The organism is Aeromonas sp. s3 (assembly GCF_040907805.1).
Taxonomy (GTDB): domain Bacteria; phylum Pseudomonadota; class Gammaproteobacteria; order Enterobacterales; family Aeromonadaceae; genus Aeromonas; species Aeromonas dhakensis.
In genome coordinates, this window is sequence record NZ_JBFOCQ010000027.1 from 110,574 (window position 1) to 332,178 (window position 221,605).

208 protein-coding genes, 1 pseudogene and 2 riboswitches (1 of these 211 running past the window's edge) are annotated in these 221,605 nt (G+C 64.1%); of the genes and pseudogenes, 102 read left to right on the plus strand and 107 right to left on the minus strand.

The features are described from left to right. The 5 genes from AB5Y98_RS13480 to glnK form a co-directional block, all read right to left on the minus strand. Positions 1-672 carry the 5' portion of a Dyp-type peroxidase gene (locus AB5Y98_RS13480; RefSeq protein ID WP_368232067.1) on the minus strand. 234 nt of this gene lie to the left of the window's left edge, so only the first 672 of its 906 coding nucleotides appear in the window; its start codon is at positions 670-672; its stop codon lies beyond the left edge, outside the window. 103 nt (positions 673-775) lie between these two features. Continuing rightward, positions 776-1,810 carry an ABC transporter ATP-binding protein gene (locus AB5Y98_RS13485; protein ID WP_368232068.1) on the minus strand — a complete coding sequence of 345 codons (1,035 nt, stop codon included), beginning with the start codon at positions 1,808-1,810 and terminating at the stop codon, positions 776-778. 83 nt (positions 1,811-1,893) lie between these two features. Continuing rightward, positions 1,894-3,519, minus strand: a complete 1,626-nt coding sequence (locus AB5Y98_RS13490) for an ABC transporter permease (protein WP_368232069.1) — start codon at positions 3,517-3,519, stop codon at positions 1,894-1,896. Between the two features lie 39 nt (positions 3,520-3,558). After that, positions 3,559-4,566, minus strand: a complete 1,008-nt coding sequence (locus tag AB5Y98_RS13495) for a Fe(3+) ABC transporter substrate-binding protein (protein ID WP_017765284.1) — start codon at positions 4,564-4,566, stop codon at positions 3,559-3,561. Between the two features lie 206 nt (positions 4,567-4,772). Continuing rightward, positions 4,773-5,111, minus strand: coding sequence for a P-II family nitrogen regulator (glnK, locus tag AB5Y98_RS13500; RefSeq protein WP_005308655.1), 339 nt, complete (start codon positions 5,109-5,111; stop codon positions 4,773-4,775). Between the two features lie 201 nt (positions 5,112-5,312). On the opposite strand from glnK, the gene arfB reads away from it, so the two are divergent. Both arfB and AB5Y98_RS13510 read left to right on the plus strand, forming a co-directional pair. After that, positions 5,313-5,729, plus strand: a complete 417-nt coding sequence (arfB, locus tag AB5Y98_RS13505; protein ID WP_005308653.1) for an alternative ribosome rescue aminoacyl-tRNA hydrolase ArfB — start codon at positions 5,313-5,315, stop codon at positions 5,727-5,729. 23 nt (positions 5,730-5,752) lie between these two features. Next, positions 5,753-6,247 (plus strand): methylated-DNA--[protein]-cysteine S-methyltransferase, encoded by a 495-nt coding sequence (locus tag AB5Y98_RS13510; protein ID WP_201881973.1) that lies wholly within the window; start codon positions 5,753-5,755, stop codon positions 6,245-6,247. A gap of 266 nt (positions 6,248-6,513) precedes the next feature. On the opposite strand, the gene AB5Y98_RS13515 is transcribed toward AB5Y98_RS13510, so the two are convergent. The 7 genes from AB5Y98_RS13515 to AB5Y98_RS13545 all read right to left on the minus strand — a co-directional run bounded on the left by AB5Y98_RS13515 (position 6,514) and on the right by AB5Y98_RS13545 (position 13,924). Then, positions 6,514-7,710 carry a NupC/NupG family nucleoside CNT transporter gene (locus AB5Y98_RS13515; RefSeq protein ID WP_368232070.1) on the minus strand — a complete coding sequence of 399 codons (1,197 nt, stop codon included), beginning with the start codon at positions 7,708-7,710 and terminating at the stop codon, positions 6,514-6,516. A 182-nt stretch (positions 7,711-7,892) separates the two neighbouring features. After that, a complete protein-coding gene (locus AB5Y98_RS13520; RefSeq protein ID WP_368232191.1) occupies positions 7,893-8,828 on the minus strand; it encodes a LysR family transcriptional regulator in 936 nt (311 codons plus the stop codon). 82 nt (positions 8,829-8,910) lie between these two features. Then, positions 8,911-9,447: a glutathione peroxidase gene (locus AB5Y98_RS13525; protein ID WP_126881090.1), complete on the minus strand. Its 537-nt coding sequence runs from the start codon at positions 9,445-9,447 to the stop codon at positions 8,911-8,913. A 62-nt stretch (positions 9,448-9,509) separates the two neighbouring features. Further along, positions 9,510-10,073, minus strand: a complete 564-nt coding sequence (locus AB5Y98_RS13530; protein WP_005308646.1) for an NnrU family protein — start codon at positions 10,071-10,073, stop codon at positions 9,510-9,512. Between the two features lie 210 nt (positions 10,074-10,283). Then, on the minus strand, positions 10,284-11,417 hold the full coding sequence (locus tag AB5Y98_RS13535) for a glycerate kinase (protein WP_368232071.1): 1,134 nt from the start codon (positions 11,415-11,417) through the stop codon (positions 10,284-10,286). Positions 11,418-11,426: 9 nt separating this feature from the next. Continuing rightward, positions 11,427-12,689 carry a GntP family permease gene (locus AB5Y98_RS13540; RefSeq protein ID WP_005308643.1) on the minus strand — a complete coding sequence of 421 codons (1,263 nt, stop codon included), beginning with the start codon at positions 12,687-12,689 and terminating at the stop codon, positions 11,427-11,429. A 119-nt stretch (positions 12,690-12,808) separates the two neighbouring features. After that, positions 12,809-13,924 (minus strand): sugar diacid recognition domain-containing protein, encoded by a 1,116-nt coding sequence (locus tag AB5Y98_RS13545; protein WP_208200142.1) that lies wholly within the window; start codon positions 13,922-13,924, stop codon positions 12,809-12,811. Positions 13,925-14,246: 322 nt separating this feature from the next. Between AB5Y98_RS13545 and AB5Y98_RS13550 the strand changes: the two genes are divergently transcribed. The 5 genes from AB5Y98_RS13550 to AB5Y98_RS13570 all read left to right on the plus strand — a co-directional run bounded on the left by AB5Y98_RS13550 (position 14,247) and on the right by AB5Y98_RS13570 (position 18,244). Continuing rightward, entirely contained in the window at positions 14,247-14,621 is a 375-nt protein-coding gene (locus tag AB5Y98_RS13550) for a YacL family protein (RefSeq protein WP_005308639.1), read from the plus strand. A gap of 62 nt (positions 14,622-14,683) precedes the next feature. Beyond that, a complete protein-coding gene (locus AB5Y98_RS13555; RefSeq protein WP_005308637.1) occupies positions 14,684-14,977 on the plus strand; it encodes a hypothetical protein in 294 nt (97 codons plus the stop codon). Positions 14,978-15,138: 161 nt separating this feature from the next. Further along, entirely contained in the window at positions 15,139-15,969 is an 831-nt protein-coding gene (locus AB5Y98_RS13560; protein WP_368232073.1) for a lysostaphin resistance A-like protein, read from the plus strand. A 173-nt stretch (positions 15,970-16,142) separates the two neighbouring features. Continuing rightward, positions 16,143-17,459: a sphingomyelin phosphodiesterase gene (locus tag AB5Y98_RS13565; RefSeq protein ID WP_139753309.1), complete on the plus strand. Its 1,317-nt coding sequence runs from the start codon at positions 16,143-16,145 to the stop codon at positions 17,457-17,459. Then, the gene (locus AB5Y98_RS13570) at positions 17,456-18,244 is read left to right on the plus strand and encodes a hypothetical protein (RefSeq protein WP_201881964.1); all 789 of its coding nucleotides are present in this window, start codon (positions 17,456-17,458) and stop codon (positions 18,242-18,244) included. Before AB5Y98_RS13565 ends, AB5Y98_RS13570 begins: the two co-directional genes overlap by 4 nt. Before the next feature lie 39 nt (positions 18,245-18,283). Here AB5Y98_RS13570 and AB5Y98_RS13575 read toward each other — a convergent pair whose 3' ends face one another. Both AB5Y98_RS13575 and AB5Y98_RS13580 read right to left on the minus strand, forming a co-directional pair. Then, the gene (locus AB5Y98_RS13575) at positions 18,284-19,765 is read right to left on the minus strand and encodes an alkaline phosphatase D family protein (protein WP_368232075.1); all 1,482 of its coding nucleotides are present in this window, start codon (positions 19,763-19,765) and stop codon (positions 18,284-18,286) included. Positions 19,766-19,924: 159 nt separating this feature from the next. Further along, positions 19,925-21,145: a DEAD/DEAH box helicase gene (locus AB5Y98_RS13580; protein ID WP_124249386.1), complete on the minus strand. Its 1,221-nt coding sequence runs from the start codon at positions 21,143-21,145 to the stop codon at positions 19,925-19,927. A 147-nt stretch (positions 21,146-21,292) separates the two neighbouring features. On the opposite strand from AB5Y98_RS13580, the gene AB5Y98_RS13585 reads away from it, so the two are divergent. Further along, entirely contained in the window at positions 21,293-22,102 is an 810-nt protein-coding gene (locus AB5Y98_RS13585; RefSeq protein WP_019840840.1) for a transporter substrate-binding domain-containing protein, read from the plus strand. A 67-nt stretch (positions 22,103-22,169) separates the two neighbouring features. Here the strand turns inward: AB5Y98_RS13585 and tpx are convergent, their stop codons facing one another. Beyond that, the gene (tpx, locus tag AB5Y98_RS13590; protein ID WP_005308624.1) at positions 22,170-22,670 is read right to left on the minus strand and encodes a thiol peroxidase; all 501 of its coding nucleotides are present in this window, start codon (positions 22,668-22,670) and stop codon (positions 22,170-22,172) included. 217 nt (positions 22,671-22,887) lie between these two features. On the opposite strand from tpx, the gene AB5Y98_RS13595 reads away from it, so the two are divergent. Then, entirely contained in the window at positions 22,888-25,299 is a 2,412-nt protein-coding gene (locus tag AB5Y98_RS13595) for a zinc/cadmium/mercury/lead-transporting ATPase (protein ID WP_368232076.1), read from the plus strand. Between the two features lie 193 nt (positions 25,300-25,492). Here AB5Y98_RS13595 and pulA read toward each other — a convergent pair whose 3' ends face one another. Then, positions 25,493-29,527, minus strand: a complete 4,035-nt coding sequence (gene pulA, locus AB5Y98_RS13600; protein WP_368232077.1) for a pullulanase-type alpha-1,6-glucosidase — start codon at positions 29,525-29,527, stop codon at positions 25,493-25,495. A 280-nt stretch (positions 29,528-29,807) separates the two neighbouring features. Here pulA and AB5Y98_RS13605 point away from each other — a divergent pair, with 280 nt between their 5' ends. Beyond that, a complete protein-coding gene (locus AB5Y98_RS13605) occupies positions 29,808-30,218 on the plus strand; it encodes a hypothetical protein (RefSeq protein WP_010635173.1) in 411 nt (136 codons plus the stop codon). A 63-nt stretch (positions 30,219-30,281) separates the two neighbouring features. Here AB5Y98_RS13605 and dmeF read toward each other — a convergent pair whose 3' ends face one another. Continuing rightward, positions 30,282-31,232, minus strand: a complete 951-nt coding sequence (gene dmeF, locus AB5Y98_RS13610) for a CDF family Co(II)/Ni(II) efflux transporter DmeF (protein ID WP_010635174.1) — start codon at positions 31,230-31,232, stop codon at positions 30,282-30,284. Between the two features lie 71 nt (positions 31,233-31,303). Here dmeF and AB5Y98_RS13615 point away from each other — a divergent pair, with 71 nt between their 5' ends. From AB5Y98_RS13615 to AB5Y98_RS13625, 3 genes are all read left to right on the plus strand, one after another. After that, positions 31,304-31,579 (plus strand): metal/formaldehyde-sensitive transcriptional repressor, encoded by a 276-nt coding sequence (locus AB5Y98_RS13615; protein ID WP_010635175.1) that lies wholly within the window; start codon positions 31,304-31,306, stop codon positions 31,577-31,579. A gap of 168 nt (positions 31,580-31,747) precedes the next feature. After that, positions 31,748-32,944, plus strand: a complete 1,197-nt coding sequence (locus AB5Y98_RS13620) for an aromatic amino acid transaminase (protein ID WP_368232078.1) — start codon at positions 31,748-31,750, stop codon at positions 32,942-32,944. 58 nt (positions 32,945-33,002) lie between these two features. Further along, positions 33,003-33,926, plus strand: a complete 924-nt coding sequence (locus AB5Y98_RS13625) for a LysR family transcriptional regulator (protein WP_010635177.1) — start codon at positions 33,003-33,005, stop codon at positions 33,924-33,926. A gap of 43 nt (positions 33,927-33,969) precedes the next feature. On the opposite strand, the gene AB5Y98_RS13630 is transcribed toward AB5Y98_RS13625, so the two are convergent. The 6 genes from AB5Y98_RS13630 to AB5Y98_RS13655 form a co-directional block, all read right to left on the minus strand. Continuing rightward, positions 33,970-34,293, minus strand: coding sequence for a DUF1820 family protein (locus AB5Y98_RS13630; RefSeq protein ID WP_368232079.1), 324 nt, complete (start codon positions 34,291-34,293; stop codon positions 33,970-33,972). A gap of 192 nt (positions 34,294-34,485) precedes the next feature. Next, positions 34,486-35,337 carry a YjjW family glycine radical enzyme activase gene (locus AB5Y98_RS13635; protein ID WP_368232192.1) on the minus strand — a complete coding sequence of 284 codons (852 nt, stop codon included), beginning with the start codon at positions 35,335-35,337 and terminating at the stop codon, positions 34,486-34,488. A 37-nt stretch (positions 35,338-35,374) separates the two neighbouring features. After that, positions 35,375-36,901: a YjjI family glycine radical enzyme gene (locus AB5Y98_RS13640; RefSeq protein ID WP_368232081.1), complete on the minus strand. Its 1,527-nt coding sequence runs from the start codon at positions 36,899-36,901 to the stop codon at positions 35,375-35,377. A 116-nt stretch (positions 36,902-37,017) separates the two neighbouring features. After that, a complete protein-coding gene (locus AB5Y98_RS13645; protein ID WP_017780431.1) occupies positions 37,018-37,359 on the minus strand; it encodes an AzlD domain-containing protein in 342 nt (113 codons plus the stop codon). A 2-nt stretch (positions 37,360-37,361) separates the two neighbouring features. Continuing rightward, on the minus strand, positions 37,362-38,081 hold the full coding sequence (locus AB5Y98_RS13650) for an AzlC family ABC transporter permease (protein WP_139431200.1): 720 nt from the start codon (positions 38,079-38,081) through the stop codon (positions 37,362-37,364). Positions 38,082-38,216: 135 nt separating this feature from the next. Continuing rightward, positions 38,217-38,693 carry a murein L,D-transpeptidase family protein gene (locus AB5Y98_RS13655; RefSeq protein ID WP_005308598.1) on the minus strand — a complete coding sequence of 159 codons (477 nt, stop codon included), beginning with the start codon at positions 38,691-38,693 and terminating at the stop codon, positions 38,217-38,219. Between the two features lie 260 nt (positions 38,694-38,953). Here AB5Y98_RS13655 and AB5Y98_RS13660 point away from each other — a divergent pair, with 260 nt between their 5' ends. Continuing rightward, positions 38,954-42,100, plus strand: coding sequence for a S41 family peptidase (locus AB5Y98_RS13660; protein WP_368232083.1), 3,147 nt, complete (start codon positions 38,954-38,956; stop codon positions 42,098-42,100). Between the two features lie 100 nt (positions 42,101-42,200). On the opposite strand, the gene AB5Y98_RS13665 is transcribed toward AB5Y98_RS13660, so the two are convergent. Then, on the minus strand, positions 42,201-43,544 hold the full coding sequence (locus tag AB5Y98_RS13665; protein ID WP_017765261.1) for a zinc-dependent metalloprotease: 1,344 nt from the start codon (positions 43,542-43,544) through the stop codon (positions 42,201-42,203). Positions 43,545-43,564: 20 nt separating this feature from the next. Next, a complete protein-coding gene (locus tag AB5Y98_RS13670) occupies positions 43,565-44,227 on the minus strand; it encodes a hypothetical protein (RefSeq protein ID WP_368232085.1) in 663 nt (220 codons plus the stop codon). Positions 44,228-44,289: 62 nt separating this feature from the next. Between AB5Y98_RS13670 and AB5Y98_RS13675 the strand changes: the two genes are divergently transcribed. Further along, entirely contained in the window at positions 44,290-44,532 is a 243-nt protein-coding gene (locus AB5Y98_RS13675; protein WP_368232087.1) for a hypothetical protein, read from the plus strand. Positions 44,533-44,559: 27 nt separating this feature from the next. Continuing rightward, positions 44,560-46,755, plus strand: a complete 2,196-nt coding sequence (locus tag AB5Y98_RS13680; protein WP_368232088.1) for a glycoside hydrolase — start codon at positions 44,560-44,562, stop codon at positions 46,753-46,755. 21 nt (positions 46,756-46,776) lie between these two features. Here AB5Y98_RS13680 and AB5Y98_RS13685 read toward each other — a convergent pair whose 3' ends face one another. Both AB5Y98_RS13685 and AB5Y98_RS13690 read right to left on the minus strand, forming a co-directional pair. After that, complete coding sequence (locus AB5Y98_RS13685; RefSeq protein WP_368232089.1) at positions 46,777-47,568, minus strand: substrate-binding periplasmic protein; 792 nt, start codon at positions 47,566-47,568, stop codon at positions 46,777-46,779. A gap of 77 nt (positions 47,569-47,645) precedes the next feature. Then, positions 47,646-49,493 (minus strand): M3 family metallopeptidase, encoded by a 1,848-nt coding sequence (locus AB5Y98_RS13690; RefSeq protein WP_368232091.1) that lies wholly within the window; start codon positions 49,491-49,493, stop codon positions 47,646-47,648. 290 nt (positions 49,494-49,783) lie between these two features. On the opposite strand from AB5Y98_RS13690, the gene AB5Y98_RS13695 reads away from it, so the two are divergent. Next, complete coding sequence (locus AB5Y98_RS13695; RefSeq protein ID WP_368232093.1) at positions 49,784-51,475, plus strand: methyl-accepting chemotaxis protein; 1,692 nt, start codon at positions 49,784-49,786, stop codon at positions 51,473-51,475. Between the two features lie 265 nt (positions 51,476-51,740). Next, positions 51,741-51,826, plus strand: a riboswitch (cyclic di-GMP riboswitch). A 61-nt stretch (positions 51,827-51,887) separates the two neighbouring features. Further along, on the plus strand, positions 51,888-53,312 hold the full coding sequence (gbpA, locus tag AB5Y98_RS13700; protein ID WP_139396765.1) for an N-acetylglucosamine-binding protein GbpA: 1,425 nt from the start codon (positions 51,888-51,890) through the stop codon (positions 53,310-53,312). Between the two features lie 82 nt (positions 53,313-53,394). Here the strand turns inward: gbpA and cbl are convergent, their stop codons facing one another. The 6 genes from cbl to AB5Y98_RS13730 all read right to left on the minus strand — a co-directional run bounded on the left by cbl (position 53,395) and on the right by AB5Y98_RS13730 (position 59,253). After that, complete coding sequence (cbl, locus tag AB5Y98_RS13705; protein ID WP_005308577.1) at positions 53,395-54,342, minus strand: HTH-type transcriptional regulator Cbl; 948 nt, start codon at positions 54,340-54,342, stop codon at positions 53,395-53,397. A gap of 175 nt (positions 54,343-54,517) precedes the next feature. Further along, positions 54,518-55,585 carry a sulfate/molybdate ABC transporter ATP-binding protein gene (locus tag AB5Y98_RS13710; RefSeq protein WP_368232094.1) on the minus strand — a complete coding sequence of 356 codons (1,068 nt, stop codon included), beginning with the start codon at positions 55,583-55,585 and terminating at the stop codon, positions 54,518-54,520. A 22-nt stretch (positions 55,586-55,607) separates the two neighbouring features. Continuing rightward, entirely contained in the window at positions 55,608-56,504 is an 897-nt protein-coding gene (gene cysW, locus AB5Y98_RS13715; protein WP_019840852.1) for a sulfate ABC transporter permease subunit CysW, read from the minus strand. After that, entirely contained in the window at positions 56,501-57,340 is an 840-nt protein-coding gene (cysT, locus tag AB5Y98_RS13720) for a sulfate ABC transporter permease subunit CysT (protein WP_005308571.1), read from the minus strand. Before cysT ends, cysW begins: the two co-directional genes overlap by 4 nt. A gap of 279 nt (positions 57,341-57,619) precedes the next feature. Then, positions 57,620-58,195, minus strand: a complete 576-nt coding sequence (locus AB5Y98_RS13725; RefSeq protein WP_123247145.1) for an alpha/beta hydrolase — start codon at positions 58,193-58,195, stop codon at positions 57,620-57,622. 56 nt (positions 58,196-58,251) lie between these two features. Beyond that, on the minus strand, positions 58,252-59,253 hold the full coding sequence (locus AB5Y98_RS13730) for a sulfate ABC transporter substrate-binding protein (protein WP_010635196.1): 1,002 nt from the start codon (positions 59,251-59,253) through the stop codon (positions 58,252-58,254). Between the two features lie 209 nt (positions 59,254-59,462). Here AB5Y98_RS13730 and AB5Y98_RS13735 point away from each other — a divergent pair, with 209 nt between their 5' ends. The 5 genes from AB5Y98_RS13735 to AB5Y98_RS13755 all read left to right on the plus strand — a co-directional run bounded on the left by AB5Y98_RS13735 (position 59,463) and on the right by AB5Y98_RS13755 (position 62,736). Beyond that, positions 59,463-60,725, plus strand: a complete 1,263-nt coding sequence (locus AB5Y98_RS13735) for an MgtC/SapB family protein (protein ID WP_005308564.1) — start codon at positions 59,463-59,465, stop codon at positions 60,723-60,725. Between the two features lie 80 nt (positions 60,726-60,805). Continuing rightward, a complete protein-coding gene (locus tag AB5Y98_RS13740) occupies positions 60,806-61,396 on the plus strand; it encodes a sugar O-acetyltransferase (RefSeq protein WP_010635198.1) in 591 nt (196 codons plus the stop codon). Then, complete coding sequence (locus AB5Y98_RS13745) at positions 61,393-61,734, plus strand: DUF1294 domain-containing protein (RefSeq protein WP_054544028.1); 342 nt, start codon at positions 61,393-61,395, stop codon at positions 61,732-61,734. The genes AB5Y98_RS13740 and AB5Y98_RS13745 overlap by 4 nt, the downstream gene beginning before the upstream one ends. Before the next feature lie 128 nt (positions 61,735-61,862). Further along, positions 61,863-62,075 carry a hypothetical protein gene (locus AB5Y98_RS13750; protein WP_368232095.1) on the plus strand — a complete coding sequence of 71 codons (213 nt, stop codon included), beginning with the start codon at positions 61,863-61,865 and terminating at the stop codon, positions 62,073-62,075. A 199-nt stretch (positions 62,076-62,274) separates the two neighbouring features. After that, positions 62,275-62,736: a hypothetical protein gene (locus AB5Y98_RS13755; protein ID WP_043169350.1), complete on the plus strand. Its 462-nt coding sequence runs from the start codon at positions 62,275-62,277 to the stop codon at positions 62,734-62,736. A 72-nt stretch (positions 62,737-62,808) separates the two neighbouring features. On the opposite strand, the gene AB5Y98_RS13760 is transcribed toward AB5Y98_RS13755, so the two are convergent. From AB5Y98_RS13760 to argC, 7 genes are all read right to left on the minus strand, one after another. After that, positions 62,809-63,444 (minus strand): FMN-binding negative transcriptional regulator, encoded by a 636-nt coding sequence (locus AB5Y98_RS13760; RefSeq protein ID WP_368232096.1) that lies wholly within the window; start codon positions 63,442-63,444, stop codon positions 62,809-62,811. 144 nt (positions 63,445-63,588) lie between these two features. Further along, positions 63,589-64,971, minus strand: a complete 1,383-nt coding sequence (gene argH / locus AB5Y98_RS13765; protein WP_368232097.1) for an argininosuccinate lyase — start codon at positions 64,969-64,971, stop codon at positions 63,589-63,591. Between the two features lie 43 nt (positions 64,972-65,014). Beyond that, positions 65,015-65,305 (minus strand): hypothetical protein, encoded by a 291-nt coding sequence (locus AB5Y98_RS13770; protein WP_368232098.1) that lies wholly within the window; start codon positions 65,303-65,305, stop codon positions 65,015-65,017. Positions 65,306-65,359: 54 nt separating this feature from the next. Next, on the minus strand, positions 65,360-66,595 hold the full coding sequence (locus AB5Y98_RS13775) for an argininosuccinate synthase (RefSeq protein ID WP_010635203.1): 1,236 nt from the start codon (positions 66,593-66,595) through the stop codon (positions 65,360-65,362). 54 nt (positions 66,596-66,649) lie between these two features. Further along, entirely contained in the window at positions 66,650-67,561 is a 912-nt protein-coding gene (locus AB5Y98_RS13780; protein WP_026139149.1) for an ornithine carbamoyltransferase, read from the minus strand. 25 nt (positions 67,562-67,586) lie between these two features. Further along, positions 67,587-68,366 (minus strand): acetylglutamate kinase, encoded by a 780-nt coding sequence (argB, locus tag AB5Y98_RS13785; RefSeq protein WP_208200186.1) that lies wholly within the window; start codon positions 68,364-68,366, stop codon positions 67,587-67,589. Between the two features lie 23 nt (positions 68,367-68,389). After that, the gene (gene argC / locus AB5Y98_RS13790; RefSeq protein ID WP_368232099.1) at positions 68,390-69,397 is read right to left on the minus strand and encodes an N-acetyl-gamma-glutamyl-phosphate reductase; all 1,008 of its coding nucleotides are present in this window, start codon (positions 69,395-69,397) and stop codon (positions 68,390-68,392) included. Between the two features lie 268 nt (positions 69,398-69,665). Between argC and argE the strand changes: the two genes are divergently transcribed. Both argE and ppc read left to right on the plus strand, forming a co-directional pair. Further along, positions 69,666-70,811, plus strand: coding sequence for an acetylornithine deacetylase (gene argE, locus AB5Y98_RS13795; RefSeq protein WP_368232100.1), 1,146 nt, complete (start codon positions 69,666-69,668; stop codon positions 70,809-70,811). A 215-nt stretch (positions 70,812-71,026) separates the two neighbouring features. Then, entirely contained in the window at positions 71,027-73,660 is a 2,634-nt protein-coding gene (gene ppc, locus AB5Y98_RS13800; RefSeq protein WP_010635208.1) for a phosphoenolpyruvate carboxylase, read from the plus strand. Between the two features lie 653 nt (positions 73,661-74,313). Here ppc and AB5Y98_RS13805 read toward each other — a convergent pair. Together AB5Y98_RS13805 and metB are read right to left on the minus strand one after the other, a co-directional pair. Beyond that, positions 74,314-76,782 (minus strand): bifunctional aspartate kinase/homoserine dehydrogenase II, encoded by a 2,469-nt coding sequence (locus tag AB5Y98_RS13805; RefSeq protein ID WP_270829011.1) that lies wholly within the window; start codon positions 76,780-76,782, stop codon positions 74,314-74,316. Then, positions 76,782-77,945 carry a cystathionine gamma-synthase gene (gene metB / locus AB5Y98_RS13810; RefSeq protein ID WP_368232101.1) on the minus strand — a complete coding sequence of 388 codons (1,164 nt, stop codon included), beginning with the start codon at positions 77,943-77,945 and terminating at the stop codon, positions 76,782-76,784. The genes AB5Y98_RS13805 and metB overlap by 1 nt, the downstream gene beginning before the upstream one ends. A gap of 208 nt (positions 77,946-78,153) precedes the next feature. On the opposite strand from metB, the gene metJ reads away from it, so the two are divergent. The 3 genes from metJ (at position 78,154) to AB5Y98_RS13825 (ending at position 79,688) form a co-directional block, all read left to right on the plus strand. Further along, positions 78,154-78,477, plus strand: coding sequence for a met regulon transcriptional regulator MetJ (gene metJ / locus AB5Y98_RS13815; protein ID WP_005308521.1), 324 nt, complete (start codon positions 78,154-78,156; stop codon positions 78,475-78,477). A gap of 35 nt (positions 78,478-78,512) precedes the next feature. Next, complete coding sequence (locus tag AB5Y98_RS13820) at positions 78,513-79,265, plus strand: helix-turn-helix domain-containing protein (protein WP_368232102.1); 753 nt, start codon at positions 78,513-78,515, stop codon at positions 79,263-79,265. A gap of 84 nt (positions 79,266-79,349) precedes the next feature. Then, positions 79,350-79,688, plus strand: coding sequence for a tRNA-binding protein (locus AB5Y98_RS13825; protein ID WP_368232103.1), 339 nt, complete (start codon positions 79,350-79,352; stop codon positions 79,686-79,688). 72 nt (positions 79,689-79,760) lie between these two features. Here the strand turns inward: AB5Y98_RS13825 and AB5Y98_RS13830 are convergent, their stop codons facing one another. From AB5Y98_RS13830 to nudE, 3 genes are all read right to left on the minus strand, one after another. Beyond that, complete coding sequence (locus tag AB5Y98_RS13830) at positions 79,761-81,032, minus strand: HAAAP family serine/threonine permease (RefSeq protein WP_368232104.1); 1,272 nt, start codon at positions 81,030-81,032, stop codon at positions 79,761-79,763. Positions 81,033-81,444: 412 nt separating this feature from the next. Continuing rightward, entirely contained in the window at positions 81,445-82,257 is an 813-nt protein-coding gene (gene cysQ, locus AB5Y98_RS13835) for a 3'(2'),5'-bisphosphate nucleotidase CysQ (protein ID WP_005308514.1), read from the minus strand. 35 nt (positions 82,258-82,292) lie between these two features. Beyond that, entirely contained in the window at positions 82,293-82,901 is a 609-nt protein-coding gene (nudE, locus tag AB5Y98_RS13840; protein ID WP_054544019.1) for an ADP compounds hydrolase NudE, read from the minus strand. A gap of 138 nt (positions 82,902-83,039) precedes the next feature. Between nudE and yrfG the strand changes: the two genes are divergently transcribed. After that, positions 83,040-83,708, plus strand: coding sequence for a GMP/IMP nucleotidase (gene yrfG / locus AB5Y98_RS13845; RefSeq protein ID WP_368232105.1), 669 nt, complete (start codon positions 83,040-83,042; stop codon positions 83,706-83,708). Between the two features lie 69 nt (positions 83,709-83,777). Here yrfG and AB5Y98_RS13850 read toward each other — a convergent pair whose 3' ends face one another. Then, complete coding sequence (locus tag AB5Y98_RS13850) at positions 83,778-84,884, minus strand: NADH:flavin oxidoreductase (RefSeq protein WP_368232106.1); 1,107 nt, start codon at positions 84,882-84,884, stop codon at positions 83,778-83,780. A gap of 115 nt (positions 84,885-84,999) precedes the next feature. On the opposite strand from AB5Y98_RS13850, the gene AB5Y98_RS13855 reads away from it, so the two are divergent. After that, positions 85,000-85,905 (plus strand): LysR family transcriptional regulator, encoded by a 906-nt coding sequence (locus tag AB5Y98_RS13855; RefSeq protein ID WP_368232107.1) that lies wholly within the window; start codon positions 85,000-85,002, stop codon positions 85,903-85,905. Here AB5Y98_RS13855 and tyrS read toward each other — a convergent pair. Further along, positions 85,900-87,165: a tyrosine--tRNA ligase gene (gene tyrS / locus AB5Y98_RS13860; protein WP_368232108.1), complete on the minus strand. Its 1,266-nt coding sequence runs from the start codon at positions 87,163-87,165 to the stop codon at positions 85,900-85,902. The two genes, AB5Y98_RS13855 and tyrS, sit on opposite strands and share 6 nt — an antisense overlap. Before the next feature lie 161 nt (positions 87,166-87,326). On the opposite strand from tyrS, the gene AB5Y98_RS13865 reads away from it, so the two are divergent. Further along, positions 87,327-88,142 (plus strand): LuxR C-terminal-related transcriptional regulator, encoded by an 816-nt coding sequence (locus AB5Y98_RS13865; RefSeq protein ID WP_368232109.1) that lies wholly within the window; start codon positions 87,327-87,329, stop codon positions 88,140-88,142. Between the two features lie 60 nt (positions 88,143-88,202). Here the strand turns inward: AB5Y98_RS13865 and exeN are convergent, their stop codons facing one another. The 12 genes from exeN to exeC form a co-directional block, all read right to left on the minus strand. Then, the gene (exeN, locus tag AB5Y98_RS13870; RefSeq protein ID WP_005308499.1) at positions 88,203-88,958 is read right to left on the minus strand and encodes a GspN family type II secretion system protein ExeN; all 756 of its coding nucleotides are present in this window, start codon (positions 88,956-88,958) and stop codon (positions 88,203-88,205) included. A 61-nt stretch (positions 88,959-89,019) separates the two neighbouring features. Further along, the gene (gene exeM / locus AB5Y98_RS13875; RefSeq protein WP_005308496.1) at positions 89,020-89,511 is read right to left on the minus strand and encodes a GspM family type II secretion system protein ExeM; all 492 of its coding nucleotides are present in this window, start codon (positions 89,509-89,511) and stop codon (positions 89,020-89,022) included. Beyond that, the gene (gene exeL / locus AB5Y98_RS13880; protein ID WP_124249421.1) at positions 89,508-90,692 is read right to left on the minus strand and encodes a GspL family type II secretion system protein ExeL; all 1,185 of its coding nucleotides are present in this window, start codon (positions 90,690-90,692) and stop codon (positions 89,508-89,510) included. Before exeL ends, exeM begins: the two co-directional genes overlap by 4 nt. A gap of 119 nt (positions 90,693-90,811) precedes the next feature. Next, positions 90,812-91,837 (minus strand): GspK family T2SS minor pseudopilin variant ExeK, encoded by a 1,026-nt coding sequence (exeK, locus tag AB5Y98_RS13885; protein WP_368232110.1) that lies wholly within the window; start codon positions 91,835-91,837, stop codon positions 90,812-90,814. Positions 91,838-91,926: 89 nt separating this feature from the next. Then, complete coding sequence (exeJ, locus tag AB5Y98_RS13890; protein WP_024942324.1) at positions 91,927-92,574, minus strand: GspJ family T2SS minor pseudopilin variant ExeJ; 648 nt, start codon at positions 92,572-92,574, stop codon at positions 91,927-91,929. Between the two features lie 44 nt (positions 92,575-92,618). Further along, the gene (gene exeI, locus AB5Y98_RS13895; protein ID WP_005308487.1) at positions 92,619-92,978 is read right to left on the minus strand and encodes a GspI family T2SS minor pseudopilin variant ExeI; all 360 of its coding nucleotides are present in this window, start codon (positions 92,976-92,978) and stop codon (positions 92,619-92,621) included. Further along, positions 92,975-93,538, minus strand: coding sequence for a GspH family T2SS minor pseudopilin variant ExeH (exeH, locus tag AB5Y98_RS13900; RefSeq protein WP_017765227.1), 564 nt, complete (start codon positions 93,536-93,538; stop codon positions 92,975-92,977). The genes exeI and exeH overlap by 4 nt, the downstream gene beginning before the upstream one ends. A 47-nt stretch (positions 93,539-93,585) precedes the next feature. Continuing rightward, positions 93,586-94,017, minus strand: a complete 432-nt coding sequence (exeG, locus tag AB5Y98_RS13905) for a GspG family T2SS major pseudopilin variant ExeG (RefSeq protein WP_005308483.1) — start codon at positions 94,015-94,017, stop codon at positions 93,586-93,588. A 188-nt stretch (positions 94,018-94,205) separates the two neighbouring features. Beyond that, positions 94,206-95,426: a GspF family T2SS innner membrane protein variant ExeF gene (gene exeF, locus AB5Y98_RS13910; RefSeq protein WP_011704542.1), complete on the minus strand. Its 1,221-nt coding sequence runs from the start codon at positions 95,424-95,426 to the stop codon at positions 94,206-94,208. A 1-nt stretch (position 95,427) separates the two neighbouring features. Further along, the gene (exeE, locus tag AB5Y98_RS13915; RefSeq protein WP_005308478.1) at positions 95,428-96,933 is read right to left on the minus strand and encodes a GspE family T2SS ATPase variant ExeE; all 1,506 of its coding nucleotides are present in this window, start codon (positions 96,931-96,933) and stop codon (positions 95,428-95,430) included. Then, complete coding sequence (exeD, locus tag AB5Y98_RS13920; RefSeq protein WP_019840808.1) at positions 96,933-98,966, minus strand: GspD family T2SS secretin variant ExeD; 2,034 nt, start codon at positions 98,964-98,966, stop codon at positions 96,933-96,935. The genes exeE and exeD overlap by 1 nt, the downstream gene beginning before the upstream one ends. Positions 98,967-98,987: 21 nt before the next feature. After that, positions 98,988-99,836 carry a GspC family type II secretion system variant ExeC gene (exeC, locus tag AB5Y98_RS13925; protein WP_005308474.1) on the minus strand — a complete coding sequence of 283 codons (849 nt, stop codon included), beginning with the start codon at positions 99,834-99,836 and terminating at the stop codon, positions 98,988-98,990. A 214-nt stretch (positions 99,837-100,050) separates the two neighbouring features. On the opposite strand from exeC, the gene hslR reads away from it, so the two are divergent. From hslR to AB5Y98_RS13965, 8 genes are all read left to right on the plus strand, one after another. After that, positions 100,051-100,449 (plus strand): ribosome-associated heat shock protein Hsp15, encoded by a 399-nt coding sequence (gene hslR, locus AB5Y98_RS13930; protein WP_017765222.1) that lies wholly within the window; start codon positions 100,051-100,053, stop codon positions 100,447-100,449. Between the two features lie 108 nt (positions 100,450-100,557). Next, a complete protein-coding gene (gene hslO / locus AB5Y98_RS13935) occupies positions 100,558-101,442 on the plus strand; it encodes an Hsp33 family molecular chaperone HslO (protein ID WP_005308471.1) in 885 nt (294 codons plus the stop codon). Between the two features lie 149 nt (positions 101,443-101,591). After that, positions 101,592-103,217, plus strand: coding sequence for a phosphoenolpyruvate carboxykinase (ATP) (pckA, locus tag AB5Y98_RS13940; RefSeq protein ID WP_017765220.1), 1,626 nt, complete (start codon positions 101,592-101,594; stop codon positions 103,215-103,217). Positions 103,218-103,392: 175 nt separating this feature from the next. Beyond that, the gene (locus AB5Y98_RS13945; RefSeq protein WP_010635235.1) at positions 103,393-104,058 is read left to right on the plus strand and encodes a GntR family transcriptional regulator; all 666 of its coding nucleotides are present in this window, start codon (positions 103,393-103,395) and stop codon (positions 104,056-104,058) included. Positions 104,059-104,091: 33 nt separating this feature from the next. After that, the gene (locus AB5Y98_RS13950) at positions 104,092-105,894 is read left to right on the plus strand and encodes an aminopeptidase P family protein (RefSeq protein ID WP_368232111.1); all 1,803 of its coding nucleotides are present in this window, start codon (positions 104,092-104,094) and stop codon (positions 105,892-105,894) included. 112 nt (positions 105,895-106,006) lie between these two features. Beyond that, the gene (locus AB5Y98_RS13955) at positions 106,007-106,402 is read left to right on the plus strand and encodes a nitrous oxide-stimulated promoter family protein (protein WP_268010132.1); all 396 of its coding nucleotides are present in this window, start codon (positions 106,007-106,009) and stop codon (positions 106,400-106,402) included. 120 nt (positions 106,403-106,522) lie between these two features. Further along, positions 106,523-106,975: a GNAT family N-acetyltransferase gene (locus AB5Y98_RS13960; RefSeq protein WP_368232112.1), complete on the plus strand. Its 453-nt coding sequence runs from the start codon at positions 106,523-106,525 to the stop codon at positions 106,973-106,975. 137 nt (positions 106,976-107,112) lie between these two features. Next, positions 107,113-107,589 (plus strand): glycine zipper 2TM domain-containing protein, encoded by a 477-nt coding sequence (locus tag AB5Y98_RS13965; protein WP_005308463.1) that lies wholly within the window; start codon positions 107,113-107,115, stop codon positions 107,587-107,589. A 65-nt stretch (positions 107,590-107,654) separates the two neighbouring features. On the opposite strand, the gene AB5Y98_RS13970 is transcribed toward AB5Y98_RS13965, so the two are convergent. The 3 genes from AB5Y98_RS13970 to AB5Y98_RS13980 all read right to left on the minus strand — a co-directional run bounded on the left by AB5Y98_RS13970 (position 107,655) and on the right by AB5Y98_RS13980 (position 111,377). Then, positions 107,655-109,634, minus strand: coding sequence for a bifunctional 2',3'-cyclic-nucleotide 2'-phosphodiesterase/3'-nucleotidase (locus AB5Y98_RS13970; RefSeq protein WP_368232193.1), 1,980 nt, complete (start codon positions 109,632-109,634; stop codon positions 107,655-107,657). Between the two features lie 126 nt (positions 109,635-109,760). Next, the gene (gene lysE, locus AB5Y98_RS13975) at positions 109,761-110,381 is read right to left on the minus strand and encodes an L-lysine exporter (RefSeq protein WP_005308459.1); all 621 of its coding nucleotides are present in this window, start codon (positions 110,379-110,381) and stop codon (positions 109,761-109,763) included. A gap of 213 nt (positions 110,382-110,594) precedes the next feature. After that, a complete protein-coding gene (locus AB5Y98_RS13980; RefSeq protein WP_005308457.1) occupies positions 110,595-111,377 on the minus strand; it encodes a LuxR family transcriptional regulator in 783 nt (260 codons plus the stop codon). 62 nt (positions 111,378-111,439) lie between these two features. Between AB5Y98_RS13980 and AB5Y98_RS13985 the strand changes: the two genes are divergently transcribed. From AB5Y98_RS13985 to AB5Y98_RS14035, 11 genes and pseudogenes are all read left to right on the plus strand, one after another. Then, positions 111,440-112,063, plus strand: a complete 624-nt coding sequence (locus AB5Y98_RS13985; protein WP_017780387.1) for an acyl-homoserine-lactone synthase — start codon at positions 111,440-111,442, stop codon at positions 112,061-112,063. Positions 112,064-112,329: 266 nt separating this feature from the next. Continuing rightward, positions 112,330-113,229, plus strand: coding sequence for a LysR family transcriptional regulator ArgP (locus AB5Y98_RS13990; protein WP_368232113.1), 900 nt, complete (start codon positions 112,330-112,332; stop codon positions 113,227-113,229). An 86-nt stretch (positions 113,230-113,315) separates the two neighbouring features. Then, positions 113,316-115,337: an exoribonuclease II gene (locus AB5Y98_RS13995; RefSeq protein ID WP_368232114.1), complete on the plus strand. Its 2,022-nt coding sequence runs from the start codon at positions 113,316-113,318 to the stop codon at positions 115,335-115,337. A gap of 188 nt (positions 115,338-115,525) precedes the next feature. Further along, positions 115,526-116,119 (plus strand): TetR/AcrR family transcriptional regulator, encoded by a 594-nt coding sequence (locus AB5Y98_RS14000; RefSeq protein WP_368232115.1) that lies wholly within the window; start codon positions 115,526-115,528, stop codon positions 116,117-116,119. A gap of 60 nt (positions 116,120-116,179) precedes the next feature. Then, positions 116,180-117,225, plus strand: a pseudogene (locus AB5Y98_RS14005) (heparan-alpha-glucosaminide N-acetyltransferase domain-containing protein). A 454-nt stretch (positions 117,226-117,679) separates the two neighbouring features. Next, a complete protein-coding gene (locus tag AB5Y98_RS14010) occupies positions 117,680-119,602 on the plus strand; it encodes a PTS mannitol transporter subunit IICBA (RefSeq protein WP_042008627.1) in 1,923 nt (640 codons plus the stop codon). A gap of 37 nt (positions 119,603-119,639) precedes the next feature. After that, entirely contained in the window at positions 119,640-120,785 is a 1,146-nt protein-coding gene (locus AB5Y98_RS14015) for a mannitol-1-phosphate 5-dehydrogenase (protein WP_054544001.1), read from the plus strand. A gap of 113 nt (positions 120,786-120,898) precedes the next feature. After that, a complete protein-coding gene (locus AB5Y98_RS14020; RefSeq protein WP_005308438.1) occupies positions 120,899-121,420 on the plus strand; it encodes an MltR family transcriptional regulator in 522 nt (173 codons plus the stop codon). Positions 121,421-121,592: 172 nt separating this feature from the next. Continuing rightward, positions 121,593-123,380 (plus strand): cation:proton antiporter, encoded by a 1,788-nt coding sequence (locus AB5Y98_RS14025; RefSeq protein WP_368232116.1) that lies wholly within the window; start codon positions 121,593-121,595, stop codon positions 123,378-123,380. Continuing rightward, on the plus strand, positions 123,377-123,958 hold the full coding sequence (locus tag AB5Y98_RS14030) for a DNA-J related domain-containing protein (protein WP_368232117.1): 582 nt from the start codon (positions 123,377-123,379) through the stop codon (positions 123,956-123,958). The genes AB5Y98_RS14025 and AB5Y98_RS14030 overlap by 4 nt, the downstream gene beginning before the upstream one ends. 63 nt (positions 123,959-124,021) lie before the next feature. Beyond that, positions 124,022-124,270 (plus strand): hypothetical protein, encoded by a 249-nt coding sequence (locus AB5Y98_RS14035; protein WP_005308429.1) that lies wholly within the window; start codon positions 124,022-124,024, stop codon positions 124,268-124,270. Positions 124,271-124,312: 42 nt separating this feature from the next. On the opposite strand, the gene AB5Y98_RS14040 is transcribed toward AB5Y98_RS14035, so the two are convergent. Further along, positions 124,313-124,831, minus strand: coding sequence for a mechanosensitive ion channel domain-containing protein (locus AB5Y98_RS14040; RefSeq protein ID WP_017780379.1), 519 nt, complete (start codon positions 124,829-124,831; stop codon positions 124,313-124,315). A gap of 9 nt (positions 124,832-124,840) precedes the next feature. Then, entirely contained in the window at positions 124,841-125,833 is a 993-nt protein-coding gene (zntB, locus tag AB5Y98_RS14045) for a zinc transporter ZntB (protein ID WP_065018365.1), read from the minus strand. 105 nt (positions 125,834-125,938) lie between these two features. Between zntB and AB5Y98_RS14050 the strand changes: the two genes are divergently transcribed. The 4 genes from AB5Y98_RS14050 to AB5Y98_RS14065 all read left to right on the plus strand — a co-directional run bounded on the left by AB5Y98_RS14050 (position 125,939) and on the right by AB5Y98_RS14065 (position 127,978). After that, positions 125,939-126,391 carry a YaiI/YqxD family protein gene (locus AB5Y98_RS14050; RefSeq protein ID WP_005308419.1) on the plus strand — a complete coding sequence of 151 codons (453 nt, stop codon included), beginning with the start codon at positions 125,939-125,941 and terminating at the stop codon, positions 126,389-126,391. Positions 126,392-126,510: 119 nt separating this feature from the next. Beyond that, the gene (locus AB5Y98_RS14055; protein WP_017765207.1) at positions 126,511-126,780 is read left to right on the plus strand and encodes a PepSY domain-containing protein; all 270 of its coding nucleotides are present in this window, start codon (positions 126,511-126,513) and stop codon (positions 126,778-126,780) included. Positions 126,781-126,828: 48 nt separating this feature from the next. Then, a complete protein-coding gene (locus AB5Y98_RS14060; RefSeq protein WP_005308410.1) occupies positions 126,829-127,386 on the plus strand; it encodes a cytochrome b/b6 domain-containing protein in 558 nt (185 codons plus the stop codon). A gap of 91 nt (positions 127,387-127,477) precedes the next feature. After that, positions 127,478-127,978, plus strand: a complete 501-nt coding sequence (locus AB5Y98_RS14065; protein WP_267996411.1) for a metal-dependent hydrolase — start codon at positions 127,478-127,480, stop codon at positions 127,976-127,978. 70 nt (positions 127,979-128,048) lie between these two features. On the opposite strand, the gene AB5Y98_RS14070 is transcribed toward AB5Y98_RS14065, so the two are convergent. Continuing rightward, a complete protein-coding gene (locus tag AB5Y98_RS14070) occupies positions 128,049-129,254 on the minus strand; it encodes a NupC/NupG family nucleoside CNT transporter (RefSeq protein WP_005308404.1) in 1,206 nt (401 codons plus the stop codon). Between the two features lie 564 nt (positions 129,255-129,818). Here AB5Y98_RS14070 and dbpA point away from each other — a divergent pair. From dbpA to AB5Y98_RS14085, 3 genes are all read left to right on the plus strand, one after another. After that, entirely contained in the window at positions 129,819-131,195 is a 1,377-nt protein-coding gene (gene dbpA, locus AB5Y98_RS14075; protein WP_017787432.1) for an ATP-dependent RNA helicase DbpA, read from the plus strand. 72 nt (positions 131,196-131,267) lie between these two features. Then, entirely contained in the window at positions 131,268-131,549 is a 282-nt protein-coding gene (locus AB5Y98_RS14080; RefSeq protein ID WP_017783608.1) for a YkgJ family cysteine cluster protein, read from the plus strand. Between the two features lie 130 nt (positions 131,550-131,679). Next, positions 131,680-131,817 carry a hypothetical protein gene (locus AB5Y98_RS14085; protein ID WP_185450643.1) on the plus strand — a complete coding sequence of 46 codons (138 nt, stop codon included), beginning with the start codon at positions 131,680-131,682 and terminating at the stop codon, positions 131,815-131,817. 37 nt (positions 131,818-131,854) lie between these two features. Here AB5Y98_RS14085 and AB5Y98_RS14090 read toward each other — a convergent pair whose 3' ends face one another. Further along, positions 131,855-132,250, minus strand: a complete 396-nt coding sequence (locus tag AB5Y98_RS14090) for a hypothetical protein (protein ID WP_216973776.1) — start codon at positions 132,248-132,250, stop codon at positions 131,855-131,857. A gap of 274 nt (positions 132,251-132,524) precedes the next feature. Here AB5Y98_RS14090 and AB5Y98_RS14095 point away from each other — a divergent pair, with 274 nt between their 5' ends. Next, positions 132,525-133,922 carry a PepSY-associated TM helix domain-containing protein gene (locus AB5Y98_RS14095; protein ID WP_368232118.1) on the plus strand — a complete coding sequence of 466 codons (1,398 nt, stop codon included), beginning with the start codon at positions 132,525-132,527 and terminating at the stop codon, positions 133,920-133,922. A gap of 68 nt (positions 133,923-133,990) precedes the next feature. On the opposite strand, the gene AB5Y98_RS14100 is transcribed toward AB5Y98_RS14095, so the two are convergent. Both AB5Y98_RS14100 and AB5Y98_RS14105 read right to left on the minus strand, forming a co-directional pair. Next, positions 133,991-134,206: a DUF6500 family protein gene (locus AB5Y98_RS14100; protein WP_208200227.1), complete on the minus strand. Its 216-nt coding sequence runs from the start codon at positions 134,204-134,206 to the stop codon at positions 133,991-133,993. A gap of 103 nt (positions 134,207-134,309) precedes the next feature. Further along, positions 134,310-135,215, minus strand: coding sequence for a 1,4-dihydroxy-2-naphthoate polyprenyltransferase (locus AB5Y98_RS14105; RefSeq protein WP_005308387.1), 906 nt, complete (start codon positions 135,213-135,215; stop codon positions 134,310-134,312). Positions 135,216-135,422: 207 nt separating this feature from the next. Between AB5Y98_RS14105 and AB5Y98_RS14110 the strand changes: the two genes are divergently transcribed. The 7 genes from AB5Y98_RS14110 to AB5Y98_RS14140 all read left to right on the plus strand — a co-directional run bounded on the left by AB5Y98_RS14110 (position 135,423) and on the right by AB5Y98_RS14140 (position 144,029). Further along, positions 135,423-136,769 (plus strand): isochorismate synthase MenF, encoded by a 1,347-nt coding sequence (locus AB5Y98_RS14110; RefSeq protein ID WP_368232119.1) that lies wholly within the window; start codon positions 135,423-135,425, stop codon positions 136,767-136,769. A gap of 33 nt (positions 136,770-136,802) precedes the next feature. Continuing rightward, positions 136,803-138,533, plus strand: a complete 1,731-nt coding sequence (gene menD / locus AB5Y98_RS14115; protein WP_368232120.1) for a 2-succinyl-5-enolpyruvyl-6-hydroxy-3-cyclohexene-1-carboxylic-acid synthase — start codon at positions 136,803-136,805, stop codon at positions 138,531-138,533. Beyond that, the gene (gene menH, locus AB5Y98_RS14120; protein WP_368232121.1) at positions 138,523-139,293 is read left to right on the plus strand and encodes a 2-succinyl-6-hydroxy-2,4-cyclohexadiene-1-carboxylate synthase; all 771 of its coding nucleotides are present in this window, start codon (positions 138,523-138,525) and stop codon (positions 139,291-139,293) included. Before menD ends, menH begins: the two co-directional genes overlap by 11 nt. 4 nt (positions 139,294-139,297) lie before the next feature. Then, entirely contained in the window at positions 139,298-140,146 is an 849-nt protein-coding gene (gene menB / locus AB5Y98_RS14125) for a 1,4-dihydroxy-2-naphthoyl-CoA synthase (RefSeq protein WP_019841092.1), read from the plus strand. Then, positions 140,146-141,075: an o-succinylbenzoate synthase gene (menC, locus tag AB5Y98_RS14130; RefSeq protein WP_368232122.1), complete on the plus strand. Its 930-nt coding sequence runs from the start codon at positions 140,146-140,148 to the stop codon at positions 141,073-141,075. The genes menB and menC overlap by 1 nt, the downstream gene beginning before the upstream one ends. Positions 141,076-141,085: 10 nt before the next feature. Next, positions 141,086-142,492: an AMP-binding protein gene (locus AB5Y98_RS14135; protein WP_368232123.1), complete on the plus strand. Its 1,407-nt coding sequence runs from the start codon at positions 141,086-141,088 to the stop codon at positions 142,490-142,492. A gap of 301 nt (positions 142,493-142,793) precedes the next feature. Next, positions 142,794-144,029, plus strand: a complete 1,236-nt coding sequence (locus AB5Y98_RS14140; protein ID WP_005308366.1) for a winged helix-turn-helix domain-containing protein — start codon at positions 142,794-142,796, stop codon at positions 144,027-144,029. A 2-nt stretch (positions 144,030-144,031) separates the two neighbouring features. On the opposite strand, the gene AB5Y98_RS14145 is transcribed toward AB5Y98_RS14140, so the two are convergent. From AB5Y98_RS14145 to AB5Y98_RS14170, 6 genes are all read right to left on the minus strand, one after another. Further along, complete coding sequence (locus tag AB5Y98_RS14145; RefSeq protein WP_025202285.1) at positions 144,032-144,571, minus strand: fimbrial protein; 540 nt, start codon at positions 144,569-144,571, stop codon at positions 144,032-144,034. Between the two features lie 8 nt (positions 144,572-144,579). Then, a complete protein-coding gene (locus tag AB5Y98_RS14150; protein ID WP_117404825.1) occupies positions 144,580-145,605 on the minus strand; it encodes a fimbrial protein in 1,026 nt (341 codons plus the stop codon). A gap of 2 nt (positions 145,606-145,607) precedes the next feature. Further along, a complete protein-coding gene (locus tag AB5Y98_RS14155) occupies positions 145,608-146,339 on the minus strand; it encodes a molecular chaperone (RefSeq protein ID WP_010635266.1) in 732 nt (243 codons plus the stop codon). A gap of 10 nt (positions 146,340-146,349) precedes the next feature. Beyond that, on the minus strand, positions 146,350-148,884 hold the full coding sequence (locus AB5Y98_RS14160) for a fimbria/pilus outer membrane usher protein (protein WP_368232124.1): 2,535 nt from the start codon (positions 148,882-148,884) through the stop codon (positions 146,350-146,352). 67 nt (positions 148,885-148,951) lie between these two features. Next, positions 148,952-149,341, minus strand: coding sequence for a hypothetical protein (locus AB5Y98_RS14165; protein WP_010635268.1), 390 nt, complete (start codon positions 149,339-149,341; stop codon positions 148,952-148,954). A gap of 99 nt (positions 149,342-149,440) precedes the next feature. Continuing rightward, entirely contained in the window at positions 149,441-149,983 is a 543-nt protein-coding gene (locus AB5Y98_RS14170; RefSeq protein WP_005308347.1) for a fimbrial protein, read from the minus strand. A 942-nt stretch (positions 149,984-150,925) separates the two neighbouring features. Beyond that, positions 150,926-151,011, plus strand: a riboswitch (cyclic di-GMP riboswitch). A 93-nt stretch (positions 151,012-151,104) separates the two neighbouring features. On the opposite strand from AB5Y98_RS14170, the gene AB5Y98_RS14175 reads away from it, so the two are divergent. From AB5Y98_RS14175 to AB5Y98_RS14185, 3 genes are all read left to right on the plus strand, one after another. Beyond that, positions 151,105-151,428, plus strand: coding sequence for a fimbrial protein (locus AB5Y98_RS14175; RefSeq protein WP_368232125.1), 324 nt, complete (start codon positions 151,105-151,107; stop codon positions 151,426-151,428). Positions 151,429-151,921: 493 nt separating this feature from the next. After that, positions 151,922-154,669 carry a collagenase gene (locus AB5Y98_RS14180; RefSeq protein WP_368232126.1) on the plus strand — a complete coding sequence of 916 codons (2,748 nt, stop codon included), beginning with the start codon at positions 151,922-151,924 and terminating at the stop codon, positions 154,667-154,669. A 166-nt stretch (positions 154,670-154,835) separates the two neighbouring features. Further along, the gene (locus AB5Y98_RS14185) at positions 154,836-155,774 is read left to right on the plus strand and encodes a vancomycin high temperature exclusion protein (protein WP_368232127.1); all 939 of its coding nucleotides are present in this window, start codon (positions 154,836-154,838) and stop codon (positions 155,772-155,774) included. Positions 155,775-155,827: 53 nt separating this feature from the next. Here AB5Y98_RS14185 and AB5Y98_RS14190 read toward each other — a convergent pair whose 3' ends face one another. Both AB5Y98_RS14190 and AB5Y98_RS14195 read right to left on the minus strand, forming a co-directional pair. Next, entirely contained in the window at positions 155,828-156,442 is a 615-nt protein-coding gene (locus AB5Y98_RS14190) for a superoxide dismutase (RefSeq protein ID WP_368232128.1), read from the minus strand. A gap of 21 nt (positions 156,443-156,463) precedes the next feature. After that, a complete protein-coding gene (locus AB5Y98_RS14195; protein WP_368232194.1) occupies positions 156,464-156,889 on the minus strand; it encodes a hypothetical protein in 426 nt (141 codons plus the stop codon). Positions 156,890-157,180: 291 nt separating this feature from the next. Between AB5Y98_RS14195 and AB5Y98_RS14200 the strand changes: the two genes are divergently transcribed. Further along, positions 157,181-158,092, plus strand: coding sequence for an esterase/lipase family protein (locus AB5Y98_RS14200; protein WP_368232129.1), 912 nt, complete (start codon positions 157,181-157,183; stop codon positions 158,090-158,092). Then, complete coding sequence (locus AB5Y98_RS14205) at positions 158,089-158,832, plus strand: lipase secretion chaperone (RefSeq protein WP_368232130.1); 744 nt, start codon at positions 158,089-158,091, stop codon at positions 158,830-158,832. The genes AB5Y98_RS14200 and AB5Y98_RS14205 overlap by 4 nt, the downstream gene beginning before the upstream one ends. A 64-nt stretch (positions 158,833-158,896) precedes the next feature. Here the strand turns inward: AB5Y98_RS14205 and AB5Y98_RS14210 are convergent, their stop codons facing one another. From AB5Y98_RS14210 to sgrR, 3 genes are read right to left on the minus strand one after another with little or no spacing between them, the layout of a single operon-like run. Continuing rightward, on the minus strand, positions 158,897-159,610 hold the full coding sequence (locus AB5Y98_RS14210) for a hypothetical protein (protein ID WP_368232131.1): 714 nt from the start codon (positions 159,608-159,610) through the stop codon (positions 158,897-158,899). Positions 159,611-159,641: 31 nt separating this feature from the next. Further along, entirely contained in the window at positions 159,642-160,037 is a 396-nt protein-coding gene (locus tag AB5Y98_RS14215) for a thioesterase family protein (protein ID WP_010635278.1), read from the minus strand. Between the two features lie 35 nt (positions 160,038-160,072). Further along, positions 160,073-161,806, minus strand: coding sequence for an HTH-type transcriptional regulator SgrR (sgrR, locus tag AB5Y98_RS14220; protein ID WP_368232132.1), 1,734 nt, complete (start codon positions 161,804-161,806; stop codon positions 160,073-160,075). A gap of 100 nt (positions 161,807-161,906) precedes the next feature. Between sgrR and AB5Y98_RS14225 the strand changes: the two genes are divergently transcribed. The 3 genes from AB5Y98_RS14225 (at position 161,907) to AB5Y98_RS14235 (ending at position 164,220) form a co-directional block, all read left to right on the plus strand. Continuing rightward, on the plus strand, positions 161,907-162,083 hold the full coding sequence (locus AB5Y98_RS14225) for a hypothetical protein (RefSeq protein WP_017764594.1): 177 nt from the start codon (positions 161,907-161,909) through the stop codon (positions 162,081-162,083). 130 nt (positions 162,084-162,213) lie between these two features. Then, complete coding sequence (locus AB5Y98_RS14230; protein WP_017764595.1) at positions 162,214-163,482, plus strand: O-acetylhomoserine aminocarboxypropyltransferase/cysteine synthase family protein; 1,269 nt, start codon at positions 162,214-162,216, stop codon at positions 163,480-163,482. Positions 163,483-163,590: 108 nt separating this feature from the next. Continuing rightward, positions 163,591-164,220: a glutathione S-transferase family protein gene (locus AB5Y98_RS14235; protein ID WP_206866316.1), complete on the plus strand. Its 630-nt coding sequence runs from the start codon at positions 163,591-163,593 to the stop codon at positions 164,218-164,220. 125 nt (positions 164,221-164,345) lie between these two features. On the opposite strand, the gene AB5Y98_RS14240 is transcribed toward AB5Y98_RS14235, so the two are convergent. Beyond that, positions 164,346-165,521, minus strand: coding sequence for an iron-containing alcohol dehydrogenase (locus AB5Y98_RS14240; RefSeq protein WP_082038613.1), 1,176 nt, complete (start codon positions 165,519-165,521; stop codon positions 164,346-164,348). A gap of 167 nt (positions 165,522-165,688) precedes the next feature. Next, a complete protein-coding gene (locus AB5Y98_RS14245) occupies positions 165,689-166,141 on the minus strand; it encodes a hypothetical protein (RefSeq protein WP_005308316.1) in 453 nt (150 codons plus the stop codon). 465 nt (positions 166,142-166,606) lie between these two features. Between AB5Y98_RS14245 and AB5Y98_RS14250 the strand changes: the two genes are divergently transcribed. Continuing rightward, positions 166,607-168,079, plus strand: a complete 1,473-nt coding sequence (locus AB5Y98_RS14250) for a C69 family dipeptidase (RefSeq protein ID WP_368232133.1) — start codon at positions 166,607-166,609, stop codon at positions 168,077-168,079. A 60-nt stretch (positions 168,080-168,139) separates the two neighbouring features. Here the strand turns inward: AB5Y98_RS14250 and AB5Y98_RS14255 are convergent, their stop codons facing one another. From AB5Y98_RS14255 to AB5Y98_RS14265, 3 genes are read right to left on the minus strand one after another with little or no spacing between them, the layout of a single operon-like run. After that, entirely contained in the window at positions 168,140-168,886 is a 747-nt protein-coding gene (locus AB5Y98_RS14255) for an SDR family oxidoreductase (protein WP_025202295.1), read from the minus strand. 56 nt (positions 168,887-168,942) lie between these two features. Next, the gene (locus tag AB5Y98_RS14260; protein ID WP_005308310.1) at positions 168,943-169,188 is read right to left on the minus strand and encodes a DUF3624 domain-containing protein; all 246 of its coding nucleotides are present in this window, start codon (positions 169,186-169,188) and stop codon (positions 168,943-168,945) included. Further along, entirely contained in the window at positions 169,185-169,664 is a 480-nt protein-coding gene (locus AB5Y98_RS14265; RefSeq protein ID WP_024942143.1) for an N-acetyltransferase, read from the minus strand. Before AB5Y98_RS14265 ends, AB5Y98_RS14260 begins: the two co-directional genes overlap by 4 nt. Positions 169,665-169,850: 186 nt before the next feature. On the opposite strand from AB5Y98_RS14265, the gene AB5Y98_RS14270 reads away from it, so the two are divergent. Together AB5Y98_RS14270 and AB5Y98_RS14275 are read left to right on the plus strand one after the other, a co-directional pair. Continuing rightward, positions 169,851-171,293 carry a RimK family protein gene (locus AB5Y98_RS14270; RefSeq protein ID WP_368232134.1) on the plus strand — a complete coding sequence of 481 codons (1,443 nt, stop codon included), beginning with the start codon at positions 169,851-169,853 and terminating at the stop codon, positions 171,291-171,293. Between the two features lie 24 nt (positions 171,294-171,317). Continuing rightward, positions 171,318-171,845 (plus strand): MgtC/SapB family protein, encoded by a 528-nt coding sequence (locus AB5Y98_RS14275; RefSeq protein WP_368232135.1) that lies wholly within the window; start codon positions 171,318-171,320, stop codon positions 171,843-171,845. A gap of 50 nt (positions 171,846-171,895) precedes the next feature. Here the strand turns inward: AB5Y98_RS14275 and AB5Y98_RS14280 are convergent, their stop codons facing one another. From AB5Y98_RS14280 to AB5Y98_RS14290, 3 genes are all read right to left on the minus strand, one after another. Next, positions 171,896-173,512, minus strand: a complete 1,617-nt coding sequence (locus AB5Y98_RS14280; protein WP_368232136.1) for an alpha-amylase family glycosyl hydrolase — start codon at positions 173,510-173,512, stop codon at positions 171,896-171,898. A gap of 125 nt (positions 173,513-173,637) precedes the next feature. Continuing rightward, positions 173,638-175,605, minus strand: coding sequence for a TonB-dependent copper receptor (locus tag AB5Y98_RS14285; protein ID WP_368232137.1), 1,968 nt, complete (start codon positions 175,603-175,605; stop codon positions 173,638-173,640). Positions 175,606-175,850: 245 nt separating this feature from the next. Continuing rightward, positions 175,851-176,108, minus strand: a complete 258-nt coding sequence (locus tag AB5Y98_RS14290) for a DUF2442 domain-containing protein (RefSeq protein ID WP_010635292.1) — start codon at positions 176,106-176,108, stop codon at positions 175,851-175,853. A gap of 259 nt (positions 176,109-176,367) precedes the next feature. On the opposite strand from AB5Y98_RS14290, the gene AB5Y98_RS14295 reads away from it, so the two are divergent. Then, a complete protein-coding gene (locus AB5Y98_RS14295) occupies positions 176,368-178,332 on the plus strand; it encodes an LTA synthase family protein (RefSeq protein WP_368232138.1) in 1,965 nt (654 codons plus the stop codon). Between the two features lie 57 nt (positions 178,333-178,389). Here the strand turns inward: AB5Y98_RS14295 and AB5Y98_RS14300 are convergent, their stop codons facing one another. Continuing rightward, the gene (locus tag AB5Y98_RS14300) at positions 178,390-178,860 is read right to left on the minus strand and encodes an Lrp/AsnC family transcriptional regulator (RefSeq protein ID WP_005308292.1); all 471 of its coding nucleotides are present in this window, start codon (positions 178,858-178,860) and stop codon (positions 178,390-178,392) included. Positions 178,861-179,009: 149 nt separating this feature from the next. Between AB5Y98_RS14300 and AB5Y98_RS14305 the strand changes: the two genes are divergently transcribed. Continuing rightward, entirely contained in the window at positions 179,010-179,528 is a 519-nt protein-coding gene (locus AB5Y98_RS14305; RefSeq protein WP_019840941.1) for a cyclin-dependent kinase inhibitor 3 family protein, read from the plus strand. On the opposite strand, the gene metA is transcribed toward AB5Y98_RS14305, so the two are convergent. Further along, positions 179,529-180,476 (minus strand): homoserine O-succinyltransferase, encoded by a 948-nt coding sequence (metA, locus tag AB5Y98_RS14310; RefSeq protein ID WP_005308287.1) that lies wholly within the window; start codon positions 180,474-180,476, stop codon positions 179,529-179,531. A gap of 144 nt (positions 180,477-180,620) precedes the next feature. Here metA and AB5Y98_RS14315 point away from each other — a divergent pair, with 144 nt between their 5' ends. Next, positions 180,621-181,859, plus strand: a complete 1,239-nt coding sequence (locus AB5Y98_RS14315) for an HD-GYP domain-containing protein (RefSeq protein ID WP_005308285.1) — start codon at positions 180,621-180,623, stop codon at positions 181,857-181,859. Between the two features lie 58 nt (positions 181,860-181,917). Continuing rightward, positions 181,918-183,063 (plus strand): CinA family nicotinamide mononucleotide deamidase-related protein, encoded by a 1,146-nt coding sequence (locus AB5Y98_RS14320; protein ID WP_268027579.1) that lies wholly within the window; start codon positions 181,918-181,920, stop codon positions 183,061-183,063. Between the two features lie 63 nt (positions 183,064-183,126). On the opposite strand, the gene AB5Y98_RS14325 is transcribed toward AB5Y98_RS14320, so the two are convergent. The 3 genes from AB5Y98_RS14325 to AB5Y98_RS14335 all read right to left on the minus strand — a co-directional run bounded on the left by AB5Y98_RS14325 (position 183,127) and on the right by AB5Y98_RS14335 (position 186,182). Continuing rightward, positions 183,127-184,221 carry an ABC transporter permease gene (locus AB5Y98_RS14325; protein ID WP_010635297.1) on the minus strand — a complete coding sequence of 365 codons (1,095 nt, stop codon included), beginning with the start codon at positions 184,219-184,221 and terminating at the stop codon, positions 183,127-183,129. A 64-nt stretch (positions 184,222-184,285) separates the two neighbouring features. After that, positions 184,286-185,215, minus strand: coding sequence for an ABC transporter ATP-binding protein (locus tag AB5Y98_RS14330; RefSeq protein ID WP_005308277.1), 930 nt, complete (start codon positions 185,213-185,215; stop codon positions 184,286-184,288). Next, the gene (locus AB5Y98_RS14335) at positions 185,208-186,182 is read right to left on the minus strand and encodes an HlyD family efflux transporter periplasmic adaptor subunit (RefSeq protein WP_208200269.1); all 975 of its coding nucleotides are present in this window, start codon (positions 186,180-186,182) and stop codon (positions 185,208-185,210) included. The genes AB5Y98_RS14330 and AB5Y98_RS14335 overlap by 8 nt, the downstream gene beginning before the upstream one ends. A gap of 249 nt (positions 186,183-186,431) precedes the next feature. Here AB5Y98_RS14335 and AB5Y98_RS14340 point away from each other — a divergent pair, with 249 nt between their 5' ends. The 3 genes from AB5Y98_RS14340 (at position 186,432) to AB5Y98_RS14350 (ending at position 190,159) form a co-directional block, all read left to right on the plus strand. Further along, the gene (locus AB5Y98_RS14340; protein ID WP_368232139.1) at positions 186,432-188,102 is read left to right on the plus strand and encodes a DUF342 domain-containing protein; all 1,671 of its coding nucleotides are present in this window, start codon (positions 186,432-186,434) and stop codon (positions 188,100-188,102) included. Between the two features lie 114 nt (positions 188,103-188,216). Next, positions 188,217-189,026 (plus strand): sugar-phosphatase, encoded by an 810-nt coding sequence (gene yidA / locus AB5Y98_RS14345; RefSeq protein ID WP_017786033.1) that lies wholly within the window; start codon positions 188,217-188,219, stop codon positions 189,024-189,026. Between the two features lie 362 nt (positions 189,027-189,388). After that, entirely contained in the window at positions 189,389-190,159 is a 771-nt protein-coding gene (locus AB5Y98_RS14350; RefSeq protein WP_124250110.1) for a gamma-glutamyl-gamma-aminobutyrate hydrolase family protein, read from the plus strand. 9 nt (positions 190,160-190,168) lie between these two features. Here the strand turns inward: AB5Y98_RS14350 and AB5Y98_RS14355 are convergent, their stop codons facing one another. Beyond that, on the minus strand, positions 190,169-190,582 hold the full coding sequence (locus AB5Y98_RS14355) for a hypothetical protein (protein WP_017783688.1): 414 nt from the start codon (positions 190,580-190,582) through the stop codon (positions 190,169-190,171). Positions 190,583-190,697: 115 nt separating this feature from the next. Here AB5Y98_RS14355 and AB5Y98_RS14360 point away from each other — a divergent pair, with 115 nt between their 5' ends. Beyond that, a complete protein-coding gene (locus AB5Y98_RS14360; protein WP_042008995.1) occupies positions 190,698-192,224 on the plus strand; it encodes a mechanosensitive ion channel family protein in 1,527 nt (508 codons plus the stop codon). Between the two features lie 41 nt (positions 192,225-192,265). Continuing rightward, positions 192,266-192,667 (plus strand): STY0301 family protein, encoded by a 402-nt coding sequence (locus AB5Y98_RS14365; protein WP_368232140.1) that lies wholly within the window; start codon positions 192,266-192,268, stop codon positions 192,665-192,667. A gap of 98 nt (positions 192,668-192,765) precedes the next feature. On the opposite strand, the gene AB5Y98_RS14370 is transcribed toward AB5Y98_RS14365, so the two are convergent. The 6 genes from AB5Y98_RS14370 to AB5Y98_RS14395 all read right to left on the minus strand — a co-directional run bounded on the left by AB5Y98_RS14370 (position 192,766) and on the right by AB5Y98_RS14395 (position 197,588). After that, the gene (locus AB5Y98_RS14370) at positions 192,766-193,476 is read right to left on the minus strand and encodes an HAD-IA family hydrolase (protein ID WP_368232141.1); all 711 of its coding nucleotides are present in this window, start codon (positions 193,474-193,476) and stop codon (positions 192,766-192,768) included. 38 nt (positions 193,477-193,514) lie between these two features. Beyond that, positions 193,515-194,492 carry a tyrosine recombinase XerC gene (gene xerC / locus AB5Y98_RS14375; protein ID WP_368232142.1) on the minus strand — a complete coding sequence of 326 codons (978 nt, stop codon included), beginning with the start codon at positions 194,490-194,492 and terminating at the stop codon, positions 193,515-193,517. Next, complete coding sequence (locus AB5Y98_RS14380; RefSeq protein ID WP_005308258.1) at positions 194,485-195,165, minus strand: DUF484 family protein; 681 nt, start codon at positions 195,163-195,165, stop codon at positions 194,485-194,487. The genes xerC and AB5Y98_RS14380 overlap by 8 nt, the downstream gene beginning before the upstream one ends. Before the next feature lie 79 nt (positions 195,166-195,244). Beyond that, entirely contained in the window at positions 195,245-196,075 is an 831-nt protein-coding gene (gene dapF / locus AB5Y98_RS14385; RefSeq protein WP_005308255.1) for a diaminopimelate epimerase, read from the minus strand. Positions 196,076-196,140: 65 nt separating this feature from the next. Beyond that, positions 196,141-197,391, minus strand: coding sequence for a diaminopimelate decarboxylase (gene lysA, locus AB5Y98_RS14390; RefSeq protein WP_368232143.1), 1,251 nt, complete (start codon positions 197,389-197,391; stop codon positions 196,141-196,143). Positions 197,392-197,411: 20 nt separating this feature from the next. Beyond that, entirely contained in the window at positions 197,412-197,588 is a 177-nt protein-coding gene (locus tag AB5Y98_RS14395; protein ID WP_141214182.1) for a lipoprotein, read from the minus strand. A 73-nt stretch (positions 197,589-197,661) separates the two neighbouring features. Between AB5Y98_RS14395 and cyaY the strand changes: the two genes are divergently transcribed. Then, positions 197,662-197,976, plus strand: a complete 315-nt coding sequence (gene cyaY, locus AB5Y98_RS14400; protein WP_368232144.1) for an iron donor protein CyaY — start codon at positions 197,662-197,664, stop codon at positions 197,974-197,976. After that, positions 197,973-198,626, plus strand: coding sequence for an alpha/beta hydrolase (locus AB5Y98_RS14405; RefSeq protein ID WP_368232145.1), 654 nt, complete (start codon positions 197,973-197,975; stop codon positions 198,624-198,626). The genes cyaY and AB5Y98_RS14405 overlap by 4 nt, the downstream gene beginning before the upstream one ends. Positions 198,627-198,750: 124 nt before the next feature. Here AB5Y98_RS14405 and AB5Y98_RS14410 read toward each other — a convergent pair whose 3' ends face one another. Further along, positions 198,751-201,285 (minus strand): class I adenylate cyclase, encoded by a 2,535-nt coding sequence (locus tag AB5Y98_RS14410; RefSeq protein ID WP_010635310.1) that lies wholly within the window; start codon positions 201,283-201,285, stop codon positions 198,751-198,753. A gap of 322 nt (positions 201,286-201,607) precedes the next feature. On the opposite strand from AB5Y98_RS14410, the gene hemC reads away from it, so the two are divergent. From hemC to AB5Y98_RS14430, 4 genes are read left to right on the plus strand one after another with little or no spacing between them, the layout of a single operon-like run. Further along, positions 201,608-202,537: a hydroxymethylbilane synthase gene (gene hemC, locus AB5Y98_RS14415; RefSeq protein WP_010635311.1), complete on the plus strand. Its 930-nt coding sequence runs from the start codon at positions 201,608-201,610 to the stop codon at positions 202,535-202,537. Between the two features lie 46 nt (positions 202,538-202,583). Next, the gene (locus AB5Y98_RS14420) at positions 202,584-203,318 is read left to right on the plus strand and encodes a uroporphyrinogen-III synthase (RefSeq protein ID WP_042009054.1); all 735 of its coding nucleotides are present in this window, start codon (positions 202,584-202,586) and stop codon (positions 203,316-203,318) included. Next, positions 203,315-204,391 carry a uroporphyrinogen-III C-methyltransferase gene (locus AB5Y98_RS14425; RefSeq protein ID WP_010635313.1) on the plus strand — a complete coding sequence of 359 codons (1,077 nt, stop codon included), beginning with the start codon at positions 203,315-203,317 and terminating at the stop codon, positions 204,389-204,391. Before AB5Y98_RS14420 ends, AB5Y98_RS14425 begins: the two co-directional genes overlap by 4 nt. Positions 204,392-204,401: 10 nt before the next feature. Next, positions 204,402-205,565: a heme biosynthesis HemY N-terminal domain-containing protein gene (locus AB5Y98_RS14430; RefSeq protein WP_368232146.1), complete on the plus strand. Its 1,164-nt coding sequence runs from the start codon at positions 204,402-204,404 to the stop codon at positions 205,563-205,565. A gap of 164 nt (positions 205,566-205,729) precedes the next feature. Here AB5Y98_RS14430 and AB5Y98_RS14435 read toward each other — a convergent pair whose 3' ends face one another. Further along, the gene (locus AB5Y98_RS14435) at positions 205,730-205,981 is read right to left on the minus strand and encodes a YkgJ family cysteine cluster protein (RefSeq protein WP_368232147.1); all 252 of its coding nucleotides are present in this window, start codon (positions 205,979-205,981) and stop codon (positions 205,730-205,732) included. 168 nt (positions 205,982-206,149) lie between these two features. Continuing rightward, on the minus strand, positions 206,150-207,160 hold the full coding sequence (gene glpX, locus AB5Y98_RS14440) for a class II fructose-bisphosphatase (protein WP_005308234.1): 1,011 nt from the start codon (positions 207,158-207,160) through the stop codon (positions 206,150-206,152). 220 nt (positions 207,161-207,380) lie between these two features. Here glpX and AB5Y98_RS14445 point away from each other — a divergent pair, with 220 nt between their 5' ends. The 7 genes from AB5Y98_RS14445 (at position 207,381) to AB5Y98_RS14475 (ending at position 214,905) form a co-directional block, all read left to right on the plus strand. Next, complete coding sequence (locus AB5Y98_RS14445; RefSeq protein ID WP_010635316.1) at positions 207,381-208,445, plus strand: porin; 1,065 nt, start codon at positions 207,381-207,383, stop codon at positions 208,443-208,445. A 117-nt stretch (positions 208,446-208,562) separates the two neighbouring features. Then, a complete protein-coding gene (locus AB5Y98_RS14450; protein WP_005308231.1) occupies positions 208,563-209,474 on the plus strand; it encodes an ABC transporter substrate-binding protein in 912 nt (303 codons plus the stop codon). Between the two features lie 227 nt (positions 209,475-209,701). Further along, positions 209,702-211,744, plus strand: a complete 2,043-nt coding sequence (locus AB5Y98_RS14455) for a TonB-dependent receptor (protein ID WP_368232148.1) — start codon at positions 209,702-209,704, stop codon at positions 211,742-211,744. 65 nt (positions 211,745-211,809) lie between these two features. Further along, positions 211,810-212,430 carry a PepSY-associated TM helix domain-containing protein gene (locus AB5Y98_RS14460; RefSeq protein ID WP_368232149.1) on the plus strand — a complete coding sequence of 207 codons (621 nt, stop codon included), beginning with the start codon at positions 211,810-211,812 and terminating at the stop codon, positions 212,428-212,430. A gap of 176 nt (positions 212,431-212,606) precedes the next feature. Then, complete coding sequence (locus tag AB5Y98_RS14465; RefSeq protein WP_368232150.1) at positions 212,607-213,644, plus strand: acyltransferase; 1,038 nt, start codon at positions 212,607-212,609, stop codon at positions 213,642-213,644. A 128-nt stretch (positions 213,645-213,772) separates the two neighbouring features. After that, the gene (locus AB5Y98_RS14470; RefSeq protein WP_005308223.1) at positions 213,773-214,345 is read left to right on the plus strand and encodes a hypothetical protein; all 573 of its coding nucleotides are present in this window, start codon (positions 213,773-213,775) and stop codon (positions 214,343-214,345) included. 125 nt (positions 214,346-214,470) lie between these two features. Further along, positions 214,471-214,905: an N-acetyltransferase gene (locus AB5Y98_RS14475; protein WP_368232151.1), complete on the plus strand. Its 435-nt coding sequence runs from the start codon at positions 214,471-214,473 to the stop codon at positions 214,903-214,905. On the opposite strand, the gene AB5Y98_RS14480 is transcribed toward AB5Y98_RS14475, so the two are convergent. Beyond that, entirely contained in the window at positions 214,902-215,267 is a 366-nt protein-coding gene (locus tag AB5Y98_RS14480; RefSeq protein ID WP_368232152.1) for a winged helix-turn-helix transcriptional regulator, read from the minus strand. The two genes, AB5Y98_RS14475 and AB5Y98_RS14480, sit on opposite strands and share 4 nt — an antisense overlap. A gap of 121 nt (positions 215,268-215,388) precedes the next feature. Here AB5Y98_RS14480 and AB5Y98_RS14485 point away from each other — a divergent pair, with 121 nt between their 5' ends. After that, positions 215,389-215,694 (plus strand): monooxygenase, encoded by a 306-nt coding sequence (locus AB5Y98_RS14485; RefSeq protein WP_017764631.1) that lies wholly within the window; start codon positions 215,389-215,391, stop codon positions 215,692-215,694. Here the strand turns inward: AB5Y98_RS14485 and AB5Y98_RS14490 are convergent. Together AB5Y98_RS14490 and AB5Y98_RS14495 are read right to left on the minus strand one after the other, a co-directional pair. Then, the gene (locus tag AB5Y98_RS14490) at positions 215,675-216,211 is read right to left on the minus strand and encodes a GNAT family N-acetyltransferase (RefSeq protein WP_368232195.1); all 537 of its coding nucleotides are present in this window, start codon (positions 216,209-216,211) and stop codon (positions 215,675-215,677) included. The two genes, AB5Y98_RS14485 and AB5Y98_RS14490, sit on opposite strands and share 20 nt — an antisense overlap. A 5-nt stretch (positions 216,212-216,216) precedes the next feature. Continuing rightward, positions 216,217-216,837 (minus strand): outer membrane beta-barrel protein, encoded by a 621-nt coding sequence (locus AB5Y98_RS14495; protein WP_368232153.1) that lies wholly within the window; start codon positions 216,835-216,837, stop codon positions 216,217-216,219. A gap of 213 nt (positions 216,838-217,050) precedes the next feature. On the opposite strand from AB5Y98_RS14495, the gene AB5Y98_RS14500 reads away from it, so the two are divergent. Further along, positions 217,051-217,689, plus strand: coding sequence for an exopolysaccharide biosynthesis protein (locus AB5Y98_RS14500; RefSeq protein ID WP_005308210.1), 639 nt, complete (start codon positions 217,051-217,053; stop codon positions 217,687-217,689). Between the two features lie 63 nt (positions 217,690-217,752). On the opposite strand, the gene AB5Y98_RS14505 is transcribed toward AB5Y98_RS14500, so the two are convergent. Next, positions 217,753-219,027, minus strand: coding sequence for an amino acid permease (locus AB5Y98_RS14505; RefSeq protein ID WP_024942174.1), 1,275 nt, complete (start codon positions 219,025-219,027; stop codon positions 217,753-217,755). A gap of 435 nt (positions 219,028-219,462) precedes the next feature. Further along, positions 219,463-220,392 (minus strand): sensor domain-containing diguanylate cyclase, encoded by a 930-nt coding sequence (locus AB5Y98_RS14510; RefSeq protein WP_124250496.1) that lies wholly within the window; start codon positions 220,390-220,392, stop codon positions 219,463-219,465. 330 nt (positions 220,393-220,722) lie between these two features. Between AB5Y98_RS14510 and AB5Y98_RS14515 the strand changes: the two genes are divergently transcribed. Next, on the plus strand, positions 220,723-221,040 hold the full coding sequence (locus AB5Y98_RS14515) for a hypothetical protein (RefSeq protein WP_005308203.1): 318 nt from the start codon (positions 220,723-220,725) through the stop codon (positions 221,038-221,040). A 96-nt stretch (positions 221,041-221,136) separates the two neighbouring features. Then, complete coding sequence (locus AB5Y98_RS14520; protein ID WP_017783668.1) at positions 221,137-221,553, plus strand: N-acetyltransferase; 417 nt, start codon at positions 221,137-221,139, stop codon at positions 221,551-221,553. Positions 221,554-221,605: the final 52 nt, after the last annotated feature.

A 221,605-nucleotide genomic window follows, 5' to 3' on the forward strand; every position in this document is an offset into this window, starting at 1 on the left:
CGGGGTCTTGAGGTTGACCCGCTTGATGTGGGCGGTCAGCGGCTTGTCGGCCGACTCGTACTCGATATTGTCGACCTTGGTGCGACCTATGATGTCTTCCTGCTCTTTTTGCGCCAGCTTCTCCCAGTCGCTCATGGCGTGGACCCAGCGCTGCACGTGGATGTAGGAGCCACCGGCAAACTCGCCATCGGCCAGCAGCGCCACTTCGGCGCGGTGCTCATCCTGCGGGTTCTCGGTGCCATCGACGAAACCGGTCAGATCGCGGCAGTCGAGGTTGCGAAAACCGCGCACCTCTTCCGCCAGTTCTACCAGCCCGGCCAGCAGGGCCATCACGCGCTGACCGGCGTGATGCAGCACATCCACCCGATCGGCGCGCAACTGCACGAACAGATCGAACGGGGTATTGGGGGCCTCCTGACCGTTGGCGGATTGCGCCATAAAGCCGCGGAACTGGGGAGGACGGGCGGCAGGATAGAGGCCATCCCAGGCGTCGGCGCCGACGGCCACCAGACCGCTGAAGCCGGCAGCGGGGAAATCGGCGGCCACCGCCTCCCACAGAGCCGGCAACCTGGCCAGACGGGCCACCAGCTCGGCGGCGTCACCGGTGCGGTTGAACATCAGATAGAGGGCGTGCAGATTGGGCTCGGCACAGATCCCGGCTTGGGCTTTCATATATCTCTCCCCTGAACAGACATTGGCGATATGGGCAATTGGCGTTGCGCGATTATAAACCAGCGCGGTTCCAGTTCATTGATTTCACAACGATATCACGCGTTCAGGGTAAAGGGTCAAACAACACCAGCGCGTGAGGGGTCACCCTGACCCGCGCCCGCGCCCCCTCCAGCGGCTCGCCGATGCTCGCCTCCAGCCGCAGCTCGCTGCTCTCGAACAGCACCCGGCAGTGGTGGCCGAGGAACTGCTGCTCCACCACCTTGAGCTCGCCATCCGCGGCGCTCTCCAGCAACAGCTGCTGGGGCCTGAGCATCAGTTGCAGCAGCTCACCCACTGCCCGGCCGTGAGGCTCGCTGCCGCAGATGACCCCGAGCGCCGTGCGCACGCAGTGGCTGTCCACCACCTCGGCCGCCAGGTAGTTGACCCCGCCGAGAAACTCCGCCACGAAGCGGTTCTGCGGGCGACGATAGAGCTGCTCAGGCTGGCCCACCTGCTCGATGTGACCCGCGCGAAACAGCGCCAGCCGATCGGCGAAGGCAAAGGCCTCCTCCTTGCTGTGGCTGACGAAGATGGCGCCGATCCCCTGCTGCTTGAGCAGGGCGCGGATCTCGAGGATCAGCTTCATCCGTACCTGGGTGTCGATGTTGGAAAAAGGCTCGTCCAGCAGCATCAGCCGCGGCTTGCACACCAGGGCGCGAGCGATGGCCACCCGCTGCTGCTGGCCGCCGGAAAGCTGGTGCGGATAGCGATCCCCCAGCCCCTGCAGATTGACCAGCGCCAGCGCCTCGTCCACCTGTTGCTGGCGGACACGGCGATCGAGCCGGGTCAGACCGAAGCCGACGTTGTCCGCCACCGTCAGATGGGGAAAGAGGGCGTAATCCTGAAAGATCATGCCGATGTTGCGCGCCTCGGGCGGCACGCTGGTACCCGGCCCGTCGAGCAGGGTATCGCCGAGGCGAATAGCCCCCTGCGCCAGCGGCAGCAGGCCGGCTATGGCCTTGAGCAGCGTGGTTTTGCCGCAGCCGCTCGCTCCCAGCAGGCAGACGATCTCGTTGTCGGCCACCGTCAGGGAGAGCTGTTCCAGCACATTGCGGCCGTTGTAACGGCAACTGACATTTTCAACCTGCAAACAGGACAAGGCTGACTTCCTCTCATTTCTGGCGGTGTGCAGCCTTTCGGCTCAGCACACCGCATGCAATTTCATTGGCCGACGTGGCGAACTCAGTGCCCCGCCCCATCCAGGTTGCGGTTGACCCAGATGAGCGGCAACAACCCCACCAGCACGATGACGATGGCGCCGAGCGCGCCGCGCTCCAGCATCTCGTCCGACACGAACTGGTAGACGTGGGTCGCCAGGGTATCGAAGTTGAACGGCCGCAGCAGCAGGGCGGCGGGCAGCTCCTTCATGGATTCGATGAACACCAGCATGGCACCGGCAAACAGGCCGCGCCGCACCAGCGGCAGGTGGACCCGCCGCAGCATGGCGCCATCTCCCTGCCCCAGGGAGCGGGCCGCCATGTCGAGGCTGGGGGAGATCTTGCCCATGCTGCTCTCCACCGAGCCGATGGCGATGGCCACGAAGCGCACCAGATAGCCGAACACGATGGCGGTGAGGGTGCCGGTCAGCAGCAACCCAGGCCCCTGACGCCCCAGCCACTCGGCCAGATCGTTGATGGCAAAGTCGAGGGCGGTGAGCGGCACCAGCACCCCGATGGCGAGCACGGTACCCGGCATGGCGTAACCCATGGCAGCGATGCGCAGGGGCAACAGGCTCTTGGGCCCGCCATCGAGGCGACGGCAGAAACCGAGCAACAGGGCGATGCCCATGGCCAGCAGAGCGGTCAGCGCCGAGATGAGCAGACTGTTGCCAGCGAAGCGGACAAACTCCGGCGTCCACGACAATTCGAAGTAGCGCACGCCGTAATTCAGCAGGATGACGAACGGCAGACCGAAGCCGGCCAGCACCAGTCCCCAGCACCAGAGACCGGCCAGCCAGCGCCGCGCACCCTTGAGCGGGTAGCGCAGCGGCTGTTCGTGGCCCATGGACTTCTGGAACACCTGCTGCCGACTGCGGGAGCGGCGCTCCAGCGCGATCAGCAACACCACCGCCAGCAACATCAGGCAGGAGAGCTTGGCGGCGGTGGCCAGACTGCCGTAGCCAAGCCAGGTGTCGTAGACCGCCGTGGTCAGGGTGTTGATGGCAAAGAAGTGGACGGTGGCAAAATCCGCCAACGTCTCCATCGCCACCAGGGATACCGCCACCATGATGGCGGGGCGTGCCAGCGGCAGGCTGAGGCGGCAAAAGCTCTGCCAGGGACTGCAACCGAGCAGGCGGCTGGAGTGAATGAGGCTGACCGACTGCTCCAGAAAGGAGGCGCGGGTCAGCAGATAGACGTAGGGAAACAGTACCAGCGCCAGCACCCAGGAGGCGCCGCCGAGGGAGCGGATGGCCGGAATCCAGTACTCGGCCGGACTGCTCCAGCCAAACAGCTGCCGCAGCCCCGCCTGCAGCGGGCCCGAGTAGTCGAGCAGATCCGTGTAGACATAAGCCACTATGTAGGAGGGCATGGCCATGGGCAGCATCAGCGCCCACTGCAGGGCCCGGCGCCCCGGCACCTGGCACATGGCCACCAGCCAGGCGGTCGGCACGCCGAACAGCAGGCTGAGCAGCACGACCCCGACCACCAGCCCCAGGGTATTGGCCAGATAGTCGAACAGCACGGTATCGGCAAGGTGGCTAAACAGATCTCCGTCGGCCGAGAAGGCGGAGAAGACCAGGGCAAGCACCGGCAAGGCCAGCAGCAGGGCGCTAGCCCAGCTGCCGGTAATCCATCCAAAATTTTTCATGAGACCACAGAGGTTGATGGGGCCATTGGCCCCATCTGATTACAAGTCGAATTTCACTTCATCCAGCAGCTGCAAGGCGTCCTTGCGGTGCTTGGCGTAATCGCTGACCGGCATAGGGTCAGACTTGAAACTGCCCCAGGACTTGACCATGGCGGAAGGCTCGACCCCGGCCTTGACCGGATACTCGGCATTCACGTCCGCATACATGTGCTGGGCGGTGTCGCCGGCCAGAAACTCCATCAGCTTCTGGGCCTCGGCCTTGTTCTTGGCATACTTGGTCATGGCCACGCCGCTCACGTTGACGTGGGCACCGCGATCCCCCTGGTTCGGGAAGTTGATGTAGACGGCATCGGCCCAGGACTTCTGCGCCGGATCCTTCAGCATGGCGCCCAGGTAGTAGCTGTTGCCGAGCGACAGGTCACAGATACCATCCTTGATCGCCTTGACCTGATCCCGGTCGTTGCCCTGCGGCTTGCGCGCCAGGTTGGCCTTGACCCCTTCCAGCCAGGTTTTTGCATCCGCCATGCCGTGATGAGCGATCATGGAGGAGACCAGCGCCACATTGTACTCATGCTTGCCGCTGCGGGTGCAGATTTTTCCTTTGAATTCAGGCTTGGCCAGATCTTCGTAGCTGATGGTGTCCAGCTTGCCGAGGCGATCCTTGCTGGAATAGATGGCGCGCACCCGGGTGGTCAGGGCGAACCAGCGGTTGTCCGGATCGCGATAGATGGCGGGGATGTTCTCCTGCAGGATCTTGCTGTCCACCGGCTGCACCAGCCCCTTGTCCACCAGGTCGGTCAGCCGGCTGATGTCGACGGTCAGCATCAGATCCGCCGGGGAGAGCTTGCCTTCCCGCTCCAGACGCTCGTTCAGACCCTCTTTGGCGAATACCACGTTGACCTTGATGCCAGACTCTTTCTCGAACTGCTGGATGATGGGCTTGATCAGCTCATCCTGGCGGTTGGAGTAGACATTCACTTCCCCTGCGGCAAACGCCGACTGAGCCGCCAACGCAGAGAAAGCCAGTGCCAACATCTTCATTTTCATCATCCATTCCTTGAGTTGCTATATCGAGTGAGAACCATTGCTGTTTGCATTTTGCATTGAGCTCGACAGCGGGATCAAGAAATCCTGACGTTGCGGGATCACATATTTAAACGTCGTTCAAACAAAGGGGCCGGATAGAATCCTATCCAGCCCCACCATGGAGTCAATCAGCGACACCCCATCGACCACCAGCCCCGTCAGGGCCGTCAGAGCGCCTCGTCGTCGTTCTCGCCGGTCCGAATGCGCACGGCCTGCAGCAGGTCGTAGACGAAGATCTTGCCGTCACCTATCTTGCCGGTGTAGGCGGCCTTGCAGATCGCCTCGATCACCCCTTCGACGTTGTCATCGGCGGTGGCGATCTCCAGCTTGACCTTGGGCAGGAAGTCGACCTGATACTCGGCTCCCCGGTATAATTCGGTGTGCCCCTTCTGGCGGCCAAACCCTTTGACCTCGGACACGGTCAGACCCTCGACCCCCAGGATGGCGACGGCCTCGCGCACGTCATCCAACTTGAAGGGTTTGATAATCGCAGTAATCAGCTTCATCTGGTTGCTCCCAATCCATGGTATGTCATGAATGGGGAATCAATTCTTGTGCCAAGTCTTTTTATTGTTTAATTTCAAAAAGATAGCATTTACGTCTGGAGCAGGACTCTCCCGACATCACCAAGGGAGCGCAGCTCGCCCCATTATGAGGCACCAAGCTGAACCAGCCTGCGCCGCTGCACCAAACAAGAGCACAGCAGTATGTTAGTCATCTCCAACAGCGTCACCCTGCCCTGGCATGAGCTGCAATTCCAGACCATGCGGGCACAGGGCAACGGCGGCCAGCACGTCAACAAGACCGACTCCGCCGTCTGGTTGCGCTTCGATTACCGCAGCTCCCCCAGCCTCACCCCGCTCTACAAGGAGGGGCTCGACAAGCTGAGCGACAGCCGGGTTCACGACGGCTTCATTCTGATCCGGGTCGAGACCCATCGCAGTCAGGACATGAACCGCAAGGAGGCGATGAACCGCCTGGTGGAGCTGCTGAAAAAAGCAGCCTGGCGCCCCAAGGCGCGCCATGCCACCAAGCCGACCCGCAGCTCCCAGCGCAAGCGGGTCGATGCCAAGAAGCGCAAGGGGGAGATCAAATCGACCCGCGGCAAACCGGTCGTGGACTAGGCCCGACACCCGAGGATGACAACATGCAATACAGTTTTTGCGACAACGCCCATGGCCCCCTGCTCATCGCCATCGATCGGGACGGGCTGCGTTACGTGGAGTTCATGCGAGGCGAGCAACCGGTGACCCCGACCGACCAGTGGCAGCGGGACGACTTGGCGCTCGCCCCTTTCGTCGAGCAGTTCGCTGCCTACTTCGCCGGTCGCCTGCGCCGCTTCGATCTGCCGCTCGCCGCCCGGGGCACCCCTTTTCAGCAATCGGTATGGCGCGCCCTGGGCGACATTCCCTACGGTGAGACAGTCAGCTATCTCGAGATAGCCCAGGCCATCGGCAATCCCAAGGCGGTGCGGGCGGTGGGTGCCGCCAACGGCCGCAACCCGCTCAGCATCATAGTGCCCTGCCACCGGGTGATCGGCCGCAGCGGCGAGCTGACCGGTTATGCCGGCGGCATCCCTATCAAACGCTGGCTGCTGGCACTGGAGCAACAGACCGCCGATCACTTTGTGCTGACCCCCTGAGCCACTGACCAGCCAGCCCGCATTGCGTTTAGCAAAATGAACATAGTATGAAGAATCGCCTCAGAAGGGCTTCAGACAGCCTCAGGCATCATGGCTTCACACTTGGATGGCATGGCTCATCCCTCATTCAAGTGGCACCCATGTGACGCTTCCAATCTGTCTTTTTCCCCCGCGCCTCCCTGAGGCGCTTTTTTTTGCCGGCAGACGGGCGCAAAAAAGCCCGCCGAAGCGGGCTCTGACCGGAAGGTGCTAACTTCTGGGGTCAATCAGAGGGCGAGGAACAGGCCGGCCAGCGAGGCGCTCATCAGGTTCGCCAGCACCCCCGCCAGGATGGCGCGCATGCCGTAGCGGGCGATGAAGGATTTGCGCTCCGGCACCATGGCGCCCAGGCCGCCGATCAGGATCGCCATGGAGGAGATGTTGGCGAAACCGCACAGGGCGAAGGTGACGATGGCCTTGCTCGATTCGCTCAGGGTCTGGTCCTGCACCAGGGCGATGAAGGCAACGAACTCGTTCACCACTATCTTGGTGCCGATCAGGGCGCCGGCGGCCTGAGCCTGCTCCCAGGGGATGCCGATCAGCCAGGAGATGGGAGCGAACAGCCAGCCCAGGATGATCTGGAAGCTCAGCTCCAGCCCCACCAGGTCGCCGGCCCAGCCCAGCAGGCCGTTGAGCATGGCGATCACGCCAACGAAGGCCAGCAGGGTGGCCCCCACGGCGACCGCGATGTTGAGACCGGACATGGCGCCATCGGCGGCCGCTTCAATCACGTTGGTAGCACGCGGGATCACCACGTCCTGATGATGGTCCTCTTCTTCGGCGGCAGGCGGCACCAGGATCTTGGCCATGGCCAGACCGGCCGGCGCCGACATGAAGGCCGCCGCGATCAGGTATTTCAGCTCGACCCCGATGCTGGCGTAACCCACCAGGGTACCTCCCGCCACGGAGGCGAGGCCGCAGCTCATCACCGCGAAGAACTGGGAGTCGGACATCTTGGAGAGATAGGGTTTGACCACCAGCGGCGCCTCTACCATGCCGACGAAGATGTTGGCGGTGGCGGAGAGGCTCTCGGCGCGGCCGGTGCCCAGCAGCTTCTGCAGGCCGCCGCCAAGCAGGGCGATCACTTTCGGCATCAGGCCGATGTGGTAGAGGATGGCGATCACCGCGGAGAAGAAGATGATGACCGGCAGCACGTTGAAGGCAAAGATGAAGCCCAGCTTGAACTTGGCCAGATCGCCGAACAGGAAGGCGATCCCCTCCTGACCGTAACCGATCACGCTGCTCACGCTCTCGCTCACCCCGTTCAGCACGTGCTGACCGGCGGGCAGCCAGAGTACCAGGCCGGCGAAGAGGATCTGCAGGCAGAGGGCCAGGCCCACTGTTCGCAACGGGATACGACGACGATTATCAGAGCAGAGCGTGGCCAGGACCAGGATGCTCAGGATGCCGAGCAGGGCAATCATAGGGACTCCATCAGATGGGGCGAAAGATGGGCGCGGATTCTGCTCTCCCAGCCTCGCCACTGCAAGTCCAATTGGTTACAGCCCTGTTAGCAAAAACGTTTTCACGATACCGGTTGCGGCAACTGGCTGATTTGGCTCGATTTTGGTATCAAGCGAAAGCCAGTGTTCTTATATGGAAACGATTATTCCTCTGTACCGGACAATTTGCCGCCGAGCCAGGGGGCCAGCCGCTGTTCCCAGTAGGGATGGGGGCCGAAACCCTCCTTGAGGAAATCGATGAACAGCCGGATCTTGGGATCCAGGTGCTCGCGCCTGGCATAGACGGCGTGTACCGCCATCTTCTGGTTTGGTCGCCACTGGGGCAACAGCGGGATCAGCTGGCCGGACTGCAGCTCCTTGTCTAGCAGGTAGTTGGCCACGTAGGCGATGCCGAGCCCGGCCAGGGCGGCGTCGCGCACCGCCTCCGCCAGATCCACCCGGTAGTTGCCGGCCACCTGCACCGTCTGGCGCTCCTTGCCCTGGCGAAACGACCACTCGTGGTAGCGCCGCTCCCGGCTCTGGTAGGTGATGCAGTTGTGCTGAGCCAGGTCTCTGGGGTGCAGCGGGGTGCCGTGGCTCAAGAGATAATCCGGCGAGGCCACCAGCACGAAGCCGATGTCCGCCAGCCGCTGCCCCACCAGGGCCTCGGGTTTGTCCTCGTAGGTGGTGATCCAGAGATCCAGCCCCTCATCCACCAGATTGGTGCGGTGATCGAACAATGAGACTTCCAGCTCCAGCTCGGGGTAGCGATCCTGAAACGCCTTGAGGCGCGGGATCACGTGCAGCCGGCCGAAGGATTGACCGACCCCCAGATGGAGCACGCCGCTCACCTTGCCGCGCCGCTCCGCCACCATGGAGTCCGCCTCCAGCGCCACCGCCACCAGGGCACGGCAGTGGCGGGCATACTCCTGGCCGAGTTCGGTGAGGGAGAAGCGGCGGGTGGTGCGCTGCACCAGTTGGGCACCGAGTTCTGCCTCGAGCTGGGCCAGTTGCTTGCTGATGTGGGATTTGGAGACGCCGAGCCGCCGGGCGGCGGCAGAGATCCCCTGTTCACGGACCAGGGCATCGAAGATCACCATTTGGGGCAGACGTTGCAGCACGGGATTACCAGACTGGAGAGCGGGCCCCCATTATTCCAGAGCGGCCCGCCGCGGGGTAGCGCTAAAGGCCGAGCGCCCGTTTGACCTCTTGTTGCAGGGGATCGTCCGCCGGATTCTGGTTGGCACCGTAGCTGCCGATGAGCTTGCCGTCGCGCCCCACCAGGTATTTGTGGAAGTTCCAGTTGGGGGCATCGCCATCGGCTGCCGCCGCCAGCCCCTTGAACAGGGGTGCCGCATCCGAACCCCGCACCGCCACCCGGTTGAACATGGGGAAGGTGACCCCGTAGTCGCGCCGGCACACCTCGGCGGTCTTGTTCTCGTTGCCCGCCTCCTGTCTGAAGTCGTTGGAGGGGAAGCCCAGCACCACCAGTCCCTGCTCCTTGTAGCCCTGATAGAGCCGCTCCAGATCCCTAAACTGGCCGCTGTAGCCACAATAAGAGGCGGTGTTGACCACCAGCACCACCTTGCCCTCGGTCAGCTGGCAGAGGTTGTGGCGCTGGGTGCTGTTGAGCTCCCGCATCTCCACGTTGAAGTAGTCGGGGCAGGCGGCGCCGGCCATGCCGGATGCCAGCGTCAGCAACAAGACAATCCTTTTCATCGAGTGACTCCTGTCAGGCAGATGAGTGACATACGCGCGAACACGCCGGCCGGTTCACCGGCTCAATAGAGCGGGATGCCGGTGAGCATGCCGTGTCCCCAGAAGATCAGCAGGGCGGTGAGCGCCAGCCCAGCCCCCACGCTGAGCCCGGTGCCGTACCAGTTGGCCACCGGACGGGGATAGCGCTGCCAGTCCCGCACCGAAATCCAGACGATGCTCACCAGTGCCCACAGGCCGATGCCGCCAAACAGCACCAGGGAGCGGGCCTCGCTGTTGACCGCCAGATGGGCACCGGCCCAGAGCAGGGTGCCGAGCAGTTGGGGATGCACCAGCCAGCGCCGCAGGTGGTTGGGGCCCTGACCGGAGCAGAACAGGATCAGGGCGATGGGCATCACCGCCATCATCAGGGTCGGGCCCCAGGCGGGCAGAAAATAGAGCGGCAAGGGGCTGGAGGTGCGCCAGCCGGCAATGATGCAGGCGATGCCGATAAACAGCACCAGCGAGAAGAGTCCCTTGTAGCGATGCTCCCCCAACCGCTCGCGCAGCCGGATCCTGTGGTCGGGCGCGAAGCAGGGGTAGAGGTGAGTCAGGGTAAACAGCAGTACCCCCAGGGTCAGCAAGATCATGGGTCGCTCCTTGTACTATGGGGGATCACTATGCCGCAAAGTCGGCGACCAGAATACAGAAACCGCAGAAAAGCACTGGGGATACAGCGGGATAATGAAAAAAGCCGATCGACTGATCGGCAAGGTGTTTCGGGCTGACCCGCAGTTGAGCGGGTCGTCACCGCGACACGGGGCGGGGTTGGCCGGCGCCAGGCACCGGCCAGAAGAGGGTCAGGGCCGCAGCAGGTAGAGCGCCGCCACGTTGCGGGCCGTGAGCTGCAGGTTGGTGGTGGCGGTGGCCAGCGCCTCCGGCAGGGACATGGCGCGGTTGACCACGGCAAACACCGCATCCAGCCCGTGCTCGTGCACCACGGCGCAGTCGTCGGTCAGACAACCCGCGATACCGATCACCGGCTTGCCGAACCGCTTGGCACAGCGTGCGACACCGATTGGCGTCTTGCCGTGAATGGTCTGGCTGTCGATGCGCCCCTCGCCGGTGATGACCAGATCCGCGTCGGCCACCGCCTCGGCCAACTTCAACGCCTCGATGACGATCTGGATGCCGGGCTTGAGCTCGGCGCCGAGCAGGCCCACCAGGGCCGCCCCCATGCCACCGGCGGCGCCCGCCCCCGGGATCTCCTTCACCTGCTTGCCGAGGGCCTGCTCGATGCAGTCGGCGTAGTGGGCCAGGTTGGCATCCAGCTGCGCCACCATCGCGGGGGTCGCCCCCTTCTGCGGACCGAACACGGCGGAGGCCCCTTTCGGCCCGCACAGCGGGTTGTCCACGTCGCAGGCCACTTCGATGGTGATCTTGGCGAGGCGCGAGTCCAGCCCGCTCAGATCGATGGTGGCCAGCTCGGCCAGACCGGCGCCGCCCGGCGCGATGGGAGTGTCGTCGCGTTTGAGCAGCTTGCCGCCGAGCGCCTGGATCATGCCGGCACCGCCGTCATTGGTGGCGCTGCCGCCGATGCCGAGGATCAGGTGCTTCACCCCCATGTCGAGGGCCGCCAGGATCAGCTCGCCGGTGCCGCTGCTCGAGGTGTGCAGCGGATTGCGCAGCTCAGGCGCCACCAGATGCAGGCCGGAGGCCGCCGCCATCTCGATGACGGCGCGCTCGCCATCCCCCAGCAGACCGACGAAGCCCTCAACCTTGTTGCCGAGGGGGGCGGTCACATGGAAGGGCAGAATGCGGCCCCCGGTGGCATCCACCAGGGACTGCACAGTCCCCTCGCCGCCATCAGCCATCGGCAATTTGACGTAGGTAGCATCCGGCAGCACCTGCTTGAAACCGGCCTCGATGGCATCGGCCACCGCCATGGCGCTCAGGCTCTCCTTGAATGAATCGGGGGCGATAACAATTTTCATATCAATTCCTTAGGCGAGGCCAAACACGCCAAACATCAGGGTGGAGACAACGGCGATGGTCAGACCGACCGCGGTTTCGTAGGGGATGAGCTTGAGCCGCTCACCCACGCCCATGTGGACGCTGCCGCCGGTGGCATGGAAGAAGGAGCCGTGGGGCATGTGGTCGAATACGGTGGCACCGGCGTGGATCATGGCGGCCCCCGCCAGGCTGCTGATGCCAAGCTCGAGCAGGGTGGAGCTGAACACGTTGGAGGCTACCACTGTACCGGCGGTGGTCGAGGCGGTCGCCAGAGACATCAGGGCACCGGAAATGGGGGCCAGCAGGTAGGAGGGCAGGCCGGAGGCGGTCAGGCCGCTGATCAGCACATCCTTGAGACCGGAGTTGGCGATGATGCCCGCCAGGGTACCGGTACCCAGCAGCATGATGGCCACCGGCGCCATGCGGGCCAGGCCCGAGACGGCAAACTGGTTCACCTTGCCGAACTTGCCCATCATCAGGGCACCTACCAGACCACCGAGAGGCAGTGCGATGAGCGGATCCACAACGATGCCGGCGATGGGGCGCAGGGCCAGCAGCAGGATGGCCACCAGCGGCGCACTGATGGCGGCGGCAAAGCCCGGCAGCTTGCTGCCATCGAAGCTCACCACCTCGTCGGCGGCGACCTTGCTGCCCTTGTTGTTGAGGCGCTTGGCCAGCCAGTAGGCCATCACCAGCCCGAACAGGCCCGGGATGATGCCGGCCGCCATGACGGAGGTGAGGGGCAGGTGGAAGGCGTCTGCCGCCGCGATGGCGTTGGGGTTGGGCGACATGACATTGCCCGCCTTGCCGCCGCCGATCATCGCCAGCAGGATGGCCGCCTTGGAGAGATCGGCACGGCGGGCGATGGCCAGCGCAATGGGGGCGACCGTGATGACGGCCACGTCCACGAATACGCCGACCGCGGTCAGGATCAGGGTGGCCAGCGCCAGCGCCAGCAGGGCGCGGGTCTCGCCCAGCTTCTTGACGATGGTCTCGGCGATGGTGGTGGCGGCGCCCGATTCGATCAGCACGCCGGCCAGTACGCCCGCCGCCAGGATCCGCATCACCGCCGTGGTGATCCCCTGGGCACCGCCGATCATCAGGGCGACGGTCTGGGTCAGATCGGCACCGCCGATCAGGCCGCCGGCAAGGGCGCCGACGATCATGCCGTAAGCGGGTGGCACCTTCTTCAGGATCAGGAAGATGGCGATGGAGAGCGCCGCGAGGGCGCCAAGGGCTGTAACCGGGGTCATGACGGGCACCTTTCTAGTGAGTGAATGGTGGCCATTATGGTGATCCGGGATCGGAATGCTTTGGTCTAAAAACCAAACATCACCTTATAAAAATGCTGATTTTTGTATATATGAACAATTCAACTATCGAGATTGAGCCCGAGATAGAGTAGAAACTTGTCATCTAACTTGTTGAAATTCAACCCGGTTATCTGCTCGATCCGGGTCAGCCGATAGCGCAGGGTATTGGGGTGGATGAACAGGGCTTCGGCACAGGGATGCAGATCACAATCCTGCAAGAAATATTGGCGCAGCGTCTTCTGCAGTGTTCCCTTTGTATCCTCCTGCGCCAGTTTGTGCAGCGGGGCCCGCAGCTGATCCGCCTGCCAGGAGTCCGCCAGACTGCCGAGCAACACCGGCAGCCGGTAATCCTCGAAGAAATAGACCTGCTTGCGCGGCGCCTGCCGCATGCCGCGGCGCAAGGTGTCCCGCGCCGTCTGGTAGGAGCGCGCCAGCCCGCCGGTGCCAGCGAAGTAATCACCCACCCCGATGCGCACCCGAAAGTGGGGGATGCGGGCCAGCAACTGCTTGATGCGACTGCGCTCCTGCTCTGACTGCCAGACGCCGTCGCTGAGCTGGGCGGGCTTGAGCACCACTATCTCGTCCAGGCCGTTGATGGCCACCAGGTTGTCCCGCTCCGGGTTTTCCAGCAGGTGCACCAGCTCCCGCAGCCGGGCCGGGTCGGCCTCCTCCAGCGCCAGCACCGCCACCACCCGCGGCTGGGCCAGATCCAGCCCGAGGAAGCGGGCCGCCTGCTGCAGCTGATCTTCGCGCCCTTCACCACGGATGAGCTGCAGCACCAGCTCCTCCTTGTGGCGCTTGTCCCACTGCAGCTGTTCGGTGAGCGCCGCCTGCTCCAGAATGAGCTCGGCGGTCATGCGCACCAGCTCGGCGTAAGCGCGCACTTCGTCCGGATCGCCCGAGATGCCGATGACCCCGAGCAGCTCCCCCTGATAGGCGATGGGCAGGTTGATGCCGGGGCGCACCCCCTTGAGCTCGCGGGCGGTCGCGTCGCTGATCTCCACCACCCGGTTCTCGGTCAGCGCCAGCACAGCCCCCTCATGACGCTGATGGAGCCGCTCCGGGTTGCCGGACGCGATGATAAGGCCATGCTCATCCATCACGTTGACCGAGAACGACAGTATCTTCATGGCCCGGCTGACAATCTGCCGTGCGAGGGTGTCATTGAGCTGCATATGCGCCACCAGTTACCGAGACAAGAGTACGAGGAGCTACGACGGGCCTCAGTCGTTCATCCATCACGTTGAGCCAAGAAGAGAGGATCTGTATCGCCCGGCCCACTATCTGGCGTGCGAGGGTATCGTTTAGCTGCATCACATCTCCAAAGCGGGGGCCGGAGCGGCCACAAAGCGCCTGCACCGGGGCAAAGATGCCACATCTTCAAGACAAGCGAGGGGGGGCTCGCTAGAATAGGCCACTTTACGCTATATGCGCCCCGCCATGGAGCAGGATTTTCCCCTGCCCATGACGATTCACCCTTCCGCTATGGACTGAACTATGGATTATGAATTTCGCCGCGATCCGTTTGGCGGTTATCGCGCCCGGTTCTCCATGGGCCACGAGGCCATCGGTCAGTGGCTGATCGACGAAGTGGGCAAGGACGAGGAGAAACTCGACGAGCTGTTCGCCATCATCGATCAGCTCTCCAGCCGGGCCCGCACCGAATACCGGCTGCTTGGCGGCGACTACTCCCTGCTGCTGACCCACGAGGAGGCCGAGGTGAAGGCCAACGTCCTCAATATCGAGCAGGATGAGGATCTCGACGATCTCGCCTACTACGATGATGAACAGCTGGCCATGTGCGGGCTGGAAGATTTTGCCCAGGTGCTCGTCTCCTGGCGCGCCTTTATCCGCAACGAGGATATGGGCTGATTGACCCCATCGGAACAACCACGTCGGGCTCACGGCCCCTCGCCCAACCAACAGGATTGACTATGTCTATTTACGATTTTGATGACGAACTGCCGGAAGACGAGCTGGAAGAGCAGCCGAAGAAACCCGCCCAGCCCAAGAAGAAGGGCAAGCAGGTGCTGAACACTCAGGTCAACCTGAGCCCGCGCGATGCCAGCCGCCTGAACGGCCTGCACGTAGAGGCCATCACCACCCTGGACGACGTCAGCCTGCCGAAGAACGTGATCTTCAAGGCCGGCCTGATCGCCCTGGGCGAGCTGGACGCCAACCTACGGGCCGACATCATCGCCCGGGTGATCGCCGAATCCGGCCGCTGATAGCGTCGCATCCTTGCTAAAACCGGAGCCCAGCTCCGGTTTTTTTATGGTCGCTCGCCTGCTCCCTCCTGCCGCGCGGGGATCCGACCAGCTTATTGAGCCTTGTCTCATGGGATGTCCCATTGTTAAGGTGCGGCACTTTCATCGGCCCTGGAGACTCAATGTTACCTCTACCTGATTCACTCATCTGGGGAGCACTGGCGCTGGCCGTCTTGCTCTGTCTGGCCCGGCAGCGTCTGCCCGGCTTCATCATGCTGGCGGTCGCCCTGCTGGCGGCTCTTGGCCTCGGCCACCTGAGCCCAATCGCCCTGCTGGCCAGCGCAGCGGGTCTGCTGCTGGCCTGGCGTACCCCCTCCCTGCCCCAGCCCTGGCGCGCCGTCGCCCTGGGCGCCGTACTGCTGTGGGCGGTGGCGCTGATGCTGCACCTCATCCCCGGCTTCACCAACCTGAAGGTGCTGGATCAGGTGCAGGCCGGCCCCGCCAGTGTGCCCTTCAACATGTACCTCAACCTCGACAAGCCGCTGGTCTTCTTCGGTCTGCTGCTGGCCTGGCCCGCCCTGCTGGGCCCGGGCGGCGCCGTTCAGTGGCGCAGGCTGGCACTGCTGCTGGTGCCGCTGGCGGCCCTGCTGATCGCCGCCTGGCAGCTGGGAGCCCTCAAGCCCGAAGTGGGCCTGCCCGGCTGGTGGTGGCTGTTTGCCATCAACAACCTGCTGTTCACCTGCGTGGCGGAAGAGGCGCTGTTTCGCGGCTTCCTGCAGCAGGGGATCGCCGAGCGCAGCCAGCGCTGGCTTGGGGTGCTGGTAGCCAGCCTGCTGTTCGGCGCCGCCCACCTGGCCGGCGGCCCGCTGCTGGTGCTGTTCGCCGCGCTGGCGGGGGCCTGCTATGGTCTGGCCTTCCTGCTGAGCGGGCGCCTCAGCGTCGCCATCGCGATCCACTTCCTGTTCAACTTCGCCCACCTGGCCCTCTTCACCTACCCGCTGGCCAGCCGCTGATCCCCTCGGGGGCGTGCCAACCGGCACGCCCCGCCTCTTCGCCAACCTGTCCGCTCGCCCTGCCTCCCCATATGGGGCCTTTCATTTATTTGTAACAAAAATGCAAATGAAATGACCTCTGTGCCCGCCATAACAGTCACTTTCCCGCGTGTCTCAACCAAAAGGACTTCATGATGCACAAGCCCGTCAGTTATGCCGCCCTGCTGCTGGCCAGCCAGTTTCCGCTGCAGGCGCTGGCCGATACCGATGTCTACCTCACCAACAACAGCCCGGAGCCGGTCCAGCTGGAGATCCGCCAGAGCGGCTCCGGCGAGCTGCAGGCCGGCAGCCAGTGGATCCAGCACAGGACTGAGCTGGGCCCCTGGGAGAGCGCCATGGTGCTCAGCTTCAACCGCTACGAGGGGGTGAAGGCGGGCAAGAGCTATCTGTTCGAAACCCGGGTCACCACCCCCAGCGGTGACACCTACCGCCTCAACCAGAAGATGGAGGGCACCTGGTGGAACAGCACCCTGCAACACGGCGGCGAGACGCCGGCAGACAACTCAGGCTGGCAGAGCGATCGCGCCATCCACCGCCTGAACGGGCCTCAGGAGCTGGCCTTCGCCGCCAAGTTCACCGGCCGCTACGACGATCTGCACTACATGCTGACCCCGCCCAAACAGGTGGAGCAACCCGAGCCTGCCGAAACCAGGTTGAAGGTGGCCAGCTACAACATCTGGGCGCTGCCGGTGATCGCCTCCAGCATCGGCGAGCGGCTGGCGCTGCTGCCCGAACACCTCAAGGGCTATGACGCCCTGCTGCTGCAGGAGGTGTTCGACGGCCGCCGCGAGGGCTTCCTGCAAGCGCTGGCCAAAGAGTACCCCTACCAGACCAAGGTGCTCGACAAGCCGGGGGTCAACATCCACGACGGCGGCGTGGTGATCGTCAGCCGCTACCCCATAGTGCGCGAGGCCCAGCTGGTCTATCCCCAGTGCACCGGCACCGACTGCTTCGCCGACAAGGGGGTGATGTATGCGGAGGTGATCAAGGGGGGCAAGGCCTGGCACCTGTTCGCCACCCACACCGCCAGCTTCGACACCGACGAGGCGCGCCGCCTGCGCCAGATCCAGTTCGGCCAGATGCGCACCCTGGCCGCCAGCCTCAATATTCCCGCCAGCGACACCGTCATCTACGGCGGCGACTTCAACGTCAACAAGCGCAAGTTTGCCGATGACTACGCCGGCATGCTGGCCAATCTCAACGCCGACGAGCCGGCCTACGGCGGCTACACCGAGGCCACCTTCGATCCCAGGATCAACCCCTATGCCGGCGGCCCGCTCTCCGGCGGTGCCAACGTGGAGTACCTCGACTATCTGGTGGTGAGCCGGGAGTACGGCGCCGCAAGCCACAACCTCAACAGTGTCTGGATCCCGCGCAGCAGCGACGGCAGCCTCTGGCCCGCCAGCAACCTCTCCGATCACTTCCCGGTCAAGGGAGAGATCAGCCGATGAAGCGCCGTTACGGCTTGCTGGCGCTGGCGCTGCTGGCCTTGTTGCTGCTCAACTTGGGCGCACAGGAGGAGCCGGCGCGCCCGGCCTCCACCAGCCAGCCCCCATCGGGCGCCGCTGCGCCCGTGCAGGCACAGCTGCCAGGCTCCCCGACGCTCGCCTCGCCGGTTGCCGCCACACAGACCGGCTCCGAGCCACCTCCCGCCAGCTGGCGGGCCATGCCGGAGGCGCTGAGCCAGCAGCTCGCCAGCGAGGTAAGCGACAGCGATCTGCCGCTGGCCGAGCGGCTGGCCAATCTGGAAGGTGCAGAGGCCAGCTGGCTTGGCGAGGGGGAGAGTCTGTTTCGGCTGCAGGGGCGCTACGCCCTGGCGCTCGAGCAGCTGGCGCAGGAGAGCGAGCAGCTGCCGCTGGCCGAGCGGCTGGATGCCCTCAGCCGCTTGCAGGATGAGTGGGCGGTGGAGCACCCGGATCTGGCGACTGAGTTGTTCAACCCGGCGGCCCGGCTGCAGCAGGCACGCCAGCTGTGGGGGGACGAGGAGCTCGCCACCCTGGCTCGCCACTTCCTGCCGGCTGCAGAGGCCGAGGCGACCCTGCAGTTTGCCGCCAGCCGCCAGCAACAGCTGGATCAGCGCAGCCGCTACCAGCAGCAATTGACCGAGCTCGAACAGCAGCTGGCAGCCAGCCGGGGCAACATGGACGAGGCGAGCTGGCAGCAGCACAGGGAGGCGGTGCTCGGCCAGTTCCGGCGCGACTTCTTCGCCCGTGACACCGCCACACCAACGCAATGAAAAAAGGGCCCGTCGGGGCCCTTCGCATTTTCCTGGCCATCAGGCCAGCGGGTAGCTGGCCGCCACGCCGTTCTCGCAATGCCAGTTCGCCCACAGCTTGTCGTCGCTGCCCATCAGCAGGGTGGCGAAGTTGCGGGTACGCAGGTAGACGGGGGCGCCGAACGGCTTGATAAGCTCGGCGCGGATCAGCCGGCTCTCGTCGAGGTATTCGGGATCGTCGTTGGTCATGGCGAGGATCCCCATCCACTGAAACTGGGTGGGACAGGGGTGGACGATGCCGGAGGAGACCAGCTGATGTACGTTGAGCCCCTCCCGCTTGTCCTGAATGACCCCGAGGCACCCCACGTGCACGTCGCCTGAGAGGATCAGGGTCTTGCAGCCAGGCTCCTTCTGGCGCCGCTGCCTGGCGTTGTCCAGCAGCCGCATGATGAGGCGGGCCCGCTCCCCCTGATGGGCCTTGGCCCGCCAGTGATCCTTGAGATCGTCGGTCAGCTCCTCCTCCCAGGGGGTGGCATCGAACGCCGCCTCGGTGAAGGAGAAGTCGCGATAGACCACGGGCACCCCCGCCAGCACCAGCAGGTGGCCCGTGTCGCAGGCCGCCAGCGCGGCGTTGACCAGATCCCACTGGGACGGGCTCATCACCTGGTCGCGGGTGCGATTGGCCCGGTTGTCCAGCGCCAGGATCTGGTAGCCCCGAAAACCGAGCCGCCAGGAGTGGTGATTCAGCGTCTTGTCCAGCAACGCCCCGTTGGCGCCAGTGCGCAGCTGGAACAGCCGGAAGTACTTGGTGGCGGCGGCATAGATGGCCTGATAGACCTCGCAGCGCTGCAGATCCTCGGGGTAGCTGCCCCAGCCATCGAAGATGTCGTGGTCGTCCCACATCATGGCGCTCGGCACCCGGGCCAGCATGAAGGCAACCTCGAGGCGGCCCCACTGTTTGCAGTAGAGATCGCAATAGAAGCGGTCGAGCTGCTCCACCATGGCCCGGGTCACCTTGCGCTTGACCTTCTCCGCCCGGTCCAGCTCGTTCCAGGCCTTGAGGGTCGGCACGCTCGTCCAGAGGGAGTCCGCATAGACCTGATCTCCTCCCATCAGCAACAGGGAGAAGGGATGGGCCTTGTGCTCCGCGGCCAGCTTGTCCCACATGACGTAGGGGGCCGGAGTGGAGGTAAGCAGCTTGAAGTCGGAGAAACCGTTGCAGGAGGCGTAGCCTATCCGCACCGGCTCCTTCTTGCCCGGCAGATGGAACTGCCACTTGTCGTATCCCGCCAGATCCTGCGCCGGCTTGTTGTCCAGCAGGATCTCGTAGTCGACGGGGGTGCCGGCCTTGCTCTTGGGACTGGCCTGCCAGACCAACCGCCAGAAGCCGCCTCTCGGGGTATCCGCCTGCTTGCTGGCGGCCAGCAGCTCGCCGTTGATCCGCACGGCTGCACTCTTGCAACTGGCCTGCGCCATAAAACAGATGCTGTACTCGGTCTCTGACTCGAGGCCCAGCAGGGGGCCCATTACCAGACTGGTCATTCGTCATCCCTCCATGGTGAAACCCATGGAGCATAGCGAAGCGACCGCTATTTGATAGTGACCAGGTGGGCAAACAGAAAGGGTCAGGGTTTGGCCCCGACCCTTTCACTGTCTGGTGCTGCGATGAACCGGCCTGTCACGCCGGTCATGACGGGGTCGCTACGCCTTGCCCTTGAACTGTTTGACGCTGCGCTTGGCCTGGGTGCGACGGTTGGCCTGCTTGTCGCGGGGGGCGCGCTTGCCCTCCCCGCTGGCTGGCTTGTCGGTCACCGGGAAGCCGGTGAGCTCGGCCAGCGGCAGCTTGCGACCGGTGAGGGTGCGGATCGCCGCCAAGGTGTCGGCCTCGCCATGGCAGGTGAGCGAGATGGCGAGCCCGCTGCGCCCTGCCCGGGCGGTGCGGCCGATGCGATGCACGTAGACGGGGGCGCTGGCGGGCAAGTCCAGGTTGATCACCAGCGGCAGCGCCTCCACGTGAATGCCGCGCGCCATCAGATCGGTGGCCACCAGCACCCGCACCTTGCCCGCCTTGAAGTCGCCAAGCGCCTGCTCACGCACCGCCTGCTCCTTCTCACCGTGCAGGGCCGCCACCGCGATGCCCGCCTTGGCCAGCTTGCGGGCCACCCCGTCGGCGTCGTCCCGCGCGCTGATGAAGACCAGCACCTGCGGCCACTCGTGGGCCTTGAGCAGGCTAATGAGCGCCGGTACCTTGCTGCTCTTGTTGACCAGATAAAGCCGCTCCTCGATGTCGTCAGCCACGCTGTTGCGAGGATCCGCCTCCACCCGCGCGGGCTCTTTCAACAGACCGGTTGCCAGCGCCTCCAGCTCGGCGGGCAGGGTGGCGGAGAAGAGCATCTGCTGCCGCGCGTCCGGCATCGCCTTCATCAGCCACTGAATATCGGGCCAGAACCCCATCTCCAGCAGGCGGTCCGCCTCGTCCAGCACCAGGGTGCGCAGGCCGGCCAGGGTCAGCAACTGCTGGCCCAGCAGATCCCGCAGCCGCCCCGGGGTCGCCACCAGCAGTTGCGGCCCCAGCGCCAGCTCGGCCTGTTGCTGCGCTTGTTCCACCCCGCCGCACAGGGTCACCAGCCGCAGACCCAGCCCGGCGGCCGGCCCCTGCAACGCCTCGCTCACCTGCACCGCCAGCTCGCGGGTCGGCACCAGCACCAGCCCCTGCACCTCTGCCAGGGCGGGATCCAACCGCTGCAGCAGCGGCAAGCCGAACGCCAGGGTCTTGCCGCTGCCGGTGCGGGCCAGCGCCAGCAGATCCCGTCCCGCCAGCGCGGCCGGGATGGCCAGTTGTTGTACCCGGGTCGGGTGCTGAAGATTGGTTGGCAGGGCCGCCAGCAGGGCGGGGGCAAGGGCGAGTTGGTCAAAGGTCATGGTACGGTACGGATAAGCAAGTGGGAGGGCGAAGTCTAGTGAGCGGGGGCCCATAAGTAAAACCCAATCCGCTCAGGTGCCGGGCCGCCGCGCCAGGGTGCCGCTGGCTACACTTCAGAAAACCTCTCAAGGCGGAGCTACCCGACCATGACCCGATCCCCCACCCTGCCCCTCTTGCTGCTGCTCGCCCTGCTGGGGCTGACCAGCCTGGGGCTCTCCCGTGCCGATCCCCAGGCCACCCCCGCCGCCAAACCGGTGCGCATCATCAACGCCCACCTCGGCGAGCTGCCGGGGCTGATCAATGCCGACAAGACAGGTCCTTTTGTCGATCTGGTGCGCGCCATCGACGATCTCTATCCGGATATCAGCATCCGGATCACCATCTATCCCCTCGCCCGGGCCATGGCCGGGGTGATCGCTGGCACCGCCGACTTCAGCCTGCCCGCCATCCGCAACCTGCAGGATGCCGACCTGCTGCCCTATCGCTTCAGCACCCGCAGTTTCGGCAAGGTGACCCACGTGCTCTACAGCAATACCGACCACATCATCACCCCCGACATGGCCTACGGCATAGTGCCCACCAAGCGGGATCTGCTGATCGAGGCCACCCCCGGCTTTCTGCCCATTCCGCTGCAGCGGTCGATGAGCATAGAGCAGTCCCTGCGCAAGCTATCCCGCGGTCGCATCGATGCCTTCATCTGGGCCCAGGAGGAGGCCGACCTGATGCTGCGCCGGCTCAAGCTCACCAACATCCATCGGGAACACTTGGGGGATTTCGAGGATGTCTTCATCATCGCCAAAGGGCCCGCCGGCGACGAGATGGATCGCTTCCTCGGCGAGGCGATTGACCGGCTCGCCGCCTCCGGCAAGCTGGCCGAGATCTACGCCAGGTTGCACCGCCCCTACGTGGAGTGGCAACCCAAGCCCCCATCGCAGCCGCTCGCCACCTCCCCCTGACGGCAGCCGCCCATAAAAAATCCCGCCGGGGCATGGCCCCGGCGGGATTTTTGTCGACCCGACGCTATTACAGCACGGCCAGGGCGGCGGCGTAGTTCGGCTCGTCGGCCACTTCGGCCACCAGCTCGCTGTGCAGCACCTTGTCGTGCTCATCCAGCACTACGATGGCGCGGGCAGCCAGACCCACCAGCGGGCCGGAGGAGAAGGCCACGCCGTAGTCCTGCAGGAAGGAGACGCCACGCAGGGTGGACAGGTTCACCACCTTGTCCAGACCCTCGGCGCCGCAGAAGCGGGCCTGGGCGAACGGCAGGTCGGCGGAGATGCACAGCACCACGGCGTTGTTCAGGCTGCTTGCCTGCTCGTTGAACTTGCGCACTGAGGTGGCACAGGTCGGGGTATCGACGCTCGGGAAGATGTTCAGGATTTTGCGCTGACCGGCGAAGTTCGCCAGGGTCACGTCACAGAGATCCTTGGCCACCAGGGAGAAGGGCTTGGCCTGTTCGCCGGCAACCGGGAAGTGACCGGCGACGGAAACCGGGTTGCCTTGCAGAGTAACGGTATTGCTCATGTTATGTCCTTGATTATCGAGGGAGGATCAGGGCCTCCAGTATAGGCCCGCCGGGCGGGGACAAACACCCGCCAATCACAGGGATATAGGATCGCCAAAGCACCCATCTGGAGGAGCAGAGAGAAAGGGGGTTGACCTTGGACTTAACACCAAGGTTTACACTCGGCTCAGTCATCCAGGATCCCGCAGGGGCGGGATCCCTCAAGAGGAACGCACCATGAGCAAATCCTGCTGCAGCCATCAACACGCCGCCCCCATCAAGGCCGTCAGCAAGGCGGCCGCCTCCCAGGCCGAGCACAGCCACACCAGCCACTGCTGTGACAACACGGCAACGGCCAGTTGCGCGGCCACCCCGGCTCCCCACGATCATCAGGCGCGCGGGGTCGCCGACGTCCCCGGCGACGAAGAGCCCCCCAGAGGGGGCTGCTGCACCGACACCCAACACGACCACGGCCAGCACCATGAGCAGGGTCATGCGCACGAACACGCCTCCGCCGCGGACGAGCCGCCGCTGGACGCCCCCGAGCAGAACAGCCGCCGCCACAGCTGGCAGGTGCTGGGGATGGACTGCCCCAGTTGCGCCCGCAAGATAGAGACGGCCGTCAGCCGGGTGAGCGGCGTGCAGCAGGCCCGCGTGCTGTTTGCCACCGAGAAGCTGGTGGTGGATCTGGCCCCCGGCCTCTCCCCCGATCCCGTCACCGCCGCCGTGCTGGCCGCCGGCTTCCAGCTCAAGGGCGAGCGCGCCGCCAAGCCGGAGTCTGGCCGCGAACGCGGCCCGCTGCAGACCCTGCTAGGCAAATATTGGCAACCGCTGTCGCTGGCCGGCCTGATGTTGGTGGCGGCCCTGCTGCCGAGCCAGATCGGTCAGCCGCTGTTTACCCTGGCCACCCTCTGGGGGCTGTGGCCCATCTCTCGCAAGGCGTGGGCGCTGACCAAGAGCGGCTCCCCCTTCGCCATCGAGACCCTGATGACGGTCGCCGCCGTGGGGGCCCTGTTCCTCGGTGAAACCGCCGAAGCGGCCATGGTGCTGCTGCTGTTCATGCTGGGCGAACACCTGGAGGCCTACGCCGCCGGCCGCGCCCGCGCCGGGGTCACCGCCCTGATGGCGCTGGTGCCTGACAAGGCGCTGCGCATCCGCACCACTGCCGAGGGCGAGGTGCGGGAAGAGGTGGCCGCCGATGAACTGCGTCCAGGCGACATCATCGAAATCGCTCCGGGCGCCCGTCTGCCGGCCGATGCCCGCCTGCTCGACGCCCTCGGCGCCTTTGACGAGAGCGCCCTGACCGGCGAATCCATCCCGGTGGAGCGCCGTCAGGGTGACAAGGTGCCCGCCGGCAGCCTGGCGGCGGATCGGGTGCTGCGTCTCGAAGTGGTGTCCGAGCCCGGCAACAACGCCATCGACCGCATCCTGCATCTCATCGAAGAGGCCGAGACCCAGCGCGCCCCCATCGAGCGCTTCATCGACCGCTTCAGCCGCTGGTATACCCCGGCCATGATGCTGGTCGCCCTGCTGGTGGTGCTGGTACCGCCACTCGCCTTCGGCCAGAGCTGGGACGAGTGGGTCTATCGCGGGCTGGCGCTGCTGCTGATCGGCTGCCCCTGCGCCCTGGTCATCTCCACCCCGGCGGCGGTCACCTCGGCGCTGGCGGCAGCCACCCGGCAGGGGGCCCTCATCAAGGGGGGCGCCGCGCTGGAGCGCCTCGCCCACATCGATACCCTGGCCTTTGACAAGACCGGCACCCTGACCCTGGGCAAGCCGCAGCTGACCGAACTGGTGAGCCTCAATGGCCAGCCTGAGGCCGAGCTGCTGGCACTGGCAGCGGCCATCGAGCAGGGCTCCCACCACCCGCTGGCCCGCGCCGTGGTGATGGCGGCCGGCGAACGGGGCCTCAGCCCCGCCGCGGCCCAGGAGTTGCGCGCCCTACCCGGCATGGGGGTGGAGGGTCGCATCGACGGCACCCTCTGGCAGTTGCTGGCACCGAGCCGGGTCGCCACCCTGGATGCGGCGATGCAGGCCCGGGTCGCCACCCTGGAGCAGCAAGGCAAGACGGTGGTGGTGCTCGGTCAGCCTGATGCCACTCCAGCGGCCCTGCTGGCCCTGCGCGACCAGATCCGCCCCGAGGCGGCCCCGGCCCTGCGCGAACTGAGCGAGCTTGGCCTGCAAAGCATCATGCTGACCGGTGACAACCCCCGCGCCGCCGAGGCCATCGCCGGCGAGCTCGGCATGGGCTGGCGCGCCGGCCTGCTGCCGGAGGGCAAGGTCGATGAGATCGCCAAGCTCGGTCTGACGCAGAAGGTCGCGATGATCGGCGACGGCATCAACGACGCGCCGGCCATGAAGCGGGCCAGCATCGGCATCGCCATGGGGGGCGGCACCGACGTGGCGCTGGAGACCGCCGATGCGGCGCTGACCCACAACCAGCTCGGCGGGGTCGCCGCCATGATCCGGCTCTCCCGCGCGGCACTGGCCAACATCCACCAGAACATAGCGCTGGCGCTGGGGCTCAAGGCCATCTTCCTGGTCACCAGCCTGCTCGGCATCACCGGCCTGTGGATTGCGGTGCTGGCCGATACCGGCGCCACCGCCCTGGTCACCGCCAACGCACTGCGTCTGCTGCGCAAGCGCTAAGCCGGCCGTTAACGGCACAACTTAAAGCCGCCCCCAGTGGGCGGCTTTTTTATTGCCTCGTCCATGAGCAAAGAAAAAGCGCGGCTGCCGGTCGGCAGTCGCGCTTTGCTTACTCTCTCGGTGTTATCCCACCCTTGGCAAGGTGGAATTCAACCCTGGGCTGCCGAGCCAGCCCCGGGCTCGATGGGAATGACTACTTGGCGCTGCACTCCTGGATCACCGCAGTACCGGCCTTGGCACCGGCCGGGTCAACTTTCACCAGCACGCTCCACAGCCCTTGCGGCAAGGTGATGCTGTTGTTGGCGCTGCCCGCCTGGGAGAAGGCGAACGGGTAACCGGTCTCCGCCTTCAGCGCACCGCCACCGTTGAGCAGGTACTCCTTGCTCCAGTCCTCGTTGGCCACCTTGAACTCGGTGCTGCCGGTGTAGTTGAAGGCCGCCTGATAGATGGCGAGATCGCCATCCATCCCCTTGTAGCTCAACTGGTACTGGGGCTGAGCGGCCCAGCCGGAGAGCTCACCCTTGACGAACAGGTTGTAGCCGAGCGGATTGCCCGTCACCGTGTCCAGCACCTTGCAGCTCTGCACCGGCTCGGTAAAGCTGACGCTCAGGGTGGGCTTGTCCTTGTTCATGGCGGTAAACACGAACTTGTAGCTGCCCGCCTTGGCCAGATCGAGCCCGATGTTGCCGGTATCGCCACCCTTGCAGAGGGTCAGCGGGGTGCCGACCACCAGCTTGTCACCGGCGTTGCAGCTGCCGTAGTTGAGGGGACCCCAGCTGGCATCCGCGATCTTGACGTTGGTGGTGCCCAGCTTGTCGCTGCTCACCTCGGTGGTGAACTCGTACATGAAGTTGCTGGTGAAGGTCATCTGGTTGGTGTTGCCCCACTCATCGAGGAACCCCTTCAGATAGACGGCGGTGTCACCAAACGGCGGTACCGTGCTCAGATCAGTCTTCTTGCCGACCGGCAGGCCGCTGCCCTGGGCACCGCTCTGCGGCTTGACGAACACCGCCGCCGACCAGGCCCCCAGGGTCAGGGTACCACCATTGACGGCGGCATCGCGGGCGATGCTCTCGCCGCCGTGGTGGGCCGGGCTCAGCTGCAGGCTGGTCAGATCGATGGGCTGATCGTTGCCGTCACGGAAGTCGCTGATGCTCTGGGGAGCATTGGTGGCGTTGATCATCACCACCAGGCCGTCGATAGCCGGATCCAGATCCGCCCCCGCATTGACGCCGTCATCCACCGTCATCACGATGAGGCCGGGCACCTGATCCGGGCCGGTATTGCGAAAATCGACCCGCTTGATCACCTCGGCGCCACTGCCCAGACGCAGCAGACGGGAAGATTGACGCAGCTCGGCCAGCTCCTGATAGAAGCCCACCATGGTCGCCATGTCGGCACCGCTCGGCTTGACGTGCTTGCCGAGCACCTGCTCGATCAGCGGATAGTTGTCGCCATCCTTGTCTTTGCGCGGCAACCCCTTGTCGAAGTTGTTGTCGGCCAGGGTGTAGTCGACCCGGTTGTACCAGTCACCCGAGTCGTAGCTGTCCCGCTCCATGGACTTGGAGCGCAGCAGCTCGACACCGGCGTGGGTAAACGGAATGCCCTGCCCCAGCATGGCGGTGGCGAGCGATACCCCCTGCATCCGCACCAGATCGGCCCCTTGCGGCGCCTTGTAGATCAGGTTGTCGAACAGAGTCTGGTTGTCGTGCTTGTCGACGTAGTTCTGGATTTCGGTCGGATCCTGGGCATAGCCCGCCGGCTGACCGTTGTAGTCGATGTCGGCCCCCTTCTTCGGCATCCCGTCCTTGTCGGTCAGGATGAACTCCTTGAGGTTGCCCGCCATGCCGAGGCGTACCAGGTCGCTCTGATGCAGGGCGGTGGCGCGATCGACGCCGTCCATCTCGTTGGCATCCACCAGGGCGCCGTTGCCAAAGCCCTGGGTCTTGCGAATGGTGTCGCCGCCGTCGAACGGACTGCCGCCGCGCACCGCATCCCGCAGCCGGTCGGAGAAGGAGCCGATACCGGTGCCGGCCAGGTGTTTCTGGGTCGCCTGCACGAAGCGCTTGTCATCCTGCACCTCGCCGAAGTTCCAGCCCTCGCCGTAGAAGTACATCTCGGGGTTGACCTGCTTCACCGCGGCCAGCGCCTGCACCATCTGATCTTTCGGGTGGTGGCCCATCAGGTCGAAGCGGAAGGCGTCGATCTTGTAGTCGCGGGCCCAGGTGACCAGCGAGTCATCCATCAGCTTGGCGAACATGGCGTGTTCCGGCGCCGTGTTGGAGCAGCAGGTGGAGTTCTCCACCGAGCCGGTCTCCGGATTGAGGCGCTGATAGTACCAGGGCACTATCTTGTCGAGCACCGACTTGGGCCCCAGACCCGCCTCGTTGGTGTGGTTGTAGACCACGTCCATCACCACGTTCATGCCGATGTTCTGCTTGATGGCCTTGACCATTTCGCGGAACTCCAGGATGCGCTGGCTGCCCTCGGCGTTGGTGGCGTAGGAGCCTTCCGGGGTGGTGTAGTGGTAGGGGTCATAACCCCAGTTGAAGGAGTCGACGCCGCGCAGGTAGCCGTAAAGCTCCTGCACCTGCGGGTTCTCCTTGCTGTCGCCCCCTTGCAGATCGCCGAGCACGGCCTCGATGGTCTGGCCGCTGCTGCAGTAGCCGGCAAACTTGGAGTTCTGTACCTCGGGGTTGACCTGGCACAGCTTGCCGAAGTCGTCGCCGATGTTGGCGACTTTGGCCGGATCCTCGTTGACGGTGGCGATGTCGAACACCGGCAGCAGGTGCAGGTGGCTGACGCCGCTCCTGGCCAGCGCCTGCAGGTGCTTGACCGGCGCCGTGTCGGTATCGGTCAGGCCGAGGAACTTGCCGCGGTGCTCGGCCGGGGTGGAGTCGTCGTTGCCGGTCAGATCGCGGACATGGGCCTCATAGATGGTGATGTCGGCGGGGTTCTGCTGGCTGTGGGGCGCCTTCAGGCTGTCCCACCCTTCCGGCTTGAGGGCCGGATCGTTGAGATCCACCACCTGGCTGAACTCGGAGTTCATCGCCAGGCTCAGGGAGTAAGGGTCGGTCACCTGATAGGATTCCAGCTTGCGGCTGACCGGGTGATAGACCTGGATGTCGTAGCGGTAGAACTTGCCCACCAGCTCGCTGCCGCCCTGCACGCTCCAGCTGCCGCTGGCCTCGTCCAGGGTCATGGTGCGCTCGCCGAGCGACTTGTGCTGCTCGTCGAACAGCGCCAGCTTGACCGATCTTGCGGTCGGCGCCCACAGCCGGAAGGTGACATTGCCCCCCTCCACCACGGCGCCATAGGTCAGCTTGGTGGCCGCCTCGCTGTAGAGGGCATCGAGGGCGCCGGCGCTCTGCACCAGGGTCGCCCCCTGCAGAATGCCGTCGGCGTCGGTACCGATGGCCACCAGCTCACCCTTGAGCAGCGGCTTGAGATCTTTCCCGGCCGGCAGGGCGAAGGCGGCGGCATCCTTGAGATGCGGATACTTGGCCTGCTGCTCGGCAGTCAGGCTGGTCGGGGTAAGGGTGATGTAGGGGAAGTCGAACACCCCTTCCGCATTGGCCTTGATGGTGCCGGAGTCGGTGTAGTAGAGGCGGACATGGGGCTTGTCCTTGCCCCCTTGCCAGATCAGGGTGTTGCCGTCGATCAGGTGGGCACTGGCCCCCGCCACGCCGAAGGCGGCGGTGAAGGCCTCGGCCCGGCTGCCGAAGATCTCGTTCTTGCCGGCGACGATGGCCACGGTGCGGTCCGGATGATCGCTGAAGACCACCTTCATGTCGCTGCCGGTCAGGTTAGCCAGATCGCCGTTGCGGGCGATAAAGTTGATGCACCCTTCCACCTTGCTGAGGGGCACCACCCAGCTCGGGCCGAAGCCGTCGACCGCGGCCGGGGTGTTGGCCTTGTCGTCCCAGCCTGCGTTGAGGCCGCTCTCGGCGGTGGCGTTGCAGGCGTCGTTGTTCCACAGGTGCAGGCTGTAGTTGGCGAAGGGGCCAGTGACCCCGCGGGCGGCGCTGGTCTGGGTATCCACCAGGGCGATCACCGCCTGATCGGGCCCGGCCACCAGCTGTTCGGCCGGGGGTTGTACATTGGGCAGACGGGCGACTGGGCCGTCCGAGGGTTCCGGGGTGGGGGAAGTGCTGTTGTCATTGCAGCCGGACAAAAGCGCGAGCAGTGAGGCTGTTACCAGCGCCACCTTGGTCTTTTTCATATCCATTTTTTTATAATTCCCGCTGTAGTTAGTCTCGATATTCGAGTACCCGGTCATTGCCGAGCGGGGCCATATTAATCAGCTGAAATCGTTTCAAATGTGAGCAGGAAGGCAAAAAAGTTAACCTCTTTCAACAAGATAACGTTTTCATAACGAAAATCGGATCGGGCTCACAGACCCATCGTCCGTTTCGGCCCATACCAGCGGAAGGCGCGTCCAATTTCGGAAAAAAATATTTCCGATCAAATGGATAAGTGAACAAGAGCGAACAAAGGAGCAACCGGAGATGAAACGGATTGAGGAGCAGGCCAGGCGGCTGGATCAGGAGTATCAGGGGATTGCCCAGCTGTTCGACCAGTTCTGCCAGCAGGCGGGCACCCTGGCCGAGCAGTACCACTTCTTCAACTGGCCGGATTACGAGGATACCCCGCCCCTCGCCCGCGCCTTCACCCTGCTGGGGGAGCCACGGGAGCTGCGGCTGCGCTGCCAGCCGGGAGAGCGCGGCAGCCTGAGCGGTCTCATCCAGGTGTGCGGCGAGGATGGCACCGTCCACGCCAGCCTCGGCTTTCATCCCGACGGCCAACTGCAGCTGGAGTCGGGCCGGCTGCTGGACAATCCGCCCGGGCTGCTGCTCAAGCTGCTGCTCGGCGCCATCTGGCAGCACAAACCGGACGATATGCAGGGCCCGCCGCACTGATCCAGACAAACAGAAAGGGGCCTTGGCCCCTTCCTGTTGTTGCGGGCGACCCACCGGCCAGGATCAGGGGGGGCCCACCTCTATGGTGACGTGCACCAGCTCCTCGTGGATGGCGAGCCGCGCGCGGATCTCGCTGGCGGAGAGCGGCGCCGCCATCAGCAGGGAGAGCACACAGGCATACTGCTGCTGGCCCACCCGCCAGACGTGCAGATCGCGGATCTCGGTTTCCGGCAAGTCGGCGATCACCTCGCGGATCTCTGCCACCAGCGGCGCATCCATCTCGGCATCCAGCAGCACCCGGCCGGAGTCGCGCAGCAGCCCCCAGGCCCACACCGCGACCAGTCCGGCCCCGACTATGCCCATCAGCGGATCGAGCCAGTCGGCCCCCCACAGCATGCCCCCCACCAGCGCCAGAATCGCCAGCACCGAGGTGGCCGCATCCGCCAGCACGTGGATGTAGGCGGCGCGCAGGTTGAGATCCTGATGGCCGTGATGATCGTGTGAGTGATCGTGGTCGTGATGATCATGATGGTGGTCGTGGCCGTGCCCATGGTGATGACCGTGATCATCCTTGAGCAGCCAGGCGCAGGCCAGGTTCACCAGCAGGCCGACGATGGCGATGACGATGGCCTGCTGGTAGTGGATCGGGCTGGGATCCAGCAGCCGGAACACCGACTCGAACAACATCATGCCGGCCACCCCCACCAGCAAGAGAGCGCTGGTGAAGCCCCCCAGCACCTCGATCTTCCAGGTGCCGAAGCTGAATCTGTGGTCGCGGGCGAAGTGGCGGGCGGCGCGGTAGGCCAGCACCGACAGGCCGAGCGCCAGCGCGTGGGAGCTCATGTGCCAGCCGTCGGCCAGCAGCGCCATGGAGTTGTAGAACCAGCCGCCGCCGATCTCCGCCACCATCATGATGACGGTCAGCAGCACGGCCCAGCGGGTTTTCTGTTCGGCCAGCGGATTCCCTTCGTGGACGACGGGTTGGTGGCAGTGGGATGAGGCGAGGGATGACATGGATTTCTCCTGAGGACGAGCATGCAATATACTATACCCCAGTATAGTTTTATTGATCGAGAGGATCCTGCATGTCACACACCATTCACGGCAAGAAGAAGCTGCTGGCGCGGGTGCGCCGCATCAAGGGACAGGCAGGGGCACTGGAGAACGCGCTGGAGCAGGAGAGCGACTGCGCCGCCATCTTGCAGCAGATCGCCGCCATTCGCGGCGCCGTCAATGGCCTGATGCTGGAGGTGCTGGAGGGCCACATGCGCGAGCATCTCGGCGCCGAAGAGGCGACCCCGGCCGAGCGGCTGGAGGATCTGGATCAGGTGGTGCGGGTATTGCGATCCTATCTGAAGTAGAGCCGGTGGAGGGGGCCGCGAGCGGCCCGCATCATCCCGTTGACGGCTGGGCGGCGTCGGCCCCACGGCCCCCGCCCCTTTCAGACTTGAGCCCTCGCCGGCTTTACGCCATGATGACCGCCGATCATTGATCGCCATACCCTGGATTCCATTTCGCAAGGACCCCCCATGTTTGAACACGTCGATGCCTATGCTGGCGACCCCATCCTGACCCTGGTCGAGACCTTCCACAAAGACACCCGCGAGCAGAAGGTGAACCTGGGGATCGGCCTCTATTACGACGAGCAGGGCCGCATTCCGCTGCTGGCCTCGGTACAGCAGGCCGAAGCCCAGCGCGCCGCCGCCCCGGCCCCCCGCCCCTACCAGCCGATGGAAGGCGCCACCAACTACCGCACCGCGGTGCAGCATCTGCTGTTCGGTGCCGACCACGAAGCGGTCAAGGCGGGTCGCATCGCCACCATCCAGACCATCGGCGGCTCCGGCGCGCTGAAGATCGGCGCCGATCTGCTCAAGCGCTACTTCCCGACCTCCGAGGTGTGGGTCAGCAATCCCACCTGGGACAACCACAAGGCGATGTTCGAGGGCGCCGGCATCAAGGTGCACGACTACCCCTACTACGATGCAGCCACCGGCGGCGTGCAGTTTGACGCCATGATCGACTGCCTGAGCAGCCTGCCGGCGAAAAGCATCGTGCTGCTGCACCCCTGCTGCCACAACCCGACCGGGGTGGATCTCTCTCGCGCCCAGTGGGACCAGGTGATCGCGCTGGTGGTCGAGAAGCACCTGATCCCCTTTATGGACATCGCCTATCAGGGCTTCGGCGACGGGCTGGAAGAGGATGCCTATGCCATTCGCGCCATGGTGGCCGCCGGCGTCAGCTTCTTCGTCAGCAACTCCTTCTCCAAGAACCTCTCCTTCTACGGCGAGCGCTGCGGCGGCCTGTCGGTCATCTGCCAGGATGCCGAAGAGGCGGGTCGGGTACTGGGCCAGATGAAGGCCACCGTGCGCCGCAACTACTCCAGCCCCCCCACCCACGGCGGCCAGATCACCGCGGCCGTGATGAGCCAGCCCGAACTGCACGCCATGTGGGTCGGTGAAGTGACCGAGATGCGCACCCGCATCAAGGGGATGCGCCAGAAGCTGTTCGAGGTGCTGAGCGCCAAGGTGCCGGGCCGCGACTTCAGCTACTTCATCAACCAGCGCGGCATGTTCAGCTACACCGGCTTCACCCCGGAGCAGGTGGACAGACTGCGCGAGGAGTTCGCCGTCTACCTGGTGCGCTCCGGTCGCATGTGCGTGGCGGGTCTCAACAGCCGCAACGTCGACTACGTGGCCGACGCCATGGCCGCCGTGCTCAAGGGCTAAGCCCGCAGCCCCGCTCAGGCGGGGCTTTTTGTTTGTCCCGTTTGCTTGTGGAACCGTTATGGATCTCATTGCCCTCTCCCGCCTCGGCGGCCGCCATCTGGTTACCCTGCATCTGTTGCTCGACAGCCAGAGCGTCACCCGCACCGCCGAGCGGCTCTGCACCACCCCCTCCACCGTCAGCAAGACCCTCAACCAGTTGCGGGATCTGCTCGGCGATCAGCTGCTCTACCGCCAGGGCAACCAGCTGTTGCTGACCCCGTTCGCCGAGCGGCTCGGCCCCACCCTGCACCGGCTGCTGAGCGAGCTCAACGGCCTCACCGGCCAGGGCGGCTTCGATCCCGCCAGCTGGCAGGGGCAGCTGAAATTTGCCCTGCGCGAGAGCGGCATGGTCTGGCCCATGGGGCCCATTCTGGCGCAACTGATGCGCGAGGTGCCGGGCCTGGTGCCCGACATTCGCAACAAGGATGAGCAGGGGCTGGCGGCCCTGGCGGCGGGCAAGCTGGACTTCGTGATCCTGCCCCACGATCAGAGCCAACCGCTACCCCGCCAGCAAGGGCTGGTGTGGGAGACATTGCGAGAGGACAAGCTGGTCTGCCTGCTGCGCGCGGATCACCCGGCGCTGGCACGGCCCTGGGATCTCGATGCCTATCTGAGCTGGCGCCATATCGCCATTCGTGATCAGGAGCTGGCCAACCCCTTCTTCGAGCAGAGCCTGGCCCAGTTGCAGGTGCGCCGGCAGATCGCCGCCATCCTGCCCGACTTTGGCAGTGCAGCGACCCTGCTGCGCCAGAGCGATCTGATCCTCACCGCCGTCAACGGCTGGGCCGAACAGGCGGCCCCGCACGATCTGGTGAGCCGGCCGGTACCGTTTGATTACGGCGCCGTCACCCACAGCCTGGTATGGTACGGCCCCGCCGGAGAGGAGCCGGCCCGGCGCTGGTTTCGCCAGCGGATCCTGCAGCTGGCCCGCGAGCTGGCATGATGAAGGCCGTGCCCGGCACAGGCTGTGCCAGGCACGACTGTGCTCAGGGTTTCTTGGTGTAGATGGGGCCGGGGAAAGGAGAGACGTTGTTGCCCAGCTCGGTGATGCGGGCAGCCCCCTGCTTGCGCACCTGATCGACCCGCAGCACTTGGTGCATGGGGATCATGGTGCGATTGACGTCGGCAAACTCACTCTTCAACTTCTCGTGGCTGGGGTCGACGATAAGCGCCGTGTGGTTGTCCCACACGAAGTTGGCGATCTCGATAAAGCCGAACAGCTGACCCTGGCTCACTTCCCTGACATAGACTTCGTAACGCTCGTTGTGACAAATGAACTGCACTCGATATAAGGCGTTGGATTCACTCATGTTCGTCTGTTGATGGTGGGCGATTGACCCATTCTAGCCGCCCCCTCGCAGAGCTCAAATAGACAGCAATCACAGTTACGTCATCTCAAGACTCAGGCAGCAAAAAAGCCACGCCGAACCGCTCGGTTCGCCGCCCAATTTTGCCTTGTCGTATTAAATCCCTTTGCGATCAGCTGATTAGCATCCAGCTATTCAGAGCAGCGGCGGCAGAGTGACGGTGCCAAGCCCCGCCGCCGCCAGCGCCGCGGCCAGTTGCTCCAGCTCCTCTCGCGTCGCCTCTGGCCAGCCCTGCGCCGCCCCGCGCACGCCGTGATGGCGAAAGCCGTTGAGACGGATGGGCACGGGCCCGAGAGCGCGCAAGAAGGCGGCGAGCCCGCCATCCAGCGTGCCGTCGGCGGCGAGATAATCGCTCTGCCCCGGCACCTGCAGCAGGCGCACCTCCGCCAGCTTGCCCGCCCGCGCCAGCAGTTGCAGCGAGGCCAGCACCCGCTCGCGGCCATAGCCGGTCAGCGTGTGATGCACAGAGTCGCGCCACCCCTTGAGGTCGATCATGGCGCCGTCCAGCACCGGCAGCAGCCGCTGCCAGCCAGCCTCGGCGAGCGAACCGTTGCTGTCGAGAAGGCAGCCAAGATGGGCCAGATCCGGCGCCTCCTTAATGGCCGTGAACAGCGCGATCACGAACGGCAGCTGGGTGGTGGCCTCACCGCCGGAGACGGTAATGCCGGTCAGCAGCGGGCCGTAGCGGCGCAGCAGGGCCAGCACCTCGGCCACCGTCATGGTGGCGGTCTTGGGGCTGGCACTGCGGGGGCACACATCGAGACAGGCATCGCAGTCGGTGCAGCGTGCCGCCTGCCAGCTCACCCGCCCCTCCTGCAGGGTCAGCGCCCCGCTCGGACAACCGGGCACGCAGTCACCGCAGTGATCGCAGAGGCCGATGGTGTGCGGGTTGTGACAACCGGGGCAGGCGAAGTTGCAGCCCTGCAGAAACAGCACCAGCCGGTTGCCGGGGCCGTCCACGCAGGAGAAGGGCAGCCAGCGGCTCACCGTCGCGGTGCGCGCCGCCCCTGCCCGCCTGCCGCACTCAGTAGTCACACAGGGTCGCCTCGCGCCCCACCACCCGCGGTGCCCGCTGGCGGATCCCGGTCAGCTCGCTCGCCTCGGCGCCGAGGCAGGTGGTCTGCAGCCGTGAGCCTTCTGCCGCGAAGCGGGCCACGTCGCTCTTGCGGATCATGTAGCCGGTCACCCGCACCAAGTCGCTGTCTGCCACGTTGGCGGTGAACTCGCGCATGCCGATGGCGAGCGCCCCCTTGCAGAGCTGCAGCAGCGCCTGCGGGTTCTGGCGGATGGTGGGATCCAGGGTGAGGATCTCGCTGATCCCGGAGTGATAGAAGCCGTGGTGGGGCGCCAGCGCCAGCACGTGGCTGGCGGGATCCGGCTCCTCGCCATAGGGGATGCGCACCCCGGGGGTGACCCCGCGATCCACGCTGAGCCCGCCCTGGGAGTGGAGCAGGGCGCGGCCGCCCCAGGCGTGGCGCTGCGGCGTTTCGCTCACGTGGCGGGCGAGCTGGGCCGAGATGCGATAGCCCAGCTGGTTCGCCTCTTCGTCACGGCCGTAGCGCTCCGGCAGATTCTCCTTGTCCATCAGAAGGTTGACCGCCTCGGCCATGCCGTAGATGCCAAACATGGGCACGAAGCGACCCTCCTCCAGCAGCCCCTCCTGCACCAGGAAGCTGTCGAAGAAGCCGGACTCCTGGTGCAGGAAGGCGGCGCGCGCCTCGATCAGGCGGGAGGCGAGGCGGCAGTAGTGGGGCAACAGGCAGCCCAGGAAGTCGTCGATGCCGTGGGCCTGCTCGGCCACCCGCTTGAGGGAGACCCGCACCAGGGTGTTGGCACCGCCCGCCTGGGGCAGGGCGTTGTAGCAGCTGACGATGCCGAAGCCGCGCTCGTCGAAGGTGTTGCGATGCAGCGGGTAGTTGGCGATGTGGGGCTTGCTGCAGGCCGCGATGTTCTTAACCCCCTGCAGCAGCAGGCTGTCCGGGGTCTGCGCCGGATCGTGGAACAGGGTGAGGTTGGGGGCCACCTGTTTGAGCTCGCCGTCAATGCGCAGGATCAGCCGGCAGAGACGGTTGTCGTCCGGCCCTATGTTGACGTGCATGAAGGCATCCGGCAGCACCCGGTCCAGATAGATCCAGAACCCCCTCAGCTTGCGATAGAGCGCCTCGTCATCCAGCTCACCGACGAAGGGCAGCAGCAGGTGGTCGAGCCGACCCAGCCAGACCGGCATGCCGGTGACGGAGGGCACGTGGTGGTAGAGGATGCGCAGAGCATCGAGCGCCTCGTCAAAATCCTGCGGCGGTGCCAACTCCAGCCAGGCGGAGCCCTGGCGCAGAAACTTCTCGTAATCCGGCAGCACATAGCGCGGCTTGTAGGGAGCGTGTCCCTCGAACATGTCGCAGACCAAGCCCTTGGCCATCGCCTCGCTCACCTCGGCGGGCAGCGCGGGATAGGGCAGCGCATTCTCGGCGGCCAGCGCCAGGGCATGGCTCTTCTGGGCCGGTGACAACAGGGGATCGCGCACGATGCGCTGGCAGGTTTCGGTGAAGGACATGGCTCGCTCCTCGACGGATGGGAGCTAAATCCTCACACTTGGGAGGTGTTTTTTGAAGTGACATTCACAACATGGCGGATATCCAATGAAGACATCCGCCATGCAGGATCACGGGCCTAGCCCAGCCAGGGCAGCAGCTGTGCCACGCCCCCCTGCCAGCGCAGCAGGAAGAAGCCCCCCATGCCGACTACCACCACCAGCAGGGTCGGCAGCCGCAGCAGGGTCAGCGCCGTCACCAACAGGGTGGCAACCAGATAGTCCGGATCCCAGCTCAGCCCAGCGCCCGGCTGGTAGCTGAAGACGATGGGCAGCCAGATGGCGGTCAGCACCGACTGGGCCGAGAAGCTGAGGAAAGCCCCCATTTCGGCGCCCGGCTGATAGCGGGTCAGCCGCGAGAAGAAGGCGAAGCGGTTGAAGAAGGTGATCAGGGCTAGCAGGCCTATCATCAGCCAGCTCATGATTACCTCCTCATCCGGTGCAGCACATAACCCACCAACATGCCGGAGAGCGCCGAGATGATGATGTAGACCTCCGCCAGCAGCGGCTTGGTGAGCAGCGCCATGGCCCCGCTCACCAGGGTGGCCGCCACCATGGGCAGGTTCTTCATGGCGGGAATGGTCATGGCGATGAAGGTGGCGGCGATGGCGAAGTCCAGCCCCATCTTATCCAGCCCGTTGATGTACTGGCCGGCGGCGATGCCGAGCAGGGTCGCCAGATTCCAGAACAGATAGAAGACGAAGCCGGCGATGAGCGCGTAGGCCGGATCGAAACGGCCGCTGCGCTCCCGGTCTTTGAGCGCCACCGCGAACATCTCGTCTGTCAGGAAGAAGGCGAGACTGGCGCGCCAGCGCAGAGAGAGCGGCAGCACGTCGCGGCGAAAGGTAAAGCCGTAGAGCAGGTGCTGGGAGGTGATGACGAAGGTGGAGCCCATGATGGGCAGCAGCGGCGTACCAGCCCCGAACAGGGTGGTGGCCGAGAGCTGGGCGGCGCCGGCATAGACCAGCAGCGACATCAGCTGGGCCTGCAGCGGGCTCAGCCCCACCTGCAGCGCCAAGGCGCCGCACAGGATCCCCCAGGGGATCACCGAAACGGAGAGCGGCAGAATATCGATGGAGGCGCGCCACCAGAGCGCGCGGGTACTCTCGGCCCCGACGGACGGAGAGAGGGTTGCTGACGGCATGGGATCATCCTTGTTGCGGCCACGGCGAGCCGGAAAAACTAGCACAGCACGGGGACGGATACCAAGAGGCTGCGGGTAAAGAAAGGAGGGAGCCAAAAAACAGAACGCCACCCGAAGGTGGCGCGCTGCAGAGAGTCAGGGCTGAATGATGATGGGGGTGCCGGGTTCGATGGCGTTCCACACTTCGTCCAGATCCTTGTTGAGCATGGCGATGCAGCCATTGGTCCAGTTGGACGGCTGCAAACGGGTGTTGCCTATGCTGTTGCGCTGACCGTGGATCATGATCATGCCGCCCGGTCGCACACCCATCTCGTTGGCCGCCTTGATGTCGTCCAGATTCGGGTAGTTGATGTGGATGGCCTTGTAATAGTTGGAGTTGGTCTTCTTGTAGTCGAGGATGTAACGGCCTTCCGGCGTGCGCTGATCCCCTTCCCGCTGCTTGTGCCCCTTGGGAGCCGGACCCAGAGCGATCCAGTAGCGTTTGACCTCCTTGCCATCCTTCATCAGGGTCAGGCTATAACTCGATTTCTTCACCACCACCATATCGGCGGACAGGGTGGCAAAACTCAATGCGGGCCACAGCCCCAGCAAACACAGTAATACGGCTCTCATTCCATCCCTCGGCAAGCCTCTGGTAAGGGCTTTTCTGTTACCAAATCATCTGAACTGCACCGCCTGGTGTGGCGGGCGAGCGCCATCATATTGGATCGCCATCAATACTCAATATATCCAGAGAAACATATCCCGCGCCATCTTTTATAGATTGTTACAATTAACTGCCAAAACAACGGGATAACCCCCCTATCTCGGGATAGTCCCGGGCGGGACATTGGGGGAAGATAAGGCGCTTTTCACCTCTCAGGAACCTCACGATGCGATACCGACTATCCCTGCTGCTCTTGCTGATCTGCTCCCCCCTGCAGGCGGCCGAGCCACTCTGGCTGCGCGAGCCCGCCCTCTCCCCCGACGGCAAGCAACTTGCCTTCACCTGGCAGGGTCGCATCTACCTGAGCGCGGGGGATGGCGGCCCCGCCGTGCCCCTCACCGACGGTAGCTATCTGAGCCAGCGCCCGCTCTGGTCGCCGGATGGCAAGCTCATAACCTTTGCCGCCAACCTCTGCGGCAACGAAGACGTGTTCGTGGTGCCGAGTCGCGGCGGCGAGATGGTGCGGCTGACCCGCGACTCGCGCCCCGATCTGCCCCAGGCCTTCAGCGCCGACGGCAAACAGCTGTTGCTGAGCAGCCAGCGCCTGACCAACCCCGACGCCGATCACTTCGTGGCGGAGGGGTATCGGGCCAGCAACCTCTACTGGACGCCGGTTACCGGCGGCCCGCTGACCCCGGCCCAGCCCCTGCCCGCCACCCTGGCCCGCCCCCACGGCAACCAGCTGGCCTACCAGATGCCGGGCATGGATCAGCCGTTTCGCAAGCATCAGCACTCGTTCGCCGTCTCCCGTCTGTGGCTGTTCGACGGCAAGCAGCATCGCCAGCTGACCGAAGACAGGGTTGCCGCCAGCGATCCGGTCTGGGATGAGCAGGGCAAGCAGCTTTACTACCTGAGCGAGCGCAGCGGCGATTTCAACGTCTGGCTACGGGATCTGACCAGCGGCCAGGATCGCCAGCTCACCCACTTCAAGGGTCACCCGGTACGCGGCCTCAGTGCCTCCCGCCAGGGGGATCTGGTCTGGTCCTGGCAGGGAGAGCTCTACCGCCTCGATGCCGGTAGCGACACCCCGCGCAAGCTCGCCATCCAGCCGCTGTTCGCCAAGGTGCCGGCCGAACAGAGCTGGCAGCCCGGCCCCATCGACGAGGCCATCGCCCGCCAGGATGGGGAAGAGGTGATCCTGGTCAGCCAGGGGGATCTCTACGCAGTCGACACCCGGCGCGAGCGGGTACGCCAGCTCACCCGCCATCCCAGCGAACAGTCGGCGCCGCGCTATCTGGATAAAGAGCAAGAGCTCATCTACCTCTCCGAACAGGAGGGGCCGGCGGCGTTGTATCGCCTCAAGAAGGAGCAGCCTGACACCCTGTTCAGCGCCCCCGGCACCCTGATCGAGGAGAAGCTGCTGGCCATCCCGGGCGCCGCCATCAGCGTGCCGACCCTCTCCCCCGACGGCAAGCAGCTCGCCTTCGTGGTGGATGGCCAGGCCGTGCACCTGCTGGACTTGGCCAGCGGCAAGCAGCGCCAGCTGGTCGCCGCCGAGTTCAACCCCTCCCGCCATGCGGTGGAGCTGGCCTTTGCCCCCGACTCGCGCCACCTGGCGCTGACCGTGCAGCCCGACTCCAGCCAGCAGGAGATCGCCGTCATCGACACCCGGGATGCCAAGGCCAAGCCGGTCAACGTCAGCCTCAACGGCTATCGGGATGGTGAGCCGGCCTGGAGTCAGGATGGCGGCATCCTCTACTGGCAGTCCACCAAGTACGGCGTGCTGGGGGCCGATGGCGAGCCCCTCGGCAGCAGCCTGCTCGGCCTCTACAGCAGCCGCGCCGCCAGAAGCGATTTCCTTGCCGAACAGGCACCGCCCAAGGCGGGCTACGGCTTCGAAACCGACCGGCTGGCACACCGGGAGGCGCTGCAGTTGCAGCCAGAAGGCACCGTTCTCGCCAGCCGCATCGTCGACGATCACCTGGTCTATCTGGTGGAGACCAGCGGGGCCAACGGCGAGAGCGAGATCAAGGGTTACGCCCGGGATCTGCGCAAGGGCGAGACCAAGCTGCTGTTTGCCGAGCAGCCGGGGCCGGCGCTGGCCAGCCTCAACCAGGATGCCAGCCTCGCCACCCTGGTGCGGGAGGGGGAGATCGCCCTCATCGATACCCGCTCCGGCGAGGCCAGCAGCCACCCCTTCAATCTGCTGATCACCGCCAGCTGGCAGGATCGGATGAACGCCGCCTTCGACCAGATCACCCGCCTCACCCGGGACGAATTCTACCGGGCCGACATGAACGGGGTGGACTGGGACGGCTACGTGGCCGCCTATCGCCGCCTGCTGCCCGGCATCAGCAACGAGCGTGACTTCGGCAACCTGCTGGCGGAGCTGGCCGGCGAGCTCAATGTTTCTCACACCTGGGGCAGCGTCCCCGACTCCTCCCAGCGCATGCCGGACGACACCGCCAGCCTCGGCGGCTACTGGCGCGAGCGGCAGGGAGCGGTCGAGCTGGCCGCCCTGCTGGCCGGCGGCCCGCTGGAGCAGGAGACGGATCTGGCGCCGGGCGCCCGCCTGCTGGCCATCAACGGCACCGAGCTGCACAGCCTCAACGAGCTGGATGCCCTGCTCAACCATCAGGCCGGCCAACGGCTGGCCCTCACCCTGCTGCCCAAGGGGGCCAAGGAGCCGCACCAGCTGGAGGTCACCGCCATCGACCAGCAGCAGGAGTATCAGCTGCAGCTCGACGGCTGGGTCGCCAAGCGCCGCAACCAGGTGGAACAGTTGAGTCAGGGGCGGGTCGGCTACGTCTATCTGCCGGAGATGAGCAGCGCCGTCTATGAGGAGGTGGTGGCCGACGCTCTCGGTCGCCAACGCAACCGCGAGGCGCTGATCGTCGACGTGCGCTTCAACAAAGGGGGTTATCTGGCCAACACCCTGGTGGAGTTCCTGACCGGCAGCGGCAGCGCCCAGGGCATGGCCAGCAGCTGGCCGCGCCTTGGCAAGGGTGAGACGGACGCCGCAACCCGCCAGTGGACCAAGCCCTCGGTGGTGCTGGTCAATGCGGGCAGCTACTCGGAAGGCTCGGCCTTTCCCCAGTACTACCGCACCCTCAAGGTGGGCCCCATCGTCGGTGAGCCAGTGCCGGGCACCGGCACCATGGTATACGGCCACACCTCCAGGCTGATCCCGGGCCTCGCCTACGGCATCCCGACCCTGGGGCTGCGCAACCCCGACGGCACCCTGTACGAGAACCAGGAGCTGATCCCGGACGTGCAGGTGGCGCTGACCCCGGCCGACATGGTGGCGGGGCGCGATCCCCAGCTGGCAGCCGCGGTGCAGGCCGCCCTCGCCCAGCTACCGGCGGCCAGATAAGCCCGCCATAAAAAGAGGAGCCGGCCGGGCTTGCCCGGTCGGCTCCTTTGACAGACAGACATCAAGGGCGCCCCGCCTGTTGCGGGGCGCCCTTGATGCATCAGGCCGGCTGCGTCTCGGCCGGCTGGCGGGCCAGCGCCAGCTGATACCTGTGCTCGGCCAGCTCCAGCTCACGGCGCGCCTCGTCCACCTTGCCGTCGGCGCTCTTCACCGCTGCCACCAGCTGGTTGTAGCGATCCCAGCTGCCGTTGTACTCCTTCACCTCGGCCTGGTAGCGCTGGCTGATCTCGTTGGACTGGCGAATGATGGCGTTGTTCTCATCGTGCAGCTGATCGATGCGGGTGCTCAGGCCAGCCTGGATGGCGCGGATCCGGCGATACTCTTCCGGGCCGTAGCTGCCGCTGTAGCTGTTGTACTCGCGCACCAGCCGGTTGATCTCCTGCACCGTCTGGCGGTTGCGCTGGTTCAGCTGGTTCAGCTCGCGCTGGTAGCGATCAAAGTTGCCCTTGAGCGTCTGCTGGCGATCCTGCAGGGCGGTTCTGGCCGCCACCTGCTGGCTGTAGTGCTCCTGGGCCGCCGCCAGGTCCTGGCGCCGGGTTTCGAGGGAGCGTTCCAGCTCGCCCAGATCCGGCAGCGCTTCCGTCACCATGGTGGGGTAGAAGGCGGCGATCTGCGGCGTGGTCACCTTCAGCGCCCGCACCGCATCGGCCCCGTTGGCCTGATCCCGGTAATCCACGCCGCACGGCTGCCCCTTGCAGACCAGGTCCGGGCTGGAGAACTTGTACTCGTGGCTGTAGACCCCGAAGCTGGAGGGATAGGCCATCACGGTGGCGAAGGAACCCCGCACCCCGTGTCCCAGCGCATAGTGGTAAGTGCCCCCCGTGCCATCTTGCAGGCGGGAGTGGTTGAGCCCCATGTTGTGACCCAGCTCGTGTGCCAGCACCACGTCGCCACAGCCGGTGGCCGTGACATGGCTGAACATGCTGCCGGCATCCTGGGAGACATCCCCGTCGGCATACGCCTTGCGGCCATCGCTATAGGTCGCGGAACCACCAACCCAGGCCAGCCCGCAGCTGCCGTGGTCACCGGTCTGGGGGCGCATCAGCACCACCATGTCGGCGCCATAACGGGTGCGCAGGGTCGGTACCTGCTTGAAAGCCGGATCCTGCTGGTAGGTCACCGCGTTGAGCGCGGATTCGTCGGTGCCGCCATCCGGGTAATTGACCTGCTGGTCGTGCACGCTCCGCACCGTCAGATCCAGGCCGCTGGCGGCATAGATCTGGTTGGTGACGTTGATCATGTGCTGGATCCGGGTCTGCGCATCCCCCTGATAGCGGGCCGCCAGCCCCGGGCTGTGCAGCACCATCAGGTCGATGGTTTCCGCCAGCACGGGGGTCGCCCCGAGCAATCCCGCAATCATGATCCCCAAGGTAGTTTTCTGCATGTGATCTTCCTTTTATGTTGTTATTGGTGAGTCGGGATCAGGGCGTCATCGCCGCCATGACCCAGATCCAGCGGCGGGTTCTTGTAAACCCAGCCCTTGCCTCCCAGGGTCTCGACGGAGTAACTGCCTTGCGGCGTGCCGATGAACCCGAAAGTCGCTTGCTTGCCGACGGTGAAATTGACCGGATAGCTGTCACCCTCGACCCGAATCTCCCCTTGCCAGTTGCGCTCCCCGCCCCGCTGCAGCTCGACCTTGGTCACCCTGGCCTGCAGGGTGCTGCCATCCGGCAGCGGCAGGGCTACGCTGTCACCCACCTGGGCCCGCTCCAGATCGCTGCCCTGCAGGGCGATCGGCTGGGGTTGCTCGACCGCATCGCCGGGCTCCGCCAGCGGAAAGTCCGCATCCACCTCGGCCGCCTGCCAGGGGGTCTCCAGCTGCTGGCTGCCATCTTCCCGCAGCCGATCCGGCTTGGCGGGGGGCGTGACCGGCGCCGGCTTGAGCGCGGGTACCGGCATGGCGGCGAGTGGCGTCAGCTCCGCCAGCGGGGCCGACTCTGCCGCACGCGCCTCATCCCCTGCCGTCATTGCGCCGGGCGCCAGCGGCTGCGGCCACAGCCACCAGCCGATCACCCCGGCCAAGAGGGCGCACAACGCCAGCCCAAGCCCCCATTTCACTCTCTTCATACTGATACTCCAGTCAAAAACAATCCTTATAAAACAATGAATTGCATTCAAAGTGAGGGGGCATGCTAGAAACTGGCGACAAGGCTGGCACCCCCCTATATGGGGCGTCTGAAAAATCGACGCTGGTGTTTGGCTACATCCATTTGAGTCGACAAAGCCAGCGCTGGCGGGGGCTGAGGAAGGGTTCGAATGATGCTTTTTTGCTGCATAAAAATGGCCCCGAAAAGGGCTGGCATGAGGCCATTCACCCCATATGGGTTAAACAAATTTGGCTGTACCGGGAGGCGGGCTGCGGCGTACCCTGATGGCATTGATCAGGTCAAGGATGTTGCATGAACGGTTTGCGGATAACGGCGCCAGCACTGGGCTGGCTGGCAATTTCATGGCTGGCGGCGCCGCTCGCCGCCGCCCCTCTGACCCTGCAAGGCGGGACTCAAAGTTACAGCATCGATCCCGATACCCTGGCCATTGCGGTGAACCGGATCCCGGTCAGCGCGGGCCAGCCCGCCCGCCAGGTCGATCAGCTGCAGCAGGATGACCAGCAGGCCAGCTGGCGCTGGCCCGCCCAGGAGGCCAGGGTGGAGGTCAGGCTGGATGGCGACGACCTGCTGCTGACGCTTGCCAGCGACAGTCCCCGTCAGCTGACCTGGTACAGCCTGCCGAGAAACCAGACCCACCTCTCCCTCGCCATCGGCGAGGGCAGCCGCTTCTCGGTGCGCGACAGCGACTGGCTCGGCTATGTCGGCGACGAGCTGGCCGAGCTCAACACCCACTACGACCTCAAGCTGCCGCTCTGGAGCCAGGATGCGGGCAAGCAGACCTACAGCTGGATCCTGCAGAGCCCCTACGACAACCGGCTCAAGTTCAGCCGCCAGGGGGGCCGGCTGCAGCTGAGCGCCAGCCACGAGTTCAACAGCTTCAACGCTCAGGCGCCCATGGTGGTGCGGCTGAGCGTGGGGGATGACTGGCTGGCGGGGGCGCGCCGCTACCGGGCGTGGCTGCAGAGCGAGGGGGCCTGGCTATCCCTGGCCGACAAGATTGCCCGCGTCCCGGCCGGCCGGCGACTGATCGGCGCCAGCCATGTCTACCTGTGGGGGGATGCCCTGCTCGATCGGCAGGACGTGAAGGCGTGGCCCGCTCTGCAGACCAGATTGCAGCAAAAGCCAGAGTGGCTGCAGATCTTCAATGCCGAGGAGCGGGAGGCGCTGGCCGCCGCCCATCCCGAGATCTGGCAGCAGAGCCTGATCATGGCCGGCCTCAACCGGCTGATTGCCAGCCAGCTGCCGCTGCCTGCCCAGCAGGGCCCGCAGGCCCAGAGCAAGGTGCTGGCCCTGCGCCAGCAGTGGGTCAAGGGTCAGCTGGGGGATCTGCTGGTGCCTCAGGAGCGCTGGGGCCAGGGGCTGTCGCTGCCGGTGATCGAGGCACTGCAGCAGGCGGGACTGCGCAAGCTGTGGCTCGGCACCCCGCAGTGGACGGCGGCCCTGCAGCAGGGCTATGCCCTCACCGCCGCCCAGCGCCAGGGCTATCTGGTGGGCAGCTATGACTCCTACGACACCGCCATCGCGCCCGGCACCAACGACAGCTGGCTCACCGCCCAGCTGCCGCCGGAGATCGGCAAGCGCTGCGCCATCGTCGAGGCCAACGGCAAGCCCAAGCCGGGCTTTGGCGGCGAGGGGGTCTATCTCAACCCCGGCTGCACCCTGCCCTTTGCCAAGGGGCGCATGAGCGAGCTGGCCAAGGCCAGCGGCATCAACAGCCTGTTCCTCGACGTGGATGGCACCGCCATGGCCTCCAACGACTACAACCCGGCCCACCAGCAGGGCAGTCAGGCCATGGTCGCCGACCGCAACGCCCGCATGAGCTGGGTGGGGGAGCACCTCGGCATGGTGCTGGGCTCGGAGGATGGCAACGCCCTCACCAGCAAGCCGCTGCTGTTTGCCCACGGTATCCAGAGCTGGGGCTTTGGCTGGGAGGATGCCGCCATGCGCAAGCAGGCCAAGTCCCCCTACTACCTCGGCAAGTGGTGGCCGGACGAAGCGCCGCAAGTCTTCTTCCAGCCCGCCCGGCTCAAGCCGCGCTACCTGAAGACGGTGTTCAATCCGGCGGATCGGCTGCCCCTCTATCAGGCGGTGTTCCACGACTCCGTGCTCAACAGCCACCACTGGCTGCTGGACAACCTGAAATTCCCCGGCATCAAGGAGGAGCGCGCCCTGCTCGGCCTGCTCTACAACACCCCGCCGCTGGTCAACCTGAGCCGCAGCACGCTGGCCAGTCGCCTGCCGGAGCTGACCCGGCTGAGCGAGCAGTTCGCCCCGCTGCACGAGGCGCTGTGGGACAAGGCGCTGGTGGGCTTTCGCTGGCGTGACGGGGTGGGCCGGGTGCAGGAGACCCGCTTCTCCGACGGCAGCCGGCTGGTGGCCAACTTCAGCCACAACTCCATCATGATCGACGGCCACAAGCTGGCGGGCCGGCAGCTGCTGGTGGCGCTCAAGGGCAAACCGGTCAGCGTGCTGAAGATCCAGGGCTAGGCCCGGCGGGGTGACGGGGGATCAGAAGGGAGCAGCCCCGCCGAGCGAGACGGTGGGCTGCGAATGGAGGTTGAGCCAGCGCCGGCGCAGGGTCTCCAGCGAGCCATCCTGGCGCATCTGGTCGAGGGCCTGCTGCAGGGCCTGCACCTTGGCCGGCTCCGTCGCCAGGTTGAGGGCAAAGTAGTACTGCTCGCTGTCGTCATAGACGAACAGCGGGGTGAGCGCCTCGAAGCCGTGCCCCAGCTGGTGCATGTGGAAGGCCGCCCCCAGATCCAGCGCCGTCACCAGCTCCACCCGGCCGCGCAGCAGCATGCGGAACTTGTCCTCCTCGCTGTTGACGCTGACCGGCGCCAGCCCCTGGCGGATCAGCTGCTGGGCCGAGGCAGAGTTGCGTACCACGGCGATCCGGTAGTCGCTCGCCTCCTGCAGGCTGCGGGGCTGGATGTCGGTGCGCGAGCTCAGCCGCCACACCCTGATGGTGCGCGGCCCGACCGGCCCCACCCACTGGAACTGGTGCTCCCGCTCCGGGGTGCGCGCCACCGAGAAGAGGATGCTGCCCGCCCGATAGCGGGCATTCTGATAGGCCCGCGCCCAGGGCAGCAGCTGGATGTCGCCGCGCAGCGCCAGGCCGCTGCGCGCCAGCAGGGCGTGCAACAGATCCACCGAGAAACCGCTCACCGGCTGGCCGGCCAGCTGGTAGTTGTAAGGGGGCATCTGCTCGGTCAGCGCCTGCAGAGCCCGGGCCGGCTGCGCCAGCGACCCCGTCAGCAGCAGCGTGGCCAGCAGCCACCTCCACCGCACTGTTGTTCCCACCCTCGACTCCTTCCCATGAAAAACAGACCCCTGCCGCGGCAGGGGTCTGACATAACGCATGTTCACCGGCTTGCGCCTCAGTGACTGGTGGCCGCCTCCTGGTAGTGGTGGCGGATCCAGCGTTCGAAGCCGGCCAGCATGGCTTCCTCTGAGTCGCTATTGTCGGCGATAAGCTGGTCGCCGTGAACTACCCGAATGCGGGCATCGAGCGGTGCCCCCTCGCCGGCCGGCGGACGCTGACGGGCCGCCGCCATGCAAGCCTCGGCCTGCTGCCACGCCTCGGCCACGCTCTGGTTGCACACCGCAGCCAGCGGGCCGGCGCTGAAGCCCTTGCCGGTCAGACTGCGCAGGGTCTCGTCATGGGTCATGCCGTTGCCCGGCCCCCAGTAGTGGGCGGCCAGATCCGGCCCGATGCGCGGGTTGTCGGTGAGGTAGCCGTCGCGCTTCAGGAAGTAGGCGCGGGTCTGCTCCACCGCCATCAGCGCCAGCAGGTAGCCGTGGTAGGCACAGGCCGACTCCTGGTTGAGCAGGTGCGGGATGGCCAGCAGCGGACGCGGGCTCTCCACCCCCAGGATCTGGCGCTCCCAGCGGCGGGCCAGCGCCAGCACGGCAGCCGGGGTACGTTCGGCCTCGTCCATGGCGTAGAGATCCCGCTCGAAGTAGGCCACCAGCGCGATCTGGCGCTCGTTGAAGGCACGAAACGGCTGGCGCGCCTCGATCATCGCCTTGATCAGCGCATCCGGGATCGGCTCCCCCGCCGCATTTCTGGCGTAGCGCTTGAGCCAGTCCGCGTCATCCAGCAGGCTGTCACAGAACATGGACTGGGTCTCGGCATAGGCCATGGAGGTGGGCGGGAACTCCTGGGAGAAGCAGGGGGCGTTGCCGGTGACGTTGGCAAAGTGCGCCGCATGGCCCCCCTCGTGGAACAGGGTGTTGAGCCCGCTCCAGCCGCTGCCCACCTGGGCCGGGTCGGCCAGGCTGGTGAAGTTGACCACCGCCGGCACCCACTCCCCCTCCTGCCAGAAGCTCGGCACCGGGCCGTGGCAGAAGCCGTTCTCGTATTTCCCCTCCCGGGTCAGCAGATCCAGAGTGAGGCTGGCGCCACGGTACTGGATGCCGAGGCGGCGGAAGCTCTCGACCCAATCCTGCAAGGCGCGGGAGAAGGGCACATAGGGGTCGAGCTGGCGGGTCACGTCGCCACTCACGCTGTAACGCAGGTTGTGGGGCAGTAGAGCCGCCTCCCCCTTGGCCGCTTTCAGCTCGGCCAGGCTCTGGTGCAGCCGCTGCTCGGTGCCGGCGATGAAGTCGTCGAGGATGGCGAACAGCTGCGCCGGGCTCATCTGCTCGTTCTTGTGCACCTTGTAGTCGAAGTAGTCGCGATACCCCATGGCCCGGGCGAAGCGGTTGCGCAGCGCGACTATGGCCAGATAGCCGTTGTCGACCACCCAGTTCTCCAGGGTGTGGAACATGGCGAGCGCGCTCTGGCGCACCACTTCGTTGCTACTGGCGGCCAATGCCGTGCTGGCGGCGGGCAGACTGCCTGCCACCTCGCGGCCCTGCTCGTCCAACAAGGTCAGCTTCAGCTCCCGACGGCGGGCGAACAGCGCCGCCTCGGCGGCCACCAGCTCGTCCATCAGGGCGGCAGCGGCCGGCGCCTCGATGACGTTGCATTCAAAGAAAGCGATCCAGCCTGCCAGACCGCGCTTGAGCTCGGTCTCCTCGGCCATGGCATGCATCTCCCGCAGCACCGGCAAGCGCGCCGGGTCGGCGCAAAACGCCTTGTAAGCCTGCTCGGCGGCGGTGAAACCGGCCTGATCGTCGCTGGTGCCCATGTAGGTGGACCAGAACAGATCCTCCTTGCGCCTGTGCACCTGCAGGTAGTCGGCGTTGAGCTGGTTGAGATAATTCCTGGCAATGGAACTCATAAATTCCCTCTTGTTATGGGGCAGCACGGGTGCCCACTCCTTTTTGGTGAAATGCCGACTCATTCACATTTTCTGCAAATAATCCGGCAAATGGTGCGCCGGGATGCGCGCGAACACGCTACCAAAAGCGAGGGTTTCTGTCTGCTGGCTATACTGGTGTCAAACTTCTCAATTGGCGTGCTGTCGCGCCAAGCCTTTGAAAGTTAATTAAATGTTAAATGAAAAATAATCAGGGCCAGCCGACAGACTGGTCACCACCAGACCCGCATGGGAAAGTTAAGGAAGAGACTATGTTCAAGCTCGGTGATATTGCCGTGAGCCGCAAATTGATGCTGTTGCTCTCACTGGCGCTGGTCGGCTTCATCGCACTGCTGCTCATCTCCGCCAGTGCCCTGCAGCGCAATCTGATGAGTGAACGGGAAGCCAGGCTGCAGGCCGTGCTGGATCTGGCCATGAGCCGGATCCAGGCGCTGGCCGCCACCCTGCCCGCCCCGCAGGCGCAGGCCGAGGCCAGGGCCATGCTCAACAGCATGCGCTTTGACGGTGACAACTACCTGTTCGTGCTGGACGAAAACCGCCGGATGCTGGTGCACCCCGTCCGGCCCGAGCTGGTCGGCCAGCAGATGGGCGAGAGCGGATCCGCCACCGCCGGCGCGCACTGGCAGCGGATGGTGGATCTCGGCAGAGGGGGTCAGCAGGGTCGGCTGGAGTACCAGTGGGTCTCCCCCTCCGGCGAATCGGCCCAGAAACTGTCGCTGGTGGCCGGCTATCAGCCCTGGGGCTGGATCCTCGGCTCCGGCGTACTGCTGCAGGACATCCAGGCCACCATCTGGTCCCAGTACCAGCTGATGGGGGGCGCCACCCTGCTGGTGACCCTGCTGATGGGGCTGCTGGGCTTTGCCATCAGCCGCTCCATCGTCAACCCGCTGGCCGAGATCAACCGGGCCATGCAGCTGGTGGCCGCCGGCGATCTGGTGGTGAGCATCCCGGTGCACGGCAAGGACGAGCTGGGGGCCGTCGCCAGCTGCACCAACCAGGGGCTCAGCGCCATCCGGCACGCCCTGCTGGAGGCAAGCCAGGGGGCCGGCAACGTGGCTGATGCCGCCCTGCGCATCGCCGCCTCCGCCGAGCAGACCAACCAGGCGGTCAACAGCCAGCGGGATCAGCTGGCCCAGCTCGCCACCGCCATGAACGAGATGAGCGCCACCATCGCCGACGTGGCCGGCCACGCCGAGAACACCGCCCGCGACACCCAGGATGCCACCAGCGAGGCCGGCCTCGGCAACCGGGACGTGCACGCCAGCGTGCACGGCATCCAGGCGCTGGCCAGCGAGGTGGAGCAGGCCACCCTGCAGGTCAACCAGCTCAAGGAGGGGGTGATGCAGATAAGCGAGGTGACGGCGGTCATCAGCGCCATCTCGGAGCAGACCAACCTGCTGGCCCTCAACGCCGCCATCGAGGCGGCCCGCGCCGGCGAGCAGGGCCGCGGCTTTGCCGTGGTGGCCGACGAGGTTCGCCAACTGGCGAGCCGCACCCGCCAGTCCACCGAGGAGATCCAGAGCACCATAGCCCAGCTGCAGCAGCGGGCGGTGAGTGCGGCCGACGCCATGGACGCCAGCCGCAAGCTGGCGGAGAGCAGCGTCGGCCAGTCGGAGAAGGCAGGCCAGGATCTCTCCCTCATCGTCAACCACATCCAGCACGTCAGCGACATGGCGACCCAGATCGCCACCGCGGCGGAGCAGCAGAGCATGGTGGCGGAGGACATGAACCGCAACGTCAGCGGCATCAACGACTCGGCGCTGGAGATGTCCCAGTCCGCCTCCCAGCTGGCTCAGGAGAGCGAGCTGCTGGCAGGACTCTCCCGCAGCCTGGACGAGCGGCTGGCCCTGTTCAAACTGGGCTCGACCAGCCACCAACCGGCAACCCAGCCACGGATGCCGCAACCGCCGCGGCAGGAGGATCGCCCGCGCATCCGCCACTGATCCGTCCTGGCTTGTCGCAGCGCACGCCCCCGCCAGATCGGCTGGCGGGGGCGTTTTTCATTGCGAAAAAATGCCAAATATTTGCATCTTGTCGACCTGTTCGACGAACTTGATGCCGTGACGCCGAGTTAATAGCCATTTAAAAACAGAAAGTTAAGTGTTTGCTCTACTCCGATGAGGTCAAGCTGTAAAGATTTACACTTAATTATTTAATCAAAAATAGTCATGATGAGTTGTCGCCAAACGCGACACCATGACCCTTTATGTAGTCATTTGGCAAACTGGTTGAAAGGCCAGGACGCAAAGCCTCCGGTCTAAAGACATGTCGTCCAGGATAGCGGGGTTGCCACACAGTGTTTCGGGGAACACCCCTGCCAACTTGACTGCCCACATCTGTCGAACAGAGGAATGTATGGCAGCAAAAATTCAACTCAATCACGTCGCTGCAACCCTGGCCCTGCTGGTCAGTGGCAGCGTGCTCGCCCACGGCTACATCAGCCAGCCGGAATCGCGCAACTACCTGTGCAAGACCGGCGGCAACAGCCAGTGCGGCGCGGTGCAATGGGAACCCCAGAGCGTGGAAGGCCCCTCCGGCTTCCCGAATGGTGGCCCTGCCGACGGCCAGATCGCCTCGGCCGGCAGCGCCAGCTGGGGCGAGCTGAACGCCCAGACCAGCGACCGCTGGACCCGCCGCGAGGTACAGGCCGGCCCCTTCGCAATCAGCTGGACCTTCACCGCCAACCACGTCACCCGCAACTGGCGCTACTACCTCACCAAGCAGGACTGGAACCCGAACCAGCCGCTGACTCGCGCCGCCTTCGAGCTCACCCCCTTCTGCGTGGTGGACGGCAACATGACCCAGCCGCCCAAGCAGGTCACCCACCAGTGCAACCTGCCCGAGCGCACCGGCTATCAGGTGATCCTGGGAGTGTGGGAAGTGGGTGACACCAGCAACAGCTTCTATAACGTGATCGACGCCAACTTCAAGGGCGGCACCCAGCCACCGCTGGAATGGAGCCAAGGCGGCACCATCTATCCTTCCACCGAGCTGGCGGTCGGCGACAAGGCCAGAACCCTGGTGTTCGACGCCAACGGCGTACGCCCCGATCTGCAGACCGAGCTGACCATCGCCAGCCCGGAGCAGGGCCAGAAGAACAACTGGACCCACGCCCTGGCGAGCAAGATCAATGCAGAGCAGAGCCAGATCCGCGCCGGCCAGCAGAGCGGTGAAGGCCAGTTCAACCCCGTCTACGGCCAGAACCCGGTCTACTTCAAGGCCGGCAGCGCGCTGGAGCGGGTCGAGATCCAGCTCGAACAGCAGCAGCCACCGGTGAGCAACGGCGTCAGCGTGAGCGGCCTGGAGAGCGAATACCTGCTCGACGAGGACAAGCTGACCCTCAACTTTACCGTGGCCGCCGAGGGCGATCTGACCGTGACCAACACCCTGTATGATCACGGTGGGGCCGCCAAGGGACAGACCAGCGCCGACATCAAGGACAGCAGCCACAGCTTCACCATGCCGCTCACCGGGCTCAGCGCCGGTCACCACCAGCTGGTGATCGAGGGCAAACCCAAGGCCGGTGGCGATGCGGTGCAGCAGACCCTGGACCTGATGCTCAAGGATCCGGCCGCCGGCGGTGACTACCAGTTCACCTTCCCGGAGGGGCTCAAATCCTACACCGACGGCACCAAGGTGCTGCAGCCCAAGAACGGCAAGATCTACCAGTGCAAGCCCTTCCCCTATCGCGGCTGGTGCAGCCAGTGGTCGGCCAGCGCCACCCAGTATGAGCCCGGGGTCGGTAGCAATTGGCAGGATGCCTGGATCCTGGTGAACTGATCCGCAGGCACAGCATGACGCCATCAACAAAACGGGGAGCTACTGGCTCCCCGTTTTCTCTGGTGTTCTCTGCTGTGACAGCTCAGATCTGGAAGTCGATGGCGGGCTCGCCGCCCATGGCGCGGGCCTGAATGTCCGCCAGCGCCAGCTCAGGGTTGCAGAGCTGGATGAACTGCCAGGCGAAGTTGTGCTGGAACTGCCCCTGCTTGAGGCCGATCCAGGCGGTGTGGGGCGCAAACAACCGGCTGCCGTCCAGCTGCACCAGTCCCTTGTCGCGCTGGGTGTCGAACGCCATGTCCGCCAGTATGCCCACCCCCATCTCCAGCTCGACATAGGTCTTGATGACGTCGGAGTCCTGCGCGGTCAGCAGGATCTGCGGGGCTATGCCGGCCTCGGCAAACGCCTCGTCCACCCGCGCCCGCCCGGTCAGCCCGGCCTGATAGGTGATGATGGGCCACTGGGCCAGCGCCGCCAGGGTCAGCTCCTGCTCGGCACTGAGCGGATGCTGCTCCGGCACCACTATGTTGTGGTGCCAACGGTAGTAGGGAAACGCCACCACCCCTTCGCTCTTGTCGAGCTGCTCGCTGCTGATGCCGATGTCCACCTCGCCGGTCTGCACCAGCCGCACTATCTCCTCCGGACCGCCCTGGCGCAGCTCCAGCTGCACCAGCGGGAACTGCTCGCGAAACGCCTTCACCACCCGCGGCAGGGCGTAGCGGGCCTGGGTGTGGGTGGTCGCCACCAGCAGCCGGCCCGAGTCGCGGTTGGCAAAGGTGCTGGCCAGCTTGCGGATGTTCTCGGCATCCCCGAGGATGCGCTCGGCGATCACCAGCAGCTCCTTGCCCGGCTCTGTCATGCCGAGCAGCCGCTTGCCGTAGCGGATGAACAACTCGATCCCCAGCTCCTCTTCCAGCTCGCGGATATGGCGGCTGACCCCGGACTGGGAGGTAAACAGGGCATTGGCCACCTCGGTCAGGTTGTAATCCCGCCGTGCCGCCTCCCGAATGATTCGCAACTGCTGAAAATTCACCTCATCGCCTCCTGCGCTGACCGGCCGGTCGGGGCCCTCCCCGCCGCCTTGTTGTTATCTTGTCTGGCTGCCCGAGCCTGAACTCTGACCGCCATACTGACCCTGTTGTACCCAGGTGGGCAGATCCCGCCCTGGTCACGCTGCTTGCCTGCGCGGTCCCCCAGGGGCCTGCCGCTCAAATCTGGTAATCCGGGTAGAGCTGGGCCTGTCTGGCCACCAGCCGCACCCCCTGGCCCGGGTGGAAGGCGCGGGCCGCCTCCTTGCTCAGCTCGGCCTCGAAGTGTGCACCGTTTGTATCCCCATTGCCACGCAGTTCCACCCGGATGCGCGGCCCCATGGGCAGCAATCGGGTGATGGTGGCGCTGATGCCGCCCGGCCCATCCGCCGGCACTATCTCCAGCTCGTGGGGACGCACATAGGCGACGGCCGCGCTGCCCTCCGCCAGCTGGGAGCTGATGGGCCCGCCCAGTAGCTGCTCGCCGATGCCGAGCCCCTGCCCGGCCACCCGGCCGCGAAACAGGTTCACACTGCCGAGGAAGCTGTGCACGAAGGAGCTGGCAGGCTGGTCGTAGACCTCGGCCGGGGTGCCGATCTGCTCGACCCTGCCGGCGTTCATCAGCACCACCCGATCCGCCACCTCCAGCGCCTCCTCCTGATCGTGGGTGACGAACAGGCTGGTAACGTGCAGCTCGTCGTGCAGCTCGCGCAGCCAGCGGCGCAGCTCCTTGCGCACCTGGGCGTCGAGGGCGCCGAAGGGCTCGTCCAGCAGCAGCACCTTGGGCTGCACCGCCAACGCGCGGGCCAGGGCGACCCGCTGGCGCTGACCGCCGGAGAGCTGGGTCGGGTAGCGCGCGGCCACATGGCTGAGCTGCACCAGATCCAGCAGCTCCTTGACCCGGGCGCGGATCGCCGCCTCGGCCGGTCGTTCGCGGCGCGGCTTGACCCTAAGGCCAAACGCCACGTTCTCGAACACCGTCATATGGCGAAACAGGGCGTAGTGCTGGAACACGAAGCCGACGTTGCGCTCGCGCACGTGCAGATCCGAGGCATCCTCGCCGCGGATGATGACGTGGCCGCTGTCGGCCTGCTCCAGCCCGGCGATGATCCGCAGCAGAGTGGTCTTGCCACAGCCGGAGGGGCCGAGCAGCGCCACCAGCTCACCGTCGTGAAAGTCGAGGTTGATGTCGGCCAGCGCCGCGTACTGGTTGAAATGCTTGTTGAGTCCTTGTACCTGAATGCTCATGGCAGCCTCTTGAATTCGGTGATCAGTGAGAGTGAACGGGCTGGGCACGCAGCCGGGCCAGCAGGGTTTCCCCCAGCAGGGTGAAGATCCCGAACAGGGCCAACAGGCTGGCTACCGCGAAGGCGGCGCCGGTCTGGTACTCGTTGTAGAGGATCTCGATGTGCAGCGGCAGGGTGTTGGTCTGGCCGCGAATGTGGCCGGAGACCACCGACACGGCGCCGAACTCCCCCACCGCCCGGGCGGTACAGAGCAGCAGGCCGTACATCAGGCTCCAGCGAATGCCGGGCAGGGTGACCCGCCAGAACATCTGCAGGCCGCTCGCCCCCAGCATGATGGCGGCCTCTTCTTCTTCCGGGCCGCGCGCCTCCATCTGGGGCAGCAGCTCGCGCACCACGAAGGGCACTGTGATGAAGGTGGTGGCCAGGATGATGCCTGGGGTGGCGAAGATCACCTTGATGTCGTGCTCGCTCAGCCAGTCACCAAACCAGCCGCGGCTGCCGAACATCAGCACGAACATCAGCCCCGCGATCACCGGCGACACGGAGAACGGCAGATCGATGAGGGTGATGAGCAGTTGCCGACCCGGGAAGCGGAAGCGGGCGATGGCCCAGGCCGCGGCGACCCCGAACAGCAGGTTGAGGGGCACCGAGCAGAGGGTCACCAGGGCGGTGAGGCCGAGGGCACTGAGGGCGTCTGGCTCGCTGATGGCGTGCCAGAAGAAGGCCAAGCCAGGGCTCAACGCCTGGATAAAGACGGTGGCCAGCGGCAGTAGCAGCAAGGCGGCAAACCAGCCGAGACCGACCGTGATCAGCAGCCACTTGACCCAGACCGGCTCGCGGATGACGGGGGGCTGGCGCACCGAGGTGGTCGGCACCGCCTCGCCCGTTGCCAGCGCCAGGCTTGCGTTGGATGCGTTCATATCCGGCTCCCTCCGATACGGGCCCAGCTCCAGGCCTGCAACTTGTTGATAAGCAGTAACAAAATGAAAGAGATCAGCAGCATGACCACGGCGATGGCAGAGGCGCCGGCGTAGTCGTACTCCTCCAGGTGGCTCATGATCATCAGCGGCGCAATCTCCGACACCATCGGCAGGTTGCCGGCGATGAAGATGACGGAGCCGTACTCCCCCACCGCCCGTGCGAAGGCCAGGGCAAAGCCGGTCAGCAGGGCCGGCACCAGGGTCGGCCACAGCACCCGGATGAAGGTCTGCCAGCGATCGGCGCCCAGACTGGCGGCGGCCTCCTCCTGCTCGGTCTCGGCTTCCCGCAGCACCGGCTGCAGGGTGCGCACCACAAACGGCAACCCGATGAAGGTGAGCGCGATCACCACGCCGATGGGGTTGTAGGCGAGCTCGATGCCAAACGGGGCGACCCACTGCCCGATCCAGCCGTTGGGGGCAAAGATGGCGCACAGGGCGATGCCGGAGACGGCGGTGGGCATGGCGAACGGCAGATCGATCAGGGCATCCACCAGTCGGCGGCCGGGGAAGGTATAACGCACCAGCACCCAGGCCAGGATCAGGCCGAACAGGGCGTTGAGCAGCGCCGCCACCAGGGCGGCCCCGAAGCTCAGACGAAAGGAGGCGAGCACCCGCGGCGAACCTATCACCTGCCAGAACTCGGCCAGGGTCAGATTGTTCACCGCGAACAGCACCAGCGCCGAGAGCGGCAGCAGCACCAGCACGCCCAGATAGAGCAGGCTGAAGCCGAGGGTCGGGCCGAAGCCCGGCAGCACGGAGTAAGAACCAAATCGCATAACGCATCCGTTTGTTATGAAAAACATTAGATACAGCGATTCTGCGCACTCCTGTCAGGGGCAACAAACACCAATAACGCCTTTGCTAAGCACTTTTTTATCTAACAACGACATACAAGGCTTTTAGAGCCATAAAATGAAAAAAAAGTCTTTTATATAAATAAAAGACCTAAAAATGGAGCGTCGTGCAATGTACCAAGCTATCCAAATCAGACTGTCGTGATGTCGGCTGCCTGCCCTCCTTCTCTGTTCCAAACCTGTAAGATCAACGCTCGCCGCTTAGCGAAAACTCAAGGCCGCCCGCCGCTCCCACACCGCCGGCGTCGGCGCCACCACCATCTCGGCCCGCCGATAGAGGGTGCCGAGCAGGTTGAGCCCCTGGTGCCAGTCGCCGTGGCCGGACTGGGCATTGAGGTGGCCCACCTCGCCGGCATCAAACAGCGGCACCTGCCACTGCCGGCTCCAGTATTCGGCCCGCTCGAAGCTCATCCAGGGATCGTTGCGGCTGGCCACCAGCTGGGCCGACACCTTGAGCGATCCTGCCAGCAGCTCGTCTGGCAAGCCGAAGCGGGCCGGATCCGCCGGCGCCACGATAAACAGCGAGGCCACCTTGTCGGGCTGCCGGCGCGCCGCCGTGATGGCTGCCAGCGCGCCGAAGGAGTGGGCCACCAGGTGAGCCCGCTCGCGCCGGCTTTTGAGCTTGCTCGCCAGCTTGGCGCTCCAGACCGTGAGGTCGGGCCGATCCCACGGCAGCCCCACCATACGCTGCCAGTGGGGGAATTGTTGGTGCCAGCGGCTCTGCCAGTGATCCGGCCCGCTGTTGTGCAGACCGGGAACCAGGAGGATCTTGTTCATCTTGGTGCTCCTATCAGCTGGCACAGGGGCCAGTTCAGTTGACGATGGCCGGCCGCTCAGCGGCCCGGCTGGTAGATCTGGTCAAACAGGGCACCCTGGGCGAAGTGCTTCTTCTGCGCCTTGTCCCAGTCCCCTTCCAGATCCTTGACGGTGAACAGGGTCAGCTGCGGGAACTGGGCTGCGGTCTCCTTCAGGATCGCCGGGTTGCTGGGGCGATAGTGATATTTGGCGACGATGCGCTGCCCCTCGTCGGAATAGAGGTAGTCGAGGTAAGCCTTGGCCACCGCCTCGGTGCCGTGCTTCCTGGCCACCTTGTCCACCACCGCCACCGGCGGCTCGGCCAGGATGGAGACCGACGGCACCACCAGCTCGAACTTGTCACGATTGCCGGGCTGACCCAGCACCAACAGGGCTTCGTTCTCCCAGGCCAGCAGCACATCGCCGAGGCCGCGCTCGATGAAGCTGGTGGTGGCACCGCGGGCGCCGGAGTCCAGCACCTTCACGTTCTTGTAGAGATCGCCGACGAACTGCTTGGCCCCCTCCTCGCTGCCGCTCTTCTTCAGGGCGTAGCCCCAGGCAGCCAGGTAGTTCCAGCGCGCCCCGCCGGAGGTCTTGGGGTTGGGGGTGACGATGGCCACGTCCTTGCGCACCAGATCATCCCAGTCCTTGATCTGCTTGGGATTGTCCTTGCGCACCAGGAAGACGATGGTGGAGGTGTAGGGCGCCGCATTGTTGGCCAGCCGGCTCTGCCAGTCGGCGCCAATCAGCCCCTGCCTGGCCACGGCATTGACGTCGTAGGCCAGCGCCAGCGACACCACGTCCGCCTCCAGCCCGTCCACCACGGCGCGCGCCTGCTTGCCGGAGCCACCATGGGACTGGCTGACCACCACATCGTCGCCGGTCTTCGCCTTCCACTCCCTGGCGAAGGCGCCGTTGTACTCCTGGAACAGTTCGCGGGTCGGATCGTAGGAGACGTTGAGCAAGCGGATCTCGGCGGCATTGGCCTGACCGAGGGCCAGCAGGGAGAGCAGGGTCAGGGCGGTCGTTCGCAGTTTCATGGGGATACTCCATATCTCGTTGGGTTGAATTCAGCATGCCGCGGGCTTGTTATGCCGAGAACCAAGAAATAACGCTTTGCTTATCTCATTTGCTCATATCAGGAGGCCACAGGCGCCATTCGCGCACTCTGTGAGCCAGGCCGCGCTGGCCCGGTGCCGGCTGTGCCATCATGGAAACAAGGCAGGCAGATGACGAACAGGAAGTCGTTATGTGGATCAACGCAGAACCCGTCAATGGCGCCCTGGTGTCGCTGGCCATCGGCCTCATCATAGGGCTGGAGCGCGGCTGGCAGGTGCGCCAGCTGGGGGACAACCAACGCATCGCCGGGATGCGGACCTACGGCCTCATCGGCCTGCTCGGCGGGGTCTGCGCCCTGCTGCTGCCCACCCTGGGCCCCTGGCTGCCGCTGCTCGGCCTGCTGGCGGTGGTGATTGGTTGCGGCCTCTCGGTCTGGCTGGCCCAGCGCTGGCAGGGGGAGTTCGGCCTCACCAGCTCGGTGGCCATGCTGCTCACCTATCTGCTGGGGCTGATGTCGGTGCTGCTGAGCCCGAGCGAGGCAGTGGCCTGCGCCGTGCTGGCGGCGCTGCTGATGGGGCTCAAGGGCAAGATCCAGCAGGGGATGCTGTTTCTGAGCGAGACCGAATTTCACGCCACCCTGCGCTTTTTGCTCATCTCCCTGGTGCTGCTGCCGGTGCTGCCCAACGAGGAGATGGGCCCGCTCGATGCCTTCAACCCCTTCAAGATCTGGCTGATGGTGGTGGTGATCGCCGGCATCTCGTTTTGCGGCCACTTCGCGGTGCGCCTGCTCGGCACCCGCGCCGGGCTGGTGCTCACCAGCATGCTGGCCGGGCTCGCCTCCTCCACCGCCCTCACCCTGCAGTTTGCCCGTCTCAACAAGGAGCAGGGGGGGCTGGAGCGGCTGCTGGCCACCGGCATCCTGCTGGCGGGAGCCACCATGTGGCTGCGACTGCTGGTGCTGGTGCTGCTCATCCACAACGAGCTGGCGATGCGCCTGGCGGCGCCCCTGCTGCTGCTGGCGGCCACCGTCTACGGCTTCGCCTTCTGGTTCTGGCGCCAACGCGAGGAGCTGACCGACGGCCCGGTGCAACCCCAGACCAGCAACCCGCTCGATCTCGCCACCGCCATCAAGTTCGGCCTGCTGCTGGCGCTGATCGGCTTCATGGCCACCCTGCTGCAGAACAAGGTGGGCAACTCCGGGGTCTATCTGCTGTCGCTGGTCTCCGGCATCACCGACGTGGACGCCATCACCTTGTCGCTCTCCCAGCTCTCCCACAAGGAGCTGGCGCTGGAGGTGGCGGCCCGCGGCATCCTGCTGGCCGGGCTGGTCAACTCGCTGGTGAAGGGGCTGCTGGCCCTGGGGATCGGCGGCCGCCGGCTGGGGCTGCGGGTGCTGTTGCCCTACTTCGTCTCGGCCCTGCTGATCCTGCCGCTGATCTGGCCCGGCGCCTGATCTTGCAGCAAGTGACAGCCTGACGCCGCCAAAGTGCTCGCGTATACTGGCTCCTCTTGGCACATGAGAGGAGCGGTAGCATGGCAAGCGATTGGGACAAGGTACTGGCGGGCGGCGCCCTGGACAGCCAGAGCGAGGAGATAGCGAACGACCGGATCCGCGGTCAGGCGCTGCTGGCACAACTCAACGCCTCCCCGGCCGGTGACCAAGCCCTGCGCCAGCGCCTGTGCGGTGAGCTGTTCGGCCACTGCCCCGACTCCTGCTGGATCAGCACTCCCTTCACCTGCGAATTCGGCCGCAACATCCACATCGGCGAGAAGACCTTCTTCAACTTCAACATCACCATTCTCGACGTGGGCGAGGTGCACATCGGCAGCCATGTGCTGCTGGCCCCCAACGTGCAGATCTACACCGCCACCCACACCATGGACTATCTGGAACGACGCAACTGGACCGCCTACAACAAGCCGGTGCGGATCGGCGATGACTGCTGGATTGGCGGTGGCGCCATCATCTGCCCCGGCGTCACCATAGGACCCCGTTCCATCATAGGGGCCGGCGCCGTGGTCACCCGCGACATCCCGGCCGACTCGGTGGCGGTGGGCAACCCGGCGCGCGTGATCCGCAGCCTGAGCCCGGACGCCCCCCGCGGCTGGGAGCTGGCCCTGTGATCTGGCTCGCCCTGCTCCCCCTGCTGTGGACCGCCTGGCTCGGCCTGGCCGACGCCAACTGGTGGCCGCTGGCCATCATCACCACAATGAGTCTGCTGACGATGCTGGCCTACGCCCACGACAAGCGCCAGGCGGTGCGCGGCGGCTGGCGCATCCCCGAGTCCCGGCTCCACCTGCTCGAGCTGTTCGGCGGCTGGCCCGGCGCCCTGCTGGCCCGCCACTGGCTGCGCCACAAGACCCAGAAGGGGAGTTATCGCAGGGTATTCTGGTTCATCGTGCTGCTGCACCTGACCCTGTGGGGGCTCTGGCTCGGCCGTCCGCTCTGGCAGACGGTCTGACGCGGGCAAAACAGCCCCTCGACATTCCCGTCTACCCCCTTGCCGGCCATTGCAGCCGGCAATCGGGTATGAGACAACAGATGGCAACAAGGTTGTTTTCTCGTTTGTTCATCGGCAAGGAGTCATTCATGACCATGTGGACCGGTATCGTGCTGATCGTCTTCATCAGCGCTCTGTTCGGCTTTCTCAGCAAGCGGGCCCGCTACCAGTTGGGGGATGCCCGCATCACCGATCGTCTCGGCAAGCAGGACATGCTCATCAACGAGCTGCAGGAGCGCATCGCCAATCTGGAGGCCATCGTCATCGAGGAGGAGAAGAGCCGCCCGTTCAAGGAGCTCTGATCCGGCAAGCCGGGTGGCAAACCGCCAGCCCCCGGGCTGCAAGGGTTTGCCGCCGCCCTCTCTCGCACTCGCCCGCCCTCTGCCTGGCCAAAACTAAATTCACAGCAGGATCAGTCCCCTGCCACTCTAAGACTAAATTTTCGCCAAATTGGCCCGTTCCCTGCTCCGTCATGACATCAGTAGTACGGAGAGTGACATCATGATCGCCATCGGCACCCTGCTTCCCCTCGCCTCCCTCGCCCTCAAGCTCGGCAGCAAGCTGCTTGGGGACAGCACGCCACCGGCCCAGACCGAGCCCCCCGTGCAGGAAGAGCGGCTCGCCCCCACGGTGCAGAGCCTGTTCCAGCGCCTCGGCGTCAAGGAGGCAAACAGCGAGCAAAACCGCCCCGCCATCAACCACTTCATGGGGGCGCTGATGCAGACCCTGGGCCAAGAGTACTCGGGCCAGTCGCTGCCCCAGGCCATCGACGCCGCCCGCACCCAGCTGGCAAACGGCACCCAGAGCACCCGCCTCGACGCACTGCAGGGCGAGCTGGACACCCTCAAGGGCTCACTTGGCAACAGCGACCTCAGCCTCGATCAGCTGCTCTTCGCCTTCAAGCAGACCCTGCCCAATGGCAAGGGGGAAGGCGTCGGCAAGCTGCTCAATGCCAGTGCGTGAACGGCGGTGAGCAATAAAAAACGGCAACCTCCTGGTTGCCGTTTTTGCCGGGCCGGATCCCATGATGCCACGCTAGGGTAGTGAAGGCGGTGGACTCAGCATCGCCTCTGCCAGCGCGCTCTGTCCGCGCTCCTGCAGGGAATTGGCTGCGCCCAGGCGATCCGCCGCCTCCTTGTTCTGACCCAGCTTGAACTTGCCGACCAGCCCGGTTATCTCGATTTCAATGCCGACGACCGCCTGCACCATGGCCTCGAGATAGTCTCGCGGCGCATCAGCCATCTTCCATGGAGTCGGTTCTCCGGCCTCATGATGACGAGTCAGATTTGCCAGCAGCCGGCGCACGAAGCGGGCATCGTCGCGGATCTGGATGCGACCATGAGCATGCACCACGCTGTAGTTCCAGGTTGGCACCAGCTTGTGATGCTCCTGCTTGCCCGGATACCAGCTGGGAGAGATGTAGCCATCTGCAGCCTTGAAGATCACCAGCACCTCGTCGCCGTCTTTCACTTCCTGCCAGAGTGGATTGTTGCGGGCAACATGGGCACGCAGGACGCCATGTTCCCCTGCTCCAGCATCGAATTCGAACGGCAGGTGGTTGGCATCCAGCCCCCCTTCACCATGGGTGATCAGAGCCCCCAGCGGATATGCTCGGATCAGCTGGTGCAGAGTCTCGGAGTCGGTGACGGCAAAATGGAGTGGCAAGTACATGCAGGTTCCTTCTGGTTGGCGCTGAGTTCCATTCAGCCTGGTCAGGGATTTATGCCCGCTTTGCCGCCCTCGGGGCAAGCGAAACAGGCTGATAAGCCGACATAAAAAAGAGGGCTGACGCCCTCTCTTGATGTTCCTGTGCGCTTAGGCGCGTTTGGCCAGCCACTGTTCGGCGGCAGTGAGGGCTGCCTCTATCTGCTCGCGGGCGACGCCGCCCTTGGCAACTCGCTTGGCCAGGGTCGCCTCCAGCTCCAGGTTCGGGTAGACATCCTCCCCCACCACGGGGCTGAAGCGCTGGAACTCAGTGAGGGAGAGCTCTTCCAGCGGCTTCTTCATCTGGATCGCGTAGACCACGGTCTCGCCGACGATATGGTGCGCCTCGCGGAACGGGATCCCCTTGGCCACCAGATAATCTGCCAGCTCGGTGGCGTTGGCGTAGCCGCCCTGAGCCGCCGCCATGGTGCGCTCGCCATTGACCTTCAGATCGATCAGCACCAGCGCCGCCATGTCGAGGCAGTCGTGCCAGGTGTCGAGGGCATCGAACAGCCCCTCTTTGTCTTCCTGCATGTCCTTGTTGTAGGCCAGCGGCAGCGCCTTGAGGCTCATCAGCATGCCCAGCTGGGCGCCGACCACCCGGCCGGTCTTGCCACGGATCAGCTCCAGCGCATCCGGGTTCTTCTTCTGCGGCATCAGCGACGAGCCGGAGGTGACTGCATCGGAGAGCTCGACAAAGCCCGCCTCGCCGGTGTTGTAGAAGATGAGGTCTTCGGCAAAGCGCGACAGGTGGGTCATGGAGAGGGATGCCACGTGCATCAGCTCCACCACGTGATCCCGATCGGAGACCGAATCCAGGCTGTTGCGGGTGGCACCGGCAAAGCCCATGTCGAGCGCCAGCGCTTCACGGTCGATGGCGTAGGCGGTGCCCGCCAAGGCGCCGCAGCCGAGCGGGCTGGTGTCGAGGCGTTTGAGGGCATCCAGCAGCCGAGAGTAATCCCGCTCCAGCATCTCCACATAGGCCAGCGCCCAGTGGGCGTAGGTGACCGGCTGGGCCCGCTGCAGGTGGGTGTACCCCGGCAGCACGGCGGCCTGATTGGCGCGGGCGGAGGCCACCAGCCCCTGTTGCAGGGCGGTGATGGAGCCGAGCAGCAGCTCACCCTGCGCCTTGCACCAGAGTTTGAGGTCGGTGGCGACCTGATCATTGCGCGAGCGGCCGGTGTGCAGCTTCTTGCCAAGATCGCCGACGGCGGCGATAAGCTGGCTCTCGACCCAGGAGTGGATGTCTTCGGCATCCGAGCTCAGGATCTGCTGGGGATCCTGCTGCACCGAGGCGAGCAGTACTTCCATCGCCTGCTGCAGCTTGCCCTGCTCATCGGCAGTCAATACACCCACTTTCACCAGCGCTTTGGCCCAGGCCATGGAGCCCTGAATATCCTGCTCCGCCAGCCGGTAATCGAACCGCAGCGAATCGTTGAACTGCTTGAACCGGCTATCGGCTCCCTGACTGAAGCGTCCACCCCAAAGTGCCATACTGCTCTCCTTGTATTACTGCAGCTGTTTACATACAGCTTGCTTATTGCTTGTCTCTAGTCGTGATCCCGGTAGTACTAATCACAACAATTTTGTCGGGATGCTCACGCATCATATCTGCAATTTTGTAGCATTTGAGATGCTCACGTATTTTTGGAGCTGGATGCTCTTCTAACCAACACTCGGTAATCTCTAATAGAAGATTTTTCTTTCCCGACTTGATTTTGAACAAATAGTTTCCTGTGGTGTAAATCTGCTCACAGGTTGGCTCACCAACCTCAGGAAAACTCTCTTGCAGATAATCGCTAACAGTCTTGAATTTCTCTTCGGTCATCTAGTACCCCCGTATCAAAAAATTAAGGGGGATTTCTCCCCCTCTCTTTATCGGTTAGCCGTGGGTATGATCACCACCGATGGCCTGATGCTGCTCCTTCATGGCGCGGATCCGGCTGGCCAGGGTGTAGAGACGGATAAAGCCTTCTGCGTGGCTCTGGTCGTATACTTCGTCGGCGCCGAAGGTGGCGAAGTCTTCGGAGTAGAGGCTGTTCGGCGACTTCTTCTGCACCGCGGTGACCTGACCCTTGTACATCTTCAGCACCACTTCACCGTCGAGATCTTCGGCGATGGCGTTGGCAGAAGCGACAATGGCCTTGCACAGCGGGGTGAACCAGCGACCGTCATAGACCAGGTGGGAGAACTCGGCACCCAGCTTCTCCCGCCAGGCGCGGGTCGGGCGATCCAGTACCAGCTCTTCCACGGCGCGCAGCGCGGCGACCATCACGGTACCGCCCGGGGTCTCGTAGCAACCACGGGACTTCATGCCCACCATCCGGTTTTCGGTGATGTCGATACGGCCCACGCCGTGCTTGCCAGCACGCTCGTTCAGGGTCATCAGGATCTGGTGCGGGCTGAGCGGCTGGTCGTCAACGGCCACCACTTCACCCTGGGCCACGGTCAGCTTGACGTACTCCGGCTGATCCGGTGCCTGTTCGGCGGAAACGGTCCACTGCCAGACCGCTTCGGACGGCTCGTTCCAGGTGCTCTCCAGCTCGCCACCCTCGGTGGAGATGTGCCAGGCGTTGGCATCGCGACTGTAGATCTTCTTCAGGGTCGCCTTGCAGGGGATCTGACGGGCTTCCAGGTAGGCCAGCAGATCTTCCCGGGAACGCATGTCCCAAAGACGCCAGGGGGCGATCACTTTCAGCTGGGGCGCCAGCGCGGCCACCGCACCTTCGAAACGCACCTGATCGTTGCCCTTGCCGGTGCAACCGTGAGAGATGGCATCGGCCCCTTCCGCCAGTGCCGCCTCGACCATCGCCTTGGCGATCACCGGACGGGCCATGGAGGTACCCAGCAGGTAGGTGCCCTCATAGACGGCGCCGGTCTTCAGGGTCGGGTAGACGTACTCTTTGACGAACTCTTCCCGCAGATCCTTGACGATGCACTTGGTGGCGCCGGAGGCGATGGCTTTTTGCTCGATCCCTTCCAGATCGTCACGCTCCTGACCGACGTCGGCGACGAAGGCGATGATCTCCGCGTCATAGTTTTCCTTCAGCCAGGGAATGATGGCCGAGGTATCCAGTCCGCCCGAGTAAGCCAGTACGATCTTGTTGATTCCGCTCATTTACTTCTCTCCATGATGATTCGATAAAAGGGTGTGATTTGGGGTCGGTTGCCGTTATTTGTGCCCAAGCAGGGTCAGCAGCACGGCGTTCTGGATATGCATCCGATTTTCAGCCTCGTCCATGATGAGGGAGCCAGGCCCGTCCATGACCTGAGAGGTGATCTCCAGCTCCCGGTGCGCCGGCTGGCAGTGCAGCACATGCTGGATGCCGGTGCGGTCGAGCAGGGCCTGGTTGATCTGATAAGGCATAAAGATATCTTTTACCTGCTCCATTGGCGTGTTGTCACCCATGGAGACCCAGGTATCCGTGTAGGCCACATCAAACCCTTCGATGGCGGCCACGTCGTCGCTGATGTGGATGGTCGCACCGGACTGGGCCGCCAGCGCCTGGGCCTGCAGGAAGATCTGGGTATCCGGGCCGTGGCCTTTCGGGCAGACCAGGGTCACGTCGGTGCCCAGCGTCGCCCCCAGCAGCAGCAGGGAGTGGCTGACGTTGTTGCCATCGCCGAGATAAGCCAGCTTCACCTTGGACAGATCCCCGTAGTGCTCGCTGATGGTCATGAAGTCCGCCAGCCCCTGACAGGGGTGGTAGAGGTTGCACAGGCTGTTCACCACCGGCACAGTGCCGTGCTCCGCCAGCTCGACCAGGGTCTGGTGATCGAACACCCGGGCGACGATGGCGTCGCACCAGCGCGACAGGTTGGCGGCGAAATCCTTCACCGATTCGCGCTTGCCGAGCGCGCCGTTCTGCTGATCCAGATAGACGCTGTGGCCGCCCAGTTTGGCGATGCCGATGTCGAAGGTGACCCGGGTGCGCAGGGAGGGTTTCTCGAACAGGGTCACCACGCTCTTGCCCGCCAGTGCCTGGCCGTACTTTTTCGGATCGGCCTTGACCGATTTGCCCAGGGCGATCAGCGCCTCGATCTGGGCCTTGCTCAAGTCGCTGTCTTTCAGAAGATGTTGCATCGGATGTTCCTTGTTCCGGTAGAGATCAGAGAGAGACCTGGGTGCCAACCGCACCGCCGGCCAGCAACTTGAGCAGCTGATCCGGGTAGCGCCAGCTGGCGACACAGACCGGTTTGCCCAGGGTCTCGGCGGCATGCAGGGCGGCTTTCACCTTGACCGCCATGCCGTCGCTGATCACCCCCTTCTCCATCAGATCCAGCGCGGTCACTTTGTCGAGCTGGGGCACCAGCTTGCCCTTGCCATCCAGGATGCCGCTCACGTCCGACAGCATCACCAGATCGGCGCCGAGGGCCTCGGCAATGGCGGTGGCCGCCTGATCCGCGTTGACGTTCATCAGCTGGCCATCGGCGGTGATGCCGATGGAGCTCACCACCGGCAGGAAGCCCTGAGCGAGGATCCCCGCCACCAGTGCCGGGTTGCCCGGCTGGCAGTCACCGACCGCGCCGAGTGCCGGGTCGAGCTGGCTCACCTGGCACAGACCGCCATCCGCCAGACAGAGCCCCACCGCCGGGATGCCGGTGGCGATGGCCTTGGCCATCATCTGCTTGTTGGCGGTACCGGCCAGTGCGCCGGCGATAAACGGGATCTGCTCGAACGGGGTCACCCGCAGACCGTTCTTCTTGGTGGAGGTGAGACCCAGCCCCTTGAGCAGGTCATCCACCAGGCAGCCGCCGCCGTGCACCAGCACCAGGGGTCTGTGCTGCTCGTCCAGAAAGCTTTTGAGGGTGGCGAACAGGGCGGTCAACGCCTCGTCGTTCTCGATCAGTGCGCCGCCCAACTTGATTACCAGAGTCTGCTTGTTCATCGTTGCGATCCTTCCTTGAGTCCTTAAATCAGGCCGGTGGCCGGTTCAAATCCGAATTTGATATTTATGCACTGTATGGCCTGGGAGGCGGCGCCCTTGAGCAGGTTGTCGATGGCGGATACCACCACCAGCATGTTGCCCTGCTGTTGCCAGGCAAGGTCGCAATACGGGGTGCCCGCAACACCGCGAATGGAGGGCATCTGGCCGGTCAGACGCACCAGCGGCTTGCCCTCGTAGGCCTTGAGGTAGGCCTGATCCACCTGGGTCGGCGTCACGCCGTCTGCCAGCTGTACATAGATGGTGGCCAGGATGCCGCGCACATAGTTGCCAAGGTGAGGCTGGAACAGCACCTCCTTGCCGAGGTGATGGCTGATCTCCGGCTGGTGCCTGTGATTGAAGGTGCCGTAGGGGTTGAGGCTCACCTCGCAGAAGCTGGTGTTGATGGCCGCCTTGCGACCGGCACCGGAGACCCCGGAGACGGCGTTGATGATGGGCTGCCACCCCTTGGCGATGAGACCGGCCTGCTGCAGCGGCTTGAGGGCGCACAGGGAGGCGGTCGGGTAGCAACCGGGCACGGCAATCAGCTGGGCCGCCTTGACCGCTTCGGCATTCCACTCGGCCAGGCCGTAGGCGGCCTGATCCAGCCACTGCTCGCTCTCATGGGTGAAGCCGTAGTAGGAGGCGTAGAACTGCTGATCCCTGACCCGGAAAGCACCGGAGAGATCGAACACCGGCAGCCCCTTGGCGAGAAACTTCGGCGCAAGCTCGGCGCTCACCTCGTGAGCGGTGGCCAGCAGCACCAGATCGGCCTGGGTCAGGATCCGGGTCATGCCATCCTCGTCCAGCGGCAGCAGCGGCTGATCCAGCGCACCGACCCACTGGGGGTGCAGAGAAGAGAAACGCTTGTGGGCGTCCTGGCTGCCGGCGGAAACATAGAGGCCGAACAGCTTGAGTTGTGGATGGTTCTGGACCAGGGCGGCCAGCTCGGCTCCCGCGTAGCCACTGGCACCGACGATAACGGTGTTAAGCATGTTGAGTATTCCAAGTCAGAGTTCGAGATTCACAGCATGGTGCTGCGGTGCACAAGGGGGTTCGATGCCCCATGCACGAGTGCGGAGGGGCAATTCAGGCGGGTGTGTGTCGTCGGTTATAGATCAGGTGACAGAACATTAACTTTCCCTTACAACTAGAAGCCTTGTCGATGAGCCACGTATTCAGGCAAACTTACAGAATATTCATGCACTCACTTTGCATTTGTATTTTCTAACAGAAACATTCCGGGGAAGCAAGGAGGAGCAGGTGGCCAATCTGGATTTTTTTTCACTCTACAAGAATATTATTGCGATTCCGTCCATCAGCAGCACGGATCCCCGCTGGGATCAGAGCAATGAGGCGGTGATCCGGCTGCTGGCCGACTGGTTCGGTCAGCTCGGCTTCCAGTGCGAGGTGACCGCCCTGCCCGATCTGCCGGGCAAGTTCAATCTGGTGGCGACGATAGGTCAGGGTGAAGGGGGGCTGCTGCTGGCGGGCCACACCGATACGGTGCCGTTCGATGAGGGCGCCTGGCGCAAGGATCCCTTCAAGGTGACCGAAGAGGGCAACCGCCTCTATGGCCTCGGAACCATCGACATGAAGGGCTTCTTCGCCTTTATCGTCGAGGCGCTCAAGCAGATCGATCTCAAGACCCTCAACAAGCCGCTGCGCATCCTGGCTACCGCCGATGAAGAGACCACCATGGCGGGGGCCCGCGCCATCGCCGCCGCGGCTGAGCTGAAACCCGACTACGCGGTGATTGGCGAGCCGACCGGACTGGTGCCGGTGGTGGCCCACAAGGGGCACATGTCAGAAGCCATCCGCATTACCGGCAAGAGCGGTCACAGCTCGGATCCCGCCAACGGCGTCAACGCGCTGGAGATCATGCACCAGGCCATGGGCCAGGTGCTCAAGCTGCAGCACAGCCTGAAGGAGAAGTACGCCGACCACAGATTCGCCGTGCCGCAGCCGACCCTGAACCTCGGCTACATCCAGGGGGGCGACAGCCCGAACCGTATCTGCGGTTGCTGCGAACTGCACATCGACATGCGTCCCACCCCGCAGGTGGGCCCAGACGAGCTGATGGGCATGCTCAAAGAAGCGCTCTCCCCCATCGAGATCCACCAGCCGGGCTGCCTGCATCTGCAACACCTGCACGAGCCGATCCCTGCCTATGCCTGCGCCGATGGCTCGGAGCTGGTGCGCGAGGCCGAGCGGGCCAGCGGTCGGGCCGCCGAATCCGTGAACTATTGCACCGAGGCCCCCTTCATCCAGCAGCTCGGTTGTGAAACCATAGTGCTGGGCCCCGGCCACATCGCTCAGGCCCACCAGCCGGACGAATATCTCGATCTGTCGTTCGTCAAACCGACCACCAGCGTATTGCAGCACCTGATCCGCCGTTTCTGCCTCTGAACTGACGGGAATGTAAGTAAGTTACATGACATCGCACCTCGGGACAGGTGATGGAAATACATGTTCTGAATCGGCCTGTTATTTGACCTTGCGCAGACAATCTGGGTAGATTGTCACCCTAAGATGACGGAGCATATGTTGTAATCGCACAACAATAAGTGAGGTCGTCTCGCACCCCGGATGGGTGTCAGGCACCAACAAGATAAGGATGTGGAATGAACGAAAAGTACGCCGCACTACGCGCCAACGTAGGCATGCTGGGTCAACTGCTGGGCAAGTCCATCAAGGATCATCAGGGACAGGCCTTCCTCGACAAGATCGAAACCATTCGCCAGCTGGCCAAATCCTCCCGCAAAGGCAATGAGACGGACCGGGAACGTCTGCTCGACACCCTGCGCAACCTGAGCGACGACGAGCTGCTGCCGGTGGCCCGCGCCTTCAGCCAGTTCCTCAACCTGGCCAACGTGGCCGAACAGTTCCACACCATCTCCCGTCGCTGCGAAGAGCAGGTCTGCACACCGGATCCGCTGGAGCAGATGTTCGACAAGCTGAAAGCCTCCAACCTGTCGCAGGAGGCCATCATCCAGGCCGTGCGCGAGCTGGACATCGATCTGGTGCTGACCGCCCACCCCACCGAGGTGACCCGTCGCACCCTGATCCACAAGCACGTGCAGCTCAACGACTGCCTCGAGGCGCTGGAACTCTCCGATCTGCTGCCCCGCGAGCGGGACAAGATCCTCAATCGCATCGAACAGCTGGTCAACCAGGCCTGGCACACCAACGAGATCCGCGAACAGCGCCCGACCCCGGTGGACGAGGCCAAGTGGGGCTTCGCCGTGGTGGAAAACAGCCTGTGGCCGGCCATCCCCGAATTCATGCGCAATCTGGACGAGCGGCTGCAACACCACCTGGGTGTGCGGCTGCCGCTGGATGCCGCGCCGGTCAAGTTCACCTCCTGGATGGGCGGTGACCGCGACGGCAACCCCTTCGTCACCGCCAAGGTGACCGCCGAAGTGCTGGAGCTGGGCCGCTGGATGGCGGTGAGCCTGTTCTACAAGGACATCAAGGAGCTCACCTCCGAGCTCTCCATGTCCGACTGCACCGACGCCGTGCGCGAGCGAGTCGGCGATCACCCCGAGCCTTACCGCGCCCTGGTACGCGAGCTGCGCGAACAGCTGCGCGAGACCCAGGAGTTCCTGACCGCCAAGGTGCAGGGCCAGGCGAGCGAGAGCCGGGATCTGGTCAAGACCACCGCCCAGCTGCGCGAGCCGCTGGAGCTCTGCTACCACTCTCTGCACGCCTGCGGCATGGGCAACATCGCCGACGGCATGCTGCTTGACGTGCTGCGCAAGCTGGCCTGCTTCGGCATCCACCTGGTCAAGCTGGACATCCGTCAGGATGGCGAGCGTCACGGCCAGGTCTTCTCCGAGCTGACCCGCTACCTCGGCATGGGCGACTACGCCGAGTGGAGCGAGGATGACAAGCAGGCCTTCCTGCTCAACGAACTCAACTCCCGCCGCCCGCTCATCCCGAGCGACTGGGCGCCGAGCGACGAGACCCGCGAGACCCTGGATACCTGCAAGGTCATCGCCCAGCACGATCCCGATGCGTTCGGCATCTACATCATCTCCATGGCTGGCGCACCGTCCGACGTGCTGGCGGTGCAGCTGTTGCTCAAAGAGGCCGGCTGCAAGTTCCGCATGCCGGTCGCCCCGCTGTTCGAGACCCAGGAAGACCTGATGGCGGGCACCGCCGTGATGGAGCGCCTGCTGTCGGTGGACTGGTATCGCGGCTACATCCAGGGCCGTCAGTACGTGATGATCGGCTACTCCGACTCTGCCAAGGACGCGGGCATGATGGCCGCCGGCTGGGCCCAGTACGCCGCCATGGAATCCCTGGTGGCACTGGCCGAGGCCAACAATCTGCGTCTCACCCTGTTCCATGGCCGTGGCGGTACCGTGGGCCGTGGTGGTGCACCTGCCCATCAGGCCATTCTGTCGCAACCGCCGGGATCCCTGCGCGGTGGCCTGCGGGTGACTGAACAGGGCGAGATGATCCGCTTCAAGTTCGGCCTGCCGAAGGTGGCCATCCAGAGCCTCAACCTCTACACCAGCGCCGTGCTGGAGGGGAACCTGCTGCCGCCGCCCAAGCCCAAGGAGTGCTGGCGCGCCGTGATGGAGCAGCTGGCCTCTGTCTCCTGCGATCACTACCGCAGTATCGTGCGCGGTCATCCGGACTTCGTGCCCTACTTCCGCGCCGCCACCCCGGAGATGGAGCTCGGCAAGCTGCCGCTCGGCTCACGCCCCTCCAAGCGCAAACCCAACGGCGGGGTCGAGAGCCTGCGCGCCATCCCCTGGATCTTCGCCTGGACCCAGAACCGGCTGATGCTGCCGGCCTGGCTCGGCGCCCACAAGGGGCTGCAGCAAGCCATCGCCGACGGCCAGAAGGGCGTACTGGAAGAGATGAGCCGTCAGTGGCCCTTCTTCCGCACCCGCCTCGAGATGCTGGAGATGGTGTTCCTCAAGGCTGACGTCTGGCTGGCCGAGTACTACGACACCCGGCTGGTGCCCAAAGAGCTGTGGGGCCTCGGCAAACAGCTGCGTCAGGAGCTTGCCGACTCCATCCAAGTGGTGCTGGAGCTGCGCCCGCAGGGCGACTTGCTCGACGACCAGCCCTGGATCAAGGAGTCCATCAAGCTGCGCAACCCCTACACAGACCCGCTCAACGTGCTGCAGGTCGAGCTGCTGGGCCGCTCGCGCAACCACCCGGAAACCCTGCATCCCGAGCTGGATCAGGCGCTGATGGTCACCATCGCCGGCATCGCCGCAGGTATGCGCAACACGGGTTGATAGTCGGGGCTATCAAGCTCCCCTCAATGACAAAGGGCGCCTCGGCGCCCTTTGTCATATCGACAGGGCCCGCTGGAGCCATGCTGCCGGAGAATCCTTGGTCGTTAGGCGTTGCCATGGAATCGCAGGGTCGATTAGCTATCAGGGGCAATCGCCCACTTTACAGCTTTAGAGGATGGTGGATGCAAGCCTGCCGGTCTTGAAGGGGTTTCGCCCGCCCTTCGGGCTGGGGCGAGTGACTTTGGAAAGACCCAAAGTCACCAAAGGTCTTCTCCCCCGCTTCTTCGCCCGACTACGTCGGGTTCCTTCGTCTCACCCGCTTGTCCGACGGCACGCACCGACGGGCCGTCCATGGCCCGGCGCTGCTCGCTCGACATCCTGTCTCGCAGCCTGAACAAGCGGGCTCGCCTCAGCGAATAAGAGGGGAAACCAATACCGTGCCCGTTCTTGGCCAGTCTGTGCGGGAGTAGTGCCCGTTCATGCTACCTGTGCAAGTCCGGTTATTACCTGACTCCTGCCAACAACCTGTTGAAGACGCTCAAAAACGGGCCGCTTACGGGATAGGGAAATCAGCCCGTAGACCTAAAAACCTGCCGCTAAACAATAAAAAGAGGCGCCACTGGCGCCTCTTTGACTGAACGGCTTGTCCGCTGTTACAGGCTGGCACAGATCTGCCAGAGGTCGTACTGGATGGCGGCGGCCGTCACTTCCCGGCCGGCGCCCGGCCCCTGGATGACCAGCGGGTTGGTGCGATAGCTGTCGCTCTCGATGGCAAACACGTTGTCGCACGGCAGCAGGTTGGCGAACGGGTGGTGCGGCTCCAGCGCCTCCAGCCCAACCCGCGCCTTGCCGTCGTGCTCGAAACGGGCGACATAGCGCAGCACCTTGCCGACCCGGCGCGCCCCCTCGAAGGCGGTCTGGATCGGGTCATCCAGTTCCTTGAGCCTGTCCATGAACTGATCCGTGCTCACCTTGCGCAGGGAGACGGGCACCAGGTTCTCCAGCTCGATGTCGGCGGAGTCGAGCTCGAAGCCCGCCTCCCGCGCCAGGATCAGCAGCTTGCGGCGCACATCCTGGCCGGAGAGATCCTCGCGGGGATCCGGCTCGGTCAGGCCGTGCTGCCACGCCTCGTCCACCAGCTCGGAGAAGGGGCGGCTGCCGTCATACTGCTGGAACAGCCAGGATAGGGTGCCGGAGAAGATGCCGGAGACCCCCTGAATGCGGTCGCCGCTCTGGCGCAGCATCTGGATGCTGGACTGGATCGGCAGGCCGGCGCCCACGGTGGCGTTGTAGCGCCACTGCACCTGATGGTCGCGGCAGGTCTGCTTGATGCGCTGGTAGAACTCGCTGTCGGCGGCGCCGGCAAACTTGTTGGCGGCGATGATGTGAATGCCGAGCTGGGCGAAGTCCGGGTAGTAGCGGCTCACCGTCTCGCTGGCGGTCATGTCCAGCGCGATCAGGGTATCGAAGCCATGCTGCTCCAGCTGGGCCAGCAGCTCGGGCCAGATCAGCGGCTTGGGATTGAAATTGTCCTGCACCTTGAGCGGATCCAGCCCCTCTTCATCCAGCAGGCCCCCTTCCGAGCTGAACACCCCGTAGAGGGTGAGCGCCAGGTTCAGTTCATGCTCGAGCCGCGCCTTCTCGCGGGCATAGAGGTTCAGCCAGTGGCCGCCGATGTTGCCCTTGCCGAACACCACCAGGCCGACCCGGTTCGGGCGGCTGAACAGGGCGCTGTGCAGGGCGATCAGCAGCGGCTCCAGCACCACCTGGCGCAGCACGGCCACCAGGCTCAGGCCATCTTTGGCCACCTGCACGAACTCCAGCGGCTGATCCGCCAGCAGCTGGTAGAAGCGGTGACACTGCTCGGCGTTGTCGGTGACGCCGGCACCCACCAGCGCCACCAGGCTGTAGCCTTCGCGCTGGATAAGAGCGGTGAAGCTGCCCTGCAGCTGGAAGTCGCGCAGCAACTCGAACGCCCCCTGCGCCACCTCGAGGGTGTAGGCGAGGCGCAGGATCCGGCGATCAGGCTGGCGCTGCAGGGTGAGCGGATTGAGGCGATGGCGGGCCAGATAAGCCTCGATGGTTGCCACTGTCTGCTCAAAATCAGTCTGCGGCAGCACCTTGAGTTCGATCAGGGCGATCTGATCCACCGAGGAGACGATGCGGGCGCCGCCGGAGCGGGGGGCACGGCGCAGGATGTGGGTGCAACCCTCGTCCGGGTTGTAGCTGCAGCGCAGGGTGAGGCGCTGGCGGCTGTCGGCCACCGGCTGCAGGGTGCGCGAGTGCAGCACCGAGGAGCCGAGGCGGGCCAGCTCGTTGGCCTCGGCGAGGCTCAGGCGCTCCAGCAGGCGTGCTTCTTTCACCCGGCGCGGGTCGGCGCTGTAGACCCCGGCCACGTCGCTCCAGATGGTGGTGGATTCGCCGTCCGCCAGCAGGGCCAACAGGCTGGCGCTGTAGTCGGAGCCGTTACGGCCGAGCAGCAGGGATCGTCCCTCCATGTCGGCGGCGATAAAGCCGGTCACCACGATGCGGCCGGCGTGCTCGGCCAGTCGCGCCTTGAGCAGTTCGCTGGAGAGCGCGGTATCCACCTTGACCAGGGCACCATCCTCGGCGCGCAGGAAACTGCGGGCATCGAGCCAGATGGCCTTGTCGCCGCGACTGGTGAGCAGGGCCGCCAACAGGCGCGCCGACCACACCTCGCCAAAGGCGAGCAGGCCGTTGCGCTCGAAGCGGTCAAACTGCCCCTCCAGGGTCTTGGCGATGAGCTGCATATCGTCAGCCAGCTGCTGGCTCAGTTCGAGGTGCAATTCCCCTTCCAGCAGGCCGTCGATCAGGCTCTGCTGATAGGCCTGCAGGGCCGAGATGGCCTCACCGGCGGCTTCATCGCCGGCTTCGGCCAGCTCCACCAGCTGGATCAGCCGGTTGGTGGTCTTGCCGGCGGCGGAGACCACCACCAGCTCTCGCCCGCCCCCCTGCTGCTCGGCTTGTTGTTCGAGAATGCTGGCGACCCGGCGGTAACAGACCGGATCCGCCAGACTGCTGCCACCGAATTTGTGGACGTGACGTCGCTTCAAGCCTGCTTCTGTTGCCACCGCGATCTCTCCTTGTTGCTGCTGTTCCATTACTTCGCCACCTGCTGTGCTTGTGCAAACGCCGCGGCCAGATCGGCCACCAGATCCTCACCGTGTTCGATACCGACCGACAGACGCAGCAGCTGGCTGCTGATGCCTGCCGCCTGCTGGGCGGCCGGGGTCATGGCCCTGTGGGTCATGCTGGCCGGATGGGCCACCAGACTCTCCACCCCGCCGAGGGATTCGGCCACCGAGAAGAGGGTGAGGGCCGCCAGGAAGGCGCGAATGCCCGCCTCGCCGCAATCGAGCTCAAAACTTAACATGGCGCCGAAACCGGACTGTTGACGGCGCGCAATGTCGTGGCCCGGATGGCTCGGCAAGCTGGGGTGATAGATGCGTTTGACCAGCGGTTGCTGCTGCAGGAAGGCGAGGATGCGGTCGGTGTTCTCCTGATGGGCGCGCAACCTGGGGGCCAGGGTGCGCAGACCGCGCAGGGTGAGGTAGGAGTCGAATGCCCCGGAGGTGAGCCCCAGACAGTTGGCCCACCACACCAGGGAGTCGGCCAGCTCGGGTTCCTTGGCGATCGCCACCCCGCCCACCACGTCGGAGTGGCCGTTGATGTACTTGGTGGTGGAATGCACCACCAGATCGGCCCCCAGCGCCAGCGGCTGTTGCAGCAACGGCGAGAGGAAGGTGTTGTCCACCGCCACCTTGGCCCCCGCCGCGTGGGACGCCTCGGCGATGGCGGCGATGTCCACCACCCGCAGCAGCGGGTTGGAGGGGGTCTCCACCCACACCAGCGCCGGCTGCTGGGCCAGTGCCTCGGCCAGTGCCGCCGCATCCCCCTGATCGACGAACTGCACCCGGTAGTGGCCCTTGGCCGCCAGGTACTCGAACAGGCGCCAGGTGCCGCCGTAGCAGTCGTGGGGGGCGATCAGCAGATCCCCCACCTTGAGCAGGGCGGTGGTGACCAGATGGACGGCCCCCATGCCGGTACCGGTCACCACGGCGCCGGCGCCCCCTTCCAGCGCCGCCAGCGCGTCCGCCAGATTGGTGCGGGTCGGGTTGCCGGAGCGGGCATAATCGTATTGACGAGGCTCGCCAAAGTCGGCAAAGGTGTAGTTGCTGGAGAGGTAGATGGGCGGCACCACGGCACCGTGTTGCTGGTCAGTCTCAATCCCGGTGCGCACTGCCAGGGTGGCCTTGTGGGTCATGTCACTCTCCTTGATGTCTCTTCACACGCTGGCATGCTGTTTCTGCCACGCGTCATCCCGCCATTGCGGGCTCATGGTGACCCACACTACGCCAGCTTAAAAAGGCCGTCAACACTTCCAGACGTCTAAATGGCTTTGCTGTTGGATTGCCATTGATTTCCTTAAGGGTTAAAATCCGCGCTCACGGCTAAACGAGAACAGGTGGATCATGGGTACAGAGTGGAACGGCGACTACGTCAGCCCCTACGCGGAGCACGGCAAGAAGAGCGAACAGGTCAAGAAGATTACCGTCTCGATCCCGCTCAAGGTGCTGAAGGTGTTGACCGATGAGCGCACCCGCCGTCAGGTGAACAACCTGCGTCATGCGACCAACAGCGAGCTGCTCTGCGAAGCCTTCCTGCACGCCTTCACCGGTCAGCCGCTGCCCTGCGACGAAGATCTGCGCAAGGATCATCCGGACAGCGTCCCTGCCGAGGCGCGTGCCATCATGGAAGCGCTGGGCAAAGAGATCGAAGATTTCGACGCCGAGTAATCCAGCAGCAGATGCCAAACAGCAAACCCCCTTCGATGACGCGGCCCCAGGCCGCGTCATCGCTATCCGCCCCTTTCAGCCTGCGTCGCTACCAGAGCGACGTCTGCAGCCACAGCCACGACCATGCCCAGCTGGTGGTCCCCCTCGAAGGTCCCATCGAGATCGAGGTGCAGGGCCAGGGGCGGCGGCTCGCGCCCGGCTTTGCCTGCATCATCGCCCCCGGTGAGCGGCACGACTACGCCGCCGATCCGGCGCTCTCGTTTCTGGTGCAGGAGAGTCACTGGCTGCCCGGAGAGCTGGGCGAGCGCCCCTTCATCGAGCTGGACGAGGCCCAGCGCCACTACCTCGCCTTCCTGCACCGCATGGTGGCCGAGGGGCGCCACGTGGCCGGCATGGAGCAGGTGTGGCTGAGTCTGCTGGCAGAGGCGCAGCAGGCAGGCTCGCGCGGCCGTGCCCGCCTCGCCCCGCGCATCGGCAAGGTGCAGCGCCATATCGAGGCGCATCTCGCCGAGCCCCTCAGCAACGAGCGGCTGGCCGCCATCGCCTGCCTCGGCCAGAGCCAGTTCAAGCACGCCTTCCAGCAGCAGGTGGGGATGAGCGTCTCCCACTACATCCGGGCGCGGCGCATGGCACTGGCGCGTACCCTGCTCGCCCACACCGCCCTGCCCGTCGGCGACGTGGCCAGCCGCTGCGGTTACCAGAATCAGGGGGCCTTCGGCGAGCGCTTCCTGGCCGAAACCGGAGTGACCCCTTCCCGCTGGCGCCAACAAAACGGCCGCTTGCCGTAACCGGGCGGCCGTTTGCCGAAGACGGCGCAGGTGGTTTCGAGGCATGCTGAGGCTCATGCAAGGTATGGGCAACGAGGAGCCAAGATGCAGACCATAAGCTGGCAGGATTTCGAGATGGTGGAGCTCAGGGTGGGCACCCTGGTGCGGGTCGAGCCCTTCCCCGAGGCGCGCCGCCCGGCCTACAAGGTGTGGGCGGATTTCGGCCCCGAGCTCGGGGTGCGCAAGAGCAGCGCCCAGATCACCGACCTCTATCGACCGGAGGCGCTGGTAGGTCGCCAGATTGTCGCCGTGGTGAACTTCCCCCCCAAGCAGATAGGCCCGATCCAGTCGGAGTTTCTGCTGACCGGCTTCTACCGGCCGGATGGCGCCGTGGTGATCGCCATCCCCGAGCAGGCGGTGGAGAACGGCGCCAAGCTCGGCTGAGGCCACAATCGGACGGATACAAGAGAGGCGACCCTGGGGTCGCCTCTCTCTTTTGCGGCTGGTTGCTCGCCGTTACTTCAGCAGGCTGAAAATCAGCGCCGACACCGCCAGCGAGCCGGTCAGCAGGATGAAACCGTTGGCCCAGCGCTGGCGAAAGCGCGCCAGCGTCTCCACCTTGTAGATCGCCACCACCGGCATGATGAACAGGATCATGGCGATCACCGGGCCGGAGAGGGTCTCCATCAGCCCCAGGATCCCCGGGTTGATGATGGCAGCGCCCCAGATGGAGAAGAACATCAGGGCGATGCCGAGCTTGTCCGCCTTCGCCAGCGACAGGCCGGTGGGCTTGGCGATCAGGCTTTTCAGGCTCTCGCGGGCACCGAGGAAGTGACCGAGGAAGGAGGAGCTGATGGCGATGAAGGCGATGAGCGGCCCCAGGGTCACGATCACCGGGTTGTCGGTGATGTTGGCAAGATAGGAGAGTACCGAGACGTTCTGGGCCTTGGCCTCGGCCAGCTGGGCCGGCGAGAGGCTCAGCACACAGGAGAAGACGAAGAACAGCACGAAGCCCACCAGCATGACGGTGGTGTTGCGCAGGATCAGACTGCTCTTGGCTTCCGCCTGCTCGCCGTACTCCCGGCGCTGCACGTTGGCAAAGCCGGAGATGGCGGCGGCGTGGCTGAAGGCGAACACGGTGACCGGCAGCGCCAGCCAGACGGTGTTGAGGAAGCTGCCGCCCTCCAGGCTGCCCAGCTGTGGCCACTGCCACTGGGGAATGAGGTAGCAGGAGAGCGCCGCCAGGATGGCCGCCAGCGGATAGACCATGACGGCAAAGGCGCGCAGCATTGCCTTCTCACCGGCCAGCATCACGGCGATCATGGCGAACACCAGCATGCCGGAGAGCATCACCCGGTTCGGGGTCGCCATGCCGAGCTGATTGATCATGAAGCTCTCCACCGTGTTGGTCAGCCCGACCCCGTAGATGAGCAGGATCGGGAAGATGGAGAGGAAGTAGAGTGCCGAGATGAGGCGGCCGGCCATCTTGCCGAAGTGCTCCTGGGCCACCTCGGTGAAGTCGGCGTGGGGGCGCGAAGAGGAAAGCACGAAGCGCGCCAGCCCGCGGTGGGCCAGGAAGGTCATGGGGCCGGCCAGCACGGCGACTATGATGAGGGGCCAGATCCCGCCCAGACCCAGGTTGATGGGCAGGAACAGGATGCCGGCACCGACGGCGGTACCAAACAGGCTGATGACCCAGTGGGTGTCGTGGCGGCGCCAGGGGGTGGCGCTGACGGTGGTGGAGCGGGAACCGGACAGCTCCCCTGTGACGTCTACAGATAAACTCATTACTAATTCACTTTTTGTCAGTGTTTTAATCTGAGTTCATTGTGGTTTATCGGGATTTAATTCTCAAAAATCCCCCCTGAAACATATCACTACCATTACGGGCTTCAGCCAGTGAGATTGGGAATGGAATCGGGATCACATAAATGAGTAAAACTAAATTCAGTCAATTTAGTGAAATTTAAAACCAAATTTTTATTCATGGTCAATTTTTTATTTTGGCCAAATGATCGTTTGCAGAATTACCTGAAAAATCGTGCCATTCCGCCGCCCTCTCTTGTGATGATTCACTGTCATTCCCGCGCTTTGCCAGCGGATATTCCTGTTCATCCCCGATAAAACCAGCGGATCACACCATGCAATCAGGCGGCCATGGGGCCGCCTGATTGCCGTCAACGATGACCTGTTTACCCGCTCAATGGGCCAGAATGCTGCCCCAGGCGAGATCCGGATCCCCCATCACGATGAAGTCCGGGTTCTCCAGCGACTCCGTCTCGTTGTAGCGCAGCGGCTGCAGTGCCAGGCTGAGGATGCGACCACCGGCCGCCTCGACGATGCACTGGGCGGCGGCGGTGTCCCACTCGCCGGTGGGGCCGAGCCGCACGTAGCAGTCGGCCGCACCTTCCGCCACCAGACAGGACTTGAGCGAGCTGGAGCCGAGCGGGATCAGCTCGTAGTTGATGGCCGGGTTGAGGCGGCGGGTCAGGTTCTCCAGCTTCTGGCGGCGGCTGATGGCCACCACCAGCGAATCGGGCTGATCGTGTTCGTGGTGCATGGCACTGATGGGGTGCACCTCGCCGTTCGCCTCCTTGAAGGCACCATGGCCGCGCACCGCCCAGTAGAGCACGTCCGACTCGGGGGCATAGATGACACCGAGCACCGGCACGTTATCCTGTACCAGGGCGATCAGGGTGGCGAAGTCACCGCTGCCGGCGATGAACTCGCCGGTGCCGTCGAGGGGATCCACCAGCCAGTACTGACGCCAGTTGGCGCGCTGACTGAAGGGGATGTCGGCCGCCTCTTCGGTCAGCACGGGCACGTGGGGAGTGAGCGCCGACAGCGCCTGTTTGAGGTAGGCATCGGCAGCAAGATCGGCACTGGTGACCGGGGTCGCATCCTCCTTCAGCTGACGCTCGAACTGACCGCCGTGATAGATTTCGTGAAGGATCCGGCCCGCTTCGCGCGCGATCTCCTTGACCCCCGGCACCCAGGCCAACAACTCCTGCATCTTGTCATCCTCTGTATTCAAACTGCCCCTGCGGGCTACTCTGCCTGCTCCGCCAGCCAGCGTTGGGCCAGCAGCAGCGCACTGATGCTGCGCGACTCGGTGAAGTCAGGGCGCGCCAGCAATTCGTCGATCCGGTTCAGCGGCCAGGGGATCACCTCGAGGGGCTCGGGCTCGTCCCCCACACGCTGCTCGGGGAAGAGATCCCGCGCCAGCAAGATGTCCATCCGGCTGGAGAAGTAGCCCGGCGCCAGCGACACCTGCTTGAGCAGGGTCAGGCTGTTGGCCCCGAAGCCCGCCTCCTCCATCAGCTCCCGGTTGCCCGCCTCGAGGGCATCTTCACCCGGGTCGATCAGCCCCTTGGGAAAGCCCAGCTCGTAGGAGTGGGTGCCCGCCGCATACTCGCGCACCAGCAGCAGGGTGTGGGCATCGAACAAGGGCACCACCATGACGGCGCCCCGGTTGCCGCCACGCATCCGCTCGTAGACCCGCTCCTCGCCGTTGGAAAACTTGAGGTGGAGCGACTCCACCTTGAACAGCCGGCTCTCGGCCACGATCTCGGCCTTGAGGATCTCCGGCTTGCTCTTGTCGTGCGCCATGGTGTCGACGCTGAGGTGGACGGGTTTGCGTTGGTGGTGATCACTCATCGGGGCTGGCTGCTCGTTAAAAAATCGTGTTTCAAGAGTAAACGACTCCCCTCTCGAACACCACGGGGCAAGGGTGGGAAAGCGGCGGGAAAAATCCGTTATAATGCCCGCCCGTTTCGACCCGACCACCGAGGCCCCATGCCGACCCCACTGCCCTGGCACCAGATAGACACTGTCCTGCTCGATATGGATGGCACCCTGATCGATCTCCATTTTGACAACCACCTCTGGCAGCAGCTGGTCCCCGAGCGCTATGCCGAACGACTCGGCCTGCCGCTGGCCGAGGCCAGAGTGCAGATCGAGGCGCACTACCAGGCCGTCAGCGGCACCCTCGACTGGTACTGCGTGGATTACTGGAGCGAGACGCTCGGGCTCGACATCCGCGCCCTCAAACAGGAGATCCTGGCCAAGATCCAGTGGCGCCCCAACGTCGTCCCCTTCCTGGCCGCGCTCAAGGCCGCCGGCAAGCAGCTGGTGCTTTTCACCAATGCCCACCCCGCCAGCCTGTCGGTCAAGGATGCGCACCTCGGCCTCGCCGAGCACCTCGATCTGATGGTGAGCACCCACGAGCTGGGCTGGTCGAAGGAGAGCCAGCGCTGCTGGCAGGCGCTGGCCGAGCGGCTGGCGTTCGACCCGGCTCGCACCCTGTTCGTGGATGACAGCGAGCGGATCCTGCACGCCGCCGCCGATTACGGCATCGGCTACCAGCTCGCCATCCAGAATCCGGACAGCCGGCAGCCCGAGCAGCGCATCACCGCCTTCCCGGCGATCCGCGACTACGCCGAGCTGTTGCCCCTCGGCACCTGATACGCTCAAGGCCCTCATCGCGAGGGCCTTGTCATATCAGCTCAGCAGCCAGTCCGCTGATTAAAGCCCTCAGGCCGCATCGCCCGGGGCCAGTACCCCCATGCCGGCCAGGTAGTCGAGGGCGTTTGGGGTGAAGCCGATCTCCGCTAGGTGCGCCGCCGTGAAGGGGGCGCGCTGCAGGGGCAGGCCGCGGCTCACCCGTTCCATCCAGTCCGGATTGCCGATCGCCGCCGTGCCCACCGCTACCAGATCGGCGCCGCCGGCCAGGGCCAGCTCGGCCGAATCTGCGTCGTGGATCTTGCCCGCCACCATGAGCGGCACCCGCCCGGCCAACCCGACCCGCACCGCCTCCAGCAGGGCGCCGCCGTCGGGATCCCCCGCCACCGCCTTGAAGCTGTCCCCCATGGAGAAGTGCAGGTAGTCGATCCCCTCGTCCGCCAGCAGGTGCGCCACCGCCAGCTGATGGGGCAGCGCTATGCCCTGGATATGGGCATAGTTTTCGGGGGAGAGGCGCACCCCGACCAGAAATTCCCGGGGCAGGCGGGCGCGGATGCCGCGCACTATCTCCACCAGGATCCGCGCCCGGTTGGCGATGCTGCCGCCCCAGCGGTCGGTGCGACGGTTGTGCAGGGGGTTGAGGAAGTTGCAGAGCAAGAAGTTGTGGGCCCCGTGCAGCTCGACCCCGTGCAGGCCGGCGCCATGGGCCCGCTCGGCGGCGCCCACGAAGGCCTCGATCAGAGTAAGAATTCCCTCCTCACTCAGCCCCTTGACCCCGAGCGGGTGGCGCCCACCCGGCGCCAGCTCGCACGGGCCGACCGGCGCCCCGTCGTTCAGTTCGGGCAGGGCCCGCATCCCGCCGTGATGCAGCTGCACCACCGCCAGCGCCCCGGCCTGCCGCACACTGTCGGCCAGGGCCGTGAAGGCCTGCTGCTGGGTGTCGGTCATCAGGGCCGGCTGCCCCGCCCAGCAGCGTCCGCCGGGCTGTACCTGGGTGGCGGCGGCGATGAGCAGGCCGAAACCGCCGCGGGCGCAACGTGCCAGCCAGTCGAGCTCGGCCTGAGCGGGATCGCCGCCGGCCCCGCTCATGTTGTGGGTCAAAGGGGCCAGCACGGCCCGGTTTTTGAGCCGCAATCCGGCCCGTTCGAAGTGGAAGCTGTTGCCAAGTGCCTTGTTCATCGCCCTCTCCCGGGATCGCAATGGAATGTCGCCACTATAATCCCGGGCATTCAGGATATAATCAGGCACACAAGCAAGGCATTCATTCCCAGCAAGACACAATAGGTCACCCCTCATGCGTCACCACAAGCTCGACACCCTCTACCTGATGCGCCTGCTGGTCGCCATCGTCCGCTGCGGATCCTTCGCCGCGGCGGCGGCCCAGCTCGGCATCACCCCGAGCAAGGCCTCCAAGGATCTGCGCCACCTGGAGCAGAGCCTCGGCAACACGCTCCTGAGCCGCACCACCCGCCGGGTGCAGCTGACCGACGCGGGGGAGCTCGCCTACCGCCAGGCCGACCAGATGATCGCCCTGCACGAGCAGTTGCTGGACGGCCTGCAGCGCCGCCGCTCGGCCCTGTGCGGGGAGCTGCGCATCACGGCGCCGGATCTGTGGGGTGAGGTGGTGCTGACCCCGGTGCTGCTGCGCTTTCGCGCCGACCACCCAGAGGTGCGGATCATCGCCGATTTCAGCAATACCCCGGCCGACCTGCTGCGCGACAACCTGCACGTGGCGTTTCGCAGCACCGAGCTTGGCAGCCAGCCCTATTTGGCACGCCCCATCGGGGTGGACGATCTGGTGCTCTGCGCCAGCGCCGACTACCTGGACCGCCACCCGCCCTTGCGCGAGCCGCAGGATCTGCAGCAGCACCCCCTCATCACCCGCTGCCAGGAGTACAGCCGCCACGAGCGCTGGACCCTGCTTGCCCAGGGGCGCGAGATCCCGCTGGAAGTGGCGGGCGAGCTGGCCTTCAGCAGCAAGAAGGCGATTCACCAGGCGATGCGCCAGGGGCTGGGGATCGCCCGCCTGCCGCGCTACCTGGTGGCGGCCGAGCTGGCCGAGGGGGTGGTGCGCGAGGTGCTGCCCGACTACCGTCCCAAGGGGACCGGCTTCTATGCCCTCTACACCCAGCGCCGGGCCGAGTCGGCCCTGGTCGGCCACTTCCTCGACTACGTCATCGAGGCGCTCACCCCCTCATGAGCGGATCACCAGGTGGTACTGCTTCTTGCCCCGGCGCAGCAGCAGATAGCGGCCGAACAGCCAGTCGCCGTCGGTCACTTGCCCATCCTGGCGGATTGCACCGTTGAGGCTGACCGCCCCCGCCGCCAGCAGCTCGCGAGCGATGCGCCTGGAGTTCGCCAGGCCGCACTCCACCAGCAGGGTCACCAGATCCGTTTCCCCCTCGATGGGGCTGCTCGGCAGGCCATCCTGGGCCAGCTGGGCCAGATCGCTCTCGCCAAGGCATGCCACCTCGCCGCTGAACAACAGCTCGCTGATGCGCCGCGCCGCCGCCAGCGCCCCTTTGCCGTGCACCAGCTCGGTCAGCTCGTCAGCCAGCACCTGCTGGGCCAGCTTGCGCCCCTGCCGCTTGGCATCCTCCGCCTCCAGCGCCTCAATCTCGGCCAGCGCCATAAAGCTGTAGTAGCGCAGGAAGCGGTAGACATCCTCATCCGCGGTACCGAGCCAGAACTGGTAGAAGGCGTAGGGCGAGGTGAGCGCCGGATCGAGCCAGATTGCGCCGCCCTCGGTCTTGCCAAACTTGGTGCCGTCCGCCTTGGTGATGAGCGGCAGGGTCATGCCATAGACCTGGGCCTGATTGAGCCGCCGGGTGAGATCCATGCCGCTGGTGATGTTGCCCCACTGGTCGTTGCCGCCTATCTGCAGGGTGCAACCGAGGCGCTGGTTGAGCACCGCGAAGTCCTGGGATTGCAGCAGGGTGTAGGAGAACTCGGTGAAGGAGATGCCCTGATCCGGGCGGGCGAGGCGCTGGCGCACTGACTCGCGGGCCAGCATGGCGTTGACCGAGAAGTGCTTGCCGATGTCCCGCAGAAAATCGAGGGCGGACATCTGCCCCATCCAGTCGGCGTTGTTGACCAGCAGCGGCGCCGCCAGCCCTTCGCTCGCCGGCAGCAACGCTTTTATCTGGGCCGACAGGCTGGTCACCCAGCCCTGCACCGTCTCGGCGCTGTTGAGGCTGCGCTCGCTTGCCTTGAAGCTGGGATCGCCGATCAGGCCGGTGGCACCGCCCACCAGGGCCACCGGGGTGTGGCCCGCCAGCTGGAAGCGGCGCAGCATCAGCAGTGGCACCAGATGGCCGATATGCAGGCTGCCGGCGGTGGGATCGAAGCCGCAGTAGACGGTGCGAGGGCTGGCTAGATGGTCGGCCAGCGCCACCGGGTCGGAATTCTGGGCCACCAGGCCGCGTCGGGTCAGCTCATCGAGTAGGTGGGGGTTGATCATGGGTGCTCCAACAGCAGGGGAAAAGCCCACATCCTCGCCGCTCTGGCTCGCATCGAATATGTCCCCCAGGGGACAGTTTTGCCACTCCCGTGCTAGCATCCGGCCATAGTGTGACCATCGCACAACCATCGCGGGAAGCCCGCCACCCGGAACTTATCGCCATGACCCAACCCCTCACCGCAGATTCGCTGACCACGAACCTCACCGCCGTCGTCGATGCCCTGCATGGCAGCGGCTTCCCGGCAGCCCTGGTGCGCCTGATCCAGCAGCAGGTGACGTTCGACTGCGCCCTGCTGCTCGGGGTGGGGCAGCGCCCCGTCTACCTCTACGACAACCTGCACCACCAGCGGGCCCTGCTGTTCGATCGCTACCTCACCCGTCACTTCAGCCAGGATCCCTTTATGCAAGCGCTGGAACAGGGTCTGGGGGCCGGGGTCTGGACCCTGGCGCAGGTGTCGCGGGGGCGGCTCGACCCCGAGTATCGCCACCACTTCTATCAGGTCACCGGCTGGCAGGAGGAGGTGGGGCTGATCCTGCCGGTACGGGACGGCCTCACCCTGATGCTGTTTCTCGGGCGACTCGACAAGCGCAGCTCCCTCAGTCGTGACGAACTGGCCCGACTGGATGCGCTGTTTCCGCTGGTGCATTCGCTGTGCCGCCAGCACTGGCGGGAGGGAGCCGCGTTGCTGGCCCAGAGCCCGGCACTGCCGGGTGGCGCCGATCTCAAGGCAACGGTGGAGCAGGCCATCGCCAGCGTGGGGGGCGCAAGCCTCACCCGCCGCGAGCGTCAGGTGGCGGGATTGCTGTTGCAGGGGCTCGACACCGAGGCCATTGCCGGAGCGCTTGGCATCGGCAGCGGCACGGTGAAGAATCATCGCAAGCACCTCTACGCCAAGCTGCACCTGCGCTCACGGGCCGAGCTGTTCCGCTTCTTCCTCAATCACCTCATCACGGCGCCGGCCGGCACCTCCCCATAACGACACCACCCCGCCGAGGCGGGGTGGTGTCGATGCTTGCCAGCTCAGACGGCAACGCCGTCAGATACGGCCCTGGTAGCGCAGCGGGAAGCGCCCCTGACCATCGGGCTGGCCGAGGAAAGGCAGCCCCTGCTTCATCTGCTCCGGCAGTTCGGGCCCGGGTTTCAACGTGCCCTGGAACAGATACTGGCGATTGGCCTGCAGCTCCAGCTTGCCCTGCACCTGTACCGCCTCCGAGCCCTGCTTGAGCTCGGCCACCAGCCGGGAGTCGATGCAGGTCAGCTTGATCTCGGGATCCCCCAGCACCAGCTTGCCGGCCGGGGTATCGGCATCGGCCCCGTACCAGTAGAGGTTGCCGTAGAGGTTGTCGCACCAGGGGTTGCCCTGGGCAAACTGATCGAGCTTGAGCTGCAACTGGCCAGCCACCGTCACCGGCACGGGCAGTTGCATCGGCACCCGCGCCAGCAGCCAGGGGGCCGGCACGTTGAGGGTGATGTCGCGGCCGAAGGCGGCGCCGCTCCAGCCGACCACCCCCTGCCCGTTGAGGCCGCTGCGCTCGCCAAAGCGCAGGGAGACCTCAGGGGCAAAGCGCAGCAGCGACCAGCCGTTGAGCTCCCAGCGCAGCTGGGTCAGCGACTCGCTGGCGTATTGCAGGCGAGCAACCTGGCCGCTCCAGAGGGTGCCGCTCACCCCTTCCAGCTGCACCAGGGGCGGCAGCGGCAGGTAGCGCACCACCAGAGAGGCCGGCAGCTTGGCCAGCAGGAAAACCAGATAGGCCGCCAGAAACAGCACGGCAATCAGCACTCTTTGCTTCATAGAAAACGACTCGACTGCAAACGCCCGATCAGGCGCAGGGCCCTGCTCGGGACGCGTTGTTTCATTGGGGACGGCTCAGCTGCAAGCGGCGTACCTTGACCAGACCGGGCGCCAGATTCTCGCTGGCCAGCTCGATCACCTGTACCTGCACGCCATGGCGATCCGCCAGGGTCGCCAGCCAGATCAGCAGATCATCGAACGCCACCGTGTCGATCCACACCTGCAGCTCCTGGCCCTGGGGTTGCAACCGGGCAATCTTGATCTTCTGGTTGAAGGCGGTGCGGTTGACCACCCCTTCCAGGGTGCCGCTGGTATCGAGCTGGCGGCCCTGGCCACCCTGCAGCGCCAGCACCTCTTCACCCTTCTCTTTCAGCCAGGCGAGGGTCTGCTGCTGGCTCAATACCTGCCGCTCGCGCTCGTCGATACGGTTGCCGATGGGCTGCCAGATGACCCAGTAGCAGAAGCCGATCAACAGTACGCTGCCGCCCACCGCCACCAGCCGCTGCTCGCGGGCGCTGATGCTCCGCCACCAGCCTTGTAGTTTGTCCATCATGATGATTTACCCTTCAGCACCAGTGCCCCTTCGACCTTGCCTTCGGTGCTGCGCACCTCCCCCTGCTGCACCTCGAAGCGCTTACCGGCCAGCTCGCGAAAACGCTCGATCTCGGCAAAACCGGGGGCCGTCACCTGCAGCCTGAGCTCGCCGCGAGCCGCGTCGAAACGCAGCACCTCGGGCTTGAGGCCAGGTACTTCGGCGAAGGTGGGCGCCAGCTCGGTCAGCACCATCAACACCCCGTCCTGGGGCGTCTGCCCCAGCTGCTGGAGGTGCTGGGTCATCTGGCTGCGCACGTTGACGATGCGGCTCTCCCCCGGGAAGATCCGGGTGTAGACCTGCCGGATCTCCGCCTTGAGCGCCTTGTCCTGCTCCGCCAGCTGATAGAGCTGCACGCCACGCTGGGCGAACGCCACCACCAGCAGCGCCCCGGCCACCACCGCCACCTTGCGCCACTGCTGCCAGTAGCGGGAGTATTCGGTCTGCGGCCGGTATGGCCCCTGCAGCAGGTTGGCCTGACTGGCGAGCGCGCCCCGGGCCAGCAGCAGCATGGGCAGTTCGGGATCGGCCGCCTGCCAGCTGGCCGCCGCAATGGCCGGCGGCGGGGTATGGCTGTGAATGGTCACCGGCGCCGGCTCCGCCGCCAGCAACATGGCCAGCAGCGGCTCGTCGGCGACGATGCCCTGACAGGGCCCTTGGCGCAGCAGCCACTCCTTGCCCAGCTGCAGCGCCGACCAGCCGTCGGTCGCCTGCGGCAGCGCCAGCACGTCCGGCAGCAGCTGCCGGCTCTTGAGACCGGCCTGCTCCAGCCAGCCGAGCCAGGTCTGCATCTTCTCCTTGTCGACCGCCATCAGGTCCACCTCGTGACCCTGATGGCCCAGCACCACCAGGTGCAGCTCATCCACGTCGGAGGCGATTTGCTCCTCCAGCAGATAGGGAAGCGCGGCCGCACTCTGGCGGCTGTATTTGCCCGGCAGGCTCACCCGCCGGAAGATAAGATCGCTGCCGGGCACCAGCACCACCGCCGGGCGGCCACCGGCCCGCTCCTGCAGCTCGCCAAGGGCATGGGCCGAGGCCAGGGTACCGGAGGCGATCACCTCCTCCTCCCCGCCCGACCACACCAGCCACTCGACCGGCTGCTGCGCATTGGTCCCCAGACGGATGACCAGACTCTCGCTCACTAATGTCTCTCCTGCCATGCTCGCTCGCATCCCTCGGGATGGGCGGGCGCGCAGCCATGGGCTGCAGTCCAATCGGGGGATGGCGCGGGCCGGCCAACGACCGTCACCCGCCTCCCTTGTTATTCGGCGCCGCCGTTCAGACGGCGCAGCATCACCAGCTTGTTGTCCTTGCCGCGCACGAAGACGCTCTCCAGCCTGGCCCGGGTATCACCCACCTCGGCAAGCAGCCTGGCTTCGAAATAGCTGCTCTTGACGTCCAGCGCCGCATCCAGACCCTGGATGTTGCCCACCTGCACCGGCATCTGGTCCGTCATCTCCTTCTTGTTCTTCCACCCCTTCTGGGGGCGGCTGGTCAGCACCCGCTTGGCATCGTCCAGCCCCACCTTGTCCAGATAGAGCGCCACCAGCAGGGCCGACTGCTCCGGCCGAATGGTGTTGACGTTCACCACCAGCTTGTCGTTGGGCAGGGCGCACACATAGGGCGCCAGCCGGGCGTACAGTTTGGCGCTCACCCCGCGCACCGCTCGCAGCTCGTCGGTGCCGAGCATCCACTGGTTGGCGGTCAGATAAGGGGGGGTGAGCCCTTCGTAATAGGCATCCTCGGCGCCGTAGCTCGACACCAGCACGGTATCCTTGTCGGTCCAGTCGCGGATGGCATCGGTCAGCTGCACCGCCTCGTAATCTTCCACCTCGAGCTGCTTGAGCAGCGCCTTGAACACCTTGACCGGATAGGGCTGCTTCTCCAGATCGTCGCCGCTGATCCCGTCCTTCAACGGCACGCTCAGGCTGTTGAGGTTGAAGCAGGATTGCAGGTCCCGCACCCGGCCGGTGAGCTTGCCGTCATCCACCGGGAAGACCGCATCCTGGCGCGCCCAGTTCTGCCCCAGGCTGACCACGTTGGGGTCATCCTTGAAATCCTGGACCAGCACCTTGCTCACCAGCGCCTCCGCCGACATGGCATACCACCAGGCCTGCTTGCCGGCGGTGAGGTTGGCGGTACGGCGCAGCTCCAGCTGCAGGCGGCCGCTCATGTTGCTGGCGATGATCACCATCACCGACAGGATGAGCAGCACCACCAGCAGGGCCATACCCCCCTGGCGGCCCGGAGTGGTGCGGGATCGGCCCCGGCCGCGCTTAATTGCCATTGTCCGCTCGCTGGCCGCCTGCGCCGATCAGGAACTGGCGGCGTCGAATAGTGCCGTCATCTTCCATGACGGACAGGGGAAACTGAGGATCAGTTACCATTATCTGCCCTCTGACCACCGGCACCGATCAGGAACTGGCGGCGAATGGTGCCATAGTCTTCAAGATCCAGCTCTACCGCCAGCCCGTAGGGCAGCACGTTGCGCTGAGTCCACTCCTCTTTCCAGCTGCCCTTGTCGTAGAAGTAGAGTCGCAGCGCCGTCACCCGATCCAGCATCGGCTGAATGCGCGGCTCGGTGCCGATCACCGGATCCGGGTAGAGGTAGCTCAGCCGCTCCAGCTTGTGATCCTTGAGCCGCCAGCCGACCCGCTGCAGACCGGAGCGCGGCAGCATGCCGTCCGGGTTGAGCCAGCCGCCGCGCATGAAGGCCATGCCCCAGTCGTCGCTCTGCTGGCCGAAGCGGGAGGCCGCCAGCAGCACCTTGTTGCTCTCGCCGTCGATACGGCCGCTGCGCGGCACCATCTGGGTGACGTCCCGCTCCAGCACGGAGAAGGCCAGCTGCAGCTCGGAGAGACGAGCCTCCTTGCGCTTGGCCACCTCGTCGCTGGTGAGCACCCCTTGCAGCACCTGATAGGCACCCAGGCTCAGGCCGGCGAAAATGGCGATGGCCACCAGCATCTCCAGCAGGGTAAACCCCGCCTGACGCCGGCTAATGGAGAGACGTTGGTGAATGTTCATCGGCTGATGCCGGCTCCGGATCATGGAGACACCTTGATGCAGGTTCATCGGCTGATATAGGTCCGGATCATGGCCACCGGGCTGTCGGCCTTGGGCGCGGTGCGCACTTCCATGTCCAGCGCCTTGAAGTTGCTGTCGGCGGTGGCGACCCCGCGATAGCGCCAGTACCAGGTCTGGCCCGCCATCTGCTCGTCCCCCTCCACCCAGCTGTCACCGGGCCACTTGGCTTCGAGCTTCTGCTGCACCAGCTGGTTCTCCACCACCCAGGTCGCCAGGGTCTTCTGTTCCAGATAGTTGAGGCCGGAGAGGTGCTCGCTGGCGGTCTTCATCACCGCCAGCCCGGCGATGGCGAACACCGCCAGCGCCACCATGACTTCCAGCAGGGTCATGCCTCGGGCGTTCATTCCTCTTCCTCCTCGTCCTGCAGCAGGCGCAGGCGGCCGAACTCGTCCGCCTTGACGGTGCGCACATAACGCTGATCGTCGTCCTGCTGGGTCAGGGTCAACACGAAGGGGGTCAGCTCGCCACCGGGAAAGATGAACACCTGAGGCGTGCGCTCCTTCTCGTCGCGCCCCTTCTCGTACTTCTCGTCGGAGTCGGTCCGCCAGCTGAAGCCCTCGAGCTCGATGGCCAGCTGCATGTTGTCGGGCAGCTCGACCCGATCCAGCAGCTTGTCGCCGCTCATCACCTGCCACTTGCGATCCTTGGCCGCGCGCTGCATGAACTGCCAGCCGTTGTCCTCGACACGCAGGCCCACCAGCCGGCCATCCATCACCGAGTACTCCTGCGCCTGCTGCAGCACGGCCATGAAGCGGCGCGCCTGCTTGTCGAGCTCCCGATCCCCCCTGGCGCCACCCATGCTGAGGGTGACGGCAGTGGCAACCAGACCCATCAACATGGCCACCAGCAACACTTCCAGCAGAGTAAAACCGGCCTGGCGACGGGCAGAAGAGGCCACCTTCATTCAGGCAGCCCCGGCATGTCTCGGTGAGCGCGACGCGGCGGGATCACTTATTGGAAGTCCTTCAGGTTCCAGTTGCCGATGTCGTCATCGGTACCGGCTTCGCCATCCAGCCCCATGGAGAAGATGTCGATCTTGCCGAACTGGCCCGGGCTCAGCATCTGGTACGGGTTGCCCCAGGGATCCTGCGGCAGGCGCTTGATGTAGCCCCCTTCCCGGTAGCTGCGCGGCTCAGGTGCGGCGGTCGGCTTGTTGACCAGTGCGTCCAGCCCCTGCTCGGTGGTCGGGTAGCGGTTGTTGTCCAGCTTGTACATGTCGAGGGCGTTTTCCAGCGCCACTATGTCGGAGACTGCTTTCTGCTGGTCGGCCTTCTCCTTGTTGCCCATCAGGTTGGGCACCACCAGGCTGGCCAGGATCCCCAGGATCACGATAACCACCATGACTTCCAGCAGGGTAAAACCCGATTGACGACGCTTTTGCATGACTTACTCCCTCACGAAATGAGATGGCATGAACCATCAACGATTAACTGTTAAACCACGATCGTTCGATTGAATTTGCAGGTTCGAATAGCGACGCGTATTCGGACACCCGAACCTACAGATTCACCATGTTGTTGAGCTCGAGCGAATTGACGGCAGGAGCGACCGAGGTCACCTGCACGCCAGCATTACAGATTGACCATGTTATTGAGCTCGAGGATCGGCTGCAGGATCGACATCACGATAAACAGCACCACCCCGGCCATGGAGACCACCAGCATGGGTTCGAACACCCCGAGGGCGATGTTCACCTGGGTTTCGAACTCCCGATCCTGGTTGTCCGCCGCCCGCTCCAGCATGTTGTCGAGCTCGCCGCTCTGCTCGCCGGAGGCGATCATGTGCAGCATCATGGGCGGAAAAATTTTGGTTTCATCCAGCGACTTGCGCAGGCTGGTCCCCTCCCGCACCCGCTCGGTGGCCTCACCGATGCGCATGCGGGCAAAGTCGTTGGAGAGCACTTCGCCGGAGATCTTCATCCCCTCCAGCAGCGGCACGGCGCTGGCGTTGAGGATGCTTAAGGTGCGGGCGAAGCGGGCGGTGTTGAGACCCCGGCTGACCCGGCCGATCACCGGCAGGCGCAGGATGAGCTGGTGCCAGTGACGGCGACGCTTGTCGTCGGTCAGCCACCAGCGCCAGACAAAGCCGCCCACCAGCAGCAGCAACAGGAACCAGAGACCGTAGTGCTGCATCAGCTCGCTGGTACCGATGAGGAAGCGGGTGGTGGCCGGCAGTTGCTGGCCCATGTGTTCGAACTGGGCCACCACCTTGGGCACCACGGCGGTGAGCAGGATGGAGATGACGCCGATGGCGACGCAGGTCAATACGATGGGGTAGATCATCGCCTGCAGCAGCTTGGTGCGCATGTGCTGACGCTGCTCTGTGTAGTCGGCGAGGCGGTTGAGCACCTTCTCCAGGTGACCGGACTTCTCGCCGGCCGCCACCATGGAGCGGAACAGCTGATCGAACACATGGGGAAAGGCCGCCAGCGAATCGGCCAGCGAATAGCCCTCCACCACCTTGCTGCGCACCGTGGCCACCATGCTGCGCAGGTGGGCCTTCTCGCACTGCTCGGCGACGGCCTTGAGCGCCTCCTCGATGGTGAGGCCAGCCCCCACCAGGGTCGCCAGCTGGCGGGTTATCATCGCAAGCTCGGCGGTGCTGGCACCACGGCGGAACAACACGAAGCGGTTCGCCTCGCGCTTGGCCTTCTCGGTGGTCTCGTTCACCTCGAGCGGGGTCAGCCCCTGCTCACGCAACAGCTGGCGTACCTGACGGGCGGAATCCCCCTCCAGTACGCCGCTCTTGTTGCGTCCCTTGCCGTCGAGGGCCTTGTATTCGAATGCTGCCATCTCAGTCTTCCCGGGTCACGCGCAGCACCTCTTCGAGGCTGGTCTGCCCCTTGAGTACCTTGTCGATGCCGTCGCGGCGGATGCTGGGGGTATGGCCCCGGATCAGTCGCTCGATGGCCAGCTCGCCGCTGGCGCTGTGGATCGCCTCGCGTACCGCTTCGTCCACCACCACCAGCTCGTGGATGCCGGTCCGGCCGCGATAGCCGGTGTGGTTGCACTGCTCGCAGCCCACCGGTCGCCACACCTGCTGATCCGGCGCCAGTTCGATGCCCATGGCCAGGCGCTCCTGCTCGGTGATGGGGCGCGGGGCGCGGCAATCGGGGCAGAGGGTGCGCACCAGCCGCTGGGCCAGTACCGCCAGCAGTGACGAGGAGAGCAGGAAGGGCTCGATGCCCATGTCCCGCATCCGGGTGATGGCACCGATGGCGGTGTTGGTGTGCAGGGTCGACATCACCAGGTGACCGGTCAGCGACGCCTGCACCGCGATCTGGGCGGTCTCGAGGTCACGGATTTCCCCCACCATCACCACGTCCGGATCCTGACGCAGAATGGCGCGCAGACCGCGGGCGAAGGTCATGTCCACCTTGCTGTTGACCTGGGTCTGGCCCACCCCTTCGAGGTCATATTCGATGGGGTCTTCGACGGTCAGGATGTTGCGATCCCGCGAGTTGATCTCGGAGAGGGCCGCGTAGAGGGTAGTCGACTTGCCCGAACCGGTCGGGCCCGTCACCAGAATGATGCCGTGAGGCTTGCGAATGAGTTCGCTGATGATGTTGCGGTTGGCCAGCGTCATGCCGAGCTGCTTGAGCTCGAGCCGCACGTTGTTCTTGTCGAGCAGTCGCAATACCACCCGCTCGCCATAGCTGGACGGCATGGTGGAGACCCGCACGTCCACCGCCCGGCCGCCGATGCGCAACGAGATGCGGCCATCCTGCGGCACCCGCTTCTCGGCGATGTCCATCCGCGACATGACCTTGATGCGCGACACCAGCAGGGAGGCGAGCTTGCGATGGGGGCGCAGGATCTCCCGCAGCACCCCATCGATGCGAAACCGGATCACCAGGGCCCGCTCGAAGGTCTCGATATGGATGTCGGACGCCTCTTCCTTGATCGCCTCGCTCAACATGGCGTTGATGAGGCGGATGATGGGGGCGTCGTCGTCGGCGTCCAGCAGGTCTTCACTCTGGGGCAGCTCTTCGGCCAGCGCGAAGAAGTCCATCTCGTTGCCGAGATCCTCCATCAGCTGGCGCGCCTCGGAGGAGTCGCGCTGGTAGTGGGCCATCAGCAGCTCTTCGAAGGCCTCGCCGTCCATCTGCTCCACCGTGAAGGCGCAACCCGCCACCCGCCGTACTTCCAGCAGGGTTTGCGGCGTCACGCCCTGGCGGCAGAGCAGCACCGGGGCCCCCTGCCGCTCGGTCAGGATCACGCCGAAGTTGCGGGCGAAGGCAAACGGCAGCTCGGGCAGGGCTGCCGGCATGTCGACGCCATCCAGCTGGTATGCCGCCATTACTTGTTACCCACGAATGGCTGGGATCCGCCGCTCGTCTGCGGGGCCGACTGTGTCTGCTGGAGCTGTTTCTGCACCTCGGGCGAGACGGTCACGTCCTGGCCGTACTGGGGCAGCACCTGGCGCTTGGGCGAGGTGAGATACCCCTCCTGCGCCGCCGCATCCAATTGTTCGGAGCGGAACTGGGAGTACTTGTTGCCGGAGATGCCGCTGTAAACGTCGGAGTCACGCAAGATGGTGGGCCGGATAAAGACCATCAGGTTGCGTTTGGAGGTGGTATTGGTAGTGGAGCGGAACAGGTAGCCCAGCACCGGGATGTCGCCCAGCAGCGGCACCTTGGAGACCTTCTCCTGGGTCTTCTCGTCCATCAAGCCGCCCAGCACCACTGTCTCGCCACTCTTCACCAGCACGGCGTTCTTGATGGTGCGGGTATCGAAGGTCGGGCCCAGAGTGGCGGTCCCGGTCGCCTGGGTCTGCGCCACGCTGGAGACCTCCTGCTCGATGTTGAGCAGCACTGAGTCCCCCTCGTTGATCTGCGGCGTCACCACCAGCTTGGTCCCCACCGTCTTGCGCTCTATGGTGTTGAACACCTGGTCGCTGGTGGTGGAGCTCTGGGAGCCGCTCTGCACCGGCACTTCCTGGCCGACGTTGAAGGAGGCTTCCTTGTTGTCCATGGTGACGATACTCGGGGTGGAGAGAATATCGTTCTTGGTATTGGTCGACAGGGCCGTCACCAGCGCGGCCCAGTTGCCTTTGTAGAAGCCGGCCGCCATGCCGTCGAAGCCACCGGCCAGTTTGGACAGCGCATCCGTGTTGCCGTTGTCCTTGTAATCCTTGGCCGCGATGGCCACCGAGCCGATGGGCAGGTTGGTGTCGGTGAACTGGGTGCCGCCGCCATTGGTGTTGGCCCACTGCACCCCGAGGTTGAGGCCGTCGCCATCGGCGATCTCGACGATGATCGCCTCCACCAGTACCTGGGCACGGCGGATGTCGAGCTTGGCCACCACCTGCTCCAGCTCGGACATCACGTCCGGCTGGGCGGTGATCACCAGCGCATTGGTGGTCTCGTCGGCGGAGATCGCCAGCTTGCCACCGCCGATGCTGGCACCGCCACCGCCTGTGGTGGTAGCCGCGCCGCCCTTCTTGTCAGCCTCGATGCTGGAGCTGACGCCCTTGAGCACCTCTACCAGATCCTTGGCCTTGCCGTATTTCAGATAGAAGACCCGGGTGTTGCCCTGGCTCTGCAGGTCACGGTCGAGCTGGTGCACCATCTGGATGATGCGGGCGCGCGCCTTGGGCTCGCCGCTCACCACCACGGAGTTGGTGCGCTCGTCGGCCACCACCTTGGGGGCCAGCAGCAGGGAGGTGTTGGCCCCCTGGTTGTTGCCGTCCTTGTTGAGGTTGGTCACCAGTCGCACCATTTCACCGGCGGAGGCGTACTTCAGCTTGACGATGTCCACTTCCTGGTCGCCCGCCTTGTCGACCCGGCGCACTACTTCCACCAGCCGGTTGACCACGGCGGCGCGGCCGGTAATCAGCAGCACGTTGGAGGGATCGTAGTGGACCACGTTGCCGCCGCCCGCGTTGTCATTGAGCTGGCGCAGCAGCGGCGCCAGCTCGCGCACCGAGACGTTGCGCACCGGCACGACCCGGGTCACCATCTCGTCACCGCTGCCGGGGTTGCTCTCGTCCACCACCGGGATGGCGGAGGTCTTGGCATCCTTGGAGCGCACCACCTTGAGCACGCCGTTGTCCATCGGGACCACGGCGAAGCCATAGACGTCGAGCACGCTCAGGAAGAACTGGTAGTACTGGTCTTCGTTGAGCAGATCATAGCTGCGGACGTTGATCTTGCCCCGCACCGACGGCTCTATGATGATGGTCTTGTTCAGGTTCTTGCCGACCGTGTTGATGAACTCTTCGATGTCGGCATTCTTGAAGCTGGCGGAGTATTCGGTGGCCCAGGCTGAGCCTGCCATCATCAACGCCGCGGCCACGGTGGCCAGACGCCAGCCCTTCCCTTTATTTGTCATTCTTGGTGCTACTCCAATTCATTATTCTGACAAGCCGACATAAACGTCGTAGAGCTGTCCTTGCCGCTCGACGGTGACGGTCATTTCCGTTGCGCCAGCCACCTGCTGCATCGCCTGCATGGCCTGAGCGTTATCCCGCAGATCCAGCCCGTTGATGCTGACCGCCATATCGTTGGCGACCAGCCCGAGTTGATTGAACAGTTCCGGATTGCGACCCGGATTGAGGCGATAGCCGACCATGCGACCATCGACCCGGACCGGGGAAATATTGAGGTAATCAGTGATCTTGCCGGGGTTGCCCATCAGTTCGTTGCGCACCGAGGAGAGCTTGTCGTCCTGCTTGCCCTGCTGGGGCAGCGGCTTGCCGTACTCCTCCCCGTCCAGCATCAGGGTCTCGTCGCGCCCGTCCCGCTCGATGATGACACGGTCGGCAAATACCTGGCGGATCTTGGCCTGGGTGCCGTCGATGAGGTCACCGATGCCATAGGAGTTCTGCAGCCCGTTGTGGGCGATGATGGCGATGGACTTGGCGGGATCCGAGCTCGCCAGCACGCCATTGAGCTGGGCGTTGAGCTGGGTCTTGGGAGCATCGGCTGCGACAACATCGGCCGCCTGGGCCTGCTGCTTGGCCTTGCCGAACAGCGCCAGCCGGCTGACGCCGCTTAGATCGAGGCGGTTTGAACCCTGGCCCTGACTGGCTACCACCGACGGCTGCCAGGGCTGACTGACGGGGCGGCTGCCGAGATCCAGCAGACGCCAGGTGAGACCGGCACACTGGTGGGCCAGCAACAGCAGCAGAAGCCAGAACAGAGGCTGGCTGAAACGGGAGAGTGGCACGGTTTTACAACGGGCCAGAAGGGAGCTCAACAAGTCATCCCTGAACGGTAGCGTCATGTTTATCAATATTTTCTGGCATCCAAATCGGTTGGCTATTGTGTACGGCAATGGACCCAGAGACAACCGACCGGATGGGAGTAAGCTGCGAAAATTGACATTCCGTCACACCCTTGGGCCCCCTGTTTCTATCCCGGGGCCTGCCTCTGGTATAATCAGGCACCCCTTTCAGCCATTCCGGAGTCGATTCATGCCGAACCCCGCAGAAATCCCAACCCAGGTCCGTCTCGACAAGTGGTTGTGGGCGGCACGTTTTTACAAGACCCGCAGCCTGGCCCGCGACCAGATTGAAGGGGGCAAGGTGCACTACAACGGCCAGCGCAGCAAGCCGGGCAAGCATGTCGAGGTCGGCGCCCTCATTCGTTTCTGGCAGGGCCAGGACGAGCGGGAGGTGCGGGTGCTCGAGGTGAGCGAGCAGCGTAAATCCGCCCCGCTGGCCCAGCAGCTCTATGAAGAGACCGAGGCCAGCCTGAAACGACGGGCGGAAAACAGCGAGGCACGCCGCTTCAACAGCCAGTTTGCCCCGAGCCCCGAGCGTCGCCCCGACAAGCAGGAGCGGCGCCAGCTGATCAAGGTCAAGCAATATTGACCCGCCAAGATGGCTCTTTTATGACGACAGATGGCGGAATAAGTTCCTAACCACCTGTTTATTAATGTTTTTATCTATTTACCCCACCGAAGAACCCAGGAATGCATGATGAGTAACCAAGATCTCCTGTATCGCTATCTGTTCGAAGAGTACGAAGTCCGGGGCGAGCTGGTCCAGCTGGACCACACCTACCGCCACGTGGTGGAGGCTCAGAACTACCCGGTACAGGTGCAAAAACTGCTGGGTGAACTGCTGGTCGCCACCAGCCTGCTGACCGCCACCCTCAAGTTCGAAGGCTCCATCACGGTACAGCTGCAGGGCAACGGCCCGGTACGGCTGGCCGTCATCAACGGCGACAACAACCAGCAGCTGCGCGGCGTGGCCCGCTACGAGGGTGAACTGCCGAGCGACGGCAAGTTGCAGAGCCTGATCGGGGAAGGCCAGCTGGTCATCACCATCACCCCGGAGCAGGGTGAACGCTATCAGGGCATCATAGCGCTGGACGCCGACACCCTGGCCGGCTGCCTGGAGCAGTACTTTACCCAGTCCGAACAGCTGGCGACCAAGCTCTGGATCCGCACCGGCTACCACGAAGGCGCGCCGCGTGCCGCCGGCATTCTGCTGCAGGAGCTGCCCGCCCAGAGCGAGGATCACGGCGACGACTTCGAGCACCTGACCCAGCTCACCAGCACCATCAAGGATGAAGAGCTGTTCGGTCTGGAAGCGGAAGAGATCCTCTACCGTCTCTACCACCAGGACAAGGTGCGGGTGTTCGATCCGCAGGCGGTCGAGTTCCGCTGCACCTGCTCCCGCGAGCGTTGCGAAGGGGCCCTGTTGCAGATCGAGAAGGAAGAGGTAATGGAGATGGTGCAGGAGCTCGGCAAGATCGGCATGCACTGTGATTATTGTGGCGCCCAGTACGAATTTGACGGGATCGATGTCGAAACCCTGTTCAGCGGGGCTCCCGGTAATGATGCAAACAAGTTACACTAATTGAAGGCGGGCAAAACCCGCCTTTAACTTAAATAACAAAAAAATACCCTATTTTATAAAGTTTGATGGCGATCGCTAAACTCTACCACCTAAGTGATAGGATGAACGCCAGATAGAACCCTACCAACCTCTGAACCCAGGAGAATACAATGACAATCGTGGCAGAACCCACCCTGGCCCAACAATTAGGACTGGACCAGTACGGTATCAAGAACTCCACTGAAATCCTGCGCAACCCTTCCTACGACCAGCTGTTCGCGGAAGAGACTCGTGCCGACCTGGAAGGGTTCGAGCGCGGCGTGGTGACCGAACTGGGGGCCGTCAATGTCAATACCGGCATCTTCACCGGCCGCTCCCCGAAAGATAAATATATCGTCAAAGACGCCACTACCCAGAATACTGTGTGGTGGTCTGACCAGGGTAAAAACGATAACAAAGCCATCAGCCCGGAAGTGTGGTCACATCTGAAATCCCTGGTGACCAAGCAGCTCTCCGGCAAGCGCCTGTTCGTGGTGGACGGCTTCTGCGGTGCCAACCCGGACACCCGCCTGGCCGTACGCATCATCACCGAGGTGGCCTGGCAGGCTCACTTCGTGAAAAACATGTTCATTCGCCCCAGCGATGAAGAGCTGAAAACCTTCAAACCGGACTTCGTGGTGATGAACGGTGCCAAGTGCACCAACCCGAACTGGAAGGAGCAGGGTCTCAACTCCGAGAACTTCGTCGCCTTCAACCTGACCGAGAAGATCCAGCTCATCGGCGGCACCTGGTACGGTGGCGAGATGAAGAAGGGGATGTTCTCCATGATGAACTACTTCCTGCCCCTGCGCGGCATCGCCTCCATGCACTGCTCCGCCAACGTGGGTCAGGACGGCGACGTGGCCATCTTCTTCGGCCTCTCCGGCACCGGCAAGACCACCCTCTCCACCGATCCCAAGCGTCAGCTGATCGGCGATGACGAGCACGGCTGGGACGACGACGGCGTGTTCAACTTCGAAGGGGGCTGCTACGCCAAGACCATCAAGCTCTCCAAGGAAGCCGAGCCGGACATCTACAACGCCATCCGTCGCGATGCGCTGCTGGAGAACGTGACCGTGGCGGCCGACGGCACCATCGACTTCGACGATGGCTCCAAGACCGAGAACACCCGGGTCTCCTACCCCATCTATCACATCGAGAACATCGTCAAGCCGGTCTCCAAGGCGGGTCACGCCACCAAGGTGATCTTCCTGACCGCCGACGCCTTCGGCGTGCTGCCCCCTGTCTCCAAGCTGACCAAGGAGCAGACCAAGTACCACTTCCTGTCTGGCTTCACCGCCAAGCTGGCCGGTACCGAGCGCGGCATCACAGAGCCGACCCCGACCTTCTCCTCCTGCTTCGGCGCGGCCTTCCTCTCCCTGCACCCGACCAAGTACGGTCAGGAGCTGGTGAAGCGGATGGAAGCGGCCGGTGCAGAGGCCTATCTGGTCAACACCGGCTGGAACGGCACCGGCAAGCGCATCTCCATCAAGGATACCCGCGCCATCATCGACGCCATCCTGGATGGCTCCATCGAGAAGGCCGAGACCAAGGTGCTGCCGATCTTCAATCTGGAAGTACCGACCGCCCTGCACGACGTGAACCCGGCGATCCTCGACCCCCGCGACACTTACGCCAACAAGGCCGAGTGGGATGCCAAGGCGCAGGATCTGGCCCAGCGCTTTATCAAGAACTTCGAGCGCTTCACCGACAACGACGAAGGCAAGCGTCTGGTAGCGGCGGGTCCGCAGCTGTAACAGCGACCCCGTTCACAACCCATCTCATACCGGTCAGCCCAGCTGACCGGTATTTTTTTGAGCAGAGCGCGGCGTTTGACTCCCGCCAAACCTTGCCTTGTGGGCCCTTGCGCGTTAGATTCAGCCCAACTTTATACAATATACAATTTTGTAACGATTCCCCTGTGACCCGATCATGACCCCACCCTACAAGACCCGTACCCAAATGGTGATGGAAAACCTCCGTGGCCGGATCCTGCGCGGTGAGTTTCCCGCCGGCGCCCCCCTGCGCCAGGACGCCATCGCCAAGGAGCTGGCGGTGAGCCGCATCCCGGTGCGGGAGGCCCTGATGCAACTGGAGGCTCAGGGGCTGGTGAAGTTCGAGGCCCACCGCGGCGCCGTGGTCACCATGCTGGACGCCGCGGCCATCGAGGAGCTCTTTTATTTGCGAGCCCTGCTGGAAGCCGATACCCTGTTCCACGCCGTCGACCTGATGACGGAGGAGACCTTCGCCAAGGCGCAAGCGATCCTCGCCCAGTTCGACCAGGCCCTCGAGTCGGGCACCCAGATCGAACGCTGGGCCGAACTGAACCACAGTTTTCACGCCACCCTCTATCAGGCCGCCGGCCGTCCCCAGGCACTGGAGCTGATCGCCCAGATCAATCTGAGCTGTGACCGCTATGTGCGCTTCGAGCTGCTGTTCGCCAGCGATGGCGTCGACAAGGCGGAGCGGGAACACGCCCAGCTGCTGGAGCTGTGCCGTGCCCGCCGCAAACACGAGGCGGTGGTACTGCTCAAGCAACATATCGAGGCGGCTGGCCAGTCAATCAAGCGGATCCTGGACAGCGGCCACAACCACTGAACACTCACATCACTACAATCTGGCATTAACGACATGAATCATTTCGAGATTATTGAAACCCGCGTCGCCCAGGTCAGGGCCGAACTGGCCATGATGGAGCTGGACGCCTTCATCGTCCCCCATGACGACGAGCACCTGGGGGAGTACATTCCCGCCTACGCCGAGCGACTGGACTGGATCACGGGTTTCAACGGCTCCGCCGGCCTCGCCATCATACTGGCGCAGCGGGCGGCCCTGTTCATCGACGGTCGTTACACGGTGCAGGCCCGCATGCAGGCACCGGCCGAGCTCTTCGAGTTTCTCCATCTGAACGAAGATCCCCACGTGCAGTGGCTGGCCGAGCAGCTGCCTGCCGGTTCCCGGGTCGGCTTCGATGCCCGCCTGCACAGCCTGGCCTGGTATCGACACGCCCAGGAGATCCTGACCGAGCGCGGCATCGAGCTGGTGCGTGTGGATCAGAACCCCATCGATCTGCACTGGAGCGATCGCCCCGCCCCCACCAAGAATCCGGCCATCCTCTACAGCGAGGCGCTGGCGGGCCAGTCCAGCCAGGCCAAGCGCGAGCTGCTGGCCAGCGATCTGCGCAAGCGCGGGCTGGATGCGGTGCTGCTGACCCAGGCCGAGCCCATCAACTGGCTGCTCAACCTGCGTGGTCGCGACGTGGAGCGGCTGCCGGTGGTGCTGGGCTTTGCGGTGCTCTACGCCAACGCCACCATGGATTTCTTCGTCGACACCGACAAGATCGACTGCTTCGCCTTCAGCCAGCACGTGGGGCAGGATGTCTCCGTCTACCCCATCGACAAGCTGGGTGACGTGCTCAAGCGCATCGGCGAGGATCAGCAGAAGGTGCTGGCCGACCCCAACACCGCCAACGCCTGGACCCAGCTGGTCATGGAAGAGGCGGGCGCCATCCTGGTGGCCGGTCAGGATCCGACCATGCTGCCGAAGGCGTGCAAGAACGAAGTGGAGCTGGCCGGCATGCGCGCAGCCCATCTGCGCGACGGTGTCGCCGTCACCCGCTTCCTGGCCTGGCTGGATCGGCTGATCGCCAGCGGCGAGTTCGACGGGGTGGATGAAGGCACCCTGGCCGACCAGCTGGAAGCCTTCCGCCGCGAGCAGGAGCACTATGTCGAGCCGAGCTTCGACACCATCTCGGCGCTCGGCCCCAACGCCGCCATGTGCCACTACCGCCACACCAACGGCACCCCGCGCACCTTTGGTCAGGACAGCATCTATCTGGTGGACTCCGGCGCCCAGTATCTGGACGGCACCACCGATATCACCCGCACCATCAAGGTGGGTGAGCTGACCGACGAGCACAAGGCGATGTTCACCCGGGTACTGCAGGGTCACATCGCCCTGGATCAGGCCCGCTTCCCGCGCGGCACCGCCGGCATCCAGCTCGACGTGCTGGCCCGCATGCCGCTGTGGCAGGCCGGTTACAACTACGACCACGGCACCGGCCACGGCGTCGGCCACTTCCTCAGCGTGCACGAAGGCCCGCAGCGCATCGCCCCCAAGGGCAGCCTGGTGGCCCTGCAACCGGGCATGGTGCTCTCCAACGAACCCGGCTACTACCGGGAAGATGCCTTCGGCATCCGTTGCGAGAACCTGGTGGTGGTCACCGAGCAGGAGCAGATCGGTGAACTGCCGATGCTGGGCTTCGAGCGGCTGACCTATGTACCGTTCGATACCCGCCTCATCGATCGCAGCCTGTTGAGCCCGGCCGAGTTCCGCTGGATCAACGAGTACCACGTCGAGGTCTACCGCCGTCTCAGCCCGCTGCTGGAGGGTGAGGATCTCGCCTGGCTGGAGCAGGCAACCAGCCTCATCTAAGCGCAGACAAGCAGAGTTGTTTGATGAAACAGGGCCCGCGGGCCCTGTTTTTTTGCCCGCCGGTTTGACCTGTATCAAGACCCCGCCGCCCCAGGTCAGGACAATGCCCCTCATGACGACCCATCACTCCCACCCCGCGCGCCCGGCCCGCGCCGACCAGGTGCCCATGCACCCCAGGCTCAAGCGGGAGCAGCAGACGGTCAGCGCCATGATCCGCCTCTACTGCGACCACCATCACCAGGACCCCGCCTGCCGGCACTGCCAGCAGTTGCAGGAGTTCGCCCACCAGCGGCTGCGCCGCTGCCGCTATGGTCACGGCCACAAGCCCACCTGTGCCAACTGCCACATCCACTGCTATGCCCCGGCCATGCGCAAACAGATCCAGCTGGTGATGAAGTGGAGCGGCCCGCGCATGCTCTGGCATCACCCCTGGCTGGCCCTGCGCCACCTGCTGGACAGCCGCCGCAAGGCCCCCAAACGGCCGGGCAGTCGCCCTCTGCCGCCCTGAGTCGGGGCCGCCCTGCCGCTCAGAACCCCAGACCCGCTTGCATCAGTCTGGCGGGCCCACTACCCTGTGGCTCCTTTTTGACTGCCGCCCGGCAGCACGTACGACACTACAGGAGCCCGGATGCACCAGCCCCCCGTATTGAGAGTGGCGCGCCACACCGACATGCACGCCATCTGGCAGATCGACGTCAATGTATTCGGGGAGGATGTCTATCCCGGCTTCTTCTTCCGCCAGGCCATGGACCTGTGGCCCGAGCTGCTGCTGGTGGCCGAGCTGGACGGCAGGCTGCTGGGCTATGCCCTGGGTGGACTGGGACAGGATCGGTCGCAGGGCTGGCTGCTGTCGTTGGCGGTGCTGCCGGAGGCGCGCGGCTTCGGCCTGGCCGAACGCATGATGCTGCAGGTGGAGCAGTCACTGCTGAAACTGGGGATCGAGCGGGTCAGACTGACGGTGGATCCGGCCAATCCGGCCCAGCGCCTCTACTTTCGACTCGGTTATCAGCAACTGGCCGAGGAGCGCGACTATTTCGGCCAAGGCGAGGATCGCCTGCTGCTGGAAAAATGGCTCGACTGAGCCGGTGGGAACGGGGTTTGCAGGGTCCGGGCCTTATAATTGGTTACACTTTGCTGGTTTCATGCTCAATCCGGTTGGCGTAGAGTTGAATCACTGACCGAACAAACCAGATTAGATGCCAGCCCAGGAGGCCCATCATGTTGAAACGCATTACCCTCATCGCCCTGTTGGCCACCACCACCGCCACCACCCTCAGCGGCTGTGCCAACAGCGACGTCTACTCCGGCGACGTTTACACCAAGGATCGCGCCAAGCAGGTACAGACCGTCAGCTACGGCACCATCCTCTCCACTCGCCCGGTCAAGATCCAGGCCGATGAGAACTCGCTGATCGGCACCATCGGTGGCGCCGTGGTCGGCGGCCTGCTCGGCAGCACCATCGGCGGCGGGCGCGGCAGCGACATCGCCGCGGCCGGTGGCGCCATCGCGGGTGCGGCAGCCGGCAAGGCGGCCGGTGACAAGCTCAATCAGGTGGACGGCGTCGAGCTCGAGATCAAGAAAGAGAACGGCGAATCCATCGTGGTGGTGCAAAAGGCCAGCCCCACCTTCGTACCGGGTGCCCGGGTCCGCATGACCCAGGGCAACGGCACCATCAACGTGGCCGTGGTCAACTAAGCCCTCCGCCCATGAAAAAGCCCTCGCAGTGCGAGGGCTTTTTTTATTGCCATGTCGGCCGGAAATTACTGACGGATCAGCCGGAAGATGGCGTAGCCAGGGTGCTGGGCGTCATCCATCGGCAGGGTGGACTTGTACTCCAGATCCGCACCGGCCAGCTGTTTGGCCTCCTCGCGGGGCGAGGAGTAGAGCCGCACGTCCACGTTGGCAGGCAGGGCCTTCATGTGCCAGTTGTTGTTGGCCGCCGGGCTGAAGCCGGCCGGGTTCTCGGCAGACTGGGCCTTCAGGTACTGGGCGATGATCTCGCGCGTCTCGTAGGGATCTTCATGCACTATGTTGCTGCCGTCGATGCCCGGGAAGTGACCGCCGCCGCTGGCGCGGTAGTTGTTGGTCACCACGTAGAACTTCTGGGCCGGATCGATGGGCTGGCCGTTGAAGGTGAGGCTGCTGATACGCTGGCCGTAGCTGACCTTGGCCCCTTCCTTGTTGTAACGGGCCGGCTGGGTGATATCCACCTCGTAGCTGACCCCGTCGATCACGTCGAAGTTGTAGGTGGGGAACTTCTCGTTCACCAGCCACTGCACCTCGGTCTTGCCGGTGTCGATCTGGTTGAACTGGCCGGCGCTCATCTCCAGCCACTCCTTGACGGTGGCCCCGTTCACCTCGACTACCTGCAGGGTGTTCGGATAGATGTAGAGGTCGGAGACGTTGCGCAGGGAGATGTCGCCCTGGGCCACGTAGGTGAAGTCGTTGATGCCGTTGCGACCGCCACGGAACGGGGCCGCCACCGACAGGATGGGGTAGGACTCCTTGAGCAGACCGTCTTTTTGCAGCTGTTCGGCGTAGCGGCGCTGGGCATCGCTCACCAGCTGTACCGAGGGATCATCCTGCACCAGGGCGAAGAAGCTGTGGATGGAGGAGGTGATCTTGCCGAGCGGCTCGTCCAGCCACTGGTTGGTGGCGTCGTGATCGGCCTGTACCAGGTCCACCACCCGTTGATCCACCGCGCTGCCTTCGCTGGAGTCGATCTTGCGCAGGCTGGCCTGGCTCTGTTTCACCTGCCACTTGCCGTCCACCTGCTCCAGCTTGAGGTCGATGATGCCGAGGTGGTTGCCCCAGTAACCCGGCATCACGGTCGGAATGCCGCTCAGGGTACCGGCCTTGTTGTCCACCTCCGGCAGATCCGGGAAGTCACCCGGGAAGTTCTTGTGGGCGTGGCCCAGCATCAGGGCATCCACCCCCTTCACCTTGGCCAGGTGCCAGGCGGAGTTCTCCATCATGGCCTCGTAGCTGCTGGCGTTGATGCCGGTGTGGGCAACAACGACGACCACGTCGGCGCCCTTGGCACGCAGCTCGGGCACATAGTGGTTGGCGGTCTCGACCATGTCGGCCACCACCACCTTGCCTTCCAGATGACGCTTGTCCCACTGCAGCACCTGCGGCGGGGTCAGCCCCAGGATGCCGACCTTGACGGTCTGCAGTTGGCCCTTGTCATCCTTCACCTTGCGCTCCAGCAGCAGGTAGGGGGTGAACTTGTTGCCACTCCAGTCTATTTGCCCCTTGGCATCGCGCTTGAAGGCGCCCGCCTCGAACACGTTGGCGTTCACATAGGGGAACTTGGCTCCCTGCAGGGTCTTGGTGAGGTAATCCAGGCCGTAGTTGAATTCGTGGTTGCCCAGGTTGCCGGCATCGTAGCCAAGCTCGTTCATCGCCTTGAACACCGGGTGGGCCTGCTTGTCGAGGTAGCCGGCACCGGACTGCTCGAAGATGTAGTCCGCCAGCGGCGTGCCCTGGATCAGGTCGCCGTTGTCGAGCAGCAGGTTGTTGGGGTTTTCGGCGCGGGCCGCGCGGATCAGCAGCGCGGTGCGGGAGAGGCCGAACTTGCGGTCCTCCTTGTTCTGGTAGTAGTCGTAGCCCAGCACGTTGGAGTGGATATCGGAGGTCTGGATCAGACGCAGGGCAACCTCACCCGGTTGCGCCTTGCTGTCGTTGTCATTGCTACAGGCAGATAACAGCACGATGGCTGCAATAGCACCCAGCTTCATGGATTTATTCACTGTCTTGTCCCTTTTATTAGAGTGTCGCTTTACCAGCGACGGGAATTTAACAGACGAATATGTCAGCGGATGAAGCCGGGGTGAATTTTTATGAGGTGCGGCACAAAAATAGCCTTATGACGCCAGCAAAGCCCCGCTCGCCAGCTGCAGCGCCAACCCCAGCATGATGAAACCAACAATAGTATCAATAGCTTGCTGTACCCTACCGCGAGCGAGCCAAGGCGAGAGGGCGGCCGCCCCAAACGCCAGGCTATAAAACCAGACCAGCGAGGCCAGCATGGCCCCCGCCGCAAAGGCGGGCCGCAACTCCTCGGCAAACTGGCTGCCGAAGGAGCCGAGCAGCATCAGGGTGTCCAGGTAGACGTGGGGGTTGAGCAGGGTCACCCCGAGGGTCATGGCCAGCACGCTCTTGACCCCCATCAGCTGGGGCGAGTCAGCAAGCGCTGCCCCCTGTCCGCGCCAGGCGCTGCGCAGGGAACGGATACCGAACCAGCCGAGGAACAGCACGCCGCCCCAGGTCAGCAGGGCCAGTCCGATCGGGCTGGCCGCCAGCAGGTTGGCGCCGCCGAACACCCCGATGCCGATCAGCACGAGATCGCACAGGCAGCAGAGGGTCGCCGTCAGCAGATGGTGGTTGCGGTGGATGCCCCGGCTCAGCACGAAGGCATTCTGGGCACCGATGGGGATGATCATGGCAAGGCCGAGGGTGAAGCCTTGCAGGGTGGTAGCAAACATGGATGAACCGTCCAGCAGAGTGATTGGACGGCACTATAAGGGGCGGCCAGACGTTTAGAGAAATTCATTAATCTGCTGAGCAATTTGTTTTGCTAATGACAGAGGGTTCGACCCAACCCCTTAGAGGTAGAAGGGGCTAGACCCGCTTATGGCTGTCAATTGCAGGATCTGACAATTGTTAGCCAGTCACTCTGCCCCGAGAATCATCGGGTTTTATTGCATCAGCTTGGGGAAGTTGGTGACCACGACCTGCTCGAGATTGGGCAGCAAGATGCCACTGCTCACCCCCTTGGCGATGGCCTGGTAGCGATTCATCGACCCCGTTTTACGGGTGACCTGATTGAGGTGGTAGTTCACGGTTCGCTCCGTGATCCCCAGGATGCAGGCGATTTCACTCGACGTTTTCCCTTCACTGGCCCAGAACAGGCATTCGGTCTCCCGGTCAGTCAGGGCCTCCTGAGGGTCATCGTCCCGCAGACTGACCCGCACAATCCGGATCGCCGCCTCGAAGATGTAGTTGGACATCCAGGAGAGGACGGGCGAGGACTCCAGCAGCAGATCGCTCGATGCCCGCTCGGCGGTGATGAACGACAGTATGCCGTTTTCCCCCGCCGCCCCGTGCAACGGAAACGAGATGCCGTTGCGCAGCCCAAACTCCGCCGCCAACCCCATCACGTCCAGACTGCCCTCTTGCAGAAAACGTGCTCGCTCATCCAGCCGGTTCCAGTAAATGGGCAAGGTCTGCTTGCGGGCCAATTGAATGATGGGATCACAGGCCAGCATATGGTTTGCCGTATAGGCCTGCACCCAGGAGTCGGGGCACTGATTGAACAGCACCACCTTGGGTCTTTGCATCGACATGGGAATGATCAGCGCAAACCGGTAGTAGTCGTAACCCATACCGAGCGTGAACCGACCGATCAACTCGGCCAGACGATCCCCGTCCGTTACCGAAGTGAAATGTTCGAGGTACTCAAGCAGTTGGTCTTGTTTCATAGGCTAGCCCCCCTGGCCAGGGCCTCGATTATAGCGCCGAACACTGAAATGGAGACATCTGAATGCTTGTTTTCAAAGGAAAATTAAAAGAACACCCCAGATGGGAGGTAGAAAACGAGCTTTATCGCTTTCGCAATCGCGTCTTCTCCGATCGCCTCGGCTGGGATGTGGAATCTCACCGTGGTCTGGAGCAGGACAGTTTCGATACTCCGGACACCCACTGGGTTCTGATTGAGGATGAAAAAGGCCTGTGCGGCTGCATCCGTCTGCTCAGTTGTGCCCAGGATTACATGCTGCCCAGCATCTTCCCCACCGCCCTCGCCGGCGAAGCCCCGCCACGCAGCAACGACGTGTGGGAACTGACCCGCCTCGCCATCGATGCCGAACGGGCGCCGCGCCTGGGCAACGGGGTCAGCGAGCTGACCTGCGTCATCTTCCGCGAGGTCTATGCCTTCGCCAGGGCGAAGGGGATCCGCGAGCTGGTTGCCGTGGTCAGCCTGCCGGTAGAGCGGATCTTCCGCCGCCTCGGCCTGCCCATCGAGCGGCTCGGTCACCGCCAGGCGGTGGATCTGGGCGCCGTGCGCGGGGTGGGGATCCGCTTCCATCTGGACGAGCGTTTCGCCCGTGCCGTCGGTCAGCCCCTGCAGGGTGCCTATGACGAAGCCCGCGAGCTGGTCACCGAATAAGGGTGACGCAAAAAAATCCCGGGGTAAGACCCGGGATTAAAAGTTCTCGCTATGGCCCGTTTCCACCCCATGCAAAAACGGACGCAAAAGAGTATCTCCTGAATACCTTTTGACCACCACTGTCACATCTCACAGTGACAAACCCGCTTTGACCCCACAGCCCTTGTCCCGCCTGCGCTGCCGACATTTTCAGCGCTCTCCGGTTGTTCTCTCGCCACCACTTGAGTAGCATTCCTTCTCAATCTCCCTGCTGATAAGGAATGCTGATGAAGGCGTTGGACTACAAGCTGCTGCTGGCGCTGGATGCGGTGATGCAGGAGCAGAACTTCGAGCGCGCCGCCCAGCGCCTGCACATCACCCAGTCCGCCATCTCCCAGCGCATCAAGCAGCTGGAGCAGCAGTTTGCCGAGCCGCTGATCATTCGCGGCCAGCCGCTGCAGGCCACCGCGCTCGGGCAGAAGCTGCTGGCCCACTACCGCCAGGTACGCCAGCTGGAACTGGAGCTGGCCGGCGAGCTCTCTCCCGCCGAACCCCAGGCGCCGATCCGGGTCAGCATTGCCGTCAATGCCGACAGCCTGGCCACCTGGTTTCTGCCCGCCCTGGCGCCGCTGCTGGAACAGCACCCCATCGAGCTCAACCTGCTGGTGGATGACGAGAGCCGTACCCTGGATCGGGTGCGCGAGGGGCAGGCGTTCGGCGCCGTCAGCCTGCACGGCCAGCCACTGGCGGGCTGCTGCGTCGACGAGCTCGGCGAGATGCGTTACCTGCTCACCGCCAGCCCCGCCTTCGTCGAGCGCCACTTCCCGCAGGGGTTGACCCTGGCGGCGCTGGCCAAGGCGCCGGCGGTGGCCTTCGATCAGCGCGACGACATGCACGTCAGCTACATGGCCCGCCACTTCGGGCTGGAGCCCGGCGGCTACCCCTGCCACACGGTGCGCTCGTCGGAGGCCTTCGTCGCCATGGCCGAACAGGGGCTGGCCTGCTGCCTGATCCCGGAACTGCAGATCCGTCGCCAGCTGGCGGAGGGGTCATTGCTCGATCTCAACCCGGATCAGCACCTGGTCGAACGACTCTACTGGCACCGCTGGGTGCTGGAGCGCGGGCTGCACAAACAGATATCCCAGCGCCTGATCGAGCAGGGTCGCCAGGCGCTGCAACGCCCCTGACAGGGCCATTCACCTTGGCTTTGGAGGGGTAAAAACGTATAGTGCTGGGCGATTAACCACCAGGTCTCCACTCAGGTTCCCCATTTATGTTCCAAGACAATCCGCTGCTGGCCCAGCTCAAGCAACAAATCCGCGAAAACATCCCCAAGAAAGAGGGTGTGATCCGCGCCTCCGATCGGGGCTTCGGCTTCCTGGAGGTCGATGAGAAGACCAGCTATTTCGTGCCGCCTCCCTACATGAAAAAGGTGATGCACGGTGACCGGGTGACCGCCCTGATCCGCACCGAGAAAGAGAAGGAAGTGGCCGAGCCGGATGAGCTGCTGGAGCAGTCCGTCACCCGCTTCGTGGCCCGGGTCAAGATGTTCCGCGACCGCCTCAACGTGGTGGCCGATCATCCGCTGATCAAGGACGCCATCAAGGCCCGCGTCAAGAAGGGTCTGGACGAAAAAGAGTTCAAGGAAGGGGACTGGGTGGTCGCCACCCTCAAGCGTCACGCCCTGGTGGACGGCAACTTCTCCGCCGAAATCACCCAGAAGATCGCCGCCCAGGAAGATCACAACGTGCCCTGGTGGGTGGTGCTGGCGCGCCACAACCTGGCCCAGGTCGAGCCGGCGGATCTGCCGGAGTGGAAGGTGATCGAAGAGGAAGAGCTGCCCCGCACCGATCTGACCGCAACCCCCTTCTTCACCATCGACGGCGCCAAGACCAAGGACATGGACGATGCCCTGGCCATCCGCAAGCTGGACAACGGTTGGGAGCTGCTGGTGGCCATCGCCGACCCGACCGCCTATGTGGCCGAAGGGAGCGAGCTGGACAAAGAAGCCGCCCAGCGCGCCTTCACCGTCTACATGCCGGGCCGCAACGTGCCGATGATCCCGCGCACCCTCTCCGACGAGCTCTGCTCCCTGAAAGAGGGAGAGGAGCGCAACACCCTGTGTGCCCGTCTGCTCATCGCCGAGGATGGCCTGCTGCTGGAAGAGACCGAGTTCTTCGCCGCCCGCATCAGATCCCACGCCCGTCTCACCTATGACGACGTCTCCGACTGGGCCGAACACGGCAAGCAGCTGGATATCGACGCCGGTGTGCTGGCCCAGCTGCCGCTGATGAAGGCGATGACCGAGGCGCGCATCAAGTGGCGCACCGAACATGCCCTGGTGTTCCCGGACAGACCCGACTACGACTTCGAGCTGGGCGAGAACGGCGAAGTGCTGGCCATCCACGTCGAGCCGCGCCGCATCGCCAACCGCATGGTGGAAGAGTCGATGATCGCCGCCAACATCTGCGCCGGCCGCGTGCTCGGCAAGCAGGTCGGCTACGGCATCTTCAACGTCCACACCGGCTTTGACGAAGAATCCCTCGACGGCGCCATCGACCTGCTGAAAAGCACCGAGGCCCCGTTCGAGAAAGAAGAGATCGCCAGCCTGTCCGGCTTCTGCGCCCTGCGCCGCTGGATCGACAGCCTGGACACCCGCTGGCTGGACGGCAAGATCCGCCGCTTCCAGAGCTATGCCCTGATGTCCGCCGAACCGGGTGCCCACTACGGCCTGGGGCTGGATGCCTACGCCACCTGGACCTCACCGATCCGCAAGTACGGCGACATGGTCAACCATCGCCTGCTCAAGGCCGTCATCGCCGGCAAGACCCCGGGTGAGCGCCCGAGCCTGGAGCTGACCGAGCACCTGACCACCTGCCGCCGCCTGCACCGCATGGTGGAGCGCGACATCGGCGACTGGCTCTATGTGCGCTACCTGAAGGCCGATGCGGGTACCGACAAGGTGTTCAACGCCGAGATCATCGACGTGATGCGCGCCGGCCTCAAGCTGCGTCTGCAGGAGAACGGTGCCGTGGTGTTCATGCCCGCCCGCCATATCCTCGACAACAAGGAGCGGCTGGAGTGCAACTGGGACAACGGCCGCGTCTATCTGGACAAGACCGAAGTGGTCTACGAGCTCGGCCAGATCATCGAGGTCAAGCTGACCGAAGCGGTGGAAGAGACCCGCTCCCTCATCGCCAAGCCGGCGGTGGAGCTGGTGCCAGGCCCGGCGCCGGTCGCCCCAGTGAGCGAAGCCGAGGCCGCACCGGCTGCAGAAGCTCCCAAGGCCGAATAAGCCAGATCCTCCCACCTTGTAAAAAGCCCGCACTCTGCGGGCTTTTTTATTGGACCATGCCGCCCGCCGAGTCCGCAGTTCACTTTTTGTACGCCCCTGGCTTGCCAGTGGCTCGTTACGAGCATAGAGTGAATCCACAAATGAACGAACGTTCGCTCATGGTAAGTTTTCAGGCAAGAGGCATCCCCATGACCACCAACAACCTGCGGCTGGAGCAGCGCCGCGAGCAGATCATCCAGGCGGCGCTCGGCTGCTTTATCGAGCGGGGCTTCCACCAGACCGGCATGCGCGACATCGCCGCCGCCGCCGGGGTGAGCCTCGGTAACCTCTACAACCACTTCGCCCGCAAGGAGGAGCTGATCGCCCTGATTGCCTCGCTGGAGGCGGCCGAGCTGCAACCCTTGCTGGATGAGCTGGTTCAGGGGCCGGCCCGGGCGGCGCTGGCCCGCTTCGCCGCCGGCTACCTCGCCTGGTCGCTGACCCCGGAGAACCTGCTGCTCGGCACCGAGATCCTGGCCGAGCTGACCCGCCATCCCGAGATGGCGGCCACCTTCGCCAGCAACCAGCGCCAGCTATGCGATGCCCTGGCGGCGACGGTGCGCCGTGGCCAGCAGGCGGGAGAGCTGGCCTCCTACCTGCAGCCGGGCCTCACGGCCCAGCTGCTGCTGGACGCGCTGGAGGGGCAAGCCCTGCGCCACGCCCTGGCACTGCATCCAGAGCTGGCGCCGGTGGAGCAAAGGTTGCCCTCCCTGCTGGACCAGCTGTTGGGCCCGGCCCGCTGACCCGCTGACCCGCTGACCCGCTGACCCGCTGACCCGCTGATCACCAAAGGAATCGCTCCCATGACGACCCCGCACAATCGACTGGAAGGACTGGATCTGGCCCGTGCCATGGCCCTGCTCGGCATGGTGCTGGTGAATTTTCGCATCGCCATGGGGGTGTTGGCGGGCGGGCCGGGCTGGCTCAAACCCCTGCTGGATGCGCTGGAGGGGCGCTCCGCCGCCAGCTTCGTGGTGCTGGCCGGCATCGGGCTGGGGCTGTCGACCCGCAAGCTGGCGTGGTCGGCGGCCATGACCCACACCGCCAGGCGGGCCCTGTTTCTGCTGATCGTGGGGCTGCTCAACTACCTGGTGTTTCCGGCCGACATCATCCACTACTACGCCATCTACTTTCTGCTGGGGGCCTGCTGTCTCCGGCTTCCCTCCCCCTGGCTGCTGGCTCTAATCCCGCTGCTGGCGGCAAGCTTCGTGGGGCTACTGTTCCTGCTCGATTACGATCGGGGCTGGCAGTGGCACAGCTTCAGCTATCCCGAGTTCTGGACCCTGGCCGGCTTCGTCCGCAATCTGCTGTTCAACGGCTGGCACCCTGTGGTGCCCTGGCTGGGCTTTCTGCTCTACGGCCTCTGGTTGAGCCGTCAGTCTCTGGCCAATCCGCTCACCCAGCGCTGGCTGCTGGCCGGCGGGGTGAGTGCCATGACGCTGGCCAGGGGGCTGTCACTCTGGTTGCCGACCCTCTTGCCGAACCCCGAGCTGGCGCCGTTGCTGGCGACCCAGCCCATTCCCCCGCGCCGCTCTACCTGCTGTTCGGCATGGGAGCGGCCAGCACCCTGATCGCCCTCTGCCTCTGGCTGAGCCGTACCCTGCCCGAGGCCCGCTGGTGGCGAGTATGGCTGCCGGTCGGTCGGCAGACCCTGACCCTCTATCTGGCCCACATCATGCTCGGCATGGGGATGCTGGAGGTGATCGGCTGGCTGCAGGGGCAGGATCTGCCCGAGGTGGTGCTGGCCGCCGGCCTCTTCGCCCTGGCGGCGCTGCTGTTTGCCAATCTCTGGAGTCTGCGCTTCGAAAGAGGCCCGCTGGAGTGGCTGATGCGTCGGCTCTGCGGCTGAAGGAGATCATGAAAAACTGAAAGTGGGTTACAAAATAATTGATTCATTGGTTATTTGAATGTGGATTAAAGCAATCCATCGTCAACACTCTTAGTTTTCAGGTCGGGTGAATTGCTCCAATTGAATACAAATAATGGAAATGAGAAATAGATCACATTGACGTCAGGTTTGCGCAAACAGCAAATGGTGACTTGCATCACATAAAAACGATACTGGCGGCAGCAAAGATCGAAATGTAGCCGAAATACAGAGAGTGAATGTGATCGACGTCACTATGAAGGGAGGGGGGAGGCTGGGGTATTTGAGAGCTGCGTCACAAGACACCCCGTTTTCAGCCTAATTTGATCACAAGCTGGTAGATTGAAGTTGCTTAGACGACAGGGATGGCGGTTCGGCAAAACCGGCCAGCCCGACTACCACTTTTAATCAAACAGGCTTAAAACGGGGTCCCGACATGTTATCACCGGATACCAAAGTCAAGATACAGAATTTTGGACGCTTCCTGTCCAATATGGTCATGCCCAACATAGGCGCCTTCATCGCCTGGGGCTTTATTACCGCCCTCTTCATCCCCACCGGCTGGCTGCCGAGCGAAACGCTGGCCAAGCTGGTCGGCCCCATGATCACCTACCTGCTGCCGCTGCTGATTGGCTATACCGGCGGCAAGCTGATGGGCGGTGAGCGCGGCGGCGTGGTCGGTGCCATCACCACCATGGGCGTCATCGTGGGGACCGACATTCCCATGTTCATGGGCGCCATGATGGTCGGCCCGCTCGGTGGCTGGGCCATCAAGCGGTTTGACAAGGCGATGGAAGGTCGCGTCAAGAGCGGCTTCGAGATGCTGGTCAACAACTTCTCCGCCGGCCTCATCGGCATGTTGCTGGCGATCCTCGCCTTCTTCGTGATCGGCCCCTTCGTCAAGGTGCTCTCCGGCGTGCTGGCCGGTGGCGTCGGCTTCCTGGTGGACAACAACCTGCTGCCGCTCACCTCCATCTTCGTCGAGCCGGCCAAGATCCTGTTCCTCAACAACGCCATCAACCACGGCATCTTCTCGCCGCTGGGGATCCAGCAGGCCACCGAGCACGGCCGCTCCATCTTCTTCCTGATCGAAGCGAACCCGGGCCCGGGCATGGGTGTGCTGCTGGCATACATGGTGTTCGGTCGCGGCGCCGCCAAGCAGTCCGCTGCCGGTGCCTCCATCATCCACTTCTTCGGCGGCATCCACGAGATCTACTTCCCGTACGTGCTGATGAACCCGCGCCTCATCCTGGCGGTGATTGCCGGCGGCATGACCGGGGTGTTCACCCTGACCCTGTTCAACGCAGGTCTGGTCTCCCCCGCCTCACCGGGTTCCATCTTCGCCGTGCTGTTGATGACACCGAAAGCCTCCCTCATAGGGGTTGCTCTCTCCATCATCAGCGCCACCCTGGTCTCCTTCCTGGTCGCCGCCGTGTTCGTGCGCGCCCAGCAGCCGGAAGCCGACGAGGCCGATGCCCTCGGTGAAGCCACCCGCAAGATGAAAGCCATGAAGGGTGCCAAGCCCGAGACCGCAGCGGCCAAGAAGCCGGGCGGTGAACTGATGGCGGTACGCAACATCGTCGTCGCCTGCGATGCGGGCATGGGCTCCAGCGCCATGGGCGCCGGCCTGCTGCGCAAGCGGGTGCAGGCCGCCGGCCTCGACATCAGCGTCACCAACCGCGCCATCGATCAACTTGACGATCAGGTGGACTGGGTCATCACCCACAAGGATCTGACCGAGCGGGCCCGTCGCCACGCGCCGCACGCCCACCACATCTCGCTCACCAACTTCCTCGACAACGGTCTCTATCAGGAGCTGGTACAGAGCCTGACCCAGGCCGCCAACGATGACGTCGCCAACCCGCAGCTGCTGGTGGCTGCCAACGACGACAGCTACGAGCCGCAAGCGGCCGAGGTCTTTACCCTGAGCCGTCATGACGTGCACCTGGGGCTCAAGGCCGACAACAAGGAGGCCGCCATCCGGGCTGCCGGCAAGCTACTGGCGGAGCGGGGCTACGTGGCGCCCGACTACGTCAACGCCATGCTGGAGCGCGAACAGCTGGTCTCCACCTACCTTGGTGAATCCATCGCCGTGCCCCATGGCACCATCGCCGCCAAGGAGTTTGTGAAGCGCACCGGCATCGTCATCTGCCAATACCCGGCCGGGGTCGCCTTCGGCGAGGCGGCCGATGAAGTGGCGCGGCTGGTGATCGGCATCGCCGCCCGCAACGACGAACACATGCAGGTGATAACCCGCCTGACCAATGCACTGGACGAACCCGGTCTCATCGACCGGCTGGCCAGCACCCAGGATCCCCAGGAGTTCCTGGATCTGCTGGGTGCCGAACAGGCGGCCTGATCGTCCTTCATCGTCTTTGGTTCAAGAGGTTAATATCATGAAAACATTGCATTTTGGTGCCGGTAATATCGGTCGCGGCTTCATCGGGAAACTGCTGGCCGACGCCAGCCACCAGGTCACCTTCGCCGACGTCAACGAGACCCTGATCGACCAGCTCAACCACCGCCAGGAGTACAAGGTGCACGTGGTGGGAGCGGATCAGAAGCTGGACGTGGTGCGCAACGTGGCGGCGGTGAGCTCCGCCGGCCACGAGGTGATCGCCCGCATCATCACCGCCGATCTGGTCACCACCGCGGTCGGCCCCAACATTCTGGACAAGATTGCCAGCACACTGGCCCAGGGGCTGCAGGCCCGCTTCGATGCCGGCAACCTGACGCCGCTCAACGTCATCGCCTGCGAGAACATGGTGCGCGGCACCAGCCACCTCAAACAGGAGGTACTCAAGTACCTGCCGGTCGCGTATCATGCCACCCTCGACGCCTGCATCGGTTTCGTCGACTCAGCGGTGGACCGCATCGTCCCGCCGGCCGCAGCCAACGATGATCCGCTGGAAGTGACGGTGGAGAGCTTCAGCGAGTGGATCGTCGACCAGACCCAGTTCAAGGGCGAGCTGCCGCAGGTGGCGGGCATGGAGCCCACCGACAACCTGATGGCCTTCGTCGAGCGCAAGCTGTTCACCCTCAACACCGGCCACATCGTCACCGCCTACCTCGGCAAGCTGAGGGGCTATCGCACCATTCGCGAGGCGATCGAGGATCCGCTGATCCGCAGCAAGGTACGTCGCGCCATGGAGGAGAGCGGCGCCGTGCTGGTGCAACGCTACGGTTTCGACCCGCGCCTGCACGCCGCCTACATCGAGAAGATCCTGGCCCGCTTCGCCAACCCCTATCTGGTGGACGAGATTGACCGGGTCGGCCGTCAGCCGCTGCGCAAGCTGGCGGCGGGAGATCGGCTGGTGAAGCCGTTGCTCGGCACCCTGGAGTACGGCCTGCCCAGCGATCACCTGCAGGAGGGGATCGCCGCTGCGCTGCACTATCGCAATGCCGATGACCCGCAGGCGGTGGAGCTGCAACAGCTGCTGGCGGAGCTGGGCCCGGCCCAGGCCCTGGCGCGCATCACCGGCCTGACCGCCGACAGCGACATCGTCAGCGCCATCGTCACCCGTTATGGCAATTTGAAGTGACCTGATGAGGCGCCACCGTGCCGGCCCGCTCAGGCCGGCCACCAAAGCGCCTCATACGATAAAAACCGGGAGAGAGGCCCACTCTCTCCCAGTCAGCTGGACCCAATGCACTTATGACCACACACCAGGAAGATGAAGTACTGGAACGACTGAACGAGCAGGATGGCCCCCGCGGCTTCTTTCTCGAAGTCGTGACCATCCTGGAAGAGGCGGTCGACTCCCTGATGCGACGCGCGTTCCGTCAGGAGGAGTATGCCGTCAAATACGCCATCGAACCCCTGCTCAACCAGAGCGGCCCCCTCGGCCAGCTGGAGGTGCGCCTCAAGCTCATCTTCGCCCTCGGCCTCATCTCCCTCGAGCGCTATCAGGATCTCGAGGCTTACCTGAAGATCCGCGATTTTCTGGTACGCGACCCCAAGGATTACCGCTTCAGCGACAAGCCGATCCGCGATCTGCTGGCGCGTCTGCACGGCGTCAGCCAGGGCGGCATGATGCCGCAGGAGGCCCCCGCCAACGAGGAGGACTGGCCCTTCTACCAGATGCAGCTGAACCGGCTCGATCAGGTGGTGCGCTCGGCGCTGGTGCTGGCGGTGGCCGACTGCGTCACCGAACTCCACAAAGAGAGCCCCATCTAATCCGGCTGATGGCCGCAACCTGCGGCCCCTCGCTGCCAAGCCTCCCCCGACAATCGTGACGCCCGTTGTCGCGCTGCCCTCCTGGGCGCTTGCCCCCGCTTTCGGGCGGTGTCAATCTGACCATCTTCCCCACTACACTTCCTCCAGGTCCATTGCCCCAACCGAGGTCTACATGATCGCTCTCTCCCTGGCCGGGATCGCCCTGGTCTCAGTGCTGGCCCAGTGGATCGCCTGGTCGCTGCGGGTGCCCGCCATCCTGTTTCTGCTGCTCACCGGCCTGCTGCTGGGGCCGGTCGGCGGCCTGCTCGACCCCGACGCCCTGCTCGGCGACCTGCTGTTCCCGCTGGTCTCCCTGTCGGTCGCCATCATCCTGTTCGAGGGGGCACTGACCCTACACCTGGCCGAGCTCAAGGGGATCGGCAAGGTGGTGCGCAACCTCTGCTCCACCGGCATGCTGGTGAGCTTCGCCGTCATCGGCAGCGCCGGTTACTTCCTGCTGGGGCTGGACTGGCGGGTCGCCATGGTACTCGGCGCCGTGCTGGTGGTGACCGGCCCTACCGTGGTCGCCCCCATGCTCAACGTGATCCGCCCGACCCGGGAGGTGGACCGCATCCTGCGCTGGGAGGGGATCGTCATCGATCCCATCGGCGCCCTGTTTGCGGTGCTGGTATTCGAGGCGGTACGCCTCGGCAGTCAGGGGGATCTGGTCGGTCACACCCTGCTGGCGCTGGCCAAGACGGTGGGGGTGGGCTCGCTCATCGGGGTCGGTGCCGGCTGGCTCACCACCCTGCTGATCCGCAAGGACTGGCTGCCGGTCAGTCTGCACAAGTTCGGCGTACTGGCGCTGGTGCTGGTCACCTTCAGCCTCTCCAACTGGCTCAGCCACGAATCCGGCCTGCTGGCGGTGACCGTGTTCGGCATCTGGCTCGCCAATCAGGAGGGGCTGGATCTGGAGGAGGTGCTGGCCTTCAAGGAGGATCTCGCCGTCATCCTCATCTCCTCCCTCTTCATCCTGCTGGCGGCCCGCCTCGATCTGGCCCAGCTCTGGCAGCTCGGCCCCATGGTGCTGGCGCTGCTGTGCGTGGTGCAGTTCGTGGCACGCCCGCTCTGCATCCTGGTCTCCACCTGGGGATCCGATCTCTCCTGGCGGGCCCGCGCCCTGCTCGGCTGGATCGCGCCGCGCGGCATAGTGGCGGCGGCGGTCAGCGCCTCCTTCGCCATCAGCCTGCATGAGGCCGGCATTGCCGATGCGGACAAGCTGGTCCCCCTGGTGTTTGCGGTGATCATCTCCACCGTGGTGCTGCAGAGCCTCACTTCGGCGCCGCTGGCCGGGCTGCTCAAGATGCGCCAGAGCGCCCCCAACACCTGGCTCATCATCGGAGCCAACTCGGTGGCGCGGGCCATCGGCCGGGCGCTGGCAGATCAGGGGGTGCCGGTTCAGCTCTGCGATCCGGCCTGGGAGTTCTGCCGTCAGGCACGGATGAGCAACCTGCCCTGCTACTTCGGCAACCCGCAATCCGAGCACGCCGAGCTGCACCTGCCGCTCACCAGCATCAGTACCGTGCTGGCGCTCTCCCCCAACCGCCACAACAACGCCCTCGGCGTGCTGCACTTCGCCCACCTCTACGGCGAGGAGAAGGTCTACTCGTTGCGCTCCAGCGAACAGCACGGCAAGGCCAACCGGGAGAGCGCCACCTTCCGCGCCCGTCAGAACCTGTTCGGCCCAGACATCAACTACGCCCGGTTGAGCGGCCTGCTGAGCCGGGGCGGCCAGATCAAGGCGACCCGGCTGAGCGAGGCGTTCGACTGGGCCCAGTATCAGGAGGCCAACCCGGGCGCCATCCCGCTGTTCGTGCTGGACGGCAAGGGGCGGACCCGCATCGTCACCGGCCCCGTCGAGCCGCTGGCCGGGGAGCTGCTGATCGCCCTGCAGCCCCCCAAAGAGGGGGCCGGCCAGTGAATTCTGCCGAGCCGACCGCCAACCCGCTGCTCGCCCCGCTGCTGGCACTGCTCAGGCAGGCCAGCGGCAGCTACAAGGTGCACGAGCTGCTGGCCGAGCTGCGCCGCCAGGAGCTCATCCCGCCTCTGCCGGGGGACGAGCAGCAGCAGCTGTTTCGGCTCAACTTTCTCATCATGAACGCCCTCTACCAGCTGCAGGTCGAGCTTCATGGCGAAGGGTGGTGGCTGCTGATCAGCACCCTGGATATCCGGCTCGAACCGCTCGCTCCTTGCAACGCGGCAAGCGCCCTCACCCAGGGTGAGGCGCTGCGCAGTTACTACCTCGACTGGCAGGTGTTCTGGCAGACCGACCGGGAGGAGGTGGAGGCCCTGCTCGGCAACTTCTGGCGGGCCTACGTACGGGATGAACACAGGGCCGAGGCGCTGACCCTGTTCGCCCTACCGGCCGGGGCGGGGCCTGACGCCATTCGCCGCCGCTGGCGGGAGCTGGCACTGCAACACCATCCGGATCGGGGGGGCGATGCCGACACCTTCATCCGCCTGCGCTGGGCCTGGGAGCATCTCAAGACGGCCAAATGAGCCGCCTGATGGCGGCCGCAACCACTAGACTTGAAGTGGCATCAAGCGTCACGGGAGGATGTCATGACAGTCAATGAACTTCGTCTGCTCTACCAGCAACAAGCCTTCAAGGAAGCCGAGATCCTGCAGGATGCCATCCTGCCCGGCTGGATCGTGGAGTTCAGGGGACAGGACGGCAAACTGTACGAGATGACCGACACCCTGGGTTGCCCCCTCAGCTTCGGCTCGGTCGAAGAGGCCCGCCAGCACGTGCATCTGGTGGCGGACTGCCCGATCCAGATCGAGCACCTCTACCGCTTCTTCGAACGCTGAGAAGCTGGCAGGCGCAAAAAAGGCTCCCACGGGAGCCTTTTCTCATTCCGGTTGCAGGGGTTCAGCCCCCTTTCCCTCCAGCCGTCTGACCGGCTTTTGCAGGATCAGGTTGGCCGGATAGGTGACCAGATCGCCGTTGTCATCGCGCACCCGCACATAGAAGAGACCGATCTCGGTGATGACGCCGGTGACCGAGTCATCCTTGTCGAGGATCCGGATCCGATCGCCAATCCGGTAGGGGAAGGCGAAGAAGATGGTGATGCTGGCGGTGATGTTGGAGAGGATCGACCACTGCGCCACCATGGCAACGCCCAGCACCGCGAAGAAGGAGGAGGCCAGCACCACCAGCCGCGAGAAGTCGAGCCCCCACACCCCGGCCAGGATCAGCAGGGTGGCGCAGCCGAGCAGGAAGTGGAACACGTGCTCCACGTAGAGCACCCGGTTCTCGCTCACCTGCCGGCTCTGGCCGAGGGCCATCAGGCTCTTGTGAATGAGGCCGCGAATGAGGGTGTGGCCCAGCAACAGCAGCAGGGTCACGCCAAAAGATTCCCATGTGGTCATGTCGGCTCCTTACCACCAGCGTCTGTGTTTGAGCCAGACCGCCAGCCCGGTCGCCAGCGCCACCAGGGATCCACAGAAGATCCAGAAGGCGGTCGGGCTCTCGGCCCCGGGAATGCCCCCCAGGTTGATGCCGAACAGGCCGGTCAGGAAGCTGGCGGGCAGAAACAGCAGCGCCATCACCGACATCTGGTAGGCACGGCGGTTGGTCGCCTCCGCCATCAGGTTGTTGATCTCGTCCGCCAGCACGGCGGTGCGCGCCACCCCGGCATCCAGATCGTCGAGCCAGCGCCGCAGCCGGTCGGCGATGTCGAGCAGGCGGCGCCGGTCGTCCTCATCCAGCCAGCTGATCTTCTCGTTGGCAAGGCGCGCCACCAGATCCCGCTGGGGGGAGAGGTAGCGGCGGATCATGATGAGCTGCTTGCGGATCAGCGCCAGCCGGCCATTGGCAGGCAGGTCGCGCATCAGCACCTGCTCTTCCAGATCCAGGATCTGGTCGTGCAGCTCCTCGACGAACTCCCCGGCCCGATCGGTCAGGGCGTCGCAGATCTCCACCAACCAATCGGCCGGGGTGTCCGCACCGCCCCCCAGCTTCAGCTGCTCGAAGACATCTTTTTCCGACAACAGCGGCCGCCGCCGACTGCTGATGATGAGGTCCGGCGTGATGAAGATCCGCAGCGCCACCATCTCTTCGGGCCTGTGATCCTTGTTGTGGTTGATGCCGCGCAGGATCAGCAGCACCGTCTCCCCCATCCGCACCAGCTTGGGGCGATTGCTCTGGCCGAGCAGGGATTCGCGTGCCGCGTCACCCAACAGCGGCGTCTGCAACAGCCAGCGCGCCGCCTCCGGGTTGCCATAGTCCAGATGCAGCCAGCCCGGCTGCGCTGCCGGAATCTCGCTGCCCGCCGCCAGCGGCTGCATGCCCCCCCTGCCATCCAGGGTCAGGCCATAAATCACGTCACTGGGCACCCGATCCATCTGCTCGTCCTTCTCGCTCATGTTCATCGGCCCAGCTTACACCAAAGCCGGACCCGACTCAGCCCCGGGGCAGCCGGCCGCCCCCAGCCGTGCTAAGATGCGCCACTCGTTTCAGACACAGGAAACCATGCCATGCCCATCTGGGTTGATGCCGATGCCTGCCCCATTCCGGTCAAGGAGATCCTCTATCGCGCCGCCCACCGCGCCCAGGTGGTGACCACGCTAGTGGCCAATCAGGGGCTGCGGGTGCCCCCCTCCCCCTTCATCAAGACCCAGCAGGTGGAGAAGGGCTTCGATGTGGCAGATCATGTCATCGCCCAGCAGGTCAAACCCGGCGATCTGGTGATCACCGGCGACATCCCCCTCGCCGCCCTGGTGATCGATGCCGGCGGCGAGGCGCTCAATCCCCGCGGCGAGATCTACACCCGCGAGACCATCAAGGCGCGGCTCGGCATGCGCAACTTCATGGAAGAGCTGCGCTCGGCCGGGGTCCAGACCGGTGGCCCGGCCCCCCTCAACGCGGCCGACAAGCAGCGCTTCGCCAACGCGCTGGACAAGTGGCTGGTCAGGGGCAAGCTGAGCTGAGCCCGCTCCCCGGCGCCCTGCCGGGGAGACCCGTTCATCCCCTTCTGCGCTTAATTCTTTCTTAAGGGAGCTGAACTAGCCTTGTGGCTGTTGACCCAACCACCTGCAAGGAGCAAGCAATGAAACTGACCCCCCTGTTGTTACTGATCCCTCTGTTGAGCGGCGCAGCCCTGGCCGATCCCCAATGTACCCAGGCCGACAAGAGCAAGTGGATGAGCGAAGCCGACGCCCAGCAGAAGATCAAGGCGATGGGCTATGACATCAAGAAGTTCAAGGTCACCGAGACCAACTGCTACGAGATTTACGGTTGGGACAAGGAGAAGCGCAAGGTCGAGATCTACTTCGACCCGACCGATCTGAAGAAAGTGAAAGAAGAGATCGACGAATAACGCCGCGTTGGGCCGGCAATGCGCCGGCCCCAGCCTTGGAGCCTTGCCATGACCCCTACCTCTGAAGTGAAAGTCTGGGATCCCCTCATCCGGGTGTTTCACTGGGCCACCGTCACCCTCTGCCTGCTCAACTTCTTCATCCTGGAAGAGGGGAGCAAGCTCCACAAGTACGCCGGCTACGCGGTGGGCATCCTGCTCATCATCCGCCTGCTGTGGGGACTGATCGGCCCTCATTACGCCCGCTTCGGCCAGTGGTGGCCGACCCCGGCCCGGGTACGCTACTACCTGCGCCAGCTGGCCAGCGGGCATCACCCCTACTACCTCGGCCACAACCCGGTCGGCGCCCTGATGATCTGGCTGCTGCTGCTGTCGCTGGTCGGCACCGTGGTCACCGGCTGGCTCACCACCTGGGATGCCTTCTGGGGCGAGGACTGGCTGGAGGAGCTGCACGGCATCCTCGCCAACACCCTGATGGCCGCCGTCGGTGTCCATGCGGCCGTGGTGATCCTGACCGATCGCCTCACCCGCAGCGACCTGGTGCGCGCCATGGTGCTGGGCAAGAAACGGGTGCCCGCCGACACCAAGGTGGAAGATCCGCGCAGTTAATGACCGGGTCGCCCGCCGGGCCCCGGTTTTTTGCTGCAATGGCCCGCGACACTGGTAAGATGCGCCGCCATTTTCCCATGTCGTAGCCATCATGACCGCCCAAGGGCACCTGCTGTTTTCCGTTACCTGCACCCTGATCGCCTACAAACTCCAGCTGACGCCGGCCCTGGCCGACGCCAGCCTGTGGCAGACCGTACCCGCCGCCCTGGCCAGCGCCCTGCTGCCGGACCTCGACCACCCCAAGTCGGTATTGGGGCAGCGGCTGCCCTGGATCTCGAAACCCCTCTCTCGCCTGTTCGGTCATCGCGGCTTCACCCACAGCCTGCTGGCGGTGGCGGTCGCCATCTGGGGGCTCAACCAGCAGTTGCCGCCCGACACTCTGCCGGTCGGGGTCAAGGATGCCCTTATCATCGGCTACCTCAGCCACCTGCTGGGGGACTGGCTCACCCCGGCCGGCATCCCGCTCTTCTGGCCCAGCAAGCGCCGCTACCGGCTGCCGGGCTGGCCGCTCAGAAGCGGCGGCGCCCTCGAGACCGGCTTTTGCACCCTCACCCTGCTGGCCGCCGGTTACTGGGCCCACTGGCCCGGCTAGGTGGTCGGCCGCCAAAAAAACAAACCCCTGCCGAGGCAGGGGTTTGTCGTGGTGAGGGCGGGTGGATGACTTACAGCATCACACCGGCGATCACGGCGGAGAGCAGGCTCACCAGGGTGGAGCCGTACACCAGCTTCAGACCGAAGCGGGAGACCATGTTGCCCTTCTCTTCGTTCAGCGCCTTCACCGCACCGGCGATGATGCCGATGGAGCTGAAGTTGGCGAACGACACCATGAAGATGGAGAGGATGCCGACGGTGCGCGGAGAGAGCTGGGCCGCTATCTTGCCCAGATCCATCATGGCCACGAATTCGTTGGTCACCAGCTTGGTCGCCATGATGGAACCGGCCTGCAGCGCTTCACTGCCCGGGATGCCCAGGATCCAGGCGATGGGGTAGAAGATGTAGCCCATGACGTGCTGGAAGTTGACGCCGAACGCCATCTCGAACAGGTAGTTGATGAGGGCGATCAGGGCGATGAAGCCCACCAGCATGGCACCCACGATCACCGCCACGGTGAAACCGGCCATGATGTACTCGCCCAGCATCTCGAAGAAGTTCTCTTTCTTCGGGGTGTGGTGCTCGTCACCCTCGGACAGCGCCTTGGCGTCGGTCACGGTATTGTCCGGCTCGTAGGGGTTGATAAGCGACAGCACGACGAAGGTGCTGAACATGTTGAGCACCAGCGCGGCCACCACGTAACGCGGCTCGATCAGCTGCATGTAGGCACCGACGATGGACATGGAGACGGTGGACATGGCGGTGGCGGCCAGGGTGTACATCTGCTTCTCGTTCAGGTGCGGCAGTATGTTCTTGAGCGCGATGAAGTTCTCGGACTGGCCGACGATCATGGAGCTGATGGCGTTGAAGGATTCCAGCTTGCCCATGCCGTTGATCTTGGCCAGCACGGTACCGATGCCGCGGATCACCAGCGGCAGCAGACGGATGTACTGCAGGATGCCGATCAGCACAGAGATGAAGACGATGGGCATCAGCACCATCAGGAAGAAGGAGAAGGCCCCTTCATTGACCAGGCCGCCGAACACGAAGTCGGTCCCCTGCTTGGCAAACTCCATCAGCTTGGTGAAGCCGGCGGCAAAGCCACCCACTACCGCCAGACCCACTTCGGAGTTCAGCATGAACCAGGCCAGCGCCAGTTCGACCACCAGCAGTTGGCCGATATAGCGCGGCTTGATCAGTTTCCAGTTGCGGCGGTTTGCCAGCAACGCCAGAGCGAGGACCATGACGAGTCCGAGCACAAAGTGAACGTATTCCATACCTGTAGCACCTGAGTGAATTGTAATTTTTGACCGGCGCCATCATAGACATTTGCATATTTAAAAATTCAGATAGCCATCACAATCTGCGGTAAAAATATGCATGTTGGATAATACAAACGTTTTTAAATTAATTAAACGCTCACACAAGCATCCAATCATTGTTCAATAAATAACAAAACACAATATAAACAATCACTTAAAAATAAATCAGGTATTTGTAAAGTCCTGTTTTCACAGCTTAATTACATTCACTTAATACTCGCAAGGCCGCGCAGAAGTGGTCAGAACAAATTTACGACAAATTTATTTAATCAAGGCAGGATGAAAAACGTTTATCTTATTTGCGATGAATGTAGACAGTGCCAAATACATATTTCCGCGACCGCGAACCGCTGCTCCGGATTGCCAGGGGGCAGTCGATGAGCCGACCCCTTGCCGTCGAGCTGACAGTCACGAACAGAAGCAGTCGCTCAAATTTGCAGCACATCCAACGGCGGATTCTGGTACAATGCGCGCCCTTGCGCCCGGCGCAGCCCGTTTTCTCCCATATAGAGTCCTTTTGTGAACAACGAATTTAGCAGCCTGAACCTCTCCCCCGCCCTGCTCGAGAACCTCGCCAGCCTGGGTTATCTGCAGATGACCCCGATCCAGGCCCAGAGCCTGCCCCTGGTACTCGACGGCAAAGACTTGATCGCCAAGGCAAAAACCGGCAGCGGCAAGACTGCGGCCTTCGGCCTCGGCCTGCTCTCCCGCCTCGACGTCAACCGGCTCGAGGTACAGGCGCTGGTGCTCTGCCCGACTCGCGAGCTGGCGGATCAGGTTGCCACCGAGATCCGTCGTCTCGCCCGTACCCTGCCCAACGTCAAGCTGGTGACCCTGTGCGGCGGCACCCCGACCGCACCGCAATCGGCCACCCTGAGCTTCGGTGCCCACATCGCCGTCGGCACCCCGGGCCGGATCCTCAAGCACCTGGAGCAGGGCACCCTGGCGCTCGACAGCCTCAAGACGCTGGTGCTGGACGAAGCGGATCGCATGCTGGACATGGGCTTTGGCGAAGACATCAGCCGGGTCATCAGCCACGCCCCGCGCGACCGGCAAACCCTGCTCTTCTCCGCCACCTATCCGGAGGGGATCGCCCAGATGAGCCGCGGCGTGCAGCGCAACCCGGTGGAGGTGAGCGTGGAGTCCCTGCACGAGGAGAGCGCCATCGAGCAGAAGCTGTATGAAGTGCCGGCCGGTCAGCGCCTCGAGGCCCTCGGCTGGCTGCTCAGCCACTATCAGCCGGGCTCCTGCGTGGTGTTCTGCAACACCAAGCGCGCCTGCAATGACGTAGCCGATCATCTGGCCGCCAAGGGCTTTTCGGCGCTGGCGCTGAACGGCGATCTGGAGCAGCGCGAGCGGGATCAGGTGCTGGTGCGCTTCGCCAACGGCAGCGCCACCATACTGGTTGCCACCGACGTGGCGGCCCGCGGGCTGGATATCAAGGAGCTGGGCGCCGTCATCAACTACGAGCTCACCTACGACCCCGAGGTGCACGTGCACCGCATCGGTCGGACCGGCCGCGCCGGCCAGCAAGGTCTGGCCCTGAGCCTCTATCAGCCGAACGAGGCCCAGCGCGTCAACATCATCGAGGAGTACCAGCAGGCCCCGCTGCCGCTGGGGGATCTCGATGCCATCGGCCGCGCCATCAAACCCATAGCCCCGCAGATGGTGACCCTCTCCATCGATGCGGGCCGCAAGAGCAAGGTGCGCGCCGGTGACATCCTCGGCGCCCTGACCGGTGAAGGCGGCATTGCCGGGGCCGATGTTGGCAAGATCCAGATCGCCGAGCAGTACTCCTACGTGGCGGTCAAGCAGGGCGTGGCCAAGGCGGCGCTCAAGCGACTGCAGGAAGGCAAGATCAAGGGTCGCAGCTACCGTGCCCGCAAACTGGGCTAAGGTTCAGACCACAGGCGCCCCAGCGGCGCCTGTTTCATATTTATCCGTGCCCATGAGAACAAGGCAGGTGCCATGACGACCCCAGATGTGAGCTGCCAGAACTGCGAGGCCTGCTGCTGCCGCCTCGAGGTGATGCTGTTTACCGATACCGGCGTACCGGATCGCTATGTGGAAGAGCGGGAAGGCGAGGTGCCGGTAATGCACCGGCTGGAAGATGGCTGGTGCGCGGCGCTCGATCGCAACACCATGATGTGCCGCATCTACGAGGTACGCCCCCTGATCTGTCGTGAGTTCGAGATGGGTGAACCGGACTGTATCGACGAACGGGACAAGTGGTTTATCAAGCTCGATTGAGCCGCCCCTCGATCGCACTCACCGCGATGATGTGCCGCATCCATGAGGTACGCCCCCTGATCTGTCGTGAGCTCGAGATGGGTGAACCAGACTGTATCGACGAACGGGACAAGTGGTTTATCAAGCTCGATTGAGCCGCCCCTCGATCGCACTCACCGTGATGATGTGCCGCATCCATGAGGTGCGCCCCCTGATCTGCCGTGAGTTTGAAATGGGTGAGCCGGACTGTATCGACGAGCGGGACAAGTGGTTTATCAAGCTCGATTGAGCCGCCCCTCGATCGCACTCACCGCGATGATGTGCGGTCAGACTAGCCCGGCCAGTTGCTGCTCCAGCCATTGCAGTGCCTCGTCGGTCTGCTCGAAGTAACGGATCCCCTGAAACGGCAACCCGCTGAACACCTGATCCGCCAGATACTGCTTGAAACTGCCCGCCAGCACCACCGCCAGAAAGGCACAGCCGTTGTTGGCGCACCACTCGAACTGACGGCGAAAACGGGCAAGCACCTCGGGCCCGGCCGCCTCGAATTCGGTCGCCACCTCGACTATGCCCCAGGGCCCGGCACTTAGGCTGGCGATCTGCTGGCTGAACTGCGCCTCATAGGCCATGGCCCCCGCCAGATTGAAGGGGCCGCTCGGCCGACAGATCAGCACCTGGCCCTGTCGCTGCATCTCGAAATGGCCGTGGGGTCGCAACTTCACGTCTGCCTCCTTCCCTGGATTCTTCGCCGTGCAAGCACTCTCTTATGTTGCAACAAGGTAATGATCTCTCTGCCAAAAGTCCATTTTGACAAGGTTCGCCCAGAGGGGATTGCGCCACCTTCTGACCGCCGGCAAACCGGTCCGGCGTGCACTCGGCGACCCCCTCGGCCAGCCATCATGTTCTGTTGCAGTTAACAAAACGTTGCTGTTATCATCCGCGCCGCCACCAACATTCCACCAACTGAAACGTTAACCCAAGGCGCAAGGAACAGAGATGAAAAATCGGGACGCGAACCACTATCAGCGCATCTGGCGCTGGCACTTCTATGCGGGTCTCTTCGTCGCCCCCTTCCTGATCCTGCTCTCGCTCACCGGGATCGTCTATCTGTTCAAGCCCCAGCTCGACAACCTCATGTATCCCGAGCTGATGAAGGTCGCCCCCGTCAACCAACCGCTCAGCGCCGACCAGCTGCTGGTCAAGGCGACGGCGGCCATGCCAAATGCCAGCCTGAGCAAATACCTGCCCCCCACAGGCCCGGAGGCCAGCGCCCAGTTCATCGTCCGCCAGGGGGGCAGCGAGCTGACCCTGTTCCTCGATCCCGCCAGCGGCGCCCTGCTCGGCACCATGGACAACAAGTGGAATCTGCAGGCGGTGGCGCGCTCCCTGCACGCCGATCTGCTGCTCGGCACCACCGGAGATAGGCTGATCGAGCTGGCCGCCGGCTGGGGCATAGTGCTGCTCCTGAGCGGGCTCTATCTCTGGTGGCCACGCAAGGGGCCAGGGGTTGGCGGCATCCTGTGGCCGCGCTGGAGCCAGCGTGGCCGGCTCTGGTGGCGCGACCTGCACGCCGTGGTCGGCTTCTGGGGCGCCGGTTTCCTGCTGCTGCTGCTCTTGAGCGGCATGACCTGGACCGGTTTCTGGGGCGATCAGTTTGCCGCCGTCTGGAACCGCTTCCCGGCCGCCATGTGGAACGAGGTGCCCAAGTCGGCGCCCCTGGCCCGCAGCCTCAACCATGCCCACCAGCAGACCGTGCCCTGGGCGGTGGAGAACACCCCCATCCCCAGCTCGGCCGAGCCCAAGGCCCACGACCACAGCGCCATGGGACACGGTGGCGAGCACGACGGCATGGTGATGGCGGAGCACCGCATCCCGCTGCAGCAGGTGGTGGAGATCGCCGCCGCACGCCGGGTCACGCCGGGCTACAGCATCACGCTGCCGGCCGGGGCGAGCGGTGTCTACACCATCGCCATCTTTGCCGATGATCCGCGCAACGACGCCACCCTGCACATCGATCAATACAGCGGCAAGGTGCTGGCGGACGTGCGCTGGCAGGACTACGGCCCGGTCGCCAAGACGGTGGAAACCGGCGTCATGCTGCACATGGGCAAGCTCTACGGCTGGCCCCATCAGCTCGCCATGCTGCTCATCTGCCTGCTGGTGTTGCTGAGCTCGGTGAGCGGGCTCTGGATCTGGTGGAGCCGTCGTCCGCAGGGCCGCCTCGCCGCCCCGCCGCTGCCGACCACCCTGCCCCCCATGCGCGGCGCCCTTGCCCTGCTGATCCTGCTCGGCATCTGCTTCCCGCTGGTGGGCGGCTCCATGCTGGTGATCTGGCTGCTGGACAGCCTGCTCTTCGCCCGCCGTCGGGCTCCCAGGCTGGCACGGGCCAGCTAGCGTTACCTCAACCTGACACACCAGCCAGCGGGCTCCCGAATGGGAGCCCGCTTGTTTTCAACCCATCTTTACTCCTGCTCCACCAGCTGGAGGATCTTCCTCGCCTTCTCGAAGTGATCGAGGCGCTGGGTCTGGATCCACCAGGTCGCCGCCTCCATCAGCAGCTCGGGGTCGTCATTGCGGTTGGCAAAAAACCCATAGAAGGAGACCCCGACCGCCTCCCCCTTCTGGGCAATCTTCTGCTGGCACACCTGGATGATCTTCTGCTTGAGCGAGTCGCGCATGGCGGCCCTCCTGGCCGATGAGTGAATGGCCGGACAGCATACCTCAACCAGCAAAAAGGCTCCCCTGCGGGAGCCTTTCTTCATTGCCAGACAAGGTCGCGACTCAGGAGAGCGCCAGCCCGATGGAGAGCAGCAGGCTGTAGAGGAAGGCGCTGATGGCGGTCTTCTTGAGCGAACCGGTCAGCACCTCGCCATCGAAGCTCTGGCGCAGGGTTCTGGCCGCATCGGTGAGCGGCTTCATGGCGGGCAGGAAGATCCAGGGCCAGAAGCTGGCAGGCTGGGTCAGGATGAAGGCGATGGTCGCCAGCAGCGCCGCTCCCAGCAGCACCCAGTGATAGGCGATGGCCCGGTTGCGGCCGAGCCGCACCGCCAGGGTGATCTTGCCGCTGGCGGCGTCGGTCTCGATGTCGCGCACATTGTTGATGTTGAGCACGGCGGTGGCCAGCAGGCCGCAGGCGGTGGCCGGCAGCAGCAGATCCCACTGCAGGGTCTTGGTGAACAGGTAGTAGGAGCCGAGTACCCCCAGCAGGCCGAAGAAGAGGAACACCGAGATGTCACCGAAGCCGCGATAGCCGTAGGGAGTCTTGCCCACCGTGTAGGTAACGGCGGCCACGATGGCGGCACCGCCCAGCAACACGAAAGTGAGGATCTGCAGCCACTGATCGCCGAAGGCACAGCCCAGCAGGGCGAGGCCGCTGACCACGGCGGCCAGCGCGGTCAGCGCCATGGCCACGCACATCTGCTTGCGGGTGATGAGGCCAGAGACCACGGCGCGCTGGGGGCCGATCCGCTCGCCATTGTCCGCCCCGGATACCGCATCCCCATAGTCATTGGCCAGATTGGAGAGGATCTGCAGCAGAATGGCGGTCAGCAGGGAGAGCGCCATGATGGTGCCGTCGAAGGCGCCGCGGCTGGCCGCAAGCCCAGATCCCAGCAAAATGGAGGAGCACGCCAGCGGCAACGTTCGCAAACGCGCCGCCAGCAACCAAATAGATAAGGTATTTGTCATATTGTGATGGCCAAACAATCAGATATTGATCGTGTTAAGGGTTATCGAACCGGATTTCGGTATACTTGGCCCCTCGGGAGTTGGCTCCCCGGGCGATTTACATGGACGAATGGGCAGATAATATATAGGAATAATCGCTCCTTTGGCATAAACCAACGGCATCCTTCTGCAGGATGGACCGTCACTATCGGCTCATAGACGAAATCCATGTTGGCTCAGACCCATATCAAGCAACAACTGGACGCCCTGCGTCATGGCAATGCCAGCGGCTTCGTGCGACTGCGCGTCGCGATCGAGGTTCGCTCCTTTCTGGGCTGGCTGGCGGCGCAGACTCTCTATCCCCGCATCTATTGGCATGCCAGAGGACAGGACAAACCCGAATACGTGGCGCTGGGCTGCCTGCGCGAGCTGACCGAGCCCAGGGCGATCCGCCAGGTCTGCGAGCACACCAGCCAACCCCATGACGACAGCCCCCGCTACTATGGCGGACTGGCATTCGACCCGACCCAGCCCGGCTGGCAGGGGTTCGGCCCCTGTCGTTTCGTGCTGCCCCGCATCGAGCTGGTGCGCCGTGGCGAGTGCGTCACCCTCTGCCTCAACCTCTGGCTGCCGGAGCAGACCGGTGGCGACGCCTTCGAGGCCGAACTGCAGGCCGCCGCCGCCGCCCTCGACGCCCTCCAGCCGGAGGCGCCCCTGCCCCCGCTGGCCCGCCACCCATGGCAGCGGGAAGATTGCCCGAGCCAACCCCAGTGGCAGACCCTGGTCGAGCAGGTGACCGCCCCCGACTTTCAGGCCCACACCCCCAAGGTGGTGCTGTCGCGCCAGAGCCGGCTCACCCATGAGGGTGCGACGAATGCCACCAATCCGCAGGCCGTCGTCCCCTGGTCGCTGCTGGCCCGCTGGGCACAGCACGGTCAGGACTGCTTTCACTTCGGCTTCCAGTTTTCCCCCGAGCAGAGCTTCATCGCCTGTTCCCCCGAGCGGCTCTATCGCCGCGAGCAGCAGCACCTCTTCACCGAGGCGCTGGCGGGCACCATCCGCCGCTCCGGCGACGAGGCGACCGACGCTGCACTGGCCGCCGAGCTGCTGGCCGACAGCAAGAACCGGCTAGAAAATCGGCTGGTGCACGCCGACATCCTCAGCCGGCTGGCGCCGCTCACCACGGATGCCACTCTGACCGAGCCGCGCATTCTCAAACTGCGGCTGCTGCAGCACCTCAAGTGCGACATCGAGGCCGAACTCAAGCCCGGCGTCTGCGACTGGCAACTGCTGGAGGCGCTGCACCCCACCCCGGCGGTGGGCGGTGCTCCGCGCGAGGCGGCGCTGGCCTTCATCCGTGAACGCGAGCCCTATGATCGCGGCTGGTATGCCGGCGCCTGCGGCATGCTGAGCCGGGAGACCTCCGAGTTCTCGGTCGCCATCCGCAGCGCCCGCATCACGGCGCAGGCCATCACCCTGTTTGCCGGCGCCGGTATCGTCGCGGGTTCCGAGCCTGCCGCCGAGTGGGCCGAACTCGACAACAAGATCGCCAATGTGCTCTCCCTGCTGGGATAGCGTTTCTCATCGATTCCTCACCACGAGAGCCTCATGTCTGCCAGCCAAGCGTTCGCCAGTCACCATGCCACCTTCAACCACGTCTGGTCTTCCCTCTTGCTGGAGGAGCTCTTTCGCCTCGGCGTGCGCGACATCGCGCTGGCCTCCGGCTCGCGCTCGGCACCGCTCACCATGGCTGCCGCCGCGCACCCCGGCTTTCGCCGCCATCTGCACTTTGACGAGCGCGGCCTCGGCTTCATGGCACTGGGGCTGGCCAAGGGCAGTGGCCGCCCGGTGGCGGTGATCATGACCTCGGGCACCGCGGTGGCCAACCTCTGGCCGGCGGTGGCCGAGGCCCAGCTCACCGGCGTGCCGCTCATCATCCTCTCGGCCGACCGGCCGCCCGAGCTCATCGACAACGGGGCCAACCAGGCCATCGACCAGCAGGGGATCTTCGGCCGCTACCCCGTCTATCAGCAGAACCTGCCGAGCCCCACCGCCACCATCCCGGCCGCCTTCGTGCTGAGCTCGGTGGATCAGGCGCTGGCCCAGCAGGCGCGCACGCCGGGGCCGGTGCACTTCAACTGCATGTACCCGGAGCCCCTCTATCCGGGCGATGAGTACCTGGATTTCTCCGCCTACCTGGCCCCCCTCGGCGACTGGCTTCACTCGTCCGAGCCCTGGAGCCCCTGGCAGCAGGCCGAGGCCCCCTGCCCGTGTCAGCCAGACTGGGACGAGCTGCAGGGCAAGCGCGGCCTCATCGTCGCCGGCCGCATTCAGGATCCCGCCCAGGCCAAGGCAGTCGCCGCCCTGGCCGAGCGGCTCGGCTGGCCCCTGCTGGCAGACCTGCAGAGCCAGCTGCGCTTCGATGGCCGCAACCTGGTGCACGCCGATCTCGCCCTGCAACACAGCGGCTTCGTGGCCGAACTGGCCCGCGCCGAGGTGCTGCTGCAATTTGGCGCCCGTCTCATCTCCAAGCGACTCGGTCAGTTCATCAAGCAGCACTCCTGGCAGGATTACTGGCTGGTGGATCCGCAGCCGGCCCGACTCGACCCTGACTACCGGCTGCGCCGCCGCCTGCTGTGCGAACCCGGCGCCTTTGCCGCCGCCCATCCGGTGGCTCATTCGCACCTGCCCTGGCACCGGCTGGCGGAGCGCCAGCAGTCCGTCAGCCAACAGGTGCGCAGCGCCTGCGAGCGCTTCTCCGAACTCGGGGTGTGCCATCGTCTGAACCAGCGGATCAGGGGCCAGCTGTTCGTTGGCAACAGCATGCCGGCCCGGCTGATGGACATGCTCGGCGAAGCGGGCAAGGGCCCCAGCCGGGTGATGACCAACCGCGGCGCCTCCGGCATCGACGGCCTCATCGCCACCGCCTACGGCTTCGCACAATCGGTCGAACCAGGCCGTGACGAGCCAACTACCCTGCTGCTCGGCGATCTCAGCGCCCTGCACGATCTCAACAGCCTGGCGCTGCTCGGCAAGGCGAGCCGGCCGCTGGTGGTGATCCTGCTCAACAACGACGGTGGCAGCATCTTTCGCATGCTGCCGGTGCCGACCCAGGACGCGTTGCTTGAGACCTACTACTGCCTGCCCCACGGCCTGCACTTCGAGCACGCCGCCGCCATGTTTGGCCTCCACTACCGGGCGCCGGCCACCCTCGCCGACTTTGAGCGGGACTACGCGGCCGCGCTGGAAAAGGGGGTAACGCTGATTGAAATCAAGGTCCCCAGCAGCGAAGTCGCCGAGGATCTGAAGGCACTGGGAAGCGCGATCCGTGGCAGCTAGTGCCGACCAGCCGACGCTGGTGCTGCTGCACGGTCTGCTCGGCGATGCCCAAGACTGGCAACCCGTGCAGGCGGCCCTGGCCGACCTCCCCAGCCTGGCGCTGGATCTGCCGGGTCACGGCAGCAATCACGCTGTGCGGGTGAGCGGTTTTGACCAGGCTCACCGCTGGCTCTGCGACGAGCTGGCCAGCCGCGGCATCGACCACTACCGGTTGGCGGGCTATTCGCTGGGGGGGCGGCTCGCCCTCTATCACGCCAGCCAGGCCCCGGTTGGGTTGCAGGCCCTGCTGCTGGAAAACTGCCACCCCGGTCTGCCCGCCGAAGAGCGCGCTGCGCGCCTGACCCACGACGAAAGCTGGGCCCGGCGCTTCGAGCAGGAGCCCCTGGCGGGCGTGCTGGCCGACTGGTATCGGCAGGGGGTGTTCGCCGATCTGGGCGACCATGCCCGCGCCCGCCAGATAGCCCGCCGCCTTGGCAACGACGGCCAGGCCGTGGCCGCCATGCTGCGCGCCACCTCCCTTGGCAAACAGCCGAACCTGGCCACCTGGCTGGCGCAAGGCACGCTGCCGGTCACCTGGGTGAGCGGCAGGCGGGATCACAAATTCCATCAGCTGGCTTGCCTCATGGCGAGTCAGCAGAGCAAAATCAACCACTTGGAGCTGGATGGCGGCCACAACCTGCATGCCCACCAGCCTGAGGCCTTTGCCCGGCTCCTCGCGGAGTGGGTCAACCAACAACAAGAAGAGAAGCGTCATGATTGAAGCAATGACTGAAGCGGAACTCTATGCCCCCGTCGAGTGGCGTGATTGCTCCGCCGGTTACGAGGACATCCTCTATCACAAGTCCGGCGATGGCATTGCCAAGATCACCATCAACCGCCCCCAGGTGCGCAACGCCTTCCGCCCCCGCACCGTCAAAGAGATGCTGCAGGCGCTGGCCGATGCCCGCTACGACGATCAGGTCGGCACCATCATCCTGACCGGCTTTGGCGAGAAGGCCTTCTGCGCCGGCGGTGACCAGAAGATCCGTGGCGACTACGGTGGCTACCGCGATGACGAGGGGACCCATCACCTCAACGTGCTCGACTTCCAGCGCGACATCCGCACCTGCCCGAAACCGGTGGTTGCCATGGTGGCCGGCTACGCGGTCGGTGGCGGCCACGTGCTGCACATGATGTGCGATCTGACCATCGCCGCCGACAACGCCCAGTTTGGCCAGACCGGCCCGAAAGTGGGCTCCTTCGACGGCGGCTGGGGTGCCTCCTATATGGCGCGCATCGTCGGCCAGAAGAAGGCCCGCGAGATCTGGTTCCTCTGCCGCATGTACGATGCCAAGCAAGCCCTCGACATGGGGCTGGTCAATACCGTCGTGCCGCTGGCGGAGCTGGAGCGTGAAACCGTGCGCTGGTGTCGCGAGATGCTGCAGAACAGCCCGATGGCGCTGCGCTGCCTGAAGGCCGCCCTCAACGCCGACTGCGACGGCCAGGCCGGCTTGCAGGAGCTGGCGGGGAATGCCACCATGCTGTTCTACATGACCGAAGAGGGTCAGGAAGGGCGCAACGCGTTCAACGAGAAACGCCGTCCCGACTTCTCCAAATACAAGCGGAATCCCTGATGACACTCGCTCTCTATCGCTACCAACTGCCTTTTACCCAGCCCCTGACCTTTCACGGCAAGGTGGAGGTGGCGCGAGAGGGCCTGCTGGTCCGCGTTGACGACGGCTGGGGGGAAATCGCCCCCCTGCCCGGCTTCTCCCGCGAGAGCCTGGCCGAGGCGCAAGCCGAAGCCATCGTCTGTCTGGAGCGGCTGGCGGCGGGGCAAGATATCGCCCCGCAACTCCCTTCGGTGCAATTCGGGCTGGACTGCGCCCGCCGCTGCTGGCCTGCCCAGACAGCCCCGCTGCCCGAACCCTATCCCCTTATTCAGGGCTCCCCCCAGGAGCTGCTGAAGAACTGGAAGAACTGGCTTCACAAGACCCCGAACAAGGCCAAGCTGAAGGTGGCCCGTTACCCCATGCGCGACGAGCTGGCGCTGATCCGCCTGCTGTGCGACCGCATTCCCACCCTCAAGCTGGTGCTGGACGCCAACCAGGGCTGGACCCGCGAGGAGGCCTGGGCCTTCTGCGGTCATCTGGATCCAAACCGGATCGAATATCTGGAAGACCCCTGCGCCGACTTTGCCGACATAGCCTTCGTGGCCAATCGCACCGGCATGCCGGTGGCCATCGACGAGCTGCTGGCCCAGGGCAAGCCGTGGGAGCCCATTCCCCAGCTGCGCGCCCTGGTGCTCAAGCCGACCCTGCTCGGTTCGCTGGCCCACTGCGAGGCACTGGTGGCCCGGGCCCACGAGCTGCGCCTCAAGGTCATCGTCTCTTCCTGTTTCGAATCCGGCGTCGGTCTGAACCAGCTGTTCCATCTGGCCGGCGAATGGGCACCGGAACAGGCCCCCGGCCTGGATACCCGGCGCTGGCTGGCCGCCGAGCTGCTGGACGCCGCCGGCAAACCCGATCCAAGCCTGCTGGAGCCCCTGTTTCACCACGATTGAAGGGGCCTGCATGCCACCCTTGTCTGACCATCACTCCCATCCCGAACCCTGCCCGGTGCGTCACTGGGCGCGATCCGCTCCCGCTCGCATCGCCATTCACGCCGCCGTCCCGCTCACCTACCGGCAACTGGACGCCAGGCTCAACAGCCTGTGCCAGCAGCTGGCCATGGCCGGCCTGCAACCGGGAGATCGCCTCGCCGCCGTGGTACGCGGTGCGCTGGAAGATGTGCTGCTGGCCTGGGCCTGCGTGCGCAGCGCCATCGTCTTCTGCCCGCTCAACCCCGCCTTTCCGCTGACGCGGCAAACGGAGCTGGCGACCCTGCTCGACGTCAGGGCCTGCTGGTCGGCGGGCGAGATCCCGACCGGCGGCTGGCAACCGCTACGACTCGACTTCACCCGTGAGCTGGCGGCGGACGAAGGCGACTGCATGCTGGCGCCGGCCCGGCTCAACAACATGATCCTCACCTCGGGTTCCAGCGGCACGCCCAAGGCGGTGGTGCACCGGCTGGCCAACCACCTGGCCTCGGCGCGAGGCTCCACCAGCCAGATCCCGCTCGATGAGCGTTGTGGCTGGCTGCTCTCCCTGCCGCTGTTTCATGTCGGCGGCTACGCCATCCTGTTTCGTGTCTTTCTGGCGGGCGCAGCCCTGGTGCTGGACGATCGCGCCCGCCCGCTCAGGGAGCGGCTCGAACAACAACCCATCACCCATCTATCCCTGGTGCCGACCCAGCTCTGGCGACTGCTGGCGCAGGGCTTCGATCCCGCTCGCACCCGGCTGCGCGAGCTGTTGCTCGGCGGAGCCGCCATCCCCCAGCCGCTGGTGCACAGGCTCACCGCCATGGGGCTGGTGCCCAAGGTGAGCTATGGCCTCTCCGAGATGGGCAGCCAGGTCTGCACCGACCGGCCGGCCGCCGCTGGCGTGGTGGGCAAGGCGCTGCCGGGGCGGGAGGTCTGCATCCGCCAGGGGGAGATCTGCGTGCGCGGCGAGACGCTGTTTGCGGGCTATTTCAAGGAAGGGGGGCTGGCGTGGCCGCTCGACGAGGACGGCTGGTTCCACACCCGCGACAAGGGGCATTTCAACGCGGATGGCGAACTGGTGGTGGAGGGGCGGCTCGACAACCTCTTCATCTCGGGGGGCGAGAACATTCAGCCCGAGACCATAGAGCAGCGGCTGGTGGATCACCCCGCAGTGGCACAGGCGCTGGTGGTGCCGGTGCCGAGCGACGAGTGGGGGCAGAGGCCCGCCGCCTTCATCGACTGGCATGGCGAGCCGCGGCCTTATGCCGAGCTGGCGACCTGGATCCGGCAGACCCTGCCCGGCTTCATGGTGCCGGACCAATGGCATCCCTGGCCCGATCTCGGGGGGCAACTCAAGCCGCAGCGCAGGCAATATCAACGCATGCTGCAGGAACAATGATCAGCCATGCGACAATTTCAGACATGGTGGAGCCATCCAAATACACACTTTATTCGAAAGAAAATGCTGGCGGCGTCAAAATACCCCTCACAGGCAGGGGGAAGTGAGAACGATTACATACATGACCCTCTTTTTGCGTGTTTTTTGAACTGAATGAGCCGCCTGTAGTACCATATTCCCCGCCATGCATTTAAACGCAAAGGTAACTATTTGATAGTTAAAGATATTGCTAATTTCCCATTATTTGAACAAAGACTGCATGGTGGTAAAATGCTCTCCTTGGCAGTAAGACGAGTCACACATGAGTAACAAAAATTATAAAATTGCAGAGGATATCTTTTTCTCCGCTGCAATATTCCGACTCTCGAAAGGAGACAAGGACATCAAGCTCAGCAACAAGGAAGCCGAGCTGCTCGAGATGCTGTGTGATGAGGCAGGTACTGTCATTGCCAGAAGCAAGCTGCAGGATGCCTTGTGGCCGAACCAGGACAATACCGACACCAACCTGAACCGGCAGATCCTCTCGTTGAGACGAAAGCTGGAATCATTCGGTTTGATGGATGCGATCGATACTATCCCGCGGGTGGGATATATCTTCTGCGCCCCCATTGAAGTGGCCGGAGAGACCGAGGAGGCAGTGCCGAATGAAGAAATTCAGACGGTCGCAACCGCCAATGTGCCCCAGGTCAGACGGCAATATACCCGCCGTAAATATGATCGCTATTTCAGCCCACAGCGTATTTTGCTGGTTGCACTCTTGCTGGTATCGCTGACCGCGCTGGTCATCAGCATATATCACTATGCCACGGCCAATACGCTGCGCACCATCAATCTTGGCCATGTTTCTCTTTATATGACCAGTGATACTGAGCAAGCATTGAAGGTAAAGATCGATGCGCTCTCACCGCTGGTCCAGAAAATTTCGCGCAAGGATGATGAACAGGTATCCCTGCTGGTCGGCAAAGAAGCCATCAGCTATTTCTCCATCGACAACAACAGTCGCCAGCTGTCAGAAAATGTCTTTTTATTGCGCAATGGTCATCCGCTTGCCGAAGAGGTGCAATGCGTTATTTCCACCATGGCTCAGCAGGGAAAGAATGTTTCCCATAACTATTACAACAATACCGACACCACAGTTCGATATCACAGCAATTGCCAGGCGCCGGACAACTGGGTTGAGCTGACCAGAAAGAACAAGTTCATTGTTACACTGAGCCGAGAAATAGTCGTGGCAACCATTATAGCTACCGACAGCCAGGGTCAGACGCTGTTCAATCTGGATTCCGTCGGGGATCTGGAGCGGGATGATGGCGATATTTCGGTAGAGGTAAAAAATACCATCGTCAATTACATCGATCAAAAGGCATTGACCAATAACGGCATGGTGGCAACCCTGGTGGCCGCCTTGACCCCCCCTAAACAGAAAGCACAGTTTGTGCAGTTGCCGGGGGGCATTTACCTCTCCAGTTATCTGGGCGGCGTCATCAACTGGCCCAGTCTGGGTAATTCAAAGGTCATTCAGCGCAATGACTTCTGACCTTATTCATAGGCAACGATAAAGTTGGCCACGGCGGAATAATCCCCGGGCTGGATGGTCTTGGCAGCCAGCGCGTCCGGATGCGCTTCCACCCGGGCAAAGAACTGCAGCTCATTGTCTGCCGCACCGCCCAGCAGATAACCGCGGGAGGGGGTGCCCAGATCCAGCGGTGACTGGGTCACGTCATAGAGGCGAATCCCGGCGCCCTTGGCCATCCCGGCGGTAAACGCCAGCCCGCCGCTGAGCTGGGGATCCTGCGAGCCGGTAAAGGTCACCTTGGCCATACGAAAGATCCCCGGCTTGCAGTTGGTCAGCCGGATGGAGAAAGGCACCTGGACCCCGGCCCCATTGGCATAGAGCTCCTTCACGTCGACCACCCCCATCTCGACCTCCTGCTCGATGGATTCGGGAGCAATCTCGCACGGCTGATCGATGATCCGGCCATGGAGATTGAGCTCTCCTCCAAGAAGTTCAAGATCATCAGCAGCCGCATTGACCCACAGCGGGAGTATCAGCAACCCCAAACAGCCTAAGCGCAACATATCGACTCCTACTGGAATGAGGCAACAATTGTACCGGTTGCATAGAAGTCACCTGCAGCGACTTCAGCACCGGCAGGACTTATCGGGGCGGCAATAAAACCCCAGTCACCGATATTTCCCTGCATGGAAACCGGATACCAATCATTCAGATTCAGTGTCGAGCCATCCAGCTGTTTGAATTTGATGCCAAGATTATTGATAACATCACCACCTTTATATCCGTCTCGAGTCGTTCTGAGATAACTCTGACTAAACGATGTCGGTTTACCAGAAATGGCGAGGTTAATTTTTAATGAGGCATCTTTATCAAATACCCCACCACTGCACACGAAGTTAAGTGGTACAGTTTTCTCGAAATTGTTGCCATCCAATCCTGTCCCTGGCAAATCGCCAAACTCGACCTCGATCGTCTGCCCTCCGTTGATTGTGCATTTTTCTGGCACATACAACACCGAGGACTTGATGACGATTCTGGACATGACCTCGTTGTTGAATCCGGAATCCGTTCTGCCCAGACGACCAAACATCTCGACTATTTCATGGTCGTCGATTTGTACTCCATTGATGATGGGTTTACGAACGCGAAACGTCACAATGCCCTTGCTACCACTTCTAAAACCAAAATCTGCAGAGCCCTTGCTCTTGTAGCAAGTAAACTGGCCCTGATTGGATTCTTCAGTAAAAGGGGCAGTAACATACGCCCGACGATTACCTTCAATCCAGATATCAACTTTGAGATCCAAAAACTCGTTTAACTTGACAAATCCACCACCAACACTGGGTAACCCTGCACTCATTACTGCCTTGTAATAAATAGGTTGCTTGCTAATATCCTGATCTGGACAAAATGCCGTACCAGGATAAGTACTATTAAGATCCCACTTGAACTCTTTTTTTGCATTAACCTGGTTGTCTATGTCTTCTTTTTTAAGTTCAATGTCATAGGTTTTTGTGGCAGCCCTAATCTCACCATTAATAGCCATCACTGGCATGGACAAAAAAATGATACCAAGTACCCCCGTACGCAATATCATCTTTATCTCTCCTTCACGGCTTTACAGGCATTGCCTGCGCACTGGTATTTGATATCCATATATCCGCCGTAGTCATTGACGTAGCTGATCACAAATTCATTGCCCAGCGCTTCCGGGATGTTGACCGTCTGCTCGGACTTGGGTGCCACCATAAAGGCGGAGAAGCCCTTGATGGCGGTTCTCCCCTTGCCCTGCGGATGGCCCAGGCCCACGTAGGTGATGTAGTAAGGGGTGGGATTGTTCACCTGCAGGGCCTTGCCCTGCTTGGTGATCAGCACCTGATCCTGCCAGATGGCGCCGCGCTCGGGCAAAATGGCCTCGGGGCGGTAGAACAGCTTGATCTTGGACTGAACGGCAATCTGCATCACGTTGCTCTTCTCGCTCTTGGGCGGGATCTCGCGCAGGTTGAAGTAGTAGATCGACTCGCGATCCTTGGGCAGGCTGTCGATGGCCGGCACGCTGGCGATGCGCACGATGGACTTCTGGTTGGCATCCACCCGCTGTACCGGCGGCAGCACCACGAAGGGTGAAGAGATCTTCTGCCCCTGGGCATCTTCAATCCAGGACTGCGCCAGATAGGGCAGCTTCTGGTTCTCGTTCTTGATGTTGAGGCTGATGGACTTGGCACCACCTGGATAGACGGCGCGAGTACGGTCCAGCACGATGGCAGCGCTGACGTTGAGCGAGGTCATGCCCAGTACGGCCAGACAGGTATAAGAGAGCAGCTTTTTCATCGGTATCCCATTACTTGCAAGTGAGAGTCTTCATCGACAGATCGGTTACTTGTTGCGGTGCCACTATCTTGCACTGGCGGGCGCCGCCCCAGGAGAGTTCAAACACTTCATTCGGTTTCACCCCGGTCAGATAGACCAGGCCATCTTCATCCACCACCGAGAGCACCCGGCCGGAATCCCTGACGACGGTGGCACCAAACGGCGGCACTGAGCCATCGGACAGCTTGACGTTGGCCAGCAGCTTGAATCCTTCGGCGATTTCGAAGGCATTATACCCAATTGCCCCCTCGGTCAGGGTCCCCTGCTTGATGGCGTTCATCGCATCGATGTCGTCGCTCAGCTGATCCACGTCGACCCGGGTATCGCTCTTGCGATAGTCGGTCATGTCGCTGATCACCGCGACGCCAAAGCGGTTGGTCACGGCGCGGCCGTTGTTGAAGGAGACGCCGGAGGTCTTGTCGGTATCCACCATCATGCGGGTGCCGCCACGACGGGTCGCCTGATGCAGGGCCGCCCCGTGCTCGGTCGCCGTCAGGCCGCCGCGCAGGCTGGCACCGACCGAGGTGTACTCGCTCTGCACGCTGTAGGCATTGAGGCTGACCGCCCCGATGTCGCTGTTGTGGTTGTAGTAACCCCGCGCCACGGCGTGGCCATTGCTCTGCACGCCCGCCCCCAGCTGATAGGTATCATCCGGCCGGCTGTAGTCCTGATAGGTGGCCAGGTGGGTCACCTTGCCGTTGGAGGACTGCACGCTGTATCCCGCGCTCTTTCGGTCTCCGATCGGCATGCTCAGGGTCAGCATGACGCTCTTGTCATCCTCGTAGTTCTCGGTCTTGGTCTTGTAGGCCGACACATAGACGGAGACATCCTTGAAGCTGCCGATGTTCACGTTCTTGTTGATGGTGAGGCCGTAGCGATCCTCGGCGTCATGTTCCCAATAGGTTCTGTGGGTGTAGTCCAGGTAGACGGTCAGCGCCTTGGCCGCATCATCCGCCCAGAAGGTCTTGTTGGCGGTGATGGTGTAGAGCTCCTTGTCACCCCAGTTGTTGTAGTCATCACTCGAGGTGTTCTCGTTCTTCTCCAGCCGATCCTTGTTATTGAGGAACTGCGACATGGTCATGAAGTCATGCTGGGAGAAGCGATAGCCGGCGAAGGTGATCGAGCTGTTGTATTCATCGAACTGCTTGGCGTAGTTCACCCGCACCGACTGGCCAATCTTGGTCGACAGGCCGGGCAGCTTGGAAATGGATTGGGTCAGGTCGGCGGAAATGGCACCGAAGGCATAGAGATCGCGACCGATACCCAGCCCCATGGAGTTGTATTCACCCGCAACCAGACTGCCGCCATAGAGCGACCAGGAGTTGGCCACCCCCCAGGAGAAATCACCGGTGACGAAGGCAGGGCCGTGCACGTCGTGCACCGAGTCCGTCTGTTCGGAAGGGGCGCCGACCGCCAGGTTGTATCTGACATAGCCGGGACGGGTCAGATAGGGCACGGTCGCCGTGTCGACCTGGAACGAGTTGACGCTGCCATCCTGCTCTTCCACCCGCACATCGAGACGGCCGCGCACCGAGCTGTCCAGCCCCTGGATGCGAAACGGACCGGCCGGCACGTTGGTCTCATAGAGGATGCGACCGGACTGGGAGATGGTCACCTTGGCATTGGTCTTGGCGATGCCACTCACTTCCGGCGCATAGCCCTGCAGGCTCGGCGGCAGCATGCGCTCGTCGTTGGCCAGGTTGACGCCGGTATAGCGGAAGCCGTCGATCAGCTGGGAGTTGAGCTGCTGCTCGCCCACCGTCAGCTTGGCGGCCATGTTCGGCAGCGGACGATAGGCGTAGATGCGGTTCAGCTCGGAAGTGGTCCGGTCGTTGTCGCCCCAGTAGGCATTGGCCTGATAGTCGCCGCGCAGGCGCCAGGCACCGTAGTTGAACCCCAGGGTGCCGTAGCTGCTGATGTTGCGGTTGGAGTAGCCATCGCCCTCGTTGATCTGGGCATTGATGTTGTAGTCCAGCATCATCCCCGGGATCCCCTCATCCCACTGCTCGGGCGGAATCCAGTTGGGATCGCTGTACTTCATCCACGCCTGGGGCACGGCGATGCGCAGCAGGCCGTTGCCGATGTCGTTGGCGATCACCACGCCGTCCAGCGCCAGCAGGTTGGCGCACTGACCGTCGTGCCAGCTGTCGATCTTGGCGATGGCCTCGTCGGTCAGCGCCAGCTTGGGGATCACCTCTTGCGGCAGGCAGGCCACCCCGCCCTTTCCCTTGCCGGTGTCGGTCTCGTAGAAGGGGATTTTCTGCAGGGGCAGCTTGTTCTTGTTGACCTCGATCTCGAGGTAGTAGTCGCCGGGCAGGATGTAGCCTTCGTCGGCAAACTGGGAGAGGTCGATCTTGGTCCGTTCGTCCAGATCGAGCGCATCAATATTAAACTCCGTCTCTGCCCATGCATGATTCGCCACCGCCATCAGGCCGGGCACGCACAGCATAAAAGCCATTTTGGAATAATGTTTTTTTCTCACAGAGTCTGATGTTGAAACGCTCATATATTTACTCTAGGAATTGCATAACGGTCTCACGTAATGAGGTATCTACACTAAGCAATTGGCTTGCTTACATATAATTGAGTTCAAACAGCGTCGTACTGTCCGGAAAAAACAGTTGACTGCTGGTCAGACCCAAATTGAATTCCAGATCACTGTTGACGATATCCGAAATAATAAAGCTCTCGCCGGACACCTTGTGATATTGGCCGTTGTTGAGAATGCCAAGCTCATCGCTCATGGCACCGCGCACGGACATGGAAATAAAAGGCAGTGATGCCTCTGCTGCTCCTTCAACCTGACAGCCGCTGATTTTCAACGTGCCCGGTTGCCTGGCCTGCAAAGGAATACTGCGCTGCACGTCCAGCGTACAGCCCGACTCGGCCAGCCCATCCGAAATCTCGTTGGCGTGGACTGATCCCGCCATCATCACCAGTTGCAGCACCATGGCTGCCATCATTGAAGTTTTCATGATCAAGGTTCGATGTGAGGAGACAGAAGGTGTGAAGTTGTGGTGGCATCAGCCACCACAACCCTGGTCACACGTTAAGGCAGTCGATTACTCGTAGGAGAGAGTAAAGTTGGTCACTGCAGTGAAAGCGCCGGCTTTCAGCGGGTTAGCGGTCTGATCGGCATAACCTTTCAGCACGGCACTGAAGGGCAGCTCGTTGTCACCGTTGACCAGGCCGAAGGCGGCAGTCGGGGTACCCAGTACGATAGCGGCACCACCCGGGGCGGTCATCTTGATACCGGCACCAGCGGCGTCACCACCACCGATAACCAGCAGGCTGGAATCTACCGGGTCTTTGGCACCGCTGAAGGTTACCTTGACGGCATCTTCCTGATCGGAGATTTCACAGTTCAGCAGCTTGATGCTGAACGGCTTGGAGTTGGACTCGCCACCGTTGGCCAGCTCTTTGGTGCTGATCTGACCCATTTCAACTACCTGGTCAACAGACTCAGGAGCAACGGAGCAAGGAGCGTTGATGATTTCACCGTTGAAGGTGACTTTACCTGAACCGGTGTTGCCAGCAGCAAAAGCGGTGCCGCACAGCAGCATGGAACCAACACCCATAGCAACCAGAATTTTGTTAGCTTTCATTCGTTTATACCTACATTAACGTGTGTTGTACTGCATCACTCCAATCATGCTGGAGTCACGATCTTCAGTGATGCCGCGATATACTGCACAGCATGCCGGTGCCTGTTCTCTCATTAAGCCGGTGAGAGGCGGCATCAATAACTTGCTGTGCCTTTATGGTTTATCTAAATAAGCAAAAGCAGCTCACCGCATAAGGAGCAGTTCCCGCTACACCTCAACTGCACAACTACATACATCCCTGTCGTCTGTGCAGAAAGCCGTGCTCCGCTTTTGCTTGATGAACAAATTAACGACTCATATGATGCACATCAAATACATTTTGATTTTTATAAATTCTTTTATAAACACATAAAAAACAATGGTTTACCACCACGACAATACATTTATGAATGCCGTAAAATAAATATCTATCATATAGCAAACACGGATTGGATTATTTTAAATCAGACAACTTCAACCGCTTAACAGCAATTAACAAAAACACAACAACAAAATAATCCCAGATCACGCTTTTTGTTTCTTGAATACCCCTGACCTCATACATAAAACAGCTCAGGTAATCAGGTAATCAGGTAATCAGGTAATCAGGTAATCAGGTAATCAGGTAATCAGGTAATCAGGTAATCAGGTAATCAGGTAATCAGGTAATCAGGTTCCGCTTGTGAAGGGAAACACCAATAAGCTTCCTTTTATTATCCCCCTGTTCAATCCCAAGGTCATGCTGAACCATATTTGTGATCGACATAGAACTACTGAGCTCGCCCGTTATTCATAATGGCAAGGGAGATAAGAATGAATTTCTCAGGATATTCATTCAAAAAAACATTAAGGAAAACCAGCCGTTTATCCTGAACCGCGGAGAATAAAAAACTATTTGTGACCGATACCTCACACTTTTTTATGGTGATTGATTTCTCAAAGTGCGATGTTATCATCTAGACATAGAGTAAAGGGCAAACCGATCGAAAGGTCGGGACGCAAAGCCACCGGTCTAAGGGTTCATAACCTAAGACAGCGGAGCTGCCATCTGAGAAGAGCGATGTCATCAGCTGTATCTGTGTCATTCTCTTTGATTGCGTTGCCCTTTTCGTACAACGACATGTGACGAAAAGGACATAAAAATGAACACTTCCACCGCTTCCGTTCGCAACAGCGCCATCCGTTTTGCCTCTTCTGCCGCCGCAGCCATGCTGCTGGGTGCCGCTTTGTTGCCAGCTACTGCCTCCGCCTACGATGGCAGCGTCACCTTCACCGGTACCATCTACGAAGCCCCCTGTGACTTCGCCGACAACAGCGTGACCTGCTACTCGGGCACCCAGCGTCAGACCATGGATCTGGCTAGCCTGCAGCAAGCCGGCAGCCTCAATACCATCAGCAGCACCATGCAGTACAAGCTGTCTGCCGGCAGCAACAACATGGCCATAGTGACCGTCAGCTACCTCTGAGCCCGTCACTTCCGTCACCCGCCCGAGGTTGTTCATTGCCTCGGGCGGATCTGCTCGCACCGTGAAGGGTGAGCACCCACTGCCATGCTCAGGCAGCGGCTGATAACGTCTGCCCGCGACTCTCCATCACTTTTCCTCCTATTTTTTCTGCGTCCATACCGAGCGCAGCCAGCGGCCTTCTCACTACGCCCCCAACTTTCTGCTCAGACAAGTCAGCGCTTTTTCTGCGGGTTTGCCGGCTTCGCATTGTCGCGACGCCACATGACCAGCACATCTCAAACGAGACTTTGATCACAGTTGCCAGCCTCAGACTGAGATCCCCCCCAGATGGCAGATGAGTCCTTGCTATCAACCAGGCCCCCAATGGGACTCACTTTGTTTTGATTCAATCTAAATAAATGATTTATATGGCCTGATTGGTGGGTTGATATCCTTTTGGAGCTGAATAGATTGCACGCGTCAATCACGCAGACAATCAAGCAAAGGGATAAAAATGAACAATCTGGGTACCAGGTTGCTGCTGCTGGCAGCACCGGGCCTGCTTGCCACTTCGGCGCTGGCCAACTACTCCCCCTCCGACTGGCAACAGTATCAACTCAAAGGTGAATCCAGCCGTCAGCTGGGGGATCAGCTCACCGAAGTGACCTACGAGCTGAGCGCCCGCAGTGGCGACGCCCCCTATCAACAGCTGAGGGTGTATCGTCGCTTCGACTGGAGCGAAGCCAACCTGGCCGCACTGGCAGAACAGCAGTGCGGCGAACCCCAGCTCAAGATCGAGCAGGGCTGGCAGATCCGCTACCTCAGCTGTGAAGAGGTGGTGCCGGCCGGCAAGGCTGTCCCGGCCAGCAGCTATGACTTTGGCTACGGCATGAAGCAGGGCCGCTGGGAGCCCCTGGCAGGCACCCCGACCGCGCCGCGTCAGGATCGTCTGCCGCTGGCGGAGCGGGTCATCCTGGGTCACAGCGAGCAGGAGCTGGATCGCTGCGAGCTCAACGCCGAGGGGCGCTGCGCCGAGCAGGCATGGCAGTACCAGCCGCAAAACTGGCAGCAGTTGAAGGTACTGGAAGAGACCCCCAACGAGCGGGATGGCCGCCTCGAGCAGATCTTCTTCCGCCTGCAGCCGGTTGCGGGCAGCCAGGCCGCCCGTCAGGTGAGCGAGCTGCACGTCTGGCGCCAGTACACCTGGTTGCTGGAACAGGCCAAGACCCAGCAGGAGTGTGATGAACCCCAAACCCGTCAGGAAGGGGACAAGACCATCAGCTACCGGGTGTGCCGTCAGACCCTGCCCGCCGGCAGCGAGGTGCAGGTGGTGTTGAAGGACACCGGCTATCAATACCCGGTGGGGGGCAGCGAATGGCAGACCCTGCCGGAGACAACCGAATGGCAGGAGAGCCGGGTGCTCAATCGCCCCATCATGCTGGCCAGCAAGGAGGAGCAGCTCGACTGCCGCCGTGCCGACGGCCGCGCCTGCTCCGAGCCGGACCTGCCCGATACCGATCTGCTGGACGCCGAAGCGGCCAGGATAGTGCAGGATGCCAGTGGCCAGCCCGCCCCGGTCTGGCAGGAGAACTATGGTCACGACGATGCCAAGCTGCTGGCCGTTTCCCGCGGCATCCAGAGCCTGCTGGCGGCCAATCAGCCGGCCCATCCGGCCATGAAGCTGCTGCTGGAATACGTGCGTGCCCACAACTACCACAACTACGGCAAACACAAGGAAGACGGCCCGGCCGCCGCCGAGGCGCTGGCCGAGGCGCTGACCGCGCTGGGTGCCCATCCGCTGCTCTTCCCGGAGCAGGCCAGCGACGAGGTAGGTGCCGTCATAGGTGCCTGGAGCATCGCCCTGCACGGTCAGTTCAAGAGCCCGGCAGTGCAGAGCCGCTTTGGCACCCTGCTCGGCGAGTTCAACCAGATGCTGGCCTACAGCACCCGCCATGCCAGCGAGATCAACGGCCAGCACGCCTGGGCGACCGGCCTGTTCGATCTGCTCAACTTCCTCGACTTCGCCAGCGACTACAGCGATCCCTTCGCCAACGACTTCCGAGCGCAGGATGGCGAGCTACGCAAGCAGCTGCACGCCCTCGGCATGAGCGAGCTCGCGTTGTGGAAAGGGCGGGATGGCGCCGATCTGTTCCTGCTCAACAACGTGCTGGATGCCTACACCCGCCTCTACCGGGTCGCCCGCTATACCCGCCCGGACGAGCTCGACGGCTACCGCAGGCTGCTGGATGACTCCGTCATCACCCTCGTTCGCCACCACGACCTGATCCCCGGTGGTCAGCAGAGCCAGGATCTGCTGGAAGACATGTCGCTGACCCTCTCCACCTACTACCTGACCTACACGGACCGCACCAGCGAAGCCTGCATCAGCGGTGACTTCGCCGGGCTCTGCACCCCGATCCGGGTGGAGGATGTGCTGCCGTTCGAGCACACCTGCTCGCCGACCCTGCGCCTGCGGGCCCAGGATCTGACCATGGATCAGGCCGAGGGGATCTGCCGTGAACTGGGCGCCGAAGAGCAGCAGTTCCATCAGCAGATGGAAACCGGCTGGCAGCCGGTGGCGGACGATCACAACGAGGCACTGGAACTGGTGGTCTTCAACTCCTCCGCCGACTGGAAACGCTACGGCAGTGCCCTGTTTGGTGGCGTCTCCACCGACAACGGCGGTATCTACATTGAGGGAGATCCGGCTCGCCCCGGCAACCAGGCCCGCTTCTTCGCCTACGAGGCGGAGTGGAAGCGTCCTTCGTTCCAGGTGTGGAACCTGCGCCACGAGTACGTGCACTACCTGGACGGCCGCTTCAACCAGTACGGCAGCTTCGGCCACTACCCGCTCAACCGCACCACCTGGTGGTCGGAAGGGCTGGCGGAATTCATCGCCCACGGCCAGTGCTTCGCCCGCGGTCTGGACAACGTCGCCGGCCGCCCGGCAGGGGATCGTCCGGCCCTGGCCGACATCCTGCACCTGGATTACGACAAGGGCGGCGAGATGGTCTACTCCTGGTCCTACACGGTGCATCGTTTCCTGAACGAGACCGGTCGCGGCGCCAGCTGGCTGGCCATGGCCCAGGCCCTGCGCAACCCGGATCAGCAGCAGGCGATGAGCGCCTTCGAAGCCGAGCTGGACCAGCTGATTGCCAATGACAGCGAGGCCTACCAGCAGTGGCTCGGCCGCGAGCTGCTGCCCTGGTGGGAGGCCAACAAGGACTCCGACGAGTGCAAGGCCAACGACTCCTCCCACTGAGACGCTGGCATCAATACTCAAGGGCGGCCATGGCCGCCCTTTTTATTGGAGGATGATAAGCGGCACAGGATCAATCAGTTAGCCACTCCCGCCATGCGACAACCTCTGCCCGAGTGACGCCATCTGCGGTCATCAAGCCTGACGCGCGGCGGCAACTTGTAATAGAATGACCTCCTGTCATCTCTTACTTCAGACCCGAACCGCACCGCGCATGAAGAAGTTTGCCAAGATCCTGCTCGCCTGCCTCTGCCTGTTGCTGGCCTCTGCCGCCGCCCTGCTTGGCTACAGCGAGTGGACCGTCTCGGACGCCCGTCACTACACCTATGACGACGTCAATGCGGTGCCCTACAACCGGGTCGCCCTGGTGCTCGGCACCTCCAAATACCTGATTGGCGGCAGCCCGAACCACTACTTCAAATACCGGATCAAGGCCGCCGCCGAGCTCTACAACAACGGCAAGGTGGACTACATCCTGGTCTCCGGCGACAACGCCACCGTGCAGTACAACGAACCGCGCCAGATGCGGCGGGCCCTGATCCAAGCCGGCATTCCGGCCAGCGCCATCTATAGCGACTACGCCGGCTTTCGGACTCTGGACTCCATCGTGCGGGCCAAGGAGGTGTTCGGCCAGGCCCACTTCACCGTGGTCTCGCAGGCCTTTCACAACGAGCGCGCCATCTTCATCGCCCGCCATTTCGGTATTGAGGCGGTCGGCTTCAACGCCGTGGATCCCAGCGCCTATCAGGGCATCAAGACCCGGGTACGCGAGGTGTTCGCCCGCCTGATGGGGCTGCTCGACCTCTACGTGCTGGACAAGGGGCCCAAGTTCCTCGGCGAGCCCATCGTCATCGGCGGCCCGGTTCCCTGCCAGGCGTTGAGCACCATAGGGGCGAGTCAGCCCTGCCTGCCCATCAAGCCGCCCTCTCATCAGCCGAAGGCCAAGCCGGCAGCGGTGGTGAGCGCTGCAACCGCCACCAGTGCAGCAACGCCAACCAGCGGTGCCTTGGCCACCAGCGCCGCCGTGCCGAGCGAAGCCACTCCCTTAGAAACTCCGGCTGCCGCCAGCGCGGCCACGCCAACCAGCAGCGTGCAGACCCCCCAATAAAAGAGACCCGCCATCAGGCGGGTCTCTTTTATTGGGCTTGGTATTTCCAGCGTTCAGGCCAGCGCCTCGGCGTAGCTCCGTGCCACCTCGTTCCAGTCGATCACCTTGTAAAACGCGGCTATGTAGTCGGGGCGCTTGTTCTGGTACTTGAGGTAGTAGGCGTGCTCCCACACATCCAGCCCCAAGATGGGCACCAGCCCATCCTGCAGGGGGCTGTCCTGGTTGGCGCTGCTCACTACCTGCAGCTTGCCGCTGCCATCGACCACCAGCCAGGCCCAGCCGCTGCCAAAACGGCTCAGGGCGGCCTGGGTAAAGGCCTGTTTGAAGGACTCAAACCCGCCCAGATCCCGTTCGATCGCCGCAGCCAGCTCGCCGGCCGGCTCGCCACCGCCCTGGGGACTCATCACCCGCCAGAACAGGCTGTGGTTGGCGTGACCGCCACCGTGATTGCGCACCGCCCCCTGCACTTTGGCAGGCAGGCTGTCGAAGCGGGCAAGCAGCTCCTCCACCGGCAACGCCGCCAGTTCGGGGTGATCGGCCAGCGCCGCATTGAGGTTGTTGATGTAAGTCTGGTGATGGCGACTGTGATGGATCTCCATGGTCAGCGCGTCGATATGGGGTTCCAGTGCGTCGTAGGCATAGGCAAGGGCAGGCAGGGTATGGCTCATGGTCACCTCTGTTTATTGTGATTAATGCAGTTGCGGGGCTGGCTCGGTCTGGCACAGACACTGGCCGAGGCAGCGGCGGATGCCGTCGTGGCTGCCGTGCTTGCGCACGAAGGCGAGCAACTCGGTATGGGTGCTGCGGGTGTGGCGCAGGGCGGCATCCCGCAGGGCAGCGGAGCTGGCGGGGGACTGGCTGGTGGCGAGCAGGCAGTCGTGGATGTGACACAGCAGGTCGGCGGCCCGATCCGGCAGCGCCATCGCCACCAGCAGATCCGCCAGGTTGTGGTGGGCCACCACCAGCGCGGCCACCGCCTCGTCCACATCGTGCCAGTCGGCAAACTGCTGGCGGGCCAGCCACAGCGCCTGCTGATAGCAGGAGAGCGCCTTGCCGTGCTCACCAGCATCGAAATGGCGGTTGCCGCTCATGGTCTGCACCTTCCAGTGCACCATGCTGCTGTCGCTCTCCCCCGTCCCTGCCCAACCTCTTACCCAGCTTGCCGACATAGGCTCCAACACCGCAAATGATAATAATTATTATTTAACTTATGTAAGGGGCGAACACAAGGGATAGTTGTGCCGGCACAGCCAACAGCCCTGCCCATATGGGTAGGGCTTTTTTGAATCTGTCTGTTTGGTGATCATTTGCACAGATGCAAACGTTCCGTTCCGCCATGCTGGTCGGTATCGGCATGATGCCGGTGGCTGCCGCTGCGGCAGTCTCTCTTCACAAGGATGGACAAGATGAAAAAATGGCTATTGGTGCTGTTGTGCGCCCTGCCCATGCTGGGCCAGGCGGCAGGTTATACCCAGACCCGCTACCCCATAGTGCTGGTGCACGGCCTGTTCGGCTTCGACAAGCTGCTCGGGGTCGATTACTTCTACGGCATCCCCCAGGCCCTGACCCGGGATGGCGCCAGGGTCTACGTGGCCCAGGTCTCCGCCACCCAGAGCTCGGAACTGCGCGGTGAGCAGCTGCTCAAGCAGGTACAGCAGGTGCTCGCCATCACCGGGGCGGAGAAGGTGAACCTCATCGGCCACTCCCACGGCGGCCCCACCATTCGCTACGTCGCCTCGGTCGCTCCCGATCTGGTCGCCTCCGCCACCAGCGTGGGCGGGGTCAACTACGGCTCGGAGATCGCCGATCTGGTGCGCGCCCATGTGGCACCGGGCTCGGTGGCCGAGAAGCTGGCGGTGGCCGCCGCCTCGGCCCTGTCCGGGGTCATCTCGCTGCTCTCCGGGGGCAGCCAGCTGCCTCAGGATCCCCTCGCCGCCCTCGACGCCCTCACCAGCGCCGGTGCCCAGCGCTTCAACCAGCGCTATCCGGAAGGGCTGCCCAGCCAGTATTGCGGCGAAGGGCCCATGCAAGCCGCCAACGGGGTCTACTACTTCTCCTGGAGCGGGCGCGGCACCATGACCAACATCCTGGATCCGGTGGATCCGGCGCTGGCGCTGACCGGCAGCTTCTTCAAGGAGCCCAACGACGGCCTGGTCGGAGTGTGCAGCAGCCACCTCGGCAAGGTGATCGGCACCGATTACCGGATGAACCATCTGGACGAGGTGAACCAGTCGTTCGGCATTCGCCACCTGTTCGAAACCGACCCGGTCGGCCTCTATCGCCAGCACGCCAACCGCCTGCAGGGTCTGGGGCTATGAACAAGGCCTGGTTGATGGCCGCTCCGCTGGGAGCGGCCCTGCTGCTGGGGGGTTGGCAGCTGTGGCCCGCCCCGCGCCCCGACTCGGCCGCCCCCTTGGCGCAAGAGGCAGGACCGAGCTCCCCCCTGGCCCGGCAGGCCGTCTCCTCGTCCGCTGATCACTCGCTGCAGGCTCGCTATGAGGCCTTTCTTGCCGCCGAAAGCAGCCTGACGGTGCCGACCGATCCGGGCCTGGCCAGCCTGCAGGTGCTGTTCGACGAGCGCGAGCAGTTGCGCCAGCAGAGCTTCACCCCGGCCGAGCAGGAGCAGCTGTTTGCCGAGGATCGGCTGATGGAGCAGTGGACTCTGCGCCGCAAGGCGCTGGCGGAGGCCAGCGATGCCGACAAGCCGCTGTTGGCGAGCGAGCTCGAGCTCTGGCTGGCGGAGCAGCCCCAGTGGTTTCGGGAGGCGGAGGCCAACAGCCGCCTGCTCGGCGATCTGCAGAGTCTGGAGCGGCTGCCCGCGGCCGAGCGCGACACAATGCTGCGCGAGCAGCTGGGGCCGGAGGCGGCGGACCGGCTGCATCAGCTGGCGGAGAGTCAGCAGGGGTTCGAGCAGCAGCTGGCCGGCTATCTGGCCGAACTCAAACCTCTACCCGCCGAGCGGCGGGCCGAACAGCAGCCGGAGATCCTGGCGCGCTGGTTCGAGCCCGGCCAGTGGCGACGGGTGGAAGCCCTCACCCGGCTCAGGCTGGGTGAGTAACCGCCAAAATAACCAAAATAAGCAAGGGGCCCACATCTGGGCCCCTTGCTTTGCTGCAACCGTACTACTGCGGCTTGTTGGCCTCCGGCAGCGGCTGCCAGGTGAGGCGGGTCACCTGGGTACCCTGTACCTCGCACTTGAGGCTCAGATCCTGCCACCCCTTGTCACGGCGCAGGGAGACTTCCCCCTCGATGCCCTCGGCGTGGCTCTTGAGCTTGGCCGGCTCGAAGGTCACCTTGTCCCCCCCGGCCAGCGCCATCAGCTTGCCGTTGCAGAGCCAGTGGGCCAGCTCCGCCCCCTTGAGCTTGACGCCCCCCTTGGCCACCTTCTGTTCGGCGGCGCTCGGTGCAAACAGTTGGCCCAGCTCGGCCGCCCGTTTGGTGAGCCAGACTTCCCGCTGCTGCATGCTCATCTTGCTGACGAACTCGGCGGGCTGTCCCTTCTCGTCCAGCCACCGGGTCAGCTTGCCGCCGTCGTCAAAGGCGAACTGGGCGGCGGGCTCCTTCACCCCGAACAACTTGCCGCCCTTAAAGTAGTAACGGCTCTCCCCTTCCTGCTTGCCCTGCTCGTTCATGATGGGCACGGCGATGATGACGGGAGCGCCATCCACCCAGGCCTTGATGTCTATGCCGTCGTGGCTGAACAGACGGGTATCGAGGGCGCTCTCGGCCCCCTTTTCCATCAGGGAGAACTGCTCGGCGAGGGAGGCCGCCATCGAAGGCAGGGAGCAGAGCCCCAGTCCCAGGCCGAGGCTCAGGGCGATCACGGTAGTGCGCATAAATGTCCTGTGATTGGCCGAAGGGCCAAGGTTAGCTTTCTATCAGCCAGACCCGCAGCTCCTCCCGGTGGCGATCGCCCAGGGGGATGGACTGGCGGGACTGGTAGTCAAAATGGATCAGGGTGGTTTCGGCGGTCACCGCCAGCTCGCCCTCCTGCCAGGCTTCCTGCCAGAGCGTGAAGGAGCTGGAACCGATGCGGCGGACCCCGGTTTTGATCAATACCTGCTGGCCGTAGAACAGCTCCCGTTTGAACTGAACCGTGTAGCCCGCGATGATCAGATGCCAGTTGTGCACATCCAGCTCGGGGGAGAAGATGCGAAACAGCGGGTCGCGGGCCGATTCAAACCAGACCGCCGGCACCGTATTGTTGATGTGGCCGAGGGCATCTGTCTCTTGAAAACGGGGTTGGATCTGCATTTCCAGCATGGATATCGACTCCTTGTCGTTGGACCGCGCTCAGGCTAACGCGGCCCGCCTCTGGACTCAAGCTCCCCCGTCGTATCGCCGGCGCCGACCGCCAGCTCCGGGCGCAGCCAGGCGCTGCGAAAATCGAACCAGCCGAGCGCCGTCATCCGCACTCCGTGCACGCCGACCCGGCTCTCCAGCTCCAGCCAGTGGTGAAACAGCGGCACAAACCAGCCCCGCCGCTGCACATTTGCCAGCAGCGCCCGCGGCCCCGGCTCCTCGCCGCTGGCACGCCACTGCGTCAGCCCCTGCCACAGGCCATGCTGGCCGCCCCACACCTTGCGCAGCAGCGGGGTCCCCTGCAACCAGGCATAGGGGGCAAAGGCGTGTTCGTGCTCCAGGTTGAGGGTACCGAGCCAGAGATCCACGTCCTCGTCCGCCCCGCTCACCCAGCGGCCGTAATCCAGGGTGCGTACCTCGAGCTCGATGCCCTGCTCGGCCAGCAGGCTGCCCATGGCGTTGGCACACTCGTTGAACTCCAGGTGCTGGTTGAAGCAGGCCAGCACCAGCTGACGTGGCCGCCTGGCCGGCGCCGGCAACGGGGCCGGCTGCGCCTCCCGCCAGTGGGGCAAGAGACCGAGCGCGCTGGTCCAGCCCCGCTGCAGCTCGGGGGCGACCCGCGCCATCAGGGCGATGGGGTTGAGCAGGCCGGCCAGCCACTGGCGCAGGGCGGGATCCTGCAGGGCACCGGAGCGCTCATCCTGCAGCAGGAAGTAGCAGCCGGATTCCAGCTCGGACTCACCACGCATGGTGCCGAGCTCCGGGCTGTCACGCCCCAGCTGCAGGTGGCTTTCCAGCCGCTCCGCCAGCTCCGGCAGCATCCAGATGTCGATCTCGTCGAGCAGGGCGCGCAGACCGAAGTAGTCGTCGAATGCCTCCAGGCACAGGTGCATGGGATCGTTGGCGGTCACCCGATAGGGGCCGGTGCCCACCGGCTGCAGGGCAAAGCCCGCCTCCCCCTTGAGCTCGCGCGGCAGGATGACGGCCACCGGCTCGGCCAGCAGGTGGGGCAGCAGGGGATCCGGGCTGTCGAGGTGCAGATCCAGGGTGCGCGGCCAGGGGCTCTCCAGCCGTGCCAGATGGGCGAACAGCGGACGATCCCGCAGGCTCTGCAGGCTCTCCGTCACGTCCTCCACCACCAGCTCGCGGCCGTGGTGAAAGCGCACCGCCGGCCTCAGGTAGAAGCGCCAGTGGCAGGGGCCGAGGCACTCCCAGTGGTGGGCGAGATCCCCCTCGATTTCCCCATTTTCCTCATTTCGCCGGGTCAGGCCGTTGAAGAGCTGGCGGCTCAAGTGGATTTCGGAGCGGCGCAGCGGGCCGGTGGGCAGCAGCTGGGGCAGTGGCCGGTAGTAGGGCACCCGCAGGATCTGGCGTCCTGCCCGGGTGGCCTGGCCGAGCTGTTCAATAAGCAGCGGAGTGAGCAGATCGAGGCGATCTTCCGCCAGCCGCACCGCCTGCGCCAGCTGGCCCTGGCTCAGCAGCTCCCGCAGTCGGCGCCTGGTCAGGCTCTCCTGGTTGTCCAGCAGGGTGAGGCGGGAGCGCCGCCCCCGTCCGGCCTCGGCAGACCAGCCGAGCCAGCCCTGCTCTTGCATGCGGCGCAGCAGCAGGCGAGCGTTGCGCGGGGTACAGCAGAGCAGATCCGCCACCTCGGCGAGGCTTATTTCCCGCTCGTCGCAGCCGAGCTGCTGGGCGAGCCGTTGGAATTGCTGGTAGAGGCGGCTGGTGGGCATAAAAGAGGAAATCCTTGTGCTGAAAGTCATCAGTTTTTACTTCCGCATTTTAGCTCAATACTGCTGGCGAACGTGAGAACCACAGCACAGGAGCCCCATCATGAGCCACGCCAACCCCATCAAACCGAACCGGATCCAGCAGATCCTGCGCCGTTACTTCAAGCGGATCCTGCCCCGCCCGCTGCCGCTGATCGAGGATCCCATGAGCCAGCTCAACCGTCTGATGCAGTGGGACATGCACCAGATCGACGACAAGGAGTATCGCCGCCGCCTCTGAGCCGGCCTCCCTCACGCCCCGACGAGATTGCTTTGCCGGATCTGATGGTTTACATCGGCCAAGGGCCTGATAGATTGGACGTCTATCCATCTATGACTGCTATCCAGCAACATCCAACAAGGAGTGTGTGATGAAAGATGCGACCCTGGCCCTGCACCACGGCTTTGCCAACGACCCCACCACCAAGGCCGTTGCCGTGCCCATCTACCAGACGGTGGCCTACGAGTTCGAGAGCGCCCAGCACGGGGCGGATCTGTTCAACCTGGCGGTGCCTGGCAACATCTACACCCGCATCATGAACCCCACCAACGATGTGCTGGAGCAGCGCATGGCCGCGCTGGAAGGGGGCATTGCTGGCCTAGTGGTCTCGGCGGGTTCCGCCGCCATCACCTATGCCATCCAGGCGCTGACCGCCGCCGGCGACAATATCGTCTCCACCCCCCAGCTCTATGGCGGCACCTACACCTTGTTCGCCCACATGCTGCCAAGCTTCGGGGTCGAGGTGCGCTTCGCCAAGGATGACAGCGCCGAGGCCATCGCCGCCCTCATCGACGACAAGACCAAGGCGGTCTACTGCGAGAGCATCGGCAACCCGGCCGGCAACATAGTGGACATAGCCGCCCTGGCCAAAGTGGCCCACGCCCGCGGCGTGCCGCTCATCGTCGACAATACGGTCGCCACCCCGGTCTTGTGCAAACCCATCGAGCACGGCGCCGATATCGTGGTGCACAGCCTGACCAAATATGTCGGCGGCCACGGCAACTCGCTGGGGGGCGTGGTGGTCGACTCGGGCAAGTTCCCCTGGGCGGATCATGCCGAGCGTTTCCCCCAATTGACCCAGCCTGAGCCCTCCTATCACGGGGTGGTCTACACCGAGGCCTTTGGTCCGGCCGCCTTCATCGGGCGGGTGCGCACCGTGCCGCTGCGCAATACCGGCGCGGCGCTGGCGCCGATGAACGCCTTCCTGCTGCTGCAGGGGCTGGAGACTCTGAGCCTGCGCATGGAGCGCCACGTGGACAACGCCCTGCAGGTGGCCCACCACCTCAAGCATCACCCCAAGGTGGCCTGGGTCAGCTACGCCGGGCTGCCGGGTCACCCCCACTACCTGCTGGCGGAGAAGTACATGGCCGGCCGCCCCTCGGCCATCCTCTCGTTCGGCCTGAAGGAGGGCTATGAGGCGGGCGTGCGCTTCTACGATGCGCTCAAGATCTTCAAGCGGCTGGTCAACATCGGCGACGCCAAGTCGCTGGCCTGCCACCCCGCCTCCACCACCCATCGCCAGCTCAGCGAAGAGGAGCAGGCCAAGGCCGGGGTGAAACCTGAGATGATCCGGCTGTCGGTGGGGATCGAGGCCATCGAGGACATACTGGCGGATCTGGATCAGGCGCTGGAGGCCTGACGCAAACGGTGCGGGAGCGGGCATCAGCCCGCTTTTTTTAGCTGCAGCGGTGAACCCGTCGCCGCGCCGCTGCGTACTACCGCTTCTTGTCACTGCGTCGAGGTATTCATGATAGTCCTGCACCACCTGAACAAATCCCGCTCCCAGCGCATCATCTGGCTGCTCGAAGAGCTGGGCCTGCCCTATGAGATCAAGGCCTACCAGCGCGATGCCGCCACTTTTCTGGCACCGCCCGAGCTCAAGGCCGTCCACCCCCTCGGCAAGTCGCCGGTCATCGAGTTTGACGGCCGGGTGCTGGCAGAATCCGGTGCCATCACCGAATACCTGATCGCCCGCCACGCCCCGGATCGGCTGGCGCCGGCCGCCGACAGTCCGGACTATGCCGAGTACCTGCAGTGGCTCCACTTCGCCGAGAGCTCCGGCATTCTGCCGCTGCTGCTCGACATGTTCGTGCGCAAGGACGGCAGCCCGATGCGCTTCCTGCCGGACTACGCCAAAGCCGAGTGCGCCAAGGTGCTGGGCTATCTCGATGAGGTGCTGGCAAGCCGCCGCTATCTGGTGGCCGATCGCCTCACCGGCGCCGACATCCTGAACTCCTTCCTGGTGGATCTGCTGGCGCAAAGCGGACAGCTGACCCAGTTCCCGCATTTGCAGGCCTACTGGCAGCGCCTCAACACTCATCCGGCCCGCCAGAAGGCGGCGGCGCTGGAGCGCGAGCTGGACCGCAGCGCCGGATAAGTGGCCAAGCGCCCGGCGCCACCATGCAAAACGCCACTATGATCGGGGCGTTTTCTTTTCCGTTGGTCAGCCGGTAAGCAGAGGGCGTGGGAGAGGATCCGCGCCACTATGGTTGCCAGGATGACTTACAGCGCGTGGGAGAGGATCCTGGCTACCTTGTCGGGATCTATGTCCTGCTGCTCCCCGAGCGCGGTCAGGCCGAACAGCTTGAGGTTGGAGCAGATCCCCGGGATGCAGCGCGCATCCAGGCCATAGTCGGCGAGGCGGGTACCCACCCCCATCTGCTGGAAGAACTGCTCGGTGCGGATGATCGCCTCCTCGATGCGCAGCGCCTTGTCCTCGCGGCTGGAGTGCCACACCCGTTCGGCGAACTGGGCCAGCTTCTCCTGCTTCTGGGCCGCTTGTTCGCGCAGCAGGGAGGGCAGCACCACCGCCAGGCTCTGGGCATGATCCAGCCCGTGCAGGGCGGTGAGCTGGTGACCGATGGCGTGGGTGGACCAGTCCTGCGGCACACCGCGACCGATAAGGCCGTTGAGGGCCAGGCTGGCCGCCCACATCAGATTGGCGCGCACCTGGTAGTTGGTGGGCTCCGCCAACGCCCGCGGGCCGTTGTCCACCAACACCTGCAGCAGGCCTTCCGCCAACCGGTCCTGCACCTCGCCCCCCACCGGGAAGGTGAGGTACTGCTCGAGGATGTGGACGAAGGCATCCACCACCCCGTTGCCCACCTGGCGCGGCGGCAGGCTGTAGGTGGTGGTGGGATCCAGCACCGCAAACACCGGCTGCACCAGCGGGTTCATGAAGGAGAGCTTCGCCTCCCCCCGGCTCACCACGGCGGCCGGGTTGCTCTCCGAACCGGTGGCCGGCAGGGTCAGCACGCAGCCGAGCGGCAGCGCCGCCTTGATGGGGGCCTTGTGCAGCAGGATCTCCCAGGGATCGTCCCCCTCGAAGCGGGCCGCGGCGGCCACGAACTTGCTGCCGTCCACCACTGAGCCGCCACCCACCGCCAGCAGGAAGTCGATGCGCTCGCGCTTGACCAGATCCACCGCCTCCATCAGCTGGTCGTACTGGGGATTGGCGCCGATGCCGGGGAACTCCAGCCACTCCCGGCCTGCCAGCGCCTGGGTCAACTGGTCATAGACCCCGTTCTGCTTGATGCTGCCGCCGCCGTAGAGCACCAGCAGGCGGCTGCCGGCCGGGATCAGTTCGGGCAGTTTGGCGATCTGGCCTTCACCGAAACAGACGCGGGTGGGATTGGCATATTGGAAGTTGTACACGGCAGAGCCCTCGGTTGAATGCATGCAGAGGGATTGTGCGCCTGTGGCCCCCACAGGTCAAAGAACGCGGGCACGCCCTCACATTGCACCGCGGATGCGGGTTGCCGGCAGGGCCGCTCATCCACTGTGGTCAGCGGGGGCAAGGGCTTGCCCCCGCTGACCATGGATTGCCGTTCGAGTCATTCCGCTGCTCAGGCGCTCTTGCTCTCTTCCTTGCTGCTCTTCTTGCCGGTGAGGCGGTCCATGGCGTCTTGCAGCATGGCGTCCCGCTGCTCGTTCAACGGCTTGCTCTGCTCCGCCCGCTCCTCGGCGCTCAGCTGCTTGTTGTCGGCAATCGCCTTGAGCTTCTCTTCTATCTCGTTGAACTGCTTGCGATCAAAGCCGAGCGCCTTGTCCACCAGCTGCTGCAGCACGCCCCCCTTGTCGGAACTCATGTCGAGCGCCGGCGGCAGCTTGCTGTTCTTGGCCAGGTGTTCATAGGTCAGCGCCTGCTGGGCCTGGCCGGTTATCCGTTGGGAGGAGAGGTTGACCAGATCTTCCCAACCGCCGCCACCCTGACCGCTGTCGGCGCTGCTGAGGGTCGCGAGGGCGCGATTGTTGGAGGCGCTCTGGGCAAGCTGCTGGCTGTAGGGTTTGATATCCATGGGGGCTCCAGTCTGCATGCCAAACCGGCATGACGAGGTCGCTGATTCGATGGTATGAGGCGCCTGGCCCCATCATTGGCAATAAAACCAGCAAGTTGCAGGCCAACTTGTCAGGGTGAACGAGATCCCCACCGTGGCAAGCCTGCCGCCGGTCACGGACCTGATGTGGCGTCAGAATCATGACTCATCCGCTGCTTTTATCCCGATTTCCGACACATACAACTACCTATAAAACTCCTCGCCACATAAACAGCAGGAACGCCTTGTCGATCACAAAACAAACAACCAGTGAGGCATACAATTTTGGCGCACCATCGGGCAAGCAAGCAGCGTTATGGATGATATGTTTGCGAAATCAAGCAGATGCAGACCTGTCTACCGTCGGATCCCCGACCCAGTCCGGTCACTCCCGGCCGCTTCTCCCGCCCCCTGACGCGCATCCACCGCAACCTTTCGGGCATAACTATGAAAAAACACACCTTGAGTCTTCTCTCCGCCACCCTGCTCACCCTGCTTGGCACCAGTGCCGACGCCTGTACCGGCCTCATCGTCGGCAAGGGCGCCAGTGCCGATGGCAGCGTGATGATCGCCAGAAACGAGGATTTTGGCGTCAACAACTGGAACAAATACCTGGCCTTCCGGCCCGCGCAGCAAAACGAGGGCAAGACCTGGAAACTGGGCAACGGGCTGGAAGTGCCGATGCCCAAAGCCTTCTTGGCCTACTCCGCCATCCGTGACTGGGATGCCGCCGGCAGCGACCCGGACGGCAAGTATTACGAGGAGCGCGGCATCAACGAGGCCAACGTCGCCATCTCGGCCACCACCAGTGCCGAGGTCAACGACAAGGCCCAGAAGGCCGATCCACTGATTGAGAAGGGGGTCATCGAGGCCATCATTCCGACCCTGATCCTGCCGCAGGCCAGGACGGCCAAAGAGGGGGTCGAGCTGCTCGGCCGCTATGTGGAGCAATATGGCGCCGGTGAGGGCAACAGCCTCTATCTGGCGGATGTGAACGAGTCCTGGCTGATGGAGATCGGCTCCGGCCACCACTGGATCGCAGTGCGGGTGCCGGACGACAGCTACGCCATGGTGGCCAACGGCCTGCGCATCCACGGCGTCGATCTCGACGGCGCCGACGTGCTGCACTCGCCCAGACTGCTGGAGTTTGTGCGCGAGCACAAACTGCTGGATAACGCCGACCCGAAAGAGTTCAACTTCGCCAAGGCATTCGGGGTGATTGCCGACCCCTACAACGTGGATCGGGAGTGGCTCGGCCAGAAAATGCTGACGGCCTCTCACAAGCAGCCAACCCGGCAGGCGCAGTACCCGCTCTTCATGAAGCCGGATGCCCCCATCGCCGTGCCGGACGTGGCCAGGTTGCTGAGCGCCACCTATGAGGGTACGCCACTGGCGGGCAAGGCAGAGCGGCCGATCCGCATCGATCGCCAGCTCGAATCCCACGTCATCCAGCTGCGCAAGGAGATGCCCAAAGAGCTGCAGGGGCTCATCTGGCAGAGCTACGGCGTGCTGGCCGAATCCGTGATGGTGCCGCTCTACAACACCCTGGAGTCCTATCCCCTGCCCTACCGCACCGGCAGCGACAGCTACTCCGATGATTCCGCCTACTGGCAGTTCCGCAGCCTGACCGCGCTGGCCAGCGCCGATCCGGACAAATACCTGCCGCTGCTGCGCGGTGTCTGGAGCAAGGAGAGCAGCAAGCTCTACAAGGAGGTGGCTCTGCTCGACCAGAGCCTGAAGCAGGCCTATGCCGGCGACAAGGCCACCGCCATCGGGCTGGCATCCGACTACTCCTATGGCCAGCTGGAGAAGAGCTATCAGATGGCCAAAGAGTTGCGCTACAAGCTGATGACGGATCTCACCAAGCGCACCGAGCAGAAGTATTCGCCGGAGGAGTTCAAGAAGATCATGAGCCTGTAAACAGGCCCCAAAACAGAGAGGCTCCCTTGGGAGCCTCTCTTATTTCATCCGCAGCAGCCATCAGCGACGGCTGATATGAAGCGGGCCGAAGGTCTGCGCCACCGGCATGATCTCAATGCTGTTGATGTTGACGTGAGCCGGCTGCTGGCTGATCCAGAGCACGGTATTGGCGATGTCTTCCGGCTGGATCGCCTGCACGCCCTGATAGACGGTGGCCGCCTTGGCGTCGTCACCGTGGAAGCGCACGTTGGAGAACTCGGTGCCGCCGCACAGACCCGGCTCCACGTTGGTGACACGGATGGCGGTGCCCGCCAGATCGGCGCGCAGGTTGAGGCTGAACTGCTTCACGAACGCCTTGGTGGCGCCGTAGACGTTGCCGCCCGGATAGGGGTAGGTGCCGGCGATGGAGCCGATGTTGATGACGTGACCGCGATTGCGCGTCACCATGCCCGGCAGCAGCAGGCGGGTGAGCAGGGTCAGGCCGCTGATGTTGGTGGCGATCATCTGCTCCCAGTCCTCAAGGTCTGCCTTGTGGGCCGGCTCCAGCCCCAGCGCCAACCCGGCGTTGTTGACCAGCAGATCCACCTCGCGCCACTCGGCCGGCAGCCCGTCGATGGCGGCGCGGGTGGCCGCCTTGTCCTGCACGTCGAACACCAGCGGCAGGAACTGGGCGCCCAGCTCGTCGGCCAGCGCGGCCAGCCGTTCGCCGCGGCGGCCGGTGCCGATCACCTTGTAGCCCGCCTGCACCAGCTGACGGCTGATGGATTCACCAAAACCGGACGAGGCGCCCGTTACCATTGCAATCATCTGAACCTCCATTTCTACAGCGCTATTGTTATTTATCTGTTTGAAATCAATCTGATCTATTCATCGCTCAATTCACGCCCGCTCGCCTTGCGCCAGATGAACACCAGCAGGTGGAGCAGGAACAGGCCCGAGCCCCCCAACGCGAACAGCAGGCCGGTGAGGGCATTGACCGAGGTGTCGGCGCCACACCACCACCAGACCAGCCAGCCGACCAGGCCGATGGCGAAGGTCTGGCCGGCGCAGACTGGGCAGCGCCCCAGCTTGGCCCTGATGGCGGTGGCGAGGCAGTTGTCGCAGCTCATCCCCTCTCCTCTTCTCTCCTCTCTCCGGCCAGCGGCAGCACTAGCCGGTGGGCATGCTGACCGTGGCCATAATAATCCAGCAGCTTCTGCCTTGGCCGAAAACCCAGCCCGCGATAGAGGGCCTGCGCCTCTTCATTGGCATCGCCCACCTCCAGCCGGATCGCCCCCCAGCCGGCCTCTTTGCCCTCCCGGATCACCTGCTCCAGCAGGCGGCGGGCCCAGCCCTGGCGGCGGATAGTCCAGCGGATGGCGAGGGTCTGGATGATCAGCCGATCCCAGCCCCTGTGCTCCAGCAAACAGAGGTAGCCCATCAGCTGCTCCTGCTGGTCCAGCACCAGCAGGGTGCGCCCCTTGGCCTGGGTCAGCAGATAGTGCCAGCGGCTGCGGCCAAAGGCGACTTCGGGGGGAAAACAGTAGCGTTCCAGCTTAACGATGGCGCCCAGATCATCGGTCCGGGCCGCGCGCACGGTCAACACGGGGAATCCTTGTTCGGTTATTTATCTTCATCACCAAAAATGCGACTTGTATCACAAGTTACCAAGGCGGCATATTAGGCACTGTAACCTCTTGTTTCCCCTCGCGCCATTGTCGTGCTTGTCGGTGCATCGAAGCCCACTGGGGATCCTGCCGCTTAAGGCAGTTTCATCTGTGGAGCCGAAAAAATGAGTACCTACGTCATCGTCGAAGAGCTGGGCGACTGGCCTTGCCATGCCGATTATCTGCTGACCGCCCGCACCTACCTGCAACACGGGGTGCCTACCACCGGCGGCCGTCCCCGCATCATCAACCTCTGCCGCAATCTGGAGCACCTCGGTGCCGGCTACTACTGCTCGCTGCTGGCCCAGGCCCGCGGCCACCACTGCCTGCCGGGTTTGCAAGCCATCAGCCAGCTTCAGCCCCAGCAGCCGCCGGCCAAGCTGTGGCGCAAGCTGCAGGGCTGGCTGGCTCAGCAGAGCGAGGATCGGATCCGGGTGCGCGCCATCTTCGGCCAGTGCGAGCAGAGCGAGCTGGCGGGGCTGGCCCGCTACTACTACGGCCTCAGCCAGCTGCCGCTGCAGGAGCTGACCCTCAAGCGTGGCCGTCACGGCTGGTCGGTGCGCCAGCAGCAGAGCCTGTCGCCGCTGGAGCTGAGCCCAAGCGAGCAGACGCTGATGCTGCACCACGCCCAAGCGCTGGTAGGTACAGGTGACGAGGAGCAGGCGGCGCCGCTCTACCAGCTCGCCATCCTGGTCGACCCCAACGACGGTCGTGCCAGCAGCGATGCGCTGGCGCTGGAGCGCTTCATCAAGGCGGCCGCGGCCCAGGGGATCCGGGCCGAGATCCTGGCGCCGTCCGCCATCGAGCGGCTGCCGGAGTTCGACACCCTCTGGCTGCGCTCCGAGACGGCGGTCGGCCACTACACCTTCGAATTTGCCCGCCGCGCCGAGCAGCTCAAGATGCCGGTGATCGACAGCTCCCGCGCCATCCTCGCCTGCAGCAACAAGCTCTACCTCTACGAGCTGATGGTGCGCAGCGGCGTGCCCATGCCCCCCACCATGGTGGTGACCCGCCGCGGCCGCCACCACGTGGACGAACTGGTGCAGCGGCTCGGCCTGCCGCTGATGGTGAAGGTACCCGACGGGGCGCAGGGGCGCGATCTGGCCATGGCCAGCGACGAGCAGCAGCTGGCTCGCCTGCTGGACGAAGGGCTGGGGCGCTCCGCCTTGCTGCTGGTGCAGAGCCGGATCCCCGCCGAGTTTGACTGGCGCATCGGCTTTCTCGACGGCTCGCCGCTGTTTGCCTGCCGCCGCTTCCGCCCCGAACCCGGCAATCGTATCCGCCGCCGCAAACACCCCCTCGACATGAGCCGCATCGAGGCGTTGCCGCTCAACGAGGTGCCGGAGCGGGTGTTGCAGACCGCCCGCCGCGCCGTGCATCAGCTCGGCAACGGCCTGTTCGGGGTCGACCTGCGCCAGCAGGGGCGTGACTGCGTGCTGCTGGAAATCATCGACAATCCCTGGATACGTGGCGATATTGAGGACAGAGAGGCAAAGGACCTCTACGAGCGTCTCGCCCGGGCCTTCCGCCAGCGGCTGGAGAACCGGGGGCAGAGCGCGGCCGGATAACAAGCATCGAGAGCAGAGGTGGATATGATGACGACTGATTGGTGGGACATAGCGCCCCTTGGCTGGGAGAACATCCTGGTCTGTCTGGTGTGCGGCACCCTGGTGGGGCTGGAGCGGCAGCTGCGCGGCAAGCCGGTCGGCATCCGTACCTCCTCGCTCATCATCCTCGGCACCTACTGTTTTCTTGCCATCGGTGCCGCCGTCAGCCCCCAGAGCGCCGATCAGGCGCGGGTGCTAGGCCAGCTCATCACCGGCATCGGCTTTCTCGGCGCCGGGGTGATGATGACCCGGGATGGCCAGGTTCTGGGGGTCACCTCCGCCGCCACCGTCTGGATGCTGGCGGCCCTCGGCGCCCTCATCGGCATGCAGATGCTGCGCCAGGCGCTGCTGCTCACCGGCGTCACTCTCTCCATCCTGGTGGGGGTGGACTACCTGGAGACCAGCTTCAAAGGCCTGCGCCGCGGGGTACACAACCGGCTGGAGAGCTGGCGGCACGGCAACGGCCGGGCCGATCCCCATCAGGACGAGCTCGGCAGCGGCATCGAGAAGTAACGTCCCAATGAACAAGGGCTCCATTAAGGAGCCCTTGTTGTTTACCAGCCTCAGCGCACCAGCAGGAAGCGGCCGGTGAGGGGCGGCAAGTCCACCGTCACGCTGCTGCCACCGATGGCCAGGCGCTCGCCGCTCTGCAGATCCACCAGGGCGCTGCCACTGCGCAACTTGCTGGCCGGCACCGCATAGCTCTGGGGCGTGGTGGAGACGTTGAGCAGGTAGACTACTTGCTCGCCCGCCGTCTGCTTGATGTCACCATAGACGCTGCCCTCGGCCACCAGCTTGACCCGCTCCCCCTGATAGAGGGCGGGGTGGGCGGCGCGCAGAGCCAGCAGCTGGCTGAGCCACTGTTTCAGCTCGCTCTGCTCAGTGTTCGGCACGAAGCCGGTGACACCAGGCACCTTGCCATCGCTGCGGGCCACGTGATCGTCACAGAGCCCCTGGGCGGCGCAGTCGCCCCCCACCTGCTGGGCAAAGCCAGGCACCTCGTCGCCAAACTCCTCGCCGTAGTAGAGGGTGATGGGGCCGGAGCGGGCCGCCAGGAAGCTGAAAGCCGCCTTGTGGCGCTGCCAGTAGTCCGCCGGATTGAAGTTGCCACGCTCCAGCAGATCGCCGAAGCGCACCAGATCGTGATTGCCCAGCATCAGGTTGGGCATGGCGTGGTCCGGGTAGTTCTCCACCTTGTTCCAGCTGGCATCGAGCACGCTGGCCCCCTGCCCGCCCTTGCCGGACTCCTCCACCGCCAGTGCCTGCACCAGGCCGTAGCGCAGCGGGAAGTCGAACGCCGAGGAGAGCGCCGGATTGTCGCTCGGCCCGTACGCCTGGGCGCGGATCTCGTCGGCCCCTTTCCACACTTCCCCGACCATATAGCCGAGGGTGCCCCACTGCTGGCCGGCAGCCTTGCGCACCGCGCTGGCCCGCTCCACCTCGCTGCGAATGGCGCGCCAGTCGTCAAGATCGAGCTGATAGGCCTGATCGAGGCGCCAGCCGTCGATGCCGTACTGCTCGACCCAGTAGCGGGCCACCTCCTTGAAGTAGGCCTGGCTCTCGGGCTGGCTGTAATCCACCAGCTGGCCCGGGTAGCCGGCGCCACCGCTCTTGAGGGCGGGCAGCCGTCCCTCGGGCGAAGGCTTGCTCACCCCCACCTTGTTGACGTGGCCAAACACCCCATCGAGGAAGACGTAGAGACCGCGCTGATGCGCCCCGTCCACCAATTTTTTAAGCTGGGCGTTGCTGCCGAAGTTGGGGTCCACGTTGAAGAAGTCGCAGGCGAAGTAGCCGGTGGCATCCAGTCTGTCGTCCCCGCCTTGCCCGGCGCAAGAGTCGAACACCGGGGTCAGCCAGATGGCATTGACGTTGAGGCTCTTGATGTGATCCAGGCTGTCGATGATCCCCTGCAGATCACCGTTGTGCTGGGAGGGGCCGTAGCCGACGCCGTAGTTGCCGCTGCCGTCGCCGTCGACGAACGACTCCACCATCACCTGATAGGTGCGCAGGTTGCAGGCCGGCTGGTCATTGCCGTAGCAGGCACGGCTGGCGGTGGCCGGCGGCGGGTTGGTAACCGGGGGCTGGGGCTCGCTGGAACCGCTCCCGCCTCCGCTGCCGCAAGCCGTCAGTAACAGGGCGGCCCCGATGAGGCCGCCACGACGCAACGTTCCTTGTTTCATTGTTATGTTCCCGCTGTGGTGGTATCGACGCCCAAAGCGCCGCACTGGGGCCATGATAGCGGCCCAGCCCGCACGGGTCTGTGACTGAAAACGTTACCTGATTCAGCCGGTTACCTAATCCCCGCTCAGAGCACGCCGGCCGAGGCGAAGCGGTAGCTGAGGGAGAGCCAGTAGGCACGGCCCGGCTCCGGGATGCGCCCTACCTGCTCGTAGCCCAGCCCGGCCTGACTGGCGTGCACCGACTTGGAGAGGTGCTCGTAGTAAAAGGTGTCGAACAGGTTGTCCACCCCGGCCGACAGCTGCCAGCCCGGGTGGAACTGCCAGGCGGCGCTCAGGTTCATGGTGAAGAAGCCCGGGGTCTCCCCTTGATCCTGACCGGCTACGGTGCCGGAACCCACATCCACCCGATCCTGGGTGGCCACGGCGCGGCCCAGCAGGGTCAGGTTCCACACCTCGGCTGGCTGCCAGCCCAGCGCCAGCTTGCCATCGAGGGGCGGCATCTGGGCCAGCGGCTTGTTGTCACTGCGGTTTTCGCCGTAGACCACCGCCAGGCCGCCATCGAGACGCCACTGCTCGGCAAACTGCCAACGCCCCTCCAGCTCACCGCCGCGGGTCTGGGCGTCGATGTTGCGCACCTTGTTCGACTTGTTGTTGTAGAGCAGATAGTCCTGAATGTCGGCGCTGAACAGGGAGAGGGTCAGGTCCAGATCGCGGCTGCGCAGGGCCAGCCCCGCATCCCACTGGCGGCTGCGCTCCGGGTTGAGGGTGAAGGGCACGCTGTCCTTGCTGCGCTCCCAGTAGTCCGGCGCCCGCTTGGCCTGACCCCAGGCCAGATAGCTCGACCAGGCCGGCGACCACTGGTATTCGTAGCGGCCAAAGCCGCTGTCCAGGGTCAGGGTATCGCTGTAGAGGGTCTGATCCCCCGCGCCGTAACGGGTGGTCTCGACCCTGTCCTGCCGGTAGCCCCCCTTGTAGCTGTGGGCCCCCTGCTGGCGGCCCAGCTCGGCAAAGCCCCCCTGCTGCTCGAAGCGCAGGGTGCGCTGACGCGGCTGGCTGGCGTAATCCACCCCGCTGCGGGCCCTGTGCTGATCCCGGTTGGCATCGATGCCGGCGGTCAGCAGCCAGTCGGCCGGCAGGGCGATGTCGTTGGCCCAGCGCCCGCCGGTGTTGCGCCGGTCCGGGTTGGAGAGCATCTTCATGCCGCTGTTCGGGCGCAGGCTGAAGTTGTCCATGATGTGGTCGATGTCGTTGTCCCACAGGGTCAGCTCGCTGCGCTGCCAGTGGGTGGTGATCTGCTCCTGCCTGAGCTTGAGGCCGAAAGACTCCCGATCGAACATGGGGCCGTCCATGGTGCGATCCGCATAGGCGGCGCGGGCGTTGCTGCGCTCGGCGGTGAGTTCGAGCCAGGTGTGCTCGCTGGGCGTCCAGCCAAGCTGGGCGGTGCCGTTCTCGCGCCGGTAGAAGGAACGCACCTTGTCGCCGTGGCCGTCGCGATAGTCATCGCTGTCGGAGTGGGTGAACTGGCCGCGCAGATAGCCCTGCGGTGCCCCCACGGTGGCATCCAGCATCTGGTCGTCGCGCCCGAAGCTGCCATAGAGCGCCGACGCCTCGGCCTTGACGCCGGGGGCGGTGAACTCGGGCCTGTCCCGCTCAAACAGCACGGTCCCCGCCAGCGTGGCCCCCTGCTCGAGGGATTGCGGTCCCTTCAGCACCCGGATCCGGTCGAAGGACTGGGGAAAGACGTAGGCGGTGGGTGGATCCATCCGGCCGCCGCAGCCGCCGGCCAGCATGCCGCCATCCATCTGCACGTTGAGGCGGGACATGCCCATCCCCCGCAGCACGGGATCGCCGCCCAGGCCCCCCTTGCGCACCATGCTCATGCCGGTGACGTTCTTGAGGTAACCGGCGCCGTCGGCCGCCGGCATGGGGGAGCCCGGTTTCTTGGGATCCAGGGTCACCTCCAGGGTGCTGGCGGGGCGACTGGCGACCACCACCATGGGTTCCAGTTGCTGAACCGGCTCTTGGCCGGCGGCGCCGTGACAGGCGAGACCACCCACCAGCAGGGCCAGCGGGGTGCGCATATGACAAGCCATACTCTTTCCTTATCTCTCTGTTTATTTTGTTGTTTTAATTCCAACTGCCAAACCATTCAGCTGCTGGAAGGTTTGCCGTCAGGCTGCAAAAAAGGCCTGCGGCACGGTGGCGGCAAGCCCTGAGAAGCGAAACCAGGCTAGGGTTGGCAAAATGTTGCGCAGGTTTTACCCAAAATGGGTGAGGAAGGCAAACGCTCAAACATTCCCGTTACAGGAATCTTGTGATGGCTCACAAAAACAGGGAGTTAGCTGAAGGCCTCCCGCTCGTCGATGGGCTTGATCAGGTGATAGACCTCATGAGCCGACAGAGTACAGCCTGCGGGCCACTCCAGCTGATGGTGACGATTGATGAAGACCCGGGCGAAGCGCCGCTCCGAATCCAGCGCCGCAAACAGCGGCTGGGTGCGCCAGGGGGCGAGATCCAGCGCCCCCGTGGTACCGTCCGAGAGCACCACGAACAGGCTCCACCCCTGCAAATATTCCACATCGATAAAGACCGGCATCCCTTCGGCTCCGATTGAGAAAAATCGGCGCCATTATAGATAAGCCCCCGCCCTCGCTTTGCAGGCAGGCTCACAGTTTTTCCAGTCGTTTCTGCTGTCTGCAACCCTTGTCCGCCATCACAGAAAAATCATAAAACGTGCCAAAAGTTGCGCTTTCGCACGCTCCCGACGCAACCTTTGCCCGCCACCACTGTCATAACCCTGCAATATAAAAACAATGCGCCCGTGGACGGGTGCAAACAGGCTTGTAGGAACAACAATGACCACTATCAGACGATGGCTGGGACCGTTTTGGCCCATCGCCGTTTTTTCATTGATCGCGCTCGTCTCTCTCTCCATCAGCCGGCTCGCGCTCGGCCTCTGGCAACTGGAGCGGGTCGACGCCGTCGCCGGCTGGCAGGAGATGCTGCAGCAGGGCGTGCGGGTCGACTTCGCCACCCTCTGCTGGCTGTGGGGCGTGCCCGCCGTGTTCACCCTGCTGCTGGCCGGCCCCCATGCCGTGGGCCGTGCCTGGCTGCAGTTCATCCGGGTCTGGCTGACCCTGGGGCTCTGGCTGCTGCTCTTCCTGGAGATCTCCACCCCCTCCTTTGTGACCGAGTACGGGGTGCGGCCCAACCGCCTCTACGTGGAGTACCTCATCTATCCCAAAGAGGTGTTCGCCATGCTGTGGGCCGGCCGCAAGGGCGAGCTGCTGCTGGCGCTGGTGTTCAGTTGCGCCGTGCTGGCGGGCGGCTGGTGGCTGAGCGGCCGTCTTTTGCGCGGCATCAGCTTCCCGCGCTGGTATCTGCGTCCGGCGTTTGCCCTGCTGATCCTGGCCATCGGTTTTCTCGGTGCCCGCTCCAGCCTGGGCCACCGCGCCCTCAACCCGGCCATGGTGGCATTTGCCAGCGATCCCCTGGTCAATGCGCTCACCGTCAACTCCTCCTACTCCCTCTTCTTCGCCATCAAGCAGATGCGGGCCGAGGAGGATGCCAGCCAGTTCTACGGTGAGCTGCCCCGCCAGCGCATCCTGGACCTGGTACGCCAGGAGAGCGGCCGCGAATCCCATGAGTTCAGCTCCGACACCCTGCCCAGCCAGACCTTCAACGAGGCCAGCTACGGCGGCAAGCCGAAGAATCTGGTGATCCTGCTGCAGGAGAGCCTGGGCGCCCAGTTCGTCGGCTCCCTCGGCGGCCTGCCGCTCACCCCCAACATCGATGCCTTGTCGAAAGAAGGTTGGGCGTTCGAGCAGCTCTACGCCACCGGCACCCGTTCGGTGCGCGGCATCGAGGCGGTGCTGACCGGCTTCACACCAACCCCGGCCCAGGCCGTGGTCAAGCTTGGCAAGAGCCAGACCAACTTCTTCACCATCGCCGATCTGCTCAAGCAGCGGGGCTACGACACCAGCTTCATCTACGGCGGCGAGAGCCACTTCGACAACATGCGCAGCTTCTTCCTCGGCAACGGCTTCACCACCATAGTCGAGCAGAAGGACTTCAAGAACCCGGTGTTCGAGGGCTCCTGGGGCGCCTCTGACGAAGATCTGATGGCCAAGGCCGACCAGACCTTCCAGGCCCTGCACAAACAGGGCAAGCCCTTCTTCAGCCTGGTGTTCAGCTCGAGCAACCACGATCCGTTCGAGTTTCCCGACGATCGCATCGCCCTCTATGAGCAGCCCAAGCAGACCCGCAACAACGCCGCCAAGTATGCGGACTACGCCATCGGCGAGTTCTTCAAGAAGGCGAAGCAGTCGGACTACTGGCAGGACACCCTGTTCCTGGTCATCGCCGATCACGACAGCCGGGTCAGCGGCGCCAGCCTGGTGCCCATCCCCCGCTTCCACATTCCGGGCGTCATCGTGGGTGACGGCATAGCGCCGAGACAGGATCCCCGCATTGTCAGCCAGATCGACATGGCACCGACCCTGCTCTCCCTAATGGGGATCAGCGCCGACTACCCCATGCTCGGCAAGGATCTGACCCGCATGCCCGCCGACTGGCCGGGCCGCGCCATCATGCAGTACGACAAGAACTTCGCCCTGATGCGCGGCAAGGACGTGGTGATCCTGCAACCGGAACGAGCGCCGGAAGGCTTCATCTATGAGGATGCGACAGAGACACTCACCCCGGCGCCGCAGCCGGCCACCATGAAGGATGCGGCCCTCGGCCTCGCGCTCTGGGGCAGCCTCGCCTATCAGCAGGGGCTCTACCGGACGGCGCCGGACACCCGCACCGTGCTGAACTGAGCGCCATAAAACAAAACCCGCCGATTGGCGGGTTTTTTGTTGGGGTCAAACGGGGAATCAGGTGTTGAGGAAGCAGGGCAGCGAGCGGCTGAACTTGTGCTCGAACACCAGCGAGGTCTCGAGGTGCACTACCTCCTCGCGGGAGGTGAAGTGATCGAACACGAAGTTGCGCAGGTGTTCGGTGTCAGAGACGCACAGATGCACCAGGAAGTCATCCTTGCCCCCCATGTGGAACAGGCTGATCACCTCGGGCAGCGCCAGGATGGCATCGCGAAACGCATCGATGATCTGGCGGCTGTGGCGGGCCAGCTGCAGCGACACCATGGCCTGGATGTGACCGCCGAGGGCCTGGTAATCCACCTCGCAGTGGGCGCCCTTGAGCACCCCATCCTGCTGCAGCTTGCGCACCCGCTCCAGACAGGTGGACGGTGCCACCCCGACCAGCGCGGCCAGATCCTTGTTGGTCATGCCCGCATCGCGAAACAGATGGGCCAGGATATCCAAATCCAGTTGATCCAGGTTTCTCATCTTTACTCCTTGAACCGCTCAATTTTTTAGACTCTGCCCGTAAACCGGGCTGAACACAACGCAGATTGACATCGGGGCCGCGCCCCCTATGCTTTGGCGCACTCAAAAACCGGCTCACGCCCGCCGACACTGGCTTCATAAGGAGCTTTATGCACCCCTCCCACCCCTTCTGGAGCCAGGAGGTGCCGCGCCTCGACGGCCAGCTGCTGCTGACCCCCTGCCCCGGCACCCAGCAGGTCGCGTTGCCGCTGGCCCTCGATCAGCTCAGGCTGGCCGGCGCCCGCGCCGTCATCACGCTGATGACTGACGCCGAACTGGCTCGCCTCGAGCTGGCCCACCTTGGCGAGACGGTCGAGCGCGAGGGATTGCGCTGGTTTCACCTGCCCATCGAGGATGACCAGGCCCCCGACGCCACCTTCGAGCTCGCCTGGCAACAGACGCTGCCGCAGCTACTGGCCCTGCTGCGCGAGGGGCAGCACCTGGCCATCCACTGCAAGGGCGGCAGCGGTCGCACCGGGCTGGTGGCGGCAGCCCTGCTGATGAGCCTGGGCCAGCCCCGACAGGAGGCGATGGCCGCCATCAAGGCTCACAGACCCAAGGCGTTCACCCTGGCCTGCCACCGCCAATGGCTCGACCAGCTGGCCGAGCGGCTGGAGCAGTACGCCTGATTACTTGCCACCCTGGTCGTAGGTGAAGACCTTGCCGATATCCTCCACCCGATAGCTGGTGAGCTGGTAGACGTAGTAGTTGAGCCAGTTGGCAAACAGCAGGTGGCCGTGACTGCGCCAGCTGGCGCGCGGGGTCTGGCTCGGGTCGTTGTTCGGGTAGTAGTTGACCGGAATGACGGGCTCAAGCCCGGCGGCCAGATCCCGCTGATACTCGCCATCCAGGGTCAGCGCATCGTATTCGGGATGGCCGGTGACAAACACCTGGCGACAATCCTTGGTGGCCGCCAGATAGACACCCGCCTCTGCCGATTCGGCAAAAATCTGCAGATCTGTGTTGGCGCGGATAAGATCTCCATCAAACGCCGCGTAACGGGAGTGAGGCGCCACGAACTCGTCGTCGAAACCGCGCAGCAGCGGCTCGTGTTCATCGAGCCTGTGGTGACGATAGACCCCGGAGAGCTTCTCGCCGTGAGTCTGCTTCTCCATGCCGTACAGGGCCTTCAGCGCCGCCTGCACCGCCCAGCAGAGGAACAGGGTGGAGGTGACGTGCTGATGGGACCACTCGATGATCTCGACGACACGCGGCCAGTAGACCACCTCCTCGAACTCCACCAGCCCGAGCGGCGCCCCCGTGATGATCATGCCGTCGTAGTTGTTGCCCCGCACCTGTTCGAAGTCGTGATAGAAGTTTTCCAGGTGCGCCTGGGGGGTGTTCTTCGACTCCCGATCGTCGATGCGCAGCAGATCCACGTCCACCTGCAACGGCGAGTTGGAGAGCATCCGCATCAGCTGGATCTCGGTCTCTATCTTCTTGGGCATCAGGTTGAGGATGAGCACCCGCAGCGGGCGAATGTTCTGGGTGACGGCCCGGGACTCCGTCATCACGAAGATGTTCTCCTGCCCCAGCACTTCGGCGGCGGGTAACTGATCCGGGATCTTGATCGGCATGCTTACTCCCTGTACTGCATCGGTAAATATGTCTGGACATCCAGAAGCCTATAATAAAGCGACTACCCTGTCATCAGATACCTTTTGTATTCACCCCCACCTTTGACTAGCATACGGCTCAATGTGTCTCTCGCATCCAAGACAATGACAGGTATCAAGATTTCAGTAGACCGGCTGCAAGTCGGCAATTACGTCTCTCTGCCACTTGGCTGGCGCGAACACCCCTTCCTGTTTTCCAGCTTCAAACTCAAGAACGAAGAGGAGATCGAGCTCATTCGCCGGCTCGGTCTCAAGCTCGTCACCATCATCCCGGACAAGAGCGATGCACCGCCCAAGCCGCTGAACCAGGTTCAGGCCCAGCCGCAGGAGGCGCCAGACACGGCCCAGCGTCAGGCCGAGATGCAGCAGGAGAAGGAGCGCCGCATCGAGCAGTTGCAGCAGTACCGCCGCGACCTGCAGCAGTGCGAGAAGCAGTTCCAGCAGTCGCTGGCCCAGGTGCGCAACGTGATGGGCAAGATCCAGTCCCGCCCCCTCAACGCCATCGGCGAGGCGCAGGAGCTGATAAACGCCATGACCGAGCAGCTGCTGTCGGTGGACGAGATGGTGCTGCACCTGGTCTCCGACAGCGAGGATGGCAACAACCTCTACTTCCACTCCCTCAACGTCAGCGTGCTCAGCATGCTGCTGGCCAAGGAGTGCAACATGTCGGCTGACGAAATCCGCCGGGTCGGCATGGGGGCCCTGTTCCACGACATCGGCAAGCTGAAGATCCCGAGCCAGATCCTGCGCAAGACCGAGCCGCTGACCAAGCCCGAGCGCAACCTGATGGCCCAGCACCCGCGCTACGGGCTGGATCTGCTCAACCTGGCCAAGGACTTCCCGGCCGAGGCGAAGGGGATAGTGCTGCACCACCACGAATACCTGGACGGCAGCGGGCCGGAGGGGCTCAAGAAGGGGCAGCTCGACCCGCTGACCCAGATTGTGTCGCTGATCAACGAGTACGATAACCTCTGCCACATGCAGGCCAAAGTGCCCTACTCGGCCCTGAGCGGTCTCTACAAGCAGCGCAAGGCCCAGTTCAACCCGGACTACCTCGGCATGCTGATCCGGCTGATGGGGATCTACCCGCCGGGCAGCGTGGTGCAGCTCTCCAACGGTCAGGTGGGGCTGGTGATGTCGGTCAACACCTCTCGCCTGCTCTACCCCTCGGTGCTGGTGTACGATCCGCGCATTCCGCGCCAGGAGGCCGCCATCATCGACCTGCAGCAGGCCGAGCTCTCCATCGCCAAGGTGATCCATCCCAAGCGGCTGCCGCCGGCGGTGTTTGAGTACCTCAACCCGCGCACCCGCATCAGCTACTACTTCGAACACAACAAGCCCTGATGGAGCCGGCCACCCAGGTGGCCACCCCAACCCCACCGCCAGCCCCGAGGAGCCTTTCATGCGCATCGAAATCATCAGCACCGGCGACGAGATAGTGACGGGCCTGGTGGTGGACACCAACGCCGCCTGGCTCAGCGCCCTCCTGCTGGAGCAGGGCTGGCAGGTGCGCCGCCGCGTCACCGTGGGGGACAACCTCAACGATTTGAAAGCCGTGCTGCAAGAGAGTGCCGCCCGCGCCGAGGTGGTGCTGGTGTGCGGCGGGCTCGGCCCCACCGCCGACGACCTCACCGCCCAGGCCGCCGCCGAGGCCTTTGACCAGCCGCTCACCCTGTTCCCTGACTGGCTCGCCACTATCGAAGCGCGCTACGCCAGCCGTGGCCGGCCCATGCCCGCCAGCAACGCCAAGCAGGCCTGGCTGCCGCAGGGGTGCGAGATCCTCGACAACCCGGTGGGCACCGCCTGCGGCTTCCTGGTGCAGGCGGGCCCAAGTCGGCTCTTCTTCACCCCGGGCGTGCCGTTCGAGTTCAAGCAGATGGTGCGCGAACAGATCTTGCCGCGCCTCAAGGCGCTGGCCGGTGCAGAGAGTGACACCGAGCTGCGCCGCTTCTACACGTTTGGCGTCTCGGAGTCGGCCCTCAGCGACATGCTGGATGCCGCCCCCTGGCCCGCCGGCATCGAGCTGGGCTACCGCTCCTCCATGCCCCTCATCGAGCTCAAGCTCATCGGCCACGGCGCCAGCACGGCGGACATGGACGCCGCCGAGGCACGGCTGCTCACGGCCATCGAGCCCTGGCTGGTGGGACGGGGAGACGAGGAGCCGGCACGGCAGATCCTGGATCTGTTGGGAGAGAGAACGCTGACGCTGCTGGAGGGGGAGAGCCGGGGCGCCCTGCTGGCCATGTGTCACGACCACCCGGCCCTGGCGGCCGGCTTCAGCCACACCCTGAGCGATGACCTGATGCAACTGGCGGCGCCTGCGGCCCCTTTGAGCCTGACCCTGGGCCGGGCAGGCCCGGACGGCGTGCCGCTGCTGCTCTGCGCCGACGGGCAACTGCACGGCCAGACCCTCAAGGTCAGCCACCCGGATCCCGACAGCGGCCGCCGGATCCTCGCCTTCGCCGCCCTCGACATGCTGCGCCGCCACCTGCTGGGGCTGCCGGTGCTCGGCGACTACCGCACCCTGGCCCGCACCGCCAGCCGTTAACAGCCAGCAGCTAGCAGCTAGCAGCTAGCAGCTAGCAGCCAGGCTCTCACCCCTCGCGGGGCATCAATCCAGACTCTTCTTGAAGCGATGGGCGGCCAGAGTCAGCACCAGCAGGGTGAAGCCCGCCAGCCAGAGCACGTCCGGCAGCAGCTCGGAAAGCTCGCCGCCGCGCAGCACTATGCCCCGGATCAACCGCATGAAGTGGGTGGCCGGCAGCACCTCGGCAATCCACTGGGCCGGCAGCGGCATCCCCTCGTAGGGGAACATGAAGCCCGACAACAGGATCGAGGGCAGCAGGATGAACACCGTCATCTGCATCGCCTGCAACTGGGTCTGCGCCAGGGTAGAGATGAGCAGCCCCAGGGTCAGGCTGGCGGCGATGAACAGCAGGGTCGCCAGCAGCACCTGGCTCAGGGCGCCGTTGATGGGCACCGCGAAGATGAAGTGGCCGAGGCCAAGGATGATGGCCACCTGGATCAGCCCCACTCCGATATAGGGCAGGATCTTGCCCAGCATCAGCTCCATCGAGCTGACCGGGGTGGTGATGAGCAGCTCCAGATTGCCGCGCTCCCGCTCCCGCACGATGGCCGCCGAGGTGAACATGATCATGGTCATGGTGAGGATCACCCCGAGCAGGCCGGGCACTATGTTGACCGCCGAGCGGCGCGCCGGGTTGAAGTAGAGCACGGTCTCGAAGGTGGGCGGTACCGGCTTGAGGTCGGGCCTCAGATCCGAGAGCGGCATGTTGCGAAGGCCGAGCAGGGCGCCGGCGATCATGGTGTCCGAGCCATCCACCAGCCACTGGCCCGCCGTCTCGCCGGCGCTGAGCCGACGACTCAGATCGGCGGGCAGCACCAGCACGGCGCGCACCTCGCCCCGGGTCAACGCCGCCTCGGCCTGCTGCACCCCGACATATTGCTGCTTGATGTGCACCACCTGGCTCGCCTTCACCGCCTCCACCAGCAGCCGACCCGGCACGCTCTGGCTCATGTCGACCAGTCCCACCGGGATCTGGCGCACGTCGGTGTTGATGGCGTAGCCAAACAGCAGCAGCTGGATCAACGGGATCATCACCACCATGCCAAAGGTCAGCCGGTCCCGTGCCAACTGCCTGAGTTCTTTCTGAGTGATAGCCCAGAGCCGTCGCAGACTGTTCATCGATTCGCTCCTGCAAGCTGGCGAAGTACTTGCCGGGTCATGGCCCAGAGCCCTTGCCAGCCGTTCATGCCCTAGGCTCCTGACCGGTGCAGCTGACGAATACATCCTCCAGACTCGGCCTGACCAGCGCCAGGCTGGCGCCAGCCAGCGCCGGACAGGCCTGCTGCAGCCAGGCCACCGGCTCCGCCAGCTCCTTGTCCACCAGCACCCGCAGGCGCTGGCCGAGCTGGGCAGCAGAGCGCACCGGCGCCAGTTGCACCAGTTGCTGCTTGAGCAGCCGCAGGTCGGCAGCCTGCACCTCCACCACCCGGGTGCTCATGGCATCCATCAGTGCCTGTGGCGCCCCCTGGGCCCGTACCCGGCCCGCCTCCATGATGGCCAGCTGGTGGCAGCGTTCCGCCTCGTCCATGTAGTGGGTGGTGACCAGAATGGTGGTGCCCCCTTCGCTCAAATCGAACAGCTTCTCCCAGAAATCGCGCCGGTTCTGCGGGTCCACCGCCGAGGTGGGCTCATCGAGCAGCAGCAGCGCCGGCTGGTGGATCACCGCCGCCGCCAGCGCCAGCCGCTGCTTCTGGCCGCCGCTCATGGCACCGGCCCGTTGCCGTGCCAACGGCGCCAGCTCATAGGTGGCGAGCAGCTCGTGCAGGCGGGCGGCCAGCCCGGCGCCGCCCATGCCGTGGATCCGCCCCATGAACTCCAGGTTCTCCCAGGCAGTCAGTTCGTCATAGAGGGAGAACTTCTGGGTCATGTAGCCGATCCGCCGGCGCAGGGTCTCGGCCTCGCGGGGGATGCTCAGCCCCAACACCTCCACCTCCCCCGCCGAGGGGGTGAGCAGGCCGGTCAGCATGCGCAGGGTGGTGGACTTGCCGCAGCCGTTGGGGCCGAGAAAGCCGTGGATCTGCCCCTTGGGCACGCAGAGATCCAGCCCGTCCACCGCCAGAAAATTACCGAAGCGGCGGCTCACCCCCAGCGCCCGGATCGCCAGCTCACTCATGGCCGGCCCCTGCACCGGCAGGCTCGGCCTGCAGCGGCAGACCGCTCGGCAGATCCTGCGCCGTCGCCGGCAGATCGATCTCTGCCAGGTAGACCAGCCGGGCCCGATCCCGTTCGTTGAGGGCGTAATAGGGGGTAAAGGCCGGCTCTTTCGAGATCCAGCGCAGCCGGCCGGTGAAGGGCTCGGCCACCCCGTCCACCTGCACCCGCACCGGCTGGCCGACGCCATAGCCGGCCAGGGAGGGCTCGGGCACATAGACCCTGGCATAAGGGGCCTGATCTGCCTGGATGGCAGCAAGCACGGCACCGACCGCCACCCGCTCGCCGAGGTGATAGGGCAGGCTGTCGAGCCGGCCGCTGCGGGTGGCGACGATGGAGAGATCCGCCAGCTCCCGTTCGGCCAGCGCCACCTCGGCGGTGGCGGCCTGCAGGGCGGCCTGCGCCTCGTCGATATCTTCGCGCCGCACACCCCGCGTCAGCTTGTCGAGCTGCTGGCGTGCGCCGTCCTGCTCGGCCAGGGCGCTGTCGCGCTGGGCACGGGCCTTGTCGAGATCCGCCGGGCTCACCAGCTTCTGGCGCACCAGCCGGTCGACGCGCTCGAAGTTGCGCTCGCTCTCCCTGACGGCGGCCTGCGCCTTGTCGAGGCTGGCCCGGGCGGCGGCAATGTCTTCCGGCCGCTCACCATTGGTCAACCGGGCGAGGGCGGCCCGTGCCTGGGCCTCCCGCGCCCGCGCCTGGGCCAGCACCGCCTGCTGGCGCCTGTCATCGAGGCGGGCCAGCAGGGTGCCCTCCTGCACCTGGCTGCCCTCCACCACCGGCAGGGCGCGGATGATCTCGCCGGCGGTGGCGGTGAGCAGCACCCGATCCCGCTCCAGGGTACCGAGGGCGGTGGCGGGGGCCTGCGGCTGGCAGGCACTGAGCAGGCCCGTCAGGGCCAGAGGCAGCAGACAATGACGCAAGGTTGACACTCCTTTCGCGGTGGGCGACGGCCAGTGGTGGCCTGCAGACGGACTCCCGGTGCCGTCAGCATACTCGCTGTTACTTTTCATTTCCTCGCTCCAGTTCACCCATTTGTGCTTAGCTCATTGACCAAAAAGGAGAAATGTCTGGATACTGCAGACCAGCACTATGTTGATCATCAGCATTTTTAACAAGATGCCGATTAACTGGAAACAGGCAGCCATCCCGACAGGGATGCCAGCGAGGGAAGGGATCCGGTGTTAAGCACAGAGTGGTTACTGTTGTCAGCCGATATGGAATACGCCTGCCTGCGCATCGCGCCGGGGCTGACCAAACCCATCTCGGAAAACGATATCCAGGCCCTGCTGCTGGCCTCCAACTGCCGCCGCTATCAGCCGCTGGCGGAGGGGATCAAGCAGGCCATCAGCCTGCTCAACACCCTGTTCAATGATCCGGCCGCCCCCCTGCCCGGCAACCCGGTGCCCATCGCCCAGCGCCACGATGCCAGCGTCCTGCTGCTGGTGGAGAAGGACCGGATGAGCGCTACCGCCCAGATCACCGCCGACTGGGGCGGCAAATACCTCACCAGCGAACAGCTGGAGCAGGCGATCCAGGCCAGCGAGATCAAGCAGGGGGTGCAGCCCCAGCTCATCGCCGCCGCCGTGCTGGCGGCCAAGGAGGCGACGCCAGGCACCCTGCTCAGGTTGCCGGTGGCGCAGGGCAAGGCCGCCATCAACGGTCAGGACACCCGCTTCGAGCGGCTGGTGGAGACCCCGGCCGAGCGCATTCTCAAGCCCCAGGAGCTGGATCATGGCCGGGTCGACATGCGCGACCTCGGCACCATGCTCACCGTCAAGGCCGGCGCCCAGCTGATGCGCCGCCACCCGGCCACCACCGGCGTGCCGGGCTTCACCGTCACCGGCCAGGAGCTGCCCGCCAAGCATGGCAAGGAGAGCCCCATGGTGGCCGGCGAAGGCACCTTCATCTCACCGGATGACCCCAATCTGCTGCTGGCCAGTCGACCCGGCCTGCCTCGTCAGGAGAAGAGCGGCATGAAGGTGGACGACGTGCTGAGCGTCAAACAGGTGGATATCCGCCACGGCCACATCATCTTCGAAGGGGCGCTGATCGTGGCGGGGGACGTCACCCCCGGCATGAAGGTCAAGACCAGCGGCGACGTGGTGATCGGCGGCTTCGTGGAGGGAGGCTACATCGAATCGGGCGGCACCATCACGGTGCGCAACGGCGTCATCGGCCGCAAGCTGGAGCAGAGCAACGAGTACCTCTGCCACCTCAACGCCCAGGGGGAGATCCACGCCAGCTATGCCCAGTATGCCAAGCTTGAAGCCGGCGGCGACATCCACGTCCTGACCCAGCTCAGCCACAGCTACAGCCGCAGCGGCCAGGACCTCAAGGTGGGCGACAGCGCCATGCGCAAGGGCCACCTGCTGGGGGGCATCAGCATTGCCAACCGCCTCATCATGGCGCCGATCCTGGGAGCCTCGGCCCACAACCAGACCCGGTTGCAGATCCTCGGCGGCTACTTCACCCACAAGGAGCAGGAGCAGGCGCTGCGCCAGCGCAAGCAGGAGTGCCGGGAGCAGCTGGACAAGCTGCAGGATCTGCTGCTCAAGCTCTTGCAGCTGCCGAGCGACAAGCGCAATCCCCAGACCCTGCAGAAGATCAAACTGATCCGGGTCCAGCGCCTCGAGGAGAGCAAGCAGCTCGACGAGCAGCTGGAGGCGGCGCAGGAGGAGCTGCAGAAACTGATGGCGGAGATGGACATCATCGCCACCCAGCACGCCTTCCCCGGGGTCGAGGTGGAGATGGCCCACCATCACTATCGGGTCGACATAGAGCACGGCCCCATCCACTTCGCCATCCGCGAGGATCAGCTGCAGCTAACCCCTTACGAACCCCACAAGTGAGCGGCGTCGCCCCCGTCGTACACCTCCGGCCGTGATCCGGACGGTGAATTTCGCTACACTCCCTCTCCCATTGGCCCCATAGTGCGGGCCAGCCAGACTGCAGGATAGTGAGAGATGTACAAGCTGATCGCATTGGATATGGATGGCACCCTGTTGAACTCCCAGGGCCAGATTTCCCCCCGCACCCACGCGGCTATCGCCGCCGCCCGCGCCAAGGGAGTCACGGTCGTGCTGGCCTCCGGCCGCCCGCTGGAGGGGATGAGCCGCTATCTGGCCGAGCTCGGCCTCACCGGCCAGGATGACTACGTCATCTGCTACAACGGCGCCCTGGTGCAGCAGGTGGCCGATCAGCGCATCATCCGCAGCCAGCTGCTCAGCGGCAGCGACGCCAGCGCCATCGCCGCCTTGGCCGACGAGCTGGGCGTCAACGTGCACGGCTTCTCGGTCAGCCAGGGGCTCATCAGCCCCAGGGTCAGCCCCTACACCGAGCACGAATCCCGCCTCATCGGCATGCCCATCAAGCTGCTGGACTTCGCCACCCTGCCCGCCGACGAGCAGATCCTCAAGGTGATGATGATCGATCCCGAGCCGCTGCTCTCCCCGGCCATCGCCAAGCTGCCGGCCGAGCTTTACCAGCGCTATACCGTGGTGCGCAGCGCCCCCTACTTCCTCGAGTTCATGAACAAGCGGAGCAACAAGGGGACCGGCGTCGCCGCCCTGGCCGAGCACCTGGGGCTGGATGCCTCCCAGGTCATCGCGGTGGGGGATGCGGGCAACGATCACCACATGATCGAGTACGCAGGGCTGGGGGTCGCGATGGGCAATGCCACCGACGACATCAAGGCGCTGGCCCAGCACACCACGGGACGCAACGATGAAGACGGGGTCGCCCAGGTGATCGAGCATTTCATCCTGAACGCCTGAGTCGACAAGGGGCCTGCGGGCCCCTTTTGCTGTCCGGGTCTGTCCGGGCAACGGGGCCACATGTTTAATATATCCACCACGACAATACCCTCCCCTCGCCTCCCCTTCGCTACAGCCCCCTTTTAATGGGACTCAAGCCAGCCGAGCGCAGAATATATTTAACATTTCGGCATCATTTTGTTTGACATATTGAACGGCCTTGGCAGACTGGGATCAGGATCCAGGCTGTCGTTGCCCAGGCTGACCGACGATTCTGGCACTGCGGCACGACCCCGATCCCACGACCATGCCTTGAGGCATGCCCTTGCGCTGGCAAGGGTCTGCCCAAGGCGCAGGACCGCTAAGGACAGCCAAGGTGAATCATGACTCGCAGCACCCACACCCCGCGTAAACCCGTCGTACTGATGACCATGGGCGCCCAGCCCCGCAATGGTCACGCCTATCAGGTGATGACCCACAAATACATTCAGCCGCTGGTGGAGATCAGCGGCTGCGTCCCCCTGCTGGTGCCCACCTGCTGCGGTACCGAGGATCTGGCGCAATATCTGGATCTGGCGGATGGGGTCTATCTGAGCGGCGCCGGATCCAACATAGATCCAACCCTCTACGGCCAGGAGAACCTCACCCCGGAGAAGCAGCAAGACAGAGACAGGGATCTGTTCGACATGGCGCTGGTTCGCGCCGCCCTCGACCGCGGTCTGCCGATCCTCGGCATCTGCCGCGGCATGCAGGAGATCAACGTGGCACTGGGGGGAGACATCCACCAGAAGGTCTACAGCGAACCGGGCTATGACGATCATCGAGAGGATGCGGACGATCCGGTGGACGACCAGTATGGTGAGAGCCATCAGGTGACACTGGTGCCGGGCAGCTGGCTGGCGGAGCTGATGGGACAGCAATCGATCCCGGTCAACTCGCTGCACGGGCAGGGGATCAAGACCCTAGCCAAGGGGCTGGTGCCGCTGGCCCACGCCGAAGACGGGCTGATCGAGGCGATCCACGCCCCCGCCCTCTCCCCCTTCCTGCTGGCGGTGCAGTGGCATCCGGAGTGGAAGGCGAGCCAGAACCCTCACTCCATCAAGATCTTCGAGGCCTTTGGCGACGCCTGCCGGGCCCGCCTGACCGGCGTCTGACGACGCCGGCTAGTCGCCGAACCCGCGCGCCTTGAGCTTGGGCAGCGCACCGCGAGACGGGCGCAGGGTACGGCACACATCCATTCCCTTGAGCCCGCGCTGGATGTGATCCGGCGTGTGGCCGAACACCATGCCGTTGCTGCGGTAGAGGGCGTTGTCGTCCAGCTCGAACAGCTCGCCGCCGATCAGCAGCTGCTCGCGGCCGTTGACCGTCTTGCCGCGCTTGAGCGGCAGCGTCATGTCGCTCAGCACCTCGCCGGTGGCGCACCCCTCGCGCCAGCGCGCCTCGTCTGAAAAGGGGGTGATGGCGATCTCGCGCCAGGATCCATCACGAAACTCGACCCGATACTTGTCGGCCAGCTGATCACAACCCACCAGCAGCCAGGCCCCGGCAATCCAGGCCACCTTGCTCCACTTGCGCACGCGCTCCACTCCCTTGTCAGACAGGTGCCCAGCATAAAGAAATTGCCTCGACCCCGCATCCATTTAGCGGATTGAAACCAACTATGCTGGAAATAACCAATGATAAGGGGCTGCTATGTTTGGCGATAACCTCGTTGCGCTACCTACCCTGCTGTGGATTGGCGACCACCCGTTCTGGACCCTGCTGACCCTGTTCCTGCTCTTCACCCATTTCCTGCGCAGCCCCGGTCGCCGCCGTGAGCTGGTGAGCGAGCTCGGCTTCGTGATGATAAGCCTGGTGGTGATCCTGCTGATCCAGCTAGAAGGCGGCTGGTTTCGCCTGCCCCTGCCCCACCACTGGCTGGTGGAGATCTCCAGCCTGCTGGCCGGGCTGGTGCTGGTGAAGATCTGGGGGATCCTGCTGTTCCAGTTTCTGCTGCCCCTGTGCCAGATCCGCATCCCGCGCATCATCGCCGACATCGTCATCACGGTCGGCTACATCGGCTGGTGCCTGTTCCGTCTCTACGCCTCCGGCATGGCCCTCGGCGAGATCGTCACCACCTCCGCCGTCATCACCGCCGTCATCGCCTTCTCCATGCAGGACACCCTGGGCAACCTGCTGGCCGGGGTCTCGATCCAGCTCGACAACTCCATCGCCATCGGCGACTGGCTGCAAGTGGAGACCACCCAGGGCCGGGTGGTGGAGATCAACTGGCGCGCCACCACCATAGAGACCCGCAACTGGGAGACTGTGGTGATCCCCAACAGCCACCTGCTCAAGCAGCGCTTCACCGTGCTCGGGCGGCGCCGCGACGCCCCCCTGCAGTGGCGCCGCTGGGTCTGGTTCGACATCACCCTGGACACCCTGCCCACCCAGATCATCGCCCTGGTGGAACACTCACTGCGGGAGACCCGCATCCGCAACGTCTCCGCCAGCCCGCAACCGGACTGCCTGCTGATGAACGTGGAGAACGGCATCGCCCGCTACGCGGTGCGCTACTGGCTCACCGATCTGGCGGTGGACGACCCCACCGACTCGGCGGTGCGCACCCTGATCGATGCCGCCCTGCGCCGCAACGACCGGCGCCTCACCCCGCCCATCTTCAACGTCTTCATGACCTCGGATCAGGATCACAAGGATCAGCGCCACAAGCGCCATACCGCCGAGCGGACCGACACCCTGCGCCGCTTGCCGCTGTTCGCCATGCTGCAGGAGGAGGAGCTGCTGAGGTTGGCTGATCAGGTCAAATTCGCCCCCTTCGTCAACGGTGATCGGATGCTGAGCCAGGGGGAGATCTCCGGCTGGTTGTTCGTGCTGGTGAAGGGGGATGCCCAGATGCTGGTGGAGGTGGAGGGGCGCGAGCTGCCGCTCGGCACCCTCAATGCCGGCGACTTTTTCGGCGAGTTGAGCCTGCTCACCGGCGAGCCCAGTCCGTTCACGGTGCGGGCCCAGGGGACCGTCGAAACCTATCGCATCAATCAGGCCATGTTCCAGGAGCTGGTGGCCCAGCGTGGCTCCCTGCTCGAGCCGCTCTACAAGGTGTTGAGTGCCCGTCAGCAGGAGCAGCAGGAGCTGCTGGCACGGGAGGCGGAGGCCATGAAGCAGATCGCCCCGCCACGGGATCTGCTGGACAAACTGATGGCGCTGTTTGGCGGGCGATGACGTAGCATGGGAGTCCATACTTTCCATTCGAGACGTGTTCCATGCTGCTGACCGCGCTGGCCCTGAGCGCCACCCTGCAATTTGACTGCCCCGCCACCATCGAGACCCGCCAACAACTGCTTGGGACAACCCACGGGTGGCAGGCCGTCACCCGCAACGATCTGGGGGAGCAGCACCAGCCTCTTCGCCACCGGCTGGAGAACCTGTCCCTGTTCGACGGCGACCCCGACGAGCGCGCCCAGCTCAAGCCGGACAACGGCGACAGCCACGCCATCCACTACTGGAGCCTGGATCGCCACAATCCGCGCCCCTTCTATCTGGTCTGCCATTACCAGGAGACCGCCATCACCCTGCAACAGGCGCTGCCCGCCGGGTTAGGCTACTGCCGGGTCAACCAGCCCGCCCCTTACGATCTCCGTGGTCTGATTTGCCGCAGCGAGTGACCACTCCGGCATGACCGAGTGACGGTTTCGACCAGCAGTGAATGAGCGGCCGACAAGGGATGCATGTCGGTTGCGAACTGGCGGCTGTTGAGGTCTGACTAGAGCAGCAGGTCGGCCAGCTCGCCCAGCGCGGCCAGCTCCACGTCCGGCAGCAGTTGCAGCTGCTCTCCGGGTTGCTGATGCTCGTTGAGCCAGGCGGCCTTGAAGCCGTGCAGCCGGGCCCCCAGCACGTCGGTCTGCGGGTGGTCACCCACGTGCAAAATGCGGTCGGGGGCGAGCCCCAGGGCCTTTTGCACCTGCACGAACATGTCCGGCGCCGGCTTCATTCTGCTGCCAAGACCAGCCTTGCACACCAGGGTGAAGTAATCCGCGAGACCAGCCTGGGCCAGACCCAGGTTGCCGTTGGTGATCACTGCCAACGGGTAGCGTGCCGCCAGCCGGGCCAGCAGGGCATGGGTCTCGTCGCTCACCTCGATCTTCGAGCGCTCGGCCAGAAACGCGGCGAACACCGACTCCGCCTCCTGCGCGGCCCGGGTCTCGGCCATGCCTCCGGCCATCAGCGCGGCCTGGATGCCGTGCCGGCGCGCCAGGCTGACGTCGTCGCGCAGCGCCGGTTGTTCCAGCAGCAGGTTGCGCTTGAGCTCCAGCCAGCGCGGCTTGTCCAGCATGGCGGTGGCCAGGTATTCGCTGCGCAGGTGGGCCAGCATCCACTGCTCGGCTCGCTCGATGGCGGGGCCGTTGTCATAGAGGGTGTCGTCGAGGTCAAACGAGATGGCGGCCACCGGCTGCCAGCGGCGATAGAACTGCATGGTCTCTCCTCTTGTCGGGGCCGGCTACCCGGCCCCCGTCATTCGTCGTCCGGGGTTGCGGGATCCCGCTTCGCCCGCGGGTGGGCGCTGTCATACACCTTGGCCAGGTGCTGGAAGTCGAGGTGGGTGTAGATCTGGGTGGTGGAGAGATCGGCGTGACCCAGCAGCTCCTGCACCGCCCGCAGATCGCCGGAGGACTCCAGCATGTGGGTGGCAAAGCTGTGGCGCAGCTTGTGAGGATGGACGTGGGCGTTGAGCGCCTGCTTGTTGCCCCAGCCGTCGAGCCGCTCCTGCACCGAGCGGGCCGACAGGCGCTGCCGGCGTTTGGAGACGAACAGCGCCTCCTGCTCGTCGCCGGCCAGCAGGGGACGCAGCTTGAGCCATTTTTGCAGCCACTCCACCGCCATCCGCCCCACCGGCAGCACCCGCTCCCGCGAGCCCTTGCCGGTCACCCTGAGCTGGCGCTCGTCGAGCTTCACGTCCGCCAGATTGAGCCCCACCAGCTCGGCGAGGCGCAGGCCGGAGGAGTACATCAGCTCCATGATGGCGCGATCCCGCACCGCCAGCGGATCCTGCTCGTCGGTGATGTTGAGCAGCTGGTACATCTCGTCCACATCCAGATTCTTGGGCAGCGGCCGCCCCTGCTTGGGGGTGACGATGCCGCGGGCCGGATTGGCGACCAGCCGCCCCTGGCGCACCTGCCAGTCGCAGAAGCTGCGCAGGGCGGAAACCTTGGTGGCGAGCGAGCGGGGCGCAAGACCGGCCTTGTGCATCCGGGTCACCAGGCTGCGCACCTGGCTCGCCTCGAGCCGGGCCCAGTCATCGACCCCGAGCTTCACCAGCTCGGCGGCCATGGATTCCAGATGGGCCTGGTAGTTGCTGCGGGTGTGGGGGCTGAGCTGGCGCTCGACCCGCAGATATTCGATGAAGGCCGCGAGCTCCCCCGCCAGCGCGACCGGCAGGGGCTCGGCGGCAGGCGCCGCCTTGGTGGAGGGGCTGGCCGGCGTCTTAGCCACGGGCCAGCTCGGGCAGGCGCAGCTGCAGCAGGCGGCCAAGCTGACCCAGCAGCAGGGTGTCGTTGTGGGGGGTGAAGTGGCTCGGATCCGAGCTGGCGAAGGCCAGCACGCCGAGATCGCCGAGCCGCATCAGGGCCACCGAGTTGACCAGCACGTCGTGACCGAACAGCGCCTGCTTCTCGCTCTGGTTGAGCCGGCCGAAGTAATAATCCTGACCCGGCAGGCGCTGACCCAGCAGCTGTTCGAGCTGTTTGCCCTCCGCCATGAACTTCTGCTCGGGACCGCTTAGCTGGAATTTTTTCGGGCTGAGCCAGAGCCGCAGGCCGGTCAGTCGCAGCCGCTGCACGAACGCCTTGCCCATCACGGCGCTCACCTCGAACAGGCTCCGACAGCCGTACAGCTCGCCGTAGAGATCGGCATAGACCCGGAAGATCCGCTCGTTCTCGCTGGCAATCCCCATCAGCTCGGTGATCTCCTGCTCCAGCTGCTCGATGCGCTCGCGCTGGCGGTCAAGCTGGCGCTCCACCAGGGAGATGGCGCCCTTTTGTTCATGGGGAATGCGGATCCGGTCCAGCATGGCCGCGTGGCGCTGGAAAAACTCGGGATAACGGGCCAGGTACTCCAGCACTGTGGCTTCATCCACCAGTGGTTCCTGCCGTTTGAGTTCGCTCATAACTTGGTTGGTCCATCCGAAAAAGGGGCCAAGGGCCCCGACATTAGTGCTTGGCAGTGCGGGGGCTCCCCGCCCGTGCCTATAACTCTATCTGGCCGTCAAACACGTGCTCGGCCGGCCCGGTCATGTAGACCGGCTGACCCGGCCCCTTCCAGGCGATGGTCAGCTTGCCCCCCGGTAGGGTGACGGTGACCCGCTCCTTGAGCTTGCCCTGGCTGATGCCGATCACCACGGCGGCGCAGGCGCCGGTGCCGCAGGCGAGCGTCTCGCCCACCCCGCGCTCGAACACCCGCAGCTTGATCTCGCTGGCGTTGACCGTCTCCATGAAGCCGACGTTGACCCGCTCGGGAAAGCGTTCATGGCGCTCCATGATGGGGCCCAGGGTCTCCACCGGCGCATCGGCCACCGAGGGCACCTCGATGACGCAGTGGGGATTGCCCATGGAGACGGCCCCGCACATCACAGTATGCTCCTGGGCCCGCAGCAGGTAGGTTTTTTCCGCCTTCTGGGCCCGAAACGGGATCTTGCCCGGCTCGAACTGGGGCACTCCCATGTTGACCGTGACCTGGTTCTCCCCCTCCAGCTGCAGCACGATGCGGCCGCGCGCCGTGCTCACCGCGATGCGATCCCGGTTGATCAGCCCCTTGAGGCGGACGAAGCGGGCGAAACAGCGGGCACCGTTGCCGCACTGCTCCACCTCGCTGCCATCGGCATTGAAGATGCGGTAGTGAAAGTCGAGCTCGGGATCATAGGGCGGCTCCACCAGCAACAGCTGGTCGAAGCCGATGCCGAAGTGGCGATCCGCCAGCTTCTTGATGACGTCATTGCTGAAAAACACCTTCTGGGTGACGCCATCCACCACCATGAAGTCGTTCCCGAGGCCGTGCATCTTGGAAAAATCTATCAACATCGTGCGTTCCTGTACCCTTGTTCACGCTCTCACCCGGAGGAACGCTTAGAGAAATCCATCAACCATCAGGGCAGTAAATGCTCACCGCGCCAGAGATCCGCCAACTGCTCACGCTCTCTGATGAGGAACGACTGCGCTCCGTCCACCAGCACTTCGGCGGCGCGCGGACGGGTGTTGTAGTTGGAGGACATGGTAAAGCCGTAGGCACCGGCGGAACGCACCGCCAGCAAGGAGCCCTCGGCGATCGCCAGGGTGCGCTCCTTGCCGAGGAAGTCGCCGGTCTCGCAGACCGGGCCGACCACGTCGTAGACCGCCTGCTCGTGGCTCGCGCGGCTGTCCACCTCGATGATGTTCATCCAGGCGCCGTAGAGAGAGGGACGCAGCAGATCGTTCATGCCGGCGTCGATCAGGGCGAAATTGCGGCTCTCGCCCGGCTTGAGGTACTCGACCCGGGTCAGCAGCACGCCGGCGTTGGCGACGATGGCACGGCCCGGCTCGAACAGCAGGGTCAGATCCCGGCCCGCCAGCTTCTGCTTGAGCGCCTCGGCATATTCGCTGGGATGGGGTGGCTGTTCGGCGCCATAGTTGACCCCCAGGCCCCCGCCCACGTCCAGGTGGTGGATGTGGATGCCTTCCGCCGCCAGGCCATCGATCAGCCGCAGCAGCTTGTCGGCCGCCTCCATAAAGGGATTCAATTCAGTGAGTTGTGAGCCGATGTGGCAATCCACTCCGACGATCTCGATATGTTCCATCGCCGCCGCCTTGCGGTAGATGGCGGGCGCCAGCTCGATGGGAATGCCGAACTTGTTCTGCTTGAGGCCGGTGGAGATATAGGGGTGAGTACCGGCATCGATGTCGGGGTTGACCCGCACCGACACCCGGGCCTTCTTGCCCATGCTGCCTGCCACCCGGTTCAGACGCTCCAGTTCGGCTTCCGACTCCAGGTTGAAGCAGAGGATCTCTTTATCCAGCGCGAGGCGCATCTCAGCCTCGCTCTTGGCGACGCCGGAGAAGACCACCTTCGCCGGATCACCGCCCGCCGCCAGCACCCGCGACAGCTCGCCGCCGGAGACGATGTCAAAACCCGAACCCAGGCGCGCCAGCAGGTTGAGCAGCGCCAGGTTGGAGTTGGCTTTGACCGCGTAGCAGATCAGGTGGGGGATGTCGCCCGCCGCCTTGTCGAAGGCGTGCCAGTGGCGTTCCAGGGTGGCGCGGGAGTAGACGTACAGCGGGGTGCCGTACTGCTCGGCAATTTGTTGCAGCGAGGTGTGTTCGGCCTGAAGCTGGCCGTCGGCGTCGTAGTTAAAGTGATCCAAGGGGGCGGTTCCTTCCTAAATTAGTGCGGCGCGGCCTCTGGGGCTGCCTCGGCGGTCGCAGGCGTCTGTGCTTGCTGTGTGCTCTGGGTCTGGGGCTGCTCGGGGGGTGGCATGTAGAGCGGTCCCGTCAGGCCACACGCGGCCAAACCAAGAGACAGAAGAGTGGCAAGCAGACACTTGGTAAGCTGGGTAATCATAATGGTTCGCTGCGAAAAAATTTTTGGCCCTCTATAATCGCACTCACATTGTTAAAAGCAACAGGATAAACCGATGAAGGATCACGAGTATCACGCCCTGACCGACGCCTTTTTCCAGTATGTGGAAGACACCATCGACGAGGGGTATCCGGATATCGACTGCGAACGCGCTGGCGGGGTCTTGACCCTGAGCTTCGAGAACAAGACCAAGGTCATCATCAACAAGCAGGAGCCCCTGCACCAGATCTGGGTCGCCACCCGCGAGAACGGCTTCCACTTCGAGCTGCATGGGGAAAGCTGGATCGACAACCGCTTCGGCCACGAGCTCAAGACCCTGCTGAGCCAGGCCTGCACCACCCAGGCGGGCGAGCCCGTCCAGTTCCCATGATCGACCTGCACCCTGCCGATGCCCGTCATGCAGTGATCTGGCTGCACGGGCTGGGGGATTCCGGCGCCGGCCTGGCCCCCTTGGTTGATGCACTGGCCCTGCCCGCCGACTTGCCGGTGCGTCACCTGCTGCCCGATGCGCCCGAGCGGCACATCACCATCAACATGGGCTACAAGATGCGCGGCTGGTACGACATCAGAAGCTTCGAGGATCCGGCGGATCGCGCCGTGGAGTCCCACGTCAGGGAGTCTGCGGCCCGCATCGCCGCGCTGATAGAGCAACTGGTGGCCGAGGGCTTCGCCCCCGAGCGCATTGTGCTGGCCGGCTTCTCCCAGGGGGGCGTGATTGCCTCCTTCACCGCCCTGCGCCTGCCGCTGCGGCTGGCGGGCCTGCTCTGCATGTCCACCTACCTGGCGGCGCCCGACGCCCTGCTCGGCGAGATGAGCGAGGCAGCCCGCGACCTGCCCATCTGCTACATGCATGGCATCTATGACGACGTGGTGAGCCTCTCCATGGGCTGGGACGCCAAGAACCGGCTGGAAGCGGCCGGACTCTCCCCCGAGTGGCACGAGTACCCCATGCGCCACGAGATCTGCCGCCCGCAGCTCGACGACATCCGCCAGTGGCTGCTGGCTCGCCTCGCGGGCTGAGCCAGTTCCCGAATAGCCAAACGGCCTGCAGATGCAGGCCGTTTTCATTCGATATGGGCGATGATCCTGTGCAGCAGGGGGCCGAGACCGGGGCGCTTGCGCGCACGCCGGGCGGGCCCCTGCCCTACCCCGCGCCGGCGGCGGAGCCGAGCTCGCGCCCCTGACCGCCATCGCGCAGCTGACCCTGGCTGCGGTAGGGGATCACCTCCAGCTCGCCATTGATCTGCACTATCTCGTAGTACTGGGGCAGGTTGAAGTTGCTGAACTGGCCCGCGTCGCTGAAGCGCTCGTGGCTGGAGGTGTAGAAGCGGTTCACCCCCTGCACCAGCTCATCCTTGTTGCCGGCGAAGTGCTGGTAGATCTCCACCCGGTTCGCCTCGTCCAGGATATAGATGTTGGTGCCCGCATCCCGGGTATCGAAGAAGAACTGCACCAGCCCCTCGCTGGCGTAGGCGTCGACGATGCCGGGCAGGTGCTGGCTGTGGGTCTTGTCGAGCCGCAGCGGCAGGTGATCCAGCTTGTTGTGGGAGATGTGGCGGTAGAAGTCGACCGCGTTCTCCAGCTTCTTGACCGACACCCCGCGCCGCTCGAAGAAGATGCCGTACTTCTCCTTGCCGAGCGCCAGCGTCTTGACCAGCTGCTGCTTGTCGCGGGCCAGACGCAGCTCGATGCACTCGGCCACCAGCTGCTGGAAGCGGCTGCGCACCAGGGAACGGAAGTGCTGGCTGTAGCAGAACACCTCGATCATCTCGGGGGCGGCGGCATCCTGGTGCATCTTGCCGAGTATGGTGGTGAGGGCGTCTACCACGGCTTCGTCCCCCTGGAAGTGGAGGGTACGGATCTCGCTCCAGGAGTTGCGATAGACCAGGTCCACCGAGCCCACCAGGCACTCCAGGTTGCGGCCGAACGAGAAGACGTCGGCGGCGTTGGCGTCGAATTCGATCACCTGGCCCACCCAGTGGCTGGTCGGGTCCGTCTCCAGGTTGAGGAAGATGGAGAGCTGGCGAATTTCGCACGGCCGGCTCAGGGCCAGGTTGGTAGCACGGGGATACTTGACCGGGAAGGTGCCGGAGAGATCGCGACAGAACTGGTGCAGGTTGTCGATGTGCAGATCCGAGCCCTGGTTGAACAGGTGCACCCGGGACTGGGGCGTCAGCAGGCCGTTGAAGTAGGCCCAAGAGACCAGCTTGCTGATGTAGCCGTTATATTCGAGCGGCGCCCGGCCGATGATGTCCACCGGCTCCAGCGAATGCTTGTAGAGATACCAGCCGGCGCGGTTCAGGCGACCGTGCGGCACCTGCACGAAGCTGAGATCCGGCTCGCTCAAGTCCGGCGCTATCTTGAGGTTGATCCGCTGCACCTTGCCCGGCAGGCTCTCGAACGCGGCATAGAGCTTGCGCGACAGTATGCCGATGTCTTCCGGGTTGATGGACTCGCTGATGTTGTTGCGCCGGGCAAACTGGATCAGGTTGCGGTAGCTCTGCATCAGGGCCTCCAGCAGCTCGGCGTAGGCCACCTTGACGTCCTCCACCTTCCACTCCTGGCGGTGATCCAGATGCTGCAGCCGCTCCCTGCTCCAGCCCCAGTAGTCCACCAGCTGGGTCATCAGCTCGCGGCGCCAGGCCGGGGAGTGATCCTCCTTCGGATGGCTGAGGCCGTCGCACACCTTGAGATAGAAACAGCGGCGCACCAGATCGAGCCGCTGCATGTCGCCGATGGACTTGAGGTAGTTGGTCACCTTGTCCAGCATCAGGCAGTAGTTGTCGAGCCGGTAGTGCATCCCCTCGTTGTGCTGGAACCAGTCGCGGCTGGTCACCGACAGCAGGCGGGTGTTGGGGTACTCGTGGGAGTAGGCCTCCATCAGCACCGACTTGAGCACTGCCTTGTAGGGGGAGTCGATGCCCTTGTAGAGCTGCCAGAGGGCGGAGCCGAAGTACTCCTCGGCCGGAATGCGGTTGAAGCCCCCCAGATCGAGCCAGTCATCCTGGCTCAGCTTGCCGTGGGCAAACAGGCCGTTGACGTAGTCGTCGTAGTGATCGTCATACTCGGCAGGCACCAGATACCAGAGCAGCCGCTTGCCGGCGATGTGCATGGCGCTGCGGTAGAACTCGTCGAGCAGCAGCAGGTGCTGGGCGCTGCCGCAGCTCTCACCCTGCATCTGGGCGTCGTTGCGCTGGCGGAACTTGTCCTCGGGGATCAGGAAGAAGTTGAGATCGACCCCCCGCTGCTCGGCCCACTTGGAGAGTTGCTGACACTTGAGATCCAGCAGTGCGAGCCGTTCCTGCGACAAACCGGCCACGTGGCAGACCCAGATGTCGAGATCCGAATGGCAGCACTGACCGATGGACGAGGTGCTGCCCATGGAGTAGAGCCCCTGGATCGACTTGTCATGGGTGGTGAGGCCGTTCTGGCAGTTGGCGTTCTGGCAGAGATCCTCGATGAAGGCCTGCTGGGCGTCGTTGGCGGTAAAACTCCAGATGCCGTGCGGCACATCCCCCGCCACATAACCGGGCAGCAGGGGATGATTGAAGTGCAGCATGACGGGTAACAGCTGGAAGACCTGCTGCCCGTAGCGACTCATGAGACCTAACGCCCGCTGCGTCTTGAGACGATTGATGTCGTCGTAGCGCGCCACCAGCGTGTCGAGTTTTACCAGCAATGCCCTGCCTATACGAGGTGATAAATGACGCACCAAAACGGGGAGACGTCAAAAAAGTGTGATCATGTTAACAATGCAAACAGCGGTGGTAAACAAGCCCGCACACAATCGCCGGATTATTTATGACAAGTCACTAAACAGTATCATTGGAAAGCAATAATTTTTTTAAATTTCAATCAATTAACCTTGCATTTTAGTTTAATGAAAATCATTTTCAGCCGCTGTTTTTGAGCTTGGCCCCGCTTTTGCCGGCTGTGCCATGAAAGCCCCTGCAAAGGGTGGTAAGATCGTTTTCCTTCTAAAGATGAAACAACTGATTGATATGGCAGCCCGAACCCTGAAAATTGCCACTCGCAAGAGCCCCCTGGCCATGTGGCAGGCCAACTTCGTCAAAGACCGGCTGGAAGCCCTGTACCCCGAGTTGCAGGTCGAGCTGGTCCCCATGAGCACTCAGGGTGACAAGATCCTGGATACCCCGCTCGCCAAGGTCGGCGGCAAGGGGTTGTTCGTCAAGGAGCTGGAAACGGCCATGCTGGAGGGACGGGCCGACATCGCCGTGCACTCCATGAAAGACGTGCCGGTGGAGTTCCCCGAGGGGCTCGGCCTGCACACCATCTGCGAGCGCGAAGATCCGCGCGATGCCTTTGTCTCCAACCGCTTCACCGCCATTGACGAGCTGCCGCAAGGCGCCGTGGTCGGCACCTCCAGCCTGCGTCGCCAGTGCCAGCTGCGCGCGGCACGCCCGGATCTGGTCATTCGCGACCTGCGCGGCAACGTCAACACCCGCCTCGCCAAGCTGGACGCCGGTGAATACGACGCCATCATCCTCGCCGCCGCCGGCCTGAAACGGCTGGAGATGGCGCACCGCATCACCGCCTTCATCGAGCCGGAACAGAGCCTGCCTGCCAACGGCCAGGGCGCGGTCGGCATCGAATGCCGCCTCGACGATCACGAGCTGCACGCCCTGCTGGCACCGCTCGAGCACCCCGAGACCCGGATCCGGGTGCTGACCGAGCGCGCCATGAACCGCGCCCTGCAGGGGGGCTGTCAGGTCCCCATCGGGGCCTACGCCCTGGTAGAGGGAGAGGAAGTGTGGCTGCGCGGCCTGGTGGGCAGCCCGGATGGCAGCCGCGTCATCCGCGACGAGATCCGCGGTCCGCTGGCCGACGGCGAGGCCCTCGGCCACACCCTGGCCCAGCGCCTGCTGGCCGATGGTGCCGATGCCATCCTGGCCGAGGTCTACCGGGCATGAGTGCGGGCCGGTTCGAAGCATGGCCTGCATGCCGGAGCCAGCCCTGATGGTCCCGCTGGTGGTGCGCCCGGCCGCCCAGGCCGCCGAGCTGGTGGCGCTGCTGCGCCAGCACGGCCACGCACCGCTCTGCTGCCCGCTGCTGGAAACCGTGGCGGGCGGCGAGCTGCAGCGCCTGCCCGAACTGCTGCCCCAGGCCGACATCGTCATCGCCGTCAGCATGCATGCAGTTAATTTCACTCATCATTTTCTGTTGCAAACTGGTCAGACCTGGCCAAATATTGACTACTTTGCAGTCGGCCAGGCCAGCGCGGACGCCTTTTCGGCCGTCGGCATCACGGCAGCCTGCCCGGAGGATCCGCGCAGCGAGGGGCTGCTGGCCCTGCCCGGTCTGCAACAGGTGAATGGCAAGCGGGTGCTGATCCTGCGCGGCAATGGCGGCCGGGATCTCATCGCCCGGACGCTGGCCTCACGCGGCGCACTGGTGCACTATTGTGCGGCCTATGAGCGCCACTACCCCGCTCTGGACGGGGACGCATTGACCCGCCACTGGCAGGCGGCCGGGCTCGACAGCCTGCTCGTCACCAGTGGCGAACTGCTGCAACGGCTGCTGGAACTGGTCCCGGACCGGCAGCAGCCCTGGCTGCACGACCGCCTGCTGGTGGTCCCCAGCCCGCGGGTGGCCGAACTGGCCGCGGCGGCGGGCTTTACCCATATCACGATTGCCCAGGGTGCATCCAACCAGGCCCTGACGGCCGCTCTGGAACTGAGGAAGATGGAATGACTGAACAGCAAGAAGTCCAGCCGAGTGCCGCGGCCTCCGTGGCCGACAACAAGCAACCCGGCCAGCAGGTCACCAACAACAAGAAGGGCGGCTCGGGTGCAGTGCTCGGCGGTATCGCCATCCTGCTGGCTCTCGGCCTGACCGGCGGACTCTATCTGCATGGCCACCAGAACGCGGTGGCCCAGCAGGCCGAACTTGGCGCCCTCAAGCAACAGCTGGCTGACGCCATGGCCAAACTGGATCAGAGCAACAGCAAGGATGGCGAACAGCTGGCCGCCCTCGGCAAGCAGCAGCAACTGCTGCAGGACGAGCTCAAGGGTCTGCAGACCCGGGTGCTGGATCTCAACGACAAGCGCCCCAACGACTGGATGCTGGCCGAATCCGAATACCTGGTGCGGATGGCCGGTCGCAAGCTCTGGCTGGAACACGACCTCGTCTCCGCCATCACCCTGCTCGGCAATGCCGATGAGCGCATCAAGGCGCTCAACGACCCCAGCCTGATGCCCATCCGCAAGGCGCTGGCCGAAGACATCGCCCAGCTCAAGGGGATGCCGCGCATCGACCGCGAGGGGCTGACCCTGAAGCTGGCCGCCCTCTCCGATCAGATCGAGCTGCTGCCGCTCTCCACCGTCAGCATGCCGGAAGCCAAGGCCGAGCCCGATCAGGCCGTCAGCACCAATCCGGACGAGTGGGAGAGCAATCTCAAGAAGAACTGGGTCAAGTTCACCGAAAACTTCATCACCATCCGCCGTCGTGATGGCGCGGTGGAGGCCCTGCTCTCCCCGCAGCAGGAGATCTTCCTGCGCGAGAACCTCAAGACCAAGCTGCTGCAGGCCCAGCTCGCCGTCTACCGCGAGCAGCAGGCCCTCTATGACGACAGCCTGGACAAGGCCCAGCGCTGGCTGACCCAGTATTTCGACACCGACAACAGCGCCACCCACTACATGCAGTCCGAGCTGGACAAGCTCAAGGGGGAGCAGATCCAGTTCAACTACCCGGATCGCTTCAAGACCCAGGCCATGCTGGAAGAGGTGCTGACCGAGCGCCTGCAGCGCATTCTGGCCAGCAACTGAGGAGGGCACCATGATTCGTCTGATTGTACTGGTGGCCGTGATGGTGGCCGGCCTTATCTTCGGCCCGCAGGCCTCCGGCAACAAGGGTTATGTGCTGATCTCGCTGGGCAACTACACGGTGGAGTCTTCGGTCACCAGCGCGGTGATCCTGGCGGTGCTGTTCTACGGTCTGCTGCTCATTGTCGAGTGGGTGCTGGGCCGGGTATTCGGCCTGCGCCGCAAGACGCTGGGCTGGTATGGCTCGCGCCGGCGTCGCAAGGCCAACCAGCAGACCGTGGCCGCTACCCTGGCCATGGCCGAGGGACACTACAGCCAGGCCGAGAAGCTGATGCTCAAGGGCGCCAGCAACAGCGACACCCCGCTGCTCAACTACCTGAGCGCCGCCAAGGCGGCCCAGGCACGGGGCGATGACGTGCGCCGGGATCAATACCTGCAAAAGGCGCAGGAGGAGAATCCCAAGGCCGAGCTGGCGCTGACCCTGACCCAGACCCAGCTGCAGATCGAGCAGGGCCAGTACGACACCGCGCTGGCCATGCTGGAATCCGTCTACTCCCTCAACCCGCGCCATCCCATGGTGCTGGACCAGCTGCGTCAGGTGCACCTGGCCCGCGAGGACTGGACCGCCCTCATCGACCTCATTCCGGCGCTACACAAGGTGGGCAAGCTGACCCCCAAACAGGAAGAGGATCTGCTGCAGCAGGCCTGGCGTGGTCGCCTGAACGCCGCCAGCGGCGCCCTCGAGACCCAGCGCCCGATCTGGCAGGAACTGCCGCGCAAGCTGCGCCAGGATCCGGATCTGCTGGCCGCCTATGGCGATCGCCTGCGCCAGCTGGGGGCCGACAATGAAGCCGCCGAGCTGTGGCTGGATGCGCTGCGCAAGCAGGTCTCGCCCCAGTTGCTGGCCCGTCTTCCCAAACTCAAGCTCGACAGCTACCAGCCCCTGCTGACCCTGCTGCAGAAGATCCAGGATCAACCTGGCGTTGATGCGGCGCTGGCCCAGGTCTACCTGCTGGCCGGTCAGCTGGACGACGCTCAGCGCCTGCTGGAGCAGGAGGTGGCGAAAGCGCCGAACGCCGCCGTCTACCACGCCCTCGGCCAGGTGATGGACAAGCGCCGGCTGACCAACAAGGCCAACGAGTACTATCGCCAGGCATTGCAGCTGGCCGACGTCTGACACCTGTTCGTCGCGAAACAAAAAGAGGCCGCAGTTGCGGCCTCTTTTTGTTGGGATTATTGGGATTGCTACGGATGGCTGCCCTCCCTTCTCCCCTCGCGGGAGAAGGGTCGGGGATGGGGGGAAACCAGCAACCACCCTCTCCCTGAAGAAGAGGGTGAGACTCAGGCCGTCATTCGCTCCAGTTCACCGATAAGCCAGATGGCCTCCTCCCGGTGATAGCCGCACACGTCCTGCATGGGACGAAAGCCGCCGCACACCGCCGGGCGCTCGGGCTGGCCGAAGATCTTGCAGCCCAAGTGCGCATCGAGCTGCACACAGGGCACGCCGGCCGGTTTGCCGTCGGGCATGCCGGGAATGGCGCTGCTGATACTGGGGGCGATGCAGCAGGCACCGCAACCTTGACGACATTCCATGTAATGCTTTCCTCGGCAGGGTGCGCCAGTGTAGCAAAGGGCGGGGATTTTCCTCACTGTTATCCCGGCCACACTATGAAATAGTGTCCTTGCCAACAGACAACAAAAAGCCCGACAGCGTCGGGCTTTTCAGGCGGTACCATGGGGGCTACCCCACGCGCATCCAGCTTACAGGATGATGTCGCGCACCACGCTGTCTTTGCGATCCAGGAAGTGGATCGACTTGATGCGACGGATGGTCCGCGACTTGCCACGGATCAGCAGGGTCTCGGTGGTCGCCATGACGCCGTCGCTGGTGATGCCGTCCAGCAGATCACCCTTGGTGATGCCGGTGGCCGAGAAGATGACGTTGTCATTCTTGGCCAGGTCTTCCAGCTTGAGCACCTTGCTCACGTCGATGCCGAGCGCCTCGCAGCGGGCAATTTCCTGCTCGCCCAGCGCACGCACTTCCGGGCTGTCGCCCTTGACCTGATGACGGGGCACCAGGCGGGCCTGCATGTCACCGTCCAGCGCACGGATCACCGCCGCCGAGATCACCCCTTCCGGCGCGCCGCCGATGCCATACAGCATGTCCACTTCGCTGTCCGGCAGGCAGGTGAGGATGGAGGCGGCCACGTCGCCGTCGGGAATGGCGAACACCCGCACACCCAGCCCCTGCATCTCCTTGATCGCTTTGTCGTGACGCGGCTTGGCCAGGGTGATCACGGTCAGGCGGGAGAGCGGCTTGCCGAGCGCCTTGGCCACGGCCTTGAGGTTCAGCTCGAGGGCCTGATCGAGGTCGATGGCACCCTTGGCCTTGGGACCCACGATCAGCTTCTCCATGTACATGTCGGGGGCCTTGAGGAAGGAGCCCTTGTCGCCGACGGCCAGCACGGCCAGGGCGTTGGCCTGACCCATGGCGGTCATGCGGGTACCCTCGATGGGATCGACCGCGATGTCCACCGCGTCGCCCATGCCGGTGCCCACCTTCTCACCGATGTAGAGCATGGGGGCTTCGTCAATTTCACCCTCGCCGATCACAATCTCACCATCGATCTGGATCTGATTGAGGATATGGCGCATGGCCGCAACGGCCGCCCCATCGGCGATATTCTTGTCACCACGTCCGAGCCACTTGTAGCCAGCCAGTGCAGCCGCTTCCGTCACTCGGGAAAACTCGATTGCCAGTTCACGTCTCATCGCATATCCAACCTTTGGAGCTCGAAAACGGGCGGCATTCTACCACAAGGGCAAACCTTTGCGCGCAAAAGTGGCGGTTCGTCACACAAAACACGGCCCTTTCACCAATTTGACATCAAACCGCCACCGACACTTCACGAGAGTGTCACCCCGCTGTCATCCCCCCTGCCTAGCATGGCCCCCGTCTTTTACAACAAAGCTTGCAACACAAGGGATTAAGATGAAAAAGCTGACTGTAGTGGCACTGGCTCTCACCGCGGCCTTCCAGGCTCAAGCCGTTGAAGTTTACAAGAATGACACCACCACCCTGGATCTGTACGGCCGCATCTACGCCGGCCAGTTCTTCGGTGACAAGAAGGAAGGGGTCGACAGCACCCATCCGAACGGAACTCAGGAGTACAGCGACAAGCAGGGCGCCAACCAGTTCGTCCGCTTCGGCGCCAAGGTCGACAGCCAGATCAACAGCCAACTGAAGGCGTTGGCCCAGTACGAAGTGCAGATGTACATCAACGACAGCGAGAAGACCATCAGCGAGAACTCCGACAACCTGCGCACCCGTCTGGCGTTCGCCGGTGTCGGCGCCGACTGGGGCAACATCACCTTCGGTCGCCAGAAGGGGGCCCCGGGCTTCCTGGCCGACTGGACTGACGTCTCCCTCTCCGACGGCTACGGCAACGAGGCCCTCGGCGCCAAGACCGACACCTTCGCCACCAACCGTGCCGGTTCCGTGCTGAAGTACTCCGGTCTGTTCAACGGCTTCCAGATCGATACCAGCTACAAGTTCGACGGCGGTGACACCGAAGAGACCACCAGCAAGGACAGCGATGCCGCCTACGGCGCCGCCGTGGCCTACACCTTCCCGTTCAATCTGGCACTGGGTACCGCCTACAACGTGGGTATCCGCGACAAGAACGGAGAAGAGGATGCCAAGCTGTGGCTGCTCTCCGCCAAGTACGACAACAAGGCAGTCTACGCCGCCCTGAGCTATGCGGACGGCAGCGACTTCCTGGCCACCGGCAAGGATCACACCGGCTGGGAAGGGGCGCTGGGCTACAACTTCGAGAACGGCTTCGGCCTGATGGCGCTGTGGAACAAGCAGAAGGTGGAGCAGTCCGGCAAGGCTGACTACGACTCCATCGACTACTACACCCTGGGCGCCCAGTACAAGTTCAACAAGAACCTGCGCGTCATCGGCGAGTACCGCATCAACAACCTCGACAGCAAAGAGAGCGGCAAGCTCAACGTCAAGGATGACTTCCAGCTGGCGGCCCGCTACGACTTCTAAGTCGGGCCCCTCTGCTCTGCGCGCGCCGGCTGATGCCGGCGCGCTCTTTTTGGTCCGCCCCGACGCGCCCGGCCCTCCATGATCTAGGCTCAACAGAGCCAAGACGAGGAGATCAACATGCCGCTACGCCTGCTCATCTGCTGCTGCCTGCTCTGCGCCCTGCCCGTTCAGGCGCTGACCATCGCCATGGTGCTGTGGCGCGGCGAAACGGACGCCGAGCGCGGCTTTCGCGACGAGCTCAACCGGCTCGGTCATCACCCTACCTTCGTCACCTTCAACGCCAATCAGGACAGAACCGCGCTGGCCACCCTGCTGCGCCAGCAGCTGCTGCCCTCCCTCGCCGACTACGACTACATCTACTGCTTCGGTACCACCGCCACGGCCATGGTCAAGAGCCTGGTGGGCAACCGCAAGCCGCTGATTTTCAGCATAGTTTCCGACCCCGTCGGGGCCGGCTTCCTGTCCGACGACAAGACGGAAAACCGGATGGTGGCCGGCACCAGCAACATGGTGCCGATGGCGCTGCAGCTCGCCAACGCCCGCCGCTATCTGCCCGCCAGCAAGGGGCTGCTGCTGCCGTTCAACCCGCGCGAGCAGAACACCCTGCTGACCGGCGAGATGCTGCTGCGCGAGGCCCGGCGCTACCAGTGGGAACTCACCACCTGGCGCATCGCACCGGACAAGCGGCGACTGGCCAACGAGCTCAAGCGGCTGCAGCGCGACGCCAAAGAGAGCATCGTGTTTCTCGCCGCCGACAGCTACCTGCTCTCCATCGCCCCCGAGCTGCTGGCCGCCCTCAACGAGGCGGGCATCCCCACCATCTGCAGCGCCGAGCTCTATGTGGAGCACGGCTGCACCATCGGCACCATCAGCAGCTATCAGGCCCTCGGCCGGATGGCGGCCAACATCATCCACCGCAACCTGCAGGGCACCCCGCTGCAGGATATCCCGCTGCAGACCGACCCGGCGCCGCGGCTGGTGCTGGGCAAACAGCTGGCCGGGATCGCCCCCGCCGCCGCCGACCACTGAGCCCTTTCCCCTCTTCCTTCTCTCCTCCCGCCGCCTTGCCGACAGGGCGCTCTGCCGGCAAGGCGAGCCATCCGATACCCAGCCCCATCGTCAAAACATGTTTCTATTGCACAGCTAATGAAAATCAATATCATTAGCATCCTCTCAAATGAGAGAGAACAAAATAATTACAAATAAATCAACAAGTTCAGACCATCAGGTCGCTTCTTCAAGAGTCAACACGCAACATGCACACACCTCACCACCCGCGCACTCTGCTGAGTGTCGCCCTGCTGGCCCTGAGCGCCGGCGCACACGCCGAAGACGAGACCATGACAGTGGTCGGCAAACGCAGCCAACATGAAGAGGTCGCCACCGCGACCCGCACCAACACCCCGGCCAAGCTGGTGCCGCAGGCCATCGACAGCGTCAAGGCGAGCGAGCTGACCGCCTTCGGCCAGCCCACCCTGAGCGAAGCCCTGACCGGCATCCCCGGCGTCAACGCCAGCGGTGACACCCGCTTCGACGGGGTCAACATCCGCGGCTTCAGCGCCAGCAACGACTTCTATCTGGACGGTTTTCGCGACGACATGCAGTACACCCGCGACCTTGGCAACACCGAGCGGGTCGAAGTGCTCAAGGGGCCGGCGGCGGTGCTCTACGGCCGTGGCAGCACAGGCGGCATCGTCAACCGGGTCAGCAAGAAACCGCAGAAAGGGTTGGAGTCCAGCGTCAGCGCCCAGGTCGGCAGCTTCGACAGCCGCCGGCTGGCCGCCGATCTCAACGGTGAAGCGGGTGAGCAGGTGCAGGTGCGCCTCAACCTGGCTCAGGAAGACAAGGACAGCTTTCGCAACGGCGTGACCAGCAAACGCACCCTGCTGGCCCCCTCCGTCAACTGGGAGATCAACGACAAGCTGAACTGGCTGCTGCAGTACGAGCGCAACGAGCACGACCGCACCCCGGATCGCGGCATCCCCGGCGTCAACGGCCGCCCGGCCGACGTGCCGAAGGAGTATGTCTACAGCGATACCCGCCGCGACTTCATCGACGATGTGGCCCAGTCCACCCGTTCGCGCCTCACCTGGGACATCAACGATCAGTGGCAACTGCGCCAGCAGCTGGGCTACACCAGCCTCGACAGCCAGTTCGACAACACCTATGTCACCAGCGTGAAGGGGGATCAGGTGACCCGCGCCCGCTGGCAACAGGATCTCAAGGCCAACAGCCTGATCAGCAACACCGAGGCCGAAGGCCAGCTGCAGACCGGCCCCATCGAGCACCGTCTGCTGGTGGGCTTCGAGCAGAACTGGCAGGAGCGCACCCCCAAGCTCTACCAGAACGCCACCGCGATTCCGGCCGGCAACCTCTATGATCCGGGCTCCCTGCCCACCTACGATGGCGCCATGAAACTCTCCAGCGACGCCAACCACAAGGTGCGTGGCTACGGCCTCTATGTGCAGGATCAGCTCAGCCTGGGCGACTGGCACCTGCTGGCGGGTCTGCGCCGCGACGACTTCACCGTCACCAGCCGCCGCAACGACCTCAACAAGGAGGAGACCGTCTCGGTCACCAGCCTGAGCCCGCGCCTGGGCCTGGTGTGGAACCCGATCGAGGAGCACGCCTTCTACGCCTCCTACAGCAAGACCTTCACCCCGGTGGGCGGCGAGCTTATCGGCATCACCCCGGGCGACAAGAACAACAACCTGGATCCTCAGCACACCCGGCTGTACGAGGGCGGCGTGAAGAGCGACTGGCTGGATGGCCGGCTGGCGACCACCCTCTCCCTCTACCGGCTGGAGATGTACAACAAGCGCAGCAAGGATCCGCTGGATCCCACCAAGGTGATCCTCACCGGTCTGCAGCGCACCGAGGGGATCGAGCTGAGCGCCCGCGCCCAGCTGACCGACGAGCTCTACCTGCGCGGCGGCATCGCCATCCAGGATGCCGAACAGGTCAAGGCGGATGCCGATCTGCAAGGCAAGCGGCCGATGAATGTCTCCCGCCAGAACGGCGAGCTGTTCGCCGGCTATCAGAGCGGCAAGCAGGGCTGGTTTGGCGAGACCGGGGTGACCGCGGTGGGCGATCGCTTCGCCGACAACGCCAACACCACCACCCTGCCCGGCTACGCCCGCTTCGACGCCCGGGCCGGCTACCGCTGGCAGCAGTGGGAAGCCCAGCTGAGCGTGGAGAACCTGACCGATCACGACTACTTCGTCAGCGCCACCAGCGCCTCCCAGATCATGCCGGGCACACCCCGTCAGCTGCATCTGAGCGCCGCCTACCGCTTCTGATCCCTCCCTTTTCCCGATCCCTCTGGCCAGCTCCTGCTGGCCAGATTTTTATGAAGCACCGAGCAATGAGACGCAGAAAACTCCCCCTGCACAACAACAAGTGGGTGCGCCGCATCCACGCCTGGGCCGGCTTTGCCACCCTCACCCTGATGCTGCTCTACGGCCTCACCGGCCTCTGGCTGCAACACAGGGCCGTGCTGCCGCTGCCCGGCCCCCACACCGATAAATCCAGTGAAGAGATAGTACTGAGCGCGCCGCTGGCCAGCCCGGATGAGCTGAAAAGCCTGCTGCAACAACGCTATGCAGCAGGGTTCGAGGAGGGGCGCGTCCAGCTCACCCCGCCCCAGACCCTGCCCACCCCCGACGGCCCGCTCACCCTGCCGGCCCGCTGGGAGATGCGCGGCGTCACCCTGAGCGAAAGCGTGGCCGCCAGCTATGTTGCGGGCACCCTGCTGGTGCGCACCGAACTGCAGCAGGCCAACTTCGCCGCCAGCCTCAACCGGCTGCACCGTGGCATGGGCACCGGCCTGCCGTGGCAGCTGGTGGGGGATCTGGCGGCGCTGGCCATGCTGCTGCTGGCCCTCACCAGCCTGCTGATGTGGAACAAGCTGCACGGCACGGCCGCCCGCGGCATCGCCCTGCTGCTGCTGGGCGCCCTGGTCACCGTACTGGTGGCCCTGCTCTAGCGCCTTTACCGACGGCAAAACGGGATCGGCCTCTCGGCGGCGGTAACCTTGCCTGCACTTCGGGTAACAAAGGGTAACCGGCCGCCGATGGGGTTCACAGTTGCCGGCCTGGCGGCTGGATGGGGGCCGCCCGCAGCTGCTAGGGTGCGCCCTCAATCCCAGCGGCAAGAGGCAGCATGCGCATCTCCAGCATCGAATGCGGACGGGTGGTGGCCATCCTGGCGGTGATGACCATTCACCTATCCCCCTTCAGCAACCCCTTCGATCCCACCCTGTGGGACGGCACGCCCTACCCCCTGCTCGGGGCCATCATCAACCAGCTCTGCCGCTTCGCGGTACCGCTCTTCTTCCTCTGCGCCGGCTACTTTCTGCAACCCGCCCTCGCAGCAGGCCACCCCCTGACTGTGGCGCTGCGCTACTGCCGCCCCCTGCTGGGGCTCTGGCTGGCGTGGAGCCTGCTCTACCTGCTGATCCCCTTCAACCCGCTCGCGGCGGTGAGCGAGGGCTACCTGCCAGCCATGGCAGGCCAGTGGCAGATGCAGCTGGGGGATCCGCTCAACGTCTGGTGGGTGGGCGGCATGATCCACCTCTGGTTCCTGCCCGCCCTGATGCTGGCGGTGCTGATCCTGGCGCTCTGCCAGCAGGCCCGTCTGCCCCGGCTAGCCCTGCTGCTGGGTGCTCTGCTCTACGGGCTGGCCCTGCTCGGCGGCTCCTATGGCCCACCGCTGCTGGGGGGCGAGTGGGCCCTGCTGACCCGCAACGGCCCCTTCTTTTCACTGCTGTTCGTGGCCCTCGGCGCCGAGCTGCGCCTGCGCGTCTGGCAGCCGGACGCCAGGCGCTGCACCCTGCTGATGGCGGCCGGGATGGGGCTCTACGCCCTAGAGGCTTGGGGCCTGCTGCACCTGGCCGCCGTGCCCCTCAACCGCCACGACTTCCTGCTGGGTTCGCTCCCCTGGGCGTTGGGGCTGTTCGGCCTGCTGCTGGCCAACCCGGGCTGGGGCAAGGGCAGCTGGCTCGAACGCCAGGCCCCCAAGGTGCTGGGCCTCTACTGCCTGCACATGATGCTGGTGGTGTGGCTGATGATCTTCGGCCCCCAGGGCAAGCTGGTGTGGTGGGAGCTGCTGAAGGTGCCGGCGCTGCTGGCGTTCTCCCTGCTCTGCTACCGGTTGCTGGCGCTGGGGGCGGTCAGTCGCTGGCTGCTGCGGGCCCGCTGAGGGGAATAGAGGATGGGAGGGAGGCAGATCCCTCCCCACTCGAGGCTGAATGATGGGTTCAATTTTTATTCATCGCTGATAGATAAACTCCGGGACTCCTTAAACGCCAACCCAGGAGTCATCATCCCATGACGTTGTTCACCAAGACCCTGTTTACCAAGCAAGCCGGCCTTGTCCTCGTTCTGCTCGCCGCCAGCGGCTCCCTCAGCGCCGCCGAAATCGCCAACAACAACATCACCGAAGCCGAGATCAAGGCCGCCCAGGATGCCTGGGGCAAGGCCCTGATCCAGATCAGCGACGACTACCGCAGCGGCGGCATCGACAAGGCCAGGGCCACCGCCGGCGCCGTGCTCGACAGCGCCTACGGCTACGCTCAGGGGCCGGTACTGTTCAAGCCGACCCTGGCCGGCGGCGAGCAGACCTTTCGCATCAACCGGGAGGGGGCGCTGGCCTACTTCGTCGGCAACAACAAGGCCTATCCCGCCGACAGCGGCTTTGCCCTCAAGAACTGGCAGAGCTACGACTACAGCAATGCCGCCGTCTACATCAACGGCGACATGGCCCTCACCATGGGCAAGGTGCACCTGACCGACCGAGACAACAAGCAGACCACGGTCGACAAGACCTGGGGCTTCAAGAAGGGGGACGACGGCAAGGTGCGCATCGTGCTGCACCACTCCTCCCTCCCCTACGCCGGCTAACGGCAACAGGCGACCTGAGGGTCGCCTTTTTTGTTACGAGGGCTCCACTTTTGCCCGCTGGCGGGTGACGGCAGAGCCAGTGCTGCTACCATGCCCCTCTTTTGACGAATCCAGACGAGACACTCATGCAGATACGCCCCTTCACCCCGGCCGACACCGAGGCCGTCCTCGCCATCTGGCTGGAAGCCTCCCTGCAGGCCCACCACTTCATCGAGCCCGCTTATTGGCACGCCAACCTGGCGCCGATGCGGGAGATCTACCTGCCCGCCGCCGACAGCCAGGTGCTCTGCCTGGATGACCAGCTGCTTGGCTTCTACTCCCTGCACGAGGGCTCCCTGGCCGCCCTCTTCGTGGCCCCCGCGCAGCAAGGGAAAGGGCTGGGCAAGGCCCTGCTCGAGCACGCCAAGGGGCAGTTGCCGACCCTGCGGCTGCAGGTCTATCAGCAGAACCGGAACGCGTGTGACTTCTATCGCTCGCAAGGATTTCAGGTGGCGGCCGAGAGCGTGGATCCCCACACCGGCTGCGCCGAGTGGGTAATGGTCTGGCCGGCGCAAGCTTAACGGCGCTCGGCGGGATGGGGGTCGGCGCGGGCTACCCCCGCTTCGCTCTGCGCCAGCAGAGAGCCGTGGCTCAGCGCGAAGTCGTGCATCTGCTGGAGCAGGGGGATCAGGGCGACCCCGAGCGGGCTCAGGCTGTACTCCACCCGGGGCGGCACGTCCGGGTAGAGGGTGCGGATGATGACGCCGTCGCTCTCCAGCTCCTTGAGCTGGGCGGTGAGCACCTTCTGGCTCACCTCGGGCAGGCTGCGACGCAGGTCGCCAAAGCGCAGGGTCTGCGCGCGCAGATGAAACAGGATGGCCGGTTTCCATTTGCCGGCCAGCAGGCGCAGCACCCGGTAGGCGGGACAGTGCAGTGAGGACAAGGGATGGCTCGCGAGTGGTTACTTTGCGGTAACTATGCCACGAAAATGTGCCTTCTTGCAGCCAAGTTGCCGGCTTCCTATGATGCGGATTCCGTCAATCAACACCCACGAGAGGTGCACCATGCCCAGCCTGCTGCAGATCCATTTCAACTTCCCCGCCGAGCTGATGGGGCCGGCCCTCACGAGCGCGGCCATGCCGCTGGCCGAGTCCATCACCAGGGAGCCGGGCTTCATCTCCAAGATCTGGACCGAAAACCCGCGCACCGGCGAGGCGGGTGGCATCTATCTGTTCGAGGATGAGGCGAGCGCCCTCGCCTACGCCACCATGCACGAGCAACGGGTGCTCGCCATGGGCGCCAGCGCAGTGCAGTTCAAGCTGTTCGACGTCAACGAGCCCCTCAGCCGCCTCACCCGCGGTCTGCTGTGATCCCCTCGCCCAGCGCCAGGCGGTAGCAGCCATCCTGCTGCCAGACAAAGCCCAGCCGCTCAAACAGCCGCTGGCTGGGCAGATTGTCCGGCTCGATATCCGCCAGCAGCGTGGCAAGGCCGAGCTGGCGGGCATAGGCGGTCAGCGCCTCTGCCATCCATCCCTCTCCCCAATGTCGGCGAGCCAGCATGCAGCCCACCTCTGCCTGGCGCAGACCGGCATCCCCCGCAAAGCTGTGCAGGCCGCAGGTGCCGATAAGGCGCTCGCTGTCGCGCGCCACCAGCCCCCACTCCAACGACTCGCCGGCAGCCAGCAACCGCTCCACGCTCGCCAACATCTGCGCCACGGTGGCGAGGGTGGGAAACGGCGGCTCGCCGACGAAACGCATCACCAGGGGATCCCCGTAGATGGCGAACAGATCGGCACTGTCTTTGGCATCAAACGCCCGCAGCAGCAAGCGCGGGGTCGACAGCGAAGGCAGTGCATGAGGCAGGGGCGGCACGGCGCCGCCATGCAAGGGGCTCAAAAGCGCAGGGTCAGGCCGATATTGGCCTGCCACTGGGTCACCAGCTCGCCGCGCACCTTGAACACGCACTGGTCCGGGTTGCAGAGAAACTGGCTGTTGTCGTTGACCAGGGCGCCATAACCGCGCACCTCGGCCCGCAGCGCCAGATGCTCGGTCAGGCGCGGCTGCACCCCGAGCGCCAGCGACATGGAGGGGGCGATGTCGCTGTCGTAGGCGGCGAAGCGGGTCGCCCCGATCCCGGCGCCGATATAGGGGGCCATCAGGTTGTCCGACAGGGTGAGCGCCCCGGCGAAGTGGAGAGTATCTACCGTCAACCGCTCCGGCTGATCGGGGGAGAGCCGGGTGGACTGGTGACTGTAGAGCAGCTCTATCATGCCGGGGTCGTCCACCTCCCTGCTGATGAACAGGCCCCAGCTGCCGGAGCGCTCCCCCTGCAAGGACTCCAGCCGGGTGGCGACAGGCGTCGGTTGGGGGTCGTCATTGGCCTCGAAGTCGATGGCCGAGCTGTAACCGAAGAACGGCGTCACCTGCCAGCCGGGGGCGGCCTCCTCCTCTGCGCTCCAGGCCTGCCCCAGCGGCAACAACAGCCCCATCATCATGATCCCTGCTCGTTTCATCACGGCTCCTCCGTGCGCTGCACCAGTGCCCGTCAAGCATATCAGAGCCCCCTGGCCCCTATCCTAAACCCAGCCTGTATCGCGCCGTTTTCGCCGCAAGGATCACACTCGGCCGTCCCGCCCGTTATTCATCCCCGATTAACCTCTGCCCCGTATGCTGGCCGGCAACCGGCTCATGGTGGGCCGGTGCCACTCACCAGAAGGACACAGGGAATGGTTGCCGCGCAACTCAACGACCCCCAGAACAAGCTCTCCGACACCCTGCGGGCCACCGCTCACGCCATCGAGGATAGCCATATCAGCCTGCGCCAGATGCTGGCCCTGGTCGGCGAACAGGGCATGCTGCTGTTTTGCGTGCTGCTCACCGTCCCCTTCCTGCTGCCGGTCTCCATTCCCGGCGTCAGCACCCCCTTTGGCCTCTTGATCCTGTTCATCGGCATCGGCATCACCCTCAACCGGGTGCCCTGGCTGCCCGCCATCCTGATGGAGCGCCGCTTCGCCGCCGATCAGCTCAAGCCGACCCTGCACAAGGGGGCGGATCTGCTGGCCCGCATCGACCGCTTCATCCGCCCGCGTCTGCTGTTGCTGACCGGCAGCAGCACCATCAACCGCTGCAACGGCCTGCTGATCATGCTGGCGGCCCTGCTGCTGATGCTGCCGCTCGGGGCCATCCCCTTCACCAACGCCATGCCGGCCTGGGCCATCCTGCTGCTGGCCATCGGCATGCTGCAGCGCGACGGCCTGTTCGTCGCCAGCGGCTACCTGCTGGTGAGTGCCACCCTGGTCTGGTTCAGCGCCCTGGCCATCGGCCTGCTGATGGCCGGCCAGAGCGTCTCCACCCTGTTCGGCTAACGGCTACCCAAAGAAAAAGGGCGACCAGATGGTCGCCCTTTTTGACTTGTGCGGGATCCGCCGTTACAGCAGATCGTAGATAAGGGCCGAGATGGCCAGCAGCCCGATCACCAGCACGAAGAGGGTGCTCGCCCCGCGATAACGCTGGAGGGCAGGCAGACGATAGATGGAGCAGGCCGGCAGCAGGAACAGGATCACCGCGATGAGCGGCCCGCTCACCTTCTCGATGATCTCCAGCACGTTCGGGTTCAAGTAGGTGATGACCCCGGTCACCACGAACAGGATGACCGACGAGACCCGCGCGATGGTCGCTTCACGCAGCGACAGCCCCAGCCCCTGACAGGCACCGTTCACCATGCTCACCGTCCCCTCGCTCACCCCCATGGAGGTGCCGAGGAAGGATTTGGACATGGCCAGAATGGCGATGAGCGGCCCCACATAGGCGATCAGCGGATTGGAGAACTTGTTCGCCAGCGCCGACAGCACCGAAATATTGTCGATGCGGGCCTGCGCCATTTCGGCCTGACTCAGGCTCATCACGCAGCTCACCACGAAGAACAGCACGCTGCCGCAAATCAGCAGGCTGCTGCACTTGATGATCCGTTTGGCGCGCTGGTCGGCGCTCGCCTGACAGCGCTTCTTCTGCGCCGCGCTGAAGGAGGAGATGATGGGGGCGTGGCTGAAGGAGAACACCATCACCGGCACGATCAGCCAGAGGGATTTCCAGAACGCCGGATCACGCCAGTCCACCCCCTGACTCTCGCTGAAGTAGGAGAGGCTCCACTGGGGCAGCAGATAGATGGAGAGGCCGATGAGAAAGGCAACCATGGGCAGGGCCAGCACGCTGATGGCCGACACCACGATCTGCTTGCCCGCCAGCAGCACCAGGTGCAGCCCCAGCATTACCCCCAGCACCAGCAGGCCGCGCGGGATCTCGGCATTGCCCAGCTGGTGCACCACAAAACTCTGGATCGCGTTGGTGATGGAGATGCTGTAGACCAGAATGATGGGGTAGAAGGCCATCAGGTAGACCAGCATCAGCAGCTTGCCTGCCCGCGCACCGAAGTGCTCTTCCACCACGTGGGTAATATCCCCTTCCCGGTGAGAGCTGGATAATACGAAACGACTCAATGCCCGATGGGAATAATAAGAAAGCGGAAATGCCATCAATAATATAAACAGCAAAATAACCGGCGAATTACTGCCAACGGTAATTGGGAGAAACAGTGTACCGGCACCGACTGCAGTGGCATATAAGCCCATGGTCCATACCGAATCACTTTTCTCCCATTTCAACTTTGATGCGGAATTACTCTTCTCAGCAATAGCAACACTCATTGCGATATACACCTTATTAATCTGTCATCTTATATTTTATTGGCCCGTGTAATTAGGCGTGGCGACATGCCGCGGCATATCGACCGGATCGTAGAAAAAACAAGCCCGCCTGCGATCAACATGATCACCAAGAGGAAACGGGGATGCCACGCTACCATCGTTGAAATCGCCATAAAGGTCAAGGTTAATAATTCATGACTGTTTGAATCAGCTTGTTTCAAAAGGAAATAAGATGTGTCATTTTGGCCTCAAGATAATCAATTCAGCTCCGTCTGATAACATAACGACAAAACCTCGATGAGTTGCTCAACAACTTGAATAAGGCCAGAGAGTGCCCGTTAATATTAACAGCATCAGCCCGGCAATATCAGCCAATTATGCAATGAATGGCTCCGGCCGCTGCCGATATATTGATTCTGGCCCTGTCGCCATATATCAGGGGGTTGGCTTCCCCTGTTTTGCCCCCTTGCGCTGGCCACCCGCAGGGCAGTGAGCGACCCGGTTGCGACCCGCCCGCTTGGCCCGATAGAGCCACTCGTCGGCGCGGGCCAGCGCCTGGTTGATCTCCTCCCCCGGCTGCACCAGGGTGGTGCCCAGACTGACGGTAAAGGCCACCGGATCCGCCGGCAGTGCCGCCACGGCGGCCCGGATCCGCTCCGCCAGCGCCTGCAGATCCGGCTCGCTCATGCCGGGCAGCAGGATCAGAAACTCCTCGCCGCCGCTGCGCACGAACAGATCGTCCGCCCGCAGCTGGGCGGCCACGCAGTCGCAGAAGCGCTGCAGCGCCCGGTCGCCCTGCTGATGGCCGAAGCGATCGTTGATCTGCTTGAAGTGGTCGATATCCAGCATCACCAGGCTGCAGGGGGCCTCTCTCTCGCGCCGCTGCCGGCAGTGCTCGAAGAAATAGCGGCGGTTGTAGAGGCCGGTCAGCTGGTCGGTTTCGCTCTGCAGCTTGAGCCGCTGCTGCAGCTCGTGCTGGCCGGTAATGTTGCGGGTCACCCAGGCCACCGCCCGCTTGCCGTCATAGCGGGAGGGCAGCGGGGCAATCTTGCCCTCGAAGCGCTGCATCCCCTGCGGTCCGACCGAGGCGTCGATCCCCTCCACCTCCACCGCCGCCAGCTCGTACTCCACCACCTGCACCTGGCCCGAATCCAGCGCCAGGGTCACCTGATCCATCACCCAGCGGGTCATGTCGGCGGGCAGCACATCGGCCAGTCGCTTGCCCGCCAGCGGGTTGCCATCCTGATAGGATTGCTGCTCCACCCCGCCGATGTATTCGATGTAGTAGCCGTCTTCGCTCAGGATGAAGACGGGATCGGGCAGCTGGGCCATCACTTCATATAATTGCTCGACCGAAAGTGCCATGCGGTTTCCTTGGATCCGGGGGACGAGAGGCGCACGCCGGGCTGGCCGCCTGCCCCAATTATCATGCCGGGCGCGGCGCCGAACCAGCAGCGAATCCGGCCATTCATGGATGCGCATCAAGCAATGCGGGAAAATAGCGCTTGCCCCGCCACCCGCTGATCAAAAGAGCAGCAATCATGGATCTTCAAGCCACCTCACAAGCCGCCGCTGCGCCCGTTGTCTGCGGTGCCTGCATCCATTAGGCTGACCTTCCTGAGTCTGCCCTCCCGGCCGACTCACCCCCCATCAGCCCGGCCAGGCAGACGCCGGCCCCGGAAAAGGATCGTCCAGATGAAGAGAGCCATAGTGAAAGCGCGCTTCGATGCCATCAGCATCGAGGGAGAACAGCTGACCGTGAAGATTGCCATCGGAGCCCCCGAGCCGGACCCCAAGTCCGCCGGCGGCGACTGGCGCTGCAAGGTAAAGCTCGACGGCCTTGGCAACAAGACCTTCATCTATGGCGTCGATGCCCTGCAGGCCCTCAGCCTCGCCCTCAAGTTCGTGGAGAGCGAGCTGCGCGCCTTCACCGATGCGGGCTGGCACTTCTACCTGCCCGGCAGCCCCGATCACCCGGTCGACATGGCCGCCTGCTACTTCCCGCAGCTGTGACGCCGGGCCGGCGGCAGCCGGGAAGGGGCAATAGCTTGACCAGATTGAGTCTGAACGGTTATTGATAGAGGCCCTTTACCCGGTTCTGGAGAGACCATGCACCTGACCCCGCCCCAACCCCCTGCCGAGCAGGATGTCGACGCGCTGCGCATCGGCCTGTCGGGCTACAACATCAGCCAGGCCGGCACCCACCTGCGCGAGCACATCGCCAGTTTTATCAAGGATGAAGCGGGCAAGGTGCACGGCGGCATCACCGCCGACCTCAAGTGGGGTTGGCTGCACGTGGACTGGCTCTGGATTGACGAGCGCATCCGCCAGGATGGCTGGGGCGGTCGATTGCTCGCCACCATGGAGCAGTACGCCCGCAGCAAGGGCATCAGCAACTTCCATCTGGAAACCACCAGCTTCCAGGCGCTGCCCTTCTACCAGAAGCAGGGTTACCAGGTCTTTGGCGAGCTGCCGGACATGCCACCCGGGCATACCACCTATTTTCTGAGGAAGATGGAGTCCTGACCCCTGCCAGCAGGGCTGAAATGAGAAGAGGGTTGAGTGCACAGGCACTCAA

Bases quoted from the DNA above. Each gene is read 5' to 3' on its own strand.
- AB5Y98_RS14055 (WP_017765207.1), top strand. From the start codon at position 126,511: ATGAAACTGACCCCCCTGTTGTTACTGATCCCTCTGTTGAGCGGCGCA.
- AB5Y98_RS14300 (WP_005308292.1), bottom strand. From the start codon at position 178,860: ATGAGAAACCTGGATCAACTGGATTTGGATATCCTGGCCCATCTGTTT.
- AB5Y98_RS14470 (WP_005308223.1), top strand. From the start codon at position 213,773: ATGACGTTGTTCACCAAGACCCTGTTTACCAAGCAAGCCGGCCTTGTC.
- AB5Y98_RS14465 (WP_368232150.1), top strand. From the start codon at position 212,607: ATGCGCATCTCCAGCATCGAATGCGGACGGGTGGTGGCCATCCTGGCG.
- AB5Y98_RS14040 (WP_017780379.1), bottom strand. From the start codon at position 124,831: ATGACCACATGGGAATCTTTTGGCGTGACCCTGCTGCTGTTGCTGGGC.
- AB5Y98_RS13625 (WP_010635177.1), top strand. From the start codon at position 33,003: ATGGATCTCATTGCCCTCTCCCGCCTCGGCGGCCGCCATCTGGTTACC.
- AB5Y98_RS14225 (WP_017764594.1), top strand. From the start codon at position 161,907: ATGAGCCACGCCAACCCCATCAAACCGAACCGGATCCAGCAGATCCTG.
- AB5Y98_RS14250 (WP_368232133.1), top strand. From the start codon at position 166,607: ATGAAAAAACACACCTTGAGTCTTCTCTCCGCCACCCTGCTCACCCTG.
- AB5Y98_RS13660 (WP_368232083.1), top strand. From the start codon at position 38,954: ATGCGATACCGACTATCCCTGCTGCTCTTGCTGATCTGCTCCCCCCTG.
- AB5Y98_RS14000 (WP_368232115.1), top strand. From the start codon at position 115,526: ATGACCACCAACAACCTGCGGCTGGAGCAGCGCCGCGAGCAGATCATC.
- AB5Y98_RS14190 (WP_368232128.1), bottom strand. From the start codon at position 156,442: ATGAGCCATACCCTGCCTGCCCTTGCCTATGCCTACGACGCACTGGAA.
- AB5Y98_RS14155 (WP_010635266.1), bottom strand. From the start codon at position 146,339: ATGAAAAAGCTGCTCTCTTATACCTGTCTGGCCGTACTGGGCATGACC.
- AB5Y98_RS14165 (WP_010635268.1), bottom strand. From the start codon at position 149,341: ATGATGGCAGCCATGGTGCTGCAACTGGTGATGATGGCGGGATCAGTC.
- AB5Y98_RS13690 (WP_368232091.1), bottom strand. From the start codon at position 49,493: ATGAGTTCCATTGCCAGGAATTATCTCAACCAGCTCAACGCCGACTAC.
- AB5Y98_RS13770 (WP_368232098.1), bottom strand. From the start codon at position 65,305: ATGACCGAAGAGAAATTCAAGACTGTTAGCGATTATCTGCAAGAGAGT.
- AB5Y98_RS13555 (WP_005308637.1), top strand. From the start codon at position 14,684: ATGTCTATTTACGATTTTGATGACGAACTGCCGGAAGACGAGCTGGAA.
- AB5Y98_RS13540 (WP_005308643.1), bottom strand. From the start codon at position 12,689: ATGACCCCGGTTACAGCCCTTGGCGCCCTCGCGGCGCTCTCCATCGCC.
- AB5Y98_RS13735 (WP_005308564.1), top strand. From the start codon at position 59,463: ATGTGGATCAACGCAGAACCCGTCAATGGCGCCCTGGTGTCGCTGGCC.
- AB5Y98_RS14275 (WP_368232135.1), top strand. From the start codon at position 171,318: ATGATGACGACTGATTGGTGGGACATAGCGCCCCTTGGCTGGGAGAAC.
- AB5Y98_RS13515 (WP_368232070.1), bottom strand. From the start codon at position 7,710: ATGATTGCCCTGCTCGGCATCCTGAGCATCCTGGTCCTGGCCACGCTC.
- AB5Y98_RS14405 (WP_368232145.1), top strand. From the start codon at position 197,973: ATGATCGACCTGCACCCTGCCGATGCCCGTCATGCAGTGATCTGGCTG.
- AB5Y98_RS14435 (WP_368232147.1), bottom strand. From the start codon at position 205,981: ATGGAATGTCGTCAAGGTTGCGGTGCCTGCTGCATCGCCCCCAGTATC.
- AB5Y98_RS14315 (WP_005308285.1), top strand. From the start codon at position 180,621: ATGACAGGTATCAAGATTTCAGTAGACCGGCTGCAAGTCGGCAATTAC.
- AB5Y98_RS14025 (WP_368232116.1), top strand. From the start codon at position 121,593: ATGATCGCTCTCTCCCTGGCCGGGATCGCCCTGGTCTCAGTGCTGGCC.
- AB5Y98_RS14175 (WP_368232125.1), top strand. From the start codon at position 151,105: ATGAACACTTCCACCGCTTCCGTTCGCAACAGCGCCATCCGTTTTGCC.
- AB5Y98_RS14505 (WP_024942174.1), bottom strand. From the start codon at position 219,027: ATGAGTGTTGCTATTGCTGAGAAGAGTAATTCCGCATCAAAGTTGAAA.
- AB5Y98_RS14180 (WP_368232126.1), top strand. From the start codon at position 151,922: ATGAACAATCTGGGTACCAGGTTGCTGCTGCTGGCAGCACCGGGCCTG.
- AB5Y98_RS13565 (WP_139753309.1), top strand. From the start codon at position 16,143: ATGCACAAGCCCGTCAGTTATGCCGCCCTGCTGCTGGCCAGCCAGTTT.
- AB5Y98_RS14015 (WP_054544001.1), top strand. From the start codon at position 119,640: ATGAAAACATTGCATTTTGGTGCCGGTAATATCGGTCGCGGCTTCATC.
- AB5Y98_RS13825 (WP_368232103.1), top strand. From the start codon at position 79,350: ATGCAGACCATAAGCTGGCAGGATTTCGAGATGGTGGAGCTCAGGGTG.
- AB5Y98_RS14215 (WP_010635278.1), bottom strand. From the start codon at position 160,037: ATGCTGGAAATGCAGATCCAACCCCGTTTTCAAGAGACAGATGCCCTC.
- AB5Y98_RS13760 (WP_368232096.1), bottom strand. From the start codon at position 63,444: ATGTACTTGCCACTCCATTTTGCCGTCACCGACTCCGAGACTCTGCAC.
- AB5Y98_RS14475 (WP_368232151.1), top strand. From the start codon at position 214,471: ATGCAGATACGCCCCTTCACCCCGGCCGACACCGAGGCCGTCCTCGCC.
- AB5Y98_RS14360 (WP_042008995.1), top strand. From the start codon at position 190,698: ATGTTTGGCGATAACCTCGTTGCGCTACCTACCCTGCTGTGGATTGGC.
- AB5Y98_RS13490 (WP_368232069.1), bottom strand. From the start codon at position 3,519: ATGAAAAATTTTGGATGGATTACCGGCAGCTGGGCTAGCGCCCTGCTG.
- AB5Y98_RS13965 (WP_005308463.1), top strand. From the start codon at position 107,113: ATGTTGAAACGCATTACCCTCATCGCCCTGTTGGCCACCACCACCGCC.
- AB5Y98_RS13575 (WP_368232075.1), bottom strand. From the start codon at position 19,765: ATGACCAGTCTGGTAATGGGCCCCCTGCTGGGCCTCGAGTCAGAGACC.
- AB5Y98_RS13620 (WP_368232078.1), top strand. From the start codon at position 31,748: ATGTTTGAACACGTCGATGCCTATGCTGGCGACCCCATCCTGACCCTG.
- AB5Y98_RS14210 (WP_368232131.1), bottom strand. From the start codon at position 159,610: ATGCGCACTACCGTGATCGCCCTGAGCCTCGGCCTGGGACTGGGGCTC.
- menC (WP_368232122.1), top strand. From the start codon at position 140,146: ATGACACTCGCTCTCTATCGCTACCAACTGCCTTTTACCCAGCCCCTG.
- AB5Y98_RS14520 (WP_017783668.1), top strand. From the start codon at position 221,137: ATGCACCTGACCCCGCCCCAACCCCCTGCCGAGCAGGATGTCGACGCG.
- cyaY (WP_368232144.1), top strand. From the start codon at position 197,662: ATGAAGGATCACGAGTATCACGCCCTGACCGACGCCTTTTTCCAGTAT.
- AB5Y98_RS14430 (WP_368232146.1), top strand. From the start codon at position 204,402: ATGATTCGTCTGATTGTACTGGTGGCCGTGATGGTGGCCGGCCTTATC.
- AB5Y98_RS14500 (WP_005308210.1), top strand. From the start codon at position 217,051: ATGGTTGCCGCGCAACTCAACGACCCCCAGAACAAGCTCTCCGACACC.
- yidA (WP_017786033.1), top strand. From the start codon at position 188,217: ATGTACAAGCTGATCGCATTGGATATGGATGGCACCCTGTTGAACTCC.
- lysE (WP_005308459.1), bottom strand. From the start codon at position 110,381: ATGTTTGCTACCACCCTGCAAGGCTTCACCCTCGGCCTTGCCATGATC.
- metA (WP_005308287.1), bottom strand. From the start codon at position 180,476: ATGCCGATCAAGATCCCGGATCAGTTACCCGCCGCCGAAGTGCTGGGG.
- AB5Y98_RS14295 (WP_368232138.1), top strand. From the start codon at position 176,368: ATGACCACTATCAGACGATGGCTGGGACCGTTTTGGCCCATCGCCGTT.
- AB5Y98_RS13730 (WP_010635196.1), bottom strand. From the start codon at position 59,253: ATGAAACTGCGAACGACCGCCCTGACCCTGCTCTCCCTGCTGGCCCTC.
- pckA (WP_017765220.1), top strand. From the start codon at position 101,592: ATGACAATCGTGGCAGAACCCACCCTGGCCCAACAATTAGGACTGGAC.
- metJ (WP_005308521.1), top strand. From the start codon at position 78,154: ATGGGTACAGAGTGGAACGGCGACTACGTCAGCCCCTACGCGGAGCAC.
- AB5Y98_RS13775 (WP_010635203.1), bottom strand. From the start codon at position 66,595: ATGAGCGGAATCAACAAGATCGTACTGGCTTACTCGGGCGGACTGGAT.
- exeN (WP_005308499.1), bottom strand. From the start codon at position 88,958: ATGAAGCAAAGAGTGCTGATTGCCGTGCTGTTTCTGGCGGCCTATCTG.
- AB5Y98_RS13980 (WP_005308457.1), bottom strand. From the start codon at position 111,377: ATGAAACAAGACCAACTGCTTGAGTACCTCGAACATTTCACTTCGGTA.
- AB5Y98_RS14240 (WP_082038613.1), bottom strand. From the start codon at position 165,521: ATGCATTCAACCGAGGGCTCTGCCGTGTACAACTTCCAATATGCCAAT.
- AB5Y98_RS14100 (WP_208200227.1), bottom strand. From the start codon at position 134,206: ATGCGCGACTCGCTCAAGCAGAAGATCATCCAGGTGTGCCAGCAGAAG.
- zntB (WP_065018365.1), bottom strand. From the start codon at position 125,833: ATGAACATGAGCGAGAAGGACGAGCAGATGGATCGGGTGCCCAGTGAC.
- AB5Y98_RS13750 (WP_368232095.1), top strand. From the start codon at position 61,863: ATGACCATGTGGACCGGTATCGTGCTGATCGTCTTCATCAGCGCTCTG.
- AB5Y98_RS14370 (WP_368232141.1), bottom strand. From the start codon at position 193,476: ATGCAGTTCTATCGCCGCTGGCAGCCGGTGGCCGCCATCTCGTTTGAC.
- AB5Y98_RS14020 (WP_005308438.1), top strand. From the start codon at position 120,899: ATGACCACACACCAGGAAGATGAAGTACTGGAACGACTGAACGAGCAG.
- exeK (WP_368232110.1), bottom strand. From the start codon at position 91,837: ATGGCAATTAAGCGCGGCCGGGGCCGATCCCGCACCACTCCGGGCCGC.
- AB5Y98_RS14080 (WP_017783608.1), top strand. From the start codon at position 131,268: ATGACGACCCCAGATGTGAGCTGCCAGAACTGCGAGGCCTGCTGCTGC.
- argC (WP_368232099.1), bottom strand. From the start codon at position 69,397: ATGCTTAACACCGTTATCGTCGGTGCCAGTGGCTACGCGGGAGCCGAG.
- metB (WP_368232101.1), bottom strand. From the start codon at position 77,945: ATGACCCACAAGGCCACCCTGGCAGTGCGCACCGGGATTGAGACTGAC.
- AB5Y98_RS13520 (WP_368232191.1), bottom strand. From the start codon at position 8,828: ATGGTGATCTTCGATGCCCTGGTCCGTGAACAGGGGATCTCTGCCGCC.
- AB5Y98_RS14420 (WP_042009054.1), top strand. From the start codon at position 202,584: ATGGTCCCGCTGGTGGTGCGCCCGGCCGCCCAGGCCGCCGAGCTGGTG.
- exeG (WP_005308483.1), bottom strand. From the start codon at position 94,017: ATGCAAAAGCGTCGTCAATCGGGTTTTACCCTGCTGGAAGTCATGGTG.
- AB5Y98_RS13950 (WP_368232111.1), top strand. From the start codon at position 104,092: ATGAATCATTTCGAGATTATTGAAACCCGCGTCGCCCAGGTCAGGGCC.
- argH (WP_368232097.1), bottom strand. From the start codon at position 64,971: ATGGCACTTTGGGGTGGACGCTTCAGTCAGGGAGCCGATAGCCGGTTC.
- AB5Y98_RS14160 (WP_368232124.1), bottom strand. From the start codon at position 148,884: ATGAGCGTTTCAACATCAGACTCTGTGAGAAAAAAACATTATTCCAAA.
- yrfG (WP_368232105.1), top strand. From the start codon at position 83,040: ATGCCGACCCCACTGCCCTGGCACCAGATAGACACTGTCCTGCTCGAT.
- AB5Y98_RS13495 (WP_017765284.1), bottom strand. From the start codon at position 4,566: ATGAAAATGAAGATGTTGGCACTGGCTTTCTCTGCGTTGGCGGCTCAG.
- AB5Y98_RS14050 (WP_005308419.1), top strand. From the start codon at position 125,939: ATGCCCATCTGGGTTGATGCCGATGCCTGCCCCATTCCGGTCAAGGAG.
- dapF (WP_005308255.1), bottom strand. From the start codon at position 196,075: ATGTTGATAGATTTTTCCAAGATGCACGGCCTCGGGAACGACTTCATG.
- AB5Y98_RS14205 (WP_368232130.1), top strand. From the start codon at position 158,089: ATGAACAAGGCCTGGTTGATGGCCGCTCCGCTGGGAGCGGCCCTGCTG.
- AB5Y98_RS13740 (WP_010635198.1), top strand. From the start codon at position 60,806: ATGGCAAGCGATTGGGACAAGGTACTGGCGGGCGGCGCCCTGGACAGC.
- glpX (WP_005308234.1), bottom strand. From the start codon at position 207,160: ATGAGACGTGAACTGGCAATCGAGTTTTCCCGAGTGACGGAAGCGGCT.
- hslO (WP_005308471.1), top strand. From the start codon at position 100,558: ATGAGTAACCAAGATCTCCTGTATCGCTATCTGTTCGAAGAGTACGAA.
- menD (WP_368232120.1), top strand. From the start codon at position 136,803: ATGTCTGCCAGCCAAGCGTTCGCCAGTCACCATGCCACCTTCAACCAC.
- AB5Y98_RS14485 (WP_017764631.1), top strand. From the start codon at position 215,389: ATGCCCAGCCTGCTGCAGATCCATTTCAACTTCCCCGCCGAGCTGATG.
- AB5Y98_RS13605 (WP_010635173.1), top strand. From the start codon at position 29,808: ATGAAACGGATTGAGGAGCAGGCCAGGCGGCTGGATCAGGAGTATCAG.
- exeJ (WP_024942324.1), bottom strand. From the start codon at position 92,574: ATGAACATTCACCAACGTCTCTCCATTAGCCGGCGTCAGGCGGGGTTT.
- AB5Y98_RS14095 (WP_368232118.1), top strand. From the start codon at position 132,525: ATGAAAAATCGGGACGCGAACCACTATCAGCGCATCTGGCGCTGGCAC.
- AB5Y98_RS13640 (WP_368232081.1), bottom strand. From the start codon at position 36,901: ATGTCCTTCACCGAAACCTGCCAGCGCATCGTGCGCGATCCCCTGTTG.
- AB5Y98_RS14365 (WP_368232140.1), top strand. From the start codon at position 192,266: ATGCTGCTGACCGCGCTGGCCCTGAGCGCCACCCTGCAATTTGACTGC.
- AB5Y98_RS14060 (WP_005308410.1), top strand. From the start codon at position 126,829: ATGACCCCTACCTCTGAAGTGAAAGTCTGGGATCCCCTCATCCGGGTG.
- AB5Y98_RS13655 (WP_005308598.1), bottom strand. From the start codon at position 38,693: ATGAGAGCCGTATTACTGTGTTTGCTGGGGCTGTGGCCCGCATTGAGT.
- AB5Y98_RS14395 (WP_141214182.1), bottom strand. From the start codon at position 197,588: ATGATTACCCAGCTTACCAAGTGTCTGCTTGCCACTCTTCTGTCTCTT.
- AB5Y98_RS14150 (WP_117404825.1), bottom strand. From the start codon at position 145,605: ATGATATTGCGTACGGGGGTACTTGGTATCATTTTTTTGTCCATGCCA.
- AB5Y98_RS14425 (WP_010635313.1), top strand. From the start codon at position 203,315: ATGACTGAACAGCAAGAAGTCCAGCCGAGTGCCGCGGCCTCCGTGGCC.
- exeM (WP_005308496.1), bottom strand. From the start codon at position 89,511: ATGATGGACAAACTACAAGGCTGGTGGCGGAGCATCAGCGCCCGCGAG.
- AB5Y98_RS13955 (WP_268010132.1), top strand. From the start codon at position 106,007: ATGACGACCCATCACTCCCACCCCGCGCGCCCGGCCCGCGCCGACCAG.
- AB5Y98_RS13960 (WP_368232112.1), top strand. From the start codon at position 106,523: ATGCACCAGCCCCCCGTATTGAGAGTGGCGCGCCACACCGACATGCAC.
- AB5Y98_RS13995 (WP_368232114.1), top strand. From the start codon at position 113,316: ATGTTCCAAGACAATCCGCTGCTGGCCCAGCTCAAGCAACAAATCCGC.
- AB5Y98_RS13970 (WP_368232193.1), bottom strand. From the start codon at position 109,634: ATGAAGCTGGGTGCTATTGCAGCCATCGTGCTGTTATCTGCCTGTAGC.
- AB5Y98_RS13535 (WP_368232071.1), bottom strand. From the start codon at position 11,417: ATGAAAATTGTTATCGCCCCCGATTCATTCAAGGAGAGCCTGAGCGCC.
- cysQ (WP_005308514.1), bottom strand. From the start codon at position 82,257: ATGCAGGAGTTGTTGGCCTGGGTGCCGGGGGTCAAGGAGATCGCGCGC.
- AB5Y98_RS14140 (WP_005308366.1), top strand. From the start codon at position 142,794: ATGAGTAACAAAAATTATAAAATTGCAGAGGATATCTTTTTCTCCGCT.
- AB5Y98_RS13650 (WP_139431200.1), bottom strand. From the start codon at position 38,081: ATGCCGTCAGCAACCCTCTCTCCGTCCGTCGGGGCCGAGAGTACCCGC.
- gbpA (WP_139396765.1), top strand. From the start codon at position 51,888: ATGGCAGCAAAAATTCAACTCAATCACGTCGCTGCAACCCTGGCCCTG.
- AB5Y98_RS13780 (WP_026139149.1), bottom strand. From the start codon at position 67,561: ATGCAACATCTTCTGAAAGACAGCGACTTGAGCAAGGCCCAGATCGAG.
- tpx (WP_005308624.1), bottom strand. From the start codon at position 22,670: ATGAGCAATACCGTTACTCTGCAAGGCAACCCGGTTTCCGTCGCCGGT.
- AB5Y98_RS14260 (WP_005308310.1), bottom strand. From the start codon at position 169,188: ATGAGCTGCGACAACTGCCTCGCCACCGCCATCAGGGCCAAGCTGGGG.
- AB5Y98_RS13850 (WP_368232106.1), bottom strand. From the start codon at position 84,884: ATGAACAAGGCACTTGGCAACAGCTTCCACTTCGAACGGGCCGGATTG.
- AB5Y98_RS14145 (WP_025202285.1), bottom strand. From the start codon at position 144,571: ATGTTGCGCTTAGGCTGTTTGGGGTTGCTGATACTCCCGCTGTGGGTC.
- AB5Y98_RS14035 (WP_005308429.1), top strand. From the start codon at position 124,022: ATGACAGTCAATGAACTTCGTCTGCTCTACCAGCAACAAGCCTTCAAG.
- AB5Y98_RS13630 (WP_368232079.1), bottom strand. From the start codon at position 34,293: ATGAGTGAATCCAACGCCTTATATCGAGTGCAGTTCATTTGTCACAAC.
- AB5Y98_RS13725 (WP_123247145.1), bottom strand. From the start codon at position 58,195: ATGAACAAGATCCTCCTGGTTCCCGGTCTGCACAACAGCGGGCCGGAT.
- AB5Y98_RS14330 (WP_005308277.1), bottom strand. From the start codon at position 185,215: ATGAGTGAGCTGGCGATCCGGGCGCTGGGGGTGAGCCGCCGCTTCGGT.
- nudE (WP_054544019.1), bottom strand. From the start codon at position 82,901: ATGAGTGATCACCACCAACGCAAACCCGTCCACCTCAGCGTCGACACC.
- AB5Y98_RS14135 (WP_368232123.1), top strand. From the start codon at position 141,086: ATGCCACCCTTGTCTGACCATCACTCCCATCCCGAACCCTGCCCGGTG.
- AB5Y98_RS13580 (WP_124249386.1), bottom strand. From the start codon at position 21,145: ATGACCTTTGACCAACTCGCCCTTGCCCCCGCCCTGCTGGCGGCCCTG.
- AB5Y98_RS14065 (WP_267996411.1), top strand. From the start codon at position 127,478: ATGACCGCCCAAGGGCACCTGCTGTTTTCCGTTACCTGCACCCTGATC.
- AB5Y98_RS13570 (WP_201881964.1), top strand. From the start codon at position 17,456: ATGAAGCGCCGTTACGGCTTGCTGGCGCTGGCGCTGCTGGCCTTGTTG.
- AB5Y98_RS13990 (WP_368232113.1), top strand. From the start codon at position 112,330: ATGAAGGCGTTGGACTACAAGCTGCTGCTGGCGCTGGATGCGGTGATG.
- dmeF (WP_010635174.1), bottom strand. From the start codon at position 31,232: ATGTCATCCCTCGCCTCATCCCACTGCCACCAACCCGTCGTCCACGAA.
- AB5Y98_RS13530 (WP_005308646.1), bottom strand. From the start codon at position 10,073: ATGATCTTGCTGACCCTGGGGGTACTGCTGTTTACCCTGACTCACCTC.
- AB5Y98_RS13525 (WP_126881090.1), bottom strand. From the start codon at position 9,447: ATGAAAAGGATTGTCTTGTTGCTGACGCTGGCATCCGGCATGGCCGGC.
- AB5Y98_RS14450 (WP_005308231.1), top strand. From the start codon at position 208,563: ATGCCGCTACGCCTGCTCATCTGCTGCTGCCTGCTCTGCGCCCTGCCC.
- hslR (WP_017765222.1), top strand. From the start codon at position 100,051: ATGCCGAACCCCGCAGAAATCCCAACCCAGGTCCGTCTCGACAAGTGG.
- AB5Y98_RS14280 (WP_368232136.1), bottom strand. From the start codon at position 173,512: ATGAAACAAGGAACGTTGCGTCGTGGCGGCCTCATCGGGGCCGCCCTG.
- AB5Y98_RS13805 (WP_270829011.1), bottom strand. From the start codon at position 76,782: ATGGAACAGCAGCAACAAGGAGAGATCGCGGTGGCAACAGAAGCAGGC.
- AB5Y98_RS14105 (WP_005308387.1), bottom strand. From the start codon at position 135,215: ATGACAAATACCTTATCTATTTGGTTGCTGGCGGCGCGTTTGCGAACG.
- AB5Y98_RS14460 (WP_368232149.1), top strand. From the start codon at position 211,810: ATGAGACGCAGAAAACTCCCCCTGCACAACAACAAGTGGGTGCGCCGC.
- cysT (WP_005308571.1), bottom strand. From the start codon at position 57,340: ATGCGATTTGGTTCTTACTCCGTGCTGCCGGGCTTCGGCCCGACCCTC.
- AB5Y98_RS13680 (WP_368232088.1), top strand. From the start codon at position 44,560: ATGAACGGTTTGCGGATAACGGCGCCAGCACTGGGCTGGCTGGCAATT.
- AB5Y98_RS14185 (WP_368232127.1), top strand. From the start codon at position 154,836: ATGACCTCCTGTCATCTCTTACTTCAGACCCGAACCGCACCGCGCATG.
- AB5Y98_RS14230 (WP_017764595.1), top strand. From the start codon at position 162,214: ATGAAAGATGCGACCCTGGCCCTGCACCACGGCTTTGCCAACGACCCC.
- AB5Y98_RS13595 (WP_368232076.1), top strand. From the start codon at position 22,888: ATGAGCAAATCCTGCTGCAGCCATCAACACGCCGCCCCCATCAAGGCC.
- AB5Y98_RS14195 (WP_368232194.1), bottom strand. From the start codon at position 156,889: ATGGTGCACTGGAAGGTGCAGACCATGAGCGGCAACCGCCATTTCGAT.
- AB5Y98_RS14350 (WP_124250110.1), top strand. From the start codon at position 189,389: ATGACTCGCAGCACCCACACCCCGCGTAAACCCGTCGTACTGATGACC.
- AB5Y98_RS13820 (WP_368232102.1), top strand. From the start codon at position 78,513: ATGACGCGGCCCCAGGCCGCGTCATCGCTATCCGCCCCTTTCAGCCTG.
- AB5Y98_RS14290 (WP_010635292.1), bottom strand. From the start codon at position 176,108: ATGCCGGTCTTTATCGATGTGGAATATTTGCAGGGGTGGAGCCTGTTC.
- exeF (WP_011704542.1), bottom strand. From the start codon at position 95,426: ATGGCAGCATTCGAATACAAGGCCCTCGACGGCAAGGGACGCAACAAG.
- AB5Y98_RS13550 (WP_005308639.1), top strand. From the start codon at position 14,247: ATGGATTATGAATTTCGCCGCGATCCGTTTGGCGGTTATCGCGCCCGG.
- AB5Y98_RS14245 (WP_005308316.1), bottom strand. From the start codon at position 166,141: ATGGATATCAAACCCTACAGCCAGCAGCTTGCCCAGAGCGCCTCCAAC.
- exeI (WP_005308487.1), bottom strand. From the start codon at position 92,978: ATGAACGCCCGAGGCATGACCCTGCTGGAAGTCATGGTGGCGCTGGCG.
- arfB (WP_005308653.1), top strand. From the start codon at position 5,313: ATGTTAGTCATCTCCAACAGCGTCACCCTGCCCTGGCATGAGCTGCAA.
- AB5Y98_RS14495 (WP_368232153.1), bottom strand. From the start codon at position 216,837: ATGAAACGAGCAGGGATCATGATGATGGGGCTGTTGTTGCCGCTGGGG.
- AB5Y98_RS13830 (WP_368232104.1), bottom strand. From the start codon at position 81,032: ATGAGTTTATCTGTAGACGTCACAGGGGAGCTGTCCGGTTCCCGCTCC.
- AB5Y98_RS14325 (WP_010635297.1), bottom strand. From the start codon at position 184,221: ATGAACAGTCTGCGACGGCTCTGGGCTATCACTCAGAAAGAACTCAGG.
- AB5Y98_RS13585 (WP_019840840.1), top strand. From the start codon at position 21,293: ATGACCCGATCCCCCACCCTGCCCCTCTTGCTGCTGCTCGCCCTGCTG.
- AB5Y98_RS13710 (WP_368232094.1), bottom strand. From the start codon at position 55,585: ATGAGCATTCAGGTACAAGGACTCAACAAGCATTTCAACCAGTACGCG.
- AB5Y98_RS14070 (WP_005308404.1), bottom strand. From the start codon at position 129,254: ATGGAATACGTTCACTTTGTGCTCGGACTCGTCATGGTCCTCGCTCTG.
- AB5Y98_RS14515 (WP_005308203.1), top strand. From the start codon at position 220,723: ATGAAGAGAGCCATAGTGAAAGCGCGCTTCGATGCCATCAGCATCGAG.
- AB5Y98_RS14200 (WP_368232129.1), top strand. From the start codon at position 157,181: ATGAAAAAATGGCTATTGGTGCTGTTGTGCGCCCTGCCCATGCTGGGC.
- AB5Y98_RS14285 (WP_368232137.1), bottom strand. From the start codon at position 175,605: ATGGCTTGTCATATGCGCACCCCGCTGGCCCTGCTGGTGGGTGGTCTC.
- AB5Y98_RS14380 (WP_005308258.1), bottom strand. From the start codon at position 195,165: ATGAGCGAACTCAAACGGCAGGAACCACTGGTGGATGAAGCCACAGTG.
- AB5Y98_RS13560 (WP_368232073.1), top strand. From the start codon at position 15,139: ATGTTACCTCTACCTGATTCACTCATCTGGGGAGCACTGGCGCTGGCC.
- AB5Y98_RS13755 (WP_043169350.1), top strand. From the start codon at position 62,275: ATGATCGCCATCGGCACCCTGCTTCCCCTCGCCTCCCTCGCCCTCAAG.
- tyrS (WP_368232108.1), bottom strand. From the start codon at position 87,165: ATGATCAACCCCCACCTACTCGATGAGCTGACCCGACGCGGCCTGGTG.
- AB5Y98_RS14255 (WP_025202295.1), bottom strand. From the start codon at position 168,886: ATGATTGCAATGGTAACGGGCGCCTCGTCCGGTTTTGGTGAATCCATC.
- AB5Y98_RS13645 (WP_017780431.1), bottom strand. From the start codon at position 37,359: ATGAGCTGGCTGATGATAGGCCTGCTAGCCCTGATCACCTTCTTCAAC.
- pulA (WP_368232077.1), bottom strand. From the start codon at position 29,527: ATGGATATGAAAAAGACCAAGGTGGCGCTGGTAACAGCCTCACTGCTC.
- glnK (WP_005308655.1), bottom strand. From the start codon at position 5,111: ATGAAGCTGATTACTGCGATTATCAAACCCTTCAAGTTGGATGACGTG.
- AB5Y98_RS14510 (WP_124250496.1), bottom strand. From the start codon at position 220,392: ATGGCACTTTCGGTCGAGCAATTATATGAAGTGATGGCCCAGCTGCCC.
- AB5Y98_RS13675 (WP_368232087.1), top strand. From the start codon at position 44,290: ATGCTAGAAACTGGCGACAAGGCTGGCACCCCCCTATATGGGGCGTCT.
- AB5Y98_RS14305 (WP_019840941.1), top strand. From the start codon at position 179,010: ATGCACCCCTCCCACCCCTTCTGGAGCCAGGAGGTGCCGCGCCTCGAC.
- AB5Y98_RS14235 (WP_206866316.1), top strand. From the start codon at position 163,591: ATGATAGTCCTGCACCACCTGAACAAATCCCGCTCCCAGCGCATCATC.
- AB5Y98_RS13855 (WP_368232107.1), top strand. From the start codon at position 85,000: ATGCGTCACCACAAGCTCGACACCCTCTACCTGATGCGCCTGCTGGTC.
- AB5Y98_RS13545 (WP_208200142.1), bottom strand. From the start codon at position 13,924: ATGCAGCTCAATGACACCCTCGCACGGCAGATTGTCAGCCGGGCCATG.
- AB5Y98_RS13510 (WP_201881973.1), top strand. From the start codon at position 5,753: ATGCAATACAGTTTTTGCGACAACGCCCATGGCCCCCTGCTCATCGCC.
- AB5Y98_RS13670 (WP_368232085.1), bottom strand. From the start codon at position 44,227: ATGAAGAGAGTGAAATGGGGGCTTGGGCTGGCGTTGTGCGCCCTCTTG.
- hemC (WP_010635311.1), top strand. From the start codon at position 201,608: ATGGCAGCCCGAACCCTGAAAATTGCCACTCGCAAGAGCCCCCTGGCC.
- argB (WP_208200186.1), bottom strand. From the start codon at position 68,366: ATGAACAAGCAGACTCTGGTAATCAAGTTGGGCGGCGCACTGATCGAG.
- sgrR (WP_368232132.1), bottom strand. From the start codon at position 161,806: ATGCCCACCAGCCGCCTCTACCAGCAATTCCAACGGCTCGCCCAGCAG.
- AB5Y98_RS13695 (WP_368232093.1), top strand. From the start codon at position 49,784: ATGTTCAAGCTCGGTGATATTGCCGTGAGCCGCAAATTGATGCTGTTG.
- AB5Y98_RS14010 (WP_042008627.1), top strand. From the start codon at position 117,680: ATGTTATCACCGGATACCAAAGTCAAGATACAGAATTTTGGACGCTTC.
- AB5Y98_RS13945 (WP_010635235.1), top strand. From the start codon at position 103,393: ATGACCCCACCCTACAAGACCCGTACCCAAATGGTGATGGAAAACCTC.
- AB5Y98_RS14270 (WP_368232134.1), top strand. From the start codon at position 169,851: ATGAGTACCTACGTCATCGTCGAAGAGCTGGGCGACTGGCCTTGCCAT.
- cysW (WP_019840852.1), bottom strand. From the start codon at position 56,504: ATGAACGCATCCAACGCAAGCCTGGCGCTGGCAACGGGCGAGGCGGTG.
- AB5Y98_RS14445 (WP_010635316.1), top strand. From the start codon at position 207,381: ATGAAAAAGCTGACTGTAGTGGCACTGGCTCTCACCGCGGCCTTCCAG.
- exeH (WP_017765227.1), bottom strand. From the start codon at position 93,538: ATGAAGGTGGCCTCTTCTGCCCGTCGCCAGGCCGGTTTTACTCTGCTG.
- AB5Y98_RS14320 (WP_268027579.1), top strand. From the start codon at position 181,918: ATGCGCATCGAAATCATCAGCACCGGCGACGAGATAGTGACGGGCCTG.
- AB5Y98_RS14455 (WP_368232148.1), top strand. From the start codon at position 209,702: ATGCACACACCTCACCACCCGCGCACTCTGCTGAGTGTCGCCCTGCTG.
- menB (WP_019841092.1), top strand. From the start codon at position 139,298: ATGACTGAAGCGGAACTCTATGCCCCCGTCGAGTGGCGTGATTGCTCC.
- ppc (WP_010635208.1), top strand. From the start codon at position 71,027: ATGAACGAAAAGTACGCCGCACTACGCGCCAACGTAGGCATGCTGGGT.
- exeE (WP_005308478.1), bottom strand. From the start codon at position 96,933: ATGGCGGCATACCAGCTGGATGGCGTCGACATGCCGGCAGCCCTGCCC.
- AB5Y98_RS14170 (WP_005308347.1), bottom strand. From the start codon at position 149,983: ATGAAAGCTAACAAAATTCTGGTTGCTATGGGTGTTGGTTCCATGCTG.
- AB5Y98_RS13865 (WP_368232109.1), top strand. From the start codon at position 87,327: ATGACCCAACCCCTCACCGCAGATTCGCTGACCACGAACCTCACCGCC.
- AB5Y98_RS14110 (WP_368232119.1), top strand. From the start codon at position 135,423: ATGTTGGCTCAGACCCATATCAAGCAACAACTGGACGCCCTGCGTCAT.
- AB5Y98_RS13615 (WP_010635175.1), top strand. From the start codon at position 31,304: ATGTCACACACCATTCACGGCAAGAAGAAGCTGCTGGCGCGGGTGCGC.
- AB5Y98_RS13985 (WP_017780387.1), top strand. From the start codon at position 111,440: ATGCTTGTTTTCAAAGGAAAATTAAAAGAACACCCCAGATGGGAGGTA.
- AB5Y98_RS13665 (WP_017765261.1), bottom strand. From the start codon at position 43,544: ATGCAGAAAACTACCTTGGGGATCATGATTGCGGGATTGCTCGGGGCG.
- exeD (WP_019840808.1), bottom strand. From the start codon at position 98,966: ATGACAAATAAAGGGAAGGGCTGGCGTCTGGCCACCGTGGCCGCGGCG.